Consider the following 227864-nt stretch of genomic DNA (forward strand, 5'->3'; position numbering starts at 1 on the left):
GCTGCCGGTGAAGGCCTGGACGTTGGCGTAGGCGGCGGGGCCGGAGGCGGCTGCGACCAGCCACCAGACCAGCAGCAGGGTTCCAACATAAAGGGCGATACCGGTGGCACGGTGGACGATGGACAGCGCCATCGTCAGCGTCCAGCGGTAGACTTGCATGTGTGGTGAAAGCGGTCGTTCGATCCGTGCGGTCATGGGCTTTGATGTTGTATGGCGGCCCAGCTTGGGGCGCGCGGGGATCGCGAAAGGTGGGCTCTATTTACGGAGTCGATTTGGCCTGCGCAATCACCAAATCGCCATAAATCGAACCGTCGTTCAGCGCTACGGCCTTGATGAGAAAGCCCAATCAGGGCCGTGGTATACCAGCGCGACGGTCCGCCAGCTAATAAAAGAACATTAATTCATTTCTTTGGGGCAGCCGAGGCGCGTTGAAATTACTATTGGAACGCCTCTAAGCGAACTAGTCAGTTCACGCCCATTGAGGCCACGCATTTGACCCCGTCGAGATGTCTCGGATGGCCATTTGCCGGTCGGGATCGCTTTGGTCGCGGATATGCATGTCCTGCATTCCACCCCGCCGACGGAGACGCTGCGAGAATCAACGGCTGAGCGGATCGCTTACGCGCCATCGTTCGATCAGGAAGTCGATGAAGGCGCGAATCTTCGCCGAGCCCAGGCGCGACGGCTGATAGAGCGCGTGGAGCGGCGCTGGAGCCGGCTCGTGCTCGCGCAGGAGACGCCGCAAACGTCCTTCGCCAAGCTGCCTTTCCACCTGCCAAGACGGCACACGCACGATGCCGGCGCCGGCTTCCGCGGCGGTGGCGAGGGCATCGAGGCTGTTGACCCACAGACGTCCCGCGACGCGGACGCGCGGACCCTCGGCGCGGCCAAATCGCCACGTCGCCATGCCGGGCGCGTCGGAAAACACCAGGCAATCATGCTGTGCCAGATCGGACGGGGTCTGCGGCTCACCGCGGCGCGCGAGATAGTCGGGCGAGGCGCAATGGATCATCTGCACTTCCGCAAGCTTTCGCGCCACGAGCTGCGAGTCGGGAACGCGTCCGACGCGGAGCGCCAGGTGCACGTCCTCCTCGATCAGGTCGACGTTGCGGTCGACCAGCAGCAGATCGACGGCGAGCGACGGACAGGCGCGCAGGAAATCGCCGAGCAGCGGCGCAATCAGCAGGCGTCCCATCAATGTCGGCGCACTGACGCGCAGGCGCCCCGACGGTTCGCGGCGGCTTCCCGCCAGCGCTTCCTCGATCTCCCGCAACTCGCCGAGGATCGATCTGGCGCGTTCGTAGAGAACGCGTCCGTCTTCGGTGAGCGCGAGTTGCCGCGTGGTCCGCACCAGCAATCGGGTACCGAAATGCTGCTCGAGGGCTGAAATCTGCCGGCTGACCGATGTCAGCGAGCTCGGCAGCGCCCGCGCCGCTGCGGACAGGCTGCCGGCATCCACCGCCCGCACAAAGGTCGCCATCGCTGCGAGCTGGTCCACGGCCATCCTTCCATATCCCGCAAGCTACCGTCGCCAACATCGCTCATAGTCACGCAATACGGAAGGGTCTATGTAGCGCGGGCAAACGCAAATCGGATCCCGAGCGTGCTGATGGCTGGCCTCGATATCTCCGAGCTCGTGGAGCTCGCGCTGCTGCTGATCGCAGTCGGCGCACTGTCGGGCTTTCTCGCGGGCGTGTTCGGCATCGGCGGCGGTGCGATTCTCGTGCCGGTGTTCTATGAATGCTTCCGCATCGCCGGCGTGCCGCTGGAGGTGCGGATGCCGCTCTGCATCGGCACCTCGCTTGCGGTGATCATCCCGACGTCGATCCGTTCGTTCCAGGCGCATTACAAGCGCGGCGCCGTCGACATGTCGATCCTGCGCGTCTGGTGGCTGCCGATCATGATCGGCGTCGTCACCGGCAGCGTGGTCGCGCGCTACGCGCCGGAGCGGCTGTTCAAGATCGTGTTTGTTTGCGTCGCCTATTCAGCGGCAGCCCGCCTGATCTTCGCGCGCGAGACCTGGAAGCTCGGCGACGATCTGCCCAAGGGCCCGTTGATGCGCGTCTATGGCTTCTGCGTCGGCATTTTGTCGACGCTGATGGGCATCGGCGGCGGCTTGTTCTCGAACCTGCTGATGACGTTCTACGGCCGGCCGATCCATCAGGCGGTCGCGACATCGTCGGCGCTCGCGGTGCTGATCTCGATTCCCGGTGCGCTCGGCTACATCTTTGCTGGCTGGCCGGCGGCAGCGACCTATCCGAGCGTCACGGCGCTGCAAGTCCCGTTCGCGCTCGGTTATGTCTCGCTGATCGGCGCCGTGCTGGTGATGCCGATGAGCCTCGTCACTGCGCCGCTCGGCGTGAGAGCCGCGCATGCGATGTCGAAACGGACGCTGGAGGTCGCGTTCGGCTGCTATCTGTTTATCGTCGGCAGCAGGTTTGTGATGAGCCTGTTGAGCGGACAGTAGCCGCCACAACCTCCGTCATTGCGAGCGCAGCGTAGCAATCCGGAATCTTTCCACGGCGGCAGTCTGGATTGCTTGGTCGCAAGGGCTCCTCGCAATGACGCGTCGAGAGAGCGATGCCCCCTCACTTCTTCGCGAAGATATCCTTGTACGCATCCCGCAGCACGTTCTTCTGCACCTTGCCCATGGTGTTGCGCGGCAGCTCGTCGACGACGAAGACGCGCTTTGGCATCTTGAATTTGGCGAGCCGGCCGTCGAGCGCCTTCAGCACCGAGGCTTCGCTGACATCGGCGCCCTTGTTGCAAACGAGAACCGCCGTGACGCCCTCACCGAAATCGGCATGCGGCACGCCGATTACGGCGGATTCGATCACGCCCGGCATGGCGTCGATCTCGCTCTCGATTTCCTTCGGGTAGACGTTGAAGCCGCCGGAGATCACCAGATCCTTGCCGCGGCCGAGGATGTGGACGTAGCCCTTGCCGTCGATCTTACCGAGATCGCCGGTGATGAAGAAGCCGTCGGGCCGGAATTCGGCCTTGGTCTTCTCCGGCATGCGCCAATAGCCCTTGAACACGTTCGGGCCCTTGACCTCGATCATGCCGATTTCGTCGCGCGGCAGCTCCTTGCCGGTCTCGGGATCGGTGACACGGACGGACACGCCGGGCAGCGGAAAGCCGACCGCGCCGGGTACGCGCTCGCCGTCATAGGGGTTCGACGTGTTCATGTTGGTCTCGGTCATGCCGTAGCGCTCGAGCACGGCATGCCCGGTGCGCGCGGACCATTCGCGATGGGTTTCGGCCAGCAAAGGTGCCGAGCCCGAGACGAACAGGCGCATGTGCTTGGTGGTCTCGCGCGACAGCGCGGGATTTTGCAGCAGCCGCGTGTAGAACGTCGGCACACCCATCAGCACGGTGGCGCGTGCCATCAGCTTGATGATCAGATCCGGGTCGAGCTTCGGCAGGAAGATCATCGAGGCGCGGGCGAACAGCGTTACGTTGGTCGCCACGAACAGGCCGTGGGTATGGTAGATCGGCAGCGCGTGGATCAGCACGTCCTTGTCGGTGAAGCGCCAGTAGCCGACGAGCGAGAGCGAGTTCGACGCGAGATTGTCGTGGGTCAGCATCGCGCCCTTGGAACGGCCGGTGGTGCCCGACGTGTAGAGGATCGCGGCGAGATCGTCGTTTGCACGGGCGACGGTCGCGAATTCGCGGCTCGCCTTGCCGGCGGCGTCCGTCAGCGAGCCCTTGCCGTCCGGTCCGAGCGTTTCGACCTTGGCACTTGCTTTGGCCGCGATCGGGGCGAGACCCTCGGCCTTGGAGGGATCGCAAACCACCAGCGTCGGCTCGGCGTCGTCGATGAAGTAGTCGAGCTCGTTCAGCGTATAGGCGGTGTTGAGCGGCAGATAGACCGCGCCGGCCCGCACGGTCGCCAGATACAGCACGATATTGGCGACGGATTTCTCGACCTGCACCGCCACGCGGTCGCCGGGCTTCACGCCACGCGCGACCAGCACATTCGCCATTTGCCCGGCCCGCGCGATCAGATCGCCATAGCTGATATGGGCGCCGTCATGCGTTTCGATCGCGAGGCGCTTTGGGTCGTCCAGGCTATCGAACAGGCGGGAAAACAGATTGGCGTTGGCAGCTTGGTTCATGCAAGATTTCCTCGACCGCAAGGCTCGTCAGACAAGGCCGGTCAAAACCGAGGGCTGGATTAGCAAAAACCGCCCCAATGAAGCAACGGAGACAGTTTGCATGACCAAAAACGGGAAACGCGTGGCCTGGGTCACCGGCGGTGGCAGCGGGATCGGCGAGGCCGGCGCCGAGGCGCTCGCGGCCGACGGCTGGACGGTGGTGATCTCTGGCCGCCGCAAGGATGCCCTGGATGTCGTGGTGGCGAAGATCACCAAGGCGGCCGGGATGGCCGAGGCCATCGCGCTGGATGTGGCGAACGCCGACGCGGCCCAGAAGGCGGCCGATCAGATCGTCGCCAGGCACGGCCGGATCGATCTCCTGGTCAACAATGCCGGCATCAATGTCCCGAAGCGCAGCTGGAAGGACATGGAACTGGACGGCTGGGACCAGCTCGTCCAGGTCAATCTCAACGGCGTGCTCTATTGCATGCGCGCGGTGCTGCCGACGATGCGCAAGCAAAAGGATGGCTCGATCATCAACGTCTCGTCCTGGGCCGGCCGCCACGTCTCGAAGATGCCGGGCCCGGCCTACACCACCACCAAACATGCGGTGCTGGCGCTGACTCATTCCTTCAACATGGACGAATGCGTCAACGGCCTGCGCGCCTGCTGCCTGATGCCGGGCGAGGTGGCGACGCCGATCCTGAAGCTGCGCCCGGTGGTGCCGAGCGAGGAAGAGCAGGCGAAGATGCTGCAATCCGAGGATCTCGGCCGCACCATCGCGTTCATCGCCAGCATGCCACCGCGCGTCTGCATCAACGAGCTCCTGATCAGCCCGACGCATAATCGCGGCTTCATCCAGACGCCGCTGAGCAGGGATTGAGGATGGAGTAGCGCGCGCCGCAATCTCTGTCGTCGTCCCGGGGCGCGACGAAGTCGCGAGCCCGGGACCCATAACCACAGGGAGAAATTGTCGCGCGAGAGTGGTAATTCCGAGTCTTCGCCAAACCACTCCCTGTGGTTATGGGTCCCGGATCTGCGCTGCGCTTGTCCGGGACGACAGCGGAGTGTGTGACGGGTTCGCGCACCACACGAACACGCCGTCCCTTAGTTTCAAGCATCACGATAAATTATTCTCCGAAACCGTTTCTCAAACCCTCCCGTAGTTCGGCCAACGACGCGCTACTGCTTCACGTCAAACTGTCGCAGCTGCCGTTGTTGCCCCAACGCAAACGCCGGCGAGTGCCGGTCACCATTCAATCGGGAGTTTCTCCATGTCGAAGCGCATTGCCTATCTCACTGCCGCTGCCTTCAGCGCGCTGGCCATCACCGCGACCGTGGTCGCGCCGGCCCGTGCCGAGGAAAAGACCGTCATGGTCGGCGGCGCCGCGATGTTCCCGTCGAAGAACATCGTCCAGAACGCGGTCAATTCGAAGGACCACACCACGCTGGTGGCGGCGGTGAAGGCGGCTGGCCTGGTGCCGACGCTGGAAGGCAAGGGCCCGTTCACGGTGTTCGCGCCGACCAACGCCGCCTTCGGCAAGCTGCCGGCCGGCACCGTCGACAATCTGGTCAAGCCCGAGAACAAGGCGACCCTGACCAAGATCCTCACCTACCATGTCGTGGCCGGCAAGCTCGAGGCCTCCGACCTCACCGACGGCAAGAAGCTCAAGACCGTCGAGGGCGAGGAGCTCACCGTGAAGAAGCAGGACGGCAAGACCTGGATCGTCGACGCCAAGGGCGGCACCTCGATGGTGACCATCTCCAATGTCAACCAGTCCAACGGCGTCATCCATGTGGTCGACACCGTGCTGATGCCGGCGACGTAACCCCGCGCAGCCCTGTTTAGTCCCCCTGACAGGGTTTTGTGGTAAGGCGAGCCGGGGGCACCCGGCTCGCTTGATTGTGACTATCATAGCCCGCCGGCATCGATTCAATCGCAGCCAGGGCGTAACGAAAGCGGAATGACCGGCGTATAATCTGCTGACACACGAAACCAGCACGGAACCATCATGTCGAGCCTCACCGTAACCGACGATCAGGTCGGGACCACGCGCGCCAAAGTGATCCAGCCGATCTGGGTCCGCCTGATGCACTGGACCAATGCGGTGGCCATGATCCTGATGATCATGTCGGGCTGGCAGATCTACAACGCCTCACCGCTGTTCGATTTCCGCTTCTCCCACGACGTCACGCTCGGTGGCTGGCTCGGCGGCGCGCTGCTCTGGCACTTTGCCGCGATGTGGCTGCTGATGGTTAACGGCCTCGCTTATCTCATCACCGGTTTCGCCACCGGCCGCTTCGCCAGGAAGCTGCTGCCGATCACGCCGGCGGGCGTGATCCACGACGTCAAGGCGGCGCTGACCTTCAAGCTCAGTCATGACGATCTCAGCGTCTACAATTACGTGCAGCGCACGCTCTATGCCGGCATCATACTGGTCGGCGTGCTGATCGTGTTGTCGGGCCTGTCGATGTGGAAGCCGGTGCAGCTGCATTGGCTGGTGATGCTGTTCGGCGACTATCCGACCGCGCGCTACGTGCATTTCTTCTGCATGGCCGCGATCTGCGCCTTCCTCGTCGTTCACGTTCTGCTCGCGCTGCTGGTGCCGAAGAGCCTGCGCGCGATGATCATCGGTCGCTGAGGGAGAGGTGTCATGGCAAAACGTTCATTCCTGATCCCCGGCGTCGACAAGCGGCTGCTGATCAAGGACTCGCTGAAGACGATGCCCGATCTCACCCGCCGCCGCTTCATCGCGGGCGGCGCGAGCCTCGGCGCGCTGACATTGCTCACCGGCTGCGACGTGGTCGATTCCTCCTCAGCCGATGCGCTGCTGGCGAAAATCTCGAAGTTCAACGACGCGGTGCAGGCCTACATCTTCAATCCCGACGCGCTGGCGCCGACCTTCCCCGAGAGCGCGATCACAAAGCCGTTCCCGTTCAACGCCTATTACGAGCTCGACGACGCGCCGGAGGTCGACGGCGAGGCCTGGAAGCTCGAGGTGCGCGGCCTCGTCGACAACAAGAAATCGTGGACATTGCCAGAGCTCACCAAGCTGCCGCAGTTCACGCAGATCACCCGTCATATCTGCGTCGAAGGCTGGAGCGCGATCGGCAGCTGGACCGGCACGCCGCTGCGCGACTTCCTCAAGCTGATCGGCGCCGACACGCGCGCGAAATATGTCTGGTTCCAGTGCGCCGACAAGGACGGCTACAACTCGCCCTTGGACATGCGCACCGCGCTGCATCCGCAAACCCAGATGACGTTCAAATTCGGCAACGAGATCTTGCCCCGCGCTTACGGCTTTCCAATGAAGATCCGCGTGCCGACGAAACTCGGCTTCAAGAACCCGAAATACGTGGTCTCGATGGAAGTCACCAACGACTACAAGGGCGGCTATTGGGAAGACCAGGGGTACAATTCGTTCAGCGGGAGCTGAGAGGGCGAATAGCGAATAGGGAGTAGCGAGTAGGGAGGCAGCGCAGCCTATCCGCGCTCAATTCGCCACTCGCTATTCGCCACTCGCCGCCTTCGGCCCCACCTTGCGCTGGCACAACGCCGCCACCGCCCCGAGCGCCAGCAGCGCCGCCGACACATTCAGCGCGTAATTCAGGCTCCCCAGCGCATCGGTGATCGCGCCGACGACGATCGGCCCGAGCGTCTGGCCGACGCCGAACGACACCGTCATCGCCGCGATCGCGGTCGGCCATTCCTCGTGCGGATAGTTGAAGCGGACGAAGGCGGTGGTGGAGTTGACCACGGCAAAGAAGGCGACGCCGAACACGACGGCCGAGACCGCAAGCCATGCCGTCGAATGCCCGAGCATCGGCAGGCCGGCGCCGATCGCGTTGGTGCCGAGAATGATGGCGGTCGCAAGCCCGCCGCGGTCGAGCGCGAGCACGCGGCGCCAGACCCAGGGCGTGACGAAGGCGCTGACGCCGATCAGGCCCCAGAACGCGGCCTGTGCGGTGGCATCGCCGCCGCCGTCGCGCACATAGGCGATCATGAAGGTCATGTAGGCGATGTAGCCGGCGCCGAACAGGAAGTAGGCGGCGAGGTAGATCAAGACGGGTGGAATGGCGAATGACGCGCGGCTCGCTTCCGCAAAGCGCGCGCCGCTCTCGATCCGGATCAGGAACAGCGGCACGGTCATCACCGCCGAGAGCAGTGTCAGCGCCCACCACACGATCCACCACGAGCCGGGTCCGAACCATTGCAGCGTGAACGGGGCAATAAGTCCCGAGGCGAGAATGCCGACACCGGGGCCGGCATAGTACAGGCTGAGCAGGAAATTGGCCCGCTCGGGATGCGACTGCGCGATGTTTGCCGCCAGCGCGCCGCCGGCGACGAAGCCGGCCGCAGCACCGATGCCGAGGATCAGCCGTGCCAGGCTCAGCGCGACGAAATTGCCGGTCAGCGCGCAGGTCGCAAGCGCAGCCAGGCAGGCCAGGGTTCCGCCGCGGATCGCCGCCGACCAGCCGACGCGCCGGATCAGCCGGGACGCCGCAAGCGCGCCCGCGAGATAACCGACGGCATTGATGGTGTTCATGAAACCGGCCGCCGAGTAGGACCAGTTCAGCGCCTCCCGCATGTCCGGCAGCACCAGCGCATAGGCAAAGCGGCCGATGCCGAGCCCGACCGTCGCCGCCAGCGACAGGATCAGGATCAGCCGCGCGGGATGCGCGTCGGGAAGGGTTCGGTCTGGGGCGTGCAACAGGGGTACTCCGGCACGGCGATTGTGGCAGGCCCTGCCAGCCTTGCACAGCCGCGGCGCAGCAATGGTGTCTTGCCAAGCGCGCAAGGCCGCTCTAGCACTCCGGCCGAATTCGATCTCAGAGGAAACGACCATGGCGACCCATAAATTGCTGCTTCTCCCCGGCGACGGCATCGGTCCGGAGGTGATGGGCGAGGTGAAGCGGCTGATCGACTGGCTGAATTCCGCGGGCATCGCTAAGTTCGAGACCGACAGCGGCCTCGTCGGCGGCTCGGCCTATGACGCCCACAAGGTGTCGATCTCCGAGGGCGACATGGCCAAGGCGCTGGCGGCCGACGCCATCATCTTCGGCGCGGTCGGCGGTCCGAAATGGGATGCCGTTCCCTACGAGGTGCGCCCCGAAGCCGGCCTCCTCCGGCTGCGCAAGGATCTCGGCCTGTTCGCCAACCTCCGCCCGGCCGTGTGCTATCCGGCGCTGGCGGACGCCTCGAGCCTGAAGCGTGAGGCGGTCGAGGGCCTCGACATCGTCATCGTGCGCGAGCTCACCGGCGGCGTCTATTTCGGCGAGCCCAAGACCATCACCGATCTCGGCAACGGCCAGAAGCGCGCCATCGATACCCAGGTCTACGACACCTATGAGATCGAGCGCATCGCCCGCGTAGCCTTCGACCTTGCGAAGAAGCGCAAGAACAAGGTGACGTCGATGGAGAAGCGCAACGTCATGAAGTCCGGCGTGCTCTGGAACGAGGTCGTCACCCAGGTTCACAAGCGCGAATATCCTGACGTCACGCTCGAGCATCAGCTCGCCGATTCCGGCGGCATGATGCTGGTGAAATGGCCGAAGCAGTTCGACGTCATCGTCACCGACAATCTGTTCGGCGACATGCTGTCCGACATCGCGGCGATGCTGACCGGTTCGCTCGGCATGCTGCCCTCGGCCTCGCTCGGCGAGGTCGACGTCAAGAGCAAGAAGCGCAAGGCGCTGTACGAGCCGGTGCACGGCTCGGCGCCCGACATTGCCGGCAAGGGCCTCGCCAACCCGATCGCGATGATCTCGTCGTTCGGCATGGCGCTGCGCTATTCCTTCGACATGGGCGATCTCGCCGACAAGGTCGATGCCGCGATCGCCGCGGTGCTGGCCAGCGGCCTGCGCACCGCCGACATCAAGTCGGAGGGCACCACGGCCGCCTCGACCACGCAGATGGGCGAAGCGATTTTGAAGGAATTGCAGAAGCTGCACGCGTAAGGCGGGCACCGCACTCGTAGGGTGGGTTAGCCAAGCGGACTGCGCGAAGCGCAGACCGCTTGGCGTAACCCACCTCTTCTGTCTCCGCGGAAACCAAAGTGGTGGGTTACGCCGTGCGAACTGCGCTTCGCGCAGTCGCAGGGCTAACCCACCCTACGAAATCTCAGGAGCCCGCCTCATGGCCACCCCGCCCCGCCCCAAGATCGCGGAAACCATCATCCATGAAACGGTGCGCCGGCGCGAGGCGCAGATCGGGCGGCGCTGCGAAGTCCTCGCCAACACGCGCATCGAATATGCCTCGCTCGGCGACTATTCCTATCTCGGCGAGAACTGCGACGTCGCCGATGCCGAAATCGGAAAATTCACCGCCATCGCCAACTCCGTCCGGATCGGCGCGCCGAACCATCCGATGGGCCGCCCGTCGCAGCATCGCTTCACCTACGTGCCGGAATATTACGAGGCGAATGCGACGCGCGATCGCGACTTCTTTGCGGAGCGTCGCGGCGACCGCGTCATCGTCGGCAACGATGTCTGGATCGGCCACGCCGCGATCCTGCTGCCGGGCGTGAACGTCGGTGACGGCGCGGTGATCGCCGCCGGCGCGGTCGTCAGCCGCGATGTCGAGCCCTACACCATCGTCGGCGGCGTTCCCGCGCGTCCGATCCGCAAGCGCTTCGACGATTCGGTCGCGCAAAGCCTGCGCCGCATCGCCTGGTGGGACTGGCCGGATGAGCTCATCTTCGAGCGCCTCGGCGATTTCCGCTCCGAGGCAATCGAAGACTTCTGCAGGCGCTACGATCCCGCGGCCAACAGGTAAAACAAAAAGGCCGGGCGGTGAGCCCGGCCTTTTGGTTCGGAAGTTCGGTCCGCTCAGTACAGCGGGAAATTCTGCGGATAGCCGCCGACATCGGCCGGCGTCGCCAGCGGCTGGCGATCGATCGGGCGGTTGAGGTTTTCGCGGGCAAAGGACGGATAACCCACGGCCGGCGGGAAGGCGTAGTCGGTGAATTTGCGGTCGCCCGGATTGACCTCGGTGCCGCCGTCGAGCCAGGAGCGCTTGCTGACATAGATACGCGTGCGGCCCTGCTGGTAGACGGCGTTGGGGCCGCTCGGGCCGTAAACCGGCCGGCCGCGATCGTCATAGCGCTGCTTGGTCTTGGTGTCGGCCGAAGCCGGCGCAGCGAAGGCCATCGCAACCACGGCGCCTGCCGCAAGCAATGTCGCCAGTTTGTTCGCGGCAGAGAAATTCGAGCTCATCACGTCCCCTTCAGGCGGCAGGCCGCCAGTCGATTTCGCCCCATCCTAGCCCGGTCGGGGTGGTCGCAACTAGGTCTATTCAGTCACACCAGTCCGGAATAATCGTGCCCGCCGGCAAAAGTTTCATGCAAACCAGCCACTTGGGCTTGAGTGCCGGTCAAAGCGCCCCGCGCAATTGCGCGTTCGCCGCGCCGAGCAGCCAGTCTGACGAGCTGGCACCGTCGCAGTCGCGGCGCTTCAGCTCGGCATGGGCGAACAATTCCGCGAGCTTCGGCTCGTTGCCGGAGGCGAGCTGCGTCAGCCGGTTCAGCGTGCAGGCGATCGCCGCGCGCTGGGCCGGGAGCGTGTCGCCCTGGCAGGAGAAGCCGGAGATCTGGAGCGCCGGCTCTTCACTGCGCTTGAGATAACCGAGGCAAGGCTGTGTCCCCTTCGCCGTGCCGGTTGGCCGGAACAGGGCGACGGCGCCGAATTTCGTGTCGATCAGGCCGGCCTGCTCCAGCGGGGCATCCGCGCCGAGGCCCATGCGGGCGGCCAGATCCGCGGTCGCCGGACGCGCCAGGTCGAATTCGCCGCCTTCTCGGTAAATCTCGAGCTCGGCCGTAGGCGTGTCCGCCTCGCCGGCCCAGCGCATCACGTCGCGGCGGCCGCCCTCGGGGTGCCTGAGGATGATGTAAGATGCTGTTTTATCTTGTGAATCGCCTCGGCTGACGGCGAAGGCCGGATGCGAGCGGGAGGCCGTGGCCCAGCCCGGCCTCTCCGCAGGCGCATCGCCGCGCAGGCTTGGCAGCTGGCCGAGCCCGGCAAGGCCGAGGATGGCAAACAAAGCGAGCGTCCCCACATAAGCGAACAGGCGGGCCAGCGTGCCGACGACCTCGTCAGCGAAATTGGCGAGCGCCAGATGGATCTGGGTAGGGCTAACGGCCGTGCTGGCCTCAGGCGACTGCATCCACGGCCTTCAGGCATGGTCGAACGTTGTCTTGAGGCTGGTTCTCGCATAGAAGCGCTGCTCTTCCTGTTTAAGCGTCAGCTTCAGGAACGGGCTTTTTCATCGGAGAGTGAACGATGGGTTACAAAGTCGCAGTCGTCGGCGCGACCGGCAATGTCGGACGGGAAATGCTCAACATCCTCGATGAGCGCAAATTCCCCGCGGACGAGGTCGTGGCGCTGGCGTCGCGCCGCAGCGTCGGCGTCGAGGTCTCCTATGGCGACCGCACCCTGAAGTGCAAAGCGCTCGAGCATTACGACTTCTCCGACGTCGACATCTGCCTGATGTCGGCGGGCGGCGAGGTGTCGAAGGAATGGTCGCCGAAGATCGGCGCCGCCGGCACGGTCGTGATCGACAATTCCTCGGCCTGGCGCATGGATCCGGACGTGCCGCTGATCGTGCCGGAGGTGAACGCGGACGCGACCGCCGGCTTCAGGAAGAAGAACATCATCGCCAACCCGAACTGCTCGACCGCGCAGCTCGTGGTCGCGCTGAAGCCGCTGCACGACAAGGCGACGATCAAGCGCGTCGTGGTCTCGACCTATCAATCGGTCTCGGGCGCCGGCAAGGATGCGATGGACGAATTGTTCTCGCAGACCAAGGCCGTCTATACCAACAGCGAGCTGGTCAACAAGAAGTTCCCGACTCGCATCGCCTTCAACGTCATCCCCCACATCGACGTCTTCATGGAGGACGGCTACACCAAGGAAGAGTGGAAGATGATGGCGGAGACCAAGAAGATCCTTGATCCCAAGATCAAGCTCTCCGCGACCTGCGTGCGCGTGCCGGTGTTCGTCGGCCATTCCGAGGCCGTCAACATCGAGTTCGAGAATCCGATCAGCGCAGACGAAGCCCGCGAGATCCTGCGCAAGGCGCCCGGCTGCCTCGTCATCGACAAGCAGGAGCCCGGTGGCTACGCCACGCCCTATGAAGCGGCCGGCGAGGACGCCACCTATATCAGCCGCATCCGCGAGGACGCGACGGTGGAGAACGGTCTCGTGCTCTGGTGCGTGTCGGACAATCTGCGCAAGGGCGCCGCGCTGAACGCGATCCAGATCGCGGAAGTCCTGATCAACCGCAAGCTGATCAGCGCGAAGAAGAAGGCGGCGTAGGACGAGGCGAATGGGGAGTAGCGAATAGCGAATGGACTATTCGCCACTCTCTATTCGCTATTCGCTCTTTTGAATTCCTTCGCGACCTGGTCCAGCACGAACAGCGATCCCTCGGCGACGCCGAAATAGGCGCCGTGCAGCTGCATCCGGCCGCTCTCGACCGCCTTGCGCACGAACGGGAACGTCGACAGGTTCTCCAGGCTGCGGAACACCGCGGCCTTCTCGATGCGCTCGACGAACTGCGCCATGGTCTCGCGATCGCGCTGCTCGACCACCTCGCCCGGCTTGATGAACATCTGCATCCATTTGCCGATGAAGTCGCCCGGCGTCAGCGGCTCGATCTTGTCGACGAAGGCGCGGATGCCGCCGCATTGCGCGTGGCCGAGGATGACGATGTGCTTCACCTTCAGCACCGTCACGGCATATTCCAGCGCGGCCGAAACGCCATGCGCATTGCCGTCGGGCTGGTACACCGGCACCAGATTGGCGATGTTGCGCACCACGAACAATTCGCCGGGGCCAACGTCGAAGATGACCTCGGGCGAGACGCGGCTGTCGCAACAGCCGATCACCATCACTTCCGGGAACTGCCCCTTCACCGACAGCTCGCGATAGCGGCTCTGCTCGGTCGGCAGCCGCTGGGTGGCGAAGGCCTGGTAGCCTTCCAGCAAGTGCTTCGGAAACGTGATCATGGCCTATGCCTAATCATAGACCGCATGGGCGAACAAGCCTTTCGAATAGGCAGGCCAGATGCTATCGGCTTCGGTCAGACGAGAGACGAGGACACCGGAAGGATCGCCAGCATGACCCGCCCGCGCCGCAGCCATCTGTTCATGCCCGGCTCCAATCCCCGTGCGCTGGAAAAGGCGCAAAACCTGCCGGCCGACGGCCTGATCCTCGATCTGGAAGACTCCGTCGCCCCCGACGCCAAGGCGGTGGCGCGTGACGGGATCGCGGCTGCGATCGCGGCCAAAGGGTTCGGCAAGCGGGAGATCTTGATCCGGACCAACGGCCTCGACACGCCCTGGTGGGGCGACGACGTCGCGATGGCGGCGAAGGCTTCGCCGGACGGCATCCTGGTTCCAAAGGTCTCCAGCATCGAGGACCTCCAGACCATCGGTAGCCGCCTCGCCGAGCTCGGCGCTGCGCCGACCGTGAAAGTCTGGGCCATGATCGAGACCGCGCGCGCTGTGCTCCACGCCGAGGAGCTGGCGGCCGCCGGTCGCGATCCGAAGACGCGCCTCTCCGGTTTCGTGTTCGGTCCGAACGACATTGCGCGTGAGACGCGGATCCGGATGATGCCGGGTCGTGCAGCAATGATCCCGATGATCACCCATTGCATCCTCGCGACGCGCGCCAATGGCCTCGAAATCCTCGACGGCCCCTACAGCGACATCAACAATCCCGACGGCTTTGCCACCGAATGCGCGCAGGGCCGCGACCTCGGCTTCGATGGCAAGACGCTGATCCACCCCTCGCAGATCGACGCCTGCAACGTCATCTTCACGCCGCCCGCAGAGGAGGTCGCGCGGGCCCGAAAAATCATCGCCGCGTTCGAGCTGCCGGAGAACGTCTCGCGCGGCGCGATCCGGCTCGACGGCGCGATGGTGGAACGCCTCCACGCCGAGATGGCGCGGCGCACGATCGAGATCGCGGACGCAATCGCTGCGATGGGCAAAGGCTGAGGCGTGCCCCGAGCGCGCTTCGTCCTGCGCGATGGAGGTCGATTTGCGGCCGGGAACTCCGCTAATCCATTGATTTGGCTGATGCAGCGGCGCTGCGGTAGTTTTTTTGATCACGACCGCGCGAATAAGCGTCGCGGCGGCTGCCGTTGACTTGCGCAAGGCACACGTCGCAAGGTAACTCCAGCAACAGTTGAACACACTACCTTGTCTGAGGTGTCCCCATGACGGCACTTGCGGAAGTTGCCCCTTCCAACCTGGTCGACGAGCTCACCGCGCATGCGGTTGCCAGCATCGAGGCCGCCGATCATTCCGCTTCTCCGTTTCCGCACATCGTCTTCCGCGATTTCTTTCCAGCCGATTTCTACCGGGATCTGATCCGCAGCGTCCCCACGCAGGGCTATGATCCGATCACGGGCACCGGCACCCGCATGGCGCTGCGCCTCTACGGCGAGAATGTCGACAAGATCGAGCCGTCGCTGCGGCCGGCATGGGCCGCAGTGTCGGAGATGCTGACCTCGAAGAGCATCGAGAGCGCGATCCGCAAGCGGCTGCATGACGGGCTCGAGATCCGCGCCCGCGGCGACAAGGTGGCCGGTGTCGACGATCTGACGCTGGTCGCAAAGCCCGTGGTCTATGTCGATCGGGACGGCTACCAGATCAAGCCGCATCCGGACACGCGCAAGAAGGTCGTGACGATGCAGCTCTACTGCCCGTCCGATGCCAGCCAGGAAGCGCTCGGCACGACGCTCTACAAGGCGTCCCTGAAGGGACTGCTCCACGTCGGCTCTTATTGCCTCGAGCCCGTGAAGACGATCCCGTTCCTGCCCAATGTCGGCTATGCCTTCGTGGTGCTGAAGGCCTATCACACGCTGACGAAGATGAGCTGGCACGGCCGCCCGCCGATCCAGACCGATCGTGACAGGGTCACGATTCTCAACACGTTCTACATGAACGAGAAGGTCGGCTTCTGATCAACGCGTTGCGTCGCGCGCATCAGCGCGGCGCGAGGTCGGCGCGGTTGACTGAGTCCAGCGTCGCGGCATTGTCGCAAAAGCCCGGATAATTCTCTGCGGCCGCGCCGGTGACGAGCTCCAGATTGCAGCGGGCCTTGTGCTGGCACAGCGAGCAGACCCGCTCCATGTCGCGCAGCAGCAGCGGCTGTGCACGCTCCAGTCGGTCGCTGTCGATGCCGAGCCGGGCGAGCATTTGCGGGAGTTCGTCGGCCGCGTGCCGGCCGCGGCGCGCCAATTCTTCCAGATCGTCAGGCGCGATCCTGAGGTCGTTCGCGATCCGGTCGAAATCGGCGCGGTCAAGCTGCCGCATCTCGTTGATCTCGCGGCGATGTTTCAGCCAGCCGGCAAAGGACTCGATGAGGTCCTGGACGATGGGATAAGGCCTGCTGGCGGTGCTCATGGCGAAGCTCCATTCGACGGATCTGACCGCAAATAGAGCACCATGATGCAGAACACGCGTTGCGCTGGATCAAATTGGAATCGCGTGTCCCGGACGCGGTGCGGCACGAAATGCCGCTCCGCTGAGCCGGGACCCATCTCGCACTGAGCCCGCTAGCCGAATTTCTCCACCGCCCAGGCAAACAGACTGCCGGGAATCGGCGGTTGCAGCGAGCGGCCCTTGCCGGAGATATGGAATCCGCTCACCGCGGGATTGTTGATCAGCGCGCTGAAATCGCTCGCGTCGAAGAACAGCTTTGGCTCCGAGTGCACCGAATAGAACGATGTCTTCGGCAGCGCATTTTGCAGATCGCCCGAACGGCGCGCGAGAATGGTCAGCGCCGGCGGCCCGAAAATGGCGATGCGCAAATCCGAGAGGCGTTGCGATCCGCCGGCCAGCCGCTTCATTGCAAAGCTCAGACGGTGGCTCAGCGACAACCATTCCGGTGTGAGCTCGTCCTGCTCCATCAGATCCTCGAACGACCGGACGATGGCATGATCCTGCGGCAGATAGAGCACGGAGTTGCCGAGCCGTCGCGATCGCTCCCAGGCGAAATAGGGTTTTGCGGGATCGATCCTGACCGGCTTGAGCAGCAGCACGTCGGCATCGAGCCAGAGGCCCGCGCCAAGCGCCATCAGCCTCATGCGGAAGAAGTCGCTGAACTGCAGCGTGGTCCAGTCGCGCCAGCTTCCATCCGGCTGCGGCGGCCGCAGCTTTTCCGAGAAGGCGTGCGGCAGGATCGCCTCGGCCTCGGAGTTTTGCACGCCGGCGGGAAGGTCGGAGATGGTGTCGAAACTATAGACCGTGACCTTGTGGCCGGCCGCGACCTGCGAGCGCAGACAGGTCCGGCGCAGCGTGTCGAGCGGGCCATGCCAGAAGGTGACGATCTCAGGCAACATGATTGGGGCTATTAGGGGCAAAACAGACAAAGAAAAAGCCCCGGCGCTTCCGGCGCCGGGGCTCGAAAGAGATGTCGAGCTCAGGCCCAGGCGCGTTCGCGCTTGAGCTTGTCCTCATAGGTGTCGATCGAGGCCTTCTTCTCCATGGTGAGACCGATGTCGTCGAGGCCGTTGATCAGGCAATGCTTGCGGAACGGGTCGATCTCGAACTTGACCTTGCCGCCATCGGGGCCGCGGATTTCCTGGTTCGGCAGGTCGATCGTCAGCGTCGCGTTGGCGCCGCGCTCGGCGTCGTCGAACAGCTTGTCGAGGTCTTCCTGGCTGACGCGGATCGGCAGAATGCCGTTCTTGAAGCAGTTGTTGTAGAAGATGTCGCCGAACGAGGTCGAGATCACGCAGCGGATGCCGAAATCGAGCAGCGCCCAGGGCGCGTGCTCGCGGCTCGAGCCGCAGCCGAAATTGTCGCCGGCGACCAGCACCTTGGTGTTGCGATAGGCCGGCTGGTTCAGCACGAAATCCGGGTTCTCGCTGCCGTCGTCCTTGTAGCGCTGCTCGGAGAAGAGCCCCTTGCCAAGGCCGGTGCGCTTGATGGTCTTGAGGTACTGCTTCGGGATGATCATGTCGGTGTCGACATTGATGATCTTCAGCGGCGCCGCGACGCCTTCCAGCGTGGTGAACTTGTCCATGGTTGCGCTTTCCCGCACGTGGTTAGGGATCGCGTATTTATCGCGATCGGGGCCCGAATCCTAGGCCGAATTCGGCAGATCTACTCTGCCTGGGCCTCAATATCAGCCATATCGTCGTCCGAGAGGCCGAAATGGTGGCCGATCTCGTGGATCAGGACGTGGCGGACGATGTGGCCGAGGCTCTCGTCGTGCTCGGCCCAGTAATCCAGGATCGGCCGGCGGTAGAGCCAGACCATGTTGGGCAGCCGCGCCAAATCGCCAAAGCTCTGCTGGGGCAGGCCGACGCCCTGGAACAGGCCGAGCAGGTCGAACTCGCTCTCGCATTCCATCTCGTCGAGGACCTCCTCGGTGGGAAAGTCGTCGACGCGGATGATCAGGCCCTCACACAGCCCGCGAAACTCCGCCGGCAGGTGCTCGAAGATGTCGTGCGCCGTCACTTCCATCTCGGCCAGCGAGGGCGCTTTCAATTCGGTCCACATGGGTCTCTCTTAACCCGGGTTCCCCGTTGATGCATCTGGCTTTATAAGCGTGGCGAGGTTGACGGGCGCTGTCAAAACGGGGAGCGTACGGCCACCTTCGTGGGGACGTTTCAGGTGGGTGCTGCGATGCGGGCGGGAACAGCGGTTCTACTGTGCATGGGGTTGTTTTCGACTTTTTTTGTCGGCACCCAGGTTTGCGCCCAGACGGCCGCCCCTGAAGTCCGGTTGGCCCAGGCCTCGCCCGACGCTCCGCCGCCGCGCAAGCGGCCTCCGGCCCGGCTCCGCGTCACGCCCTATTACGCCCCCGACGGCGTCTATCCCCGCTACAACCCGGGCCCGGACGCGGTCCGCGAGTGCAACGTTGCCTATGTGCAGGAGCACAGGCCCAGCGGCACGGTGATCACGCCCCATATGAGCTGCTACTGGCGCCGCGGCTGACGCGCCTCTCAGTGCCTGCGCAGCGCGCCGATCAGGCCGGCGCCGACAACCAGTGCCGAGGCGCCGTAGACCAGGATCGCCATCACCAGCTGCGTCAGCGGGCTTGCGGTGCCGCCCTCGACACCGGGGCCCTGCGAGGCAAGCGCGGTGCTCGCGCCGAGCAGCGTGCTCGCTGTGATCGCGGATATTCGCAGTCCGTCAAAATAGGCCATGACCATCTCCTGCATTCACTCGACGAGAGATACGTGCATCGTTGACGGCTGGTTTTTGGTGGCGCGTCGAATATACGCGATTTCCATCCACATGACCGGTTTGTTTTAACTTGCCGACCGCCGCATCGAGCCCGCATGCTGGAGGCGTGGAGGTCGTCATGACGAGATGGATCGCATTGGCCGTTGCTGTCGGGCTTGCCGCGGGCCTGCCTCACGCATCCGTTGCGCAGCGCGTGACGAAGTTGCCGGATGCCTCGGCGGGGCGTGCGGTTTTCGATGCGCGGCGGCCTGTGCGATACGACGATATTGCGCGGTACCATCCGCGCCATGATCCGCACTACTATGCGCGGCCAATCTATTACCGGCCCTATCCCTACGGCGTGCCCGCACCGTTCGTATTCGGCTACGGGCCGTGGTGGTGGTGAGGCGGCCCACGCTGGCCGGACCGCGCAATCGCGTAGACCGTCATCGCAAATTTCCTCCATCGCCGCACTGCGCCGCAGCGTCGCCTTCGGAACGTCGTTCATTCATGGCGCGTTCACGTCGCTGTCCCTAATTTAATCTTGGGAGCGACCGCAAATGAACAGCGATGCTGCGCGACGTTGCGCCACAAAGCCGCTGTCCAGATTCAGGGAGAATTCGATGCTGAGGATATTGAGTCCCGGGACAAGCTCGCTGCGCTTGCTCGGACTTGCGGCCGTTGCCACGCTGATGCTGTCGGCCGGGACGGCGCGTCGCGCCGAAGCGCTGACCTTGATCAATCCGGCGACGTCATCCGCGGCGAAGGCTGCGACCGACGACCTCGTCACGCAGGTTCGCCATGGCGGCGGTGGCGGTGGCGGCGGCGGGCATGGTGGTGGTTTTCACGGCGGTGGTGGCTTCCATGGTGGCGGTGGCTTCCATGGAGGCGGAGGGCATTTCGGCGGCTTCCATAGCGGGGGCTTCCATGGCGGCGGCTTCCGCGCCGCGCCGGTCTTTCACGGCGGCGGCTATCGCTACGGCGGCTTCCACCGCTATGGCGGCTACGGGGTCTATCGTCCCCATTACGGCTACCGCCACTTCCACCGGCGCTATTATTACGGCGGCTACTATCCGTCCTATTCCTATTATCACTATCCGCGCCGCTGCCGGATCATCTGGACGTATTACGGACCGCGCCGCATCTGCCGCTGGCATCATTGGCATCGCTGGCACTATCCGTACCGCTATTGGTAAGCACGGTCGAAATGAAAAGGGCGCCCTCGCGGCGCCCTTTGCCTAAAGCCAGTCCTTCAGCTTCCACGATGCGGATGTCCACCGCGTCAGGTTCTCGAGCTTCCACTGCCGGAACATCGCGGGCGGCCAGCGGCTGAGCTTCGAGGTCTCCTCGACCTCGGGCTTTGCGACGATGCGCAGCGGCGCTGCGCGCCGCCGGTGCTGGCGGGTCGCATCGCTGATCAGATCGACGAAGTCAGGCTTGTTGGCCATGAGGCGCGTCCCCGCGAAACCGTCGCGAGGACACACTGTGGGCGAAGCCGCTTAACGGCGGTTTGCAGACTTGGCTCAAATTGCAGGGAGTGGCCTAGCGCCAGTCCCTGACATCGACGAAGTGGCCTGCGATCGCGGCGGCCGCCGCCATTGCCGGCGACACCAGATGCGTGCGGCCCTTGAAGCCCTGGCGGCCCTCGAAATTGCGGTTCGAGGTCGAGGCGCAGCGTTCTTCAGGCTTCAGCTTGTCCGGATTCATCGCGAGGCACATCGAGCAGCCGGGCTCGCGCCATTCGAAGCCTGCCTTGATGAAGATCTTGTCCAGACCCTCAGCTTCCGCCTGCTCCTTCACGATACCGGAGCCCGGCACCACCATGGCGTTGACGTGGCCCGAGACCTGCTTGCCTTCCGCGATCTTGGCGGCGGCGCGCAGATCCTCGATGCGGCCGTTGGTGCAGGAGCCGATGAAGACGCGGTCGAGCTTGATGTCGGTGATCTTCGTCCCCGCCGTCAGGCCCATATATCTCAGCGCGCGATGCTTGGAGAGACGCTTGGCCTCGTCCGCGATCTTGTCGGGATCGGGCACGATGCCGGTCACCGAGATCACGTCCTCAGGGCTGGTGCCCCAGGTCACGATCGGCGGCAGCTTTGCCGCATCGAGGCGCAGCTCATGGTCGAAATGCGCGCCTTCGTCGGAACGCAAGCCTTCCCAATAGCGCATCGCCGCATCCCACGCCGCGCCCTTCGGCGATTTCGGACGATCGCGCAGGAAGTCGTAGGCCTTCTGGTCGGGCGCGACCAGGCCGGCGCGCGCGCCGCCTTCGATCGACATGTTGCAGACCGTCATGCGGCCTTCCATGCTGAGCGAGCGGATCGCGTCGCCGGCATATTCCAGCACGTAGCCGGTGCCGCCCGCGGTGCCGATCTCGCCGATGATGGCGAGGATGATGTCCTTACCCGTCACACCCTCCGGCAATTTGCCGTCGACGGTGACGCGCATGTTCTTCGCCTTCTTCTGGATCAGCGTCTGCGTCGCCAGCACGTGCTCGACCTCGGAGGTGCCGATGCCGTGCGCCAGCGCGCCAAACGCGCCATGCGTCGAGGTGTGGCTGTCACCGCAGACGATGGTGGTGCCGGGCAGCGTAAAGCCCTGCTCGGGGCCGATGACGTGGACGATGCCCTGGCGCTTGTCGAACTCGTTGTAATATTCGATGCCGAATTCCTTGGCGTTGTCGGCCAGCGCCTTGATCTGCTCGATGCTCTCCGGATCCGGGTTCGGCTTGGTACGGTCGGTGGTCGGCACGTTGTGGTCGACGACGGCGAGCGTCTTCTCGGGCGCGTGGACCTTGCGCCCCGTCGCACGCAGGCCTTCGAACGCCTGCGGCGAGGTCACCTCGTGCACCAGGTGGCGGTCGATATAGAGCAGGCAGGTGCCGTCATCGGCTTCGTGCACCAGATGGTCGTTCCAGATCTTGTCGTACAAAGTGGTCGGCTTGGACATGAGCTTGAGCTCCGAAGAATGTGTGAAGCGGATATGCGCGGATGGCGCGCGGGCAACAAAATCGTCAGCGCAGCTTTTAGGCTGCGCGCGTAAGCTCTGACGTTGCCGAGGTCGCGAAGCGTCCGAAGAACCGGCCAGGCAACCGCGAGCGATCGTCGATGACGATGCGCTTGACGGCGGCGAGGCTGGTCAGATCTGGAAACATTCTAGAAGCTATATAGCAGGCCGATTTGGAAGCGCGAGGGCTTTGACGCGCACGGCTGACGCAACAAAAGAGCGCGGGGCGTGGCCCCGCGCTCTCTACAACTCATCTGGTAGCGGAGTTTACTCGTTGACGGCCTTGGCGTGCTCAGTCTTCTCGACGATGCGGGCCGACTTGCCGCGGAGGTTGCGGAGGTAATAGAGCTTGGCTCGACGCACCTTGCCGCGGCGCACCACCTTGATCGAGTCGATCATCGGCGACATCACCGGGAACACGCGCTCGACGCCCTCGCCGTACGAGATCTTGCGGACGGTGAAGCTCTCGTTGAGGCCACCGCCGGAACGGCCGATGCAAACGCCTTCATAGGCCTGCACGCGGGTGCGGTCGCCTTCGACGACCTTCACGTTGACGATCACGGTGTCGCCGGGGCCGAATTCTGGAATGTCCTTGCCGGCGGACAGCTTGTCGAATTGCTCTTGCTCGAGCTGCTTGATCAGGTTCATGGGTAAATCTCCATCGGCGCGCCCAGCCTTCAAGAAACGGGGGCTGCGCGAAATTCGTATCCAGCCATTGCGGATGTGGCCGCTCCTATAAGGCAAGCGGGAGCGTTTGTCACCCGTCTGTCTTGTTTTTTGGCGTTTTTTGCCGGCCGGCCCGAATCGGGGTTTTGGCCGGGATTTGGGCCCATAAATCCGGCCGCCGGGCCGCCGTCAGGGCCTCGGATTGCGCCCGCCGCCAGGCCGCGACCTTGGCGTGGTCGCCGGAGGTCAGGATTTCCGGGATCGGAACCCCCTCGAACAGCTGCGGGCGTGTGTACTGGGGGTATTCGAGCAGGCCGTCCGAGAAGCTCTCCTCGGTTCCCGAGGCCTCCTTGCCCATCACCCCCGGCAGCAGCCGGACGCAGGCGTCGATCAGGGCCAGGGCTGCGATTTCGCCCCCTGAGAGCACGTAATCCCCGATCGAGACCTCCTCCAGGCCGCGCCCGTCAATCACCCGCTGGTCGATCCCCTCGAACCGACCGCAGACGATCAGGGGGCCGGGGCCCTGGGCGAGCTCCATGACGCGCGCCTGGGTCAATGGCCGACCCCGCGGGCTCATCAGCAGGCGAGGCCGCTCGGGGCCGACCTCCGCCGCATCGATGGCCGCCGCCAGAACGTCGGCCCGCAGCACCATGCCCGGGCCGCCGCCGGCCGGGGTGTCGTCGACACTGCGGTGGCGGTCGATGGCGGAGGCCCTGATATCCCGTGCCTCGATCTGCCAGAGCTCCGAGGCCAGCGCCCGTCCGGCCAGGCTCACGCCGAGCGGTCCCGGAAACATCTCCGGAAACAGCGTCAGCACCGTCGCGCGCCAGGGTGAGGGGTTGGTCATAGCTTCCCAGGTTGGTCGTCCCGGCGAAGGCCGGGACCCATAGCCACCGCACTTCGTTTTGCGATGATCGGAGCCGCCAGCTTAGCCAAAAACCGCGGCCTGTGGTTATGGGTCCCGGCCTTCGCCGGGACGACTAGTGGTGGGGTCTTCGTCCTTGTCGCCCTCGATTTCCTGCGGCAGCGCGATCACGACGCGGCCGCCGGCGAGATCGACCTCGGGCACCACTGCGTTCGTGAACGGCAGCAGCATCGTCGCGCCTTTCAAAGGCGCGATCTCGATGATGTCGCCGGCGCCGAAATTGTGGATCGCGAGCACGCGGCCGAGCGCGTCGCCATCCGTGGTGACGGCGTCGAGCCCGATCAGATCGGCGTGGTAATATTCGTGCTCATCGGTCGCCGGCAGCTTGTCGCGGCTGACGTAAAGCTCGATGCCGTTGAGGCGCTCGGCCTCATCGCGGGTCGTGACGCCCTTGAAGGTCGCGACCAGATGGTCCTTGGCCTCGCGGACCTGCGCCAGCTCGAACTGGCGCCTGCCATCTTTCGACAGAAGCGGACCGTAGCGCTTCACGGCAAAGGGATCTTCGGTGAAGGTCCACAATTTGACCGCGCCGCGCACACCATGCGCGGCGCCGATCCGCGCGACGCAGATCAGCGCCGGCATCGATGAGCCTTAAGCCTTCGCGGCGGCTTCGGCCTGCGCCTTGCGCTCCTTGCGCGGCACGGCCTTTTCGGGGTTGTTGCGCGCTTCGCGCTTCGCAACACCAGCGGCGTCGAGGAAGCGGGACACGCGGTCCGACGGCTGCGCGCCCTTGGCGAGCCAGGCCTTCACCTTGTCCATGTCGAGCTTCAGGCGGGTCTCGTTGTCCTTCGGCAGCAGCGGGTTGAAATAGCCGAGGCGCTCGATGAAGCGGCCATCGCGGGGAAAGCGCGAATCGGCGACGACGACGTGATAGACGGGACGCTTCTTGGTGCCTGCGCGGGCAAGGCGGATAACGACGGACATTGAGTTCTCCTTTAAAGTACAGTCTGTTCGGTTGATTGGTATTCCGCGTTGCGCGAGATGCTGATGATCCCGTGCGACGAATTCCTCATTTCTTCTTGCCTGGAAAACCGCCGAGGCCCGGCAATGTCGGCTTGCCGCTCAGCCCGGTTAGTCCGGGAACGTTCGGCAGACCGGTGCGAAGACCGGGCGGCAGATCCTTCGGCAGGCTGGGCAGTCCTTGTCCGCCGCCGCCCTGCATTTTTTCCTGAAGCGCCTTCATCTCTTCGGGAGACGGCATCTTCGTGCCGCCACCAAAGCCCATCGCCTGCGCGATGCCGGCGAGCGGGCCGCGCTTGCCCGAGCCCATGGCCTTCATCATGTCGGCCATGTTCCGGTGCATCTTCAGGAGCTTGTTGACCTGCTCGACGCTTTGGCCGGAGCCAGCAGCGATGCGCTTCTTGCGGCTGGCCTTGAGCAGGTCAGGATGACGGCGCTCGTCGCGCGTCATGGAATCGATCACCGCGACCTGGCGCTTCAAAATCCTGTCGTCGATGCCGGCCGCCGCGATCTGGTTCTTCATCTTGGCGATGCCGGGCATCATGCCCATCAGGCCGCTGATGCCGCCCATGTTCGCCATCTGCAACAGCTGCTCGCGCATGTCGTTGAGGTCGAACTGACCCTTGCGCATGCGCTCGGCGGTACGCGCGGCCTTCTCGGCGTCGATATTGGCGGCGGCACGTTCGACCAGCGACACCACGTCGCCCATGCCGAGGATGCGCCCCGCAATACGATCGGGATGGAAATCTTCCAGCGCATCGGTTTTTTCGCCGGTGCCGATCAGCTTGATCGGCTTGCCGGTGACCGCGCGCATCGACAGCGCGGCGCCGCCGCGGCCATCGCCATCGACGCGCGTCAGCACGATGCCGGTGAGGCCGACGCGCTCGTCGAACGCGCGGGCGAGATTCACGGCGTCCTGGCCAGTGAGCGAGTCCGCGACCAGCAGCACTTCATGCGGGTTCGCAGCCGCCTTGATCGCAGCCGCTTCGGCCATCATCTCTTCGTCGAGCGTGGTGCGGCCGGCGGTATCGAGCAGCACGATGTCGTAGCCGCCGAGCTTGCCGGCCTCCAGCGCGCGCTTCGCGATCTGCGGCGGCTGCTGTCCGGCGACGATCGGCAAGGTCGGAATGTCGAGATCGCGGCCGAGCACGGCCAGCTGCTCCATCGCCGCCGGGCGATAGACGTCGAGCGAGGCCATCAGCACCTTGCGCTTGTCGCGCTGGACCAGGCGGCGGGCGAGCTTTGCGGTGGTGGTTGTCTTACCGGAGCCTTGCAGACCGACCATCATGATCGGCACCGGCGGCACGGAATTGACGTCGATGGTCTGGCTTTCGGCGCCGAGCGTGTTGATCAGCTCGTCATGGACGATCTTGACCACCATCTGGCCGGGCGTCACCGACTTGACGACGGTGGCGCCGATCGCCTGCTCGCGGACGCGCTCGGTGAAGCTGCGCACGACCTCGAGCGCGACGTCGGCCTCGAGCAGCGCGCGGCGCACCTCGCGCATTGCGGCGTCGACGTCCTTTTCGGTCAGCGCACCGCGCCCCGTCAGACGATCGAGGATGCCGCCAAGCCGTTCCGACAGATTGTCGAACAATGCCGTTGTCCTTGTCCTGCTCGCCAGAATGGCGATCTTCCAAACACCTTCACGCCCGAGGGCGCATCGCGCTGTCGGGCGTTGACCTCCGGCCTCAAGGGCCAGTCGGCGGGTCGAAAAGAAAGCCTTTCCGAGAAAGTGGCGGGGGTTAAACGCCGCTCTCGCCCAAAAGTCAAGGAAAGTTAGGGCGCAGGAGCCCGTCCGGTAGGGCAAGGCCCTGAAAATATGTCATTTTTGGCGATGGGTTCCTTTTCTCGCGACCCCGCCCATATAGGCGGTGATGTCTTACCGTCTTAACCATCCCTGAAGCCCAGTCCGTGCCGATCACCCGTCGCCGCCTTTTCGGACTGCTTGCCGGGGCCGGCGTGCTGGTCGGCATCCCGCCCCTCTGGATGTCCCGCATGAAAACCTATGACGGCCCCGCCTCCGACCATTTCGACGGTCTGCATTTCTTCGATCCGGACGGCGCGCCGCCGAGGTCGCTCGGCGAAGTCCTGCGCTGGCAGCTTGGCGGCGGGCGGCAGCGCGCGACCTGGCCGGACTGGGTCCCGAGCCCCCTTGCCGACACCCCGCCTGCGCGCGTCGATGGCGACAAGGTGCGGCTCTCTTTCGTCGGGCATGCGAGCTGGCTGATCCAGGCCGGCGGCCTCAATATCCTCGTCGATCCCGTCTGGTCGTCCCGGGTGTCGCCGGTTAGTTTTGCCGGACCGAAGCGGCACAACGACCCCGGCATCCCCTTCGAGAAGCTGCCGAAGATCGACGTCGTGCTGGTCTCGCACGGACACTACGATCATCTGGACATCGCAACGCTGTCGCGGCTCGCCAAGAATTTTGCCCCGCGCGTGGTGACGCCGCTCGGCAATGACGTGACGATGCGCAGCACTGACTCCGCGATCAAGGCGGAGGCGTTCGACTGGCACGAGCGCGTCGAGCTCGGCGGCGGAATCGCTGCGACGCTGGTGCCGACGCGGCACTGGTCGGCGCGCGGCATGTTCGATCGCAACAAGGCGCTGTGGGCGAGCTTTGTGCTGGAGACACCGGCCGGGAAAATCTACGTCGTCTGCGATTCCGGCTATGGCGATGGCGGGCACTTTCGCCGCGTCGCCGAGACGCATGGGCCGCTGCGCCTCGCGATCCTTCCTATCGGCGCCTATGAGCCGCGCTGGTTCATGCGCGATCAGCACATGAATCCCGAGGATGCCGTGAAGGCGCTAGGCGATTGCGGCGCGCAACAAGCGCTCGGGCATCACCACGGAACGTTTCAGCTGACGGATGAAGCGATCGACGCACCGGCCAAAGCGCTGGTGGAAGCGCTCGATACAGCAAAGATTCCGCAGGAAAGATTTGTCGCGATGAAGCCGGGGCAGGTGGTGGAGATTTAACTCTTTCCACGCATTGAGCTGTCGTCCCGGCGAAGGCCGGGACCCATAGCCACCGAATTTTGTTTGGCGAAGACTCGGGGTGACCAGCCTCGCGTCACAACCACTCCCTGTGGTTATGGGTCCCGGCCTTCGCCGGGACGACGCCGAGGGTGTCGCGGCAGCGTGCCCTACTGCGCCGGCTTGATCGCCCAGCTCACATTCACCGTGACCGACAGCGTTTCCTCGCCCGGCGCAACGGCGGCGGGCGCAGCGGCCATTGGAGCTACGGCCATGCGGCTCTTGAACAGCGGCATCGGAGCGCCACCTTCGGAGACGCTCAGCGGCGCACCCAGCGTGACGCCGGTGGCCTTGGCGTAGATCTCGGCCTTGCGGCGGGCATCGGCCACCGCCTGCTCGCGCGCATCGTCGAGCAGCTTTGAGGCCTGCGTCACCTCGAAGGAGATGTTGCCGATATCGTTGGCACCGGCGCTGACCAGCGTGTCGATGATGCCAGCCACTTTCGTCACGTCGCGAATCTTGACGGTGACCCGGTTGGAGGCGCGGAAGCCGACCACGGGCGAGGCGCCGGTGGATTTGTTCTGGCCGTATTGCGGCTGCAACGACAGCCGCGAGGTCTGATAGTCCTTCTCGACGATGCCGGCGCCCTTCAGCGCCAGCAGCACCTTGCCCATCGCGGCGTTGTTGGCGTCTGACGCTTCCTTCGCCGTCTTGGCGTCGTTGGCGACGCCCGCGTCGATCTGCGCGAGATCGGGCGCCGCCGAGACAGTCGCCTCACCGCTCACCGAAATCGCGGACGGAAAATCCTCGGCGAGCGCCGGCCTCGCCGAGAGCGCGGCAGCCAACACGGCGGTGAGAGCAACAAGCGTCTTCATCAATCTCACTTCAGCGGCACGAACACGTTGATCACGAGCTTATCCTCGGCCGTCTTCAGGGGATCGGTGAGGTACTCCTCAATGAAAGTGTCCTTGGCTTCGAGCTTCTTGTCGTCGAGGTGATTGGTGATCGCCTCATAGGTGTTGTCCATGTTGTCGTAGGAGCCGCGATGGACGAATTTCAGCGCCTTGCCCTCCGGCGATTTGCCGATGCTCATGTCCTTGGACAGATTTTTCGGATCCTGCTCGACCGGGATCTCGGCGAGGAAGGTGAAGCCCGTGTCATCGGTCGAGGTGTAGACGATCATGGAATTGCCGGCGTGCTTGATGCCCTGCTTGTCCAGCAGCGCGTTGAGCGCCTTGAAGGCATCAACCAGCGTGTCGAAGGCGGAATCCCAATTGGCGGTGCCCTTGACCATCACCACTTTCTTGGCCTCGAGCATGGTCTCCAGGCCGAAGGGATCGGCGGTCTGCACCGGGGCAGGCGTCGTGGCCGCGGCGGCCGGCGGAGCCGGCGAGGGTGAGGCGCTGGCTGCCGGCGCCGGTGTTGCCGCGGGCGAAGCGCTCGCCGCCGGAGAAGGTGTTGCCGCAGGAACAGGCGAGGCGCTCGCGGCCGGCGAGGGCGATGCCGACGGCGCAGGACTTGTCGGAGAAGGGCTCACTGATGCGGCCGGGGCCGGGCTAGGCGTCTGCGCCAGAGCGCCGGACAAGCCAAACGACAAGGCCGCTGCCGGGATCAGCGCGGCCAAAGTGAGACGACAAAGGTGATTCATTCTATTCTCCCCGAGGCCCTGGTCTATCAAGGCCTTAATTCATCAAGACCTTACTCACCAAGGCCTTAAACCGGCCGCGCGTCCCGGTTCGCGCGAACCGCCCCGTTCTAACACGCGAGCGCCGAATTCGTCCCATGACAGATGCGTCATGGCGGGCGTCTTGGTGCCGGCGCCAAATCACTGGCCAAGTCGCCAGAGATCGCCATATAAGGCAGGCGAAATTCAGGAATTTTCATGAGCGCGCTGGCCAATCACGCATTTGCCAAGATGAACGGCATCGGCAACGAGATCGTCGTTGTCGACATGCGCGATTCTGCCGGCCGGGTCACGCCGGACGACGCGCGCGCGGTGGCCTCTGCGCAAGGCGGCGTGCCCTTCGACCAGCTGATGGTGCTGCAGAAGCCGCGGCTCGACGGTACCGAGGCTTTCATCAAGATCTACAACAGCGACGGCTCGGAAGCCGGCGCCTGCGGCAACGGCATGCGCTGCGTGGTGCGGCGTATCTTCGAGAAGACCGGCGAGACCGCGGCGACGTTTGAGACCGCCGCCGGCCTGCTCAATGCCTGGCAGGGGCCGGCGCCGGATCTCTACACCGTGGACATGGGTGCGCCGAAATTCGGCTGGCAGGACATTCCGCTGGCCGAAGAGTTTCGCGACACCCGCTACATCGAATTGCAGATCGGGCCGATCGACAATCCGATCCTGCATTCGCCGTCGGTGGTGAGCATGGGCAACCCGCACGCGATCTTCTGGGTCGACGACGTCAATGCCTATGATCTCGGCCGCTTCGGTCCTCTGCTGGAAAACCACCCGATCTTCCCCGATCGCGCCAACATCACGCTCGCCCATATCGTCGATCGCGATCACATCACGATGCGTACCTGGGAGCGCGGCGCCGGACTGACCCGGGCTTGCGGCTCGGCGGCCTGTGCCACGGCGGTCGCGGCGGCTCGGCTCAAGCGCACCGAGCGCAAGGTCGCGATGACGCTGCCCGGCGGCAAGCTCGGCATCGAATGGCGCGAGCGCGACGACCATGTGCTGATGACGGGCACGGCGACCTTCGAATATGAGGGCACGTTCGATCCGGCGCTGTTCGCGCCGGTCGGCTGATGGGCGTCGAGGTCCTGACCTTCGGCTGCCGCCTCAATGCCTTCGAGGCCGAGGTGATTCGCCGCGAGGCCGAGGGCGCGGGACTTTCCGACACCATCGTCGTCAACAGCTGCGCCGTCACCAACGAGGCGGTGGCGCAGGCGCGGCAGTCGATCCGCAAGCTGAAGCGCGAGCGGCCGAGCGCACGCATTGTCGTCACCGGCTGCGCGGCGCAGACGCAAAGCGAGATGTTTGCTGGTATGGCCGAGGTCGACCGCGTCGTCGGCAATGACGACAAGATGCGCGCTTCCGCATGGCGCGAGGCGCGCGATGCGTTCGACATCGACGCCAGCGAGAAGATCGCCGTCAGCGACATCATGGCGGTGAAGGAGATGGCGCCGCATCTGATCGACGGCTTTGCGAGCGGCCTGCCGCGGGTGTTCGTGCAGGTGCAGAACGGCTGCGACCATCGCTGCACCTTCTGCATCATCCCGTTCGGCCGCGGCAATTCGCGCTCGGCGCCGATGGGCGCGGTGGTCGATCAGGTGCGGACGCTGGTCGAGCGCGGCCATGCCGAGATCGTGCTGACAGGCGTCGATCTCACCAGCTACGGCGCCGATCTTCCGGGTGCGCCAAAGCTCGGCATGCTGACCAAGCAGGTTTTGCGGCATGTGCCGGAGCTGAAGCGGCTGCGCATCTCCTCGATCGATTCGATCGAGGCGGATGCCGACCTGCTCGATGTCATCGCGGACGATGCGCGGCTGATGCCGCATCTGCATCTGTCGCTGCAATCCGGCGACGACATGATTCTGAAGCGCATGAAGCGGCGGCATTCGCGGCAGGATGCGATCGCGTTCTGCAATCAGGTGCGCCGCCTGCGCCCGGATGTTGCTTTCGGCGCCGACATCATCGCGGGCTTCCCGACCGAGACGGAGGAGATGTTCTCGCGTTCGGTCGATCTGGTCGAGGCGTGCGGTCTCACCTTCCTGCACGTCTTCCCCTATTCGCCCCGCCCCGGCACGCCGGCAGCGCGGATGCCGCAGGTTGCGGGCGGCGAGATCAAGGCGCGCGCGAAGCGGCTGCGTGCGGCTGGAGAGGTGGCGCTGCGCCAGCGACTTCAAGCCGAAATCGGTGCGACGCGCGAGGTGCTGATCGAGAGTGAGATGCAGGGGCGTACGGAGCACTATCTGCCAGTGGCGATTGCGGGCGAGCGTGTGGGAAGCGTTGTGTCGATGACGATCAGCGGCAGCGATGGCGAGCGGCTAACCCAATAATCAGTTGTCGTCCCGGCGAAGGCCGGGACCCATACCGCGTGATCTATCGATGATGCGCGATGCTTGTCCCAACGAAGCAGAGCAACTCACAGCCGTCGCCAAACTGCTCCCTGTGGTTATGGGTCCCGGCCTTCGCCGGGACGACACCGAAGGGGTGGAAGCGGAGTGCTTAAGTCGCGAACAGCCTACGAAGCCCGCACCTGCCAGAACCGCAGCGTCCGCCGCGCATTGTCCGGTGTCATGCGGGCGTAGTGCCCCTGCGCTCTTGCAAGGTCGGCCGGCTTCATCGCGCCGGTGGCAAAGCGGCTTTCGAGCACGGCGGTGGTGGTTTCCCAGCTGAGCTGTGCGGCCTTGCACGGCACCAGCAGGCCGTCTTCGCGCAGGCTCTGCATCAGCGGACGAATCACCTCGACCGTCGAGCCGGACAGCGCCGCCAGGGCGGCGACGGCCTCTTCATAGCGCCGCTGCCGGGCGAAATTGAGCAGTGTCGCCTCGTTGAGCTGGCCGGTCGCCTTGAGATTTCCGATCGCCCGCTTGGCGCCCTCGAAATCGCGGACGCCTGACATCTCGCGCTCGACGCCGACGGTGACGGCTGCGATGGCGCTGTGGATCTCCTCGAACAGATCCGGCGGCGCGCGCGACAACAGCCGCGTGCGAACCACATCCGTCGCCGAGCGCAGCAATTGCCGGCGCAGCTCCGAGGGGAGGTCGAGGCGGACGCCCACGCTGACGGCGAGTTCGGGATCGGACTCGGACTGCCCGACGATGATGGCAAATCCGTTGCCCGAGACGCGCGCGCCGGGATTGGCGGCGAGGCGCCGGCTGACGCTCGGATAGCGGCGCGCCAGCAGCGCGTCGGTGACGATCTCCTTCAGCCACCAGCGGCCGGCGACCGCGAGCAGATGCGGCTCGCCCTTGGATGAGGCGATCTTGACCAGCTCGCCATCGTCGAGGCGGGCGGATTCCTGGAGCACGGGGCCGGCGATGCGGATCTCGTCATTGTTGGCGAGACGACGGATGACGGAGGGCGGCGCCTGCGCGATCGGCGCCAGCTGGGCGCTGATCTCGGCGAGCGCCACGCGCGCGCCCATGTCGGCGATGGCGCGCAGCTCGATGGTGCCGATCAGGCGCTCGAGCACGTCGTCGAACAGCGCGATCTGCTCGTCGTTGAAGCTTCCGGCGGAGGACAGGAATAAGTCAGTGACGCGCCGGGCGGTTTCCATGCCCTTTTCCGTCGAGCCGGTCCTGATCGCGGATTCGACCTCGTCGATGATCGATAGCTCGGCCTTGGACATGACGCGCGGCTCGTCCTGAGCGGGTGACGGAAGCTTGTTCTAAGCAACCGCTATCATTAGAGGCGAGCACTGAAGGTTTCGTAAACCATGGCACCCGGGCGGGCGCTTATTCCCCATTCCACCCGCAAACCCTGAGCCGCTCGTGCATGTGCGGCGGGGCCGGCGCGACGACGCGGACCGGCTCCTTGTTGCGGGAGATCGGCACCACGATCTCGCGGGAATGCAGGTGCAGAAGCGGCTCGCCGAAGCGCGGGCCGTTGCCGTAAATGTTATCGCCGAAGATCGGCCAGCCGGTCGCGGCCGAATGCACCCGCAATTGATGGGTCCGGCCGGTGACGGGTTCCATGGCGAGCCAGGTCAGCCCGTCGCCCCGGCCCATCACCTTCCAGTTGGTGATGGCCTTCTGGCCCTCGGGGTCCGGCTTCTGCCACCAGCCGCGTTCGGCATTGAGCCGGCCGAGCGGCATATCGATGGTGCCTTCGTCCTCAGTGGGGCCGCCCTCGACCACGGTCCAGTAGGTCTTGCCGATCTTGCCGTGCTTGAAGAGGAGGCCGAGCGAGGCAGTGGCTTTCCGATGGCGGCCGAGCACGAGGCAGCCGGAGGTGTCCTTGTCCAGCCGATGGGCCAGCACCGGCGGCCGCGGCAGGCCGAAACGGAGCGCGTCGAACGAGGCTTCCAGATTGGCGCCGCCTTTGGGGCCGCGATGCACCGGCAGGCCGGCCGGCTTGTCGATCACCAGCATCAGCCCGTCGCGATGGAGCACGCGCGCCAATATCTCCTCGGCGGTCAATTCGGGAACATCGAGCAATTGCAAGACTTTCGTTTGTGGGCCGGAACGGCTAACACACCACCAGTGCGGTGGATTTGGCATTCGCTCAGCGGCAGCCGCGAAATGCGAAGCGAATGCCAAATCCAGGGCCGCACTGGCAACAATATTTTCTCGTGCCGCTCTTCGATTTGAAGTTCCTAACCGGACTTGCGGCAAGAGAGTAGGAACTTCAAATCGGCGGCACGAGAACCATGAACGATACCACGTCAGATTCCCCCAAGCTGAGCTGGTGGCGCCGCCTGTCCAACGGGCTGAAGCGCACCTCGTCCTCGCTCGGGACCGCGGTCGCCGATCTCGTCACCAAGCGCAAGCTCGACCGCGCCATGCTCGACGACATCGAGGACGTGCTGCTGCGCGCCGACCTCGGCACGTCTGTCGCGGTCCGGATCGCGGACGCCGTCGGCACCGGGCGCTACGACAAGGCGATCTCGGCCGACGAGGTCAAGGACGTGGTCGCGACCGAAGTCGAGAAGGTGCTGTCGCCGGTGGCAAAGCCGCTCGAGATCGATGCAGCGAAAAAGCCGTTTGTCATTCTCGTGGTCGGCGTCAACGGCTCCGGCAAGACCACGACGATCGGAAAGCTCTCGCAGAAATTCGCCTCCGAAGGCCGCAAGGTGATGTTAGCTGCCGGCGACACGTTTCGCGCAGCAGCCATTGAGCAGCTCAAGGTCTGGGGCGAGCGCACGAAGACTCCGGTCGTTGCCGGCGCGCAGGGCTCCGACTCGGCGAGTCTTGCTTTCAACGCGCTGACGGCGGCGAAAGAGCAGAACATCGACGTGCTCATGATCGACACCGCCGGCCGGCTCCAGAACAAGTCCGAGCTGATGAACGAGCTCGAGAAGGTCGTGCGCGTCATCCGCAAGGTGGACGCATCAGCGCCGCACGCGGTGCTCCTCGTGCTCGACGCCACCGTCGGCCAGAACGCGCTGTCGCAGGTCGAGGCCTTTCATCGCACCGCCGGCGTCACCGGCCTGGTGATGACCAAGCTCGACGGCACCGCGCGCGGCGGCATCTTGGTGGCGCTCGCGGAGAAATTCAAACTGCCAGTGCATTTCATCGGCGTCGGCGAAGGCGTCGACGATCTCGCGCCGTTCACTGCGCGCGATTTCGCCCGCGCCATTGCCGGAATCGAAAGCTAGAGAATGGACAAGACCCAGCCGCATCCGCTGTTCAAGCTTGCGACCGAGCTCGGTCCGCTGCTCGTGTTCTTCTTCGTCAATGCGAAGTTCAATCTGTTCGCCGCGACCGGCGCCTTCATGGTCGCAATCGTTGCGGCGATGATCGCCTCCTATGTGGTGACGCGCCACATCCCGATCATGGCGATCGTGACCGGCGTGATCGTGCTGGTGTTCGGCACGCTGACGCTGGTGCTGCACGACGAGACCTTCATCAAGGTCAAGCCGACCATCATCTACGGCCTGTTCGCCGCGATCCTCGGCGGCGGCCTCCTGTTCGGCCGCTCCTTCATCGCCGTGATGTTCGACCAGATGTTCAACCTGACCCCGCAGGGGTGGCGCATCCTGACGCTACGCTGGGCGTTGTTCTTCGCCGGCATGGCGGTGCTGAACGAGATCGTCTGGCGCACCCAGAGCACGGACTTCTGGGTGAACTTCAAGGTGTTCGGCGTCACGCCGCTGACCATGATTTTTGCGATCGCGCAGATGCCTCTGACGAAGCGCTATGGCGTCGAGCCGGTGTCGCTGGAGACCAGCGAGGCCGAGGCTGGGGATATCAGGAAGGGGTAACGGTCTCGTGTCCCGGACGCGCGAAGCGCGAGCCGGGACCCAGAACTTTCCAAGAGCGCCGTCGTGGTGACATGGGCCCCGGCTCTGCAGCGCATCGCTGAAGAAGCGCTGCGCCGCGTCCGGGGCACGAGCGGTGTTAGGAGCCAGCCCCCTTCAACGCCTTCTCCATCTCCGGCAGCAGCACGCTGCGGAAATTGTCCGGTGTGATCGGGCCGACCAGCTTGTAGACGATGGTGCCTTCGCGGCCGACGACAAAAGTCTCCGGCACGCCATAGACGCCCCATTCGATCGAAGCGCGGCCGTTGGCATCCGTGCCGACGCGGCCGAAGGGGTTGCCGTAACGCCCCAGGAAGCGCCGCGCATTGTCGGGCGCATCCTTGTAGTTGATGCCCACGAGCTGGAAGCGTTTGTCTTTTGCCAGTTCAGTCAGCAGCGGCGCCTCGTCGTGGCATGGCACGCACCAGGAGGCCCAGACATTGACCAGGCTGACCTTGCCCTTGAAGGCCGTGGGATCGAAGCCCGGCACCGGTGCGTTGTCGGCCTGCAATCCCTCGAGCGGCGGCAGCGTGGTCTGCGGCGCCGGCCGGCCGATCAGCGCAGAGGGAATCCGCGAGGGGTCGCCGCTGCCGAGCCTGAACCAGAACAGAAATGCGAGACCGATGAAGACGATCAGCGGCAGCAGCATCAGGAAGGCGCGTCGCGGCGGTGTCGCGGAGGTGGTTTGATCGCTCATGGTGTATCCACTGCACTGCGGCTGGAGCGGCGGGTGATGCCGCTGCGCTCGAGCTCGCGCAGGCGCTGGGTCTGGCTGCGGTAGTCGAGCACGACCCAGCTGATCAGGAGCGCGACCACAAGCGCCGCGGCCGCGTAAGACGTCACGATGAAGGACGCGTAGGGGCCAAGCGACATCATCATGCAGCTTTCTGGCTCGCCTGCATCATTTGCAGCGAGCGCACGCGTCGTCGCAAAATCTCGTTGCGCATGGCTGCGAGATGCAGCGTGATGAACAGCAGCGTGAACGCGACCGCCATCACCAGCAGCGGAATCAGGAACGCCTTGTCGAGCGTCGAGCCGCCCATGCGCATCACCGAGGCCGGTTGATGCAGCGTGTTCCACCAATCGACCGAGAACTTGATGATCGGCAGATTGATCGCACCGACCAGCGTCAGCACCGCGGCGGCGCGTGCCGCGCGCGAGGGATCTTCCACCGCGCGCCACAGCGCCATCAGGCCGAGATACATCAGGAACAGGATCAGCACCGAGGTCAGCCGCGCGTCCCATTCCCAATAGGTGCCCCACATCGGCCGGCCCCACAGCGAGCCCGTCAGCAGCGCGAGGAAGGTGAAGCTGGCACCGATCGGTGCGGCGGCTTTCGCGGCGACGTCGGCGAGCGGATGCCGCCACACCAGCGTGCCCAATGAGGCAATGCTCATCACGCCCCACACGAACATCGACAGCCACGCATTGGGCACGTGGATGAACATGATCTTCACGGTCGCGCCCTGCTGGTAGTCGTCCGGCGCGTTGGCGGATTGGTAGAGGCCGATCATGAGCAGGATGACGGTCAAGGCCGCAAGCCACGGCAGGACCCGCGCTGACAGCGCGAGGAACCGCGTGGGGTTGGCGAGGTCGATCAGCGACATGGTATCCTGATAATCACAGCTCAGCACTCACGCAATCAGCATAAAAGCGCGCAGCGAAAGTTGATCGGGCTCAAGCTCAGTCCAGTCCATGCTTCAGGCTCGCGGCTGCCGCAAACGGGCCGATCACGAGGCTCACCAGCGACAGCGCGCAGAGGATCGAGAACGGCGCGCCGAACGATAACGGCCCGGTAATCGCGGCCTCCGAGGCCGCCACACCAAAGATCAGCACCGGGATCGACAGCGGCAGCACCAGCACCGCCATCAACAGCCCGCCCCGATGCAGCGTCACGGCGAGCGCCGCGCCGATCATGCCGGTAAACGTCAGCGCTGGCGTGCCGGCGAGCAGCGTCAGTGCCACCGCGGCGGTCGCGACCATGTCGAGGTTGAGCAGCAGGCCGAGCACGGGGGTTGCGACAATCAGCGGCAGGCCGGCGGCCAGCCAATGCGCCAGCGCTTTCGCGGCGCAGGCAAGTTCCAGCGGCGTCCGGCTCATGGTGATCAGGTCGAGCGAGCCGTCCTCATGGTCGGCCATGAACAACCGGTCGAGCGTCAGCAGGCTTGCCAGGAGCGCACCCAGCCACAGGATCGCCGGCCCGAGCCGCGACAGCAGCGCCAGGTCCGGCCCGACCGCGAACGGCATCAGCACGACGACAGTCAGGAAAAACAGCACCCCAATCAGCGCCCCGCCGCCAACGCGGAGCGCGATCCGGATGTCCCGGCGGATCAGGGCGGCGAGGGCGGTCATAGGGTGGCTCCGGCAGGCGCGAAGGCGGTGCCGGGCCGCTTGGAAAGCTGAGGGTCGGGCCGCCTCATGCCGTCCCCCCAATCCGCAGCTCCCGCGCGTCGATCCCCAGCGGCGTATGAGTCGCCGCGATGATCAGGCCGCCGCGCGCCAGATGATCGCGCATCAGGGTGCCGAACATGTCCTGTCCGGCGGTGTCCAGCGCGGCGGTCGGCTCGTCCAGCAGCCAGATCGGGCGGCGGACGGTGAGCAGGCGGGCTAGCGAGAGCCGGCGGCGCTGGCCGGCGGACAGGAACGCGGCGGGCAGGTCGGCGGCGTGGTCGAGGCCGACGGCCGCAAGACTTGTCGTCGCGTCAAAACGCTCGCCGCCCAAGAAATCAGCCCAGAATGACAGGTTTTCGGCCACGCTCAGGGCCGGCTTCAGCGCGTCGCGATGGCCGAGATAGTGGCATTGCTCGGCAAGCGTCAGCTCGGCATCGCCGCCATCGAGCGCGATTGTGCCGCCAGCCGGAATGAGCAGCCCCGCGATCAGCCGCAGCAGCGAGGTCTTGCCCGACCCGTTGCGGCCGACGACCGCCAGTGCCTCGCCAGCGGCGGCCTCGAAATCGAGGCCGGAAAACACGTCGCGGCCGCCCCGCACGCATGTCAGCCCGCGCCCCGTCAGCCGCATCTCGCCCCCTGTCGAAGCTCCGAAAGGAGCTGCCAGGAAAACCCTAAGAAAATCTTGGGGTAGCGCATCAGAATTTTTGGCTCGCGACTTGCTGGGTACGTTTGTGGCTGTGGCGGCGCGGTTAGAAAGCTTCTATAAGCCCGGAACTACTTGATGCAGCAACTCAACCTGCCCCTGCAAGCGACCCCACCGGATTCGCTGACGGTGTTAAAATACCCCTTGCCGGGTATAACTAACAATTGGGATTTCCTCCATGACCTCGCTCGACAGCTTCAAATGCAAAAAGACCCTCAAGGTCGGCGCCAAGACCTATGTCTATTACAGCCTGCCCACGGCCGAGAAGAATGGTCTGAAGGGAATTTCGAAACTTCCCTATTCGATGAAGGTCTTGCTCGAGAATCTCCTCCGCAACGAGGACGGCCGTTCGGTCAAGAAGGAGGACATCGTCGCGGTCTCGAAGTGGCTGCGCAAGAAGTCGCTGGAGCATGAGATCGCGTTCCGCCCGGCGCGCGTGCTGATGCAGGATTTTACGGGCGTTCCGGCCGTGGTCGATCTCGCCGCGATGCGCAATGCGATGCAGAAGCTCGGCGGTGACGCCGAGAAGATCAACCCGCTGGTGCCGGTCGATCTCGTCATCGATCACTCCGTGATCGTGAACTTCTTCGGCGACAACAAGGCCTTCGCCAAGAACGTCACCGAGGAATACAAGCAGAACCAGGAGCGCTACGAGTTTCTGAAGTGGGGCCAGAAGGCTTTCTCGAACTTCTCCGTCGTGCCGCCCGGCACCGGCATCTGCCACCAGGTCAATCTCGAATATCTTTCGCAGACGGTCTGGACCAAGAAGGAGAAGATGACGGTCGGCAAGAAGACCGGCACCTTCGAGGTCGCCTATCCCGACTCGCTCGTCGGCACCGACTCCCACACCACCATGGTCAACGGTCTCGCCGTGCTCGGCTGGGGCGTCGGCGGTATCGAGGCGGAAGCCTGCATGCTCGGCCAGCCGCTGTCGATGCTGCTGCCCAACGTGGTCGGCTTCAAGCTGAAGGGCCAGCTCAAGGAGGGCGTCACCGCGACCGACCTCGTGCTCACCGTCACGCAGATGCTGCGCAAGCTTGGCGTGGTCGGCAAGTTCGTCGAGTTCTTCGGCCCGGGTCTCGACAACCTCTCGGTTGCCGACAAGGCGACCATCGGCAACATGGCGCCGGAATATGGCGCGACCTGTGGCTTCTTCCCGGTCGATGCGGCCGCGATCGACTATCTCAAGACCTCCGGCCGTGCGCCTGCGCGCGTCGCACTGGTGCAGGCCTATGCCAAGGCGCAGGGCCTGTTCCGCACCGCCAAGTCGGCGGATCCGGTGTTCACGGAAACGCTGACGCTCGACCTCGCCGACGTCGTTCCGTCGATGGCCGGTCCGAAGCGTCCCGAAGGCCGCATTGCGCTGCCCTCGGTCGCCGAAGGTTTTTCGCTCGCGCTCAGCAGCGAGTACAAGAAGACCGAGGAGCCCGCGAAGCGTTTTGCGGTCGAAGGCAAGAACTACGAGATCGGCCATGGTGACGTCGTCATCGCCGCCATCACCTCCTGCACCAATACCTCGAACCCGAGCGTGCTGATCGGCGCAGGACTGCTGGCGCGTAACGCGGCAGCCAAGGGCCTCAAGGCAAAACCGTGGGTGAAGACCTCGCTTGCCCCGGGCAGCCAGGTGGTCGCGGGCTATCTTGCCGATTCCGGTCTCCAGACCGATCTCGACAAGGTCGGCTTCAACCTGGTCGGCTTCGGCTGCACCACCTGCATCGGCAATTCCGGTCCGCTGCCGGAGGAGATCTCGAAGTCGATCAACGACAACGGCATCGTCGCGGCTGCCGTGCTCTCCGGCAACCGCAACTTCGAAGGCCGCGTCTCGCCGGACGTGCAGGCGAACTATCTCGCCTCGCCGCCGCTCGTCGTCGCCCACGCGCTCGCGGGCAGCGTCACCAAGAACCTCGCCATCGAACCGCTCGGCGAAGGCAAGGACGGCAAGCCGGTGTACCTGAAGGACATCTGGCCGACGACCAAGGAGATCAATGCCTTCATGAAGAAGTTCGTGACCGCGTCGATCTTCAAGAAGAAGTATGCCGACGTGTTCAAGGGCGACACCAACTGGCGCAAGATCAAGACCGTCGAGAGCGAGACCTATCGCTGGAACATGTCTTCGACCTATGTGCAGAACCCGCCCTATTTCGACGGCATGAAGAAGGAGCCGGAGCCGGTTACCGATATCGTCGAGGCGCGCATCCTCGCCATGTTCGGCGACAAGATCACCACCGACCACATCTCGCCGGCCGGCTCGATCAAGCTCACCTCGCCCGCTGGCAAGTATCTCAGCGAGCACCAGGTGCGTCCGGCCGACTTCAACCAGTACGGCACGCGCCGCGGCAACCATGAAGTGATGATGCGCGGCACCTTCGCCAACATTCGCATCAAGAACTTCATGCTCAAGGGCGCGGATGGAAATATCCCCGAAGGCGGTCTGACCAAGCACTGGCCGGACGGCGAGCAGATGTCGATCTACGACGCCGCGATGAAGTACCAGCAGGAGGAAGTGCCGCTGGTGGTGTTTGCGGGTGCCGAATACGGCAACGGCTCGTCGCGCGACTGGGCCGCGAAGGGCACCCGCCTGCTCGGCGTGCGCGCCGTGATCTGCCAGAGCTTCGAGCGCATCCATCGCTCCAACCTGGTCGGCATGGGCGTGCTGCCGCTGACCTTCGAGGAAGGCACCTCCTGGTCGTCGCTTGGCCTGAAGGGCGACGAGAAGGTCACGCTGCGCGGCCTGGTCGGCGAGCTGAAGCCGCGCCAGAAGCTCACCGCGGAGATCGTGTCCGGCGACGGCTCGTTGCAGCGCGTTTCGCTGCTCTGCCGTATCGATACGCTGGACGAACTCGACTACTACCGGAACGGCGGCATTCTGCACTACGTGCTGCGCAAGCTCGCCGCCTAAGCGCGAATTTGTGAACAGTGGCTCACTGCGACGTGAGTAGAAGGTTAAACAAAGGCGGCCTATCACAAGGCCGCCTTTGTGCGTTATGGCTTTGGATGGGCCCGCCCGGCAGAAGACGTGTCTCGGGCGGCGGAATGTATTGCGCCCGTAAGACTACGGTGACCATCAGGCGATAAGATCCTCCCCCAACCATTGACGAAGTGTGACGTTCGACATGACTGGAATGATGGCTTCTAATCTCGTTTCGCGATGGTCCGGTGCCTTATGGTCGGGAGCGCTCGGCATCTGTGCCATCGTCGCCGTCATCCGTCCTGCCGAGGCCGATCCCCGCGCCGTCGTCGAGCTCTTCACCTCGCAGGGTTGCTCGTCCTGCCCGCCCGCCGACAAGATCATCGGCGATCTCGCCAACGATCCCTCGATCATCGCGCTGAGCATGCCGATCGACTATTGGGATTATCTCGGCTGGAAAGACACGCTGGCGGATTCGCGCTTCTCGGCGCGGCAGCGCGCCTATTCACGGATGCGCGGCGACCGCGAGGTCTACACGCCGCAGGTCGTGGTCAACGGCGCCGCGCATGTCATCGGCAGCGATCGCGCCGGCATCGAGACTGCGATCGGCAAGACCGACAAGGGCGCAGGCGTGATGAGCGTGCCGGTGACGATGTCGCTCGCGGGCAAGCAGATCAACGTGTCAGTGGCCGCGAGCAAGGAGCCGGCGGTCTCGCATGGCGAGGTCTGGATCTGCTCGATCGCCAAATCGGTGCCGATCGCGATCAGCCGCGGCGAAAATCGCGGGCAGCAGATCACCTACCACAACGTGGTGCGCAACCTGCTCAAGGTCGGCGACTGGAACGGACATCCGGAAAGCTGGACAGTGCCGATCGAGAATCTCACCTCGCGCGATGGCGTCGACGGCGCAGTGGTCTATGTCCAGGACGGCAGCCGCGAGAAGCCGGGCCCGATGCTCGGCGCGGCGTATACGTCGCTGCACTGAAGCACGTAAATCGTCTCCGAAAAAAATAGTCTCCGTCATTCCGGGGCGCGCCTCTTGGCGCGAGCCCGGAATCCATTTTTCATCGCGAAAATTGGATCGATGGATTCCGGGGCTCGCGCTTCGCGCCCCGGAATGACAGCGAGAGAGAAACACCCCGCCACAAACAAAAAAGGACCAACTCGCGTTGGCCCTCCTTGTTGTGCGTACAGACCCGATCCTGACGACCCCGGGGGGCTGGGGGCTGAGGAATCCGGAACCGCTAGGACCGGGTCAACGCACACACGTCTTTTCGCAATGCAGGGCGGCAGGCGCTGGGCGGAAAAGCGGCGACACTATGATTCCTGCTAACGATCCCGTGACGGTTCGTCGCGACAGAGTTCCACCGTTGCGTGTGCCCTGATGCGCGGTCGACTGGACGGGCTGAGTCGCGAACACCTTCGCGAGCCCCACAAGTGCCTCTTGCAGCGGGGAACAGTTGGCGCAATCATGCAACTGTCATGATCGGCGGTTCCGGGGACGGTCTTCGCGGACGAGGATCATGCTGTGCGATGAGGAGGCACCCCATGAGTCTGACCCCGGAGGATGCCGATCCGAGCGGGCAGCGCGCGGCGGCGCATCCCGCCGCTGCGAATGTGCAGCCGAACCGGGTGACGTTCAACCGGATCGAGCTGCACCGCATTCTCAATCTCTACGGCCGCATGGTCGCCGACGGCGAGTGGCGCGACTATGCGATCGACTTCCTGAAGGACCGCGCGGTGTTCTCGGTGTTTCGCCGTGCCTCGGAAGTGCCGATCTATCGCATCGAGAAAGACCCGCGGCTCGCGCGCAAGCAGGGCATGTACAGCGTGATCTCGGCGACCGGCCTGATCCTGCGCCGCGGCCACGAGCTCGAGCGCGTGCTGCTGGTGATCGATCGGAAGCTGGCGGTGGTGTAGCCGCACCAACGGTGCCGTAGGGTGGGCAAAGGCGCAAAGCGCCGTGCCCACCATCTCGAATCATTGCCGAGTGTGGTGGGCACGCTACGCTTTGCCCACCCTACGAGACCTACTTTGTCGGCACCGTGCTCGCGCCCTCGCCGAGATCGCGCTGCATCATCACCGTATCCAGCCAGCGGCCGAATTTCAGCCCGACACTGGGATGCGTGCCGATCATCTTGAAGCCGCCCTTGGTGTGCACGCCGATCGAGCCGGCATTGGCGGAATCGCCGATCACCGCGATCATCTGGCGGAAGCCGCGCGCTTCGCATTCGGTGATCAGCCGCTCCAGCAGCAGCAAGCCGATGCCGCGGCGGTGAAAGGGGGGATCGAGATAGATCGAGTTCTCGACCGTGAAGCGATAGGCCGGCCGCGGCCGGTAGGCGCCGGCATAGGCGTAGCCGGCGACGCGGCCATCGAGAATGGCGACGAAATAGGGATAGCCACCGTCGACCAGCGTGCGGTAGCGCCGCGTCATTTCGGTGAGGTCGGGCGGCTCCAGCTCGAACGTCGCGGTGCCCTCGCGGACGGCCTGCTGGTAGATGGCGGTGATGGCGGGGAGGTCGGCCTCAAGGGTGGGCCTGATTTCGGGCGCTGACATGGGGAGAAGATTAGAGCCTTCGCGCGGCGCCCGGAAGGGGCAACGATGCTTCCACACCCGTCATTGCGAGCAGTGAAGCAATCCAGAAATGCATCCGCGGAGGGACTCTGGATTGCTTCGCTGCTGTTCAGCCCGGGGGCATAGCTTACACCTGTTCGGGGACATGGTTGACACTTTTGGATCATCCTAAATCGATCGCCGCGATCTGGTGCGCGGCGAAGAAGATGCCGAACCTGCCGTCGGTATTGAGTGGACGGATCGCAAGCCGTTCGCCGCGGAAGGCCTGCGGAACCTTCCACAATTTGCCTTTGAAGCTGACATAGGCCTTGGTGGTGGAGACGGAACGGACGACCTCGTGCTCGTCGTATTCCACCGCGGGCAATCTGTCCGGCATTTCCCGCGAACTGGGTTGGTACCGGCTTGCCGGAACGTTGTAGTTCAAAGCCTCATGCGGCCGATCGAGATTGTAGACGGCTCGCCATTGGTCGAATGCGCGCTGCACCTCGGCAAGGTCGCGGTAGCGCCTGAAGGCAAATACCTCGGCCTTCAGCGTGCGATGGAAGCGTTCGTTCTTTCCTCGGCTCTGCGGATGATACGGCCGGCTGTGGATCACCCGGACGCCAAGCTTCAAAAGCCAGACCGTCAGCCCGGTCCAAGGGTCTTCAAGGGTGAAGCCCCAGGGGCCGCCATTGTCGACGAACATCGCATCGGGGAGGCCGTACCGGCGGAATGTCTCCCTCAGATGCCCTTGCACGGTCGAACCTCGCTCGTTGTCACAAGCAGCCAGGCACAACGAGAACCGCGAGTGATCGTCCAGCATCGTCAGCGGGTGGCAGGATACGCCGTCCTCGAGGGGGCTGTGTCCCTTGAAGTCCATCTGCCAGAGCTGATTGGGTGCCTCCTTCTCGAAGCGGATGTAGGGCTGTCCAGGTCTCCCCGCAGGTTCGCTCACGCGATCGTAGCGACGCAGGATCTCGTGCGTCGTCGATATCGCCGGCACGGCTTGCCGGTCGCGCTTTAGACGATGCAAAATCTTGCGCGCCCCCCAGGCCGGGTGGACATCGCGCAAGGCCACAATCTGCTGCTCGATCGCAGCCTCAGTACGATCCGGGCTGTGATGCGGCCGGCGCGAGCGATCGGCCAGCGTCGTATCCCCTGCATCATAGCGCTCGATCCACTTGTAACCAGTCTGGGCACTAATCCCGAACTGCCGGCACAGCTTCCGCCGGTTCACTCCTTCCTGCTTAGCAAGCATCACAAACTCGCGCCGCTGGTCCATGACAGACACCTCTCGCCACGGCATGGCTCGCCCCCTTGTTCGACGAATCCAGCCGATTTTGATGTGTCAACCATGTCCCCGAACAGGTGTAAGCTATGTCCCCGGGCTGAACACTGCGCTCGCAATGACGGTGTTTGGGGAGGCAGAATGGCCAAACAAAAACCCCGGCCTTGCGGCCGGGGTTCGTGTCCGTTCTTTCGGCTGATCGCTTAGTCGCGCTGGCCGAGGAGCTGCAACAGCAGCGTGAACAGGTTGATGAAGTTCAGGTACAGTGACAGCGCACCCGAGATCGCCGCACGCTCGGCGATGTCACCGCCGGCCGAGGCATAGCCGTAGATGTAGTCGTTCTTCAGCCGCTGGGTATCCCAGGCGGTGAGGCCCGCGAACACCAGCACGCCGACCACCGAGACGATGAACTGCAGCGCCGAGCTGGCCAGGAACAGGTTCACCAGGCTCGCGATGATGATGCCGATCAGGCCCATGAACAGGAACGAGCCCATTGCGGTCATGTCACGCTTGGTGGTGTAGCCGTAGAGGCTGAGCGCGCCGAAGGTCGCCGCGGTGATGAAGAACACCCGCACGATCGAGGTGTGCGTGTACACCAGGAAGATCGAGGACAGCGAGATGCCCATCAGCGCCGAGAACACCCAGAACAGGATCTGGGCGGTCGACGGGGCCAGACGGTTGATGCCGGCCGAGATCACGAACACCATGGCGAGCGGCGCCAGCATGAACAGATATTTCAGCGGGCTCACGAACATCGCGTAGCCGAACGGCGTCAGGAACAGCTTGCCGACGCGGACCGCTTCCGGGGTCGGAACGTCCGTCACGGCAGCCATGTAGACGCCGAGTGCGGCGAGGCCAGTGATGGCCAGCCCGATGCTCATGTAATTGTAGATGCGCAGCATGTAGGCGCGCAGACCGGCGTCGACCGTCGCGGCGTCAACACGCCCGGCGGCCCGGCCGAAAGGAGAAGCGTAATTGCGGTCTAGGTCCGACATGGTCGAATTCCCGTTGGTTGCCCGGTCCGGCATGAAGGGTCGCCATGCCGCCGGTTCGTCAAATTCTATCTCGGATACCGATCTCTGCCGACATTAATTTTGGCTAACAATCGGGGATCCGAACCCATCCGATATGTGGGAAACTAACACATTCGCTGCAACCGTCCACGCGCGGCTGAATGTCGCCCTCGGCTCACAATCCTGACGGGCGGACGTGGTTAATCGCGGGAATCGTGCGATTTGGCTCCCGCGGGGCCACCCGCTACCTTTTGTCACAAATTGCGCAACACTGTGGCGGGCTTTTTGTTCAGCGCCAGCAGCGTGCCGGCGAGCCCGAGCCCGACGGTGACGACCAGCGCAGCCGCGACCACCCCGGCCGCGCTGCCGGCCTGCCAGACGAAGCTCAGCGTCATCAGCCGCGTCACGATCATCCAGGCGGCGATGCTGCCGGCGATCACGCCGAACACCGCGGTGGCGAGCCCGATCAGGAGATATTCGAGCGCATAGGCGCCGAGCAGCCGCAGCCGCGTTGCGCCGAGCGTCTTCAGGATCACGGCGTCATAGACCCGGTGGCGATGGCCGGCGGCCAGCGCGCCGCCCAGCACCAGGATCGCCGAGATCAGGGTCACGGCGCTGGCGCCGCGGATCGCGAGCGCAAGATTGGTCACGACCGCGCCGACCGTCTCCATCACCTCGCGCACCCGCACGCTCGTCACCATCGGATAGGCATCGGCGACCTGCTTGATGATCCTGCCGTCGGCGGTGGCGTTGCCGCCGGCTTCCGTCAGCGTCGCGATATGGGTATGCGGCGCGCCCTTGAAGGCGTTCGGAGAGAACACCAGCACGAAGTTGATGCCAAGCCCCTGCCAGTCGATGGTGCGCAGATTTCCGATCTTGGCAGGGATGTCGCGGCCGAGCACGTTGACCACGACCTCGTCGCCGAGCTTCAGGGAGAGCCCGTCGGCGATCTTCTTCTCCATCGAGACCAGCGGCGGGCCGGAATAGTCGGCGCCCCACCATTCGCCCTCGACCACCTTGGAGCCCTTCGGCAGCTCGCCGGTGTAGGTCAGGCCGCGATCGCTTTGCAGAACCCATTCGGCATCGGTGGTCGGCTTGAGATCCTCGGCGCGGACGCCGCGGGCGGCGACGATGCGCCCGCGCAGCATCGGCACGTCCTCGACCTTGGCGCCAGGGGCGATCTGGCGGAGATAATCGTCGAAGGGCGCGGCCTGCGTGCTCGGAATGTCGATGAAGTAGAACGACGGCGCGTGCTCGGGGAGCGCCGCCAGAAACTGCCGGCGCAGATTGCCGTCGATCTGGGTGATGGTGACGAGCACGGCGAGGCCAAGCCCGAGCGAGAGCACCACTGAGGGCGTCAGCGCGCCGGGCCGGTGGATGTTGGCGATCGCAAGCCGCAGCATGGTGATGCGCGTGCGCGGCAGCCGCCGCGCGATCGCCATCAGCAGCGCGGCGACACCGCGGAGCACCGCGAACACGACCACCGACGAGAGCACGAACACCGCGGCGATCCGCTTGTCGAAGGAGAGCCCGATCACGACAGTGACGAGCAGGGCGACGACGACGCCCATCAAGGCGAGATAGCTCCAGCGCGGCCGGTGCCATTCGGAACTGATGATGTCGCGGAATAGTGCGGCAACCGGCACGTCGTGCACCCGCCCGAGCGGCCACAGGCCGAAGGCGAGCGCGGTCAGGAGGCCGTAGACGAAGGACAGCGCCAGCTCGTCGGCATGCACCGCGGGCACCACCGGCAGCGGCAGCAGTTTTCCGAACAGGCCGACGATCGCGAACGGCATGGCCGCGCCGAGCGCAAGGCCGATCACCGAGCCGATCGCCGCGAGCAGGATGACCTGCGCCAGATAAATTCCGAACACGTCGCGTCCGGTGGCGCCGACGGCCTTGAACGCCGCGATCACCTCCAGCCTTCGGTCGATATGGCTCTTCACGGCGTTGGCGACGCCGACGCCGCCGACCAGAAGTGCAGCGAGGCCGACCAGGGTCAGAAACTGGGTGAAGCGGCTGATATTGCGTTCGAGCTGCGGCGAGGCGTTGGAGCGGCTGCGGACCTCCCAGCCGGCCTGCGGCGCGGCATTGCGCGAATCCGCAATGAAGGCCTCGGTGGCGCGGTCGCTGTTGGCCGCATCGGGCAGCTTCACCCGATAGACCCAGCGGACCAGGCTGCCGGGCTGTATCAGGCCGGTGGCGCGCAGGCCCGCCTCGCTGACCAGGAAGCGCGGGCCGAAGCCGATGCCGCCGGCGAGCTTGTCGGGCTCGGCCTCAACGGTGGAGCGGATCTGGAAGGTCGCTGAGCCGATGGTGACGCGATCGCCGGCCTTCAGCGACAGACGCGCAAGGAGCGTTGGATCGGCGGCGGCGCCGAATGCGCCATCGCGCTCGGCGAGCAACTCGGACATCGGCAGCGGCGGCGCGAGCGTCAACTGCCCGAGCATAGGATAGGTGTCGTCGACCGCCTTCATCTCGACCAGCGCGAGCTTGCCGTCGGCCGAGCGCGCCATGCCGCGCAAGGTGGCGGCGACGGAGACGGTGCCGCGCGAGCGCAGGAAGGCGACCTCTTCCGGTTTCGCCTCGCGCTGAAACAGCACGAAGGAAACGTCGCCGCCGAGCAGCGTGCGGCCTTCGCGGGCGAGGCCGTCGCTGAGGCTCGCCGACACCGAGCCGACGCCGGCGATCGCCATCACGCCGAGCGCGATGCAGGCGATGAAGACGTAGAAGCCGCGCAGGCCCCCGCGCAGTTCGCGCAGCGCGTAGCGCAGCGAGAGCGCGGCGCCATTGGGCCGCGCGAACGGTTCGACCGCGGCGCTCATGCCGGTGCAGACTGCGTGTCGATGCGCCCGGAGCGCAGGCGGATCACGCGATCGCAGCGCTGTGCGAGCGAGGAATCGTGCGTGACCAGCACCAGCGTCATGCCGCGCTCGGCATGCTTGGTGAACAGCAGATCGACGATCTGCTTGCCGGTGGTCTCGTCGAGATTGCCGGTCGGCTCGTCGGCAACGAGAATGGCGGGATCGGGCGCCAGCGCGCGCGCAAGCGCCACGCGCTGCTGCTCGCCGCCGGAGAGTTGCGTCGGATAATGATGCAGGCGACCGCCGAGCCCGACCGATTGCAGCTCCTGCGCCGCACGCTTGGCGGCGTCGGGATTGCCGGCGAGCTCGAGCGGGACGGCGACGTTCTCCAGCGCCGTCATGGTCGGGATCAGATGGAAGGATTGGAAGACGATGCCGACCTCGCGGCCGCGGAAGCGAGCCAGCGCATCCTCGTCGAGGGCATTGAAAGGCGTGCCTGACACCACCACCTCTCCGCTATCAGGACGCTCCAGCCCCGCCATCACCATCAGCAGTGTGGATTTGCCCGAGCCTGACGGGCCGATCAGGCCGATCGTCTCCCCCGAGCCGACGCGCAGGCTGATATCCTTGAGGATGTGAACGCGTGCCGCCCCCGACCCCAATGAGAGATTGACGTTGGAGATGGCGATGGTGTCCGCGGCAGTGCCGGCGAGCGAAGAGGGATCGATGCGAGTGTCCATGGTCCGGTCATATGGCAACTCCGATAGCGCGGTCGAGAGGCGTTACGGATTGTTCATGCACATAGCCGTGTTGATGTTCGCTGTGATGACAATCGCGACAGGTGCGTCGGCACAGGCGCAGCCGGCGGCCAAGCCGATCAAGCTGGTGGTTCTCGGCGATTCCTTGAGTGCCGGCCTCGGCCTCCCGGCCCAGCAGGCGTTCCCCACAAAGCTCCAAAAAGCATTGCAGGCCAAAGGCATAGAGGTCGATATGACCAACGCCGGGGTGTCCGGTGATACCTCGTCCGGCGGCCGTGACCGGCTCGACTGGTCGGTCCCGGAGGGAACCGAGGGCGTCATCGTCGAGCTCGGTGCCAACGACGCGCTGCGCGGCATCGATCCCGGCTTGACGCGCACGGCGCTGACCGACATCGTCGGGCGTCTGAAGGCGCGCAAGATCGCCGTGATGCTGTGTGGCATGCTGGCGCCGCCGAATTACGGCGCCGACTATGCCGCGCGCTTCAATTCGATTTATCCGGATCTGGCGAAACAATTCGATGTGCCGCTCTATCCGTTCTTCCTCGACGGCGTCGCGGCCGATGCCAAGCTCAACCAGGCCGACGGCATTCATCCGACCGCAGAAGGCGTCGACATCGTCGTCAACAACATGCTGCCCACGGTGGAGGCATTCTTGCGCACGATCGGCGAGCAACGCCGTTGAAAAGCAGGCAATGCTAACCCTAACACCCGGTGTTTTCCCGGTGTAGCCTTGGGTACGCTTCGCAGAGTCACACAACTGCGATAGGAATCAGGTTACCGGTGATTCGTCGCCGGCTCTAATTTGGATATGGTCCTGCTCAGGGACTGTACCCAAGCATCGGGAGTGCGAAACGATGCCGCGTTTGTTTACGGGTCTGGAAATTCCGGCCGAGATCGGCCAGTCGCTTTCCAACTTGCGGGGTGGCCTTCCCGGCGCCCGATGGATCGATCCCGAAAATTACCACGTCACCTTGCGCTTCATCGGCGATATCGACGGCGTCTCCGCCAACGAGATCGCCTCGATGCTGTTTCGCGTCGACCGCAAGCCGTTCGAGGTGAAGGTGCAGGGGCTGACGAGCTTCGGCGGCCGCAAGCCGCGCGCGGTGGTCGCCACCATCGCACCGAGCAAGCCGCTGATGGACTTGCAGGCCGAGCTCGAACGCATGATGCAGCGGATCGGCCTCAACCCTGAAGGCCGCAAGTTCATCCCGCACGTCACACTGGCCCGGCTGCACGACGCGACCGACCGCGACGTCGCCGACTATCTCTCGCTGCGCGGCTACTTCCCGAGCAAGGCCTTCATGGCGGAGCGGTTCGTCCTGTTCTCGTCGCGAGCCTCGACCGGCGGCGGCCCGTATGTGGTCGAAGACGCCTACGAGCTGTGTGAGTGATTTTCACTCCTCCCTCTCCCCGCAAGAGCGGGGAGAGGGAGAAAAGCGCATAGCGCCCCGCACCAATTCACGGCTTGCAATTTCCGCCGGTCTCTGGCGGTAAAGAGCCATGCTCTCGACCCCCAATTCCTCATTCCACGAAGCGTATCAGGCCCAGATCGCGTCCGGCGCGATCGAGCCCGATGCTGCGCAGGCCGAGGTCGCCGAGGCTTATGCGGCGCTCGACCAGCGGCTCGCCAACTACAAGCCGCACCGCAAGCAGGGCCTGCTCAGCCGCCTGTTCAGCAACGGCGACAAAGACGAGGCGCCGCGCGGGCTCTACATCCATGGCGAGGTCGGCCGCGGCAAGACCATGCTGATGGATCTGTTCTTCCAGCACTCGACCGTCGAGCACAAGCGCCGTGCGCATTTCCACGAATTCATGGCCGATGTGCATGAGCGCATCTACGACTATCGCCAGAGCATCGCGCGCGGCGAGGTCGCCGATGGCGACGTCATCGCGCTGACCGCGCATGCGATCTTCGAGGAGAGCTGGCTGCTCTGCTTCGACGAATTCCACGTCACCGACATCGCCGACGCCATGATCCTCGGCCGCTTGTTCGCAAAGTTGTTCGAGCTCGGCACCGTGGTGGTCGCAACCTCCAATGTCGCGCCTGACGATCTCTACAAGGGCGGCTTGAACCGTTCGCTGTTCCTGCCCTTCATCAAGCAGATCACCGACCACATGGACGTGGCGCGGCTCGATGCGCGCACCGACTTCCGGCTGGAAAAGCTTCAGGGCGTGCCGATGTGGCTGACGCCGGCGGATGGGGATGCGGCCGCGGCACTTGACCGCGCCTGGTCGAAGATGACCGGCGGCGCCAAATGCAAGTCGCGCGATATTTCGATCAAGGGCCGCATCCTGCACGTGCCGTGCTCGGCCCATGGCGTGGCCCGGTTTGCCTTCGCCGATCTCTGCGAGAAGCCGTTAGGTGCATCCGACTACCTCAGGCTCGCGCACGACTATCACACCATCCTGGTCGACCATATTCCAGTGATGGACCTCTCCCAGCGCAACGCCGCCAAGCGCTTCATCACGCTGATCGACACGCTCTATGACAATGCCGTGAAGCTGATGGCCTCGGCCGATGCCAACCCGATCTCGCTCTACCTCGCCCACGAGGGCAACGAGGCCATGGAGTTCAAGCGGACCTCGTCGCGCCTGATCGAAATGAGCTCGGAATCCTATCTGGCGCTGGCGCACGGCCGCAAGGATTCCACCGCCAGCGGCTCCACCAAGGGTCTGGTGGAGACTTAAGTCCTATCTGCCAGCGCTGTCATTCCGGGGCGTCGCGAAGCGACGAGCCCGGAATCCATTCATCAGCGTGCGCTGCCGCCCGATGGATTCCGGGCTCGCGACTTTCGTCGCGCCCCGGAATCACGGGAGTGCGCTTGAATGCGCGCCAAGCCCGACAATTGAGCATCCACCGACTTGAACGGGGGAAGCGAAAGGGATAACCACCCAATCAGTTTCCCCTCCTTACGTGGCTAAAGGACAGGTTCACATGGCGCGCGACAAGATTGCTTTGATTGGCTCCGGCCAGATCGGCGGAACGCTGGCTCATCTCATCGGCCTGAAAGAACTGGGCGACGTCGTGATGTTCGACATCGCCGAGGGCGTGCCGCAGGGCAAGGCGCTCGACATTGCGCAGTCCTCGCCGGTCGACGGCTTCGACGCCCACTACACCGGCGCCAATTCCTACGAGGCGCTGGACAACGCCAAGGTCTGCATCGTCACTGCCGGCGTGCCGCGCAAGCCCGGCATGAGCCGCGACGACCTCCTCTCCATCAACCTCAAGGTCATGGAGCAGGTCGGTGCCGGCATCAAGAAGTACGCTCCCGACGCCTTCGTCATCTGCATCACCAACCCGCTCGACGCCATGGTCTGGGCGCTCCAGAAGGCCTCCGGCCTGCCGCACAAGAAGGTGGTCGGCATGGCCGGCGTGCTGGACTCCTCGCGCTTCCGCTACTTCCTCGCCGACGAGTTCAACGTCTCGGTCGAAGACGTCACCGCCTTCGTGCTCGGCGGCCATGGTGACACCATGGTGCCGCTGGTGAAGTACTCCACCGTCGCCGGCATTCCGCTGCCCGACCTCGTCAAGATGGGCTGGACCTCGCAGGCGCGCCTCGACGAGATCGTCGACCGTACCCGCAACGGCGGCGCCGAGATCGTCAATCTGCTCAAGACCGGCTCGGCCTTCTATGCGCCGGCGGCCTCCGCGATCGCGATGGCCGAGAGCTATCTGCGCGACAAGAAGCGTGTGCTGGCCTCGGCCGCGTACCTCAACGGTGAATACGGCGTGAAGGACATGTATGTCGGCGTCCCCGTCGTGATCGGCTCCAAGGGTGTCGAGCGCGTCGTCGAGATCGAGCTCGCCGGCAAGGACCGTGAGGCCTTCGACAAATCGGTCGGCGCAGTCCAGGGCCTGGTCGACGCCTGCAAGAAGATCGCCCCCGATCTTCTCGGCCGCTAAGCGCAACAATCCCCGCCGAAGATCGAAACCCGGTCTTCGGCGGTTTCATTTCCGGGACCCGCGTCGGGCGGGTTCCGGATCCGGTAGTCCAGAGATCTCGATGTCAAAGAATCCGGGTTGCAGTTCCTGTGGTATATGGTATGCCAGCCACAAGACTGAGGTGGGCCCCAGAGGTCACCGCCCGCGGGTTCAGGGAGCGACCATATGAATATCCATGAATATCAGGCCAAAGCGCTGCTGAACGAGTTCGGCGTGGCGATCTCGAAGGGCGTTCCGGTCCTGAAGGCCGCCGACGCGGACGCTGCCGCCAAGGCGCTGCCCGGCCCGGTCTGGGTGGTGAAGAGCCAGATCCATGCCGGCGGCCGCGGCAAGGGCAAGTTCAAGGAGGCCTCGGCCGGCGACAAGGGCGGCGTCCGCATCGCCAAGTCGGCCGCCGAAGTCTCCGAATTCGCCAAGCAGATGCTCGGCGCCACGCTGGTGACGATCCAGACCGGCCCCGCCGGCAAGCAGGTCAACCGCCTCTACATCGAGGACGGCTCCGACATCGACAAGGAATTCTATCTCTCGATCCTGGTCGACCGCGAGACCTCGCGCGTCTCGTTCGTCGTCTCGACCGAAGGCGGCGTCAACATCGAGGACGTCGCGCACAACAGCCCTGAGAAGATCGTGACCTTCTCGGTCGATCCCGCCACCGGCATCATGGGCCATCACGGCCGCACCGTCGCCAATGCGCTCAAGCTCACCGGTGATCTCGCCAAGCAGGCGGAAAAGCTTACCGCGCAGCTCTACGCGGCCTTCGTCGCCAAGGACATGTCGATGCTGGAGATCAACCCGCTGGTCGTGACCAAGCAGGGCCAGCTCCGCGTGCTCGACGCCAAGGTGTCGTTCGACGACAACGCGCTGTTCCGTCATCCTGAGGTGCTCGCCCTGCGCGACGAGACCGAGGAAGACGCCAAGGAAATCGAGGCGTCCAAGTACGACCTCAACTACGTCACCCTCGACGGCAATATCGGCTGCATGGTCAACGGCGCTGGCCTCGCCATGGCGACGATGGACATCATCAAGCTCTACGGCATGGCGCCGGCGAACTTCCTCGACGTTGGCGGCAGCGCCAGCAAGGAGAAGGTCACGGCCGCCTTCAAGATCATCACCGCCGATCCCAACGTGAAGGGCATCCTGGTCAACATCTTCGGTGGTATCATGAAGTGCGACGTCATCGCCGAAGGCGTCACGGCGGCGGTGCGCGAAGCGGGTCTCAACGTGCCGCTGGTGGTTCGCCTCGAAGGCACCAATGTCGAGCTCGGCAAGAAGATCATCCGCGAATCCGGTCTGAACGTGGTGCCGGCCGACAATCTCGATGACGCCGCGCAGAAGATCGTGAAGGCCGTCAAGGGAGGCTAAGGCCATGACCCAGGACCATCTCGCCGCATCGTCTCCGCTTGCAGAGCACGCGCGCCTCGCCGCGTTCGCCGGCGAATGGAATGGCGAAGAGATGGTCTTTCCGTCGCGCTGGACCAGCGGCGGGCCGGCCACCTCGCACACCGTCGCGCGCATGGATCTCAACGGATTCTATCTGATCCAGGACAGTGTCCAGATGCGCGACGGCAAGCCGATCTTCGCCACCCACGGCCTCTTCACTTACGATCGTGAGGACCGGACCTACAAATTGTTCTGGTACGATTCGCTCGGCTACACGCCGCCCTCGCCCGCCTCCGGCGGCTGGGTCGGCAAGACCCTGACGCTGGTGCGCGGCTCGCTCCGCGGCAATGCGCGCCACGTCTACGAGATCATCGACGACAATTCCTACGCGTTGAAGATCCAGTTCTCGCCGGACGCGGAAGGCTGGGCCGACGTGCTCACCGGCGTCTACCGCCGCATCCATTAGGGCAAGATCCATGGGTGCACATCCATACTGGTATTTCGTTCCGTATGAGGCTGACTTCGACGCGGCATTGCAGAAGTTGCGGCTGCGCGAGTTTCAAGCCGGACGTTACAATCCGGTGACGCCGTTTCAGACCTTCCCGATCGATTTGTCCGCTCCTGCCCCAGGTGCGAAGCACGCTTCGATCGAGCAGGTCATGGAGCAGGCCGACGAAGCCGGTACCCGATCGATCCTCGATATCGCGCAAGTCGCGCCGGCGCCTTTCGATGAAAGCGGAATGCCATTTTTTACGGCCTTTCCGCTGGATCCGTCGGGCATGGAAGAGCTGTTCGGAACGTCGAAGCCGACGCGTGAACAGGTCCAGATCAATCAGCGAATGTGGGACCGCATCGAGCGCGGATCGGCGGTCTACACAGTCATTTTCGATAGGGGTGAGCCGCATGAGATCTTTTTCGGCGGCTATTCCTTCGATTGAACAGCCACTTTGAACAGCCGTCATCCGGCCAGGTAACGAATATCCACGAAAGCAGGCTCGCCTCATGTCCATCCTGATCGACAAGAATACCAAGGTCATCTGCCAGGGCTTCACCGGCAAGAACGGCACCTTCCACTCCGAGGCCGCGATTGCCTATGGCACCAAGATGGTCGGCGGCACCTCGCCGGGCAAAGGCGGCGCGACCCATCTGGGCCTGCCGGTGTTCGACACGGTGCAGGAAGCGCGGCAGAAGACCGGTGCGGATGCCTCGGTGATCTACGTACCGCCGCCGGGCGCGGCCGACGCGATCTGCGAAGCCATCGATGCCGAGGTCCCGCTGATCGTCTGCATCACCGAGGGCATTCCGGTCATCGACATGGTGCGGGTGAAGCGTTCGCTTGCCGGCTCCAAGTCGCGCCTGATCGGGCCGAACTGCCCGGGCGTCATGACCGCCGGCGAATGCAAGATCGGCATCATGCCGGCCAACATCTTCAAGACCGGCTCCGTCGGCATCGTCTCCCGCTCCGGCACGCTCACTTACGAAGCCGTGTTCCAGACCTCCCAGGAAGGTCTCGGCCAGACCACCGCAGTCGGCATCGGCGGCGACCCGGTCAAGGGCACCGAGTTCATCGACGTGCTGGAAATGCTGCTCGCCGACCCCAAGACCGAGTCGATCATCATGATCGGCGAGATCGGCGGTTCCGCCGAGGAGGACGCCGCCCAGTTCCTTAAGGACGAGGCCAAGCGCGGCCGCCAGAAGCCGATGGTCGGTTTCATCGCCGGCGTGACCGCACCTCCCGGCCGCCGCATGGGTCATGCCGGCGCGATCATCTCGGGCGGCAAGGGCGACGCCGGTTCCAAGACCGAAGCGATGAAATCGGCTGGAATTACCGTGTCTCCGTCGCCTGCCCGCCTCGGGCACACGCTTGCCGAAAAGTTGAAAGGCTAATTCACTCCTTCGTGCTTTTCCGGGCGAAGTTTCGCAGCAAATAGGGTAAATGGTGCCTGTCGCGTCGAGCCCTGCCGGGGAGCTCGGCGCCAGCGCCGTTTGTTATGCGCGAACCGAAATCGCCAGGAACTCAAGTATGTCTCGCCAGGACGCGAACGCAGCCTTTGCCCTCTCATCGTTTCTCCAGGGCACCAACGCCACCTACATCGACGAAATCTACGCCCGTTACGAGAAGGATCCGTCCTCGGTCGATGCCGAGTGGCAGGAGTTCTTCAAGAGCCTGAAGGACCAGCCGGACGACGTCCGCAGGAACGCCGAAGGCCCGTCCTGGGAGCGCGCCAACTGGCCGCTGACCCCGCAGGACGACCTGACCTCGGCCCTCGACGGTAACTGGGCGGAAGTCGAGAAGGCGGTCGGCAGCAAGATCGCCGCTCGGGCGCAGCAAGCCAAAGCCGACAAGGGCGCCGACTTCTCTTCCGCCGACCTGCTCCAGGCCACGCGCGACTCGGTTCGCGCGCTGATGCTGATCCGCTCCTACCGCATGCGAGGCCACTTCCACGCCAAGCTCGATCCGCTCGGCATCGAAGCCCCGCGCAACCGCGAAGAGCTCGACCCTCGCACCTACGGCTTCAGCGAAGCCGATTTCGACCGCAAGATCTTCCTCGATCACGTGCTCGGCCTCGAATACGCCAGCCTGCGCGAAATCACGGCGATCTGCGAGCGCACCTACTGCCAGACCCTCGGCGTCGAGTTCATGCACATCTCGAATGCCGCGCAGAAGGCCTGGATCCAGGAGCGTATCGAGGGGCCGGACAAGGAGATCTCGTTCACCCGCGAAGGCCGCCGCGCCATCCTCAACAAGCTGATCGAAGCCGAGGGTTTTGAGAAGTTCTGCGACGTCAAGTTCACCGGCACCAAGCGCTTCGGCCTCGACGGCGGTGAATCGCTGATCCCCGCGCTGGAGCAGATCATCAAGCGCGGCGGCAATCTCGGCGTGAAGGAAGTCGTGGTCGGCATGCCGCATCGCGGCCGCCTCAACGTGCTGACCCAGGTGATGGGCAAGCCGCACCGCGCGCTGTTCCATGAGTTCAAGGGCGGCTCGGCCAATCCCGACGCGGTCGAAGGCTCGGGCGACGTCAAGTACCATCTCGGCGCGTCGTCCGACCGTGAGTTCGACGGTAACCGCATCCATCTGTCGCTGACCGCCAACCCCTCGCATCTCGAGATCGTGGATCCCGTCGTGCTCGGCAAGGTCCGCGCCAAGCAGGACCAGCACGGCGATCCGCCGGACCAGCGCATCTCGGTGATGCCGCTGCTGATGCATGGCGACGCTGCGTTCGCCGGCCAGGGCGTGGTCGCGGAGTGCTTCGGTCTCTCCGACCTGAAGGGCTACCGTACCGGCGGCTCCGTCCACTTCATCGTCAACAACCAGATCGGCTTCACCACCTATCCGCGTTATTCCCGTTCTTCGCCTTACCCGTCGGACGTGGCGAAGATGATCGACGCGCCGATCTTCCATGTGAACGGCGACGATCCGGAGGCCGTGGTGTTCGCGGCCAAGGTCGCGACCGAATTCCGGCAGAAATTCCACAAGCCCGTCGTCATCGACATGTTCTGCTACCGCAGGCATGGCCATAACGAGGGCGACGAGCCGGCTTTCACCCAGCCGGTGATGTACAAGAAGATCGCGGCTCATCCGTCGACGCTGGAGCTCTACGCCCGCCGCCTGATCAGCGAAGGCGTGATGACCGAGGGCGAGGTCGACAAGGCCAAGGCCGACTGGCGCGCGCGGCTCGACGCCGAGTTCGAGGCCGGCACCTCCTACAAGCCGAACAAGGCCGACTGGCTCGACGGCAAGTGGGCGGGCTTCAAGATCGCCGATCAGGAAGAGGATGCGCGCCGCGGCGTCACCGGCGTCGATGTCACCGAGCTGAAGGAGATCGGCCGCAAGATCACCAAGGTGCCGGACGGTTTCCGGGTCCACCGCACCATCCAGCGCTTTCTGGAGAATCGCGCGAAGGCGATCGACACCGGTGCGGGTATCGACTGGGCGACCGGCGAGGCGCTGGCGTTCTGCTCGCTGCTTGCGGAAAACCATCACGTCCGCCTGTCCGGACAGGATTCGGAACGCGGCACCTTCTCGCAGCGCCACTCGGTCCTGATCGACCAGGAAGACGAGAGCCGCTACACGCCGTACAACCATCTCGGCAACGAGCAGGGCCATTACGAGGTCATCAACTCGCTGCTGTCGGAAGAGGCCGTGCTCGGCTTCGAATACGGCTATTCGCTCGCCGAGCCGAACACGCTGACGCTGTGGGAAGCCCAGTTCGGCGACTTCGCCAACGGCGCGCAGGTCGTGTTCGACCAGTTCATCTCCTCGGGCGAACGCAAATGGCTGCGCATGTCCGGCCTCGTCTGCCTCTTGCCGCACGGCTATGAAGGCCAGGGACCGGAGCACTCCTCGGCGCGTCTCGAGCGTTATCTGCAGATGTGCGCCGAAGACAACATACAGGTGGTCTATCCGACCACGCCCGCGAACTACTTCCACGTGCTGCGCCGCCAGCTTCATCGCGAAATCCGCAAGCCGCTGATCCTGATGACGCCGAAGTCGCTGCTGCGTCACAAGCGGGCGGTGTCGCGTCTCGAGGAGCTCGCCAAGGGAACGACGTTCCACCGCATCCTCTATGATGACGCCCAGATGCTGCCGAACGAGCCGGTCAAGCTCGTTCCGGACGAGAAGATCCGCCGCATCGTGCTCTGCTCCGGCAAGGTCTATTACGACCTCTACGAGGAGCGCGAGAAGCGCGGCATCGACGACATCTACCTGATGCGCGTCGAGCAACTCTATCCGGTGCCGCTGAAGGCGCTGGTGGCCGAGTTGTCGCGCTTCAAGAAGGCCGAAGTGATCTGGTGCCAGGAAGAGCCGCGCAACATGGGCTCCTGGCACTTCATCGAGCCCTATCTGGAATGGGTGCTGAACCAGGTGAACGGCGTGAGCCGGCGTCCGCGTTATGTCGGCCGCGCCGCTTCCGCCGCGACCGCTACTGGTCTGATGTCCAAGCATCAGGCGCAGCTGAAGGCCTTCCTGGACGAAGCATTGAGCTGAACTCTTCGAACTGCGTCATGCTCCGCTCCCAGTGCGCCCTTGCGCACAAGGGCGGGGCATCCAGCAAGACGTGACGTCCGTCGTGAATGCGAACGTCCCGGCTTGCTGGATGGCCTGTTTTTCTCAGGGCTCATGACACCCGAAATTTCCCGACCGCTATTGGCGATCTCCTTAAGGAAAAGACCATGACTGAAATTCGTGTGCCGACGCTCGGCGAATCCGTCACCGAGGCCACCATCGGCCGCTGGTTCAAGAAGGCCGGCGATGCCGTCGCCGTCGACGAGCCCTTGGTGGAGCTCGAGACCGACAAGGTCACCATCGAAGTGCCGGCGCCCTCGGCCGGGACGCTGAGCGAGATCATCGCCGCCGACGGCGCCACCGTTGCGGTCGGCGCGCTGCTCGGCCAGATCACCGACGGTGCCGGCGCTGCGAAGCCGGCGGCTGCGCCCGCCAAGCCCGCTGCCGCTGCGGCTGCTCCTGTCGCCGCGGCTCCGGCTGCCGCTGCCGCCGCGCCGAAGGCCCCGCCGGCCGACACGCCGCTCGCTCCGTCCGTGCGCAAGCTGTCCGCCGAGACCGGCATCGACGCCTCGACCGTTCCGGGCTCCGGCAAGGACGGCCGCGTCACCAAGGGCGACATGCTTGCCGCGATCGAGCGTGCGGCCTCCGCGCCGACCCCGGTCAACCAGCCCGCCGCCGCCGTGCAGGTGCGCGCGCCGTCGCCGGCCGATGACGCCGCCCGCGAAGAGCGCGTCAAGATGACCCGGCTGCGCCAGACCATCGCACGCCGCCTCAAGGACGTGCAGAACACGGCTGCGATGCTCACGACCTTCAACGAGGTCGACATGACCAACGTCATGGCGCTGCGCGCGCACTACAAGGACGCGTTCGAGAAGAAGCACGGCTCCAAGCTCGGCTTCATGGGCTTCTTCACCAAGGCCGTCGTGCAGGGTCTGAAGGACATCCCGGCCGTCAACGCCGAGATCGACGGCACCGATCTGATCTACAAGAACTACTACCACATCGGCGTCGCCGTCGGCACCGACAAGGGCCTCGTCGTGCCGGTGGTGCGCGACTGCGACCATAAGTCGATCGCCGATATCGAGAAGGGCATCGCCGATTTCGGCCGCCGCGCCCGTGACGGCCAGCTCAAGATCGACGAGATGCAGGGCGGCACCTTCACCATCACCAATGGCGGCATCTACGGCTCGCTGATGTCGACCCCGATCCTGAACGCGCCGCAGTCCGGCATTCTGGGCATGCACAAGATCCAGGAGCGGCCGATGGTCGTCGGCGGCAAGATCGAGGTCCGCCCGATGATGTATCTGGCGCTGTCCTACGATCACCGCGTCATCGACGGCAAGGAAGCCGTGACCTTCCTGGTTCGCGTCAAGGAGAGCCTGGAAGATCCGGCGCGCCTGGTGCTGGACCTCTGATCGCTGATGCCTTGAAAACGCCGTCGCCTGCATGGGCGGCGGCTTTTGTCGAAAGATGGAGACGAACGTGACGGACAAAGTCGTCGTCATCACCGGCGGCAGCCGCGGCATTGGTCGTGCGACCGCGCTTGCCGCGGCCGAGCGCGGCTTCCGCGTCGTGGTCGGCTATGCCAGCAACAAGACGGCGGCCGACGAGGTCGTCGCCGGGATCGGCGCGAGCAACGGCAAGGCCATTGCGGTGAAATGCGATGTCGCCGAGGAAAGCGACATCATCAACCTGTTCCAGCAGGCGGACACGTTCGGCACCCTCGCCGCCCTCGTCAACAATGGCGGCATCGTCGGCCAAAGCGGCGTGCGCGTGGACGAGATGTCGGCCGAGCGCATCCAGCGCGTGATGGCGGTGAACGTCACCGGCTCGATCCTCTGCGCGCGCGAGGCGGTGAAGCGGATGTCGACCAGGCATGGCGGGAAGGGCGGCGTCATCGTCAATCTGTCATCGGTTGCTGCCAAGCTCGGCGCGCCCAACACGTATGTCGACTATGCGGCGTCGAAGGGCGCGATCGATTCCTTCACCATCGGCCTCGGCTATGAGGTCGCGGCCGAAGGCATCCGCGTCGCCGCGATCCGGCCCGGCCTGATCGACACCGAGATCCACGCCTCAGGCGGCGAGCCCGATCGGCATCATCGTCTGGCCCATATGGTGCCGATGAAACGCGTCGGCACCGCGGATGAAATCGCCAATGCCATCGTCTGGCTGATGTCGGACGATGCCTCCTACGTCACTTCAGCCATTCTCGATGTGTCCGGCGGACGCTGACGCGCCGCGCGGACACATCCTCATCACGCTAAACTCACGGGACTTTCTCTCATGGCTACCTACGATCTCGTCGTCATCGGCACCGGACCGGGCGGTTATGTCTGCGCGGTGCGCGCCAGCCAGCTCGGCATGAAAGTCGCCGTGGTTGAAAAGAACGCAACCCTCGGCGGCACCTGTCTCAATGTCGGCTGCATGCCGTCGAAGGCGCTGCTGCACGCCTCCGAAATGTTCGAGGAAGCCGCGCATTCCTTCGCCAAGATGGGCGTCAGCGTCTCTGCGCCGAAGCTCGAATTGCCGGCGATGATGAACTTCAAGCAGCAGGGCATCGACGGCAACGTCAAGGGCGTCGAGTTCCTGATGAAGAAGAACAAGGTTGACGTGCTCAAGGGCACCGGCAAGATCCTCGGCACCGGCAAGGTCGAAGTCTCCGCCGACGGCAAGTCGCAGGTCATCGAGACCAAGAACGTCGTGATTGCCACCGGCTCGGACATCGCGCGTCTCAGGGGCATCGAGATCGACGAGAAGCGCATCGTGTCCTCGACCGGCGCGCTGTCGCTGGACAAGGTCCCCGGCAAGCTGCTGATCGTCGGCGCCGGCGTGATCGGCCTCGAGCTCGGCTCGGTGTGGAAGCGGCTCGGTGCCGACGTCGTCGTCGTCGAATTTTTGGATCGTATCCTGCCCGGCATGGACGGCGAAATTGCAAAACAATTCCAGCGCATCCTCGAGAAGCAGGGCTTTGCGTTCAAGCTCGGGGCCAAGGTCACTGCGGTCGACACGTCAGGCAAGACGCTGAAGGCGACCATCGAGCCCGCCGCCGGCGGCGCCGCCGAGACGCTGGAAGCCGACGTCGTGCTCGTCTGCATCGGCCGCGTGCCCTACACCGATGGCCTCGGGCTGAAGGAAGCCGGCGTTGCGCTCGATCCGCGCGGTCGCGTGCAGATCGATCCGCATTTCGCCACCAGCCTGAAGGGCGTCTACGCCATCGGCGACGTCGTCGCCGGCCCGATGCTCGCGCACAAGGCCGAGGATGAAGGCGTGGCCGTTGCGGAGATCATCGCCGGGCAGGCCGGCCATGTGAACTACGATGTTATCCCAGGCGTCGTGTATTCCACCCCGGAAGTGTCCTCGGTCGGCAAGACCGAGGAAGAGCTGAAGCAGGCCGGTGTCGCTTATACCGTCGGGAAGTTTCCCTTTACCGCCAACGGCCGCTCCAAGGTCAATCAGACCACTGACGGCTTTGTGAAGATTCTCGCAGATGCGAAGACCGATCGCGTGCTCGGCGTGCACATTATCGGCATCGAAGCCGGCGAAATGATCCATGAAGCCTGCGTCTTGATGGAATTTGGCGGCAGCGCGGAAGATCTCGCCCGCACGTGCCATGCGCATCCGACCCGGTCTGAGGCCATCAAGGAAGCCGCGCTTGCAGTCGGCAAGCGGGCCATCCATATGTAGGCAACGCCCAGAGCCGAATCGGGCGGGACATCACATGCTGCGCCGCCTTCTTCAACCGGTCTGGGTCCTGCTGGCGATCATCTTCCTGATCGAAGCCTGGCTGTGGGACCATCTCGAACCGATCGTCGCGCGGGTTGTCGCACTGATCCCGCTCGCCCGCCTGAAGCAATGGCTGGCCGATCGTGTCGATGCGCTGTCGCCGGCGATGACGCTGATCGTGTTCGCCGTTCCGATCCTGCCGTTGTTTCCGCTCAAGCTGATCGGCCTGTGGCTGCTCACCCACGAATACTGGCTGACCGGCGTATCCACGTTCCTGTTCGCGAAACTGCTCGGCGTCGGCGTCACCGCCTTCCTGTTCGACGTCACGCGCGACAAGCTCTTGGAGATGCACTGGTTCGAGCGGATCTACGAGCTGGTCTTGAGGTTGCGCGCCAGGGCCACCGAGCTCGTCGACCCGATCAAGCAGCGCATCAAGGAGTTCATCAGCGGTAACGGCGAAGGCTGGTCCGCCCGCACGCTCCGCCTGATCCAGCGTTTTCGTAAGAGCGTGCACGAGGCGCGCTGAGCCGCCAAACTCTCAGGCGTCGTCCCGGCGAAGGCCCGGACCCATAACCCCAGGGAGAAGTTTGGCGAAGACTCGGAGTTAGGTACTCCTGCCTACTGCAATCGACAGATCACGCGGTATGGGTCCCGGCCTTCGCCGGGACGACGACGAAGGTACATCGTCTCACCCGTGCAAATGCAGCAGATGCGGCGCCCAGGCGCCAAGCATGGTCATGCCAAGTCCGGCGAGCGTCAAGAGGCCGGCGATCCAGGCGAGCGGCAGCATGCCGGTGATGATGGTGGCCGACGCCAGCACGATGCCGATCTGGAAGGCGGCTGACGCCAGCTCGAAGTGGTGGTATTTCGCGGTCGCCTCGTCGCGTTCGTGTTCGGCGTGCTTGGCCTTCTCTGCGAGCTGCTCGGTGCCTTCGCCGGTCTCGGGCTCGGAGCGGTAGCGCGCCGCGGTCTTCTGCCAATCGTCGATCTGCTTCTGCACCGCGGCCTTGATGGCGTCGTCGCTCGTAGAGCCCAGCGTCAGCTTGCCCTGTTCGGCCGCGGTCTGCACCACGGTGCGGCGGATGCTCTTGGCCTGGAAGAAGGCCCAGAGGTTGGAGGCCTCGACGTTCTTGCTGATCGATTCGGTCTGGGCGCCCTTGCCGAGCGTCTCCGAGATCGCCAGGAACAGCGCCAGCACGGCGATCAGAAGGGCGATCTTCCTGTTCTCGCCGGATGCGTGCTCGGCATGCTCGGCGTGCTCCATGCTTTCGTGTGCGCTCATATGTCCCTCCTGCCTCGGTTCCCCACGAATGACCGAACCGCGCGGCCTGCGCAAGAGGCAAGGACGTTATGACGTCGGTGTGTCAGCGCCGTGGATGGGCGCTCGCATACACTTCCAGCAATCGTTCAGAATCGATGCCGGTATAGATTTGCGTGGTCGAGAGCGAGGAATGGCCGAGCAATTCCTGGATCGCGCGCAGATCGCCGCCGCGCGACAAGAGATGCGTGGCAAAGGAATGCCGCAGCGCGTGCGGCGTGGCGCTGTCGGGCAGGCCAAGCGCGCCGCGCAGCCGCTCCATTGCGAGCTGGATGATGCGCGGGCTCAACGGCCCGCCGCGCGCGCCGACGAAGATCGGCCCCTCCGGGGGCAGCGCATGCGGGCACATCGAGACATATTCGTCGACGAGCGCCAGCACGTTTTTCAGCACCGGCACCATGCGCGTCTTGTTGCCCTTGCCGGTGACGACGAGCACGTCGCCTTCGCCTGCTTTCGGCACCTCGCGGCGCTTCAACCCCAATGCTTCGGAGATGCGCAGGCCGGAGCCATACAGCAGCGCCATCACCGCGGCGTCGCGCACCAGGATCCAGGTCTCGCGTTCCTCGCCGGCGCGCTCGTCGGCATCGGCCAGGCGTTTTGCCGATGCCATCGGCAGCGGCTTTGGCAGGGTCTTTGCCACCTTCGGCGCGCGGATCGCCGACAACGCGCCGACTTTGCCCTTGCCCTCGCGCTCCAGGAAGCGGCCGAACGAGCGCAGGCCCGCCAGCGCCCGCATCAGCGAACGGCCGGCAATGTCGTCGGCCCGGCGCATCGCCATGAAGGCGCGGATGTCGGTGGCTTCCAGTGCGGCAAAACGCGCGAGCGTCACCCGCTCGCCCCAATGGGCGCAGAGGAAATCCAGGCATTGCCTGAGATCACGGCCATAGGCCTCCAGCGTCTTCGGCGACAGCCGCCGCTCGGCGCCGAGATGCGACAGCCAGCGCGCCATCTCCTGCGCGATCGAGGGATCGGCGCTGGCGAGCTCGATCTGTGGGGCGGCCGCTTTGCTCATGCGCTCTGGACGTGGTGATTCCGCACAGTATATCGCATCACACTCGTTTATCGTTCGCTAAGGTCGCCTGGTGCGGCTAGCCTTGAAGCCCGGGTTCCGATTCTCTCTTCCCATGGACCATTCGCCGCGCAGCACGACCGCCCCCACCGACGCGACCCGCATGGTCGACGTGCTGGTGCCGGTCGCGCTCGACCAGACCTATTCCTACAAGGTGCCGCGCGGCATGGAGCTGAAGGCCGGCGACCTCATCGGCGTGCCGCTCGGTCCGCGCGAGGTGCTGGCCGTGGTCTGGGCGGAGAACGCCAATCCCGATCCGCGCCTGCACAACCGCCTCAAGGAGGTAGCCGAGAAGCTCGATCTCTCGCCCCTCAAGGGCGAGCTGCGCGCGGTGGTCGATTGGGTCGCCAACTACACGCTGAGCCCGCGCGGCATGGTGCTGCGCATGTGCTTGCGGATGGGCGAGAACCTCGGCCCCGAGCGGGTGCGCGCCGGCGTGCGCCTGGTCGGCGATCCCCCGCGGCGGCTGACGCCGGCGCGGCAGCGCGTGATCGAGGTGCTGTCGGACCGGCTGCTGCACGGCAAGTCCGAAGCGGCGAAGGAAGCCGGCGTCTCGGCCGGCGTGATCGACGGCCTCGTCGACGAAGGCACGCTGACGGTCGAGCCGATGCCGCCGCCGCCCCCGCCGCCGGCGCCCGATCCGGAGTTCGGCCGGCCGGATTTTTCGCCGCTGCAGCGGGCCGGCGTCGATGCGATGCGCGCGCTCGCGGCCAACGGCACGTTTCATGTCGCGCTGCTCGACGGCGTCACCGGCTCGGGCAAGACCGAGGTCTATTTCGAAGCCGTCGCAGAGACGATCCGCCGCGGCAAGCAGACACTGATCCTGATGCCGGAGATCGCGCTGACCGGCCAGTTCCTCGACCGCTTCGCGCAGCGTTTTGGCGTGCGACCGATCGAATGGCACTCCGAGCTGACGCCGCGCACCCGCGCGCGCAATTGGGCCGCGATCTCCGAAGGCTCAGCGCCAGTCGTGGTCGGCGCGCGTTCGGCGCTGTTTCTGCCCTACGCCAATCTCGGGCTCATCGTCGTCGATGAAGAGCACGACCAAGCCTACAAGCAGGACGACGGCGTGCATTATCACGCCCGCGACATGGCGGTGGTGCGCGCGCATATCGCAAAGATCCCGATCGTGCTGGCCTCTGCGACGCCGTCGGTCGAGTCCGAGGTCAACGCGCGCAAGAACCGCTATCAGCGCATCGCGCTGCCATCGCGCTTCGGCGGCCAGCACATGCCGCATATCGAGGCGATCGATCTGCGCCGCGAGCCGCCCGCGCGCGGCCGTTTCATCTCGCCGCGGCTTGCGGGCGAAATCAAAACCGCGATCGAGCGGCGCGAGCAGGCGCTGCTGTTCCTCAATCGCCGCGGCTATGCGCCGCTGACCTTGTGCCGTGCTTGCGGCCATCGCTTCGCCTGCACCATCTGCGATGCCTGGCTGGTCGATCATCGTTTTCGCCAGCGGCTGGTCTGTCATCATTGCGGCTTCTCGATGCCGCGCCCACCGACTTGCCCGCACTGCGCGGCGGAGGAATCGCTGGTTGCGGTCGGTCCGGGCGTCGAGCGCTTGCAGGAGGAGGCGGCCGCATTATTCCCGGAAGCGCGCACCATGGTGCTGTCGAGCGATCTCATCACCTCGATCGAGACCATGCGCAGCGAACTTGCCGAGATCGCGGAGGGCCGCGTCGACATCATCATCGGCACGCAGCTCGTCGCCAAGGGCCATAATTTTCCGCGGCTGAATCTCGTCGGCGTGGTCGATGCGGATCTCGGCCTCTCCAACGGCGATCCGCGCGCGGCGGAACGCACCTGGCAATTGCTCAACCAGGTGATCGGCCGTGCCGGCCGCGAGCAGGGCCGCGGCGTCGGCTATCTCCAGACCCATCAGCCCGATCATCCCGTGATGAAGGCGCTGATCGCCTGCGATCGCGAGGCCTTCTACGACAGCGAGATCGACCTGCGCGAGCGCACGCTCTATCCGCCGTTCGGCCGGCTCGCGAGCCTGATCATTTCCGCCGGCGACCGTCCGAGCGCGGAAGGTTTTGGCCGCAAGCTGGTTGCGCTCGCGCCGCGCGACGAGCGCGTGGTGGTGCTCGGGCCGGCGGAAGCGCCGCTCGCCGTGATCAAGGGCCGCTACCGCTTCCGCATCCTGGTGAAGTCGGCGCGCGGTTTTGACCTGTCGGATTATCTGCGCAACTGGCTCGCCGTGTGTCCGAAGCCGAAGGGCAACCAGAAGCTCGAGGTCGACGTCGATCCGCAGAGCTTTTTGTAGAGGCTGGCGCACACTCTCTCCACGTCATTGCGAGGAGCCCTTGCGACGAAGCAATCCAGAATCCCTCCGCGGAAAGAGTCTGGATTGCTTCGCTTCGCTCGCAATGACGCGTGGAGGGAGTGCGCGCGTCTATCCTCGTCGTGCCCGGAATGACGAAAGCCCGCCGTCCCCCCAAGGACAGCGGGCTTATCTCACGCGCGCATCAAACTGCTCACGCCCTGCGGACGATGATCAAAACTGCGCTGGTGAGGTGAGGCGCTGTTCGCGCCGTTAGGACACGACTTCCGCGGTGACGCGGCCGACGCCGGCACCGGTGAGGCCGATGGCGCGGGCAGCGCCCGTGGAGAGGTCGAGCACACGGCCGCGCACGAACGGGCCGCGGTCATTGATGGTGACGATGACGCTCTGGCCGCCATGGGTGACGCGGAGCTTGGTGCCGAACGGCAGCGAACGGTGCGCTGCCGTCATGGCGTTCTGGTTGAAGCGCTGGCCCGAGGCGGTCTTCGAGCCGGACTCGTTGCCGTAATAGGAGGCCATGCCGGAGAAGCTGTGGCCGGTGCCCGAGGACGGCGTCATGGCCGCATTGGCGTTGCGCCAATCCGAGCCGGAATTGGAGGCGTCCTGGTCGTGGTGGTGGTGATAGCGGTGATGCCTGGATTTGGCGGAAGCTTCGGTGGCAGTTCCACCGACGAGGAGAGTTGCAGCGACGAAAGCGATCGCCGTACGCGGCCGGGTCACAGAGCCCAGCGTCTTCAAAGACAGCATTTAGTGGTCCCTAAGCTAGTATTGCCACATATGTGGCCAGTGGAGCCCCCATCAGTTTGTGAGCGGGGTGGCGTTTCCTTTCGCAATGAGGCGTGAATTGGGCAGTATTACCCGTATGTCTCGCATTGAAATATCTTGTGACCTAAGCCGATAATCAGACGATGTTCCGTAATCTCCCGCTTTAACGAATCATTAACTTATTGATTACTTGCCAATACTGTAAAACGAAGTCATCGCTCCCAGCGTTTAGAATTGGGTAAGTATTCGGCGGACGGTGCGAGCGACGGCGTGGTCACGGCTCAGCGATCCGTGTTCATGGCCGCTATGCGCTGAGGGCAGGAACGAATAGGTGACAAATGGGCGAGATGCGGCCGCCAGCCTCGCGACAATTCCGTGGCGTGGCAGGTGATCGTGCGGATCACCGCGAAGGCGTCGCTGAGTGCGACGAACTGGCGAGAAACAGCCAGGCCTTTGAGTTGCCGTCATGTTGCACGTGCGCGCCTGCTATGTTAGCAAAGCCGCGATTTTTACGGACCCGGCACGTCCCGTGCCGGTCGAAAATCGAAGTCCCGCTTGAATTCCAAGGGCTTGGATCGCTAGGCGCCGCTTCGTGGCGACGGTTTTTCCCTTGCGAATTTGACAGCTAAAAGAGCGCGTCTGTGGCTGCAGAAGATACGTCCGTTTCAGGTGTGTCCGGCCGTTATGCAACGGCCTTGTTTGAACTGGCCCGTGACCAGAAAGTGGTCGACGAGGTCAAAGCCGATCTCGACAAGTTCGAGGCCATGCTGAACGAAAGCGCCGATCTGAAGCGCCTCGTCCGCAGCCCGGTGTTCGCGGCCGATGCCCAGACCAGGGCCCTCTCGGCCGTGCTGGACAAGGCCGGCATTGCCGGCATCTCGGCCAATTTCCTCAAGGTCCTGACCGCCAACCGCCGCCTGTTCGCGGTGGCTGACGTCATCCGCGCCTACCGCGCCCTTGTCGCCAGGTTCAAGGGCGAGGCGACCGCGGATGTCACGGTGGCGGAGGCGCTCTCGGACAAGAATCTCGACGCCCTCAAGGTTGCCCTGAAGTCGGTGACCGGCAAGGACGTCGCGCTCAACGTGAAGATCGATCCCTCGATCATCGGTGGCCTCGTCGTGAAGCTCGGCAGCCGCATGATCGATAGTTCGCTTCGCACCAAACTCAATTCGATCAAGCACGCGATGAAAGAGGCAGGCTGATGGACATCCGCGCCGCGGAAATTTCCGCGATCCTCAAGGACCAGATCAAGAATTTCGGCCAGGAAGCTGAAGTCTCCGAAGTCGGACAGGTGCTGTCCGTCGGCGACGGTATCGCCCGCGTCTTCGGTCTGGACAACGTCCAGGCCGGTGAAATGGTCGAGTTCGAGAACGGCACCCGCGGCATGGCGCTGAACCTCGAAACCGACAACGTCGGTATCGTTATTTTCGGCGCCGACCGCGAGATCAAGGAAGGCCAGACCGTCAAGCGCACCCGCGCCATCGTGGACGCGCCGGTCGGCAAGGGCCTGCTCGGCCGCGTAGTCGACGCGCTCGGCAACCCCATCGACGGCAAGGGTCCGATCCAGGCCGACAAGCGCATGCGCGTCGACGTCAAGGCGCCCGGCATCATTCCGCGCAAGTCGGTGAACGAGCCGATGGCGACCGGCCTCAAGGCGATCGACGCCCTGATCCCGATCGGTCGCGGCCAGCGCGAGCTGATCATCGGCGACCGTCAGACCGGCAAGACCGCGATCGCGCTCGACACCATTCTCAATCAGAAGCCGCTCAACGCGCAGACCGACGAGAACATCAAGCTGTATTGCGTCTACGTCGCGATCGGCCAGAAGCGTTCGACGGTTGCGCAGTTCGTGAAGGTGCTGGAAGAGCAGGGCGCGCTCGAGTACTCGATCGTCGTCGCCGCGACCGCCTCCGATCCGGCACCGATGCAGTACATCGCCCCCTTCACCGGCTGCACGATGGGCGAGTATTTCCGCGACAACGGCATGCACGCCGTCATCATCTATGACGATCTGTCCAAGCAGGCCGTCGCCTACCGCCAGATGTCGCTCTTGCTGCGCCGCCCGCCCGGCCGCGAAGCCTATCCGGGCGACGTGTTCTATCTGCACTCCCGCCTGCTCGAGCGCGCGGCGAAGCTGAACAAGGACCAGGGCTCGGGCTCGCTGACGGCGCTGCCGGTCATCGAAACCCAGGCCAACGACGTGTCGGCCTACATTCCGACCAACGTCATCTCGATCACTGACGGTCAGATCTTCCTGGAAACCGACCTGTTCTTCCAGGGCATCCGCCCGGCGGTGAACGTCGGTCTGTCGGTGTCGCGCGTCGGCTCCTCGGCGCAGACCAAGGCCACCAAGAAGGTCGCCGGCAAGATCAAGGGCGAGCTCGCGCAGTACCGCGAAATGGCGGCGTTCGCGCAGTTTGGCTCCGACCTCGACGCCTCGACCCAGCGCCTGCTCAACCGCGGCTCGCGCCTGACCGAGCTGTTGAAGCAGCCGCAGTTCGCGCCGCTGAAGATGGAAGAGCAGGTCTGCGTGATCTGGGCCGGCACCAATGGCTATCTCGATCCGCTCCCGCTCAACAAGGTGCGCGCGTTCGAGGACGGCCTGTTGTCGCTGCTGCGCGGCAAGAATGCCGACATCCTCAACGCGATCCGCGACTCTCGCGACCTCTCCGACGACACCGCCGCCAAGCTGAAGTCGGTGGTCGAAGGCTACGCCAAGAGCTTTGCATAAGAAGGCCGTCACGGCTGGGCGAAAGCGCGAAGCGCGTCTTTGCACTTGAAGTCCCGGCCATCCACGCCTTGACCGCGCGGATGACGAAGACGTGGATGCCCGGGACAGGCCCGGGCATGACGACAGAAATAGGCTAGCGGTTTGACCGCAAGGGATCGAACCGTCGGGGACGAAGAATGGCGTCACTTAAAGACATGCGCGTGCGCATCGCCTCGACCAAGGCGACGCAGAAGATCACGAAGGCGATGCAGATGGTCGCGGCGTCCAGATTGCGCCGCGCCCAGCAAGCGGCCGAGGCGGCGCGGCCCTATGCCGACAAGATGAGCGCGGTGATCTCCAATATCGCCGCCGCCGCCGCGGGCTCACCCGGTGCGCCGGCGCTGCTGGCCGGCACCGGCAGGGACCAGGTTCACCTGCTGCTGGTCTGCACCGGCGAGCGCGGCCTGTCCGGCGCCTTCAACTCCTCGATCGTGCGTCTGGCCCGCGAGCGCGCCCAGGCGCTGATGGCGCAAGGCAAGGACGTGAAATTCTTCTGCGTCGGCCGCAAGGGCTACGAGCAGCTCCGCCGTCTTTACGACAAGCAGATCGTCGAGCACCTCGACCTGCGCAGCGTTCGCCAACTCGGCTTCGTCAACGCCGAGGACATCGCGAAGAAGGTTCTGGCCCGTTTCGATGCCGGCGAGTTCGACGTCTGCACGCTGTTCTATGCGCAGTTCAAGTCGGTGATCGCCCAGATCCCCACCGCGCAGCAGATCATTCCGCTGGTCGTGGAAGAAAAAGCGGCGAACGCACCGTCGACGTCCTACGAGTACGAGCCGGAGGAGGACGAACTCCTCTCCGGCCTGTTGCCGCGAAACATCGCGGTGCAGATCTTCCGCGCGCTGCTGGAAAACAACGCCTCGTTCTACGGCGCGCAGATGAGCTCGATGGACAACGCCACCCGCAACGCCGGTGAAATGATCCGCAAGCAGACCCAGATCTACAACCGAACCCGTCAAGCCCAGATCACCAAGGAGCTGATCGAGATCATCTCCGGCGCCGAGGCGGTCTGAGGCACGAACCAAACGACGGTCGTTCAAGTCCAGGATTTCGAAGGAGAGCTATTCATGGCTACAGCAGCTAACCAGATCGGCCGCGTCACCCAGGTTATGGGCGCCGTCGTCGACGTGCAGTTCGAGGGCCATCTGCCCGCCATTCTCAATTCGCTGGAAACCAGGAACGGCAACATCCGCCTCGTGCTGGAAGTTGCGCAGCATCTCGGTGAATCCACCGTGCGCACCATCGCGATGGACGTGACCGAGGGTCTGGTGCGCGGCCAGGAAGTCACCGACACCGGCCAGCCGATCGCGGTTCCGGTCGGCGCCGGCACGCTCGGGCGCATCATGAACGTCATCGGCGAGCCGATCGACGAAGCCGGTCCGATCCAGTCGGAAGGCCTGCGCCCCATCCACCAGGAAGCGCCGAGCTACACCGACCAGTCGACGGAAGCCGAGATTCTCGTCACCGGCATCAAGGTCGTCGACCTTCTTGCTCCGTATGCGAAGGGCGGCAAGATCGGCCTGTTCGGCGGCGCCGGCGTCGGCAAGACCGTGCTGATTCAGGAACTGATCAACAACGTCGCCAAGGCGCACGGCGGTTACTCCGTGTTCGCCGGCGTCGGCGAGCGTACACGTGAGGGCAACGACCTCTATCACGAGTTCATCGAGTCCAAGGTCAACGCCGATCCGCACAATCCGGATCCGAGCGTGAAGTCGAAATGCGCCCTGGTGTTCGGCCAGATGAACGAGCCGCCGGGCGCCCGCGCCCGCGTCGGCCTCACCGGTCTGACCGTCGCCGAGCACTTCCGCGACCAGGGCCAGGACGTGCTGTTCTTCGTCGACAACATCTTCCGCTTCACGCAAGCCGGTTCGGAAGTGTCGGCGCTGCTCGGCCGTATTCCTTCGGCGGTGGGCTATCAGCCGACGCTCGCCACCGACATGGGCGCGCTGCAGGAGCGCATCACCACCACGCAGAAGGGCTCGATCACCTCGGTGCAGGCCATCTACGTTCCGGCCGACGACTTGACCGACCCGGCGCCCGCGACCTCGTTCGCGCATTTGGACGCCACCACCGTGCTGTCGCGCGCGATCTCGGAAAAGGGCATCTACCCCGCGGTGGATCCGCTCGACTCGACCTCGCGCATGCTCTCGCCGCTCGTCGTGGGCCAGGAGCACTACGACACCGCGCGCCAGGTCCAGCAGGTGCTTCAGCGCTACAAGTCGCTCCAGGACATCATCGCCATTCTCGGCATGGACGAGCTTTCGGAAGAGGACAAGCTGACCGTAGCCCGCGCCCGCAAGATCGAGCGCTTCCTGTCGCAGCCATTCCACGTCGCCGAAATCTTCACCGGCTCGCCCGGCAAGTTCGTCGACCTCGCGGACACCATCAAGGGCTTCCGCGGCCTCTGCGAAGGCAAGTATGACCATTTGCCGGAAGCCGCCTTCTACATGGTCGGCACCATCGAAGAGGCGGTCGAGAAGGGCAAGAAGCTGGCGGCGGAAGCCGCTTAAGGGGCGAATGGCGAATAGGGAGTAGCGAATGGTTTCGCTGCTCCTTCTCGCCACTCGCCATCCGCTATTCGCTATTCGCAAGGTTTCCCATGGCCACCTTCCATTTCGATCTCGTCTCTCCGGAAAAGCTCGCCTTCTCGGGCGAGGTCGATCAGGTCGACATTCCCGGCGTCGAGGGTGACTTCGGCGTGCTGGCGGGTCATGCGCCGGTCGTGGCCGCGATCCGTCCGGGCATCCTCACCATCACCGCGGGCGGCAAGCATGAGAAGGTGATCGTGCTGGGCGGCCTCGCCGAAGTCTCCGAGAAGGGCCTGACCGTGCTCGCCGACGTCGCGACGGAGCTGACCGAGCTTGACCGCGCCCAGTTCGCCGAGACCATCTCCGAGATGGAAGACGGGCTGAAGGAGAAAGAAGGCTCCGAGCTCGATCAGGCGATCGAGCGGCTCGATCACTACAAGAGCATCCAGAGCCAGCTGTCTTCGACGGCGATGCACTAATCCCGCGTCTCGCCGGCCTCTCCGAAAAGCTCAAGTCGTAACCACCCGTCATTCCGGAGCGCGCGTAGCGCGAGCCCGGAAACTTTGTTGCACCGCGCCGCCGATAGCGGCATTCTGCCGCCGCGAGAGAAGTTCCAGGGCTGGTGCAGATGAAGCGCAAGATCGCGGCGATTTTCGCGGCCGATATTGCCGGCTATTCGAGGCTCGTTGCGGAAGACGAGGAAGAGACGCTGCGGCGGCTGGCGTCCTACCGCGAGGTCATCGACGATTTCATCGCCAAGGCGAACGGCCGCATCTTCAACACCGCCGGCGACGCCGTGCTCGCGGAATTCCCGAGTGCGGTCGATGCGGTGCGCTGCGCGATCGATATCCAGGAATCGCTTCGAACCCGCAACATGGCCTATCCGCCAAGCCGGCAGATGTCGTTTCGCATCGGCATCACCATCGGCGACGTGGTCGAGCGCGACGGCGATCTCTTGGGCGACGGCGTCAATATCGCAGCCAGGCTGGAAGGGCTCGCCGAGGTCGGCGGCATCTGCGTTTCCCGTGCGGTGCATGAGCAGGTCGCCAACAAGCTGTCGGTGCAGTTCGCCGATATCGGCGCGCAGGAGGTCAAGAACATTCCGACCCCGGTGCACGCCTACATGGTGGCGATGCGCCGCGACGACGGGACCTACGGGACGCCGCAGCTGAGGAAGACGGCAAAGCCGGCGCACGGGCCGAACTGGATGTGGCCGCTGGTGGTCGGCGTCGTCTCAATCGTCGCCATCGGCGTCGGCGGCTTCCTCTATTTCACCCAGCTCGAGACCGCCAAGGACACCTCGACGGCGCCAAGTCCGACGCCGACCCCGACCGTCGCGACGAAGGCGCCGACACCCACGCCGACGCCAACCGCGGTTGCCACGGCCATACCAACGCCTCCGCCGCCGCCTCCGATTCCAGGCGGCAAATTCCCCGCGGATACGGTGCCGTTCATCGGCGATCGCGCCCGCGCCTATCTCAGCAACGAATATTCCGCGGCCGGCGACTACAAGGCCTTCGCCCTGAATATCGGCGGCTTCACCGGCACGTCGTTCAATCAGCCCAACGAGGAAAGCGCGCGCAATGCCGCGCTCGACCAGTGCCAGAAGCGCGCGGATGCCGCGCAATCGCCACGGCGCTGCGAGCTCTATGCGGTCGGCAACAACATCGTCTACACGCACGGTGCGCCGCCGATGCCGCCGCAGCCCTGGGTGCGGCATGACAGCATCACGCAGCGCGCCTTCGTGTCGAAGGACTTTCCGATGTTGCGTGACCAGGCCAAGACCCGTGTCGAGACCTTGTATGTCCCGGCGGCGAAATTGCGTTCGGTCGCGCTCGGACCGGGCGGACAATATTTCATGGTATTGGGCGCCTCGTCGGTCGAGGAAACCACGCGGCGGGCGCTGGAATCCTGCGGCGCGCTCGCGGGCGTTGCCTGCATGATCGTGGCGGTCGACGAGAATTTCGTCGTGCCGATCCCGACCCTGCTCAGGGTCACCGGCTTCTTCCATGCCGCGAGCAATTCCTCGATTGTGGCCGATGCGCGCGACGAGGTGGTGCGCAGGCTCGGCGATGGTATGGGCTGGAACGCGGTTGCCGTCGGCACCGCCGGTCGTCCCGGCCTCGGCCTGAAAGCCGCAGACGAGCAGGCCGCCGTCAATGCAGCGCTGGCCGACTGCGTCAAGCACGACAGCGACTGCCACGTCATCGCGATCGGCCCGTTCACAGTCGGCCCGACGAACTAAAGTATGATCCGGAAAAGTGCGCAGCGGTTTTCCGAAAAGATCATGCTCAAACAACAGCCTAAAGCGCGATGACGATTCATCCCAATCTCATCGCGCTTTAGGGCGTGCTTTGATTAGCCCGACTAGCACGGCGACGGCGGTGCGCTCCCTCTCCCGCTTGCGGGGGGAGGGCCGGGGTGGGGTGTTTCCGCGTCGGGATTGTCGAGGATTGCAGAGAACGTCCCTGCGTGGCGAGAGCCCTCACCCGCCGCGCTCGTAGCAAGCCCGCGGACAATCCGCGTGAAATCCATATGCGATCGCCCTCCCCCCTGCATGGCCGCCAATCGATATCTCGCGAGAATGTCAGTCTCCAAGACGACGCGCTCTTGTGTGAAATAACTGAAGTGGGCGACGACTTCGCCCCTACGTCATGAACAGGGCTCAGGGATACGCCGCGTGACGCGCGAGGCCAAAGCGCTATCTCTGCAGGTCAGTGCGCAGCCGCTCGAAGACGCTGTTCCAGTCGTTCCGCCGCATCTGACGGTACAGTCGCAAGGTCGGATACCACGGGCTGTCCTCACGCGCGAGGAGCCAGCGCTATGGCGCCGTTCGTCACTGGCCCCCGCGTCCTGCTCCGCCAATTGCAACGACCGATTGACGGATTTCCGGCGCAGTCATTTTCATGGCGTCATTGAGAGCAGGGACGAGGACCACGCGTCGATTGCGGCCTGCGGCAGCTTTGTCTCGACGTATCAGTGGGTTGCCGGCGACCACAGCGCATCGCGTCGGCCATCCAGCTAGTGCTTCGCGCTTTCCATGGCGCGCTCTCGGAGCCGATAAAACTGAAGCGCGGTTTGAGCAGTTTTGGTCTGAAGCTTGGCAAAATTCTTGAACAGCTGTTCTATATCATCGACGGCTACGCCACCGCTGCCGGCTTGCATTGCCAGGATGGACTTGACGGTTGTCCATGACAGGCCAACAGCTTTGGCGATGACGAGAACCTGCTCCCGCTGCTTGTCCACCAGCACGCGTTCGACCAACCCGAGTGGCAGGTTGCTCATGAGCGAGAGCGCACACGACACTCTGTCAAAGCTCGTTGCTTCGGCAAAGTCCGCTAATTTTGCTTCATTCAGCTTGCCGGCCGCGTTCAGGGCCTGAATTTCGGCCTGCGCCTGGCTGCTCTCGTGCGACCCCATCCGGGCTGTGGTTTGTAACGCGTCCGTCGCACTGGCAACCGCAGCTCGGATCAAATCGGCCTTGCGCGGATCGGCGGCCTCCAGCCGCTTTCTGACCGCCGCCGAGGCTTGCACAAACAGCTTCACGAGCGCCTGGCGCGGAATATCAGGGCGCGCCCAGACGGCCGCCGCGATGTCGCCGTCGGCACCTGTTTTCGCGACCAGGGCATTGACGCCCTGATCCGAAAACCGGGCTCCCCGATTCTCGGCGAGACTGGCAATCACCGCTTGATCGCCCCGATCAATCAGCACGTCAGTCACGGGTTCGGTCAACACCGCGCGAGCGGATACCGCGAGCAGGTGATCGTTGCTCAGGCTTTTGGAGCATTCGACGAGCGTCGCCTGGTCGAGCTGCGGGGAGTCGCGTAGCACCGGCCCGGCGACCTCGATTGCGCTGTCGAATGCCAGCATGCGAATGACGTTCCTTGGCGCATCCGGCAACTTGGCCAGTCGACCTCCAAAGGTTGCTCGGACGTTGAGCTCGATGTCACGTGCAAGCCTGCTCATGACGTCGCCAAACAGTCCGACTTGGTCGTCCGAAAAACGACCGGAGCCTGCCGAAAAAAGCTCGGTCACGCGCCGCAAAGTGTCCGCGCGACGCGACATGTTCTTTCCAGCCATCGCGGCTTCGAGCTGCTCGATCAAGCTTTCTTGCGGGTCCATCATGCTTCCCGTGAATGATTGCGCCAAGGCAAGCAGGCGCGTCTCAACGAAGGCTACGCAACGCTCTTGCGAAACCCTCCGTTCAAATCGAGCCGATGCAGCGGGACGGGCCGGCCGAACAGGTAACCTTGAACGAGATCGATGCCGGCTGCCTGAAGCGCTTCAAACTGCGCCTGCTGTTCCACGCCTTCAGCTGTGATCGTCATGTCCAGTCCCCGTGCAAGGGCGAGTATCGAATGGACAATCGCCGCGCACTCCCGCCGATCCGGAAAGCCTTGAACAAAAGACTTGTCGATCTTGATCTTGTCGAACGGAATCCTCGTCAGGTAACTGGATGCGGAGTAACCGATGCCGAAATCATCCAGAACGATCGCGATCCCGAGATTTTTCAGTTGCCGGATCGAAAGCAGGCAGGCCTGCTCGTTCTTCAGCAACATGGTTTCCGTGATTTCCAGCTCAAGCCGGTCAGGCGGCAGGCCGGATTCGACCAGCGCACAGAGCACGACGTCAAAGATGTTCGCGTTGTTGAATTGAACCGCGGAAATATTGACCGCGATCTTGACGTGCGACGGCCACGATGCCGCGTCGGTGCAGGCTCGTTGCAGGATCCATCCGCCGAGCGGCATCATGAGGCCGGTCGATTCCGCAAGGGGGATGAAAAGATCGGGAGACATCAACCCCCTGCGCGGATGCCGCCATCGGACGAGCGCTTCGGCTCCGCAGATCGAACCGTTTTTTGCGTCGACCACCGGCTGGTAGAACAACTCGAACTCATCCTTTTCGATGGCTTCACGCAATTCACGCTCGAGCACTTTCTGGCCATCCGAGCTCTCGGCCATTTCCGGCTTGAACAGGCGATAATCGTTCCGCCCTTCCGATTTTGCTTCATAGAGCGCCAGATCTGCGTTCTTCAGAAGGGTCTGGGCGTCGAGCCCGCACTCCGGGGCGAACGCAATCCCGATGCTGGTTCCTATGTTGGCCTGGTTGCCATTGAGGTCGAACGGCTCAGCGATGATATCGATAATTCTCAGCGCCAACCCCATCGCACCTTCCCGTTGATCTCTTTCGCTTTCCTGGATGATGGCAAATTCGTCGCCACCGAGTCTCGCCAGCACGTCGGTATCACGAAGCGAAGACGTCAGCCGCTTGGCAACCTGGATCAGCAATTCGTCGCCTGCCGGATGCCCCAACGTGTCGTTGACATTTTTGAACCTGTCGAGATCGAGCAGCAGGACGGTGAAATGCGTGCCGTGACGGACGCAGCGCTTGGCGGCTTCGTCGAGCCTTTCTGCGAAGCGGGCGCGATTGACGAGGCCGGTGAGCTGGTCATGATGCGCGAGAAAGGCAATGCGATCGTTGAATGTCTTGCGCTCGGTAACGTCCTCCTGGACGGTCAGCCAGCCGCCACCGGACATCGGACGATTGGTGATCGCGACGAAGCGTCCATCAACCAGCTCCTCGATGCGGTCACCTTCCTTGACATCCCGGTTCTGGCTGTCGCCAGCGGCCTCCAAATATTGCGTACCCTTTTCGCGCCTGAACAGGACAAGTTGCTCTCGCGTGGTCCCGGGCTTCACCTGGTCCGGCTCGAGCCGGTATATTGTCGCAAATTGAGCGTTGGAGACGATTACCTTCTGGTCCGCATCAAACAGGCAAAGCCCCTGCGACATATTCTCCAGGGCCGCTTCAAATTGCTGGTTGACGCGAGTGATCTCCACGGCTTGCTGGAATAGCTCGTCTTCGGCGGCCTTGCGCTCCGAGATGTCGCGCAATGCGCCGATAACCCCGACGACGTTGTCTGTTCCGGAATCTTTCAGTGCGCTCAGCCGGGCCTCAACCCAGATCCAGCTTCCATCGCGATGGCGGATGCGGTTGACGACCGAATTTCGATCGACTGCGCCGCTGAGAAGCTCCTCAAATGCGAGCGTCACGCGTTCCTGATCGTCAGGATGGGCCATGGTCACGGGCTTTACCCCGATCATTTCCTCAGGCTCAAAACCCAACAATTCGCGGCAGGCGGGCGAGACGTAGCGGCGTTTCAGATCGCGGTCCAGTTGGAAGACCATATCGGAGCTGTTGTCGGCGAGCAGCCGGTAGCGGGCTTCACTTTCTACGACGCGCCTTTCTGCCCTGATACGCTCGGTGATATCTTCGTGCACACTCAGCCAGCCGCCCTCGGGCATGAGTCGACGATTGACCGCGACAAAGCGCCCATCAGCGAGCTCCTGTATCTCATTTTCCTTTTTGACGTTCGCTTCCAGGGCGCCCTCGTCCGATACCACCTGATTGGTACCCTTCTGCCGCCGGAATTCGAGGATCTCGCTCAGCGTCGTGCCGGGCTTCACCTGGTCGAGACTGAGCTGATATATCTCGGCAAAACAAAGATTGGATAAGATGATCCTCTGGTCGGCGTCGAACAGGCAAAGCCCTTGCTTCATGTTGCTGATGACGACGTCGAATCGGGAATTGGCTTTGCCCAGCATGGTTGCGCTTGCTGCCAGGCGACTGGTGATCCGCCATACCAGCACGCCCAGGACCGAAATCAGAAGGAGAATGACACCGCCTTCAACGACCCGGCGAAAAGCATCCTCTCGCCACGGTGCCAGCATTTCGTCCTTGTCTTTGGCGACCGCAACCAGCAGGGGAACCGGCTTCCCGAGTTCGTAGCTGTTGATACGCCGCGCGCCGTCGGTCGACGCGGCGATCTCGGCGCTTCCGACGGGTGACGATTTCAGGAGCTGGAATACCCCGCTCTTGGACATGTCGCGTCCAACATTGGACTCGACGAAGGGCCGACGTACCAGAAGCTTCGCGTCCGCGGAGGCGAGCAGGATCGCACCGTTTTTGCCGATGTCGAAATGGCTGTAGAAGTCCTGAAAATAGCTCGAATTGATTGCGGCGACGGCCACGCCGCCAAAAGTGCCGTCCGGTCGATTGAACCGGCGCGTCACTGGTATGAACCAACCGCCGGCAGCACTTTCGCGCAACGGGCTGCCTACCCGCATGTTCTGGTCGCTGTGGCTCTGATGGTAAACAAAATAATCGCTGTCTGAAAAATTCGCTGACGGATTCTCGGCGACCGAGTTGACGACCATCACCCCTTGACTGTCGATGACGGAGAAACTGACGAACTGCTCGGAATTGTTGGCGTACTTTACAAACCAGGCTTTCAGCCGCTGCTTGGCTTCAATCCCGAGATCGTCGTGCTCCAACCTCTCCACGGTCCCGATCAATAGCCGGTCAGCGGAGCGAAAGGTCAGCTCGGCGTGCTGGACCAGAGAACTGGCGAGGTTGGCGGTGTCTTTTCGGCCTTCGGCCAGTATGTCGGCCCGCTTGCTGACGATATGGGAAGCCTCGATTCCCATCACACCGGCGCATGCGACGACCACGAACGCCACGATGCCCCAGCTGACGGGGATCCGGGAAGCAGCCTGAGAAAGAGCTTGCATGTGGTCGGCGGCCAATATTGCGGGGAATTTGCCCTGAAATGCTGAACCAAATTGGTTCTCAAAGGCTGAAGGCTATCGGCCAGGCAGCCGGCCAAAAGGTTTCCCAGCTCGACGTCAAGCGACTGAAATTGCTCGAACACTTTCCCGCGCGCTCAAACGAACTGGCCAGCAAATCTACGGGGAAGATTGCTGCGGCGCCCTCTCGCTGATTTTGCCCGACGCGTCAGCTATTTCACAGGGACCACAGAGCGCTACGCCGACAATCGACGGCTACTGTGCATGGGGTTGTTTTCGCAGTTTTAGTTTGCGAAGGGCGCGAACCGCTCGGCCACCGCGCGATAGACCTCGCGGCGGAATGGCACCACGAGATCGGCGACACGGTCGAGGCGCTCCCAGCGCCAGGCATCGAACTCGGCGGGCTGGTCGTTGCGCGGCGTCAGCGGATCGATCTCGTCGTCACGGCCGGTGAAGCGCAGCGCGAACCATTTCTGCCGCTGGCCGCGGAATTTCGCCAGCCGATGCGTCTGCGGTCCGTCATAAGGCGGGAATTCGTAAGTGAGCCAATCGGTCTCGCCGAGATAGTCGGCGCTGACGACGCTGGTCTCTTCCCACAGCTCGCGCATCGCCGCATCGCGCAAGACCTCGCCCTCGTCGACGCCGCCTTGCGGCATCTGCCAGTCGAAGCCGGGCAGGATGATCTCGGGGCCGTCGCCCTTGAAGCGGTGGCCGATCAGCACGCGGCCATCGGCATTGAACAGCGCGATCCCGACATTGGGACGGTAGGGTTTTTCATTCATCACGCGTGGGTCTCTCGTTGTCAGCCCCGTGCGATGCCTTAGCATCAAAGCCGGGATGACAATTCGAATTAGTCATCCGCAAGCGCGGCAAATTCCTTCACCACGCGCTCATAGACCGGGCGCTTGAACGGGATGATCAATTCGGGGAGGTTCTTCATCGGCTCCCAGCGCCAGCTGACGAATTCCGCCTTGTGGCCGCCGCCGGGGTTTTCGACATTGATCTCGCTGTCCTTGCCGGTGAAGCGCACCGCGAACCATTTTTGGCGCTGGCCGCGGAAGCGGCCCTTCCAGGCGCGCCCCGCGACCGTGCGCGGAATGTCGTAGATCAGCCAGTCCGGCACCTCGCCGAGCCGCTCGACCGAGCGCACGCTGGTCTCCTCATAGAGCTCGCGCCTGGCGGCGTCCCAGGTGTCCTCGCCGGGATCGACGCCGCCTTGCGGCATCTGCCAGACATGGCTCTCATCGACATGCTCGATGCCGCCGGCGCGGCGGCCGATGAACACCAGGCCCTTCGGGTTGATCAGCATCACTCCGACGCAGGTTCGGTAGGGCAGATCCTCATAACGCGCCATTCCGCCAAACCTCTCGCGTACTGCCGGCAAGGCCTGTCGGGCGTTTGGGCCCGTGCCCCACCAATTCGTTGATTTAGCTCGATTTTGATTTCAGCATCGCGGTTGTCAATGGCACCAAAAGGATACCCCGGTCGCTCAATGTCTTGATCCAGGCGCCGACCCTGTCGATGGAGACGGGCAGCGCCGAGGCGGTGCCGATGGCGACGCCGCGCTCCCGCGCGGTCGATTCCAGCTTGTTCAGGGCACGGTCGATTTCCATCGGGGTCGGCACCGCATCGAGCGCGATGTCGCCCTTGCCGAACGGCACCGCCAGGCTCGCCGTCGCCTGGGGCGCGATGCTGCGCGGCGAGGAGCCGTCGTCGAAGAAGCCGAGCCCGCGCTTGGAGGCCTCGCGGATGATCGGCTGCATCGCAGCATCGGTCGCCACGAAGCGGGCGCCCATGAAATTGGTGATGCCGGCATAGCCCTGCATCCGGCTCAGGTGCCAGTACAGCCGGTCCGTGTTCTGGTCGGCGGTGAGCGAGGTCAAGAGCGTCTGAGGCCCCGGATCGTTGTCCGGGAAATCGTAGGGCTCCATCGGGATCTGGAGGAAGATCTCGTGGCGCTGGGCGCGGGCCCGTTCGGCGAGTTTTCCCGGGTCGGAACCATAAGGCGTGAAGGCCAGCGTTACCGCGCCCGGCAGCTTCATGATGGCGTCGGTGGTCTTGGCGGCGCCGACGCCGAGGCCGCCGATCACGATGGCGACCACCGGCATTTTCGCGGCCTTGGCGCGGTCGGCATCGGCCGCATAGACGTTGAACGGCTTGAGATCGCCTGACATCACGGGGATCATGCCGTAGCGCGACTTCTCCAGCAGTTTTGGGTCGATTCCCGCCATGACGGCCGGTGCTGCGGAGGCGGCCTCGCTTTTGTCGGCAGCGTCGCCGGCACCGATCACCACGTCGTGGCGCGCACCGGTCGAGCCGTCGATCATGGTGACGGTCTTGTGCTCGCCGGAGGCGGCCTCTTTCGGCGCCTCCTTGGTCGCGTGCTTGCTGTCTTGGCCGTGCTCTTCGCCATGGCCGGCGGCGGGCTTCTCCTCGGTGGCCTTGTCAGCTCCCTTGGGGTCACGGATCGCCATCCGCGTCATCGGCTCGCCGCCAAGCGGGTCCTTGTTGAAGATGGCGAAGCCGGCAAAGGTGACCAGGAACAGGCCGAGCAGGACGGCCAGCGCCTGCATGGCGGTAAACGGCAGCCGCAGCCGGCGTTTCCGGCGCGGCTTCTCCTGTCCGAGCGGGGCGCTCAGATCATCGGCCGTTTCAGTCATGCGCGATCCCGAATCACTCACGCCGACGATACCACGGCGGGGTCAAGCGGCGGCAGGCCGGGATTGGCCGGGGATGGGGTCGTGGAGGTTCCCAAGCAAAAAGGGCGGCTCCAGGAGCCGCCCTTTTCGATCAATCGGTTGGTTGCGCTCAGTTCGCCGCCTTGGGCTTGTCGGCGGCCGCCTTGTCGGTGGTGCCGGGCGCGGGCGCTGCGGAGGCGCTGTTCTTGATGCCGTGGAGCAGATCGTCGGCGAGCTTGAGCGCCTTGTCGTCCTTGGCATCCGGCGGGACGTAGGACTGCGAGCCGGTCTTCTCGTCGCCGTCGTTCTTGAGATGGCCGCGCAGCGAGGCCTCGCCCTTGGTGTCGGTGCGGGACTTAAGCTCGTCCGGCACGTCCTGGAGCACCTCGATGTCGGGCACGATGCCCTTGGCCTGGATCGACTTGCCCGACGGCGTGTAGTAGCGCGCCGTGGTCAGGCGCAGCGCGCCGTTGCCGCTTCCGAGCGGGATGATGGTCTGCACCGAGCCCTTGCCGAACGAGCGCGTGCCGACGATGGTCGCGCGCTTGTGGTCCTGCAGTGCGCCGGCGACGATTTCGGACGCCGAGGCCGAGCCTCCGTTGACCAGCACGATGACCGGCTTGCCCTTGGTCAGATCGCCCGCATGCGCGGTGCGGCGCTGGGTCTCCTCGGCGTTGCGGCCGCGGGTCGACACGATCTCGCCCTTCTCCAGGAACGAGTCCGACACAGTGACCGCTTCCTCGAGCAGGCCGCCTGGATTGTTGCGGAGGTCGATGACGTAGCCCTTGAGCTTGTCGCCGATCTGATTCGAGAGGTTCGCGACCTCCTTCTTCAGGCCTTCGGTGGTCTGCTCGTTGAAGGTGGTAATGCGGATGTAGGCGATGTCGTCGGCCTCGACGCGCGCGCGCACCGAGCGGACGCGGATGTTGTCGCGCACCAGCGTGACGTCGATCGGATTGTCCTGGCCCTTGCGGACGATCTTGAGCTTGATCTTGGTGTTGACGGGCCCGCGCATCTTCTCGACCGCCTGGTTCAGGGTCAGACCCTGCACCGCCTCGTCGTCGAGATTGGTGATGATGTCGTTGGCCATGATTCCGGCGCGCGAGGCCGGCGTGTCGTCGATCGGCGAGACCACCTTGATCAGGCCGTCCTCCATCGTGACCTCGATGCCGAGGCCGCCGAACTCGCCGCGGGTCTGCACCTGCATGTCGCGGAAGCTCTTGGCGTCCATGTAGCTCGAATGCGGATCGAGGCCGGAGAGCATGCCGCTGATGGCGGATTCGATCAGCTTGGTGTCATCCGGCTTCTCGACATAGTCGGAGCGCACGCGCTCGAAGACGTCGCCGAACAGATTGAGCTGGCGATAGGTGTCCGCGGTCGCGGCTCGCGCGCTGGAGCCCATGAACACCGCGCGCGGCTGGGTCACGAACAGCGTCAGCGCCGCACCGGTGGCCGCGCTGAGGAGGATAACTGAAGTCTTGCGCATCATCCGCGAACCTTCTCGCCTTCATTTGCGGCCCACCATGGGCCTGGATCGATTGGAGTGCCGTCTTTGCGGAACTCGACATACAGAACAGGTTGACTCGCGTTGGTGGCGAGAATGGAGGCGACTTGAGATGTCGACCCCATGGTCGCGACCGGCTCCCCCGTGAGCACAAACTGTCCGATGTTTACCGAAATGCGCTCCATCCCGGCGATCAGGACATGATACCCGCCCCCGGCATTGAGGATCAAGAGTTGTCCATAGCTGCGGAAGGGGCCGGCATAGACCACCCAGCCGTCACACGGCGTTGTGACCTGGGATCCGGGGCGGGTCGCCAGCGAAATGCCCTTCTGGACCCCGCCGAGCCCGTCGGAACCACCAAAGTCCCTGATCTTGTTACCGTTAACCGGCAGCGGCAGGAGGCCCTTGGCCGCGGCAAAGGCGATCGCCGGGGTGGTCCGGGAACGGTCCTTGAAAACGGCCGGGCCGGACTTGGCGCTGGCGGCCGCGTTTGCCGCTGCCTTGGCCTCGGCCGCCTTTTCAGCCGCCTTGGCCGCGCTTTGCAGGTCCTGCTCCATCTTGGTGATCAGGCCCTGAAGATCGCCGACCTGCCTTGACAGCGCGATCGCGCGAGAATTCTCGGCGTCGAGGTCCTTTTCCCGCGACGATTGCTGGCGCTGCCGCTCGTCGACGAGCGCGGTGAGCCGGATCTGGTCGTTGCGGATCTTGTCGCGGTCGGCAGCGAGCTGGTCGCGCTCGCCGGCGATATTCTTGCGCAAGGAAACGAGCTCGCCGAGCTCGCCCGCGATGGTCTCGGCGCGGCTGCGCAATTCCGGTACGACGGCGCCGAGCAGCATCGCCGTACGCAGCGATTGCAGCGCATCCTCGGGCCGCACCAAAAGCGCCGGCGGAGTACGCCGGCCCGCGCGCTGCAAGGCCGCCAGAACCTCGACGATGTCGGCGCGGCGCGAATCAAGCGAAGCGCGCATCTCCTGCTCGCGAGCGTTGAGCGTTTTCAGCCGCGCTTCGGCTTCGTCGACCTTGGTCTCGACGGTGCGGACATTGGCGGCAGTGTCGATCAGCTGCTGATTGAGCTGGGTGCGATCCTGGCCGAGCGAGGTGATCTCGGCCTTGAGCTTGGCTTGGGCCTCCGCGGCGCTCTTCTGACTCGCGCGCGCAGCCTCGAGCTCCTGCTCGCGCTGCTTGATCGCGTCGGGCGAGATGGCCGCGGCTTGCTGCGCCGGCGTCGGAGCTTGCGCGAGGCTTTCTTCAGCGAAGAGGCTTGCGCCGGCGCAGCTTGCCATCAGCAACAAATTGAAAATCGGCGCTCGCATCGCTTTAGGCAAAGGTGCTCGTTGTGGCGCGTATCACGCGCGGTGATAGGGGTGGCCGGCCAGAATGGTGGCGGCCCGATACAGCTGTTCCAGAAGCATGACGCGGACCATTTGATGCGGCCAGGTCGCAGAGCCGAACGCGATCGCGAGCTTGGCCTTACGGCGCAATTCGGGCGAAAGTCCGTCCGCCCCTCCGATCACGAAGATAGTATGACCGGCGCCCTCGTCGCGCCAGCGCCCGAGATGCCGTGCGAATACGGTGGAATCGAGATTTTGTCCGCGCTCGTCCAGCGCCACCAGGATCGATTTGTCGGGAATATGCGCGGAGATCGCCGCGGCCTCTTCGGCCATCCGGGTCGCCGCGTCGCGCGCGCGGCTTTCGGGAAGTTCGTGGATGGCGAGCTCGCGGAATCCGAGCTTGCGGCCGGCTTCGTCGAACCGCTCGAAATAGCGGTCGGCAAGCTCCCGTTCGGGGCCCTGCTTCAGCCGGCCCACCGCAATGACAGCAACACGCATGATGTGTTCAGAGTCGTGCTTTCAAGATCGCGCGCATCCCGCGCGCGCACGACGCTAGCATGCGCGTCAGCCGATTCGAAATCGGCCAGCAGCCTTTAGGAACGCGCTTAGATCGCCTTCGCCGCCCCTGGGCCCTGCGTGTACAATCTTTCCAGATTGTAGAACTCACGGACCTCGGGTCTGAACACGTGCACGATCACATCGCCGGAATCGATCAGCACCCAGTCGCAATTGGGCAAGCCCTCGACATGGATGTTCTTGATGCCGGTTTCCTTGAGGCTCTTCGTGACGTTCTCCGCGATCGCGCCAACGTGCCGGTTCACGCGGCCGGAGGTGACGATCATGTAGTCGGAGTATGCCGATTTGCCGCGAAGGTCGATGGTGACCGTCTCTTCCGCCTTCATGTCCTCGAGGCGGGAGAGGATCAGGCTCAGCGTCTTGTCGGCGTCGGGTTGCGCCTTCAAGGCCGCAGCTTGGGTCGATGTTTTACGCGTCGGTTTCGTAGCCTTGGGTAAAACAGACTTCGTTGAAGCTGACTTGGACAATACAGACGTGGCCAGGGACCATTCCTTTCACTGTATCGCGAAGGCCGAATCCGGCCCTCGCTGGTTACACTACATCATGTGGGGTTAAGGGTTTCAATATGCCAGAGAGACCCAAAACCCCGCACTGCGTCTCACTTCGTACCTTTCCAGCTCCCGTCCGGGTTCCGTAAACCCGTCGAGGAGAGATTCAGCTTCATTCCGGTCAGGAAGACCCAGGCCGGCGCGGGCTGATCCGCAAGCAATGCTGCCTTATTCTCTGGCAAGCGAAAGCGCGAAAGCGCCTGGGCGGCGGGCGAGGCAAGGGCGCGAAAACTCTGCGGCGGGCGATCGATGACCGCAAGCGGCACCTGGTCGGCGATGCGCCGCCAGTGCTGCCAACGATGGAATTGAGCGAGGTTGTCGGCGCCCATAATCCAGACAAAGCGCAAGCCCGAGAGGCGGCGGCGCAAGGTGTTGATCGTGTCGATAGTATAGCGTGTACGAATGACGGATTCGAGACAGCTCACCTCGATCCTGGAATCGTTGGCGACATCGCGCGCGGCCTGCATGCGCTCGCCGAGCTCATGCAGCGTGCCGTTCTCCTTCAGTGGATTGCCTGGCGTCACCAGCCACCACACGCGATCGAGTTGAAGCCGTTTCAGCGCGAACTGGCTGATCGCGCGATGGGCCTGGTGCGGCGGATTGAACGAGCCGCCGAGCAGGCCGATGCGCATGCCTTCGGTGTAGGGCGGTATGGCCTGCGCGAAGAAACGTGGCGCGACGAAATTGTTACTCAATGTCCGCGCCTCGCATCGTTACCTACGGTCGCGTCTGTCCTGTGCCGTGAACGCGATATTTGAAGCTCGTCAACTGCTCGGCGCCGACAGGACCGCGGGCGTGAAATCGGCCGGTGGCGATGCCGATCTCGGCGCCGAAGCCGAACTCGCCGCCGTCGGCGAACTGTGTCGAGGCGTTGTGCAGCACGATCGCGGAATCGACCTCGCTGAGGAATTTCCTCGCCGCAGCCTGATCCTCGCTCACGATCGCATCGGTGTGCTGCGAGCCGTGGGTCTGGATATGCGCGATCGCGCCGTCGACGCCGTCGACCACTTTCGCTGCGATGATCGCGTCGAGATATTCGGTGTCCCAATCGTCGTCATTTGCAGGTTTTACGCGCGCATCAGTCTCTTGCACCACCTCGTCGCCGCGGACTTCGCAGCCGGCCTCGATCAGCATCTCGACCAGCGGCTTCAGGGTCTTCGCGGCAGCGGCGCGATCGACCAGCAGCGTCTCGGCCGCGCCGCAGACGCCGGTGCGGCGCATCTTGGCGTTGAGCACGATCGACTTCGCCATGGCGAGGTCGGCGCTGGCGTCGACATAGACGTGGTTGACGCCTTCGAGATGCGCGAACACCGGCACGCGCGCCTCCTGCTCGACGCGCGCGACGAGGCTCTTGCCGCCGCGCGGCACGATGACGTCGATGGCGCCGTTCAATCCTGAGAGCATCATGCCGACCGCTGCGCGATCGCGTGTCGGCACCAGCGTGATGGCGGCTTCGGGCAGGCCGGCTTCGCGCAGGCCCTGCACCAGGCATTCATGGATGGCGCGGCACGAGCGGAAACTATCCGAGCCGCCGCGCAGGATCACGGCATTGCCGGACTTCAGGCACAGCACGCCGGCATCCGCCGCAACGTTTGGCCTGCTCTCAAAGATCACGCCGACGACGCCGAGCGGGACGCGCACGCGCTCGATGGTCATGCCGTTCGGCCGCTGCCAGCGCTCGGTGACGACCCCGATCGGATCGGCGATGCCGCGCACGATGCCGACGCCGTCGGCCATCGACTCAACCCGCGCCGGCGTCAGCGTCAGGCGATCGATGAAGGACGCCGTCATGTTGCTCGCCGCGCGGGCCTCGGCGACATCCTCGGCATTGGCGGCGAGAATCGCGGCCGAGTTCGCACGGATCGCCCGCTCCATGGCCTCCAGCGCCCGGTTCTTCTGCTCCGGCGGCGCCAGCGCCAGCACGCGCGCGGCAGCGCGGGCTTTGGCTGCGAGATCGGACATCAGCGCCAAGAGATCGGCGGTTCGATCGGCATTGCCGTCAACGGCTTTGAGGGGGGCGGCCATGGGAGTTCAACCTTCTGCTAAGGCGGTGTCCTAGCACGGAAATCCCGCTTTTGCGAAGGGTGGGGAGGGTATGGCAGGGGTCCGCTTCGTGCCGACAGGTCGGCCAATGGCCCGGTTGTGCCAGAGGCCGGACTGGAGCTTGCGGGCAGCTCAAATATCAATAAGTATCATTATCTGATAACGGAGCTTCCCATGGCGAGCAGCTACAGCATTGGCAAGCATTTCGAGGACCTGATCGACAATCTGGTCGAAAGCGGCCGCTACGCTACCGCGAGCGAGGTCATGCGCGAAGGCTTGCGCCTCGTCGAGGAGCGTGAAGAGCAGCGCAAGCTCAAGCTGGAGGCGCTGCGGGAAGAAATCCAGAAGGGGTTTGACAGCGGGCCGATGGAAGAGGTCGGCGATATCCATGAGTGGCTCGAAGATGTAAAGGCGCGGGGACGGCAACGATTGGCCGCGCGGAAACGTGGCAAATAGGCTTCGCAAGGCCTCACAAGCTGATCTCGATCTCGATTCGATCTGGGACTTCATCTCCGCTGACAGCGTTCGCGCCGCCGACAAGCAGATCGCACGCATCGGAGAGGTATTCGAAATGCTAGTGGTCAATCCGCTGGCCGGGCGCGAACGTCGAGAACTGCGCGCAAATCTGCGCAGCTTCCCCGTCGGCAATTACGTGATCTTCTATGTCCCGTTGCCCGACGGCGTTGAGATCATCCGTGTCATGCACGGCCGCCAGGATATCGGCTCCGACGACATGCAATGGCATTGTCGGCTTACCCGCCGACCACCAGATCGTCGCGGTGGATCATCTCGGACCGGCCGCTGATGCCGAGGATGAGCATCACGTCCGGCGACGAGCGGCCCTTGATCCGCTCGGCGACCTCGGCGTCATAGGCAATCAGGCCGCGGCCGATCTCGCTGGTGTCGGGGCCGCGCACGATCACGGCGTCGCCGCGGGCGAACTGGCCCTCGACCTTGATCACGCCGGCCGGCAGCAGGCTGGCGCCGGCGCGCAGCGCCGTCACCGCGCCGGCATCGATGGTCAGCGTGCCCTTCGGCTCCAGCGTGCCCGCGATCCAGCGCTTGCGCGATGTGATGGGATTGGCCGGGGTCAGGAACCAGGTGCAGCGGCCGCCATCGGCGATCGCCTGCAAGGGATGCTCGATCTTGCCGGAAGCGATCAGCATATGCGTGCCGCCGGTGGTCGCGATCTTGGCGGCCTCGACCTTGGTGCGCATGCCGCCGCGCGAGAGCTCGGACTCGGCGTCGCCCGCCACCGCCTCGATCTCCGAGGAGATGCTCTCGACCACGGGAATGAGCTTTGCGTTCGGATTGTTCTTCGGCGGGGCGTCGTAGAGCCCGTCGATGTCGGAGAGCAGCACCAGCAAATCCGCGCTCGCCATGGTGGCGACGCGCGCGGCGAGGCGGTCATTGTCGCCGTAGCGGATCTCGTTGGTGGCGACCGTGTCGTTCTCGTTGATCACAGGGATCGCGCGCCATTCCAGAAGCTTGCCGATGGTGGAGCGCGCATTGAGATAGCGGCGACGTTCCTCGGTGTCCTGGAGCGTCACCAAAATCTGTCCGGCGCCGATGCCGTGGGCGCCGAGCACCTCCGACCAGATCCGCGCCAGCGCGATCTGGCCGACGGCGGCCGCCGCCTGGCTCTCCTCCAGCTTCAGCGGCCCGCGCGGCAGCTTGAGCCGGCTGCGGCCGAGTGCGATCGAGCCGGACGAAACGACGAGGACGTCGCGGCCCTCGCGGTGCAGCCTGGCCATGTCGTCGGCGAGCGCGGCCAGCCACGACGAACGCACCTCGCCTTTGTCGGAATCCACCAGCAGCGCGGAGCCGACCTTGACGACGATGCGGCGGAATTGACTGAGTTCGGGGCTGGCCATGTGTGTATGTTTTGGCGCTGAGGTTGCGAATTGATCGAGAAACGGCGGAGCGACAGGCGGCGCCGATAGGTCTGCTTTTGCAGCAGGATCATGCCCGGCGCAAGGCAGCCCGCATGGTAAACGCCACCAATGTCGGCCTTGTGTCGCGTGCCCGGCTGGCTCTAATGGCCGCCAACGATAATGGGCCGAAAGAGGAAACGAATGGATCGCCGTAACTTCATCGCCGGATGTTTCGGTCTGCCGCTGCTGGCGCAGGCAGGCGAGGCACAAGCGCAGGCCGGATTGACAAAGATCATCTTTCCGTTCGCAGCGGGGGCGGGCGGTGACACGCTGTGCCGGCTGATCGCGCAGGAGATGGCCCCGGTGCTGCAACGGACCATCGTGGTCGAAAACCGCACCGGCGGCGACGGGCTGATCGGCATCAAGGCGGTGAAGGGGGCCAGCCCCGACGGCAGCATGGTGCTGGTGACGACAGGCCCGACGATGTACCTGCTGCCGATGGTAGAGAGCACGCCGAGCTTCGATACGGCGAAGGATTTTATGCCGGTGTCGCTGCTGGCGCGGTTCGAATTCGCGCTGGTGGTTGGACCGGCGATGGATGTTGCGGATTTCAAGGGATTTGTCGCCTGGCTGAAGGCACATCCGGACAAGACGTCGTTCGGGGTGCCGAGCAACGGCACGATCCCGCATTTCATGGGCTCCAAGCTCGAGAAGGATCTCGGTATTCCCTTGACCCGCGTGCCCTATCGCGGCAGCGCGCCGATCCTCAACGACATCATCGGGGGCCATATCTCGTTCGGCATCACCACGCTGGCCGATGCGCTGCCGCAGCACCGCGCCGAGGGCGTCAAGATCATCGCGGTGTCGAGCGCGGAGCGCTCGCGGTTCGCGCCTGAAGTCCCGACGCTGAAGGAGACCGGCATCGATCTCGTCGCTGATGCCTGGTACGGCATGTGGCTCCCCGCCGGCAGTCCGCCGGAATTCGCCAGTAAGCTCGGCGCCGCCGCGAGCGCGGCGCTCGCCAAGCCGGAGGTGAAGGAGAAGCTGACAGCGATCGGGCTGATTCCGGTCGGCAGCGGCGCAGATGGACTGACCAAGGAGCTCGCCGCGAACACGGCGTTCTGGCAGCCGATCGTGAAGGCGACGGGGTATAAGATCGAGAATTAGCCTCTGCTCGTATCAAACACTCCGTCGTCACGGCCGGGCTTGTCCCGGCCATCCACGCACATCCGCGATTGCCGCAAGACGTGGATGCCCGGGTCAGGCCCGGGCATGACGAGCCGGGAGCACTTCGCCCCTCACTCACATCTTCGCGCGCTGGGCGATGCCGTCCTTGATCGCCGCGAGCTCGGCCTCGTCCCAGATGCCGATCAAGATGCCGCCCTTCACCTGGAGCTGGTTGTCGGCGTAGTTCGAGATCTTCTCGCGGGGCGTGGTGATGTGGTCGTTCGGATGCAGCGCCCAATCGAATAGTTCGGCCTGAAGGCGCGCGATGATGCCGGCGCATTGGGGATCGTCGCCGCGATCCAGAAACTCGTCCGGATCGGTTTCGAGATCGTACAGCATCGGACGGAAGCCGGAGGCGTGGATGTATTTCCAGCGGCCGTCGAACACCATGAACAGGCGGCAGCGCTCGATCGGCTGGTTCAGCTTCAGCCGCACGTCCTGCATGGCGTAGTCGTATTCGGAGAACGCGACCTTGCGCCAATCCCCCGGCGGCGTCGGGCCGCGCAGCAGCGGCAGCAATGAACGGCCTTCGAGGATGTGGTCCGGCACCTTGCCGCCGAAATAATCGACGAAGGTCGGCGCGAGATCGATGCCCTCGACCAAAGCATCGCTGCGCGTGCCGCGCGTCGCGTCTGCCTCTTTCGAGGGGTCGATGACGATCAGCGGAATCTTGGCCGATTGCTCGTGGAACAGGTCCTTCTCGCCCATCCAGTGATCGCCGAGATAATCGCCATGATCGGAGGTGAACACGATCATGGTTGTTTCCAGAAGGTCGCGCTCTTCCAGAAACTTCATCAGTACGCCGATCTGGTCGTCGATCTGGGTGATCAGGCCCATATAGGTCGGGATCACCTTCTCGCGGGCATCGTCACGCGCCATGTTGCGGGAGTAGCGCATGTCCATATAGGCGCCGAACACCGGATGCGGGTTTTGCCGCTCGCGGTCGGAGCGGATCACCGGGATCATGTCATCGGTCGAATACATGCTGGCGTAGGGCTCGGGCGCGATGTAGGGCCAGTGCGGCTTGATGTAGGACAGATGCAGGCACCATGGCCTGCCGTCGTTCTCGGCCTCGCTGATGAAGTCCATCGCGCGCCGCGTCATGTAGGGCGTCTCGGAATGTTCCTCCGGCACGCGCGCGGCCTTGTCGGCGTGCACCAGCAGCCAGCCGTTCTGAAGCGAGCCGTCCTCCGCCGCGCCTGAATTGGCCCAGTGCTCCCAGGGATTGGTGGCTTCAAATCCCTGCTGGCGCAGATACTCGTCGTATTTCGGTCGTGGGCGGCCGGTCGGGTGCAGGCCGTCGTCGCGCTCGTAGGGCTCAAAGCCGCATTCGGCGACGTGCACGCCGATCATCGATTCCGGCGGAATGCCGAGCGCCTTCATGCCTTCGAGATCGGGCGCCATGTGGGTCTTGCCGACCAGCACGTTGCGCACGCCGATTTTTTTCAGATGATCGCCGAGCGTGGGCTCGCCGACGCGCAGCGGCCAGCCGTTCCAGTGCGAGCCGTGCGAGCGCATGTAGCGCCCGGTGTAGAATGACATCCGCGACGGGCCGCAGATCGGCGATTGCACATAGGCTTTGGTGAACAGCACGCCGCGCTTCGCCATGGCGTCGATGTTCGGGGTCTTAAGCCGGGGATGGCCGGTGCAGCCGAGATAATCATAGCGAAGCTGGTCGCACATGATCCAGAGAACGTTCCTCGCGCGCGCCATGCGTCATCCCTGCCGTTTCTTGATTGTTGGATGCTGCGCTATCGAGGGCGCCAAGACAACCGTTGAGTGACGTGCGTATCCGTGGCCGTACACTCCAATGTCGTCCCGGCGAAGGCCGGGACCCATACTCCTCAGAAGAAGTTATCGCGCGAGACGACAACGACCAATCTTCGCCAAATCGCGTTCGGTGGTTATGGGTCCCGGCCTTCGCCGGGACGACGGCTTACGCCGACCACGGCTCCGCTTCGGCCGCGCTCTTCGCCTTGGCGGAGACCGGGCTCTCGCCGATCACGTCGGCGAGCGCGCGCAAGGCTTCCTTGACGCCATCGCCGGTAACGCCCGAAAGCAGCAGTGGCGTCTTCTTGGCGGCGCGCTTGAGCCGGTCCTTCTGCTTCTTCAGTTCATCCGGCTCGACCGCGTCGATCTTGTTCAGCGCAACGATCTCGACCTTGTCGGTGAGCTGCCCGCCATAGGCTTCGAGCTCCTTGCGCACGGTCTTGTAGGCCTTGCCGGCATGCTCGCTGGTCGCATCGACGAGATGCAGCAGCACGCGGCAGCGCTCGACATGGGCGAGGAAACGGTCGCCGAGACCCACGCCTTCATGCGCGCCCTCGATGAGGCCCGGGATATCCGCCAGCACGAATTCGCGGCCGTCGGCATTCACGACGCCGAGCTGCGGATGCAGCGTGGTGAAGGGATAGTCGGCGATCTTCGGCCGCGCCGCGCTGACCTTGGACAGGAAGGTCGACTTGCCGGCGTTGGGGAGCCCAACGAGGCCGGCATCGGCGATCAGCTTCAGCTTGAGCCAGATCCAGCGCTCCTCGCCGGTCTGGCCGGGATTGGCGTTGCGCGGTGCGCGGTTGGTCGAGGTCTTGAAATGCGCGTTGCCGAAGCCGCCATTGCCGCCCTCGGCGAGAACGAACTTTTCGCCGACATTGGTGAAGTCGTGGATCAGCGTCTCGCGGTCTTCGTCGAAAATCTGGGTGCCGACGGGGACCTTCAGCACGATGTTCTTGCCGTTGGCGCCATGGCGGTCCGAGCCCGAGCCGTTCTCGCCCTTCTGGGCCTTGAAGTGCTGCTGGTAGCGGTAGTCGATCAGCGTGTTGAGGCCATCGGCGACCTCGATCACGACATTGCCGCCGCGGCCGCCATTGCCGCCGGAGGGACCGCCGAACTCAATGAACTTCTCGCGGCGGAACGCCACGCAGCCGTTCCCGCCGTCACCGGAGCGGATATAGACCTTTGCTTCGTCGAGGAATTTCATGGGCCATAGGTAGGCCAGCCGGTCCCGCGCGGCAACCCGGACTTATCCCTGAATCGGCGGAAAATTCGCGATTCCAGGCCCTTGCTTAACTGGCTGGTCTTCGCCGGATCAGGAATTTCTGCATCCCCGCCAGCACCAGCTCCTTGCGCTGGTTGAACACGGTGCTCCGAAGCGTCACTGCACCGGTCGTGCGTCCCGGCAGGAGCTCGGTGACCTCGAGCGCCGGATAGATCGTGTCGTCGGCGAACACCGGCTTGAGGAACCGGCTCGACTGCTCGAGGAAGCCGACCAGGGAGTCCTCGACCATGAACGGAAACAGGCCGGCGCCAGGCGCGGTGTGGATCAGCGTCTGGAAACCGTGTGCGAGCAGATGCGGCATGCCGCGGGCGCGGCAATATTCCACATCATAGTGCACCGGATGGGTGTCGCCGCTCGCGGTCTGGAACGCCGTGAACACCGCCGAGGTCTGGGTACGGCTCGGCAGCACGAAGCGTTCGCCGACGGCAAAATCCTCAAACCAGCGTTGCTGGGGGATCATGCGATGCTGCGCCGGGTCGAAGTCGGTCATGACCAAAACTCTTTCGTCAGTGCTGTGCCTATCGCTACCGCGATGCGAAGAGTGCGACAATCCGTTCAATTCATCTTGCGTGGGCTTGTCGCGGCCGCCAGCGTCATTAAAACGGCGCTCGATGCCCTTCTTCAAGAATCTCTCTGCCTATGACGACCGCTCGGCGCGGCTGGCCGGCATCGCGCTGATGCTGCTGTCGATCTTCATGTTCTCGTTCGGCGACGCCATGGGCAAGTTCCTGGTCGGCACCTATTCGGTCGGACAGCTCCTGCTGTTGCGCGGTTGCGCCGCGCTGCTGCTGCTGTCGCCGCTGATCTGGAAGCAGCGCCACCAGTTCCTGCACATGGAGCGGCCGCGATTGCAGCTGCTTCGTGTCACGCTGTCGACGCTGGAGGTGGCGGCCTTTTTCATTGCGACCGTCTATCTGCCGCTCGCCGACGTCGTCACCTATTATCTCGCTGGTCCCATCTTCGTCACCGCGATGTCGGCGATCTTCCTGCGCGAGAAAGTCGGCTGGCGGCGCTGGACCGCGATCCTGATCGGCTTCTGCGGCGTGCTGATTGCGCTGCGGCCGTCGGCGCAGATGGTGAGCCCGCCGGCGCTGATCGCGCTCGGCGGCAGCCTGTCGTTTGCAACGCTGATGCTGATCACGCGCAGCCTGCGCAAGACCCCCGATATCGTGATGGCGTCCTCGCAATTCGTCGGCACGTTCCTGCTGGGTGCGGTGATGTCGGCGTTTCACTGGGTGCCGCCGACGCCGGGCAGTCTCCTCATCTTCGCGCTGGCGGGGGCCATCTCGGTGACGGCGCTGTTCTGCGTCAACCGGTCCTTGAAACTCGCACCGGCGAGCGTGGTCGTGCCCTACCAATATTCGATGATCGTCTGGGCGGTGATCTTCGGCTTCGTCGTGTTCGGCGACGTGCCGCAGCTCGCAACCATCGTCGGCGCCGCGATCATCATCGGCGCCGGATTCTACATCTATTTGCGTGAGCGCGATTTGGGGCGCGGCAACGCGGATGTGAATCCGCCGGCGTAACCACAATGTCGTCCCGGCGGAGGCCGGGACCCATACCCCAGGGAGCAGTTTTGCGAAGACTCGGAGTGGGAATCTTCGCGTCACGAACAGTCGTGGTTATGGGTCCCGGCCTCCGCCGGGACGACTCGCGGTGAGAGCTGGGCCTACCTCATCCGTCGCGCGCTGCTCCAGCTCTTCAGCGACGCCCAGACGCCGCGCGAGAGACGGAAGCAGTCCACCGGCGTCGAGGAGCCCAGCGCCAGGAAGCGGTGCAGCTCGACGCCGCTCCACTGGAAGCCGCACTTCTCCAGGATCTTGCGCGAGGCCGGGTTGGTGACGCGCGCACCGGCTGAGAGGTGATCGCCGTCGAATTCCTCGAAGAAGAAGTCGATCGCGCCGCGCGCGGCTTCCGTGGCAAAGCCGCGGCCCCAATGCTCGACGCCGAGCCAGTAGCCGAGCTCGGCATTGTCGGGCGTGGAGCAATCGATGCCGACCATGCCGATCGGCGCGTTGTCGTGCTCGATCAGGAACACGGTCTCGCTGCCGAGCTCGGAGGTGGCGCGGATGAATTCAACCGCGTCGTCGTGCGAATAGGGATGCGGCAGGCGGCGGGTGTTTTCCGCGATGCGGCGGTCGTTGGCGAGGCGGGCGATGGTCTTGACGTCGGCGAGTGTCGGTCGGCGCAAGGTCAGCCGCTCGGTGGCGACGACGCTCGGTCTCGCCTCCCGCAAGGTCACGCTCGAAAAGTCCTGCAACATGTCCGGCTCCGTCAGAAGTCACTAAGTGAAAAGCGAGCAAGTCATAAAGTGAGCAGTTCAAACGAAAGGGGAGGCCGGTTTCCCGCCTCCCCTGGAGCCTAAGTGTGGACTCCGCCGGTTTGGTCAGGACCCGGCGGACTCCAAATTTGATCCACCGTCTATTCAGCAGCCTCTGCGAGCGGGAGTACCGCTACGAAGGTGCGACCGTTGGCTTTGGCCTGGAATTCAACACGACCCTCGATCTTGGCGAACAACGTATGGTCGGTGCCCATGCCGACATTAAGGCCGGGATGCCAGGTGGTGCCGCGCTGACGCGCAATGATGTTGCCGGGAATCACGTGCTCCCCGCCGAACACCTTGACGCCAAGGCGCTTGCCCTTTGAATCGCGCCCGTTGCGCGATGAACCGCCTGCTTTTTTGTGAGCCATGGCTCGTCTCCGAAATCCTGCGTATCTCTAGTTCAATTCCTTGACGGAATCATTTCACAATTTCTCACGCATCAATTCGTGAATTGGCGTGATCAAATTATGCGGCGGCGGCTTCTTCCTCGGCAGTGTCCTTGGCGACCTTCGCCTTCTTCGGACGCGGCCCCTTGGTCGGCTTGGCGTTGTCCGCCAGGATCTCGCTGATGCGCAGCACCGTGATCTCGTCGCGGTAGCCACGCTTGCGGCGCGAATTCTTGCGGCGGCGCTTCTTGAACGCGATGACCTTCGGACCGCGCTTGTGGTCGAGGATCTCGACCGCAACGGACGCGCCTGCGACCGTCGGAACGCCCAGCACCGGCGTGTCACCGCCGAGCACCAGCACCTCGTTCAACTGCACGATCGAGCCGACTTCGCCTTCGATCTTGCCAACTTCCAGAACATCATCCGGCACGACGCGGTATTGCTTGCCGCCGGTTTTGATGACTGCGAACATCGTTTTTTTCCTTCGTGTTCAATCCCGGCCTCGCGACAAGATGTCCGGGCCGGCTTTTTGTCAGTCGTTACGGGTTTATGCGAGCTTTGTGCGGGCGGGAGATATCCCTTTGAAAACCCACGCAAAAACAAGCGGCGCGAGAAACGCCCCGCGCCGGTTGCGGGACTTATAGCCGCGATCCCTGAAGAGTCAAGGAAAAGCGGGCGAAAAGGCCCGGATTGGAAGGATTTGGGCCGCTCGCCGGTCCGGAATCGAATCTCGGCCCGCGCTGCAACCAACGGGTTCCCGCGCCGTTGTCCTCGCGAATTGGCATTCGGGCAAGGGCTTTCCATGGCAACGGACGAGCTGGTCAAGACGACGACGGGCATCGCCCATCACGGCGCCGCGCGGCTGCCGTCGGTGGACGTCGACAGCTTCAACATCGAGATCAAGGACGAGGACGGCTTTCTCGGCGACCGCGCCAGCAAGGGCGCGTTCCGCAAGATTTTTGACCGCTGGCGCAAGCCGCTGCACAAATCGGGCAAGGATCCCTTTGGCGACGAACCGTCGGAGAAGATCAGCAAAAAAGTCCTGGACGACATCCTGGTCGGCGACGACACCGAGGCCTCGGCCGTGGTGCACAGCGCCATCGAGGATTTTGCCCAGGAGCTCGCCTATGTCACGCGGCGTTTCCTCAAGACCAAGGCCTGGGCCAGGACCGAACGCATCGTGGTCGGCGGCGGATTCCGCGATTCGCGGTTGGGCGAGCTCGCGATCGCGCGCACCGAGATCATCCTCAAGGCCGAGGATTTCAAGATCGACATGCAGCCGATCCGCCATCATCCGGACGAGGCGGGCCTGATCGGCGCGCTGCATCTGGCGCCATCCTGGATCTTCGAGGCGCATGACAGCATCCTCGCCGTCGATATCGGCGGCACCAATATTCGCTGCGGCGTGGTGGAAACCTGCTGGAAGAAGGCGAACGATCTGTCGAAGGCGCAGGTCGCGAAATCCGAGCTGTGGCGTCACGCCGACGACGAGCCGACCCGGGAAGGCGCGGTCAAGCGCCTGATCAAGATGCTGAAGACGCTGATCACGGAGGCCGAGACCGAAGGCTTCAAGCTCGCGCCCTTCATCGGCATCGCCTGTCCCGGCGTGATCAACGAGGACGGCGGAATCGAAAAGGGCGCGCAGAACCTGCCGGGCAATTGGGAGAGCAGCAAGTTCAACCTGCCGGCGAGCCTGCTCGAAGGCATTCCAGAGATCGGCGAGCACGATACCGCCATCCTGATGCACAATGACGGCGTGGTTCAGGGCCTCTCCGAAATCCCGTTCATGCAGGATGTCGACCGCTGGGGCGTGCTCACCATCGGCACCGGCCTCGGCAATGCGCGTTTCACCAACCGCCACAAGGAGAATGGGAACGGCAAGGACCGGGATTCTGCGGACGGAAAGAAGAAAGCCAAGGAAAACAACAAGGACGATGGTAAAGGCGCCAAGGAGTAACCTTGACTGGTTAGGTTAAGGACCGGATTGCGTTGCGGCGCACCGGCCACCCGCTAGGGTCGAAGCGTCGCCTCACGCCGGCCGGCGAAGCCGCCCTTCCCGGCCAGCATTTCGATGAGCGGCACGGGACCGCCAGTGTTTACCGCGTCTGGCGGTCCCACCCGTTTTTCTTGCTTCGCCTCTCCCGCTTGCGGGAGAGGCCGACGCGCCCCGGGGCGATGCAAAGCATCGTCCCGCGCGCGGCGGGTGAGGGCTCTTTCCTCCAGGGGATTGTCCTGTTGCGGTGCACCCCCAAGAAACACCCTAAACAACAATCCGGAACTCCGTTCGCTCGCCTCAGACCCGGCTCCAGCCCGAAACCCGCAAAACAACCCCCCGATTTTCCCCTTTCGCGCCTTGTCTGGCCCGCCATCCTCGCCTATTAACGCCCCCAACCACAGGGGCCCTGCTCCTAACTTGGCGCCTTCAGGAGAGGTGGCAGAGTGGTTGAATGCACCGCACTCGAAATGCGGCATAGGTGCAAGCCTATCGGGGGTTCGAATCCCTCCCTCTCCGCCATATCCCCATGACTACGCCTCGAATACATGGCCAGTGTTTCCGTCCCGGTGATCGCCGGTTCGATGCGTTGCAGATGCGCGCCCACTAGGTCTCCGCCAGCCTCGCGGCGCGCGTTGGATTGGCTTAGGCAATTATGACGTACTCGGATTCCGCGTGCCAACCTTGATAAAGGGGCCAAAATGGCCAAAAGTCGTGTGATTCGGGTGGGGCACAACTTGCAAAGCATATCGGCCAAAGACGCTAAGTATGGCTTTGGGCGGCTTATCGATTTGGCGCGTGCTGAGCCCGTGACGGTCGAGAAGCACGGGCGGCCGGTCGTGGTTGTGATGGCCGTTGAAGAATACGCGAAGCTACGAGAGAGCGCGAACGTGGCTGCTTCACCGAAGCGTCGCGCTAAGCGGTCTGGGAAATCCGGGGGATCAGTCAAGGAATGAGCAACGGTGATCTGAACTGGATCGCGAACTTCATCTGGGGCATCGCCGATGATGCGCTGCGTGATCTCTATGTGCGCGGCAAATACCGCGATGTGATCCTACCGATGATGGTGCTGCGCCGTCTCGACGCGGTGCTAGAGCCGACCAAGGCCGCAGTGCTGTCGATGAAGGGCAACCTCGACAAGGCTGGTGTCACCAATCAGGATGCTGCGCTGCGCCAGGCAGCGGAGCAGGCCTTCTACAACACGTCGCCATTCAATCTGCGCGATCTGCGCAATCGTGCCTCGCAGGCGCAGTTGAAGGCCGATTTCGAGGCCTTCCTCGACGGTTTCTCGCCGAATGTGCAGGTAATCCTCGATAATTTCGAATTCCGAAATCAGCTGCCGAAACTGTCAAAGGCCGACGTGCTGGGCGTCCTGATCGAGAAATTCCTCGACAGCTCGATCAATCTCGGCCCGAAGCCGGTGCTGAACGGTGACGGCTCGGAGAAGCATCCCGGGCTCGACAACCATGCGATGGGCACGGTGTTCGAGGAGTTGGTTCGCCGCTTCAACGAAGCCAACAACGAAGAGGCGGGCGAGCATTGGACGCCGCGCGACGCCGTCAAGCTGATGGCGAAGCTGATCTTCGTGCCGATCGCGGACCAGATCCAGTCCGGCACCTATCTGCTGTATGACGGTGCCTGCGGCACCGGCGGCATGCTGACCGTCGGCGAAGAGACGCTGAAGGAGCTTGCCGCGCAGCACGGCAAGCAGGTCTCCACCCATCTGTTCGGGCAGGAGATCAACGGCGAGACTTATGCCATCGCGAAGGCCGATCTGCTGCTCAAGGGCGAGGGTGAAGAGGCCGACAACATGGTCGGCGGCCCGGAATGGTCGACGCTCGCGAACGACGCTTTCCCGTCCCGGGAATTCGACTTCATGTTGTCGAATCCGCCTTACGGCAAGAGCTGGAAGAGCGATCAGGAGCGCATGGGCGGCAAAGCCGGCCTGCGCGATCCGCGCTTCGTGATCGAACATGCCGCTGACCCGGAATACAGCCTCGTCACCCGTTCAAGCGACGGGCAGATGATGTTCCTAGCGAACATGCTGTCTAAGATGAAGCACGATACCCCATCGGGATCGCGCATCGCCGAGGTGCACAACGGCTCGTCGCTGTTCACCGGCGATGCGGGTTCAGGCGAAAGCAATGTTCGGCGCTGGGTGATCGAGAGCGACTGGCTGGAGGCCATCGTCGCCCTGCCGTTGAACATGTTCTACAACACCGGCATCGCCACCTACGTCTGGGTGCTGTCGAACCGCAAGCCCGGCCATCGGCGCGGCAAGGTGCAACTGATCGACGCGACTCAATGGTTCAAGCCGTTGCGCAAGAACCTCGGCAAGAAGAATTGTGAACTGACCGATCCCGATATCGAGCGCATTCTCGACACCTTCATGGCGTTCGACGAGGGCGAGCAATCCCGAATCTTCGACAATGCCGAGTTTGGCTATTCCAAGGTGACGGTCGAGCGGCCCCTGCGGGCCGCGGGCATTGACGCGACGCGGGCCTATACGCCGAAGGAGATCAAGGCGCTGAAGGAAGAGGGGCGCATTGCCGAGGACGGCGCGCCGGTGATCCGTAAGATTCACAAGGCGGACAAGGTCGAAGCCGACCCGCTGCATGGATTGTTCCCGCTCATCATCGATAGCAAGAGCTGCGTGGTCGAATACGAGCCGGACAGCGACCTGCGCGACACGGAGACGGTGCCGTTGCAGGAGCCCGGCGGGATCGAGGCGTTCATTCGCCGCAAGGTGCTGCCGCATGCACCCGACGCCTGGGTCGACGAGAGCAAAACCACGATCGGCTACGAGATCAGCTTCACACGCTACTTCTACAAGCCGCAGCCGCTGCGCCCGCTGGAGGCGATCCGCGCCGATATCCTCGCGCTGGAGCGCGAGACCGAGGGCCTGATGGCCGACATCATCGGGGCCGCCCGATGATCGACGGACTTCGCTCCTATCCGGAGATGAAACCGAGCGGCTTGGCTTGGCTTGACGACGTACCCGCGCATTGGGACGTACGGCGAATCAAGACACTTTTGAGCGAGGTCGATAACCGGACAAGGACCGGAACGGAACGGCTCTTGTCGCTGAGGATGCGGCAGGGGCTCGTCGATCACATTGACGCGGGCGGCAAGTTGATCCCGCCGGAGTCGCTCGTGAACTTCAAGATTGTTGAGCCCGGACAGGTGGTCATGAATCGCATGCGGGCCGCGGCTGGCTTGTTCGGTGTCGCCAGTGTTCGCGGCCTAGTGAGTCCAGACTATGCCGTGTTCGAGCCCAAGCCCGAGGCATTCAATCCGTACCTTCTTCAGGCGTTCCGATTGCCTTCTCTGTCAGCGGTATTCCGAGCGGAGTCGAAGGGACTCGGTACTGGCGAGTCTGGTTTTCTGCGCCTTTATACTGATCGTTTTGGACCAATCCCCGTTCCCTATCCGCCGCTCGACGAGCAGCGCTTGATCGTAAGGTTTCTGGATCGCCATGGTGCGCAGACGGCGAAGCTGATCCGCGCCAAGAAGAAGATTATCGCGCTGCTGAACGAGCAGAAGCAGGCGATCATCCACCGCGCAGTCACGCGCGGCCTCGATCCGAACGTCAAGCTCAAGCCTTCAGGCGTCTCCTGGCTTGGCGATGTGCCGGAGGGGTGGGACGTTGCGGCACTGCGTCATCGCTACGACCAATGTTTAGGCAAAATGCTTGATACCAAGAGGATCACCGGCGCTTATCTGGTCCCCTACCTTCGAAATACTGATGTTCAATGGGAGGGGATCAACGTCATCAATTTGCCCTTGATGGACGTGCCGCCGGATGAGTACGCGCGTTATTGTGTTCGACTTGGCGATCTCCTTGTCTGTGAAGGCGGAGAGATTGGTCGCGCTGCAATTTGGTCCAACGCGCTCGAATTGTGTGCCTTCCAGAAGGCACTTCATCGGCTTCGTCCCCGGAATCTGAAGCGGGACAATCCGCAATTCTTGCTACTTCAACTTCGGCTAGCCGTAGCACTCGGCGCGTTTGTCGATGGCCATGAGAGCACAATTGCGCATCTCACCGGCGAGAAGCTTCGAGCGCACAGGTTCGTGTTTCCATCGTTGGTGGAACAGCAAAGAATTATCTCTCATATCGAGACGCAGAGTCTTGAAATCAACGCCGCCGCAGATCGAGTTGAACGGGAAATCGCCCTCATCCAAGAATTCCGAACGCGCCTGATTGCCGATGTCGTCACCGGCAAGCTCGATGTCCGAGCTGCTGCTGCTAGCCTGCCCGAGGTCGCCGAGCTTGAGGCCACCGACGATCTTGCCGAAGGAGATGATCTCGACGAAGTCATTGACGATGCCGAGAGCGAGGAGGTCGCCGCCTGACCATGCCCGTTCCGGCCCAGCCCAAGATCTACCATATCGTCCATGTCGATCGATTGGCTTCAATCGTCGCTGATGGCTTTTTGTGGTCGGACGGGGTGATGGTTCAGCGTCAGGGCGCCGGTACGACGATCGGTATGAGCAGGATCAAGGCGCGCCGCCTCAATGAACTTAGCCTGAGCTGCTATCCCGATCTGCGTGTTGGACACTGTGCGCCGTTCTATTTTTGTCCCAGATCGGTTATGTTGTACCTGATCGCTTGTCGCAATGCCGAGTTGGCCTACCAAGGTGGCCAGGAGCCTATTGTCCATCTTCAAGCCGATCTTCACGCGACGATTGCTTGGGCCAAGGAGAATGGTCAACGTTGGGCATTCACGCTTTCGAACGCGGGAGCTTACTATTTCGAGGATCGGTCGGATGCGGCAAGTCTGGGCGAGATCAATTGGGATGCCGTCCAAGCTCGCCAATGGGCGGGGAGCCGCAAAGAGGGCAAGCAAGCGGAGTTCCTGATCGAGCGCGCATTTCCGTGGCATCTCGTGGAGCAGATCGGGGTGTATTCGCAGGCATATGTTCAACCGGTGTCGAATGCCATGCTGGGCTCGGCGCACCGTCCGCTGATCGAGATCAAAAGAGACTGGTACTACTAGGAACGAGACATGATCGAATTCAGGACCGGAGACATCTTGAGGGCGGACGTAGAGGCGCTCGTCAACACGGTCAACTGTGTCGGCACCATGGGCCGTGGCGTCGCGCTGCAGTTCAAGAACAACTTTCCGGCGAATTTCAAAGCCTATGAGGTCGCCTGCGCGCGTGATGAAGTGCAGCCGGGGAGGATGTTCGTGTTCGAGACCGGGCAGCTGAGTCCGAAGTTCATCATCAACTTTCCGACCAAGCGGCACTGGAAGGGCAAGAGCCGGATGGAGGACATTGAATCTGGCCTCAAGGCCCTTGTGGAACAGATTCGCAATCGCCGGATACGCTCGATCGCGATCCCGCCGCTGGGTAGCGGCCTCGGCGGCCTGAACTGGGCCGACGTGCGTCCCCGAATCGTCGCGGCATTGGACAAGCTCGACGATCTCGACGTGATCGTCTATGAGCCCAACAGCGCGCCGGTGACCACCAGGTCGCGTGAGGTACCGAAGATGACGGCGGGCCGAGCTGCACTTGTTGGGTTGATGCACCGCTACCTCGGCGGGTTGATGGATCCATTCGTGACATTGATCGAAGTGCAGAAGCTCATGTACTTCATGCAGGAGGCGGGGGAGCCCCTTCGGCTCACCTACATCAAGCATCATTACGGCCCCTATGCCGACAATCTGCGTCATGTGCTAACGAAGATAGAGGGACACCTCGTCTCCGGCTATCACGATGGCGGAGACGCGCCCGACAAGCAGCTTGAGCTGGTTCCCGGCGCTGTGAAGGAGGCCGAAGCGTTCTTGAGCGATGATGGCAGCACCAAGTCTCGCTTCGATCGTGTGGGCGCGCTAGTCGAAGGTTTCGAAACGCCGTTTGGATTGGAACTGCTTGCTACAGTCCATTGGGTCGTGAAACACGAGAGCGCGACCAGCGCCGAGGATGCCACGGCGAAGGTCCATGCCTGGAACGATCGCAAGAAGCACTTCTCACCGCGCCAGATCGGCATTGCCTATGACACCCTTCGCGCGAAGGGATGGCTGTCGGCGGCATGACCACGGACACCTCGGAGAAGGGCCTGGAAGCCCTCATTGTCGCCGACATGACCGGTCGAAAGGCATCGGCCGGCGGCGGGTTCTCTGAGGACCCGGATCCCTTCGCCGGCCTGCACAATTGGCTGCTAGGTGATCCTAAGGCCTATGATCGCGCATGGACCATCGATCTCGCGCAATTGCGCGCCTTCATCGCTGCGACGCAGCCGCCCTTAGTCGCCGCGTTCGATCTCGACCATGACAGCCCTGTCAGGCAGAAATTCCTCGCCCGGCTTCAAGGCGAGATCGGCAAGCGTGGCGTCATCGACGTGCTGCGCCATGGTGTGAAGCACGGCGCGCATGATGTCGAGCTTTTCTACGGCACGCCGTCACTGGGCAATCCCAAGGCGGCTGAACGCTTTGCGCTGAACCGGTTCTCGGTCACCCGCCAGCTCCGCTATAGCCGCGACGACACCGCCCATGCGCTCGATCTGGCGCTGTTCATCAATGGCATGCCGATCGCAACGTTCGAGCTCAAGAACAGCCTGACGAAGCAGACGGTTCAAGACGCCGTCGAGCAATACAAGCGCGACCGCGATCCGCGCGAGAAGCTCTTCGAGTTCGGCCGCTGCATCGTGCATCTCGCGGTGGACGATGCGCAGGTCATGTTCTGCACCCAGCTCAAGGGCAAGGCATCATGGTTCCTGCCCTTCAACAAGGGCTGGAACGATGGCGCTGGCAATCCGCCGAATCCGGCCGGGATCAAGACCGACTATCTCTGGAAGGAGATCCTGACTCCGCTCGGCCTCACGGACATTGTCGAGAACTACGCCCAGATCGTCGAGCGTAAGGACCCCAAGACCAATCGGACCAAGCGAGATCAGCTGTTCCCTCGATTCCATCAGTTGGATGTGGTTCGCAAGCTGCTGGCCGACGCCAGGGCGAAGGGTGCAGGGCGGCGCGTGCTGATCCAGCACTCGGCTGGCTCCGGCAAATCGAACTCGATCGCGTGGCTGGCGCATCAACTGGTGCGGCTCGCGACGTCTGCCGGCCAGGTCTTCGATTCCGTAATCGTCGTCACCGATCGCCGCATCCTCGATCAGCAGATCCGCGATACCATCAAACAATTCGCGCAGGTCGGCGCGACTGTTGGGCATGCCGAGCATTCCGGCGACCTTCGCCGCTTTATTGCCGATGGCAAGAAGATCATCATCACCACGGTTCAGAAATTCCCGTTCATCCTCGAGGACATCGGTTCGCAGCACAAAGATCGTCGCTTCGCGATCATCATTGATGAAGCGCATTCAAGTCAGGGCGGCCGGGCCGCCGCCGCCTTGAACGCGGCTCTGACCGGCGCCGAAGACGGCGATGAGGACGAGAGCGTCGAAGACAAGATCATCGCGATCATGGAGAGCCGCAAGATGCTCCCGAACGCGAGCTATTTCGCGTTCACTGCGACGCCCAAGAACAAGACGCTAGAGATCTTCGGCGAGCCCTATCCGGAAGGCGACGTCGTCAAGCATCGTCCGTTCCACCGCTATACCATGAAGCAGGCGATCCAGGAGGGGTTCATCCTCGATGTGCTTCGCTACTACACGCCCGTCAACAGCTACTATCGCCTGGTGAAGACGGTAGAGGCCGATCCGGAGTTCGACACCAAGCGCGCGACCAAGAAGCTCCGTCGTTACGTAGAGAGCAACGATCACGCCATCCGTCTCAAGGCCGAGATCATGGTCGATCACTTCCATGAACAGGTGCTTGCACTGAACAAGATCGGCGGTCAGGCACGGGCGATGGTGGTGACCTCGGGCATCGATCGCGCGATCCAGTACTATCAGGCGGTGAGTGCCTATCTGATCGAACGCAAGAGCCCCTATCGTGCGATCGTTGCTTTCTCCGGTGAGCATGAATTCAAAGGCGCCAAGGTCACTGAAGCCAGCCTTAACGGCTTCCCATCGAAGGATATCGCCGACCGGATCGAAACCGATCCCTATCGTTTCCTGATCTGTGCCGACAAGTTCCAGACCGGCTATGACCAGCCGCTGTTGCATACGATGTATGTCGACAAGACGCTGTCGGGCATCAAGGCGGTTCAGACGCTGTCACGCCTCAACCGCGCGCATCCGCAGAAGCACGATGCGTTCGTGCTCGACTTCATGAACGAGACCGAGACGATCCGCAAAGCGTTCGATACGTTCTATCGGACAACGATCCTGAGCGACGAGACCGATCCGAACCGGCTGCATGATCTTAAGGCCGCCCTTGACGAGCATCAGGTCTATAGGCCCGCCCAGATCGAGCAACTCGTCCGGCTGTATCTCGCGGGCGCGGGTCGCGACCAGCTCGACCCCATCCTGGATGTCTGCGTTGCCACCTATGTGAGCGACCTCGACGAAGACGGACAGGTCGATTTCAAGGGGAAGGCCAAGGCGTTCACCCGGACCTACGCTTTCATTTCCTCCATTCTACCCTACACCAGCGCGGACTGGGAGAAGCTGTCGATCTTCTTGAATTTTCTGGTGCCAAAGTTGCCGGCGCCACGCGAAGAAGACCTGTCGAAGGGGATTCTCGAAGCCATCGACATGGACAGCTATCGGGTCGAGAAACAGGCGGCGCAGCGCGTGCAGCTCTCCGATCAGGACGCGGAGATCGATCCGGTGCCGACCGATGGCGGCGGACACAGAGCGGAGCCCGAGCTTGATCGCCTGTCGAACATCATCCGCAGCTTCAACGACCTGTTTGGGAACATCACATGGGCGGACACGGACCGAATTCGCCATCTGATTGCTACCGTGATACCCGACAAGGTGGCCGCAAATCCGGCCTATCAAAATGCGCAGAAAAATTCAGACAAGCAGAACGCTCGCATCGAGCATGACAAGGCGCTGGCAAGTGTTATCATCGGATTGATGAAGGATGACACCGAGCTATTCAAACAATTCAGCGACAATCCCGAATTCAAGCGCTGGCTCACTGATACGGTTTTTTCGGCGACTTACGATAGACCGACGCCTTCGTCGTCGTGAATGATCGGCGCGTCGTAGCATCGCTCGCGAGGCCTTCATGCGGAAATGCGAAGTCGCCGTGCTGGGTCTGGGGCTCATGGGCGGAGCAGCGCTGGGCGCATTGCTGGATGCCGGCGTCGATGCGCTCGGCTTCGACCCTGTCGCAGCAGGTTCGGATCGAGGCTCGTCACATGGTTCATGTCGCATTTTCCGTCGCTTCAATTTCGAAAACCCCAACTACACCAGCCTGAGCGACGAGGCTCATGCCGGCTGGATCCGGCTGCAGGCCGAAAGCGGTCAAACGGTTCTGACGGAAACCCCTATTCTGGAGGCCGGCCGCCCCGGCTCCGCCATGGTGGCGTCCTCGCGCGCGGCCGCGATCGCGAAAGGGCGTCCGGATCCGGTGTTGACCGCGTCTGTCGCGAACAAGGAATTTCCGGCTTTCAACCTGCCCGACGACTGGGACGTCGTCGTCCAGGACGGTGGCGCGATCCTGCACACCGAACTCGTCATGAAACTGATGCGCTCTCGCGCCGGGAATCGCATGATTCCGGAACGCGCGAGCTTCACGCAGCACCACGACGGCGTGTCGATCCGCACGGCCACCGAAGAGTTCTTCGCCGAGCGCGCGATTTTGGCGCTAGGCCCATGGCTCGGTCGCGCCCTCCCGCAACTCACCGCGCTGCTTAACGTGACCCGACAGGCGGTCGGCTGGTTCAAGCCTGATAGCCCCGACACTGTGGCGCTCGGTCGCTTCCCGATCTTCATTCTGGAGCGAGGTCCGAACGACGTGGTCTACGGCTTTCCGGACTTCGAACAACGCGGCGTCAAAGCTGCGCCTCACAACCACGGGCCCGTGGTCGGCCCCGACGACTGGGGTCCGCAGGCCACTGATGCCGAACTCCGCTCCGTCGGCGAAGCGTTGGCCGCGCTCGTGCCGGGCGCGGCCGGGCCCATCATCGATCGAGACGTCTGCCTCTACGCCAACACCGCGCCCGCCGACCGCCTGCCCGATGCGGGCGAGGAATTCATCATCGATCGCTGGCCGGAGTCCCGCCTGATCGTCTGCTCCGCGTGTTCAGGCCATGGTGCGAAGTTCGCGCCCGCCATCGGGCAAAGGCTTGCTCGCCTCGCCACCGATCCGTCCTACCAAGCAGAACCCTTCTTTCAGCTGTCCCGATATTCTCAATTCGCCTGAGCGGATGCTGGGATGTTACGGTGACAGCGCACAAACGCCACCGTCCGGCGGCAAACGTCGTCAAGGACCCGGGCCAGAAACCCCCGCCTGTCGATCCTCCTGCCACGATGCCATCATGCACCTGTTTTGCCCGACGGAACAAGCGAAATTTCTGGAATTCCGCAGTTGCTCCGTAAGTCTTTGTTCTGACAGAGGTCGGCTACTGTGCATGGGGTTGTTTTCGACATTTCTGTTCGTCTGGCCCAGAAGCCGCCCTCACGCGGTCGCCGGCTGCCCATCCTAAAGCGGCTATACTGCCCTCGTCTGAGACCCGCCCGAGGACTCTCCCGATGACCGCCAAAATCGATCTCCTCACGCTCCAGCTCTTCGTCGCCATCGTCGAGGAGCAGAGCATCGCCAAGGCGGCGGAGAAGAAGAACATCGCCGCGTCCGCGGTCAGCCGCCGCATCTCGGACATCGAGGACCTGTTCCAGGTCGAGCTGCTGCATCGCCATTCCAAGGGGATCGAGCCGACGCCTGCCGGCTTCGCCCTGCTCGAGCACGCGCGCATCATCCTCGGAAATCTCAGCAAGCTCGAAACCGAGCTGACGGGATACAAGCAGGGCAAGCGCGGGCTGATCCGGGTCTGCGCCAACAAGTCCGCGATCCTCGAAGCTCTCGCCGACGAGCTCAGCCTGTTCCTGGAACGGCATCCGTTGGTCCACATCGACATTGAGGAGGATCTCAGCCCCGCGATCGTGCGCGCCGTGATGGAGAACCGGGCCGACATCGGCATCTTCGGCGGCAACATCGACGGACAGGATCTGGAGCTGCTGCCCTATCGCAGCGACAGCCTGGTCGCGCTGGTCACGCGCGACCATCCGCTGGCGGGCCGCGACAGCGTTCGCTTCCGCGAGCTGGTCGATTTCGACTTCGTCAGCCTCGAGAAGGGCAGCTCGATCGAGACGTTGTGCGTCAGGGCGGCTGCGGCGCTCGGGCAGCATCTCAAGGTGCGAATCCGCGTCAGCAGTTTCGATGCCCTGTTCCGCGTCATCGACGCCAAGATGGGGGTCGGCGTCGTTCCGCTCGAGATCGTTCGCGACCGCTACGGCATCGACAGCCTCGTCACCGTCCCGCTCGATGAGTCCTGGGCGCGACGCGAGCTGGTCATGGGCGTGCGCGATTACAACTCGCTGCCGCCGGTCACGAAATTGCTGGTGGATCATTTGCGGGTCCATGATGATGCGCGTCTCGCTTCGAGCAATGTCTCCGACCGGCTGACGGTCGTCCGCAGCAGGGGCTGACATCGCCGTCGCGGACGGCCTGCCATCGCCGGTCGCGATGGCTCCCTGCCCAACCGTCACTGCACATTTCCGCGACGGGCTTCTATCCTCCTTCCCAACATCGCTGCCGGTCGGCATGATCGGCAGCCATACGGCGCATCAGATGCCGGACATGGGAGGGCTAATCGTGGACACGCGTGGTCGCACGCTGCTGGCCAAAATCTGGGACCAGCATGTCATCGCGAAGGTCAGCGATGACACCGATCTGCTTCACGTGGATCGCCATTTGCTGCACGATCTCGGCGGCTCCCGCGGTCTGCTTGACCTCAAGAGCCGCAACATTCCCGTCCACAATCCCGAGCTGACCTTCGCCACGCCGGATCATGCGATTTCGACCGCGTCCGGACGTGCCGGCACGATCCAGACCGGGTGGGAGCTGCTGGCGGCGCTGCGGACCGAGACATCGGCAAGCAACATCCGGCTGTTCGACATCGACCAGCCGGGGCAGGGCATCGTCCATGTCATCGGGCCGGAGCTCGGTCTCAGCCTGCCCGGCTGCCTGATCGTCTGCGGCGACAGCCATACCTGCACCCATGGCGGGCTCGGCGCGCTCGCCTTCGGCATCGGCTCCAGCGAGCTCGCGCATGTGCTGGCGACCCAGACGATCATCCAGCGCCGGCCCAAGACCATGCGCGTGACGTTCGACGGCCGGATGCCGTTCGGTGTGACGGCGAAGGATCTCATCCTCGCTTTGATCGGTCATGTCGGCGCCGCCGGCGGCACCGGTTACGCCGTCGAATATGCCGGCAGCGCGATCCGGACCATGCCGATCGAAGGGCGGCTCACTATCTGCAATCTGTCGGTCGAGCTCGGCGCCAAGATGGGGCTGATCGCGCCGGATGACACGACGTTCGATTATGTCCGCGGCCGTCCCTATGCGCCGCAAGGCGCGATGTGGGAGCGGGCCGTCGCGGCGTGGCGGACGCTTCAGAGCGACAGCGACGCCGTGTTCGATCGCGAAGTGTCGATCGATGTCGGAACCATCATCCCGCAAATCACCTGGGGCACCAGTCCGGAGCATGTCCTCGGTGTCGATGGCCGCGTCCCGGATCCCCGAGATATCGCCGATCCGGCGCGTCGCGGCGCGATCGAGATCGCGCTCGACTATATGGGCCTCAAGCCGGGCGCGCCGATTGCCGGCACGCCGGTGGATTGGGTCTTCATCGGCTCCTGCACCAACAGCCGCCTCAGCGATCTCAGAGCTGCGGCCGAAGTCGCGCGCGGCCGCAAGGTTGCGCCGGGCGTGCGCGCCTGGGTCGTGCCAGGTTCGGAAACCGTCAAGCGCGATGCGGTGGCCGAAGGGCTCGACAGGATCTTCATCGACGCGGGCTTTGAATGGCGTGAGCCCGGATGCTCGATGTGTCTCGCCGCAAACGGCGAGACCGTGCCGCCCGGCCAGCGCTCGGTGTCGACGTCGAACCGGAATTTCATCGGCCGGCAAGGGCCGCGGGCCCGCACTCATCTGGCAAGCCCGGCAATGGCCGTGGCGGCGGCGGTGTCCGGCGCCATCGCCGATGTTCGAACGATGGAGCGCTAGATGGCGCAAGCCTTCACCAAGCTGACTGCGACGGCCGCACCGATCATGCGCACGAATATCGATACCGATGTCATCATCAGCATCAACCGCATGATCGGAAATTCCGTGCGCGGCAATCTCGGAAAATGGGCGTTCGGCTCGCTCCGCTATCTGCCGGACGGCTCGGAAAATCCCGAGTTCGTCCTCAATCGCGAGCCTTATCGCGCCGCGGAAATCCTGGTCACGGGTCCGAATTTCGGCTGCGGCTCGTCGCGCGAGGCGGCGGTGTGGTCGCTCCAGGAAATGGGCATCCGCGCCATCATCGGATCCGGCTTCGGCGACATCTTCTTCGCCAACTGCTTCCAGAACGGCATTTTGCCGGTGGTGCTGGATAAGGCGACGATCGATGGCCTCGCAGCCGAGATCGAAGCGAGCCAGGGCGCAGGACGTCTCACGGTCGATCTCGAGGAGCAGACGGTCACCTCGCCATCGGGCGTACGGCACGTCTTCGAGATCGATCCGCGCCGGCGTGCGGGTTTGCTGGAAGGCCTCGACGAGATTTCGCTGACGTTGCGGCGCGACCACGAGATCCGTGCATTCCAGGCCTCCGACCGCGACGCACGGCCGTGGATTCACTTTGCAGGACAGTCAGCATGAACACGCTCTCGAACACGATCAAGGTTGCCGTGGTCGGTGGTGAAGGCATCGGTCCGGAGGTGACCGACCAGTCCCATCGCATTCTCAAATGGTTCTCGGACCGCCGCGGCGCGCCGGTGGCTCTGCGCGAGGCGCAATACGGTCTCATCCCCTATCTCGCGACGGGCAAGGTGTTGCCCGATGACACCGTCGAGGCAATGGAGGAGGCCGACGCAATCCTCTGGGGTGCGACGGGCGGCCCGGAAACCACGGAAGTGCCTCCGGCGGCGCGCAAGGCGGGAAGCCTGCTGTCGCTGCGCAGCAAGTACGACCTTTATGCCAATCTCCGGCCCATCGTCGCCAACCCGGCGCTGGCGGATTCCGCGCCGCTCAAGGCTTCGGTGCTGAAAGACGTCGACTTCATCATCATCCGCGAGCTCACCAGCGGCATCTATTTCGGCGAGCCACGCGGCATCGAGACGCTGCCCGACGGCCAGCGCCGCGGCTTCAACACCCAGCAATACACAACGAGCCAGATTCGCCGCGTCGCGCGAACCGCATTCGAGCTGGCGCGGACACGCAAGGGCCGGGTCTGCTCTGTCGACAAGGCCAATGTGCTGGAAACCAGCGTGCTGTGGCGCGAGGAGGTCATCGCGCTGCATCAAGCGGAATTCTCCGATATTGAGCTGTCGCATCTCTATGTCGACAACGCTGCGATGCAGATCGTGCGGGCGCCGTCGCAATTCGATGTCATGGTGACCTGCAATATCTTCGGCGACATTCTCTCCGATTGTGCCGCGATGGCATCGGGCTCGCTCGGCATGCTGCCGTCGGTCTCGCTCGGGCCGCCGGACCGGCTGGGTCGCCGCAAGGCGCTCTATGAACCCGTTCACGGCAGTGCACCTGACATTGCAGGCAAGGGCATTGCCAATCCGCTCGGCTCGATCCTCAGCGTCGCAATGATGTTGCGCATTACCCTCAATCGGCCCGATGATGCAACGCTGTTGGAGAAGGCCGTGGACACGGCCCTTGCCGCCGGCGCAAGAACGGCCGACATCGCCGAACCCGGCGCAAGAAAAATCTCAACCCAGGAAATGGGCGATGCCGTGCTGAACGCGCTCGACAAGGTGGCCGGCAAGGAGAGGGAGCACGCGTGATGAGAACTCGGATCACCAGACGGTCCGCACTGACGATTGTCGCCGGCGTCGGTGCCTCCATGGCAGCAGGGCGGGCATGGGCGGATGCCCCGTCCGGCCGCGTGATCTATCCGGTGGCCATTCCGATCTATCAGTCCCAGTTTGTCGCCGCCCGGGCCGGGTTCTTCAAGGACGCCGGCCTCGACTGCAAGCTGATCCAGGGTGGCAGCGGCGTGAAGACGCGCGAGATCATCGCGTCGTCCCAGGGCGATATCGGCATCGGCGATATCACCCACCCGATGCAGCTCAGCAATCATGGCCGCAGCGCGCGCGTCCTGATGCCGGTCGATACCCGCAGCAACGCGGCGATCTTCATCATCCGCAAGGACCTGCTGGATCAGGGCATCACCACGCTGGATGCCTTCGCGAACTGGAAACGGCCTGACGGACGAAAGCCAATCCTTGCGGTGTCGTCGCTGGGAGGCACCAACCACGTCTGGGCCTCCTACTACATGGAAACCATGGGGCTGGACGACAAGGTGACCTGGATCGGCACCGGCAATGTCGACACCATGATGGGCTCGTTGAAAACCAAGCAGGTCGACGTTCTCATCAACTCGCCGTCGATCCTGAAGGACTCGATCGAGCAGGGCTGGGGCGCGCTGCTCTTCGATGGAACGGACGAGGCGGTCTGGGCGAAGTATATCGGTGGCAAGGTCCCGGTGACGTCTCATTTCACCTTGCAGTCGACCATCGACAAGGACCCGCCGAAGATGCAGGCGTTCGTTACCGCGCTGTGGCGCGCCACCCAATGGATCAAGGGTCACACTCCCGAACAGATCTACGATGCGATCGAGCCTTATGTCGGGAGCACGTCGCGCGACGCGAACATTCTCGATATCGGGATCATGAAGAAGGTCACCGATTACGATGGCATCATCGATGCGGCCAGCTTCGCGCGCGGTCAGAAGGTCTGGTTCCGCGAGATGACCGGCATCAAGCCGCTCGCCATGGCCGACGTCGTCAATACCAGCTTCATCGAAGCGGCTCGCAAGGCCTATCCGGCTTGAGCGTGGAGGCCTTACACGCGCCGCAGGTCGATGCGCCACCGGACACGCGGCGCATCGACGTGCGTGGTCTGTGCAAGACCTTCCAGTTGGCGGGTGCGGCCATCGAGGCGGTGCGCGACGTCTCCTTCAATGTCAGGCGCGGCGAATTCGTCGCCTTGCTGGGGCCATCCGGTTCGGGCAAGAGCACCGTCCTCAACATGATCGCGACACTGGTCAAGCCGACCGGCGGTCAGATCCTGATCGACGGGACGCCTGTCGTCCCCGGACAGGCGACGCCGAATGTCGGCTATGTCTTTCAGCGCGATACCCTGTTTCCCTGGCGCACCGTTGCCGACAACATCGGCTACGGCCTGGAGCTGGCGGGTGTCCCGGTGGCGGAGCGAAAGGAGCGCGTCCGCGCTTGCCTGATGCAGGCCGGGCTGGAGGGATTTGGCAATGCCTATCCTTCCGCATTGTCAGGCGGTATGCGCCAGCGCGCCGCCCTGATGCGAACGCTGGTCGTCGAACCGCAGGTTCTGCTGATGGACGAGCCGTTCGGCGCGCTCGACACCCACACCAAGATCGACATGCACGACGTGCTGCTGCGCATCTGGGAGCGCGAGCAGCAGACCGTGCTGTTCGTGACCCACGATCTCGGCGAGGCCCTGACGCTGGCGGACCGCATCATTCTGTTCTCCGCGCGGCCCGGCCGGATCAAGGAAACTTTCGAGGTGGATTTTGCCCGCCCCCGTAACGCCGTAAAGATCCGTGAGACGCCGCGTTATGCCGAGCTGTTCCAGTTGATCTGGCATTCGCTCGGCGAGGAATTCATCAAGGGCCGGAAACCATGAGGCGGTCGCGCCACCGCGGCAGAACGTTCGCCTGGCAGGCGCTGATCTGCGTCTGCTTCCTGTCGATCTGGCAGTGGGGATACGATCTGCACGGTCGCCTTCCCTGGCTCGTGCCTGATCTGCTCGACCCTTATTTCGTGTCCAAGCCGTCCGAAATCTTCGAGCATTTCCTGATCCTGAGCTGTCTCAAGTCAAAGCTCGGCGTCTTCAACGGCTGGTTCAACGGCGAATTCAGCCGCTGCATGGCGCGATCCGAGAACAATCTCTGGATCGCGACCGCGGTCACCCTGAAGAACACGTTCTTCGGTTTTGCGACCGGCGTTATCAGCGGCTTTGCTGCGGGCCTCGTGTTGGGCCGTTCGGATCGGCTGAGCGCGATATTCCAGCCGTTCATCACGGCGGTGAATTCGATCCCCCGCATCGCGCTGGCGCCGATCATCGTGCTGGCCTTCGGCATCGGCGATACCTCGAAGATCGTCACGTCGTGGATCGTGGTCGTCTTCCTCGTGTTCTTCAACACGTTCGAAGGGGCACGCTCGATCGACGAGGGCTTTGTCAATGCGGCGCGGCTGCTCGGGGCCAGCGAGTGGCAGATCACCCGCACTGTGGTCATTCCCTCGACCATGGCGTGGGTGTTCGCCTCGCTGACACCTGCGATTTCGTTCGCTCTCATCGGGGTGATCGTCGGCGAGTTCATCGGTTCTGAACGGGGAATCGGGCGGCTGATCATCGAGTCCGAGGCGCGCGCGGAGGCATCGGGAATGATGGTCGCCGTCATCGTGCTGATGCTTGTCGGCGTTGCGCTATCCGCGCTGATCTGGCGATTGCAGGCCTACCTGCTGCGCTGGCAGCAGCACAATCTGGCGGAGTAACCGAACGCTGTCCCTGCTGATCGAGCCGCAGGCGATGCGTGGTGCGGATGGTCCTCGCCCATGTGCCTTGTGGCGGCGTCACCGCTGCTGCGGCAAATTGAGTTCGTTCTCGTTCGCCGGATGGCCGCCGCCATATGCGGTCTCGCCGCCGGATCGCGACATCATCCCGATTGCGACGATCGCGGCCGCAAAGCCCGAGGCCGCACCGACGCCGAGTGACCAGCGCGGGCCAAGATGGTCGGCGACCCAGCCGACGATCGGGGCGCCGAGCGGCGTGCCGCCCAGCGCGACGCCGAGCCGGAGTGCCATCACGCGTCCGCGCATCGCGGGCTCGGTCGAGAGCTGCATCAGCGCGTTCGAGGTGTTCATGATCGTCAGCGCCGCGACGCCCATCACGACCAGTGCCGCAGCGAACAGCCAGTAATCGGGCGCCAGCGCGGCCAGCGTGCAGCCGAGGCCGAAGATCGTGGCGCCCCACAGCAGCGACTTGAAGCGTGGCTGCTCGCGGCTTGCCGCGAGCAGCGCGCCCGACATCGTTCCGATCGCCATCATCGAGGACAACAGGCCAAAGCCGCGCGCGTCGGTATGGAAGACGCCGACGGCCATGGTCGAGATGAAGATCGGGGAATTGAGCCCGAAAGTCCCGATCAGGAATAGCATGATCAAGGTCGCCCTGAGATCGGGGCGGGACCAGACATAGTGAAACCCCTGGAGCACGCTGCCCTTGGTGCGGTGGGCGCGCGCATTGGGCCGAAGCTCCGATGAGCGCAGCAAGGACAGCGACGCCAGCACCGCCATGAACGACGCGCCGTTGAACAGGAACGCCCAACCGGTCCCGACCGAGGCGATGACGAGGCCGGCGACCGCAGGCCCGATCATGCGTGCGGCGTTGAACGAGGTGGAGTTCAGCGCGATCGCGTTCGACAGGTCGGCATCGCCGACCAGCTCGGCCACGAAGGTCTGGCGCACCGGGGCATCGAGCGCAGCGCTACAGCCGAACAGGAAGGCGAACACATAGACGTGCCAGAGCTGCACCACGCCGGTGACCGTGAGAAGTCCGAGGATGAGAGCGAGCGCGCCCATCGTCGCCTGCGTCGCCATCAGCAGCTTGCGCTGGTTGAAATGGTCGGCGGCGAAGCCGGACCAGGGCATCAGCAGGAGCTGTGGTCCGAACTGAAACGCCATCACGATGCCGACGGCAGACGCGCTGTGCTGCGTGAGCTCTGTCAGAACCAGCCAATCCTGCGCGGCGCGCTGCATCCACGTGCCGATATTGGAGACCAGCGCGCCGGCCGCCCACACCCGGTAGTTGACGCTCCGTAACGATCGAAACACGCGCCTCATGTTGGCCGGGGGTCATTGCCGCCGTGAAACCGCCCAAAGTGCCGCGCCAGGAACAGGCCGACCAGGAGGCCGCCGAGGCCGGCTGCTGCCACGTCGCTCGTGTTCCTCACGCCGAAATCGCCGACGCGGCAGACCAGAAGATATCCGACCAGGAGGTTGAAGAAGCCCCAGAGGATGTTGACGGTCGACGTCGACAGGCCCTCGCCGCGCGGCTTGGCGAACGGGGATTGGAACGGCTCTCCCATCATGCCCGCGACGACATGGGGAATGGCGTTGGTGAGGAATGCGCCGCCGAAGAAATAGGCGACGAGGTCAAGCCAGTTCATGGGCATGGATTCCTTTCAAGAAGATCGATGACGGCTTGCGTCGAGCCGGTTTCGCCGAGCCGCGGAAACACCTGGGCGATGCTGTAGTCATGTGCGCTTTCTCGCGCATCCGTCATCGCATCGACGGCGAGCGTGACGTTGAAGCCCGCCTCATAGGCCTGACGCGCAGTCGATTCGACGCCGGTGCCGGTCGCGACGCCGGCGATCACCACTTGCGTGACGCCGCGCGCCCTGAGCTGGTTCTCGAGATCGGTGCTCGCGAATGCGCCCCATGTCCGCTTCGTGACCACGATGTCGCCCGGCTGTGGCGCGAGCTGCGGGAGAAAGTCGGTCCAGCCTTCGGGAAGCTGAGCGGCGTGGCGCGGCCGCTCGGTCCGCCCCGGCGCAACGCCATCGACATTGACCAGCACGATCGGCAGTTCGCGCCGCCGAAACGCAGTGACGAGGTCGCAGGCGCGCGTCACGACACCATCGATTGGATCGATGAACGTCGCGCCGACGATCCCGCGCTGGAGATCGACGACGATGAGAGCCGTGATCGGATCGAGCGTCGTGACGGCCATGATCGTCCTTCCGTATGTTTCCTGCGACCGGCGCGGCGAGGCCGGCATCAATCTTCGACCAGCCGCTTCAACAAGCCGACAGCCGCGGCAAGCTCTTGCTGCTCTGGTGCGGACAGTCGCGCCGCGATGGTGCGCGACAGCCAGTCCTGCCGCGCGGCCCTGCCGGTGCGCAGCCGCTCGCGGCAGGCATTGGTGAGCGACATGATGGTTTGCCGTCCGTCGTTGGGATCGGGCGTGCCGTGGACCATGCCGGCAGCCTCCAGCGCTGCGATCGCCGTGCTCATCGATTGCGGACGCATCCCTTCCGATCGCGCCAGGCCGGACACGGTCGCAGGACCATCCTTTTCGAGGCGAAGCAGAACGGCGACCTGCGACGGCGGAAGGTCATCCCGCTGGCCCTGCTCGCGAAGCCGGCGCTTCAGCGTTCCAATCAGCAAACGAAGGTCTTCCGCGAGCGCGGATGTGCGCGCCGAGCCGGCCGTACCTGATGAGTTGCTCATGCCAGGGCGAATAGCATATATGAAGGTAATCTGTAAAGTTTAGCTTTGCAGTTTGACTGCGGAACTGGCGGCGATCGCGCTTCCATGCCAGGATGGATATTTGACTTAGCTAGGACAATTAGCTAATAGTAATCCTATGGAAACCGTCACAATTCACATTGCAAAGACGACCCTGTCGCAACTTCTGGCGCGCGTCGAAGCTGGTGAGGAAATTGTGCTCGCTCGGGGGAAGCGACCGATCGCCAAATTGGTGCCTTTCCAGCGGCCAGCGGCGAAGCGCAAGTTCGGCGCACTAAGTGGCGTCGTCAGCGTCGGGCCTGAATTCTTCGAACCCCTGTCCGAGCAGGAATTGGCGGCTTGGGAGTAGCGGCATGCAATTGCTGCTGGATACCCACACATTTCTCTGGTGGCTTTCCGGCGACGACTCGCTATCGGCTGCGGCACAATCGGCAATAGCGGACGAGAGCAACGGCATTTTCGTTAGCGCTGCCTCGGCCTGGGAAATATCGACGAAGCACCGGATCGGCAAACTGCCCGGGGTCGCCACCATTGTTGTGGATCTCGAAGGCGCGATCGCCGATCAGGGCTTCGCCGCCTTGCCGATAAGCCTTCGGCATGGGCAAGCGGCGGGCACCTTGCCCGGCCCTCACCGCGATCCATTCGACCGGATGCTGATAGCTCAGGCGATGCTGGAAGAACTTGTGCTGGTCTCCAACGAGCAAGCTTTCGACGCCTATGGCGTCGCGAGATTGTGGTGAGATACGCCGTTTGGATTGGGAGCCGCCATTGCGACCCGTCGCCGTCCGGCGTGCCTTGCTTTCGGCATTTTGCTCGACGTATCAGATATTTCGCCCGGTGCAGCGCACGCCGCTCCGGCAATCGCCGGCTACTGTGCATGGGGTTGTTTTCGACATTTTTGGTGTCGGGCGATTTCCTGGATCGATCGCCCGCTACTCAATCCAGACGGTCATGCCTGGATCGAGCGTCTTTTGCTGTCCTTCCTGATCAAGCCGCAGCCGAAGCGTGTTGCGGTCGTGGTCGCCGACGACGCGTTCGGCCTGCCATGTCGCAAACACGCCGATCGGCCGCAGCTCGGTGACGACGGATTTGACCGCGGCGGGATCGCCGTTGCGCAGCACATTCACCGCCTTTCCCATCGCGAGCGCGCCGAGACGGTCTTCGCGGACGTTGAACGAGAGCCATTGCCGGCCGGCGGCCTCGACCATCAGGATCGGCTGGCCGGCGCGGACGTTCTCGCCGATCTCGGCGGCGATCACGCTGACCACGCCATCGGCCGGCGCGCGCAGCACCATCTTGTCCAGGCGCCGCTCCAGCACCGTGACCGCGGTGGCTGCGGCCTGCACCTCGGCGTCGGCGATGGCGCGCTCCTCGCGGGTCGGGCCTGCGACGGCGGCATCGTAATTGGCCTGCGCCTCCGCCACATCGGCTTGCGCGGCGGCGACGTCGTTCTCGGCCTGGTCGAGCGCCTGCTGCGATTCGAAGCTCTGGCGCGCCAGCGTGCTGGTCCGGGTGAGTTGCGCCTGCACATAGTCGAGCCGCGCGCCAGCCTTGGCGATCGCAGCCTTGAGAACGTCGACCTGCTCGCGGCGCACGCCGGCATAGACGTTGTTGCGGCTTGCGACGGCCGAGGCGAGTGCTGCCCGCGCCTGGTCCGCCTGCGCGGTCAATTCCACCGCCGACAGCCGCGCCAGCACGTCGCCCGCCTTGACGGCGGCGCCTTTCTTGACGGCGATCGACATCAGCTGGCCGTTCACCTCCGGCTCGACCCGGACTTCGGTCGCGCGCACGACGCCGACGATCGCCGGCGGCGATGCGGGACCACGCGTCGCGTAGAACACGGCGCCCGCGGCGAGCACCAGCGCAATTCCGATCATGGCGGCGCGCCTAGCCTGCATGTGCCTGTCCTCTTCTGGTCGCAAATGCCGAGATCACCGCGAGCGCGAAATAGACGATCGCCAGGCACCACAGGTCGAGCCAGTCATGCGCGACCTCCCAGATGCCGGCGCCGAGCTGGTTGATGCGAACGAGCCCGTCGATGGCATGGTCGGCGGGAAATATCATGCCCAGCGCGCGGGCGGTCTCGGGGATCGCCTCGCGCGGCCAGGCGAAGCCCGCGGTGAAGAATTGCGGCAGGCTGGTCGCCAGCAGAAGAAGCGTCGCGTTCTCCGGCCGTGTGAACCAGGCCCCGACGGCCTGCCCCATGAAGCTCGTCGCCAGCAGGAAGATGGTGGCGAGCGCGAAAATCTCCGGCAGATGGCCGAGCGTCGAGAACCCGTAGATGCGCGGCAGCACGATGACATAGAGCGCGAGCGCGGGGAGGTAGATGGTCAGATGCGCGACGCCGCGCCCCAGCACGCCGGCAAAGGCGCCGCCGGACCTTGCCAGCGCCGAACCGGTCAGCATTGCAGCACCGATCAGCAGCGTCTGCTGCAGGATCAGAATGAACGCGGCCGGCACGATGTAGCTCGCATAGCCGCCGACTGGATTGAAGATCGGCTGCAACAGGACGTTGGCTGGGCTCGCGCTCGCGAGCTTCGCCTTGACGAGGCTGCCGTCCGAACGTGCGCCGCGCGCAACGAGGTCGGACGTCAAGGCGCCGATCGCGGTGGCGACGCCGCTTGCAGTCGATCTGAACATGAAGAGGTAGGTGGCATCCGCGTAGATCGGCAGATGCGCGGTGATGCCCTTCAGCACGTCGCGCTCGGTATCCCCTGGGATTTCGACGGCCGCAAAGGCCTTGCCCTGATCGATCGCGGCGCGCGCTTCCGCAACGGTGCGGGCGCGAACCACGACACTCAGCGCGCCGCTCGCATCCAGGTTCTCGACGATCCGCCGGCTGAGCTCGCTGAGATCATTGTCGACGACCGCGATCGGAAGCTTGCGCAGGATCTGGTTCAGATAGGGTTGCGGATAATAGATGCCGTAGACCAGCGGCGCCAGGAACAGCACGCTGAAGGCGCTCCTCATGCCGAGCACGCGCCGCCATTCCGCGGTGAAGGCGCCGCCGATGCCGCGCGGCGCGGGACCGGTCTCGACCGGCTCGGCAGGCCGCGCCGCCGTAAACCATCCGCTGCGGTTGAGGCTCGCCATGCGCCACCAGGCAAGGCCCGCGAACAGCAGCGCGAGGCCGGCGAGTGCGGCGAAGGGAATTGCGGATGCGGAGACGGGCAATCCTCGCGCTGCCTGTCCCAGCAGCACGGCCATGTACCACCGCAGCGGCAGGATGGCACTCCAGGTTTGCGCGAACGCGTTCATGCCGATCGTGGGAAAGCCGACGCCGGCATAGCCGAACGCCGGGGAGGCAATGAGGCCCGCAAGTCCGAGCCCCGACGCGAGGTCGCGCGCGAGCAGTTGCAGCAGCGCGCCAAGCGAGAGATACGCAACGATCAGCAGCGAGCCGGCCGCGACGAGCAGCGGCAGGTCGCCCCTGAAGGGAATTTCCAGCACGCCCTCCAGCACGAGCGGCTCGGCCAGCATGATCACGACGAAGATGCAGAACAGCGGCGCCAGCTTGCCGGCGAGCGCGACGAGTGGATCGCCGCCCGCGCTCTCCAGCCAGGCTCGCGCATCGCGGCGGCGGAATTCAGAGCCAACCGAATAGCCCGCGGCCAGCGTGATGACGACATGGATGATCGTTGGCAGCAGCGCGCGCAGAAGGAACTGCGCATAGTTCTTCTGCGGATTGACAAGCGCAATGGTCTCCGCCTTCAGCGTTCCCGTGGACGCCGGTCCGGGTGCGGCGCGCGTGGCGGGGGCCGCGACATTGGCCGCAGCCGACAGCGCATCGCTCAGTCCTGACGAGGCTATGCCGGCCGCGGTGAGAAACTGCTGGTTATAGAATCCGACGATCTGCGGCCGCCGCGCGGCCTTCAGGTCGCGGTCGAAGTCCGGCGGAATGAAGATCGCCGAGATCGCCCTGCCGGACCGTATGTCCTGGACGGCCGATGACAGATTGCCGGAACGATCGACGATGTGCAGGCTTGGCGAGGCCGCGACATATTCGGCGACGGCGCGCGAAGCGTCCGATTTGTCTTCGTCGACGACGGTTACGCCGAGGCCGCGGATGACTGGATGGCTGAACACGGTCGTGAGCACCGTGAATGCGAATAGTGGCACGCCGAAGATCAAGAGCAGCGCGACGCGATCGCGAAACAGCCAGCGGCACTCGCGCAGCGCAACCAGGAAGAATCCGGGCTTTGCGGCGAGCTTCATTGACGCGACCGCCAGTCGAGATAGGCGCTCATGCCCGGCCGCAGCTCGGGTATGGGCTGGACCGGATAGGCGCGGATCGAGAACGTCCGCAGGTCGAAATCGCCCGACGCGCGCGTTGCCCGCCAGCTTGCATATTCGCCCTTGGTGGCGATCAGCTTGACCTCGACGGTGACGCTGCGGTCGTCGAGCGCGGGAATGCGAACGTCGAACTTGTCGCCGACCTTCAGGTTCTTGATCAGATCTTCGCGAAGATCGAAATGGACCCAGACATCGGCGAGATCGATCAAGGTGACGAGCGGCACGCCCGGCGAGACGTATTCGCCGGGCTCTACGTTGCGCTGATAGACCTGCGAGGCGACCGGCGCATAGACCACGAGCTGGTCGATGATGGACTGAACGCTCTGGATATCGGCTCCGGCTTTCTCGACATTGGCCTTGGCGATCGCGCGCTCTTCCTTGGTGTAGCCATTGACCGCCTGCTCATAGGCGGACTTGGCCTGATCGACCGCGCGTTCGGTCTCATGTAGCGTATCCGTCACCTGGTCGAGGCGGGCCTGCGGCGCGTTGCCCTGCTCGGTCAGGGTGCGGGTGCGGTCAAAGGTCTTCTGCGCCAGCACCAGGGCGGCTTGCGCCCGGTCCATCTCCGCCTTGCGCGCCGCGACGACCTCCACCCGCGTTCCGACGAGGACGTTGGCAAGCTGTGCATCCGCGACAGCCTTGGCCGCTTTCGCCTGGTCATGTTTCGCCAGCGTCTCCGGATTGTCGATCCGGACCAGGACGGCGTTCGCAGCGACGTTCTGGCCGCGTTCGGCGGGAATCTCCTTGACCCGCCCATCGACACGCGCGGCGATGTCGAGCCGCGTCGCGTCGACCTCGCCCTGCACGAGCAGTGGCTCCGGCCGCAACAGATAGAAGATCGAGAGCGCAGCGACGGCAATCGCGACCAAGCCGACGATGATCGAAGGGATGCGTGTTGCCGAATGTGTAGCTTCGGGGGGTTTGCCTGCCGCCTCGGGTGTGCCCTGAGTCTCGTTACCAGAGGTCGGCACGTCCATGGCAAGCTCCCGTCCGCTCATCACCAGAACCGCGACTATGTCGCGGTTGTCAAACCCTGTCCAATCGCGATGATGCTTTGCGCCAATTAAAGCGGTTGAATTGACAAAGTCTTGATGACGTGACCTGCGGATTGCGCCGGCATGAATATTTTGATTTTTTTGCCAGAGTTGCCGCCCGAGCGGGACCTCACTGGCCAGCTGCCTTCAGCACTCGCCGCAGTACGTCCCACATCTGCGGATCGTTCATATGCGTCACGTTGAAGCGCATGAAACGCGATGCGGTCTGCGACACGCTGAACACGTTGCCCGGAGCGAGCAGGACGTCCTCTTCGAGCGCCGCGCGCGCGACGGCTGTGGAATCCTGTCCACCGGCGAGGCGGCACCAGAGGAAGAAGCCGCCGCGCGGCATCAGCCAAGGCTCGATGCCCAGCGCCTGGAGCTTGCGCGCGACGTCGCGACGCGCGCGCGTCAGCTTCTGCCTGAGCTCGTCCATGTGCTTGCGATAGCTGCCGCCGGCCAAAACCCTGGCGATGATCTCGGTCGCGACAGGGCTCGGACCGCCAAAGCTGGTCGCGACCTGGAGGTCGACGAGATGCTCGATCCAGTCGGCGCGCGCAGCGATGTAGCCGCAGCGCACCGAGGCTGACAGCGTCTTGGAGAAGCTGCCGATGTGGATCACGCGATTGAGCCCGTCCAGCGCGGCAAGGCGCGGCGAGCGCTCCGGCTCGAAGTCGCCAAAAATGTCGTCCTCGATGATGGTGAGGTCGTGCGCGGCCGCCGTGGTCAGGAGCCGGTGCGCTATCTGAAGCGAGAGCGTCGCGCCGGTCGGATTGTGCAGCGCTGAATTGGTGATGTAGAGCCGCGGTCGCTCGCCGGCAAGGATTGTTTCGAAGCGGGCGACGTCCGGCCCCGATGGCGTGTAGGGCACGCCGATGATCTTCACCTGATGCGCGCGCAGCAGCGCGCGGAAATTGAAGTAGCAGGGATCGTCGACCAGCACCGCGTCGCCGGGGCGGAGCAGGAAGCGGCAGACCAGGTCGGTCGCCTGCGTGCCCGAGCCGGTCAGCATGAGCTGGTCGATCGAGGCCTCGATGGCGTCCTCGGCAAGGCGCGCGAGCAGCAGCCGGCGCAGTGCGAGGGAGCCGGACGTCGAGCCGTAATTGGTCAGCACGCTGTCGTCGGCACGTGCGAGCGCGCGAATGGCGCGCCGCATCGCGGCCTCCGGCATCCACTCCGGCGGCAACCAGCCGCAACCGGGCTTCGGCACCGCCGCGTCCGCATCGAGCGATTGCCGCGAGACCCAGAACGGATCGACCGCGCGGTCGCGGCGTGGTTCGACTTCAGTCAACGCAAACGGAGGCGTGACCGTCGGCGCGACATAGAAGCCCGAGCCGCGACGGGCACGGATCAGGCCCTCGGCGGCGAGGCGATCATAGGCTTCCACCACCGTGGATGGCGAAACGCCGATCGTGGCCGCAAGGCTGCGAATCGACGGCAGACGGTCGCCGGCGCCCAGCGCGCGGCCGGCAACCTTGGCGCGGATCGCGCTCATCACGTCAATGGTCCGCGTTCCGCCGCGACCCTTCGATTGCGCTTCAATGTCCAAGGTGTATTGCCTTCTACATCCATACAGTTTTGCCAGATTGTACTGGATTGTGACTGTTCTCGCCAGTCGCGAAGGCCGAAGATCGCCGCTCAAAAAAGTGGGATGGACATGCAATCGGCGGGCAATGGCTGGGGCAACGGGCTTCTCGGTGTCATCATCTTCAGCGGCTCGTTGCCGGCGACACGCGTGGCGGTCGATGGCTTTTCCGCGCTGTTCCTGACGTCGGCGCGCGCGGTCGTCGCGGCGCTGATCGGTGTGGCCGTGCTCGGCTTGCTCCGTCAGGCGCGGCCGGAGCGAAAGGATCTCGTCTCGCTCGCCATCGTCTCGGTCGGGGTCGTGGTCGGCTTTCCCCTGCTCACTGCGCTCGCGCTCCAGCACATCACCTCGGCGCATTCGATCGTCTTCATCGGCCTGCTGCCGCTCTCGACCGCGATCTTCGCCGTGCTCCGCGGCGGCGAGCGGCCGCAGCCGCTGTTCTGGTTGTTCGCTGTCCTCGGCAGCGCCACCGTTGCAGGCTTTGCGCTATCCAACGACGGCTCGGCGTCGCTCACCGGCGATCTTCTGATGGTCGCCGCGATCGTGCTGTGCGGGCTCGGCTATGCCGAGGGCGCCGCGCTGTCGCGCCGGCTCGGCGGCTGGCAGGTGATCTCCTGGGCGCTGCTGCTGGCGCTGCCGTTGATGGCGCCGGTCGTGGCCTGGACCTGGCCGTCGACATGGAGCGGCGTCAGCGCGCCGGCCTGGATCGGGCTCGCCTATGTCTCTATCTTCAGCATGTTCGTCGGCTTCATCTTCTGGTATCGCGGCCTCGCAATCGGCGGCATCGCCCGCATCGGCCAATTGCAGCAGCTCCAGCCGTTCTTCGGCCTCGCGCTCGCCGGCTTCCTGCTGCACGAGCCGGTCGCATGGAGCATGATCGCGGCGACCGCACTCGTGGTCGCCTGCGTTTTTTTCGCGCGCCGGTTCGCGTGAAGCCTCACTCCCGCCCCATCACCGTCCGCGTCTGCGCGCTCTTGGCAAATTTCTTCAGCGGCATCGGCTTGCCGAACAGATAGCCCTGCACCAGGTCGAAGCCGAGCTCGCTGACGGCAACCAGGTCGGCGCGGCTCTCGATGCCTTCGGCCACGGTGCGCGCGCCATAGCCTTGCGCCAGTTCGACGATGTGGCGGCACACCGTCCGCTTCAGGCGGTCATTGCCGCAGCCGGTGACGAATTGCCGGCCGGCCTTCAGCTTGATGAAGGGAATGTTGTCCAGGCCCATCAGCTCCGGCCAGTTGGCGCCGAGATTGTCGATCGACAGGCCGATATTGTGGAAGCGCATCTCGCGCGCGATCTCGGTGAGGAAGTCGAGGTCGTGGATCGCCTCTTCGCTGGCAATCTCGATCGTCAGCCCGCCGAAGGCCGGATGCGTCGGCACGCGGCGGCAGAGATCGCGCACGGCCTGCGGTTCCCGGAGATAGAGCGCGGGAAGGTTGATCGACAGATCGACCGCGCTTTGCCGCTCCAGCAGATAGTGCCAGTCCTGCACGGCGCGCTCGATCACGAACTCGGACAGATCGCGGAAATGCGGATCCTGTGCGTCCGGAATGAAATAAGCCGGTGGCACCACGCCCCAGGTCGGGTGCCGCATCCGCACCAGTGCCTCGGCGCCGCAGCGGACCAGCGAGCGCGCGTCGATCTTCGGCTGATACCAGAGCTCGAGCCAGCCCGCATGCAGGGCTTCGCCGACATGCACCGCCGGGCTCGGCACCGGCTCGTCCGGCAGCAGCATCGCGACGCGCTCGCGCAGCGTCTCGGCGGCAAAGGGCGTAGTCAGCGGCGGCAGCATCGCCAGCCCGTATTCCTCGCCGACCTGCTGCACCGCCTTGACGATGATCGACTCGCGGGCGCCGACGGCGAGCACCTTGCCGTCAAAGGCCTCGCGCACCAGAATCTCCAAAAAATGCCCGGGCTCGATGCCGTCGGCGGCGATGCCGAGCAGGATCAGGTCCGGCAGTTCGCTGGCGAGCATGGCTTGCAGCTCGTCCGCGCCGGCGCATTCAGAGGTGACGAAGCCGAGATCCTCGAGCACCTCGCTCATGAACGCGCGCAGATGGCGCTTGCCGTCGGCCACGCAGGCGCGCGGCATCATCTTCCGCCGACCGAAGGTTCTTGGCCTTCGTCCGGCGAGCTCACCAATCCCATCGTCCATCACAAGCCACTCCCGTTCCGTGACGGTGTGTTAGCGAGGCGAGGGGATTCAAATATGGAGAGCTTCAGCGCGAATGTTGAATTGTCCGGGTAACGTTAAAGCCGCCATCACGTGTAAAATTGTCCGGATTGTCTTCGCGAAGTTTTTACGTCTGCCCGCCTCTCGCGCGGAGAAGCGCGGCAATGGCACGAGATCTCTGCAAGGTGCCTCGTTCACATGCACGTCGATGCTGTCCTGCAATTGGACGAAGCCGCGCGCGCTTCGCCCAATTCAATAATTCAGGCCTCATTTGCTCGTGGCTTTCTCGTGCTCGGCCATGCCGACCGCCTTGTAGTCATAGGTCGGATAGAACTCGGTGCGATACGGTCCCCATGCCGTGTCTTCGATGATGCGGTTGACCTCGCGCAGCCGCGATGCCGGCAGGCGCAGCGTGATCACCTGGCCGATGCCCATCACCACATACCAGCTCACGACCTCCACGCCCGCCGGCGGGAACGCCTTGCGGAAGCTCTGCCTGTCGAGCTGCGCATTCAGCTCGCCGAGCGGGCGCGACTGATCATGCTTGAAGAAGACGGTGAGCAGCATGGCATTGTCCGCGGTCGGAGCGGCACTCCCTGGCAGCGGCGCGGTCTGCGCCATCGTCGTCGAGGTGAGCGCGCCCGCGCCCACCAGCCAAGCAACCATCGTCAATGTCGGCCGGATCGATTTCATCGCCTATGTCCTTCCATCGCAGCATGCGATGGACCTGAGCATAGGAGCGCGGCCGCCGGTCCACGAACTCATTTTCGCGCGATGCGCGCATGTTCGTCCTTCGCGCGTGACAGTTATGCGACAACTCGCCCGGATCATGAGCGGGCGATTGTGAAGCAGCTCACATGCGCATTGCCGCCGCTGCGCTATTGGTTCGCGCAGCCGGTGGTGGGCTGTCGGGAATTGCAGCTATGACGACGCGGCGAATGATCTATTGGTGGTTCAGATTTGTACTGTCAGGGCGATTTCTCGATCGCTTCCTGAGCCTGCCGCGCGAGCCGCAATAGCGGTGAGGGAATTAGGTCGCCCCGATCAATTTGCGAAACGCCGCCGCGCTGTCCTGCACCACGTCGCGGCCCTTCCAGGCCAGATAGCTCAGCTTGCCGCCCAGCGTGTCGTGACTGCGCAGCCGGCGCGAGCCGAGAATATGACCGACATTGGAGGGGAAGCGGCTGACCTCGGCCGACACCAACGCCGCGATCGCGTCCATCAATTGCTGAAGCCGGACGCCCCATTCGCATTGCTCGATGCCGTCGATGCGGACCTTGAGCGCATATTCGGTGTCGTAGATCTCGGTGAGCAGGTCGCGCGCGACCAGCACGCGGTTGTGGCGGAGCGCAACCCTGAGCGCGAGGCGCTTGTCGTCGAGCCGGTCGAGCACCATGGGAACGACGCAGGCATAGGGGGCGGTGGCGACATCGGCCGCGCTCTTGCTCGCGGCCGCCTTGGTGGCGAGGCGCACCAATTGCCAGGACGTCTTCAGGCGCCTGGCCACCAGCGCCAGCGCAAAGGGCAACGCATCCGGGTGAGATTTCTTGAAGGCGTCGAGCTGCGCGGTGGTCTGGCCGACCTGGCCGTCGTCGAATTTCGCGATTTTCTCGGGCAGTTTCGCGTTGAACTTCGACAGCGCGTCGCCGGCGCGCAGCACATGCAGCATCTTCTTCACGTCGTCGAAGGCGGTGCGCGAGGCGGTGTATTGCGCGAGCTTGCCGCGCGCGAACTCGGTGCTCTCCCCTGACGCGAGCGTGTTCTCGAGCACCTTGACGACCTTGACCTGAAAGGTCGATGCGGTCTTCAGCACTTCCTTCGGATTGTTGGCTGCGACCTGGTCGTTGATCGCCTTGATGTAGTCGCGCGCCATGGTCGGCAGCAGGTCGCGGCAGATCCACTCCCAGATCGGGGTGAGCGTGTTGCGCGAGATCCGGCCCGCATTGGCGTGCTCGGGCGCGCCGTCGATCAGGAGCAGCTCGAGCGGTGCGAAGAAATAGCGCGAAGGGCTGGTGGCGCGCGCCTGGGTCGATCCGTCCTTGCGGAATTCAGCGCGCAGCTTGGCCTGAATGCTGGCCGTGCCCGGCATGTCGATGCCGCACAATTCCAGCCGCTCGAGCTCGCTCAGCAGGCAGCTGCGCGACAGCGGCGTCAGCTTCTGCAAGAACTCGGTTAGCTGATCGATCTCGTCCATGGCACGCAATCTTCCGCAACGATTCCAGCAGGCCTACCGGCCCAATGCATGGAGGCATTTGCGCGCTCTCAATTGTGACCTAGAGAAGCAAGTCGCCGTTAATTTATCCGTAAAATGCGGGGGCGGCGGACCCGGATGCGGCGACGATCGTTAAACGGGCTTTTGCCCGACTGCCTGCGAATTGGGCGGATTTATCAACCCTTGCGCGGTCAGGGATGCCTCCACGCAAGCATAAATTGTGCCGATGTCGAGATTTTATCACAGAACTGACAAAATTACCGTAGTCATACGGAGCAAAAAGTTAACCACAGATCGCCCCTGGTTCCGCTAAACGAGTCACATGGGGTCACAGAACGATACGGCCACTGATTCGCGGCCGTCGGAATGGTACGAAGCCGGCGCTTCTCCGCATGAAGAGCTCGATTTCGTCCGGCTCAATGCCGCCCGCGCCAAGGCCGCCGACGAGATGGCCGCCGCTATCGCCCGCGAGCTCAACGGCCCCCTGACCGCGCTGCTGCTCTACATGGGCGAGATCAAGCATCACAGCGACCAACTCGCGCCGGGCTCGAGCGACCGGGCTTATTTGCAGCGGGTGGTGGAGAATGCGCTGGCGCAGACCGAGCGTGTCTGCGGCCTGGTCAAGCAGCTCGCCGGTCCTCACAACGGCGGTCTGCCTGCGCCGCCGACGGCCGAGGATGCCGAGTTGAAGTCGGGCCGCGCACTTCAGACGCCGCGCGCGGTGAGCCCGGAATTGTCGAGCCTGTCGGGCCAGAAGCGGTTGACCAAGCGCGAGCGCGAGGTGTTGCGGCTGATCAGCGAGGGCTATTCGAACAAGCAGGGCGCGTTGCGGATGCAGATCAGCCCGCGCACTTTCGAGAGCCATCGTGCCGAGGCGATGCGGAAGCTCGGTGCGCGTAACACCGCTGACCTGGTTCGCGCGGCGCTGCTGCATTTGATCGATTGAGGCTGACGTCTGGCGGCGGCGCGGTCGCGCCCAGAGCGTTTTCGCGAAGTGGATTCCGGTTCGCGTAAGGAAAACGGGTCAGACGAACCCCGTTCCGATGGAATCGGAACGGACTAGGCTCTAGAAATAGTCCTCAGCGAAAGGGCGCACGCGCGAGGTCGGCCGCAGCATCTTCGGCTCTTCCTTCGGCACGTTCGGGATGATCGTGATAATCCAGCGCGGCGGGATGGTCGATTCCTGCTCCAGCACCGAGCGTACGAAACCCGTCACCGTCGACTCGCCCGCCTTCACCGTAGCCATCCGGCCGTTGAACTGTGCGATGCGGAAGCGACGAACCTCTTTCTGGTCCGCAGTCTCATAGGTGAACATGGAAACCCTCCTGGTTTCCGGCGACTATCGCCACCTATGATTAGTCTTATGTGAAAATCGTAAACCGTATAAGTACGGCGGAGTGGAAGTGGGATATGGTCAGCGCTGCGGGTCCTGCGCGCGCGCGGCAGTGAAAGCCGCATCCATCCGCGCCAGCAGATCGCAATATTCGGGCTCGCCAAGCGCGTTCACCGTTCTCTCCAACTGCTGCGCCAGCGACGCGAGCCGCAGATAGCCGAACGTCCTGGCAGCGCTCTTGAGCGAATGCGCTTCGCGCCCGATCCTGGCACGGTGCTCGCCGAGCGCGAGCGCGCCGAACAGCTCGAGCCGCGCGCAGGTTTCGCTCCAGAACACGGCGCGGACCTCGCCGGCGCCGTCCTCGCCGATCTCGCGCACGAGCACGTCGAACGCGCCAGGCTCGCGCAGCTGTTCAGGCTCGCGCAGCGGTTCAGGCTCGCGCGTCGGGTCGGTCTCGAGCGCGTTCGGCGCGGTCGCGAAAGTGGCTTCAAACATCGCTCTGTCCCGGTCCCCATTGTGCGTATCGCGCGTCGTGCCGCGCGAGGCATCGGATATCTAACCCATTCCGATTGCGGTTCCGGTAGCGAGACAAGCGGCCTTTGCAGGCGGCCGTAAGCGATTGGTTTACCATGTGCCGCTCCGCGCAAGCGCGTTGGCCCGTCGTCAGGACCCGAGCAGCCTGTCGTATTGGCCCTTGACCGTGGCGTAGCATTCGCACGCGGTCTGGCGCAGTCCGTCCAGGTTGAGGATCTGGATGTGCCCACGGCTGTAATGGATGAAATTGGCCTGCTGCAACGTATTGGCGACCAGGGAGACGCTGTTGCGCCGTGCCCCGATCATCTGCGCCATGGCCTCCTGGGTCAGCAGCAGCCGGTAGTCGCCCGACAGATCATGGGTGTGCAACAGGCAACGCGACAGTCGCGATTCCACCGGATGGGCCGCGTTGCAGCCAGCGGTCTGCTGCACCTGCGCGTAGACCGCCAGTCCGTGGCGCGTCAGCAGCGTCCGCAGCGTCGTGCTCTGATCGGCGGCCATGCGCAGCCGATCGAGGTCCATCACCGAGGCGACGCCGGGGACCAGCACCACCGCCGTGTTCAGAGCGCACGCATCGCCCATGGTCGAGAGCGTTCCAAGCAGGCTGTCGCGGCCGATCATGGCGACTTGTACATGCTCGCCCTTGGCGAGCTTCACGACCAGCGAGATCACGCCGCGGTGAGGGAAATAGGCGCGCTTCAGCGTCTCACCGGTCTCCACCAGCACCGCGTCATGCGGCAGATCGACCGTACGCAGATATGCACGGATCAGTTCATAGTCGTCGGCCGACAGTGCCGACAGGAAACCGTTGGATGGGCGCACCATCGTTTCCAAGACTGCCTCCCGTCTCCTCGACCGGGGAACCGCTTACGGCGAGTTCGCTCCAGCACGGGAAAATTCTCTCATGTTCACGTCGGGATATATTGGCAATTGGTACATTGTTCACTGCCGGAGGTTCGGCGATCAGTTGATACCGGCTTGTGTGCGCGTCGGCATGCAGCCGCTGGCTTCGGCGCTGGCGTCATCACCAGGCCTCGAACAGACGCTCGTGGTGGGCCTTTACGGCGGCGTAACAGTCGCAGGACGTTATCTCCAGGGCGCGCAAATTGGTGATGTCGATCTGGCCGCGGCCGTAGCAAATGATGCCGGCGCGTTGCAACGCATGCGCGACGAGCGAAATGGCGTTGCGCCGCACGCCCATCATCTGGGCCAGAACCTCTTGGGTGAGCGGAAGGAGGTCGCTGTCGGAGAGGTCCCGGGCACGCAAGAGCCAGCGCGCCAGTCGTGCTTCGACCGGGTGCAGGGTATTGCAGAGCAGCGATTGCTGCGCATGTGCGAGCAGGGCTTGCTCATGTCGGATCATCAAGGTGCGGAACGTCGCGCTCGCGGCAGCGATGGCCCGGAAAGCCGCAATTTCAAGGGCAGAAGCCCTTCCCGGGAACAGCACGACGGCGTCCGCCGGCGCGATTCCGTCGGCGAGCGCAGCGCCGCCGCCGACGACACTGTCGCGGCCCAGCATCGCGACCTCGATCGTCTGCCCTTCGGAGAGGCCCACAATGATCGACACGGTTCCACCATGTGGAAAGTAGACATGTCGCTGCGCCAGGCCTGCCTCACCCAAGACAGTCCCTCTGACCATTTCAATCGTGACGAGGTGGGAGCGCAGCAGATCGAGATCGCTCGCGTCGAGCATTTGCAGCAACTGATTGGATGGAGGGGCGCTCGCGGTCATGCAGGATCGATCCAGCGCGTTCGTCGGCATGGTGCCCTCGTTATCCAGTTGCGCGGTAATCCAAAACTACCTCAGTAGTTGTGTTGCTGTCCATATACCCGTTGGGGGGCAGACAGCTTGTCGCATTTGCGGCGGAAATAAGAAACTGCGCGCACTGATTCGCGCACACCGCGGGCGAGCCGGGCTCGATCGTTGATCGGGAAAAAGAGGCAAGGGGGCCTTGATGAGCTGGAAGCGCGCAGTCGACGGCAGCGATTGGCCCCGCAGCTCCATCGGACGCCGGCCGATCAGAGCCGCCTTGCTCGTCCACCAATTGATTTCAGCCGTCAGCGATTGCTTTGAGCCATTGCGCCGAGTGGCCGTGGATTTTGCATCTATCCGGTCCGTCGTCGGCTTCAGGACGACCGCGCGCGCGGCCGTCACCATTTCGATCCAAGCCAGAGGAGAAAGGCGTGCCCCACGGTTCAATTATTGAATCGCCGAAGCGGGAAACTCAAACGGGGACAGAAAGTCTGCGCCATATTCTCGTTGTCGACGACGACCCGATGGTGTGCCTGGCCATCGAGCTCTGTCTCCAGCGGAGCAATTTTAGGGTGACGATCGCCGAAGGAGGAGAAGCAGGACTTCGCGCGCTCGAACACGAACAGATCGATCTGATGATCATCGACATCTTCATGCCGCATATGCGCGGCTTCGAATCGATCCGGATCTTCCATGAGTGCGCGCCCGCCATTCCGTTGATCGCGATGTCCGGCTACGCCTTCGCAAATCTGAACTCGCCCGCGCCCGATTTCCTGCGGATGGCGCTGGAGCTCGGCGCGGCGCGCTGTCTGCGCAAGCCGTTCACGCCGGACGCGTTGCTCGCCGCGATCAGGGATTGTCTTGCGGAGCACCGTGCGGCCGCTGTGCACTTGGGTTAGCGCGGCGTCCATCGCAGCGGCCCTGAAGTAAGCGTCCGTTTACCGCAAGTGCGGCTCCTGCGGATTTCAGCCGCAGACCACCGAGCGGTCTCCCGCCCGATTCCGATTGCGAGTGATTTGATTCAATTCGCGCGGCCCGTGCATATCATCCCTCGCGGGCTGGATTTTTTTGCGGGTGTCGCGACGCCATTATCGGCGCGTTTACCTGTTGCATCCGCCACATCAGCCATGGCGCAGCCTTTGCCGAAAAACGTCGGCGCATGCAGTCGAAACGCAAACTTCTCTTCAATATCCGTATTAGCACGGAGGCTGAAATTAACGGGACTGTGAAATGGGTTGTCTAACGATCTAGGAGCGGGCTTCCGTCGATTTCATCGAAGTCCAGATCAGTAAGGCGTTCTCCATGGATGATCTGTTGCGGGAGTTTTTGACGGAGACCAGCGAGAGCCTGGACACCGTCGACAATCAGCTGGTGAAGTTCGAGCAGGAGCCGAACAACGCCAAGATCCTGGATAACATCTTCCGCCTGGTCCACACCATCAAGGGTACGTGCGGCTTCCTCGGGTTGCCGCGGCTTGAAGCGCTGGCGCATGCCGGCGAGACGCTGATGGGCAAATTCCGCGACGGCATGCCGGTGACCGGACAGGCCGTGACGGTGATCCTGTCCTCGATCGACCGCATCAAGGAGATTTTGGCGGGGCTGGAGGCGACCGAGGCCGAGCCCGAGGGCACCGACCGCGATCTCATCGACAAATTAGAGGCAATGGTCGAGCAGGGCATGGCCGCAATGGCGGCAGGCGCTGCTCCTGTTGCCGCTCCCGTCGTTGAGGCGCCGCCGCTGGTGCCGGAAGCGCCAGTCGCCGCAGCGCCCGCTCCCGCCAAAGACATGACCACGGGCTCGCTGATCGACCAGACCCTGGAGCGCCCCTTGCGTCCGGGCGAAGTCTCGCTCGACGAGCTCGAGCGCGCCTTCCGCGAGACCGCGATCGAAGCCCCCGCACCGGCTCCTGTTGCCAAGGCCGAGGTCAAGGCCGAGGTCAAGGCCGAGCCCGCGCCGGCTGCTGAAGCCCCGGCCCCTGCTGCCAAGGAAAAGGCGCCCAAGGAGAAGCCCGCGCCGAAGAAGTCGATGGCCGACGAGAGCGTCGTTGAAGGCGACCGCATCGCCAACCAGTCGATCCGCGTCAACGTGGATACGCTGGAGCACCTGATGACCATGGTCTCCGAGCTGGTCTTGACCCGCAACCAGCTGCTGGAGATCTCCCGCCGCAACGAGGACACCGAGTTCAAGGTGCCGTTGCAGCGCCTCTCCAACGTCACCGCCGAGCTGCAGGAAGGCGTCATGAAGACGCGCATGCAGCCGATCGGCAACGCCTGGCAGAAGCTGCCCCGCATCGTCCGGGATCTGTCGAGCGAACTCGGCAAGCAGATCGAGCTGGAGATGCACGGCGCCGACACCGAGCTCGACCGCCAGGTGCTCGATCTGATCAAGGACCCGCTCACCCACATGGTGCGCAACTCCGCCGATCATGGCCTGGAGACCCCCGCCGAGCGTCTCGCCGGCGGCAAGGGCGAGCAGGGCACCATTCGCCTGTCCGCCTATCACGAAGGCGGCCACATCATCATCTGCATCGCCGACAACGGAAGAGGCCTCAACACCGAGAAGATCAAGGCCAAGGCAGTCTCCTCAGGTCTCGTCAGCGAGGCCGAGCTCGAGAAGATGTCGGAAGCGCAGATCCACAAGTTCATCTTCGCGCCCGGCTTCTCGACCGCGGCCGCCATCACCTCGGTCTCCGGCCGCGGCGTCGGCATGGACGTGGTGCGCACCAATATCGACCAGATCGGCGGCACCATCGACATCAAGTCGGTGGCCGGTGAAGGTTCTTCCGTCACCATCAAGATCCCGCTGACCTTGGCAATCGTCTCCGCGCTGATCGTGGAAGCCGCCGGCGACCGCTTTGCCATCCCGCAGCTCTCGGTGGTCGAGCTGGTGCGGGCCCGTGCCAACTCGGAGCACCGCATCGAGCGCATCAAGGACACGGCTGTCCTGCGGTTGCGCAACAAGCTCTTGCCGCTGATCCACCTCAAGAAGCTCCTGAAGATCGACGACGGCGCGGCCTCCGATCCCGAGAACGGCTTCATCGTGGTGACGCAAGTCGGCAGCCAGACCTTTGGCATCGTCGTCGATGGCGTGTTCCACACCGAAGAAATCGTGGTCAAGCCGATGTCGACCAAGCTGCGTCACATCGACATGTTCTCCGGCAACACCATTCTGGGCGATGGCGCGGTCATCATGATCATCGACCCCAACGGCATTGCCAAGGCGCTCGGCGCCGCCGGCTCTTCCGCCCATGACATGGCCGACGAGAACGGCGCGCACCACATCGGCTCGGGCGAGCAGACCACCTCGCTCCTGGTGTTCCGCGCCGGCTCGTCCCAGCCCAAGGCGGTCCCGCTCGGGCTCGTCACCCGCCTGGAAGAGCTCCCGGCCGACAAGATCGAGTTCAGTAACGGCCGCTACATGGTGCAGTACCGCGAGCAGCTGATGCCGCTGGTGGCCATGGAAGGCGTCACCATCGCAAGCCAGGGGGCGCAACCGATCCTGGTGTTCGCCGATGACGGCCGCTCCATGGGCCTCGTCGTCGACGAGATCATCGACATCGTCGAGGAACGGCTCAACATCGAGGTCGGCGGCTCCAGCCAGGGCATTCTGGGCTCGGCCGTGATCAAGGGCCAGGCCACCGAGGTGATCGACGTCGGTCACTTCCTGCCGATGGCGTTCGCCGACTGGTTCACCCGCAAGGAGATGAAGCCGTCGATGCACTCGCAGTCGGTGCTCTTGGTCGACGACAGCGCGTTCTTCCGCAACATGCTGGCCCCGGTGCTCAAGGCCGCCGGCTACCGGGTCCGCACCGCGCCGACCGCGCAGGAAGGCCTGGCTGCCTTGCGTGCCCAGACCTTCGACGTGGTCCTGACCGACATCGAGATGCCCGACATGAACGGGTTCGAGTTCGCGGAAGTTATCCGCTCCGACAGCAATCTCGGCGCGATGCCGATCATCGGCCTCTCCGCGCTGGTGTCGCCGGCGGCGATCGAGCGCGGCCGGCAGGCCGGCTTCCACGATTATGTCGCCAAGTTCGACCGGCCCGGCCTGATCGCGGCGCTGAAGGAGCAGACCGCGGGCGCGGCCGGCGCCTCCGAGCTGAGCCGGGCGGCGGCGTAAACGGCGGGATCAGGAGACACGAGATGAGCAAGAAGACGCAAATTGGCGAAGGCGCCATGGTCGAATACGTCACCGCGATGATCGGCGGTCAGCTGTTCGGCCTGCCGATCTCCCGCGTCCAGGACGTGTTCATGCCGGAGCGCGTCACCCGCGTTCCCCTGTCCTCGCGCGAGATCGCCGGCGTGTTGAACCTGCGCGGCCGCATCGTCACCGTGGTCGACATGCGCGCCCGCCTCGGCCTGCCCAAGCCCGAGGATGGCAAGACGGCGATGGCGGTCGGCGTCGACCTGCGCGGTGAATCCTATGGCCTCCTGATCGACCAGATCGGCGAGGTGCTCCGGCTTGCCGAGGACGGCAAGGAAGAAAACCCCGTCAACCTCGATCCCCGCATGGCCAAGCTTGCCGGCGGCGTCCACCGCCTCGACGGACAGCTCATGGTCGTCCTCGACGTCGATCGCGTCCTCGAACTCGAAACCAAAGTGCAAATGGCTGCGTAAGCCCAAAAACATCGAAGCCGGAGAACCAAAATGAAGACATGTTTGGTGGTCGATGATTCCAGCGTTGTTCGCAAGATCGCACGCCGGATCCTGGAAGGCCTGGAATTCGAAGTGACCGAGGCCGAGGACGGCTCGAAGGCGCTCGAGATCTGCCAGCGGCAGCTGCCCGATGCGGTGCTGCTCGACTGGAACATGCCGGTGATGGACGGCTTCGAGTTCATGGGCCACATGCGTCGCCTGCCCGGCGGCGACCAGCCCAAGGTGGTGTTCTGCACCACCGAGAACAACGTGGCTCATATCGCTCAGGCGCTCAGCGGCGGCGCCAACGAGTACATCATGAAGCCCTTCGACAAAGACATCATCGCCGACAAGTTCGCTGAAGTTGGCTTGATCCCGGTCGGACAAGCCATGGTCTGAGTGTGGCTGGCCCAGGTCTCATTCCGAGCGCTTTGGCCAGAGTGTTCCCAGTACAGCTTCCGAGAGGCTATCCGTGACCCCGACCGAGTATGAGTATCTGCGTAAGTTCCTGAGGGATCATTCCGGTCTCGACCTGTCCGCAGACAAGCAATATCTGATCGAAAGCCGGCTGCTGCCGCTGGCGCGCAAGGCCGGACTGTCCGGCATCGGCGAACTCGTCCAGAAGCTGCAGGCCGGCTCGAGCGCCCTGATCACCAACGTGGTCGAGGCCATGACCACCAACGAGACCTTCTTCTTCCGCGACAAGGTCCCGTTCGATCATTTCCGCGACACCATCATGCCCGAGGTCATCAAGGCCCGTGCCGGCCGGCGCAGCGTGCGCATCTGGTGCGCCGCCGGCTCGACCGGGCAGGAGCCGTATTCGCTGGCGATGAGCCTGAAGGAGATGGGCGCGGCACTGACCGGCTGGCGTGTCGAGATCATCGCGACCGACCTGTCGCAGGAGGTGCTGGAGAAGGCCAAGGCCGGCATCTACAGCCAGTTCGAAGTGCAGCGCGGCCTGCCGATCCAGATGCTGATGAAGTATTTCAAGCAGACCGGCGAGACCTGGCAGATCAATCCCGAGCTGCGGGCGATGATCCAGCACCGGCAGCTCAATCTGCTGCACGACTTCGCCCAGCTCGGGACGTTCGACGTCATCTTCTGCCGCAACGTGCTGATTTATTTCGACCAGGACACCAAGATCAACATCTTCAACCGCCTCGCCCGCCAGATCGAGGGCGACGGCTTCCTGGTGCTCGGTGCGGCCGAAACCGTGGTCGGTCTGACCGACACGTTCAGGCCGATTCCGGAGCGCCGCGGCCTCTACAAGCCGAACGATCCGCGTGCCGCCGCGGCCAAACCGGCTGTCGCCGGCGCAGCGCCGCCCCGCATGGCGGTGATGGCAGGACGATAAGCATGGCTGAGGATGGAAAGGGCGCAGAACGGGTGACGTTCAGCCGCGGTTATGATGTCTGCATCATGGCCATCGACGGCACCTGGCGCCGCGACTGCAAGCTGAATGCGATTTCCGACACCGATGCGATCCTCACGGTGGAGGGATCGATTCAGGGGTTGAACCTGAAGGAGTTCTTCCTGCTGCTGTCGTCCACTGGCCTTGCCTACCGCCGCTGTGAGCTGGTGCGCGTCAACGGCGCCGAGATGGACATCCAGTTCCTGCGGGGCAAGAACCGCAAGAAGCGTGGCGCCGCCAGCGGCCATGACGCCGCGGCCTGACCCGACGCGCCATCGGCCGTCGCATTCCCGACACGTTGCTTTACATTTACTGAAACATCCGGACGAATTTGCGCCAGCCGCTTTACGTGGCTTAAGCGCGCACCGTGTATCAATGACCGGTATCAATCTCAGGGTCCGGAAATGCCAAGAAGCTCTCTCTCCCCCATCCCGTCAAACCTGCCCGATGTCGCCGAACGGCGCGCGCTTCAGCTCCTGGTCGTCGATGACGACGCCACGCAGCGCAGCCTGATCACGGTCGCCGCCAAGCAGGCCGGCCACGAAGTCACCGTGGCGCCGTCGGTTGCGGAGGCGATCGAAAAGCTCCGCGCCGCGCGCTTCGACTGCGTGACGCTCGATCTCGTGCTGGAGGATGGCGACGGCATCGACGTGCTGCGCGAGATGGCGGCGGCGAAATTTGCCGGCTCCGTGATCGTGATCAGCGGCATGGATGGCAAGCGCCGCAGCGCTGCCCGCAGCTTCGCCCGCTCGGTCGGGATCGAGCTTCAGAGCCTGCCGAAGCCGCTCGATCTCGCGGCGCTCCGCATCAGCCTTGCCAATCTCGGCAAGACGGCGATGGGCCTCCCGGCGATCCACACCTGGGGCGGCGTCGCGAGCGACGCGATCGTCGAACGCCACCGCGCCTAAAGCATGATCCGGACCCGAAGGGCCGCGTCCGCGCAAAGTGCGCCGCGGCTTTCCGAAAAGATCATGCCCAAACAACAACCTAAAGCGCGATGACGCGCTTTGGCCGCGGAACAGCTATGCGATCGGGTGCGGCAGGCTTGCCGCATCCATCGCCACCGCCGCCGCGTTGCCAGATTCCGACAAGGACTGGAGCGCATGGCCGAGGCCTGCGCGGCAGGCGTTGAGGGCAGCGCTCGCAGTGGCATAACGAGGCGTGACGTCGTCGAGCACGAAAATATCAGCAGAACCCGCAACACCGCTCTCGTCTGTCTGTTCCATGGCCGCGTCGATCAGGCGCATGCTGATCTCGATCCGCGCGATCAGAGAGCGAAGGTCGGCCGCGATCAACTGATGGCTGTCAGCCTCAGGCGTCGCGACGATCGGGGGCGTGGCGGCGAAATTTAGCATGGATATTCTCCGTCCCCTGCAATTAGGCGCCTTGCCGCTACTTGTGCGTTAAGTCCATGTCCCGTACAAATACGGGTGGGCCGAATCCGCGCTCAACGCCATAACGGTTGGCGCGGACGCGAGTCCTTTAATGCCAAGTCGACTTGGCGCAAATGGACGTGGCACATGGCCGAACAAACCTCTCGTGGTGAAATCTTCGTGGTCGATGACGACCCTGCCGTTCGCGACACCCTGTCGATGGTGTTGAAGGGGGCGGGCTATGAGGTGATCTGCTTCGCCGACGGCGCAGCGCTGCTCTCGGTCGCGCGCAGCCGCACACCGGCCGCGGTGCTGCTCGACGTGCACATTCCCGGCAAGTCAGGACTCGATATTCTCAAAGAGCTGCATGGCGAGGACTATCCGGCGCCGATCTTCATGATCTCAGGGCAGGGCGACATCGCGATGGCGGTGGGCGCCATCAAGAGCGGTGCGCTCGACTTCATCGAGAAGCCGTTCCGCGGCAGCGAGATTGTCGGCCGGCTTGACGAAGCGATCGGCGCCTACGCGCGCAGGCAGGCAGAGAATGAATCGCCGAAGTTCGGCACGCTGCATTTCCCCGGACGCGAGCCGTTGACCCGCAGGGAACGCGAGGTGCTTGAGCAGTTCGCCGCCGGCGCCTCCAACAAGGAGGCCGGCCGCACGCTCGGGATCAGCCCGCGCACCATCGAAGACCACCGCGCCAACATCATGAAGAAGCTCGGCGCGCGCAATGCCGCCGACCTGATCCGTATCGTGATGACTGCGGCGCAACGCGCGTCGTAACGCTGCCGGTGGTGTTTCGTAGCCTGGATGGAGCCAACGGGTCGGTGCAAAGCGCCGCCCGATGACAGGCTCCATCCAGGCTACGGGCTCTCGCCACACCCGCCGCCCAGTGCCTTGCGGATGATTCTGGCCAGATCGGATTTGCGATAGGGCTTTGCCAGCAGCAGCACGCCCGAATCCAGCCGGCCGTGATGGATGATCGCATTCTCGGTGTAGCCGGATGTGTAGACCACCCGCAGATCCGGGCGCGTCTTCAACACCTCGTCGGCGAGCTGCCGTCCGTTCATCTTGCCGGGCATGATCACGTCGGTGAACAGCAGGTCGAACGGCTTTCCGCTGGTGACGATCGCGAGCGCCTCCGTGGCGTTGGCGGCCTGCAAGGTGACGTAGCCCAGCGAATGCAGCTGCGTCAGCACGTAGTCGCGCACCAGCCGGTCGTCCTCGACCACCAGAATCGTCTCGCATCCGCCTTCGATCGGCGCCAGTGCCACTCCCTCGCCGCCGACAGCGGCCGGGTTGCCCGGCGGCAGGTACATCTTGATCGTGGTGCCGTGGCCCGGCTCGCTGTAGATCTTGATGTGCCCGGCCGACTGCTTGATGAAGCGTAGACCATCGAGAGCCCGAGCCCGGTGCCCTTGCCCGGCTCCTTCGAGGTGAAGAAGGGTTCGAACACCCTGGCGAGCATATGGGGCGGGATACCGGCGCCAGTGTCGCTCACCGCGATCAGCATATAGTGACCGGGAGGGATATCGTTGGTGTCTGCATAGACCGCGTCGAGATAGGCTGTACCCGTTTCCACGATCAGCTTGCCGCCATTGGGCATGGCATCGCGCGCGTTGAGCGCGAGGTTGAGGATCGCGGTGGTGAGCTGGCTGGGATCGACGATCGCGACGCAGCTCTCGTCCTCGAACACGGACTCGATCTCGATCTGCTCGCCGAGCGTGGGCCGCAGCAGCTTTGCTGTTTCGATGATCAACACGTTGACGTCGATCTCGCGCGGTTGCAGCGGCTGCTTGCGCGCGAACGCGAGCAGGTGCTGGGTCAGCTCGGCACCGCGCGCTGCGGCCTCGTCGATCATCCTGGCGATGGTCGCAAGCTGCGGCTCCCGCGCCACCGCCTCCGCCAGAATTCCGATAGTGCCCGTGATGACAGTGAGGATATTGTTGAAATCGTGTGCCACGCCGCCCGTGAGCTGACCGATCGCCTCCATCTTCTCGGCCTGGCGGACGCGCTCCTCGGTGGCGATCTTGTCGGTCAAATCGCGGTAGAACGAGTTGAAGAGAATGCCTTCGCGTCGCCTCAGCGCCGTGACGCTCAGCTCGGCCCTGAATTCCTTGCCGTCGCGTTGCCGTGCGACAATTTCGCGCCGCGGATTGTTGAGCCGGTCTTCTCCGGACTCCAGGAAGCGTTGCAGTGCGGCTTTGACGCTTTCGCGTTCGCTGCCGGCGATGAACAGATCGATCGCATTCCTGCCGATCGCCTCCTCACGCCGCCAGCCGAAGAGCTTTTCGGCCTGCGAGTTCCAATTCAGAATGGTGCCGGTCTCGTCGGTCTGGGTGAAGGCATCAAGCGATGTCTCGACGATGTTGCGGGCGATCCGCTCGCTCTCGCGCAGCGAGGCCTGTGCGAGCAGAATCTCCTTCATGTCGCGTCCGATGAAGAAGAAGCGCTTGGTCTGCTCCGACCAGTTGCCGAGCCAGGACAACCAGACTTCGTGCCCGTTCTTGTGGAGGCAGCGATTGTCCGAGAGTTTCGGCCGCTCGCCGCGCCGCAGCGCCAGCACCTCCTCACGGGAACTCTCCAGATAATCGGGATGCATGAACATGGTGCAGATATGGCCGATCATCTCCTCCGGCCGATAGCCGAGGATGGTTTCGCAGCTCGGGCTGATCTGCACCACGTAGCCCCGCGCGTCCGTGATCATAATCAGGTCTTGCGAGGTGTCGAACAGCTGTTGCCGCTCCGCCAGAGAGCGTTCGGTTCGCCTCGCCTCGGAGACGCTACGGGCGATCTTGGTGGCGCCGATGATCTCGCCGGACGGCCCCGTGATCGGCGTGAGGCTCAGGGTCACCTCCACCGGGCTGCCGTCCTTGCGCAAGCGCAGGGTCTCGTACGGTCCGATCGGCTCGCCCCGTGCGATTCGCTTCAGATTTGCCTCTGTTTCCTTGCTGCGATCGGCTGGGACGATCAGTGAGATTGATTGGCCGAGGGCTTCATCTGCGGCGTAGCCATAGAGGCGGACTGCTGCGTCGTTCCAGCCGATGATGGTGCCGTCCAGCAATTCCGAGACGATCGCATCATCCGGAGATTCGACCATTGCGCTGAACACGTGCTCGCGAGCGGTGTGAAGGTCAGAAATTGTTGCGCGGATTTTCGTTGCCCTGCAAGTCCTTCGCGATCCGGGGCGCTTGGCGATCTCAGGTAGTTTGGCGATCCAGCGAGAGCCGGTCCCGCTGGTTGTCGCTCGTAGCCGCTGATATGCACGTTTTCGTGCATATCTTGACGTGTCTCAACCGCTGAGCGCCTTGCGGATGATTCTGGCCAGATCGGATTTGCGATAGGGCTTTGCCAGCAGCAGCACGCCCGAATCCAGCCGGCCGTGATGGATGATCGCATTCTCGGTGTAGCCGGATGTGTAGACCACCCGCAGATCCGGGCGCGTCTTCAACACCTCGTCGGCGAGCTGCCGTCCGTTCATCTTGCCGGGCATGATCACGTCGGTGAAGAGCAGGTCGAACGGCTTTCCGCTGGTGACGATCGCGAGCGCGTCCGCCGCGTTGGCGGCCTGCAAGGTGACGTAGCCGAGCGAATGCAGCTGCGCCAGAACGTAGTCGCGCACCAGCCGGTCGTCCTCGACCACGAGGATGGTCTCGTGCCCGCCCTCGATCGAGGCCGGCGTCACGCCTTCGCCGACCGCCGTGGGTGTCTTGCCGGGCGGCAGGTACATCTTGATCGTGGTGCCGTGGCCTTCCTCGCTGTAGATCTTGATGTGGCCTGCGGACTGCTTGATGAAGCCATAGACCATGGAGAGTCCGAGCCCGGTGCCCTTGCCGGGCCCCTTCGAGGTGAAGAAGGGGTCGAACACGCGCGCCAGCATGTTCGCGGGAATGCCCGAGCCGGTGTCGCTCACGGCGATCAGCACGTAGTGTCCGGGCGGGACGTCGTTGGCGCTGGCATAGACCTCGTCGAGATAGGCGGCGCCGGTCTCCACGATCAGCTTGCCGCCGTCCGGCATCGCGTCGCGCGCGTTGAGCGCGAGGTTGAGGATCGCGGTGGTGAGCTGGTTAGGATCGACGATCGCGACGCAGCTCTCCTCCTCGAACACGGACTCGATCTGGATCTGTTCGCCCAGCGTCGGCCGCAACAGCCTTGCGGTGTCGATGATCAACGAATTGACGTCGATCTCGCGCGGTTGCAGCGGCTGCTTGCGCGCAAAGGCGAGCAGGTGCTGGGTCAGCTCGGCGCCGCGCCCGGCAGCCTCGTCGATCATCTTCGTGATCGCCGCAAGCTCCGGCTCCTTCGCCACGGCGTCGGCCAGAATCTCGATCGTGCCGGTGATGACGGTGAGAATGTTGTTGAAGTCGTGCGCCACGCCGCCGGTGAGCTGGCCGACCGCCTCCATCTTCTCGGCCTGGCGGATCCGCTCCTCGGAGGCGATCTTGTCGGTGAGGTCGCGGTAGAACACGTTGAACAGGATGCCCTCGCGCCGCCGCAGCGCCGTGACGCTCAGCTCGGCCTTGAATTCCTTGCCGTCGCGGCGGCGGACCATCAGCTCGCGGCGGCGGTTGAGCGTCTGGCTGCTTGCCGAATCGAGGAAGCGGGCGAGGCCGAGCTTGACCCTCTCACGTTCACTCTCGGCGACGGTCAGATCGACCGCATTCTTCCCCAGCGCTTCCTCGCGCCGCCAGCCGAACAGCTCCTCGGCCCGCGAGCTCCAGTTCAGGATGGTGCTGCGTTCGTCGGTCTGGACGAAGGCATCGAGCGCGGTCTCGACGATGTTGCGTGCGAGCTGCTCGCTTTCACGCAAGGCCTCGTCCGCGTGCCGCGCCTCCGTCATGTCGCGGCCGACGAAGAAGAAGCGCTTGGCCTGATCGGACCAGTTGCCGAGCCAGGACAGCCAGACCTCCCGCCCGTCCTTGTGGAAGCATCTTGTGTCGTCAAGCTTCGGGTGCCCGCCGCGCCGGAGCGCGCGCATCTCGTCGCGGGATTTATCGAGGTGGGCGGGATGGATGAAATCGACGCCGCTGCGGCCGATCATCTCGTCCGGGCGGTAGCCGAGAATAGCCTCGCAGCTCGGGCTGATCTGCACGATATGGCCCCGCGAGTTCATGATCATGATCAGATCCTGCGAGGTGTCGAAGAGCTGCCGCCGCTCCTCGAGTTGCTGCTGGAGCGCCCGCTCGGCCCGCCGCGCCTCGGTCAGGCTGCTTGCCGACCCCGAAACGCCGACGATCTCGCCCGAGGGGCCCCGGATCGGCGACAGGCTGAGTGAGATCTCGACCGGCGTGCCATCCTTCCGCAGACGGATCGTCTCGAAGCGTTCGATCGGCTCGCCCCGTGCGATCCGCTGGAGATAATCCTTGCCCTGCTCGCGGCGGTCGGGCGGGACGATGATCGAAGTGGATTTCCCGATGGCCTCCTCGGCCGAATGGCCATAGAGGCGTGCGGCGGCGGGATTCCAGCCCGTGATGATGGCATCGAGCGATTGCATCACGATTGCATCGTCGGATGATTCGACGGCGGCGCTGAACAGGCGCTCGCGCGCCTCGTGATGGCTTCGCGCGGCCTCGGTACGGCGGTGCTCCTGAACTTCGCGTTCGAGAGCGGCGGTTTTCGCCCGCGTCTCTTCCACCATCCGGGCAAAGGCCCGCGCCAGAACACCGGTCTCGCCGCTGGCATCGACGGGAATGTCCGCCTGGCGTCCGCTGCCGATTGCCTCCACCGCCGCGGTCAGACGCCCGATCGGGCGAGTCAATGAGCGCGCCAGCAGCACTGCGAGCGAAGCCGCTGCAAGGACGGCAAGCACGCCGACGAGCAAGGATGTCTTTTGGATGGCCGCCGGCACGCGGCCGAACACGGCGGGAGGAACGGTCTCGATAATTGCGACCCAATCCTTGCCGGCGAGCAGCGCCGGCGCGATCGCCGCGCCGCTCGGCCGACCCGACCCGTCGGCTGTAAGCTGCGTGGATCCCTCCAGCTTGCCGGCCTGGATCGCAAAAAATGGAAAATCATCGCGCCAGTTGGTGGGACGGCCTCGCAAGGAGTCGAATTCTCGCGCGGGATCGGGATGGACGAGATAGTCACCGCGCAAATTCACGACGTAAATCTCTCCCCCTGTACCCGCAGTCGAGCGGATGCGGTCGAGCGCGGGACGCATGTCGATATTGGCGATGATGATGCCGAATGGCTTGCCGTCCGGTGTGAACAGCGGCGTCGCTACCCGCAACGTCGGAATGTGAGAGGTCGTGGTCCCCCCTTGGCGGGTGGCGAGATCGATGGGCGAGACGTAGATTTCGCCCGGCGCCAGTCGCATCGCTTCGCGGAAGTAAGTTCGCTCGCTCTTGCTCTCCAGTTCGCTGTTGGGGACGATCCGTGCTGCGCCGTTTGGGCCGGAGCGGTCGACGCGAACCAGTTCGCGCTGATCGTCGTCTAGACCGATGATTCGAAATTGGCCGTAGCTGGGCTTGGCCTCGATCTCGGCCGCGAGCCGCGTTGCGATGCGCTCGCGCCAGGTTTGCTCCGAAACGCCGTCGATGGCGTCGATGCCACCGCCGATGTGAGCGCGGATCAGGCCATTGATGGCCGCCGCGGAGCGATAGCCGAGCAAATCGCCGCGAGCGCCGGCTACATAGGATTCGAGATTGGTCGCCAGCAGGCGCGATTGGGCTTCGACGCGCTCCAGGACCCGCGGAATGACGGCTTGACTGATGTTGCGATAGCCGAGCCAGCCCACTGCGGCCACGGTAACCGCGACCAGCAGGATCATCGCGATGGCCAGGCGCGTTGCCAGCGTCATATTGGCCTTCGGTCCACCCAAAGCACCTTGCTGCCCGGTCTTGGAGGACGCAGAGCGGGCGTCCTCGTCATCGGCGGCCGGAGCTGACATCGGACCCCTCCGGCTCGCCCGCCTTCAGGCAGCCATCGACAGCCGCAAGCAGCGCGTCGGCCCGGAACGGCTTCTGCAAGCTCGCGACTGCGCCGAGCTTGGTCGCCATCTTCAGAAAGTCCGGCTCGGCATAGGCGTCGGGTGTGATCGAGCGGCCGGAGATGACGACGATCGGTATCGTCGGGTGCAACGCCCGGACGTGGCGCATTGTCTCCAGCCCGTCCATGCCGGGCATGAAGATGTCGAGGAACATGAGGTCGAACCGGCTGGCCTCGAACAGAGCGAGCCCCTTGTGGCCGTCGCCGGCGACCGTCACGTGATGGCCGGCCCGCTCCAGGAGCAGCCGGATCGTGAGCTGGACGGCCGGGTCGTCATCCACGATCAGGATGTTGGCCACGTAAGAAACCTCCGGGTCGGGCAGGGCTGTTCCCCGCGACCACAAATCAAAGCTTCAAATGCGAAATTGTTGCGCGGATTCCGCTCAGCCTGCAAGCACTTCGGGACACCTCCGGATCAGCCTGGCTCGATATTGCGCTGCATCTTAGTGTATGCACGCCTACGTGCATACCTGGGGTTCGCGTCCTGCTCGCCCGGCGTCTTGCAGGGGGTGGACGCCCGTGAGAAGAGCAGGGCGAATTCCCTGACGGACAAGGATCATGACCAGGAAGATTACGCCCGACCAGCTCCGCAGCGCGCGCTGGTTCGCGCCCGACGATCTCCGCTCGTTCGGCCACCGCTCCCGCGCCATGCAGATGGGCTACGCGCCGGAGGAGTGGAAGGATCGGCCGTGCATCGCGATCATCAACACCTGGTCGGAGGCGCAGCCCTGCCACATGCACTTCAAGTCGCGTGTCGACGACGTCAAGCGCGGCATCCTGATGGCCGGCGGCCTGCCGGTCGAGTTGCCGGCGCTGTCGCTGTCGGAATCGCTGCTCAAGCCGACCACAATGCTCTATCGCAATCTCCTTGCTATGGACGCGGAGGAATTGTTGCGCAGCCATCCCGTTGACGGCGTGGTGCTGATGGGCGGCTGCGACAAGACCACGCCGGCGCTGCTTCTGGGCGCGACCTCGATGAACATTCCCGCGATCTATCTGCCGGCGGGTCCGATGCTGCGCGGCAACTGGAAGGGCAAGACGCTGGGCTCCGGCTCCGACGGCTGGAAATATTGGGACGAGCGGCGCGCCGGAACACTTTCCGACAAGGACTGGCTCGACATCGAGGCCGGCATTGCCCGCAGCTACGGCACCTGCATGACCATGGGCACGGCCTCGACCATGACCGCGATCGCGGAAGCGATCGGCATGACGCTGCCGGGCGCCTCCTCGATTCCCGCCGCCGACGCCAACCACATCCGCATGGCCTCGGAATGCGGCCGCCGCATCGTCGAGATGGTCTGGGAAGATCTGACGCCGAAGACCATCCAGACCCGCAAGGCCTTCGAAAACGCAATCGCGGTCGCCATGGCGATGGGCTGCTCCACCAACGCGATCATCCATCTGATCGCGCAGGCCCGCCGCGCCGGCCAGGATATCGGCCTCGACGATTTCGAGAAGGCGAGCCGCAATGTGCCGGTGATCGCCAACGTGCGTCCAAGCGGCGATGCCTATCTGATGGAGGACTTCTTCTACGCCGGCGGCCTGCCGGCGCTGATGGGTCAGATCAAGCCGCATCTGCATCTCGACTGCATCACCGTCACCGGCAAGATGCTGGGCGAGAACATCGCCCATGCCGAAGTGCACAATGACGACGTGATCCGTTCGGTCGACAACCCCATCTACAAGGAGGGCGCGCTCGCCGTGCTCAAGGGCAATCTCGCGCCCGACGGCTGCGTCATCAAGCCAAGCGCCTGCGCGCCGCGCTTCCTCAAGCACACCGGGCCGGCATTAGTGTTCGACGACTACCCGTCGATGAAGACGGCGGTCGACGATCCCAATTTGGACGTTACCGAGGGTCACATCCTGATCCTGCGCAATGCGGGCCCGCAAGGTGGCCCGGGCATGCCGGAATGGGGCATGCTGCCGATCCCGACAAAGCTCGTGAAGCAGGGCGTGCGCGACATGGTGCGGATCTCGGACGCGCGCATGAGCGGCACGAGTTATGGCGCCTGCATCCTGCACGTTTCGCCGGAATCCTACATCGGCGGCCCGCTGGCGCTGGTGCAGAACGGCGATCGCATCACCCTCGACGTCGCTGCCCGCACCATCAACCTGGATGTGCCGGAGGCTGAGCTCGCAAAACGCCGCGCCGCCTGGAAGCAGCCCGAGCGCCGTTTCGAGCGCGGCTATGGCTGGATGTTCACCAAGCACATCAAGCAGGCCAATGACGGCTGCGACTTCGACTTCCTGGAGACCGATTTCGGCGCGCCGATCGGCGAGCCGTCGATTTACTAGCAACCCGTCATTCCGGGGCATCGCGAAGCGATGAACCCGGAATCCATCGTGCCGCAATCTGTGCCGTTCGATGGATTCCGGGCTCGCGCCAAGTGGCGCGCCCCGGAATGACGAAAGAGAGAGCATGACATGTCAAAACTCAGCGAAGCCACCCGCGACAAGCTCAAGACCGTCTCGACCGCCACCGTTGCCACCGCCTTGTTCAAGCGCGGCCTGCGCATCCAGATGATCCAGGATGTATATCCCCTGAACCCGGCGCAACCGACCGTGGTCGGCGAAGCCTTCACGCTGCGCTATATGCCGGCGCGCGAGGACCTCAACACCATCGACGTCTTCAAGGACCGGTCGCATCCGCAGCGCAAGGCGGTCGAGGATTGTCCGGCAGGCGCCGTGCTTGTGATGGACAGCCGCAAGGACGCGCGCGCGGCCTCGGCCGGCGCGATCCTGATCACGCGGCTGATGAAGCGCGGTGTCGCCGGCGTCGTTACTGACGGCGGCTTTCGCGATTCTGCCGAGATCGCAAAACTCGGCATTCCCGCCTATCACCATCGCCCGAGCGCGCCGACGAATCTCACGCTGCACCAGGCCATCGAGGTCAACGTCCCGATCGGCTGCGGCGATGCGCCGGTGTTTCCCGGCGACGTCATCCTTGGCGATGCCGACGGCGTCATCGTCATCCCGGCGCATCTCGCCGACGAGATCGCCAATGAAACTTTTGAAATGACGGCGTTCGAGGATTTCGTCACCGAGGAAGTCGGCAAGGGCCGCGGCATTTTTGGGCTCTATCCGGCAACGGATCCGCAGACGCTGACGGACTTCGCGGCGTGGCGGAAGAAGAATAGCCGCTGACTGAAACGGCCGTAGCCCGGATGGAGCGAAGCGCAATCCGGGAACAGTCTTGCCGCCTGCGCGAACTCCGGATTTCGCTGCGCTCCATCCGGGCTACCAGGTTACACCTTGGCCTCCGCCATCCCCGCCGCCCATAGCGCGAACGCATACACGATCGCGACTTCATCGAGACGGTTGAACCGCCCCGAGGCGCCGCCATGGCCAGCGCCCATGTTGGTGCGGAGCAGGACCGGGCCTCCGCCGCGCATGGTCGCGCGCAGGCGGGCGATCCATTTGGCGGGCTCCCAATAGGTGACGCGCGGATCGGTGAGCCCGCCCATCGCCAGGATCGCCGGATAGTCCTTTGCAGCGACATTGTCGTAGGGCGAGTAGGACAGGATGGTGCGAAAATCCTTCTCGCTCTCGATCGGGTTGCCCCATTCCGGCCATTCGGGCGGCGTCAGCGGCAGCGTGTCGTCGAGCATGGTGTTGAGCACGTCGACGAACGGCACCTCGGCGACGATGCCGGCGAACAGCTCGCCGGCGCGGTTCGCCACCGCGCCCATCAGCATGCCGCCGGCCGAGCCGCCATGGCCGACGATGCGCTTGCGGCTCGTGTATTTCGCATCGATCAGTGCACGGGCGCTGGCGGCGAAATCGTCGAACGAATTTGTCTTCTTCTCCCGCCTGCCGTCGAGATACCAGCCCCAGCCCTTGTCGGCGCCGCCGCGGATATGGGCGATGGCGTATACGAAGCCGCGGTCGACCAGCGACAGGCGGTTGGCGTTGAACGAGGCCGGCATCGCCATGCCGTAGGAGCCGTAGCCGTAGAGCAAGAGCGGTGCCGCGCCGTCGAGCTTCAAGCCGCGGCGATAGAGGATCGACACCGGCACCTCGGCGCCGTCTTGCGCCTTCGCCATGATGCGGGTGGTGACGTAGTCGGCCGCGTTGTGGCCGGACGGAATCTCCTGGCGCTTGCGAAGCACGCGCGTACGCTTCGCCATGTCGTAGTCATAGACTTCCGACGGCGTCGTCATCGACGAATAGGCGAAGCGCAAATTCGTCGTCTCGAATTCGTAGGAGCCCATCGTGTCCAGCGAATAGGCGGCCTCGTCGAACGCGATCGCGTGCTCTTTCTTGGTCGCGAGGTCGCGGATCACGATTGACGGCAGCGCATTGGCGCGCTCCAGCCGCACCAGATGGCCGGCATAGAGGTCGAGGTCGATCACGTAGATGCCTGGACGGTAGGGGATCAGGTCGCGCCAGTTCGCGCGCTCAGGCGAGGCCAGTGGCGCGGTGACGATCTTGAAGTCGATGGCATCGTCGGCATTGGTGAGGATGAAGAGCTCGTCGCCGCGGTCGGCGAGCGAATATTGCACACCCTCTTCACGCGCCGCAACCAGCCGCGGCGGCGCCTCGGGGTTCGCAAGATCGATCAGCCGCTGCTCGGAGGTTTCGTGATCGCCGCCCGCGATCACGCAGAAGCGTCCGCTGGTGCTCTCATGCAGATGGGTGAACCAGCCGGAATCCTGCTCTTCGTAGACGAGCGTGTCGTCGGCCTGTTTTGTGCCGAGCTTGTGCCGCCACACCTGCATCGGCCGGTGATTGTCGTCGAGCTTCACATAGAAGAAGCTCTTGCAATCCTTGCTCCAGACGACGCCGCCGTCGGTCTCCTCGACGACATCGTCGAGATCCGTGCCCGTCGCCCAGTCGCGGACGCGGATCGTAAAATATTCGGAGCCCTTGGTATCGGCGCTCCAGGCCTGGAGCTTGTGATCGTCGGAATGGCGGCTGGCGCCGAACTTGAAATATTTGTGGTCTTTTGCGAGCGCGTCGCCGTCGAGCACGATATGGCTGTCGCCGCCGTCGCGCGGCATCCGGCCGAACAGCTCATGCTGTCCGCCCTCGCGAAACTTGCGGAAATAGGCGAAGGCCCCGTCCGGCGACGGCACGCTGGAATCGTCCTCCTTGATCCGTCCGCGCATCTCGCCGACCAGCGTTTTCTGGAGACCAGCGGTGTGGCCGAGCAGGCTGTCGGTGTAGACGTTTTCCTGGTCGAGATATTTGCGGATGTCGGGATCGAGCACCGCGGGATCGCGCAGCACCTCCTGCCATTTCGCGTCCTTCAGCCAGGCATAGTCGTCGGCCACGGTGATGCCGTGGCGGGTAAACGAATGCGGCCGGCGCGGGGCGACGGGGGGCTGGGAACGTGTTTTGGCCTGGGTCACTCGATCCTCGTTCAGATGCGCGTTCCGCCTTATATCGTCCCGATTCCACGAATTGCCAGCGTGGCCGCACCAAGGACTGCGCCAAGTCGCCGGTTGTTGATGGGCCGCTGGTATGCTTTAGGGGCCATATCCCCGCCATCGGTCCAGCCTGATGCTGTTCAACTCCTATCCGTTCATCCTGCTGTTCCTGCCGGCCGTGCTGGCCGGTTACTTTTGGCTCGGGCGGCGCAGCAATCTGACCCCGGTGATCTGGCTCGCGGCCGCCTCGCTCGCCTTCTATGCCATCGGCAACTGGCAGTTCGTGGCCCTGTTGCTGATCTCGATCGGCTTCAACTATGGCGTCGGCTATCTCCTGATCGAGGCGAAGCTAACGCCATCGCGAAGGCGCACGGCGCTTGTCATTGGCGTTGCCGGGGATCTCCTCGTGCTCGGCATCTTCAAATATGCAGGGTTTGCTGCCGACAACGTCAACGCACTATTTGGTACGCACCTCACGCTCCACATCCTGCTGCCGGTCGGGATTTCCTTTTACACGTTCACGCAGATCGCGTTCCTGGTCGATGCGTATCGCGGGCAGGTCGCGCGTTATGCCTTGCCGCACTACGCGCTGTTCGTGACTTATTTTCCGCATCTGATCGCGGGGCCGATTCTGCACCACAAGGACATGATCCCGCAATTCGAGCGGGAGGACACCAAACACCCGCACGCGCATCTGATCCTGTGCGGTGCCATCATCTTCGCCATCGGTCTGTTCAAGAAGACCTGCCTTGCCGACGGCATCCAGCCGTTGGTCGCGCTCGCCTTCGATGCGCGCTCGCCGAGCTTCGACCAGGCCTGGTGTGGTGCGCTCGCCTACACGTTCCAGCTCTATTTCGACTTCTCCGGCTATTCGGACATGGCGATCGGAATCTCGCTGATGTTCGGCATCTTTCTGCCGGTCAATTTCAACTCGCCCTACAAGGCCACCAGCATCGTCGAGTTCTGGCGGCGCTGGCACATGACCTTGTCGCAATTCTTGCGCGACTATCTCTACATCCCGCTCGGCGGCAATCGCCACGGCCGCGTGCTGCGCTATGTCAACCTGATGATCACGATGCTGCTCGGTGGGCTCTGGCACGGCGCAGCCTGGACTTTTGTCGTTTGGGGCGCACTGCATGGCGCCTATCTCTGCGCCAATCATGCTTTCAATGCGCTGGCGCCGAATGTCCCGCCGGCCCTTGCACGCCCGGCCCGCATCGCGGGTGCGGTGCTGACCTTCCTCGCCGTCGTCGTCGCCTGGGTGTTCTTCCGCGCCGAGAGCGTCGCATGGGCGCTGCGCGTGCTCCGCGCCATGGCTGATCCCTCGAATATCGTGTTCGGCCGCGAGGAGATCGCGGCGCTGGTGTTGGTCTCCATCTCCGCCGCGCTGGTGTGGCTGGCGCCGAACACGCAAGCGATCATGGGATACGATCACGGCAACCGCCGGGTCGGCGAGGACTTGCGGGCAGGGCGACTGCGACCGCTGGTTCTCTACGGCGCATCGCTGGTGCTCGCGCTTGGGATTCTCGGCATCCAGAGCCACAGCGAATTCATCTATTTCAGGTTCTGATGCAGAGTGATTTCAAACAGCTGAGGCGTCTTCTGCTCGGGAGCATCGCGTGCGTGCTCGGTGCGGCGGCGCTTACCTATGCCGTCGATCCCCTTCAGCTGTTTCGCCCCTCGCCATTAGCCTTCTATTCCGACGACACGCGCGTGCAGAATGCCGGGCTGATCCGCAGCCAGTCGTTCGACACCGCTTTCATGGGCACATCGCTCGCGATTCATTTCCGCCAGAGCAACATAAACCGCGCGCTTCATGTCCATTCGCTTAAGCTGGCCATGACCGGGTCGAATTCGCGCCAGCAGGCCTTCGTGCTTGAGCAGGCGATCGAGCGCGGCGCAAGGCGCGTGATCTGGGAGATGGACGATTTTATCTTTGTCGATGCGGCCGACATCGAGACGGATCCCTATCTGTCCGTCGATCTCTATCGCGGGACGGCCAGGGGGATCGCAGCCTATCTGTTCAGCGCGGCGATGGCGAAGGAATCCCTGTTCGCATTGCTGCGGTCGATCCCACCGGTGCGACAGCCGTTGACGCAGGCGGCGCCGTTTCTCCCCGTCAAGTTCGCGCTGCCCGACGTCGACGACATCTACGCGCTGCCGCGGGATTTCGACGTCGCACGCGGCTACAATGCGGAGCGGACGCGCGCCTCATTCGCCTACATCACCGATCCCGTGCGCAGCCGCTTCCTCAGCGAAGGTTATGGCTATGACGCCATGGTCCGGCATTTCGAGCAGGACGCCATCGGCCTGATCACGCGCCATCCGGACGTGACCTTCGACGTCTACTTCCCGCCCTATTCGATCCTGCAATTCGTCGCGATGCGCGATGCTTCGCCGGAGACGCTGACGCTCGCCACCGATCTCACGGCGCTCATCGCGCGGCACCTGACGCAGCTTCCGAACGTCCGCCTGCACGACTTTCGCGCGATCAAGCGGGTGACGCACGAGCTGAACAATTACGGCGACGTCATCCACCATTCGCCGGTGGTGGATGCGATGGTATTGCAGTGGCTGGCAAGCGGAGAATACCGCGTCGACCCGAAGGCGCCGACTGCGTCGCTGGATGAGTTGAAAGCGCAGGTCGAGGCGTATCGCGTCGAGCACTGATCTTACCCTCTCCCCTTGTGGGAGAGGGTGGCTCGCCGCGTAGCGGCGAGGCGGGTGAGGGGTTTCTGTCCGCGAGTCAATCTCGCAATCGAGTTTGCGGAGAGAACCCCTCATCCGGCGCTTCGCGCCACCTTCTCCCGCAAGGGGAGAAGGAAGAATTTACACCGCCACCTGCTCGCCGAGATACGCAACCGCAGCTTCGAGCCCACCCTTGCCGTGCGGGATCTTCAGCGCATTCAACCCAATCTCGATCACGCCCAACGTGCCAAGCAGCATCGGCGCGTTGACATGGCCCATATGGGCGATGCGGAAGGCCTGGCCGGAGAGGTCGCCGATGCCGGTGCCGAGCACGACGCCGCACTTCTCCTTGCAATAGCGTTGCAGCACCGCCGGGTCATGGCCGGTGGTCATGGTCACCGTGGTCACGGTGTTGGAGCGCTCATGGGGTTCGGCGACGTTGAAGCCGAGCACCTGGCCTTCCGACCAGGCGCCGACCGCCCGGCGCGTGGCCTCGCCAAGCAAAGCGTGGCGGCGGAACGCATTCTCCAGGCCTTCTTCGTGCAGGAGGTCGATCGCCTGGCGCAAAGCGAACAAGAGATGCACCGGCGCGGTGCCGGCATATTTGCGATAATGCTCGGCGCCCTCGCGTTCGCTCCAGCTCCAATAGGGCGTCGACATGTTGGCCTTCTTGTGCGCTTCCAGCGCGCGCTCGTTGGCGGAGACGAAGCCGAGGCCGGGCGGCGTCATCAGGCCCTTCTGCGAGCCGGACATCGCGACGTCGACGCCCCATTTGTCCATCTCGAACGGCATGCAGGCGAGCGAAGCCACGGTGTCGACCATGTACAGCGCGGGATGGCCGGCCGCCTTGATCGCCCTGCCGATCGCCTCGATGTCGTTCTGCACGCCCGAGGCCGTATCGATCTGGACGACGACGACGGCCTTGATGGTGTGCTCGGTGTCGCGGCGCAGCCGTTCCTCGACCTCGTGCGGCCGCACCGCGCGGCGCCAGTCGCCCTTGAGCACCTCGACCTCGGCGCCCATCAGCCTTGCAGCATTGCCCCAGCCGATCGCGAAGCGTCCGCTCTCCAGCACCAGCACTTTGTCGCCGCGCGACAGCACGTTGCTCAGCGCGGCCTCCCAGGCGCCGTGACCGTTGGCGATGTAGATGTAGGATTTGCCCTTGGTCGAAAACAGTTTCGAGATGTCGCGAAGCAGGCTCTCGGTCAGATCCGTCATCTGTTTGGAGTAGATGTCGATCGCCGGACGATGCATCGCCTGGAGCACGGCGTCGGGCATCGTGGTGGGCCCGGGGATGGCCAGAAATTCCCGGCCCGCGCGAACGGTCATTGCTGTTGGTCCTTGTTGCTGGAGGACAGGTTGGTGGGTCGCTGGTTCATACTCTTACGCGGCGTGGACAGCCAAGAAAAGCACGTAAAACGCACGCCAGATGCGCCTATCGCTTGGTTTCGCGGCAGCCGGCGGCTTCCGCTTCCTCCACCGAGCAGAACCAGCGGGTGCCCTTGCTGATCTTCATCTTGATCTGGGTGTACCAGCGGCTGGTTGGCTGGTGGTAGATGCACTCGCCGGATGAGTTGACGTTGCCCTTGATGGTGCAGTCGGGCGAGGGCGCGACCGGCCCGGAGGCCGAGGCGAGCAGCACGGAATGCGCTCCCTCCGGCGGCTTGGTGGCGCCCAAAATGGCGGTCTTCTTGTTGCGCACGCGCCAGTCCCAGGGCGCGATGAAGGCGCCCTGCCACATCCCGGCCTTGGCCTCACGCGCGGCAGCCTCGTCGGCGTCGTAATCGTGCGAAACGCGGGTGTAGGACAGTGCCCAGCCGCTGCGCACCAGCCATTTCTGGATGTCCTCGCCGCCGACCTCACAGCGCGCCACAGTGCGGCCGCGCCGGTCGATCGCGCGGGCATGGCAGACCCAGTTCTTGCCCTCGCTGTATTTGGCGAGCTCGTCGCGCGCTGCCGCGCCGCAAGTCCAGCGTTCGGACTTGTTGTTGAGGCAGAGCTGGTCGGCCGAAGGCGCGTCGATGCCGCCGAGCCGGATCCGTGTGTTGCCGATCAGGACGGAATCGCCGTCGCGGACTTTTGCCGTGCCGGTGATATCTGCGGCCTGTGCCAGCGGTGGGACTGCAAGCAGAGACAGCGCAATCAGGAATTTTCGCAACATGCCGGTCCGGTTATTTGGGAACATCTTGATGGGCCGCGCAATTGTGGTCGGCTTTGGGCCGCCCGGCCAGCGCCTGCCTAAGGATTGAGCTTTCAACTTCCCGTCATTGTGGGAGGTCTCGTAGGGTCGGCAAAGCGAAGCGTGCCCACCATGGTTCGGCAACCGTCTCACCCCCGCGCCATCGCCCGCCGCGCCACCGCCAGCCCCATCAGCACGAACGCCGACGTCACCTCCGGTCCGCCCACCAGGATCCGTGTCGGCGTTTTCATCTTGTTCCATTCATAGGCGCGGAACAGGCCGCGGCGGCCGCCTTCACCCAGGCTTGCAACGATGACGTTGAGCGCCGGCGCGAAGGCGCGCGGATCGGCGCCGAGATGGCCGAGCGCGATCAGTGCGAGGGCCGCGTCGAACACGTTCATCTCGGCCGTCATCAGCTCGCCCTTTACATAGGAGAGCACGCGATGGCGGATGAAATCGAAATCGCCGTCGGGGTCGATCGCGGCTTGCGCTGCCAGCGGCAGCGCCAGGAAGGCCGCATAGCAGCGGCCGAAATAGGCGCTGTAAAGCTCCGGCAGATAATAGATGTGGGAGCGCGGATTGGAAAAGGCGCCGCTGGCGGCCAGCCGCTTCTGGAAGCCGATGATGCGATGCACGGTGGCAAGCCGCGCCGGCGTCTCCAGAATCTTCCAGCGCGCGAGATTGCGAAAGCTCACCTCGAGAATGTCGAGATTGAGCGTCGGATCGAGATCGTTGCCGTAGGGCCGCTCGCCCCTGAGATTGTCGATCCAGGTCGCGACCCCGCCCTCGTAGTCGATGTTGTCGTTGAGCGGCACCGTCACGCGGGGCTCGTTGACGCCCGCATGCACCTGGTAGCCCGCGTAGAAATCCAGCAGCGGCTGGTCGAGGATCGGATCGGTGCAGCCGGCCTGCGTCGCCGCCGAGATCGAGCATGCGGTGGTGTCGCAATCCGGCACATAGACGCCGAAGCCGAGGTCCTGCTTGATCTGGGCGAAGAAGCGCGAGAAGCGCGGATGCGGCGCCGGCGCGAGCGCGGTGATGACGTTGAAGCGCGCGCCGTCGATGCCCGCGACTTGCTCGCGGCTGATATTGACGCAGAAGTCGACCATGTCGGCGATGGCGCGCTTCGCCGCCGTCGCGTCGGCCGGCGAGGCGAGCCCGGTCTCGACGAAGCTCAAGAGTGCCTCGATGAAGAAGGCGTCGTAATAGGCCGAGCGGTGGCGGATCTGCACCGGCTCCCACATCGGCTCGGCGATGCCTTTCCAGGGCGGATTGACGACGGCGGCCGCCGGCGAACGGGCGATGAAGACGCGGGCGAGGTTGAACAGCAGCGACGAATTCTTGTAGCCGCGCGCGTTGAGCCCCGTCAGCGCCATGATCAGCTCGCGCCCGCGAAAATCGGGATCGCCGATCAGGTTGAAGGCGGCATAGGTCGGCAGGAAACCGTTCCTGCGATACGAGCCCAGCAAATGCTGCGCGCAGTCGCGGATCACGCCGTCGATCTGGGGCAGCGAGGGCATTGTGCTGACGAACAGCGCCGGCGGCGGCTTGGGATGATCGAGTGCGATGGTGTCGACAAGATCGGCGACGGGCTGTCCGACCGCCGCCCAGTCGGGCTCGGCATCGTCGCGGGCACGCGTCAGCGCCTCGCGCAGCCGGGTCAGCTTGGCCGCGTCGCGCAGCTCGGTCAGACCGGCGCGGCGGAGCAGCACCCGCAGCGCGGGATTGCCGAGCGCGGTCTTGTAGAATTTGGCCAGATGCGGATCGCCGCCGGCCGGCCCCGCCAATACGGGATCGCACACGTCATAAAGAGAGGGGCCGTCCTTGCGCGCCGTCAGCGCCCGGCACGCGGCACCTGCGAAATAATGAAAGCTCATGAAATACCTGGTCGCGGGGCCTTGCCCGAGGACCGGCGCGTGCGCCCACCCGCACGCAGGCCCCCCTGCAAGTCTTTGAAAAAGCTACCCGGATTCGCGGGAAATACAAATGTGATCCAGGTCACGGACAAAGCCGGCATGCGGACCGCATAATCGGTCACCGGAGGACTACGGGGGAGCGGCAAAAGCACAAAGTTAATTCGCCAGATTAGCTAATATCTCCAGTCAGTTAGCTCAAATTTTGGGCGTTCTATTGCGGCCGCGGCGATATCCGGTTAAGGGTTTGTTTGGTGCGGCGCCGCAAATTGCGCGCAATTCGGGGGCACTCCCCCGGCCAATCCCTCAAACCTAAAGCCGCCATCGCGCTACTCAACCCGTGTGCGCGCGCTTGGCTGGTCTTTGGCACTGACAGGAATGAACCGAGATGAATGTAAGGCAGCTCGACATCTCCCGACGCTCGATTGCCGTCGCCGCAGCCCTCGTCGGCACGGTGTCGCTGGCGATCGGCGCCCATGCTGCCCTCAACATGCGTTCGCTCGATGCCGCCAAGGCCGTCTCGACCGACCAGGTCACGGGTTCGGTCGGCCAGACCTCGCGCCTCGCGCTCGTCATCGGCAACGGTCACTATCCCGATGCCAGCGCGCCGTTGACGCAGTCGATCAACGACGCCCGCGCGCTGTCCTCGAGCTTGCGCAAGAGCGGCTTTGACGTCGACATGGTGGAAGACGCGAGCAAGGACGACATGGCCCGCGCCGTCAGCCGCCTGAAGGCGCGGATCAAGCGCGACAGCGTCGTCATGCTGTTCTTCGGCGGCTATGGCGTGCAGGCGGGCCGCGAAAGCTACATGCTGCCGGTCGATGCCGTGATCTGGAAGGAGAGCGACGTCCGCCGCCAGGGCGTCTCCATCGAGGGCGTGCTCGACATGATGAAGGAGCAGGGTGCCAAGGCCAAGCTCGTCGTGGTCGACGCTTCCCGCCGCAATCCTTTTGAGCGCCGCTTCCGCTCCTATAGCCACGGCCTCGCGCCGATCGGCACGCCCGACAATGCGTTGATCCTCTCCTCCGCTTCACCCGGCAAGGTCGTCGACGACGGCAAGGGCGAGCACTCGACGCTGGTCGGCGAGCTCCTCAACAATCTCGATGCGCAGGGCAGCGCCGAAAGCGTCTTCAACAAGACCCGCGTCGCCATCTCCCGCGCCTCCGAAGGCGACCAGGTCCCGGCCGTCTCATCCTCGCTGCTCGAGGACGTCCACTTCAACGAAGCCGGCGGCTAGTCTAGTTCGCGGCACTTGTAGGGTGGATTAGTCTTACTGCGTCATGGTCGTCGCCGTCCATTTGACGCTGCGCTGGTGCCACAGCACGGACATCGCGGCAGGGTTTTGATGAGCGCGCGGATCAACCGGGCGCGCATGGTTGCGATCGAGTTCGGGATGTGGCGTTCAGGCCGCGTGGGCGGAGCCTCTGGGTCGATAATCGTCGGGTAAGCGAGGTAGCGGGACTGGCGCGGCGGAACGAGGTCCTGAGGGGGGAATCGTCGCCTGCTCGGCGATCAGGAAGCCGTAGGCTGCGATGCACAGAGTTGCGTGGTGATGGAAGCCACGCCAGCCGCGTCCCTCGTAGTGACTGAGCCCGACCTCTTGCTTGAGTTCTTGATAGTCGCGCTCGATGCGCCAGCGAAGCTTGGCGAGATCGACGAGCCGCTCGAAGCTGATGGTCTCCGGCAGCGTTGAGAGCCAGTATTTGGTAGGCTCTGCTTCCCCCTCGGGCCATTCGATCAGCAGCCATTCCGGCGACAGCTTCTCGGGGATCAGTTTGTTGTACCCGACACGGACGCGCACACGTGCAAAGCGCGAGGACAGCCGGTCGGCCGAGCCTTCCCGCCACGTCACCGTACGCCAGGCCTGCTTCGGCAGAGCAAGCGTCACTTCCTTGGCCGAGACAAGATCGGGCTCGTCGCGTCGGCCGGTATTGTTCAGCGGCTTGTCCTTGCGCCGTGGGCGAGTGCCGGGTCGCCACATCAATGTATTAGGCAAAATGCCGGCTACATAGAGCACGCCCAAGGCTGTCATTCCCGCGCGTAGCCGCGAGTCATTGCCATAGGCCGTGTCCATCAATCCGACACCGCGCGGCAGGCCGGCCTCGCAAGCCCAACGTATCTGCTCCAGCGCGATCTCTGGTTTGGTCCTAAACTTGATCTCCTTCGGAACGCCCGCCTTCTTCCGGCGCGCGCGATCCTTCGCCCAAGTCTCCGGCAAATACAGCCGATAAGTCGCTGGAAGACTGGCGGCATGGTTGGCGATCGACAGAGACACCGCCACCTGGCAGTTGGCCTGCTTGCCGAGCTGACCGCAATATTGGTGGTGGACGCCGACCGAATGCTTGCCCTGCTTGGGGAATGACGTGTCGTCGATGATCCACGCCTCGATCGGCCCGCTCTTCTCGATCGCGGGCAGCGCCATCTCGCGGACCTTGGCAAGCACGTCCGCGTCCGACCAGGTCGCGTTACCGACAAAATGCAACAGTGATTGGTGCTGGGCTGCCGTCCGCGCCGGGGCCGTGCGCGCCGCCATCGGCTCGACGCTCTTGCGTTCACCCGGCAGCATCAAGCCGGTGCAATAGTCACGCAGTGGTCTCATCCGCACGGCCTGACCGATCACACTTCCAAGCCCCGCCACATACGCCGTAAACCGTGCCTCGCTGCCTTCACCCTGATTGAGATCCATCTGGCCCCCCGTGTGCCAAACATTGAATCTCTTCAAATATTTGATTCTACGCCCCCGCGGGCGCGACCGAATGACTCAGTAAGGTTAGCCGAAGGCGCAATCCGCCACTTCTCTCTCGTCAGCGCGGAAAGCAAAGAGGTGGGTTACGCCTTCGGCTAACCCACCCTACGAAGTTATCCGTTACTTCGCCGCTTCCGTCGCCATCACCGGGCGCACCGGATCGCCTTCGCGCAACAATGCGCCGGCGCGGGCCACCACGATGTCGCCCTCGTTGAGGCCGTCGCGGACCTCGATATTGCCGCCCGACATCAACCCGATCTCGACGCGCTTGGTCTCGACGCGGTTGCGGCGGATCACCTGCACCACGGTGCCGGCGGATGAATATTGCACGGCGGTGAGCGGCACCGCGACGTTGCAGCTCTGCCCGGTCTTGATCAGCGCGCGCCCGCTCGCATTGATCAAGAGCCGGCGTTGCGTCGAGATTCCGATATAGACCATGCCCTGCTGGATGTTGGGCTCGACGGTCGGTCCGATGCGGCGCACCTTGCCCTCGACATCGCCGGCGCCTGGGATGCGCACAGTCGCAGTCTGGTTGTTGGCGAGCTTCCTCACGTCATTGGTCGCGACCATGCCGACGAGGTCGTATTCGCTCCGCGCCACGATCGTGAACAGCGCCTCGCCTCTGGCCGAGGCAAGCCCGCCGATCTGCGCGGTCGAGGTGGCGATCACGCCGGCGACGGGGGCCGTGACCTGGAGTGTGCCGCCTTCGGGGAGCGCGAGGCGCGCCAGCACCTGGCCGGCCGTGGTGGTCTCGCCGGCTTCCGCCAGCACCTCCGTGATCTTCAGCCCCGGACGCTCGGGCCGCACCGAGGTTTCCTCGCGGGCGATGATCGTGCCGCTGGCTTCCACGATGTCGGAGAAACAGGATTTTGCCGCCTTCAGCACCGTGACCGCGGGCCCCTTGGGCGCGTCGTCATCGGCGGCAAGCGTGGGCTGGGACAGCAGCAGCAGTCCGCCCAGGGCAATCAGGGATCTGGAAAAGGAACGCGCAGACAATGGACGCATCGGTTATTCCGGTTGGCCGCAAGGGCTCAATCGATAGCAGAAGCGGTGGCGGCGGGCCATGGGCTCGCGGTCCGAGAATGATGCCGCAGCAACGCGGGCGGCGCGATGCCCCCTGTTGAATTGGTCTTCGCAACCAGCATTGAGGTTCGTTGGCTGCCGTCCAGCAAACTCGTCTTGCCCGGGCTTGTCCCGGGCATCCACGTTCTTTGTGCCGCAGGGCAAGGCGTGGATGGCCGGGACAAGCCCGGTCATGACGATGTGGAGGCACCGAGGGCTCACGGCAATGCCAAAAACTCCACCCAGTTCGGCTTCTTGCCGGTGGCGTAGGATTTCAGCTTGCTGAGCGCGCCGCTGCTCTGGTCGATCGCATACACGCTCATGCCGTCGGACATTTCGCCGACCGCGGCGAGATAGCGGCCGGTCGGATCGATGTTGAAGCCGCGCGGCTGCTTCTCGGTCGGCACGCTGTCGATCGTGGATAGCTTGCCGCTGGTGGCATCGACCTTGTAGGCGGTGAGCGTGTTGGTGGTGCGTTCGGAGGCGTAGAGGAAGCGGCCGTCCGGGGTGATGTGGATGTCGGCGGCCCAGGGCTTTTGACCAGAGTCTTTGCCATTGAACGCCTCCGGCAACGCGGTGGTGCGCTGGATCTCCTCCCAAGCGCCGCTCTTGGCTTCATAGCTGAAGGCGGCGACATCGCCGTTGAGCTCGTGGATGAGATAGACGAACTTGCCATTCGGATGGAACACGAAGTGCCGCGGCCCTGATTTCTCGGGCACCTTGTGGGCCGGCGGATCGCTCGGCGTGAGCGTTCCTGCCGTGGCATCGAACGCAAAGCTCAGCACCTGGTCGGAGCCGAGATTGGTCGCGAACACGAAGCGGTTGTCGGGTGAGGGCAGGAAGGCGTGAGCGTTGAGCCCGGTCGGGATCACCTGCTTCGGCTCGCCGACGACGCCGTTTGCGCCAAGCGGATTCAGCGCGACCTTGTTGCCGCCATAGGAGGCGCTGAACAGCACCTTGCCGGTGCGGTCGGTTGCGATGTTGGCCATGCTGTCGGCGAGCGGGCCGTTGCCGATATGGCTGAGGAGGCCCGTCTTCTGGTCGATCGCGAAGCTGACCGCCAGGAACGGCTGCGAACGGACGCCGGCGATCAGCACGCGGTGGTCGGGCGTGATCGCGAGCGGGGTCGAGGATCCCGGCTTGTCGACGCCGGTGAAGGCCGCCGTCTGCACCGGCGTCATCTCGCCGTTCTCGGCGATCTTGAACACGCTGATGTCGTTGGAGTCGGCATTGCCGACATAGGCGAAGGTTTCGGCCATGCCGGCACGGGCTCCAGAAATAAGAGCAAGGAAAGCGAACAGCGTGGTGGCGATCGCAGCGCGAGCCGCTTTGGATGCGATGCGGCGGTTTGGTCTCAACATGGGCGTCCTCCTCGAGCCGTTACGGCGTTGTCGTTTTGCGGCGGAGGATAGCGGGAGGTAGCCCGTTGCACCAAATTCCAATTGGGATCGATCGATACCGAAATTGTATCGGTCGCGAGCTAGCGCACCGCCGCGGTGAGATCGCGCGACGGCAGGCGCGGGCCGCTCGGATGATCGGGCGGTCCGAGCAGGGTCCATACCGCGACCGCAACCAAGGCGGAGGTCAGGATGGTCCAGGCGATGAGGCGCTTGCGCCTCATGGCAGCGGCATCCCGGCCATGACGGCAAGATCGCCGTCGCTCATGCCGGGGCCTGCGCCGGCGAAATAGATCGCGACACAGGCGATGACCGCGAAGGCGAGATAACCTGCAACGATCCAGCCGTCGTAATTGCGGACGGCCGATCGGGGCGAAAGCGCATGCGAATGTGCACGTTCTGCAATGTCCATGGTCAAAATCCGTCTGTTTGAAAATTGATGCGCTAAACCGCGCAGACGGGATTCTGCGCTGCAAAAGGCGACCGTCGTATGAAGTCGTTCACAGGGGAGGACGCGCTCACGCAGTTGCGAACGAACGTCCCCGTCGTGGCAAAGCGCCACACCGGTTAAACCGATTGCAAGGTCTCGCTGACAAACTACCAATGGTGCTGCGCTTCGCCTGCTCATTCGCAGCGCCCGGCCCCCGGCCACGTGATCGTTCGGGAACGGCAGCCACCTCCCGCCGTTACCCCGGTCTCGCGGGCGGAGGACACCAAAACGGAGGCTGGCACGTGTTTTGGATTTATTGGGACACCGCCTGGTCGCTGATCATCAGCGGTATCATGTTCACCACTATCGTCACCCATCCGGACGCCGAGTTCGCCGAGATCCGGGCGGGGAGACAGTGACAAGACAGGCGCAATAGCCTCCACGCGGCCTGAAATATCCACCTCTCGCGGGTGCAATCGAGCTTGCCTCGCGGATGGACGGCCGTGGTGAACGAAATCTTAGGGGCGGACCGGTAATTTTCTGCATCTTTTTCAGCGATCCGGCGCTCCCATGGCATTGTTTGGCAATCCCTCCATTCGTTCGGTTCTCGGCGCCATCATCGGCATCCTCGGCCTGTTCCTGATCGGGCAGCTCGCAACCGGACTTTTCGGCGCCGTCGAGCGCAACAGCGCGGCGCAGAAGGTCGAGCGCTATGCCGGCACGGACCAGCAGCTCTTCACGGCCCTGCTCGGTTTCCGGATCGAGCGTGGCACGTTCCTGTCGGCGCTGGTTGCGGAAGAGTCGGCCAATGCCGGTGCCGATGACCGCATCGCGGCCAATCGGCAATTGTCGGAAACGGCCTACAAGAGCGTGCTCGAACGCCTCGATGGCGTGTCCGATTCCCGCCTTGCCGGCGTCATGGGCAAGTTCGTTGCGCTCCATGATGCGCTGATGCCGCTGCGAACCAAGGCCGAAGCCCTGATCCACCAGCCAAAGGCTGCGCGCGACACGAAGGCGGCCGACGAGTTCCGGAAAACGGCGCAGGACTATCTCGACGCCATCCTCGCGCTGACCATCGAGCTGGAGAATGCGCTGAAGCTCACCGATCCCGTGGTCGATCATTTGCTGGGCGTCAAGCAGTCGGCCTGGGCCGCGCGCAATTTCGGCGGCCTCATCGCGATCCGTCTCGAGGCCGCGGGCGCCGCCGCAAAGCCCTGGACGGCTGCCGACATTGTCGGAGCAGCCGAGGATACCGGCCGTGCCAAGCAGGCCTGGAGCCAGGTTCAGGATGCAGCAAGCCGCACAGACGCCCCCGCGAGCCTCACCGACGTGATCGCGCGCTCGAAGCAGGGCGACGCCGTCGCCATGATCGAGCGCCAGCAGGGTCTCATCAAGGCACTGAGCAACAACCAGACGATCGAGATCAAGGGCGTGGAGCTTGCCAAGCTCAACACCGCCATCCTCAATTTCTACGTCGAGGCCGGCCAGGCCGCGCTCGCCGAAATGGTCGCCCGCGCCGGTCAGCAGATGGTTTCCGCGAAATGGAGCCTGGCGCTCAACGGCGGCATGATGCTGGTGGCGCTCGCCATCACATTGTTCGGCTTCATCCTCGTGAGCCGCCGCGTCAGCGCGCCGATCCGCAAGCTGACGCAGGCGATGCGCTCGCTCGCCGAGCGCGACTACGCGATCGATCTTGCCGGCATCGAGCGCGGCGACGAGATCGGGGAAATGTCGCGCGCGGTCTCCGTGTTCAAGGAGAACATGATCGCCGGCGACCGTCTCGCCGAACAGCAGACGGCGGAGCAGGCGAAGAAGGAGCGGCGCCAGCTCGCCGTCGAGCGGCTGATCGGCGAGTTCGAGAAGACCGTCACGGACTCGCTGCACACGCTGGCCTCGGCCTCGGGCGAATTGAACGCCACTGCGCAATCGATGTCGTCGACCGCCGAGCAGGGCTCGTCCAAGGCGGCCTCGGTCGCGAGCCTGTCGGGCGACGCCTCCTCCAACGTGCAGACGGTTGCGGCGGCCACCGAAGAGCTCTCCGCTTCGATCACCGAGATCAGCCGTCAGGTCGCGGAATCCTCCAGCATCGCCGGTGCCGCGGCCAGCGAAGCCGACCGCACCAATGCCGAAGTGCAGGCGCTGGCCGATGCCGCCCAGCGCATCGGCGACGTCGTCGCGCTGATCACGGGCATTGCCGAGCAGACCAATCTGCTCGCGCTCAACGCCACCATCGAGGCCGCGCGCGCCGGCGAGGCCGGACGCGGCTTTGCGGTGGTCGCCTCCGAAGTGAAGAACCTCGCCACCCAGACCGCGAAGGCGACCGAGGAGATCACCGGCCAGGTCGCCGCGATCCAGGGCGCGACCAAATCGTCGGTGACCGCGATCCAGTCGATCGGCACCACCATCCAGCGCGTCAACGAGATTGCGGCTGCGATCGCCGCCGCCGTCGAGGAGCAGGGCGCCGCGACCCGCGAGATCGCGCGCAATGTGCAGCAGGCCTCGCAAGGCACCAACGAAGTCTCGCGGCACATCTCCGGCGTGTCGCAAGCCGCCGGCCAGACCGGCGCTGCCGCCGGCGAAGTGCTGGACTCCGCCAAAATGCTGGCGCGTCTGTCCGACGACCTCAAGCGCGACGTCGACCGCTTCGTCGGCGATCTCAGGGCGGCGTAAAAGGTCCGTAGGTGGGTTAGTCCGAAGATTTGTAGGGTGGGTTAGTCTTACTGCGTCATGGTCGTCGCCGTCCATTTGACGCTGCGCTGGTGCCACAGCACGGACATCGCGGCAGGGTTTTGATGAGCGCGCGGATCAACCGGGCGCGCATGGTTGCGATCGAGTTCGGGATGTGGCGTTCAGGCCGCGTGGGCGGAGCCTCTGGGTCGATAATCGTCGGGTAAGCGAGGTAGCGGGACTGGCGCGGCGGAACGAGGTCCTGAGGGGGGAATCGTCGCCTGCTCGGCGATCAGGAAGCCGTAGGCTGCGATGCACAGAGTTGCGTGGTGATGGAAGCCACGCCAGCCGCGTCCCTCGTAGTGACTGAGCCCGACCTCTTGCTTGAGTTCTTGATAGTCGCGCTCGATGCGCCAGCGAAGCTTGGCGAGATCGACGAGCCGCTCGAAGCTGATGGTCTCCGGCAGCGTTGAGAGCCAGTATTTGGTAGGCTCTGCTTCCCCCTCGGGCCATTCGATCAGCAGCCATTCCGGCGACAGCTTCTCGGGGATCAGTTTGTTGTACCCGACACGGACGCGCACACGTGCAAAGCGCGAGGACAGCCGGTCGGCCGAGCCTTCCCGCCACGTCACCGTACGCCAGGCCTGCTTCGGCAGAGCAAGCGTCACTTCCTTGGCCGAGACAAGATCGGGCTCGTCGCGTCGGCCGGTATTGTTCAGCGGCTTGTCCTTGCGCCGTGGGCGAGTGCCGGGTCGCCACATCAATGTATTAGGCAAAATGCCGGCTACATAGAGCACGCCCAAGGCTGTCATTCCCGCGCGTAGCCGCGAGTCATTGCCATAGGCCGTGTCCATCAATCCGACACCGCGCGGCAGGCCGGCCTCGCAAGCCCAACGTATCTGCTCCAGCGCGATCTCTGGTTTGGTCCTAAACTTGATCTCCTTCGGAACGCCCGCCTTCTTCCGGCGCGCGCGATCCTTCGCCCAAGTCTCCGGCAAATACAGCCGATAAGTCGCTGGAAGACTGGCGGCATGGTTGGCGATCGACAGAGACACCGCCACCTGGCAGTTGGCCTGCTTGCCGAGCTGACCGCAATATTGGTGGTGGACGCCGACCGAATGCTTGCCCTGCTTGGGGAATGACGTGTCGTCGATGATCCACGCCTCGATCGGCCCGCTCTTCTCGATCGCGGGCAGCGCCATCTCGCGGACCTTGGCAAGCACGTCCGCGTCCGACCAGGTCGCGTTACCGACAAAATGCAACAGTGATTGGTGCTGGGCTGCCGTCCGCGCCGGGGCCGTGCGCGCCGCCATCGGCTCGACGCTCTTGCGTTCACCCGGCAGCATCAAGCCGGTGCAATAGTCACGCAGTGGTCTCATCCGCACGGCCTGACCGATCACACTTCCAAGCCCCGCCACATACGCCGTAAACCGTGCCTCGCTGCCTTCACCCTGATTGAGATCCATCTGGCCCCCCGTGTGCCAAACATTGAATCTCTTCAAATATTTGATTCTACGCCCCCGCGGGCGCGACCGAATGACTCAGTAAGGTTAGCCGAAGGCGTAACCCACCACTTCTGTCACCGCGGAAAGAGAAGAGGTGGGTTACGCTTCTCTAACCCACCCTACGAAATCATTGCATCATCGCGACATCAGCACCGGAAAATCGGTGTTGGCGCACGGTGCCGCGGGAAGATCGATGCGGCTCTGGCCGCTTGCTATTTTTGGACCAATTGGTCTATATTCAAGCATGAGCCACCAGCCCCCCGTGCAGCTGCCCCGTGGCCGCCCGCGCAGCTTCGACGTGGACGCCGCTGTCGAACGCGCGATGGGTGTGTTCTGGTCGCGCGGCTATCACGCGACCGCGCTCCCGGACCTGCTTCGTGCGACGCGGCTCTCGCGCGGCAGCCTGTATGCCGCTTTCGGCGACAAGCACTCGCTGTTCCTGCGGGCGCTCGATCGTTACATCGCCGATGCCGTGGCGCGGATGGAGGTCGAACTCGCCCCCCACCGGGAGCCGATCGACGGCCTGCGGGCTTACCTTGCCGGCTATGTCGACCGCAACAGCGGTGCCAATGGTCGGCGCGGATGCCTGCTGGTCGCTACAGCCATGGAATTGGCTGGCCGTGATGCCGACGTTGATCGTCGGATCGGGAGTTTTTTCAAAACCATGGAGGCCATGGTCGCTGATACACTTTCCCGTGCGAAGGTAACGGGCAGGTTGGCCGATGGTGTCGAGCCTTCGAGTGCCGCCCGCATTCTGGTCTGTTTCGTCGAGGGCCTGCGGGTGGTCGGTAAAACGGCACCGACACGGATCATCTCGCAAGCCACCGTTGATGCTTTTCTCGACCGCTTCATCAGGTAGAGAACTCATGAACACCCCCGCTGTTGTCGCGTCTATATCTAAACCGAACGGTCTTGAAAGGAAGGATGCCATGTCTGCTATCCAGATCGTCTGCGCGGTAGCAGTCCCCCTGCTCTGGGGTTATCAGTTCGTGGCCATCAAAGTGGGCGTTATGGAGTTTCCGCCTCTCTTCTTCCTTTCTCTGCGCTTCATAGCCATCGCATTGTTGCTTGTTCCTTTTGTCAAAAGGCCCACACGTCAACAGTTCGGCCCTATCGCAGCCATTTCGTTTTTCCTTGGTGGACTGAACTTCGGGCTCTTCTATGTTGGCCTCGGCCTCGGCTCGGGAAGCATGTCGGCCATCGCAATTCAACTCGCGACGCCCTTCACCGTCCTGTTGGCCTGGCCGCTGCTCGCGGAGCGGCCGTCGCTCGCCACCTCCGCCGGCGTGGTGCTGGCGTTCGCCGGCGTGGTTGTGCTGGCGGCGGAGCCGGGCCCGTCGGCAAATGCGCTTCCGCTGCTGCTGGTGGTCGGCGCCGCCTTCGCATTCGCGGTGTCCAACGTCCTGACCAAGCGCTACGGCCCGTTCGATCCGCTGATGTTGATGGGATGGTCGTCATTGCTGACGGTGCCGCAAGTGTTGTTGATGTCGTTGCTGCTCGAATACGGACAGCGGGCGAGCCTGATCGCGGCGGACGAACGCGGCTGGCTGGCGCTCGCCTACACGATCTTCATCGGGGGAATTGTCGGGTTCGGCCTCTGGTTCTGGCTGATCGCCCGCTGCTCGATGGGCCGCGTCGCGCCGTTCGGCCTGCTGCTTCCGGTGTTCGCCTTGATGTCGAGCGTGCTGTTCCTCGGCGATCGCGTGACCCCGAAGCTGATTGTCGGCGCGATGCTCGCGATCTCCGGCGTCGCCATGACGCAGGTCAGGCCACGCGCTCGACCAGCCTGAACCGGGTACGCATTATTGCAGCAGCACTTTCGGCATCACGACGACGACGTCGACCTGCCGCTTCAACACCCGCGAGGCGACGGAAGCGATGTAGAACGAGTAGCCGTCCTCGATATCGGAGGCGACCTCCTCGTCCCTGGCGAAGGCGTAGAGCAACTTGCCGTCGACATTGTCGAAACGGATGCCCGCAAACAGGCGGTCGAACGCCTCGGCGCCGACGGCTCCTGCCACGAGCGCCTGGATCGCCTGGTCCTGAACGAGTGAGAGCTTCATCATGCCGATGAGATATGGAACGCTCGCCCGAATGCAAGGTTCGGCGGCGGAAGCCTTTGATGCCAGCGGTCCGCCGCCCGTTCCCAGACGCTGCGATCGGTCAGGCGTTGGTGCCGCCATCCACTGTCAGGTTCGCGCCCGTGATGTAGGCCGCCTCGGGGCTCGCGACGAAAGCGACCAGGGCGGCCACCTCCTCGACCTTGCCGTAGCGGTTGAGCGCCGTCGCGGCTTTTTGCGGGGTAGCCCAGTCGCCGGAGGCAGGGTTGAGGTCGGTGTCGATCGGGCCGGGCTGCACGTTGTTCACCGTGATGCCGCGATCGCCGACCTCGCGCGCAAGCCCTTGCGTGAACATCCGGATGGCGGCCTTCGTCGCCGAATAAGGCACCAGTCCCGGGGTCATCATGCGTTCGCCGACGCAGGAGCCGATCGAGATGATGCGGCCGTTGTTGTTCATCTGCTTCAGCGCGGCCTGCGTGGTGACGAACACGCCGCGGATGTTGAGGTTGATGACCTGGTCGAGTTCCTCCAGCGTGGTCTCCTCGAACGTCTTGGGGATCGCGGTGCCGGCATTGTTCACGAGCACGTCGAGCTTGCCGAGTGCGCTGACGGTCTTCTCGACCGCGGCCTGAACGGCCTTGGGGTTGGTGGCGTCGGCCTGGATCGCGATGGCCTTGCCGCCGGCGCCTTCGATTGCCTTGACGAGGCTAGCGGCCGCATCCGCGCCTTTGGTGTAGGTGATGGCGACCTTGGCGCCGTCGGCAGCCAATCGTCGGGCGATGGCCGCGCCGATTCCGCGGGAGCCGCCGGTGACGAGCGCCGTCTTGCCGTCCAGTTTCTGTGACATGTCGTTTTCCTTTGCTCTGGGTTGAGAGGGATCAGCTGGCGGTTCTGCCGCCGTTGACGCTGACGATCTGGCCGGTGATGAACGAAGCCTTGTCCGAGGCCAGGAACAGGATCGACTCCGCCAGCTCTTCCGGCTTGCCGGCGCGGCGAAGTGGGATTCCTGCGAGCAGCCCCGCTTTACGATCTTCGGATCCGGTGAAGCGATCGAGCATGGCGGTCTCGACCGGCCCGGGCGCGATGGCATTGACGCGGACGCCGAAGGCCGCTGCCTCGAGCGCTCCGGATTTAGTCAGGCCTTCGACGGCATGCTTGCTTGCGACATAGAGCGAGGCGTTGGGCGCGCCGCGACTGCCCATCGTCGACGAGATGTTGACGATATTGCCAAAGCCCTGGGCCTGCATCGCACGCAGCTCGTGCTTCATGCAGAGCAGCACGCCGAGCACGTTGGTGTCGAAGGTTGCCGCATAGGTTTCCGGTGTCTGCGCGGTCACCGGTCCCGGCGTTCCCTCGGTACCGGCGTTGTTGACCGCGACGTCGAGACGGCCGAAGCGCGCGACGGTCTTGTCGATCATTGCGCGAACGTCATCTTCGTTGCGGATGTCGGCCTTGATGAATTCGGCGTCCGGGCCGAACGTGCGGAGTTGCTTGACGAGCTCCGTACCGGCGTCCTCGCGCCGCCCGGTGACGACCACGATGGCACCTTCTCGTGCAAAGGCCATCGCGGCGGCGCGACCAATGCCCGTCAGTCCCCCGGTGATCAGCACGACCCACCCAACCATGATGCACTCCTTCATGAATTCGTGATGCGCGTCGGCCTTGTCTTGAGCGACGCGTGCCGGGTCCATATGTGCGCGATCAGCGCGCACGCATTCGTAGGCCGCCGGCGGGCAGCCGTCCTGAAATCGCGGTGAACCAACCCGAAATTGTTCTGAAATTTGAGCAGCAACGGCGAAGCTTATCGCCTTGCAAGCGCAATCGGCCGGGTGCAGTGTTTGCGGCGCCAACGGCTCGTTCGATACTGGGTGAGAGCGTGAATATTCGTCCTCAAGACGTCGGACAAGGCGGCCTGGGTGCGCTGGATCTGGTCCAGATTGCCGATCTGACGCTCGATCTTCGACGCGAAGAATTGCGCGACGGCACCGGTGCGCGCGTCGATCTGCGGCATCGATCGTTCGGTGTGCTCCGGCACCTCGTGATGAACGCAGGGCGGGTCGTGTCCAAGGACGAATTGCTGGCCGCGAATTGGCCCGGCGTGAGCGTCACCGAGGATTCTCTCACCCAGTGCATCTCCGATATCCGCCGCTTGCTCGGCGAGTCCGGCCGCGACCTGGTTCGGACCGTCGCGCGCCGCGGTTACATGATCGTCTTGCCGGAGCAGACGTCTCAGACCGTGCAGAATGTTTCGGCCGGACCAACCGTTGCCGTCTGGCCGTTCGAGACCGACGTCGGCGGCGATATCCTTGCCCCGCTCGCCGATGGGCTGACGCAGCAGATCGTCTCGGCGCTGGGGCGGTTCGGCGAGTTGCGCGTGCTCACGCGGAACGTGACGAGATCCTATCGGGATCGATTTCAAAGCGCGGCCGATATCGGCCAGGCGCTCGGGGTGAATTATCTCGTCGAGGGGCATCTGCGGCAGGACGGCGAACTCGCCCGCATCGACGTGCTTCTGTCCGACGCGCGCACCGGCGCGCAGGTCTGGAGCAAGACGTTCAAGGCAAACCTCGCCGCCTCCAGCCTGCTCACGATCCAGGACGAGATATCCGGGCAGGCAAGCGCCATGATCGGCAGCTATTGGGGTGCGATCGGGGCTGCCGAATACAGGCGCATCCAGAACAAGCCGAGCGCAGAGCTGACGCCCTATGAGTGCATCGTCCAGGGCGTGCTGGGAATTCCGACCGATGCCACCGTTCTCGAGCCGGTCGCCAAGGCGCGCGAGGCGCTGGAACGCCTGACGCGCGACGAGCCGCGAAACGCGTCGGCCTGGGCGGCGCTCGTGCTCGTGTTCAACAGCCAGCGGACCTGGGGCTTTCCGTCGCCGACCGGCGAGATTGGCCCGATCTCGGAGCGACTTCATCTGGCCGACCTCGCGGTCGAGGCCGCGAACCGCGCCGTCGAGATCGCACCGAACGATGCCTTCGTGCGGGGGCTGGTCGCACGCGCCGCCTGGATGGCGTGCCAGCCCGATCTGCTGCGCATCGAGACGATGCGCGCGATCGAGCTCAATCCCAACGATCCGCAAAATCTCGGACCATTGGGCAATCTGATGGCCTATGCGGGTTTCTGGGACGAGGGCGTGGCGCTCGCCGAGAAGGGCATCGCATTGACGGCGCCCAGCACGCCCCGCTGGTGGTGGTGGGCGTCGGCAAAGCGCGCCTTTGCGCACGGGAATTACGCGGAAGCCTTTGACGCGTTCCGTCAATCCTATGTCGAGCAGCTCTGGATCAGCCATCTGCACATGGCCTATACGCTGCCATTTCTCGACCGGGCCAATGAGGCGAGGGCGCATGTCGTGGCGTTGCTGCGGATGCGGCCCGGCTTCACGATCCGAGAGGCGGACGCCTATTACAAGATGTGGTGCTTCGCACCGTCCTACCGCGAGAAGATGTGCGAGGCGCTGCGGATCGCGGGACTTCCCGGCGGGGAGCTCGCTTAAGCCGCGGCCGCCTGCTTCGACAGCAATTGCTTCAACTTCGCCGCGGGCACGGCCGGGCTGAACAGCCAGCCCTGCATCTGGCTGCATCCGAGCTGGCGCAGCACCTCGCGCTGGGCTTCGGTCTCGACGCCTTCCGCCGTCGTCGCCATGTGGCGGGCGGCGGCCATGTGCACCACGGCCTGGACGATCGGGGACGAATCTTCCGGCTCGCCGATGTCGCTGATGAAGCTGCGGTCGATCTTGATCTTGTCGAACGGGAAACGGTGCAGATAGCTCAGCGACGAATAGCCGGTGCCGAAATCGTCGAGCGCGATGCGCACGCCGAGCTCGCGCAGCTGCTGGAGGATGGTCAATGCCTCCTCGTCGTCGCGGATCAGCACGGTCTCGGTGATCTCGAGCTCGAGCCGTCCGGGCGCCAGGCCCGATTCTGCGAGCGCGGTGGCGACCTTCAGCGCCAGCGTCTTGGAGCGGAACTGCACTGGCGAGACGTTGACGGCGATATGGATATCGCCGGGCCAGGAGGCGGCCTCGTTGCAGGCCTGCTTCAGCACCCATTCGCCGATCTCGCCGATCTGGCCGGTGTCTTCGGCAACCGGAATGAAGTCCGCGGGCGAGACCATGCCACGCTCGGGATGGCGCCAGCGCAGCAGCGCCTCGCAGCCGGTGACGACATTGGCGGAGAGATCGACCAGCGGCTGGTAGTGCACCTCGAACTCGCCGCGGACCAGCGCCTGCCGCAGATCGAGCTCGAGCTGGCGGCGCAGCCTGGCCTTGGCGTCGTATTCGGGGACGAAGATGCGGAAGGTGCCGCGGCCTTCGGTCTTTGACGCGTACATCGCCAGATCGGCGCGCTTGAGCAGATCGTCGAGATTGTCGCCGTGATCGGGCGCCATCGCGATGCCGATGCTGGCATCGGTCGCAATCTCCTGGCCCTTGCAGTCGACCGGCATGCGCAGCAACTTCAGGATCTGCTCGGCAAGCGCGCTCAATTCGGCCTGGTCGCAGGTGCCGGACTTGACGATCGCGAACTCGTCGCCGCCGAGCCGCGCCACCAGATCGTTGCCGCTGACGCAGGCACGCAGGCGGTTGGCGACCTGGCGCAGCAGCTCGTCGCCGACCTCGTGGCCGAGCGAATCGTTGACGCCCTTGAACTCGTCGACGTCGATGTAGAGGATCGCGAACGGCTTGCCTTGGGCGAGCTCCGCGACGCGGCGCTCCAGATGGCCGCGCATCAGCACGCGGTTGGGGAGGTCGGTCAGCGCGTCGTAATGCGCCATATGCGCGATGCGCTCGTCGGCGCGGATGCGCTCGGTGACGTCGTCATGGGTGGCGAGCCAGCCGCCGGCCGTGCCGGGCTGGTTCTTGATTTCGATCAGGCGGCCGTCGGCGGTCTCCACGACCGCGCTGTGCGTCTGCCCGACGCTGCCCAAAATGCCGTCGCAATAGCTGTCGACGTCACCGTCGAACGAGCCGGTGTCGGCGCGGTGCTGGATCACGTCGCGGAAATAGGCGCCGGGTTTCACCACGTCGGTCGAGAGCCCGTACATGTCGATGTAGCGGCGGTTGCAGACGATGAGCCGCTCGTCCTGGTCGAACATCAACAGGCCCTGCGTCATCGTGTTGAGCGCGGTGTCGAGCCGCTGCTTCTCCAGCGAGATCCGGCGCGTCATCTGGCGGAAGGTCAGCGTCAGCGTGAGCACGAGCAGGGCGATCGAGACCACCGCCACGGTGACGAAGAATTTGGTCTGCGTGCGCCAGGTGGCGAGCGTCGCGTCCAGCGACCTGGTCGCGATGATGACCAGCGGCTCGCCGCTCAGCAGACGCGAGGCGACGATGCGCTCCGTGCCGTCGATCGGGCTTGTGAGCTTCGTCGTGACGAAGGTGCGCTCGAACACGGCTTTCTGCTCCGCCGAGCCGATGCGGTAATTCTGCCCGATCATCGCCTCGACATGCGGAATGCGCGCGAGCAGCTGGCCGTTCTGGTGGTACATCGCGATCGAGGAGCCCTCGCCGAGGCCGGTCGAGGCGAAGAAGGATTCGAGCTGCTCCGGCGCGATCGCCCGCGAGACCATGCCGATGAACTCGCCATGCGGGCCGGAGACGCGCCGCGCGAACACGATCGCCGGCCCATTGCCGAACCGGCCGGGCACGACCTCGACCTCTTCCTGCGCGATCGGATCGTTCTTGAGGCGGTTGAAATAGCCGCGATCGGCGACGGAGATGTCGGCGACCGGCCAGCGCCGCGACGAGTTGATCAGCACGCCCTCGGAGTCGAACACGTTGGCGCCGGCAACGTCGGACCAGGCGCTGGCTTTCGCGCGCAGCACCTGGTGCGTCGCCAGCGTGCTCATTTCCTGGCGGAAGATTTCGGCGGATTCGATGCCGCGGCTTTCGAGCTCCGCGATGACGCTCTTCTGGAGCACCGCGAAATCGGCGAACTCGCGGTCGAAATGACGGGCGAGCAGCCGCACTGCGCTGTCCAGGCTGTCGCGGCCGCTCTCGATGGCGTTCTGGCGGAAGCGGTCGACGGTGAGCGCGGTGCCGATCGCCGTCGCGGCCATCAGCACGAAGCCGCCGACGATCAGCCACGTCAGCGGCGCTCCCCGCCAACGGCGAAGCAACGCGCGCATCCGCGCGGTCCATCGAATTGATGCGCCCATCCGGCCCTCCCGTGGGATGCAAGATGCACCAAAACCGACAAGACCCCGTTACCAGTGACGGTTAGGGAAGTATGAATTTGAGCGGAATCAGCGGGTTGGTGCGCTGCCGGGGCGGTTTTTGGGAAATGCTGCTCCGCAATCCCTCAATTCCGCCGGATCTCCCATTTCAGCGCGTCCGCATTCTCCCTGGCGAACATCGCCGGCACGTCGAACTGTCCGGTGACGAGATCATAGCGACATTGCCAGCCGCCCAGTCCCTTCACCGCGACGTTCTTCGGATGCTTGTCATATTCGCCGCCCAGCGAGATCACGATGTAGCGGTTGTCGGGCCAGTTCACGCCGAGCCAGCGATAGGCCTCCTCCGTGCCTTTCACGAGATTGGCCGAGATATGGTAGTCGAGCTTGGCGAACGTCTTCGTCTCCGGCCGGCCGTAGAAATAATCCCAGGCGAGATCGCTGAGCGACTTCTTCTTGGTCGCACTCACGAAGGCGCCGTTCTCGACATGGTAGAGAAAGAGGTCCTGCTCGCCCGAGCCGGTCTTCTGCATCCGCACCAGCCATTGCGAGTCGTTGGTGAAGCGGAAGCCGGCGCCGTAGCCCTGCTCCGGCTTCAGCTCCGTCATCCGGTCGCCGCGGCGGGCCCAGACCTGCCATTTGACGTCCCAATCGCCGCCGTCCTTCATGTACTGCTGGAGCTTGGTGGCGCCGTCGGGCGAGGTGAAGGCGAGATTGGCGTCGTCGGTGAGGGTGAATCCCGGCGGCGGGCCGGAGGCGGCAAGCACAGGGGAGGCGGCGAGCGTCAGGGCAAGCGCCAGCCAAGGTGCGGGACGGCAAAATCCGGTCACGGGAAAAATCCTTAAAAAATGGCCGCAAAAGATGGTCAGGCGGCCTCGCACATTTGACGCGGAGGGGGCCGTGTCGGTTCATCCGGAGCGTGCGGGAAAGCCTGCCATCATCCCATCGACCGTCTTGCTGCCGTAGCCAAATCGGCGCAATTTGCGCGGGTTGATTTGGGACCCAGAAGGTTCGGACCGCTGATGATCACCGCAATCAAGGCCTTCATTGCATTCTGTCTCTTGGCAGTGGCCGGCACCGTGCTGGTGATCGGCCCGACCGAGCTGCGCCGCCTACTGCCGGGCGGGACGAAGACCGAGGTCGCGGTCGCCGCCAAGCCGGAGGCAATGCCTGAAATCAAGCCCGAGCCAAAGGCCGAAGCGCCGAAGCTCGCCGTCACTGCGGAGCCGGCGCCCGCCGCGCCGAAGGCGGGCGCCATGGCCGAGACCCAGAAGCAGGTCACGGCTGCACTCGCCGATCTCGCACCGGTCAAGGCGCCGCCGGCGGTAACCGACACCGGGCCTCGCTTCGACGTGGCGCGCGTCGACGATCATGGCGAGGCGGCGGTGATCGCCGGCCAGGCCACACCGGGCGCGAAGGTCGAGCTGCTGCGCGACGGCCAGCCGCTCGACACCGTCGTGGCCGATGCGTCCGGCCAGTTCGTGATGACCCCGCCAAAGCTTCCCTCAGGCAGCTATGAGCTGACCCTGCGCGCCAAGGCGCCGGACGGAACGGTGACGCAGTCCGGCCGCACCATGCCGGTGACGATCGCCGAGGCAGCGCCGGCGCCGGCGCGTGTTGCACCCATCGCCAAGCAGGATACGAAGCAGGCCGAGAAGCCGGACGAGAAATCGGATGTCGTGGCGTCCCTGCCGGGACCGCGCGTTGCCTCGGCACCGGCGCGACCCAGAATGATGGGAGCGCCTAAGCCGAGGGTCATGGCGCGGGCGCCGGCGGTGACCACGACCACGACCACGGCCGTCGCGTCGGCGTCGCCCGCAGAAGTCCTCAACACGACGCCGGCAGAGGCCGGCGGCAACCGGGTGATCTCCCGCGGCGACAGTCTCTGGGCGCTGAGCCGTCTCGCCTATGGCGACGGCAACCGCTATGCGGTGATCTTCAACGCCAACCGCGACAAGATCCACAATCCCAATCTGATCTATCCCGGCCAGACTTTTGTGATGCCGCAAAAGGCGGAGTGACGCGGGCTGCTTGTGCGGCTCTTTGACCACCATTGTGTCGGAACCTTTGGTTCCGCTGCGAGTCTTCTCAGGGCGACGCGATGCGCGCTTGGCACTGGAGGAGGGCCAAGGAGTGGTCAGGTCGGTTTTCAAGTCGAGATTCCGGGTAGGATTTGCGCTCGCCGGCGCAGCCTTTCTGACTCTGGCAGTGCTGCCGAACCGGGCCGAGGCTCAGTTCGGCTTGGGTGGCGGGCCGCTTGGCGTTGCACGTTTCGCCGTCGGTCATGTGATTGGTCTGGCGCGGCTGCGCCATTCTCGCCTGGCGGTGCGGGGCGGCCGCACCCGTGACGCCGCCTTGCGGTCGCAGGACCCTCGCGGCGACGAGCGCGCCCAGCTTGCCAATCCTTATATCCTGCGCGCGGCGCTGACGGCGCAAGCGGCGCTGTCCGGCTGGCATGGCGGCCGTCGCCCGCAAGGCTGGTGGCGGCATCCTGACGGCAGCTATGGCTGGGTCGGCCCGGTGTTCTGGCCGTTCGCGCATGACGATCTCACCAACGCCGTGATCTTCGGCGATGTGACCGGCCTCTCGCTCTACGGTTATGGCGATATCTATGCCGCGATCTTCGCGCCCTATGCGGCGGCGGAGCTCGCTGCCTACACGGCCCCGCAAGGTCGCCGCGCGCGAAAAGTCCCGTCGGTGGATGATCTCTGCGAGGCCAGCGACACCGGCGGTATGCCGGTCGATCGCATCGCCGCCGCCGTGCAGCCGAACGAGATGCAGCGCACCGCGCTCGACGATGTCAGCACCGCCTGGACGGCCGCGCGCGATACCATCCGCAGTGCGTGTCCGACGCAGACGTCTGCGACAGCGCCCGAGCGCATCAACGTGATGCAGGCGCGCCTCGAGGCGATGATCAAGGCCACCGACACGATCGCGCCGCCGCTCACCAAGTTCGTCGATCTCCTCGACGACAATCAGAAGGCAAGGCTCGATGCGCTGGCAAACGAGCGCCGCGCCGCGCTTGCGGCGATCCAGCGCAGGGATGTGCAGAGGGATGCGCAGAAGGACGCGCAGGCGGCATCGGCCTGCCAGTCGGACAGCGATCCCCGCTATGACGAGCAGGCGCAGCGCCAATACCAGCAGCTGGTGCAGCAGCAATGGCCGGCCTCCGACATCGCCACCGCGTTGCGCCTCGACGACACGGGTCGCGCCCGCCTCGACGTGCTCCAGGACACCGCGCTGCGTACCATGGAGACGTTGAGCCCGTGTCCGTCCAAGCCAGCAGCGACGCCGCAAGCCCGCCTCGCCGCGGTGAAGGCGCGGCTCGAGACGATGCTGCAAGCAGTCAAGGGCGTCGGCGATGCGCTCGACGATTTCGAGGCGGACTTGAGCGACGAGCAGAAGGCGGGGTTCGAGGCGATGGGGCCGAAGCGGGGGATGTGAGGGCCGTGAGTTTCAGGGGCTAAATCCCGCCCTGCGCACCCAATTTGAGGACTCGGCGAACGCCGGGGCCCTATCGTAGGGCTTCCGGCCCGGCTCCGGTTCGCCTAAAAGTTGCTGATGAACGAATTCGCCTTCCATCCGGAGGACAAGGCGCGGTCGCTGATCGACCGGCGGCTTGTCGCTTCCGGGTGGATTATCCAGTCCAAGGACGACATGAACCTCGGCGCCGGGCCGGGCGTGGCCGTTCGCGAATTCCCGACCGACTCCGGCCCGGTCGATTATGCGCTGTTCGTCGGCCGGAAGCTCTGCGGCGTCATCGAGGCGAAGCCCGAGGGGATGACCCTGTCCGGGTTCTCTGAGCAGGCCTCGCGCTACATTGCCGGCGCGCCGAAGCATCTCGTCCGCGAAGACGGTCAGGTCCGGTTCGAATACGTCGCTTCGGGCACCGAGACCCTGTTTCGGGACCATGCCGACCCTGATCCGGCATCGAGGCGCTTGTTCTCGTTTCATCGGCCCGAGACGCTGGAGCGCTGGATCAAGGAGCCGGTCACTTTGCGTGGCCGGCTTCGGGCCATGCCTCAGTTTCTCACGGACGGCCTGCGCGCTTGCCAAATCGACGCCGTCTCGGCACTCGAAAAGTCGATGGCGGAGAACCATCCGCGGGCGCTGGTCCAGATGGCGACCGGCGCCGGCAAGACATTTACGGCCTGCACGTTGAGCTACCGGCTGCTGGCGCACGCCGGCTTCAAGCGCATCCTGTTTCTCGCCGATCGCGCCAACCTCGTTCGCCAGACGCGCGACGAATATCTCGCCTACCGGCCGCCCGGCACCGGGCGATCGTTCTCCGAGATCTACAACGTGCAAAAACTTGGCGCGGCTGGGCTCGACAAGGACGCGGAGATCGTGATTGCCACGATCCAGCGCGTCTATTCCGTCCTGACCGGGAAGGAGCTGTCGGAGGACGAGGAGGAGGCCTCCTCGTTCGAGGCCTCCCGCGCCGAGACCGAGCGCCTGGTGTCCTATAACCCGTCGATTGCGATCGAGGCCTTCGATCTCGTCATCACCGACGAATGTCATCGCTCGATCTACGGCACCTGGCGTCAGGTGCTGGAATATTTCGACGCCTTCACGATCGGGCTGACCGCAACGCCTTCGCTGCACACGCTCGGGTTCTTCAACAAGAATCTGGTTGCGCAATATCCCTATGAGCGATCCGTCGTCGAAGGTGTCAATGTCGGTTTCGACATCTTTCGTATCCGCACCGAGATCGGCGAGCGCGGCAGCACGGTGAAGGCGGGATATGATCTGCCTGTTCGCGACAAGCGCACGCGCGCCGAGCGTTACGAGACACTGGACGCGGATTTCAGCTACACGCCGGACCAGCTCGACCGTTCGGTGCTGGTGCCGAACCAGATAAGAACCGTGCTCGAAACCTACCGCGAAACGCTGTTCACCGAGCTGTTCCCCGGCCGCACCGAAGTCCCAAAAACGCTGATCTTCGCCAAGGACGATCATCATGCCGAGGAGATCACCAATCTCGTCCGCGAGGTCTTTGGCAAGGGCAACGACTTCGCCAAGAAGATCACCTACAAGACCGACGGCGGCGATCCCGAGGCCATCATTCGATCGTTCCGCAACGACTACAATCCGCGCATTGCCGTGACCGTCGACATGATCGCGACCGGCACGGACGTGAAACCGCTGGAGGTCCTGATCTTCCTGCGCGACGTCAAGTCCGAACTCTATTTCGAGCAGATGAAGGGCCGCGGCGCACGCACCATCCCTGCGGACAAGCTGCGCGAGGTGACGCCGGACGCCGAGGCCAAGACCCGCTTCGTACTGATCGACGCCGTCGGCGTCACCGAAAGCCTCAAGTCGATCTCGCAGCCGCTGGAGCGCAATCGGGCGGTCTCCTTCGATCGCTTGATCGACGACATCGCCGCCGGCCGGCGCGACGACGATGCTTTTGCGACCCTGGCCGGCCGTCTGGCGGCACTCGATCGCCGCATCGGCGACAAGGACCGCGCCGCAATCGTGAAGGCGTCCGGCGGTGTCGACCTGACTGGTCTTGCCTCGCGCCTGCTCAGCGCAATCGATCCGGACGCGTTGGCCGCGCGTGTGCCAAAGGACGCGCCCGAGCCGGAGCAGAAGAAAATCCGCGAGGCCGTCAAGGATGAGGCGGCGACGATTTTCGACGACCCGGCGCTGCGGCGGCTGCTGAAAGAGGTCAAGGCCGCCGCGGATATCCGCATCGATACCATCTCCACGGATGCCGTGGTCTCCTCCGGCTGGGACGAGAAGAAGGCCACCGACACTGTCGAACGGTTCAAGCGCTTCCTCGACGAACGCCGCGACGAGCTCGCCGCCCTGCAAATCCTCTATCGCCTGCCTTATGCACAGCGCCGTTTGACCTATGAAGCCGTCGATGATTTGAAGGAGGCGTTGAAGCGTCCGCCCTGGCTGCTGGAACCTGTCGACATCTGGCGCGCCTACAAACGCCTGGCGTCGGAGAAGGTGCGGGGCAATCCGGCGGGCACATTGGCGGATATCGTGATGCTCGTGCGCTACGCGATCGGAGAAACCGAGTCGCTTGAACCTTTGCCGTCGGTCGTCGCGGGGCGGTTCAATCTCTGGCTTGGCCGCGAGGAAAAGGCTGGGCGAACCTACAGCGATGAGCAACGAAACTGGCTGATGGCGATCCGCGATCACCTCGGCGTCAACATCGAGATCAGGCCGGAAGACATGATGGATGCGCCGGAATTTTCTGCGCGGGGTGGCATCGTCAGGGCGCGGGCGCTGTTTGGGGCTCGATTGCCGGCGTTGCTTGATGAGCTTTGGGATGTACTGGTGGCGTAATGCAAGTTGGGTCGGGATTGGCGAAACAGGATGAAGTTGACGGTCCTTGGCCGTTACCCGATGGATGGTCTTGGACGAGGATAGACCGCATTGCTGCCGTCAATCCCTCGACGAATTTTGAAACGTTGGATTTGGCCTCCGAGATTCCTTTCGTTCCGATGGCCGCTGTTGCGGAAGAGAGCGGAAAGATCGACCTTTCCGCTCGGCGGCCCTTGCGTGACGTCGCCAAGGGTTACGTTCGTTTTATGGAAGGGGATGTGATCTTCGCGAAGATTACCCCTTGTATGGAGAACGGGAAGGTCGCGCCGGTCGTGGGATTGCCCGGAGGCTACGCGGCTGGATCCACCGAATTCCACGTTTTTCGTCCTGTCGCTGTTGATCAGAAATATCTCTGGTACTGGTTGGTGAATCGAGGATTTCGTGGCCAAGCGCAGCGAAATATGAGTGGATCTGCGGGGCAATTGCGTGTGCCAGCGGACTGGTTGCGCGATGCTCCCTTTCCGCTCGCTCCGCTTGCCGAGCAAACTCGCATTGCGGATCGCGTCAACGCGCTGTTTGCCGAAATCGCGGAGGGGGAAGCGGCGCTGGCTGAGGCGCGTAAGGGACTCGACATCTTCTATCGCGCGTTGCTGAAGGCCGCTGTGACGGGCGAGCTAACAAAAGATTGGCGTGCAGCAAACCCGGCGTCCGAAACGGGGAGCGATCTCCTCGCGCGTATCGCCGACAAGAGAATTACAGATGGCGCTGCAAAGGGGCGCTCTCGCCGAGGCGGGGATCCCAAGCCACTCGACGCCGTGGGATTGCCGGAAATTCCTAAAACCTGGACATGGGCCACCTTGGAAACCTTGGTAGTCTCTGGGCCAACCAACGGATATTCGCCCAAGAAGAGCGCGGACGGTTCGGGAACGCTCGCATTGAAGCTCACGGCGACGACCAAGGGCTGCATTGACCTAAGCGCTAGAGCGATTAAGGCGCTCTCCGAAACAATCGCTGCGGAATCAGACCTTTTCTTGAAGCCGGGCGATCTATTGTTTCAACGTGGCAATACGATTGAGTACGTGGGTATCGCCGCCGTCTATGACGGACCAAGCAACAAATATGTTTACCCCGATCTGATGATCCGAGTTCGCACAGCTTTTCCAATTCTCACTGAGTGGATTTGGCGTGCCGCGAATTCGCCCATCGGCCGAAAATATATGTCCGCTAACGCGACAGGAACCGCCGGGACGATGCCGAAAATCAGCGGTGAAATTCTTCGAAATTTTCCTGTGCCGCTCCCTCCGATCGCCGAAGCGACCGAGATTTTGCGCCGCGTTACCGACGCACTGGCAGCTTCGGACGATGCGCTCACTGCGCTCGACGCCGAAGCCGCTGACGCCGCGCGCCTGAAGCAATCCATCCTCAAAGCCGCCTTTGAAGGACGCTTGGTGCCGCAGGACGCGACAGACGAACCGGCGAGCGCGCTACTGGTGCGCCTCGTCGCCGATCGAAGCGAAGACCCGGCCAAGCGTGGGCGGGCAAAGTCGGCAAGGCCAAAAGACCTTGCATCATAATGATATACACAATATGATATACATTGAAAGATGTATATCTCGGAGGTTTCAATGCAGGTCTCCAAATGGGGCAACAGCCTCGCGGTTCGCCTGCCCAAGGCTTTGGTCGATGAGCTCGGCCTCAAGGAAGGCGACGAAATCGAAGTCGTGTCCGCTCGCAAAGGCATGATCGAGGTCGAGACCAAGGAAGAGCGTCGCCGCCGGGCGATCGCAAACATGCGCGCGCGCAACTGGCCGGCCGACTACAAGTTCGATCGCGACGAGGCGAACGAACGGTGAGTGCGTTTCTCGATACCAACATCCTTGTTTACGCCCAGCAGACCGGCCCCAAGGCCACCATCTCGCAGGATCTCATCGCCCAGGGCGGTACGATCAGCGTGCAGGTCCTGAACGAGCTGACCAATGTGCTGCGCAAGAAAGACCAACGAAGCTGGCGTGATATCGAGCTTGTCCTTGACGACGTCGACAACGCGCTCGACCCCGCTCTGCCGCTGACGGCCGCGACCACCCGCGCCGCCCTCGCGCTCGCGCGGGATCACGGCTTCGCCTTCTATGACGCGCTGATCGTGGCTGCGGCGATCGAGGCCGGCTGCGACGTGCTTTACACCGAGGACATGCAGCACGGCCGCAGCATCGCCGGGCTCGCCATCGTCAATCCGTTTCTGGGACATACGCCGTGAACGCTCAAACCCTCGTCGCCAAAGTCTGGAATTTTGCGCATGTGCTGCGTGACCAGGGTGTCTCCTATCAGGCTTATATCAGCCAGATTTCCTATTTGCTGTTCCTCAAGATGGACGAGGAGCGCGTCACGCAGATCGGCGAAGCCTCGATGCTGCCCGATGGCGCGCGGTGGGAAGATATCAAGGACCTCTCAGGCGAGGCGTTGAGCGGGACCTACGGGAAGTTGCTGGAGAAGCTGTCCAAGCAGAGCGGCATCATCGGCGCGATCTTCCTGAAGGCACAGAATGAAATCCAGGACCCCGCCAGGCTCAAGCGGCTGGTCGGCCTGATCGACGGCGAGACCTGGCTCGGGCTCCCGGTCGATGTGAAGGGCAACATCTACGAGGGCCTGCTCGCCCGCAACGCGGAGGACGTAAAATCTGGCGCAGGCCAATACTTTACGCCGCGTCCGCTGATCGAAGCCATGGTCGAGGTGGTCGATCCCAAGCCGCACCAAACGGTCCACGATCCGGCCTGCGGCACGGCGGGATTCCTGCTCGCCGCCTGGGAGCACATGAAGCAGCACCCCAAGGCGCGGGATCGCGGGGTCTATTCTGCCCTGAAGAACAAGTTTTCCGGCGTCGACATCGTCCCCGAAGTGGTGCGGCTTGCCGCGATGAACCTCTATCTCCACGGCATTACCGGCGTGGACTCGATCGTCGAGGCCAAGGACGCGCTGCTCGGTGCAGGCGGCAAGACCTACGAGGTCATTCTCACCAATCCGCCGTTTGGCAAGAAGCAGAGCTATCGCATCGTTCGCGACGACGGCGAGATCGACAGCGAGCGCGAGGATTACGACCGCCAGGATTTCTTCGTCACCACGTCCAACAAGCAGCTCAATTTCCTCCAGCACATCATGACGGTGTTGGCGCAAAACGGCGAGGCCGCCGTGGTACTGCCGGACAACGTGCTGTTCGAAGGCGGCGCCGGCGAAACCATTCGCCGCCGCCTGTTGCAGAACTTCGACTTCCATACGCTGCTGCGGCTGCCGACCGGAATTTTCTACAAGCAGGGCGTCAAGGCGAACGTGCTGTTCTTCGACAAGAAGCCACCGTCCGAGGCCGCGGCAACGAAAGAGCTATGGATTTACGACCTGCGGACCAACCAGCGCTTCACTCTGAAAGAGCGCCCGATGGTTCGCGCGGACCTCGACGATTTTGTTGCGTGCTATCAGTCTGGTCGTCGTTCGCAACGCCAGGAGGCCGAGAAGTTCAAACGCTTCCCGCTTCAGACCTTGCTCGCGCGTGACAAGGTCAATCTCGATATTTTCTGGCTGAAGGATCATGCCCTCGACGATCCTGACCTGCTGCCGTCGCCCGACGAAGCCGCAGCCGAAATCGTCGAAAGCCTGGAAACTGCACTGGAGCGATTTCGCGGTGTCGCGAAGACTCTTGGCGAGAAGCTGGCCTGATCGCCCGATGATGCCATTGTGCCAGTGTTTTGCCCGACGAGTCAAAGCGCCTTTGCCCGTCGGGCACGCGCCACCCGCATAAGTCATTGATCCAACAGCCCCCGCTACTGTGCATGGGGTTGTTTTCGATCTTTTGTTCGCAGCTACCCCCTCATCCGCGCAGCGGACGCATCCGCCACGCTCTCCGCCTCCTCGCGCCAGGACAAGATCTCCATCGCCAGCACGGGGTGGTTGAAGCCCTTGAGCTGGAGCTCGTCGAGGGCACGGGCCTCCACCCATGGCTCGACCATGCCGTAGACGCGGCGGCTGACCACGATCTGCTGGGCCTTGGCTTCGCTGCAGAGGCGGGAGGCGAGGTTGGTGACGCTGCCGATCGCGGCATATTCCAGCCGCTGCTCGAAGCCGACCTGGCCGAGCGTGGCATAGCCGAGCGCGATGCCGATGCCGAATCCCAGGCTGTGTCCGCGGTTGCGCCAGCGATCGGTCAGCGGGCCGATCGTGTCGCGCATCTCCACCGCCATCTTCACCGCGCGCGCGGTGTGGTCCTCGAACTGGATCGGCGCGTTGAACAGGATCATCACGCCGTCGCCGGCATATTTGTCGAGCGTGCCCTCGTATTTGAAGATCAGCTTGCCCAGCGCTGCGTGATACTCGCGCAGCACGTTCATCGCCTCTTCCGGCTCGGTCGCCTCGGTGAAGGCGGTGAAGCCGCGCAGGTCGCAGAACACCACGGTCACTTCGCGGCGCTGGCTGGTGAGCAGCCCCTCGGGGCTGTCGGACGAGGCGATCAGCTGCGCCACCTGCGGCGCCAGGAAACGCTCGAGCTTGCGGATGCGCTCGATCTCGCCGAGCTGGGTCTCGACGCGCTCCTCCAGCGACTTGTTCCAGTTCTTGAGCTGCTCGGTCTGCTCGCGCAGCTTGTCGGCCTGGGCGCGCACGGTCTCGTGGGCCTGCTCCAGCGCGTGGCTCTTGTGGTCGACTTCGGTGAACAGGCGCGCGTTGCGCATGGCCAGCACCGCCTGGTTGGCGAAGGTGCGCATCAGGCCGATCAGGCTGCCTGCGAATTCGCCTCCGGCGCGGCGCAGCACGACCAGCGAGCCCAGCGTGCCCTGCTGGTCGACCAGCGGCACCACCAGCACCGAGTGGAAGCCGGCATTGACCGCGACGTCGCGCAGCGGATGCTCGGCGGCATGGTCGAGATCGGCAACCGCGATCGGCTCGCCGCTTTCGGCGGCATCGCCCAGGATGCTCTCGCCTTCGCCGATCGAGAGATGCGCGCCTTCGGCCGATTTGTCGATGCCATTGGCCTCGATCAAGTTGAAGCGGTGCGCCTCTGCATCATAGCCGTAGATCACCACCGCATCGGCATGGCTGATCTCGAGCGCGCGGGCGGCAATCGTCGGCAGCACGGCGTTGAGATCGAGCGAGGACGCGACCGCGCGGCCGACCTCTTCCAGCACCTTGAGCTCGTTGATCGACTGCGCGAGGTCGCGGGTGCGCGCCTCGACCTTGGTTTCGAGGTCCGTATAGGTCTCCTGGAGCTGGCCGGCCATGCTGTTGAATTGCCCGGCGAGCTCTTCGAGCTCGTCGGAGGTGTGCACGTCGATACGGTGGCTGAAATCGCCCTCGCCGAGCTTGTGCGCGCCGTTGCGCAGCGCCGTGATCGGAATGATCATGCGGCGCGCCAGCAGCGTGCCGGCGAGGATGGCGACCATCAGACCGACGCCGATCAGCAGCGCGATGCGCACGAGCTGGTCGCGGATCGGCGTCAGCGCCTGTGCGGTCGGCTGCTCGAACAGCACGCTCCAGCCGAGTTTCGGCACGGTGCTCGCGGCGGTCAGCACCGAATGGCCGTTGAAGTCGGTGCCGAACGTATCGGGTTCGCGGCCGGGTCCGATCGCGGCGGCGACCTGCGGCAGCTTCGACAGGTCCTTGCCGACGTCGGGGCCCTTCGACGACGTCGCCAGCACGCGGCCGCGCGAATCCACCACATAGGCGAAGGCGGCCTTGCCAAGCTGGGCGTCGGACAGGAAGTCGGAGAGGAAGCCGAGATCGATCTCGGCCACGGTGACGCCGGCATTGAAGCCGGAATGCGCCACCGAAATCGACATGAACGGCGTCTGGTCGGTGAAGTAAGCCGGTGCATAGCTCACGCCGCGAGAGACCGCGTCGGTGAAGCGCACGTCGCGGGAGAGGTCGGAATTGGTGCCGGTCGAGGTCGACTGGCGCGAGACACGCAGCACCTCACGGCCGTCGCCGTTGAGCTGGAACAACTGGGAGACGACCGAGACCTGGTGCAGCAACTGGGCGTAATCGGCGCGGCGCTTGTCGAGCGTGTCCTGGCTCGCCCGCGTCACCCAGCTGATCTGGCGCTCGAGCTCGGAGACCGATTGCTCGATGCGACGGGCGGCGGCCTGCGCCTTGTCGTCCAGCCCATCGGTCAGCGACGTCGTGGTGGCACGGTAGGAGATCCAGGTCTCCATCGCGCCGTTGACGGCCAGCACGAACACGACGAGGCCGACGAGGGAGACGACGTACTTGGCGAACAGGCCCTCGCGCAGAAACCGGGTCTTGTCTTTCGCTCCTGCCATCCGGATCCTCTCGCGCCGCACAACGCCGGCGCTATGGGCCGCGCGGGCCCTTACAACCTTCTATCACAATTTGGGCCAAGGGGCTGGCATGGGACTGGCATGAGCCGGGAAGGGGCTGGCCGGATGACTGGAATGGTTACCCGCCAAATTGCCCGTGATGGACAACGCGAACGGCCGGCGGGGAGCTGAAATGTCGCAGCCGTCTTTCTCATCCGTTTGGATGAAGAAGTGGCCGGGGCGCGGGTGTAAAGACCGCATCGGAGTCCCGCGTGTTGGTCCGAAAGTTACCGATTAAAAAGCTGCCGCATTACGTCGTTCATCGGCTGGCTGTCTTGCTGCGCGACCGGCGGGTTCTGCGGGGGCGGGGGCGAGGCTTGCGGTGCAGGCGTGGTCGGTGTTCCCGGCAGGCTGCGGCTCCGGATCCCGGTTCCGGGATTGCCGGAGAGTCCCTGCTGGATCATAGTGCCAATCGCCTGACCGAGCGGGCTGTCCGGCCCCGGCAGCTGCATCTGCGGAAGGGCGTTGCCGCCGCCTGGCGCGGCGCCGCCCTGCCCGAAGTTGCTACCAAGATTGCTCAACATGTTGCCAAGGCCGGCGCCATCGGGGCCGAACAGGCCCTTGCCCATCTCGCGCAGCTTGGCGTAGGCGGCGTCGGGATTGTCCATCATGCCGGCCATGTCGGGATAGATCTGCGGCTGCGACCAGGAGCCCGAGATCATCACGGGAATGCCGAAGCCGACCGGTTCGGAGGTGCGGCCCTGGCCTTCGGTCGTCATCACGAGCTTCGGCTCGACGCGAAAACCCATCATCTTGGTGTCCAGCGCAATGGTGCCGGTGCCGGTGATCCGCACCAGCGGCCCGACCAGGTTGAAATCGGTCGTCACCGCCTGGCCCTTGTCGATGCGGAACGAGGCGGAGAGTTGCGACAGGTCGGTGCTCTGCTCCTGGCTGTTCTGCTGGCTGTCCTGTTGGCTGTTTTGCCAGCCCGACAGCTTGCTCGTCGTCAGCGAACGGATCATCTGCGCGACATTGATGCCGCGGATGGCGCCGTCCTGGAAATTGATGAAGGCCGTGCCCTGCATGTTCGCCATCAGCGCGCGCTGGCTGACGCCGGCGCTGCGCAGCGCGAGCTTGACCTGCAGCTTGCCGTCGATCCGGTCGAAATCGGCAACGCCCTGGAGCAGCGGCAGCGCCCGCACGCCGACGAGGTCGGAATGCATGGCGAAGCTCGGCGCGCCGCTGGTCGCGTCGAGGATCATCTCGCCCGAGATCTGGCCGCCATAGGCGCCGAGATTGGTGGTGCCCGTCTTCAGGATGCCGCCGGCGAGTTTTGCATCGAGCGCCAGCGGCGCAAGTCGCGCTTCGCCGATGACGGCTTCGTTCGCCGAAATCCTGATTTGCGCGTCGACATAGTTGAGCTGGGAGACATCGATCGGCGCATCGCTCCAGGGCTGCCCGGATGCATCCTGGGGCGATTTCGACTTGGGAATCGTCAGCCGCTGGAAGTCGAGATCGACTTTCACCAGGGGCTTGCTCGCGATGTCGACCGAGGCCCAACCGCTGAAAGCGCCGTCGCCGAGCGTGCCATTGATACCGTTGATCAACACGATCGGTCCGTTGAGCCGCATCTCGGCATGGCCGGAAAGCTGCGCCGTCAGCACGTCGGGCATGTCGATGGCGAAATCGACCGGGATGGCCTGCCCCTCGACCGCCGTCGTGGTTGCCTTGACGTCGAACTTGGTCGGGTGCTCGCCGATGCGCGCCGTGCCGGCGACTTTGATGGTGCGGTCGCGGCCCATGACGGCGTCGGCATTGATGGCGTTGATACGGCTGTCGATGCGGTCGCGCACGCGCGCGAATGCGACTTCGCCGTCGACGATCTTGAAGCGGTCGACGGTTGCGCCGTCCATGTCGGGCGCAAGCGGCTTCGGCGACGCATCGGCATTCGGCAGGCGATCGCGCAGCAGCGGCTGGTAGAGTACCGGATGGGTGACGACGATCTCGCTGATCTTCGGGCTGCCCGACCATGCACTGGACAGCGACATGTCGACCTGCACGCGGTCGATGGTCAGGCGCGTGATGCCGCTGCGGTCCTTGGGGTTTTGAAGCGTGATGTCGTTCAGCGTGACGTTCAGCGTCGGCCACAGGCTGATTTTGGTCGTGCCGTCGATCGACAGGCGGTAGCCCGTGGCGTTCTCGACACGCGACGTAATCGTCGACGTCAGGAAGCCCGAGGGGATCCCGATCACGAGGAGAAGTACGATCACGATGATCACGGCGCCTACCGCCGCGCCGGCGAATTTAAGTGCTCTCATGTCGACTTTCCAACGACGGTCGAGCGGCGTCGAACCCGCCGGGCCAACCGTCCTTTGCGCGCAAGCTTATCCCAAGACGGGAAGCTGCTCCAAGCGACTAAAAATAGTCGAGGGGTGCTGCAAAGTTATGTGACTTATGACACACTTCTCCACCGCGGTTTTACGCGATTCTGACGTCGATGCTTCCAAGCGATTTGCCAAGAAATTGACGAGTAATTCATGAGGATGTTGAAATGAGCAAGCAGGCCGAATTTGCGGTCATTCTGAAAATGAATGCCATGTTCGCCGATCTCGGTGCGGACGAACTGCAGCGGTTGTCCAATCTCTGTCACACCCAGCATCTCGGGAATGGCGAGGTGCTGTTCCAGAAGGGAGATCCGGGCGATGCGCTGTTCGGCGTGCGCCGCGGCCAGGTCCGGATCGAGACCGGCGCCTCCGACGGAAGTCGGCTGACGCTGAACTTCATGGGCTCCGGCGACCTCTTTGGTGAGGTCGCGGTGCTGGACGGCCAGAGCCGCACCGCGGATGCGACCGCGGGCGAGGCCAGCGAGCTGTTCGTGTTGCGGCGCGAGGATTTTCTGGCCTTCCTCGAGCGCGAGCCCAAGGTCGCGATCAAGATCATTGCGTTGTTGTGCCAGCGCATCCGCTGGCAGAGCGAGCGCATGGAGGAATCCATGTTGCAGCCGCTGCCGGTGCGTCTCGCGCGCCGGCTCTGCGCGCTCGCGGCCGATTTCGGTTCCGAGGTGCACATCTCGCAGGAGCAGCTCGGCGTCTTCGTCGGCGCCGCCCGCGAGAGCGTCAACCGCCAGCTTCAGGCCTGGCGGAAGGAGGCGATCCTCGATCTCCAGCGCGGCCGGATCCTGCTCAGGAACATGACCAAGCTGACGTCGATCGCGCGGAACGAGTAGGGGCTGCAACTGACCCGACGCCTGCACGGCAGCTATTCCGCCGCAGGCGGCACGATGCTCTTTGGCATCGGCGGCGCTTCCACGGGCGCCGCGCTGACGGGCGGGGGCGCGTGGTGGTCAGCACTATCGGCGTCCTCGCTGTGTACGACCAGCAGCTTGCCGAAGCGCCAGATCAGGGCGCCGAGGTCGTCCATCACCATGAACATCGCAGGCACGAACACCAGCGACAGGATGGTCGAGAAGATCAGGCCGCCGATCACCGCGAGCGCCATCGGCGAACGGAACTCGCCGCCGGCGCCGACCGCGAGCGCGCTCGGCATCATGCCGGCGGCCATCGCGATGGTCGTCATGACGATCGGGCGCGCGCGCTTCATGCCTGCATCGATCATCGCTTCGTCGCGCGGCTTGCCGGCGTGAATGGATTCGATCGCGAACTCCACCAGCATGATCGCGTTTTTGGTGACGATGCCCATCAGCATCAGGATGCCGATCCACACCGGCGTGGTGAGCTGCTTGCCGGTGACGAGGAGCGCCGCAATGGCGCCGCCGATCGACAGCGGCAGCGAGAACAGGATGGTGATCGGCTGCAGGAAGGTACCGAACAGCAGCACCAGCACGGCATAGACCATCATCAGGCCCGCCGTCATCGCGGTCGCGAAGCCATCGGACAGTTCGTTCAGGCTTTCGGCGTCGCCCGACGGTGAGACCTTGACGCCTTTCGGCAGGCTCTTCATCACCGGGAGCTCGTTGATCAGCTTGGTGGCATCGCCGAGCGCCGTGGAGCCGACGGTGTCGGCGGCAACGGTCGCCTGCCGGTCCCGGTCATAGCGGTTGATGCTGGTCGGGCCCTGATCGAGCTTGACGTCGGCGATGACGGACAGCGGAACGCCGCCCTTCTCGCCATGCTCGCCGAGCGGCACCCGCAGCTGCTCGAGCGTCTTCAGATTGCCGCGCGCGGCGTCCTCGAGTTGCACCCGGATCGGCACCAGCCGGTCCCCGACGTCGAATTTGGCGAGCGCAGGACCGACGTCGCCGATGGTGGCGACGCGGATGGTCTGCGACAGGCTTTCGGTCGAGACGCCGAGCCGGGCGGCGAGCTCGGCGCGAGGCTCGATGCGCAGTTCGGGCCGCTCCAGCGTGGTTTCCGAGATCACGTTGGAGATGGTCGGAATCCGCTTCATCTGCGTCGCAAGCTCACTCGCGACGTTGTTGACGATGTTGGCATCGACGCCGGTCACGACCAGCGAGATGGGGCGCAGGCCGTTCTCGTCGAGGAACCAGAAGCGCAAGTCCGGGATGTTCTCCAGCTCCTGGCTGATGGAGAATTCCAGCTCGCGCTGGGTGACGGTGCGATCGGCCTTGGGCACGTAGTTGATGATCAGGGATGCGCGTCGGACTTCCTGGGTGCCCGGCGGTACGCGGCCGCCGTCGACGAAGATGCTCTTCACCTCCGGCCGCTTGCGCAGCCGCGCAACGATGTCTTCTGTGACCTTTTCGGTGTAGGCGAGCTGGGTGCCCGGCGGCAGCTCGAGGGCGATGAGCGAGCGCGCGCTGTCCTGCGTCGGCAGGAAGCCCTGGGGCAGCAGCGTGATGCTCCAGATCGAGGCCGCGAAGATGCCCACGCCGATCAGCACGGTGATGAAATAGTGCCGCACCGACCAGGATACGATGCTGTGATAGGTCCGCAGCACACGACCCGGCGGCGGCTCCTCATGGGTGTGGTGCTTGAGAAAGTAGGCTGCCAGCACCGGCGTGACGAAGCGCGCAGCCAGCAGCGAGAAGAACACCTGCACCGACACGGTGATGCCGAACTGCTTGAAGAACTGACCGGCGATGCCCGACATGAAGCTTGCAGGCGCGAAGATCGCGATGATCGTGAGCGAGATCGCAATCACCGCGAGGCCGATCTCGTCGGCGGCTTCGAGGGCGGCACGATAGGGCGATTTGCCCATGTTCATGTGCCGCACGATATTCTCGATCTCGACGATGGCGTCGTCGACCAAAATACCTGTCGAGAGCGTGATGGCGAGGAAGCTGACGAGGTTGAGCGAGAAGCCGAGAATGTCCATCGCCCAGAACGCCGGGAAGATCGACAGCGGCAGCGAGATCGCGGCGATGATGGTGGCGCGCAGATCACGCAGAAAGAGCAGCACGATCACGACGGCGAGGATGGCGCCCTCGAACAGGGTCGATATCGCGGCCTCGTAGTTGCCCTTGGTGTATTCGACCGAGGTGTCGATCAGCTTCAGGTCGACATCGGGATAGGCGGCCTTGAGCGCATTGATGCGCTTCTCGACGGCGGCCGCGACGACGACGTCGCTGGCGCCCTTGGATCGCTTGATGCCGAGCGCCACAACCGGCTCGCCGTTGAAGCGGGCGAAGGTGCGGCGGTCCGCGATGGTGTCGGTGACGGTGCCGAGGTCGTCGAGCCGCACCTCGCCGCCGGAAAACAGCGCGATCATGGTGCCGGCGAGATCGCTCAGCGTCTTGGCGCCCGCGAGCGTCCGGATCGCCTGGTCGTTCTTGCCGATCTCGGCGCGGCCGCCGGCGACGTCGACATTGGTGCCGCGCAGGCTCTGGCTGACATTGACGGCGGTCAGGCCCATGGCCTGCAAGCGGTCGGGATCGAGCGAGACCAGGATCTCGCGCTCGACACCGCCGATGCGCTCGACCTGGGCGACGCCGCGAACGCCCTGCATGGCGCGCTTGACCACGTCGTCGACGAAATAGGACAGCTGCTCCGGCGTCTTCCCGGGCGAGATCGCGGCATAGGTGACGATCGGCAGGCCGATCACGTCGACCCGCTGGATCAGCGGCTCGTTGACGTTCTGCGGCAGGTTCGAGCGCACGCGCGTCACCGCGTCCTTGACGTCGTTGAGCGCGCGGTCGGTGTTGGTCGAGAGCGTGAACTGGATCGTGGTCAGCGACAGGCCGTCGGTGATCGACGACGTGATGTGCCACACGCCTTCGACGCCGGACACCGCGTCCTCGATCGTCTTCGTGACCTGGGATTCAAGCTCGGCAGGCGCCGCGCCGAACTGCGACACCGCGACCGAGATCACGGGAATATCGGCCGAGGGCAGTCGCGTCACCGCGAGCTTGGTGAAGGAGGACCAGCCGAGGATCAGCAGGATGAACGAAAAGACGACCGACGGCAGCGGATGACGGATCGACCATGCCGAGATATTGAGTGCCATCAGCGTACCCGCGTGCGATCGAGTTCATCGGCGAACATGGTCTTGATCTGGTCGCCGTCGTGGAGCGAAGAGCCGGCGTCGGCCACGACGATTTCGCCGACGTCGAGGCCTTCCAGGATTTCGGTCGAGGTGTCCGAGGTCAGCCCGACCCGCACCTTGCGCGTCTCGATCGTGTTGCCGCCTTTGACGACTTGCACCGTGAGATGGTCGATGGCGGTCTTGGGGACCGCAACGCCGCAGCTGCGCTTGGCGTCGATGGAGGCGCGGGCGAACACGCCGGCCTTCAGCGAGGGATTGTTGGTGACGCTGATGCGGACGCGGCCGAGCTGCGTGGAGCGGTCGATCTCGGCTGAGACCAGCCTGACCCGGCCGATCAGGTCGGCAGCGTCGTCCCGGCTGATCCGCACGGTGGCGCCGGGGCTGAGCTTGGACATATGCACCGCTGGAACTTGCGCATCCAGCTCGATCTCGTTGCTGACCGCGATGCGGAACATCGGTCCGGCCTGCGGCGAGGCCGGCGCGCCGACGATGGTCCTGACTTCGGTGATGAGGCCCGGTGCGGGCGCCTTCAGCGAGATCGGGCCTTGCGGTCCCGGTCTCTGCGGCTGGCCCGGCATCTGCGGCGGCGCCGTCAGGCGCGCCAGCTCCTGGTTGTCGGTGACGACGGCGCCTTCGGTCACGAAGACGTCGGTGACTTTCGATCCTTCCTGGTCGGCGATGACCACGGCCTCGCGTCGCGGCACGAAAAAGCCGGTCACCCGCACGAGATCCGAGAAGCAGGCATTGGTCGATTTCGTCACGATGACGAGGGCCTCGCTCGGCGTTTCCTTCGGCTCCGGGTGGTGCCGATGCTCGAACCAGTAATAGCCGACGCCGAGCGCGACGATGAAGACCACGGTTCCCGCAGGCTTGAGATATTCGGTGATGCTCATCGCCGGATCATCCTGGCCTGGCTCGCAGCCACTCTCGCAGCCATTATTGGAAACGTTTCCCCGAAACGAAGCAGCGTCCCGCAAGGCTGCGGGACGCGCTTTGGAGGCAAGACTTTACACCACATCACGACTTGTCACTTCAAGACATTGCGTCGCGGTCACTTCGATGCGGTGGTCTTGTTTTCCATGTTGACCACCTGCACGCGGCGGTTCACCTCGGACATCGGCTGGCTCGGGTCCTTCAGCTTGCTCTTGCCGTAGCCGACGGTGACGAGATCAGCCGCGGCAATGCTGTACTTGTCGACCAGGTAACGCTTGATCGAGTCGGCGCGGCGCTCCGACAGTTCCTGGTTGTAGCTGTCGCCGCCGGCGGCGTCGGTGTGGCCCGCGACCACGAAGGTCGAGCCCTTCAGGTCGGGGCTGGTCAGCGCGCGGCCGAGCGCCTGCACGGAAGGCAGCGACTTGGCGCTGATATCGGCCGAGTTGTAGTCGAAGGTGATCTCGAGATCGATATTCGGCTTGTCCTTGGCGGCGGACGCGATCTCCTCACGCTCGGTCGAGGAGAGCGAGCGCGTGGCGCGGCCGCGGACGGTCTGGAGCAGCTTGGTCTCCGCGGCGCTCGGTGCCGGGTCGGTCTGCGGGCCGATCGAGAGCCCGCGGGTCAGGGGCTTCTTCGGCTGCGGCGCCAGCGCGCGGACGATCTCGTCCTCGGTGACGTTCTTGCTGTTGCTGTTGTCGTCGCCGGCGAAGGCGGGCGAGAGCGACAGCGCTACGCCGACGGTGATGATCGACAGAATCGCGGTAAATCCTTTTGCAGCCAGTCTCATTGCCAGTCCCTCCTGCGCCAGCCTGCGCGGTTCCAAAATTCCTGCAATAAGCCCCCGGCAAGGCCGCTTGCGGCATCCGTTCGATTAGTCGCGCGGGGCCGCCAAGGGTTCGAGGCGCCGTCCGCCTCAAATCAAAAAAATATCAACGCACTCCGTAACTTGCGAATTCCTGAACGATATTCGGGTCCATCGCCTTGGCATTGGCGATGTCGAGCGCCCCTTCCTGGGCCGAACCGTTGCGCTGCTTGGCCACACCCCGTCCGTAAAGCGAGGAGGTCAGGCGCGGATTGATCCGCAGCGCCGCGTCGAAATCGGCGATGGCGTTCTTCACCGCCCCGGATTTCAAATTGACCAGCCCACGGCTGTCCAGCGCATCGACGAAATTCGGCCGCAGCCGCAGTGCCTCGTTGCAATCCTTCAGCGCGCCCTGGAGATCGCCGACCACGGTGCGGGTCCAGCAACGGTTGTTCAGCGCCTCGACGTCCTTCGAATTGATCCGGAGCGTGTCGTCAAAATCCTTGATGGCGAGGCTGTAGGCCCCCTTGCTGGCATAGACCTGGCCGCGCCGGTACAGCGCATTCACGTCGTCCGGATTGGCGGCGATCTTGGCCGTCAGGCTCTTGATGGTGGGGTCGTCAGCGAGAACGGCCTGGCTCGGGCCGGAATCGGTGCTAGGCGTGGTGCCTGGATCGATCGGCTTGACCGGCGGTGGCGGCGGGGGCAAAGCAGCCTCGACCTGCGGCTTCGGCGGCGGAGGCGGTAACGGCGGTGCGGGAGGTATCGGCGGCGGATTGTTCGCGACCACGGGCGGTGGGGCCGGAGGCGCCGGTGGGGGGGTGTTCGTCACGACCGGCGGCGGTGCGGGCGGGGCCGGTGGCGGCGTCGTCGTCTGCGGGCGCGATCCGGTGGCACCAGGAATGAACGAAAAATCCTCGGCCAGCGAAGAGGAGATCCAAGGCACCTGCTCGCCGCGCGAGGCGCGGGTCACGCCCATCTTGGTGCGGTTCAGCGTCTCTTCCGCCATCAGATCGGGGACGCGGATTTCCTTCAAGAGCTCCTGGACGAACAGGCTGTGCTCGCCGCCGGCATCCGAGACAACTGAGGCCAGCGCTGCCGAATACATCACCAGCGTCCCGTTCGGCGCGATGACAGGCGTCAATCCGGCCGAGAAGCTGCGGAACCGGCGCTCGAACGGGTTGCGCCTGCTGGCGTCGATCAGCGCGATCTTGACGCCGGCGCCGCGGGTGTTGAGCTCGCCGAGGACGGTTTCGATGCTGAAGCCGTCGCGGCGGACGTCGGATTCGGTCCAGATCTGCGCATCGACCGGGATCATGAAGCTCTGGCGCGCCGACTGGATGCCGAACCCGCTGTAGAACACCAGCGCCACGGAGCCCGGCTTGATCTTGCCGTACAGCTTGTCGAAGGCGCGGCGCATGCCGTCGCCGGTCAGATTCTCGCCGACCTCGACGGAAAAGCCGTCGCGCTTGAGCTCGTCGGCGACGTCGCGCGCATCGTTGATCGGCTCCTTCAGCGGGCTGTCCGCATCGGGATATTTGGAATTGCCGATGATCAGCGCATAGCGGTCGCCGGCCGCATGCGACGGCGCGGCCGGGACGAGCGAGACGAGCAATGGCAGAAGAAAAACGAAGCGAATTTTCATAATCAGCGCGGTCCAGCCAAAAAGGCGCCGTTCCCAGCTTGCGCCGCGGCGACTTTAACTTACGCAATGCGCATTATCAAACCGGGGATAGGATGCGTCAACCGCTTGGAGATTCGGCACTATCGCGACAATTGACCGCGACACAGGGGCGAGCGGCGAGGGGAAAAATCCGGTTGTCACGGTTGTACTCGACGCATTTCGGTTCGGGGTTCCGTCGGTCAATTCTAGGACGTCCAGGACGACAAAAATGTGATTGGTCTCACATTGCTGGCCGGTGTCGCGCGCAACCTCCGGTGTTTGACCTTTGCTGTGGACGATGGCTTGGTGCGCGGGATCGTGCTTTCAGATCCACTCAGAAGAAAAAGCAAAACCATGGGAAACGCCTACGAAATCTATGCCCTGCGTTATGCGACGATGTCGCCGCGCACCCCCAGCATGAACTTCCTGGCGCCGGATCCGCATGACGGTGCGGCGCAGGATCTCGACTATTTCGTCTGGCTGATCCGCGGCGGCGGTCGCGACATCCTGGTCGATACCGGTTTCAATGCCGAGGAGGCGAGCGCGCGGGCGCGCAAGCTGACGCTCAATCCGGCCGATGCGCTGGAGCGCTTCGGCGTCGCGGCGTCGAGCATTCGCGACATTATCGTGACGCATCTGCACTACGATCACGCCGGCAATCTCGATCGCTTCCCGAATGCGCGCTTCCATCTCCAGGAGCGCGAGATGGCCTACGCGACCGGGCGCTGCATGTGCAACGGACTGCTGCGCCATCCGTTCTCGGTCGAGCACGTCACGCAGATGGTACGCCACGTCTATGGCGAGCGCGTCACCTTCTATTCCGGCGATGGCGAGATCGCGCCCGGTGTCACCGTGCATCGCGTCGGCGGCCACTCGGATGGCTTGCAGGTGGTCAAGGTCGAGACTGCGCGCGGATCGGTGGTGCTCGCCTCCGATGCCGCGCATTATTACGCCAATCTCCAGCGCAAGAGCCCGTTCCCGATCGTCTACAATGTCGGCGACATGGCGGTCGGTTGGGAGACGATCGAGCGCCTCGCTGGCCATCCTGACCGCTATATACCGGGCCACGATCCGATCGTGACGGAGATCTACCCGCGCGCCAGCGACAAGGTCGATGCTTGGGCCTTGCATCTACCGCCGTCGCGGTCGTTTGCGAAATGACGGTGGAGGCTAATACGCCTGCTTGGCGTCGGCCTCTTCGCTGGTCTGGATCAGGTCGAGGCTCTCCTCGATCTTGCCGAGCAGCGCCGAGAGTTGCTTGCGCTCCTGCGGCGAAAGGCAGGCGAGGATCTCGTCTTCTCGCCGCAGCAATTGCGGGAACAGCTCCTCATAAAGCGCGCGGCCTTTCTTCGTCAGTTGCAGGCGGAATTCGCGGCGGTCGGCTTCGTTCTCGACCCGCTCGATCAACCCGTCATTCAACAGCGTGGTCACTGCGCGGCTGATGGTGGATTTGTGCGTGCGGGTGCATTGCGAGATGTATTGCGCGCTACAGGCATCGTTGCGGAAGCCGAGTGTCGCGATCACGCGCCAGGACGGAATGTCGAGACCGTGGCGCTCCTGATATTCGACCGCGAGCGCAGAGCTCACTTCCGCCGCAAGCCGGTTGAGCCGGAACGGCACGAACTTGAACAGGTCGAGCCGCGACTTCGGCCGCGGCGACGTCTCTACCGCCTCGCGTGTCCTGAGCGCGATATCGCTGGATGTCCTCGCCAAGTCCCTAGCCAAGGCTAACGCTCCGAATTCCAGTTGACGGCCGGCCGGCCCCGGTCCAAAATAGTTGCACGTGAGACTATCTAGCAGATCAGTTCTCCCCTGACCAGAGCCGAGGTTAGCGCATGGCGCAGACCAAATCCCAGTTCGGCTACCGCCGCCACCCCGATCAGGACCGGCCCGGTCAAAGCCCGGCCGAGCATCCGGTCGTGGTCGTCGGTGCCGGCCCGGTCGGGCTGTCGCTGGCGATTGATCTTGCCCAGCGCGGCCAGCGCGTCGTCCTCCTGGATGATGCCGACCGCATCGGCGAGGGCTCGCGCGCGATCTGCTTCTCGAAACGCTCGCTGGAATATTGGGACCGGCTCGGCGTCGCCGACCGCATGGTCGACAAGGGCGTGGTGTGGAGCGTCGGCCGCATCTTTCACGGCGAACAGCAGCTCTACCAGTTCAACCTGCTGCCCGAGGACGGCCACAAGCGGCCGGCCTTCATCAACCTCCAACAATATTACGCCGAAGCCTATCTCGTGGATCGCGTCGGCGACCTGCCTGATATCGAGCTGCGCTGGCGCAACAAGGTCACGGCGCTCGAGCAACGCAATGATGCCGTTGCGCTGACGATCGAGACGCCCGAGGGCGCCTATCGGCTGCACGCGCAATATGTCATCGCCTGCGACGGCGCGCGCTCCTCGCTGCGGCAGATGGTCGGTGCCGACTTCGCCGGCCAGGTGTTCGAGGACCAATTCCTGATCGCCGACGTCAAGATGACGGCCGAATTCCCAACCGAGCGCTGGTTCTGGTTCGATCCGCCGTTTCATGCGGGCCGTTCGGCGCTGCTGCACAAGCAGCCCGACAATGTCTGGCGCATCGATCTCCAGCTCGACCGCGACGCCGATCCCGTCGTCGAGAAGAAGCCGGAAAACGTGCGGCCGCGGATCGCGCGCATGCTCGGCCACGACAAGTTCGAGTTCGAGTGGATCTCGCTCTACAAGTTCCAGTGCCGGCGGATGGATCGCTTTCTCCACGGCCGCGTGATTTTTGCCGGCGATTCCGCGCATCAGGTCTCGCCCTTCGGCGCGCGCGGCGCCAATTCCGGACTCGAGGACGCGGAAAACCTCTCCTGGAAGCTCGATCGCGTGTTGCGTGGCACTTCGCCTGCGCGCCTGCTCGACAGCTATCACGTCGAGCGCAGCATGGCGGCCGACGAGAACATCCGCGAATCGACCCGTTCAACCGATTTCATGGCGCCGAACTCGCACCAGGAAGCGCGGCTGCGCAAGGCGGTGCTGTCGCTGGCGAAGGACACCGAGTTCGGCAAGCGGATGGTCAATGGCGGCCGGCTCTCGGTGCCGTGCAGCTATGATTCGCCGCTGTCATCGCGCGACGCGGATGCGTGGCGCGATGGACCGTTGCCGGGCTGTTCCATGCTCGACGCGCCCGTTGGCGCGCAGGGTTATCTGACGGATGCGTTCCGCAAAGGTGGAACGGACTTCACCTTGCTGTTGTTCAACAATGGCGCGGCGATCGATGCGCCCGATAGTCTCAGGGAGATTCGTATTGGCGGCGAGGGCGGACTTGCCGATCCCTCAGGCCTCGTCGCCAAGCGCTATGACGCCGAGCCGGGTGCTGCCTATCTCCTCAGGCCCGATGGTTATGTCGCCGCGCGCTTCCGTCATCCGACGCGCGAGGCCATATCCGCGGCACTGTCGCGCGCCGCAGGCTTGAATTGAGGTTTCGCATGCCGCTTTCAACCAGTTCGAACTTCGCGCGGCCGGACGATGCGTTTCGCGCCATTGTCGAGGCGCATCGCGGCCTGACCGACGAGCAGAGCGCCGATTTCGACGCAGCGTTGGTCCTGATCTTTGCCAACCATATCGGCGACATCGACGTGCTGCGGGAAGCGATCGTGCTGGCGAAGCGGCGCATGATCGACAGCCAGCAGCAACAGCAACAACAATAACCTGGTGAATTTAAGGAAAAACTGATGGCGAAGAACTTCGCATCCACCGGCGATCTCTCAGAGAAGACAATCACCTTCTCCGAGATCGGCCCCGATCTCTATGCCTTCACCGCCGAAGGCGATCCGAACACGGCCATCATCGTCGGCGACGACGGCTGCCTGGTGTTCGACGCGCAGTCGACACCCGCGATGGCCAACAAGGTGATCGAGCGCGTCCGCACCGTCACCGACAAGCCGATCAAATATGTCGTGCTGTCGCATTATCACGCCGTGCGCGTGCTGGGTGCCTCCGCCTACAAGGCGCAAGGCATCGTTGCCTCGCAGGAGACGTATCGCCTGATCGAGGAGCGCGGCCAGCAGGATTGGGATTCCGAATATGGACGCTTTCCACGCCTGTTCCAGGACGCGCAAAGCATTCCCGGCCTGACCTGGCCGACGCTCACCTTCGAAGGCGAGATGTCGATCTATCTCGGCAAGCGTGAGGTGCGGCTGATGCAGTTAGGGGCTGGCCACACCTCCGGCGACATCGTCGCCTGGGTGCCGGATGCCGAAGTCATGTTCTCCGGCGATCTCATCGAATATCACTCGGCCTGCTATTGTGGTGACGCGCATTTGCGCGAATGGCCGCTGACGCTGAACGAGATCCGCAACTTCAATCCCAAGGCGATCGCGCCGGGCCGCGGCGATGCGCTGAAGGGCACTGCCACCGTGCGCGAAGCCATCGCGATGACGCGCGACTTCGTCACCTCGCTCTATGGTGCGGCCGAAATCTCGGTTGCCAAGGGACGCACGCTGAAGGAATCGATGGCCGCGACGCGCGAGGTGATGGATCCGAAATTCCACAGCTTCGCCATCTACGAGCACTGCCTGCCGTTCAACGTGTCGCGCGCCTATGACGAGGCGTCGGGGATCGACGATCCCGTAATCTGGACCGACAAGCGCGACCAGGAGATGTGGGCGAACTTGCAAGGAGGAGGATAGTCATGAACATCAATACCTCGCCTGATCAGATCATTCGCAGTTCGGCGCAGGTCACGCCGGGCTACATGTCCGGCTTCGGCAACAGCTTTGAGACCGAGGCGCTGCCGGGCGCGCTGCCGATCGGCCGCAACTCGCCGCAGCGTTGCGCCTATGGGCTTTATGCCGAGCAGCTCTCCGGCTCGCCCTTCACCGCGCCGCGCGGCACCAACGAGCGCTCCTGGCTTTATCGCATCCGTCCCTCCGTGAAACATTCCGGCCGCTTCGAGAAGGCCGATGCCGGGCTGTGGCGCTCCGCGCCCTGCCATGAATACGATCTGCCGATCGCGCAGCTGCGCTGGGATCCGACGCCGCTGCCAAAGGAGGAAGTCACCTTCCTCCAGGGCGTGCAGACCATGACGACGGCTGGCGACGTCAACACGCAGGCCGGCATGGCCGCGCATGTCTATCTCATCACCACATCGATGGTGGACCAGCATTTCTACAACGCCGACGGCGAGCTGCTGTTCGTGCTTCAGCAGGGCAATCTTCGCCTCGTCACCGAGTTCGGCCGTATCGATGCCGAGCCCGGCGAGATCGTGGTGATTCCGCGCGGCGTGAAGTTTCGCGTCGAGATTCCGAACGGGCCGGCGCGCGGCTATCTCTGCGAAAATTACGGCGGCGCCTTCACACTGCCGGAGCGCGGCCCGATCGGCGCCAATTGTCTGGCCAATGCGCGCGATTTCCTCACGCCAGTCGCGCATTACGAGGACAAGGACACGCCGACCGAGCTGTTCGTGAAATGGGGCGGCTCGCTGTTCAAGACGACATTGCCGCATTCGCCGGTCGACGTCGTCGCCTGGCACGGCAACTACGCGCCCTACAAATACGACCTCCGCGCCTTCTCGCCGGTCGGTGCGATCGCCTTCGATCATCCCGATCCCTCGATCTTCACGGTGCTGACCTCGCCGTCGGAGACGGCGGGGACCGCGAATATCGACTTCGTCATCTTCCCGGAGCGCTGGATGGTGGCCGACAACACATTCCGTCCGCCCTGGTATCACATGAACATCATGAGCGAGTTCATGGGCCTGATCTACGGCGTCTACGATGCCAAGCCGCAGGGCTTTGTCCCGGGTGGCATCTCGCTGCACAACTGCATGCTGCCGCACGGCCCCGATCGCGACGCCTTCAATCACGCCAGCAATGGCGAGCTGAAGCCGGTGAAGCTGACCGGAACCATGGCCTTCATGTTCGAGACCCGCTACCCGCAGCGTGTGACATCGCATGCCGCGAACGCGTCAACGCTGCAAGACGACTACGCCGATTGCTGGAAGGGTCTCGAGAAGCGCTTCGATCCGAACCGGCCGTGACGTTCTTCCCCTCTCCCCTTGTGGGAGAGGGTGGCTCGCCGCGTAGCGGCGAGACGGGTGAGGGGTTCTCTCCGCGGGTGAGCCTCTCGCATTCGAATACGCAGATAGAACCCCTCATCCGGCGCTTCGCGCCACCTTCTCCCGCAAGAGGAGAAGGAAGAAAGGACCGGGCCAAACGTGTCAACGCACCCCAGCGACCCCAGCCTCCGCTCCTTCATCGACGTCGATCCCGCCTCCGACTTCCCGATCCAGAACCTGCCTTATGGCGTGTTCTCGACCGCGGCCAATCCGACGCCGCGCGTTGGCGTTGCCATCGCCAATTACGTGCTAGACCTCTGGGAGCTCGAGCAGGACTCTCGCCTCGATGTCGGCCCGCTCGGCGTGTTCTCCGGCGCCTCGCTCAATCCGTTCATGGCGCTTGGGCCAAAAGTGTGGACCAGGACACGTGCGCGGATCAGCGAGCTGTTGCGCCATGATCATCCCGAGCTGCGCGATAATGAGGAACTGCGCACGCAAGCGCTGGTGCCGATGGGCGAGGCCAAACTGCATCTGCCGTTCGCGGTCTCCGGCTACACCGATTTTTATTCGTCCAGGGAGCACGCCACCAATGTCGGCGTGATGTTCCGCGGCAAGGACAACGCGCTGCAGCCGAACTGGCTCTACATGCCGATCGGCTATAACGGCCGCGCCTCGACTGTGGTGGTCTCGGGGACCAAGGTGAAGCGCCCGCGCGGGCAGTTGAAGCCGCCGTCGGTCGACGTGCCGAGCTTCGAGCCGTGCAAGCGGCTCGATTTCGAGCTGGAGATGGGCGTCGTGGTCGGTCAGCCTTCGCCCATGGGCGGTATGCTCACGGAGCAACAGGCCGAGAAGATGATCTTCGGCTTCGTGCTGCTCAACGACTGGAGCGCGCGCGATATCCAGCAATGGGAATATGTGCCGCTCGGCCCGTTCCTCGCAAAAGCGTTTGCGACCTCGATCAGCCCGTGGGTGGTGACGCGCGAGGCACTGGAGCCGTTCCGGCTCAACGGGCCGGAGCAGGAGCCCGCGCCACTCGATTATCTCAAGCAGGCGAAGCCGCAGAACTACGGCGTCGAGCTCGACGTCTCCTTGCGCGCGGCCGGCGCGAATGCGCCAACGAGCATCAGCCGCACCAATTTCAAATACCTGTACTGGTCCTCGGTGCAGCAGCTGATGCACCACGCCTCCTCCGGCTGCGCCATGAATGTCGGCGATTTGCTGGGGTCTGGCACCATCTCCGGCCCGGAGAAGAACCAGCGCGGCAGTCTCCTGGAGATCAGCTGGAATGGCACCGAACCGGTCGAGTTGCCCGGTGGCGTCAGGCGCTCGTTCCTGGAAGACGGCGACAGCCTCGTCATGCGCGGCTGGTGCCAGGGCAACGGCTATCGTATCGGGTTTGGTGAGGTCGAAGGGACGATCTTGGCGGCGGAGTAGGCTCCGCCATCGCCACGTCCTCCGTCATTGCGAGCGCGGCGAAGCAATCCAGAATCTTTCTGCGGAGGGATTCTGGATTGCTTCGTCGCAAGAGCTCCTCGCAATGACGTCGGAGAGACTTCAACGCTTCTCCGGCGGCACGTCGCGGATTCTCGCGCAATGCGCCGCAACGTCCTCCAGGCTGTACTTCAGATGCACCCGCTTGTCCGACGGCACTTGCCTGGTCGTGCACACGCCCGGCCGCCATTCCTGTGTGGGACGGATCGGACGCGGCGCAAAGCCGCCGCCGCAGTTTGGGCAGACGTTGGACAGCTTCGTCTCGACGCAGTCCGCGCAGAACGTGCATTCATAGGAGCAGATCCGCGCATCCGTTGCGTCAGGCGGCAGGTCGCGGTCGCAATATTCGCAGTTCGGTCGCAGCTGGAGGGCCATGGCTCGATCTCCCGGATTGGTGCAAATCATCGCAGGCGGCGCGCGAAGCGCGAATGCCGTAGTTCCCTCGATTTCAGCCAGGCTTCAAATCTTTCAGCGGCAGCTTTGAGCTTTCCTTCAACCGGTCGAGCACGATCGAGGAGCGCACATGCGCCACGCTCTGGTGCGGCATCAAGACGTCGTTGACGAGGTTGGAGAGGCCTTTGAGATCGCGCAGCACGGCCTTCAGTACGTAATCGGCATCGCCCGTCAGCGAATAGGCTTCCTGGATCTCGTCAATGCGGTTGACCAGCGTCCGAAACCGCTTGGAATTGTCCGGTGAATGGGTGGCGAGCCCGACCTGGATGAAGGCGATCACGCCGAAGCCGAGCGCCTCGCTGGAGAGATCGGCGTGATAGCCTGCTATCACCTTCTCCTCCTCCAGCCGCATCCGCCGGCGCGAGCATTGCGATGCCGACAGGCCTGCGATCTCGGCGAGCTCCTGGTTGGTGAGGCGGCCGTCGTCCTGGAGCGCGCCCAGAATCTTGAGGTCGAAAGCGTCAATCGGAATCATGCGTGTTTTATCCATTTGATGCACGGATCGTGCATATGATAGCCAAAAGACGTCTCGTTTGCACGCCTCTTGCGCGCGCCGTGAAGGATAGTTCTCCCAGCAGCCATTTGGGAGAACTCCATGGGTCCGTTTCCGCACGATGCACCGCCGGCCACCATCAGTGCCGACAATCCGATGGGCACCGACGGCTTCGAGTTCGTCGAATATGCCCATCCCAATCCGCAAGAGCTGCACGCGCTGTTCAGGCTGATGGGCTACGCGCCGGTCGCGCGCCACAAGACCAAGAAGATCACGGCCTATCGCCAGGGCGACATCAACTACCTTCTCAACGAGGAGCCCGGCACCCACGGTTACGATTTCGTCGCTGCGCACGGCCCCTGCGCGCCATCGATGGCTTTTCGCGTGGTCGATGCCAAGGCCGCCTATGACCGGGCGATTGCGCTCGGCGCGGAGCCTGCCGATGTGTCGTCCGCGCAGAAGACGCTCGATGTGCCCGCGATCAAGGGTATCGGCGGCAGCCTTCTGTATCTGGTCGATCGCTACGGCGCCAAGGGCTCGGCCTATGATGCCGAGTTCGAGTGGTTAGGGGCGCGCGATCCACGGCCGGCCGGTGCCGGCCTGTTCTATCTCGACCACCTCACCCACAACGTCCATCGCGGCCGCATGGATGTCTGGACCGGCTTCTACGAGAAGCTGTTCAACTTCCGCCAGATCCGCTTTTTCGACATCGAGGGCCGCGCTTCTGGCCTGTTCTCGCGTGCGCTGACGAGCCCCGACGGCAAGATCCGGATCCCGATCAACGAGGACGCCGGCGATTCCGGCCAGATCGAGGAATATCTGAAGATCTATCGCGGCGAGGGCATCCAGCACATCGCCTGTGGCTGCCGCGATATCTACCGCGCCATCGAGGAGCTCCGCACAGCGGGTCTGCCCTTCATGCCGCCACCGCCCGACACTTATTTCGAGAAGGTCGATACCCGCCTGCCCCGGCACGGCGAGGACATTACGCGACTCCAGAAGAACGGCATCCTGATCGACGGCGAGGGTGTCGTCGCCGGCGGCCAGACCAAGGTGTTGCTCCAGATTTTCTCGGCCAATGCGATCGGCCCGATCTTCTTCGAGTTCATCGAGCGCAAGGGCGACGATGGATTCGGTGAGGGCAACTTCAAGGCGCTGTTCGAATCGATCGAGGAAGACCAGATCCGGCGTGGCGTGCTGAAGGTTGAGCACGGTACGGCGTAGGCCGATCGCCAGGTACTGCCATATCAAACAAGCCTGAGGCCCCGGACAAGCGAAGGCGCACATCCAGGGCTTCCCAAACCACAGCAAGGAATTGCCGCGCGACCCGCATCAGCGGGCGCTCGGTGAGGTGCGCGCAATCGAAAGGATCGAAAATGACTCGCGTGACGACTATGGTGATCGCTGCTCTCGTTCTCGCAGGAAGTGGTTCACTGGCCAAGGCACAGGAAACGCCCGCAGAAGCGCAGAACAAGCAGATCGTTCTGGAGTTCTACGAAAAGGCACTCAACGGCAAGAACCCCGAGGCGGCGGCCTCATATTTCGGCTCGCACTACACTCAGCACAATCCGCTGGTTGCCGATGGCGCAGAGGGCTTCCGCAAGTTCGTCGAGTTTCTCCGGCAGAAATATCCTGAGGCACATTCGGAAGCAAAGCGCGTGTTCGCTGACGGAGATTACGTCATCATCCATTCGCACGCGGTTCAAGAGCCGGGGACCAAGGGGGCAGCCATCATCGATATATTCAGGCTGGAGAACAAGAAGATCGTAGAGCACTGGGACGTCATTCAGCCTCTTCCTGAAACGGCTTCAAACAGCAACGGAATGTTTTGAGATACGGTACCGCAGCGTCTGAAGGCGCGGCGACGTTCATGCAGTGGAAGCGCGACGTTGTGCCGCGCTTCCACAGAACCAAAAAAACCATGGAGGGAATGATGTCGATTGAGACCGCCGCCATCGCGCGCAGCCGGGGCATGACGAGCGAGGAACGCAAGGTTGTCATCGCCACGCTCGTGGGCACCACGATCGAATGGTATGATTTCTTCATCTATGCCCAGGCCGCGGGTCTCGTCTTTGGCAGCCTGTTCTTTGCGCCGATGAATCAGAACGATCCGCTACTGGCGCAAATCGTGTCGTTTGCGACGCTCGGCCTGTCGTTCTTGTTTCGGCCGCTCGGCGCCATCGTCTGCGGCCACCTTGGCGATAAATTCGGCCGCCGGAACGTGCTGGTCGGGACGCTGGTGCTGATGGGCGTGGCCACCGCGATGGTCGGCGTGTTGCCGACTTATGGACAGATCGGTGCATTGGCGCCGGCGCTTCTGATCTTGCTGCGTATCCTCCAGGGATTTTCCGCCGGGGGCGAATGGGGCGGGGCGGCGTTGATGGCGGTCGAATCCGCGCCCGTCGACCGGCGAAGCTTCTTCGGCGTGTTCCCGCAGATCGGAACGCCGATCGGCATGATGATCGCGACCGGCGTGTTGTGGCTCCTGACGTCGACGCTCGGCAAGCAGGCAATGATGGATTGGGGATGGCGCATTCCGTTCTTGATATCGATCTTTCTGATCGTCGTGGGCGTCGTGATCCGCCGCACGGTCGAGGAGTCGCCGGTGTTTCAGGCGATGCATCGCCGCCACAGGGAATCCTCGGCACCGCTTGCGGAGCTGTTTCGCGGCAATGCCCGGGACATCATCCGCACTGCGCTGATTTTCATGGCCAACAACGCCGCCGGCTACATCCTGATCGCCTTCATGATCAGCTATGGCGCCAACACGCTGAAGCTTCCTTCGGACCAGCTTCTGCTCGCGAGCGTGCTCGCCGCCGCAAGCTGGCTCATTTTTACGCTGATCGGCGGCGTGCTCGGCGACAGGATTGGCCGCGTGCGCTGCTTCCAGATCGGTTACGTACTTCTCGCCCTATGGGCGGTGCCGATGTGGCTCCTGATCGACAGTAAGGATGTCCTGCTGTTCCTTGTCGCCGGAGTCGGTCTAACGATCGCGCTCGGGCTTTCCTATGGCCCGCAGGCGGCGCTCTATGCCGAGATGTTTCCGGCAAAAGTGCGCTACTCCGGCGTCTCGATCGGCTATGCTCTCGGCGCCATCCTTGGCGGCGCGTTTGCGCCGATGATCGCGCAATGGATCATCGCGAGTACTGGCCAGTCCTGGCGCATCGGCGCATACATCGCGGTGTTGTCGCTGATCTCGCTGATCGCGGTCTCGACCGTAAAGGATCCGCAGGGGGTCGACCTCCATGTGCGCGACGCGGGTTCGTGACGCGAAGGATGGGCGTTCACTGCTCGCCATGACGCTGGCACTACGGCCTCGGCTTCCACTCCCGCAGCACTGCCTCAATCTCCGCCGCCTCCGGCTCGCGCACCGCCGACGGCGTGCGCGAGAACCTTGGCGCCGGCGCAGGCTGCTTCACGCCATGGCGTTCGAGGAAGACGTTGCGGGCGACCATGTGCGGATGCTCGGTCGCTTCTGACATGGTCAGGACCGGCGCGAAGCAGATGTCGGTGCCTTCCATGATCTTGCACCAGTCTTCGCGGGTCTTGCTCTTGAACACGGCTTGCAGCTTCTGCTTCAGCGCCGGCCAGGCCTTGCGGTCCATCTGCGCGTCGAAATCGGCGTCGGTCAGGCCTGCGTGTTCGCGCAGCAGCGCGTAGAACTGCGGCTCGATCGAGCCAATCGAAACGAAGTGCCCGCAGGCGCATTCATAGACGCCGTAGAAATGCGCGCCGCCGTCGAGGAAGTTCTGCACGCGGCCTTCGGTCCAGCGGCCGATCGTGGTCATGTCGAAGAAGAACGACATCAGCGATGCCGCGCCGTCGCACATCGCGGCGTCGACGACCTGGCCCTTGCCGGATCTCGAGGCTTCCAGCAGCGCCGCGAGCACGCCGACGACGAGATAGAGCGCGCCGCCGCCGAAATCGCCGACCAGGTTGAGCGGCGGCACCGGCGCTTCCTTGGTACCGATCGCAGCGAGTGCGCCGGTGATGGAGATGTAGTTGATGTCATGGCCGGCGGCATTCGCCAGCGGGCCTTCCTGGCCCCAGCCGGTCATGCGGCCGTAGACGAGCTTTGGATTGCGCGCCAGCACGACGTCCGGGCCGAGACCCAGGCGTTCCATCACGCCGGGACGAAAGCCCTCGACCAATGCATCGGCATTGGCGAGCAGGTCGAGCACTTCAGCAATTGCGGCCTTGTCCTTGAGATCGAGCTCGATCACCTTGCGGCCGCGACCCGCCACCGACGTCACGCTCTTCTTCGCGCCGACGCGGTCGAGCGTGACGACATCGGCGCCCATGTCGGCCAGCATCATGCAGGCGAACGGGCCGGGACCGATGCCGGCGAATTCGACGACGCGGAAGCCTGAAAGGGGACCGGAGGTGCGAAGAGAAGCGCCGGGGGCTGTTTTGTCGAGCACGTTGTTGTTTCCTCGGGTCGCGGGCGAGTTGTCGATGAACCGGCAAGCGCCCGGGACGTTCCTCTGTGGGGCGAGTTAATTGGCTGATTAACTTCTCCCGCCTTCACGCCAGCGAGGCAAGCGGTTTTCATGCCGCATGGACAAAAATAAAGCGGCGCGCATTGCTGCGCGCCGCGAAAGATTTGTGTTCAGGCGCTATCAGGCGGAAGCAACTGCGCGCTGCGCCATCACCTTGATGAGATTGGCACGGTACTCCGCAGAGCCGTGGATGTCGGCCAGTAACCCGCTCGCCGAAATATTCACGCTGTCGACCGCCGACGGCGACCAATTCGCCTTCAGCGCGGCTTCGATCGCGCCAACCCGCATCACGCCGCTCTGCGACGCGCCGGTTGCGGCCACGCGAATCTCGCCAGACTTCGTCTGTGCGACGAACACGGCGGTGAGCGCGAAACGTGAGGCCGGGTGCCGCATCTTGGCGTAGCCAGCTTTTGCCGGAACCGGGAACGATACCGCGGTGATGATCTCGCCGTCTTCAAGCGCGGTGGTGAACAGGCCCTTGAAGAAATCATCCGCCGAGATCGACCGCTTGTTGGTCTTCACGGTGGCGCCGAGCGCGAGCAGCGCGGCCGGATAATCCGCGGCGGGATCGTTGTTGGCGATCGAGCCGCCGATCGTGCCGCGATAACGCACGGCGGGATCGCCGATCAGCGACGCCAGATAGGCGAGCGCAGGGATCGCCTTCTTTGCGGCATCGCTGGTCGCGACGTCGTAATGCGGCGTTGCGGCCTTGATAGTTAGCGTGTCACCGGAGGCCTCGACGCCAACCAGGTCCTTGATCTTGGCGAGATCGATGACGTCGGAGGGGCTCGCAAGGCGCTGCTTCATCACCGGAAGCAGCGTCTGGCCGCCGGCGAGGAACTTTGCTTCGCTGCCCTTGGCGAACAGGCTTGCCGCTTCGTCGACCGAGGAAGCGCGATGATATGTGGTCTGATACATCTTCGTTGCTCCCTCTCAAGCCGCGTGGATCGTGCGCCACACCCGGTCCGGGGTCGCGGGCATTTCCAGATTGTTCTTGCCGATCGCATCCGTGATCGCGTTGATCACGGCCGCCGACGCCCCGATCGCGCCGGCCTCACCGCAACCCTTGATGCCCAAGGGATTGCCCGGGCACAGCGTCGTGGTGTGGGAGAGGTTGAACGACGGCAAATCGTCGGCGCGCGGCATGGAGTAATCCATGAACGAGGCCGTGACCGGCTGGCCGTTGGCATCGTAGATCGCGTGCTCGAGCAGCGCCTGGCCAATCCCTTGGGCGAGGCCGCCATGGACCTGGCCCTCGACGATCATCGGGTTGATCAGCCGGCCGAAATCGTCGGCCGCGACGAAGTTGACGAAGCTCGTTTTGCCGGTGCCGGGATCGACCTCGAGCTCGCAGATATAGGCGCCGGCCGGGAAGGTGAAGTTGGAGGGGTCGTAGAAGGCGCTTTCCTTCAGGCCCGGCTCCATCCCGTCAGGCAGATTGTGCGCGGTATAGGCGGCGAGCGCGACCATCGGGAAGGCGATCGCCTTGTCGGTGCCAGCGACCTTGAACTCGCCATTCTCGATGACGATGTCGCCCTCGGACGCCTCCAGCGCATGCGCCGCGATCTTCTTGGCCTTGGATTCCATCTTCTCCATCGCCTTCAGGATCGCGGTGAGACCGACGGCCGCGGAGCGCGAGCCATAGGTGCCCATGCCGAACTGCACCTTGTCGGTGTCGCCATGGACGATCGAGACCTGGCTGATCGGAACGCCCAGGCGCTCCGCGACGAGCTGGCAGAACGTGGTCTCGTGGCCCTGGCCGTGGCTGTGCGAGCCGGTCAGGATCTCGATGGTGCCGACCGGGTTGACGCGCACCTCGGCCGATTCCCACAGGCCGACGCCGGCACCTAAGCTGCCGACCGCCTTCGACGGTGCGATGCCGCAGGCCTCGATGTAGCAGGACACGCCGATGCCGCGCAGCTTGCCCTGTGACTTCGCCTGCGCCTTGCGAGCTGCAAAGCCGGCATAGTCGATCGCCTTCATTGCGGCATCGAGCGAGGCATTAAAGTCGCCGGTGTCATAGGCCATGATCACCGGCGTCTGGTGCGGGAACTCTGTGATGAAGTTGCTCCGGCGCAGCGCGGCCGGATCGACCTTGAGCTGCCGCGCCGCCGTCTCCATCAGACGTTCGATCAGGTAGCTGGCCTCAGGCCGGCCCGCGCCGCGATAGGCGTCGACCGGCGTGGTGTTGGTGTAGACGCCGACCACCTCGGCATGGATCGCCGGGATGTTGTACTGACCCGACAGCAGCGTCGCGTAGAGATAGGTCGGCACCGACGACGAGAACAGCGACATATAGGCGCCGAAATTGGCGTAGGTTTTGACCTTCAGCCCGGTGATCCTGTTGTTGGCGTCGAACGCCATCTCGGCATGGGTGACGTGGTCGCGGCCATGCGCGTCGGTGAGGAAGGCCTCGGTGCGGTCGCCGGTCCATTTCACCGGGCGGCCGACCTTCTTCGAGGCCCACAGCGCCACCATCTCTTCCGGATAGATGAAGATCTTCGAGCCGAAACCGCCGCCGACGTCGGGGGCGATCACGCGCAGCTTGTGCTCGGGGGCGATGTTGTAGAACGCCGACAGCACCAGGCGGGCGACGTGCGGGTTTTGCGAGGTCGTATAGAGCGTGAAGTGCTCTTCCGCTTGGTCGTAATCGGCGATCGCCGCGCGCGGCTCCATCGCGTTCGGGGCGAGGCGGTTGTTGGTGACGTCGAGCTTGACGACATTGGCGGCCTTGGCGAAGGCGGCATCGGTGGCAGCCTCGTCGCCGATCACCCAGTCATAGACCTGGTTGCCGGGCGCTTCCGGGTGCAGCTGCGGCGCGCCGGATTTGATCGCGGCGTGAATGTCGGCGACCGCCGGCAGCTCTTCATAATCCACGGCCACGGCTTCCGCCGCGTCGCGCGCGAGGTTCTTGCTGTCGGCGATCACGACCGCGACGGCCTGACCGACGAAGCGCACCGTCTCCGGCGCCATCGCCGGCCATGCGCCCATCTTCATCGGGCTGCCGTCCTTGGAGGTGATGGCCCAGCCGCAGATGAGGTTGCCGACCTTGTCGTCGACGATCTGTTGTCCGGTAAGCACCGCGACCACGCCTGGCATCTTCAGCGCGGCGGAGGGGTCGATCCCCTTCACCTTGGCGTGCGCGTGCGGGCTTCTGATGAAATGGGCATGGGTCATGCCCTGCAATTTGATGTCGTCGACGTACCGGCCCTTGCCGGTAATGAAACGCTTGTCTTCCTTGCGCACGACGCGCGCGCCGATGCCTTCAACACCCATGTCTGGTCCTCCCGACCGGAATTGTTTTGCCTGCGCTTTCCATCGAAAGCCGCAGTGGTGGTTGTTCTTTCGAGGCGGGCCGCTTACTCGGCCGCCTGCGAGACCTTCATGCGTCCGGCTGCATCCAGCACGGCCTTGACGATGTTGTGGTAACCGGTGCAGCGGCAGATATTGCCTTCGAGCTCCTGGCGCACGGTGGTCTCGTCGAGCTGGCCGCCGTGACGATGCACGATGTCGATCGCCGACATGATCATGCCCGGCGTGCAATAGCCGCATTGGAGGCCGTGATTGTCGCGGAAAGCGGCCTGCATCGGGTGCAGCTCGTCGCCCTTGGCGATGCCTTCGATGGTGGTGACGTTGGCGCCATCGGCCTGGCCCGCCAGCATGGTGCAGGATTTCACCGCCCTGCCGTCCATGTGGACGACGCAGGCGCCGCACTGGCTGGTGTCGCAGCCAACATGGGTTCCGGTGAGGTTGAGGTGGTCGCGCAAGAGATGGACCAGCAGCGTGCGGTCCTCGACGTCGACGGCAACGGCCTTGCCGTTCACCGTCAGTTTGACTGTAGACACGGAACGTACCTCCCGGGATTGATTTTGATTGTTTCTAATTAGAGACCGCGGCCCCCGGCCTTGGCAACTGGGATTTTAGTCGCCCAGGTCCTGTCCAGTCGGCCTTTGGCCGACCGCGACCTGAGATTGCCCCGCCGTGCCGAATTTACCGCCCTTTATCCATTCTGCCCTAGTTTTGCGCATCCGGGTCTGGGGGCGGGGCGCCTCCGGGTCGCGGCTGACGATAATAATGGGGGTTGGGAATGTCCGGGCGTATCGCGTCGCCGTCTAAGCGCACCATATTTCCGACCCTCCGGTTCCGCGCCAAGATCATCCTCGGCTTCGCCGCGGTGCTGGTGATCTCCGCCGGCAGCATGGCCTTTGCCTATTTTGGCTTCGAGCGGGTCTCGTCCGGCGTCGGCTCCTACCGCGCCAGCGTCTCGGAGGCCGACCTCGCCCGCAACATCGACCGCGAGCTGCTCGCCTACCGTTCGGCCGTCAAATATTTCGTCGTCACCGGCAAGGAGGACGACGCCAAGGCGGCGCTGGAGTCCGAAGCCAGCCTGAAGAGCGCCATCGACCAGGCCGTCAAGGGCGCCAAGAATCCGGCGCGGCAGGAGGGCCTCAACAAGCTCGCCCAGGAGTTTTCGAATTTCGCCGCCACCTTCGCGAAGGTGCTCCAGGCCAAGCGCGACAGCGCGCTGCTGGTGCAGAACCAGCTGTCGCGCAACGCCAACCTGCTGAAGTACAAGCTCGACGACATCGGCAACAACGCCTCCGATTCCGAGGCGCAGGCGATCGAGTTCGGCACCAAGCAGGTCAATGCCCAGTTCCAGACCGCAAGCGCGGCCGCGACCAATTTCGTGCTGACGTCAGACCAGGCGATTGCCACCAGCGCGCTGGCGCGGCTGAAATTCGTCGAGAATTCGCTCGGCGCGGTCTATTCCATGGACGACAAGATCGTCGCCGGGCTGAAGGATGCCAAGGCGCTGCTCACCGCCTACCGCGAATCGCTGGAGAAGCTGATCGCCAACGCCAAGCTGGTCGACGATCTCGTCACCGAGATGAGCGGCTCGGCCGGCGCGATCCTCCGCGGTGCCACCGCCATGAAGGCCGATCTCGTCGCCGAGCAGCAGCGGCTGGATTCGGAGTCGGGAGCAGCCATCGGGCAGACCGAGCAGCTCATTCTGATGCTGGCGGTCGGCGGCACGCTGCTTGGCGCCGTGCTCGCCTTCCTGCTCGGCACCGGCATCTCGCGGCCGATGATCGCGATGTGCAAGGCGATGCGCGAGCTCGCCTCGGGCAACTTCGACGTCGTGCTGCCGGGCTTGGGTCGCAGGGACGAGATCGGCGAGATGGCCGGCGCGGTCGAGGAGTTCAAGGTCCAGGCTGTGGCGAAAGCCGAGCGCGATGCTGCCGCCAGCGAAGCCCAGAACAAGGAGCTGGCCACCGCCCGTCGCGGTGAGCTGATCCGCTTTGCCGATGACTTCGAGACCGCCGTCGGCGCCATCGTGTCGAACGTCTCGGCCTCCGCCGTCCAGCTCGAATCGGCGGCTTCCACGCTGACGCGCACCGCCGAGACCACGCAGAGCCTGTCGAGCCAGGTCGTCGGCGTCTCCGAACAGGCCTCCAGCAACATGCAGTCGGTCGCCACGGCAACCGAGGAACTGTCCGCCTCGGTCGAGGAGATCGGCCGCCAAGTCCGCGATTCCAGCCGTATCGCCGAGGCCGCCGTGGTGCAGGCCAAGGAGACCGACGGGCGGATCGGAAAACTCTCGCATGCCGCCCAGCAGATCGGCGAAGTCGTCAAGCTGATCACGGCAATTGCCGAGCAGACCAATCTCCTCGCGCTCAACGCCACCATTGAGGCGGCCCGTGCTGGTGAAGCCGGCCGCGGCTTTGCGGTGGTGGCGAGCGAAGTGAAGTCGCTGGCGAGCCAGACCGCGAAAGCGACCGACGAGATCTCCTCGCACATCGCCGGCATGCAGGGCGCCACCGCCGAGTCGGTTGCCGCGATCAAGGAGATCGGCGCCACCATCGGCAAGATCTCGTCGATCTCGACCTCGATTGCGAGCGCTGTGGAAGAGCAGGGCGCCGCCACCCAGGAAATCGCCCGCAGCGTTCAGAACGTCGCCCAGGGCACCCAGACGGCAGCCACCGACATCGGCCAGGTCAACCGCGGTGCCGCCGAGACCGGCTCGGCCTCGGAAGAGGTGCTGAACTCGGCGAAAACGCTGTCGTCCGAAAGCACCCGCCTCCGCGCCGAGCTCGATCGGTTTATGGCCAATATCCGGGCCGCGTAGGGGCGCTGCGCGCTAGGCGTTCCGCTGCTGCGTTACTCTTCGCCGGGACGACAAGTGGGGAGAGCGGACGTAAATCCCCTGCCTCACCTAACCGCAAGTTGCGGCGCTGTAAATTTACCGCGGCTTATCCTTTGCCATTTACCGTGCAAATGAGTCGGGGAGCGGGCTGCTTCCGGGCTGCGCCTGGTTTTCCGCGAATGGAATGGGGTGGGGGAATGTCCGCCGAGTCGAAGCTGAACACGTCGAAGCCGAACACATCGAAGCTGCTCACCTTGCGTTTTCGTGCAAAAATCATCCTCGGCTTCGTAGCGGTGCTGGCGATCCTCGCCGTCACCATGGCGTTCGCCTATTTCGGCTTCGAGCGGATCGCAGGCGCCGTCGCCTCCTACCGGGCCAGTGTCTCGGAAGCGGATCTGGCGCGGACCGTCGATCGCGAGCTGATTGCCTATCAGGGGTTGACCCGGGCCTATACGCTGACCGGCGCTGCGGATGACGAAACCGCGGCGAAGGCGGCCGAAGAGAATCTGAAGACGGCGATATCGAAATCGATGTCGGCCACGACCGGTGCGGCGCGCCGCGAGCAGGTCGGCAAGGTCGAGGCTGAGTTCCAGCGCTTCACGAGAATCTTCAGCGAGATCATCACGCTGACGCGCGAGAACAACAAGATCGCGACCGATGAGCTCAACAGCGTCGGCAACAAGATCCGCTTCAAGTTCGATGATCTCGCCGACACCGCGGCGCTGGCGGGGCTGGCATCGGTCCAGACCACGGCCAAGGACATCACCTCGCAATATCTGGCAGTCTCGACCTCGGTCAGCGCCTTCGTCGCCAAGCCGGAGCCGAAGAACGCCGACGGCGTGATCGCCCGCATCAAGTTTCTGGAGACCCTGCTGGTCTCGATCTATGCCAACGACCAGAAGATCACCGACCGTGTCACCGAGATCGGCAATCTGCTGAAGCAGTACCGCGCGTCGTTTGCAAAGCTGTCGGAGAACGTGAAGATCATCGTCAAGTCGAATGGCGAGATGGCCAAGACGGCTGCGTCGATCCTCAAGCTTTCGGGCGAGTTGCGGTCGGATCTGTCGGCCGACCAGCAGCGCATCGAGGCAAGCGCCAATGCGACCATCGGGGAGACCGAGCGGCTGATCCTGATGCTGGCGCTGGGCGGCCTTGCCGTCGGCGCCGTGCTGGCTTTGATGCTCGGTAACGGCATCTCGCGGCCGATGATCGCGATGTGCAAGGCGATGCGCGAGCTTGCCTCGGGCAATTTCGACGTCGTGCTGCCGGGCTTGGGTCGCAGGGACGAGATCGGCGAGATGGCCGGCGCGGTCGAGGAGTTCAAGGTTCAGGCCGTGGCGAAGGCCGAGCGCGATGCCGCCGCCAGCGAAGCCCAGAACAAGGAGCTGGCCACCGCCCGTCGCGGTGAGCTGATCCGCTTTGCCGATGACTTCGAGACCGCCGTCGGCGCCATCGTGTCGAACGTCTCGGCCTCCGCCGTCCAGCTCGAATCGGCGGCTTCCACGCTGACGCGCACCGCCGAGACCACGCAGAGCCTGTCGAGCCAGGTCGTCGGCGTCTCCGAACAGGCCTCCAGCAACATGCAGTCGGTCGCCACGGCAACCGAGGAACTGTCCGCCTCGGTCGAGGAGATCGGCCGCCAAGTCCGCGATTCCAGCCGTATCGCCGAGGCCGCCGTGGTGCAGGCCAAGGAGACCGACGGGCGGATCGGAAAACTCTCGCATGCCGCCCAGCAGATCGGCGAAGTCGTCAAGCTGATCACGGCAATTGCCGAGCAGACCAATCTGCTCGCGCTCAACGCCACCATTGAGGCGGCCCGTGCTGGTGAAGCCGGCCGCGGCTTTGCGGTGGTGGCGAGCGAAGTGAAGTCGCTGGCGAGCCAGACCGCGAAAGCGACCGACGAGATCTCCTCGCACATCGCCGGCATGCAGGGCGCCACCGCCGAGTCGGTTGCCGCGATCAAGGAGATCGGCGCCACCATCGGCAAGATCTCGTCGATCTCGACCTCGATTGCGAGCGCTGTGGAAGAGCAGGGCGCCGCCACCCAGGAAATCGCCCGCAGCGTTCAGAACGTCGCCCAGGGCACCCAGACGGCAGCCACCGACATCGGCCAGGTCAACCGCGGTGCCGCCGAGACCGGCTCGGCCTCGGAAGAGGTGCTGAACTCGGCCAAGACGCTGTCGTCCGAAAGCACTCGCCTCCGCGCCGAGCTCGACCGCTTCATGGCCAATATCCGGGCCGCGTAGGGCCTCGCTGCCGCCCAACTCTCCGCTGTCGTCCCGGATCAGCGCTCCGCTTGTCCGGGACGACCGATGGAGCGAGGGTGCTCCCGCTCACTCCCTCCCAAACGCCCGTTTCAATTCCACCTTCGCCCGCTCCAGCCGCGTCCGTTGCGTCTTCGGCAGCGTCTTGCCGGCGCGGTTGATGTAGAAGGTCAGCATCGACAGCGCCGAGCGGTAGGCGCCGGACTTGCGGCGCGCGCTGTGTTCTGCCGAACGCTTCAGCGAGGCCGCGATCTTCTTCGCGCTCGTCAGCTTGAAGACGCCCTGCTTCAGATCGAGCGCGTCGCTCTCCTTCGTCACACGCTGCGACCAGCGTTTTGGCGCGGCGCGCTTTGCGCTCTTGCGCGCGGTGGTGCTTCTCGCGCCGGTCTTCCGACGTGCGCCCTTGCGTGCTGCGGTCTTGCGCGAATGTGTCGTCTTTCTGACCTGAGCCATGCGCCAACTCCTTGCGGTTCCAGCAGAAACGGCCGGGGTTCGCTGCCGTTCCTATGGGAACCTGCTGTTGACGCAGACGTTGTCGCAGATGGCAGGCGGAATGCCGCACCCCCACGACCCAGCAACGCGATGGAATTGCAGCAGAGCCCAGCGCTGAACTACGGACATGCGGTCTCGGCAGCGGTCGCGGCCGATCGCATCGTCCAGACCAGCATTCCCGCGCGGCTCGATGCGCTGCCGTGGAGCGGCTTTCACACCCGCGTCGTGGCCGCACTCGGCATCACCTGGATCCTCGACGGGCTCGAAGTCACGCTCGCCGGCGCGCTTTCGGGCGCGCTGAAGCAGAGCCCGTCGCTGCACTTCTCCAATCTCGATCTCGGCGTCGCCAATTCCGCCTACCTCGCCGGCGCGGTGCTGGGCGCGCTTGGTTTCGGCTGGCTCACCGATCGCATCGGCCGCAAAAAGCTGTTCTTCATCACGCTCGCACTTTATCTCTCGGCGACCGCCGCAACCGCGCTGTCATGGGATATTGCGAGCTACGCGCTGTTTCGCTTCCTCACCGGCGCCGGCATCGGCGGCGAATACACCGCGATCAACTCGACCATCCAGGAGCTGGTGCCGGCGCGCTATCGCGGCTGGACCGATCTCGTCATCAATGGCAGCTTCTGGATCGGCGCTGCGATGGGCGCGGTGGCGGCGATCGTGCTGCTCGATCCCGCAACGATCGGTCCCGATCTCGGCTGGCGCCTCGCTTATTTGATAGGCGCGACCATCGGCCTTGTTGTGCTGCTGATGCGGATGTGGATCCCGGAGAGTCCGCGCTGGCTGATGATTCATGGCTATCCCGATCAGGCCCATGCCATCGTCGACGACATCGAGCGCTCGGTGATCGGCCATGATCAGGACGGACGAGACGGCCATTTCGCCAAGATGCGTCTGAAGATGCGCGATCACACCCCGATCAGCGAAGTCTTTCACACGCTGTTCTCGGTCTACCGCCAGCGTTCGCTGGTCGGGCTCGCCTTGATGGTCGCGCAGGCCTTCTTCTACAACGCGATCTTCTTCACCTTCGCGCTGGTGCTGACCGATTTTTATGGCATCGCCGCCGATCATGTCGGCTGGTATCTGCTGCCGTTCGCGGCCGGCAACTTCCTCGGCCCGCTGCTGCTCGGGCGTCTGTTCGACACGCTCGGCCGCCGCGCCATGATCATGTTCACCTATGGCGTCTCGGGCCTGCTGCTGGCGCTGTCGGGCTATCTGTTCTCGATCGGCGCGCTGAGCGCGCGGGGGCAGACCATCGCCTGGATGGTGATCTTCTTTTTCGCCTCGCCGGCGGCAAGCGCGGCCTATCTCACCGTCAGCGAGACTTTCCCGCTGGAAGTTCGCGCGCTGGCGATCGCCGTGTTCTACGCGATCGGCACCGGCATCGGCGGCGTCGTGGGTCCCGCATTGTTCGGCGTGCTGATCGACACGGGATCACGCAACAGCGTGTTCGCCGGTTATCTGCTGGGAGCCGCCCTGATGATCGCGGCCGCGATCGTGGCGTGGCGCTATGCCGTCTCGGCCGAGCGCAAATCGCTCGAACAAATCGCGCGGCCGCTTGCTTCAATGGAGTAGACTATGACACCGGAACTGGCGGAAATGCCGATGAGCGGCGAAAGAACCATGCAGGACAACAAGGATGCACCGGCACCG

The 227864-nt window shown here is 64.1% G+C and carries 205 protein-coding genes, 1 tRNA gene and 1 pseudogene (2 of these 207 running past the window's edge); 104 read left to right on the plus strand and 103 right to left on the minus strand.

Annotation, left to right across the window (positions count from 1 at the left end):
• Positions 1–195, minus strand: the start of a protein-coding gene (gene sdhC / locus IC761_RS01610) for a succinate dehydrogenase, cytochrome b556 subunit (protein ID WP_195801577.1). The gene continues 204 nt to the left of window position 1, outside the view; the window shows 195 of its 399 coding nt (coding positions 1–195); it begins with the start codon at positions 193–195; its stop codon lies off the left edge, out of view.
• A 403-nt stretch (positions 196–598) separates the two neighbouring features.
• The gene (locus tag IC761_RS01615; RefSeq protein WP_210338509.1) at positions 599–1504 is read right to left on the minus strand and encodes a LysR family transcriptional regulator; all 906 of its coding nucleotides are present in this window, start codon (positions 1502–1504) and stop codon (positions 599–601) included.
• A 102-nt stretch (positions 1505–1606) separates the two neighbouring features.
• Between IC761_RS01615 and IC761_RS01620 the strand changes: the two genes are divergently transcribed.
• On the plus strand, positions 1607–2467 hold the full coding sequence (locus IC761_RS01620; RefSeq protein WP_195804517.1) for a sulfite exporter TauE/SafE family protein: 861 nt from the start codon (positions 1607–1609) through the stop codon (positions 2465–2467).
• Positions 2468–2588: 121 nt separating this feature from the next.
• Here the strand turns inward: IC761_RS01620 and IC761_RS01625 are convergent, their stop codons facing one another.
• A complete protein-coding gene (locus IC761_RS01625; RefSeq protein WP_195801578.1) occupies positions 2589–4118 on the minus strand; it encodes a malonate--CoA ligase in 1530 nt (509 codons plus the stop codon).
• Between the two features lie 100 nt (positions 4119–4218).
• On the opposite strand from IC761_RS01625, the gene IC761_RS01630 reads away from it, so the two are divergent.
• From IC761_RS01630 to IC761_RS01645, 4 genes are all read left to right on the plus strand, one after another.
• Positions 4219–4980 (plus strand): SDR family oxidoreductase, encoded by a 762-nt coding sequence (locus IC761_RS01630; protein WP_195801579.1) that lies wholly within the window; start codon positions 4219–4221, stop codon positions 4978–4980.
• A 391-nt stretch (positions 4981–5371) separates the two neighbouring features.
• A complete protein-coding gene (locus tag IC761_RS01635) occupies positions 5372–5926 on the plus strand; it encodes a fasciclin domain-containing protein (protein WP_195801580.1) in 555 nt (184 codons plus the stop codon).
• A 183-nt stretch (positions 5927–6109) separates the two neighbouring features.
• Positions 6110–6739, plus strand: coding sequence for a cytochrome b/b6 domain-containing protein (locus tag IC761_RS01640; RefSeq protein WP_195801581.1), 630 nt, complete (start codon positions 6110–6112; stop codon positions 6737–6739).
• A gap of 12 nt (positions 6740–6751) precedes the next feature.
• Positions 6752–7534 (plus strand): molybdopterin-binding protein, encoded by a 783-nt coding sequence (locus tag IC761_RS01645; protein ID WP_195801582.1) that lies wholly within the window; start codon positions 6752–6754, stop codon positions 7532–7534.
• Positions 7535–7606: 72 nt separating this feature from the next.
• Here IC761_RS01645 and IC761_RS01650 read toward each other — a convergent pair whose 3' ends face one another.
• Positions 7607–8809: a YbfB/YjiJ family MFS transporter gene (locus IC761_RS01650; protein ID WP_195801583.1), complete on the minus strand. Its 1203-nt coding sequence runs from the start codon at positions 8807–8809 to the stop codon at positions 7607–7609.
• Positions 8810–8942: 133 nt separating this feature from the next.
• Here IC761_RS01650 and leuB (IC761_RS01655) point away from each other — a divergent pair, with 133 nt between their 5' ends.
• Positions 8943–10055 carry a 3-isopropylmalate dehydrogenase gene (gene leuB / locus IC761_RS01655; RefSeq protein ID WP_195801584.1) on the plus strand — a complete coding sequence of 371 codons (1113 nt, stop codon included), beginning with the start codon at positions 8943–8945 and terminating at the stop codon, positions 10053–10055.
• A 178-nt stretch (positions 10056–10233) separates the two neighbouring features.
• Positions 10234–10872: a DapH/DapD/GlmU-related protein gene (locus tag IC761_RS01660; protein ID WP_195801585.1), complete on the plus strand. Its 639-nt coding sequence runs from the start codon at positions 10234–10236 to the stop codon at positions 10870–10872.
• A gap of 53 nt (positions 10873–10925) precedes the next feature.
• On the opposite strand, the gene IC761_RS01665 is transcribed toward IC761_RS01660, so the two are convergent.
• Both IC761_RS01665 and IC761_RS01670 read right to left on the minus strand, forming a co-directional pair.
• Positions 10926–11312, minus strand: a complete 387-nt coding sequence (locus tag IC761_RS01665) for a hypothetical protein (RefSeq protein ID WP_195801586.1) — start codon at positions 11310–11312, stop codon at positions 10926–10928.
• A 157-nt stretch (positions 11313–11469) separates the two neighbouring features.
• A complete protein-coding gene (locus IC761_RS01670) occupies positions 11470–12258 on the minus strand; it encodes a hypothetical protein (RefSeq protein WP_195801587.1) in 789 nt (262 codons plus the stop codon).
• A 116-nt stretch (positions 12259–12374) separates the two neighbouring features.
• Between IC761_RS01670 and IC761_RS01675 the strand changes: the two genes are divergently transcribed.
• Complete coding sequence (locus IC761_RS01675; RefSeq protein WP_195801588.1) at positions 12375–13409, plus strand: aspartate-semialdehyde dehydrogenase; 1035 nt, start codon at positions 12375–12377, stop codon at positions 13407–13409.
• Between the two features lie 50 nt (positions 13410–13459).
• Here IC761_RS01675 and IC761_RS01680 read toward each other — a convergent pair whose 3' ends face one another.
• On the minus strand, positions 13460–14101 hold the full coding sequence (locus IC761_RS01680; protein ID WP_195801589.1) for a carbonic anhydrase: 642 nt from the start codon (positions 14099–14101) through the stop codon (positions 13460–13462).
• A gap of 111 nt (positions 14102–14212) precedes the next feature.
• Here IC761_RS01680 and IC761_RS01685 point away from each other — a divergent pair, with 111 nt between their 5' ends.
• Both IC761_RS01685 and IC761_RS01690 read left to right on the plus strand, forming a co-directional pair.
• The gene (locus tag IC761_RS01685) at positions 14213–15094 is read left to right on the plus strand and encodes an HpcH/HpaI aldolase/citrate lyase family protein (RefSeq protein ID WP_195801590.1); all 882 of its coding nucleotides are present in this window, start codon (positions 14213–14215) and stop codon (positions 15092–15094) included.
• A gap of 221 nt (positions 15095–15315) precedes the next feature.
• Positions 15316–16065 (plus strand): hypothetical protein, encoded by a 750-nt coding sequence (locus IC761_RS01690; protein WP_195801591.1) that lies wholly within the window; start codon positions 15316–15318, stop codon positions 16063–16065.
• A gap of 22 nt (positions 16066–16087) precedes the next feature.
• On the opposite strand, the gene IC761_RS01695 is transcribed toward IC761_RS01690, so the two are convergent.
• The 4 genes from IC761_RS01695 to IC761_RS01710 form a co-directional block, all read right to left on the minus strand.
• Positions 16088–16507, minus strand: coding sequence for a DUF6455 family protein (locus tag IC761_RS01695; RefSeq protein ID WP_195801592.1), 420 nt, complete (start codon positions 16505–16507; stop codon positions 16088–16090).
• A 152-nt stretch (positions 16508–16659) separates the two neighbouring features.
• On the minus strand, positions 16660–17445 hold the full coding sequence (locus tag IC761_RS01700; RefSeq protein ID WP_195801593.1) for a hypothetical protein: 786 nt from the start codon (positions 17443–17445) through the stop codon (positions 16660–16662).
• Positions 17446–17525: 80 nt separating this feature from the next.
• Complete coding sequence (gene leuD / locus IC761_RS01705) at positions 17526–18131, minus strand: 3-isopropylmalate dehydratase small subunit (RefSeq protein WP_011083326.1); 606 nt, start codon at positions 18129–18131, stop codon at positions 17526–17528.
• An 80-nt stretch (positions 18132–18211) separates the two neighbouring features.
• Entirely contained in the window at positions 18212–18610 is a 399-nt protein-coding gene (locus tag IC761_RS01710; protein WP_195801594.1) for a metallopeptidase family protein, read from the minus strand.
• Between the two features lie 156 nt (positions 18611–18766).
• On the opposite strand from IC761_RS01710, the gene IC761_RS01715 reads away from it, so the two are divergent.
• Entirely contained in the window at positions 18767–19048 is a 282-nt protein-coding gene (locus IC761_RS01715) for a hypothetical protein (protein ID WP_195801595.1), read from the plus strand.
• Between the two features lie 8 nt (positions 19049–19056).
• Here IC761_RS01715 and IC761_RS01720 read toward each other — a convergent pair whose 3' ends face one another.
• Entirely contained in the window at positions 19057–19260 is a 204-nt protein-coding gene (locus tag IC761_RS01720) for a hypothetical protein (RefSeq protein WP_246791423.1), read from the minus strand.
• Between the two features lie 158 nt (positions 19261–19418).
• Between IC761_RS01720 and IC761_RS01725 the strand changes: the two genes are divergently transcribed.
• Positions 19419–19685, plus strand: coding sequence for a hypothetical protein (locus IC761_RS01725; protein WP_195801596.1), 267 nt, complete (start codon positions 19419–19421; stop codon positions 19683–19685).
• A 217-nt stretch (positions 19686–19902) separates the two neighbouring features.
• Positions 19903–20475: a hypothetical protein gene (locus tag IC761_RS01730; protein ID WP_195801597.1), complete on the plus strand. Its 573-nt coding sequence runs from the start codon at positions 19903–19905 to the stop codon at positions 20473–20475.
• Positions 20476–20517: 42 nt separating this feature from the next.
• Here the strand turns inward: IC761_RS01730 and IC761_RS01735 are convergent, their stop codons facing one another.
• From IC761_RS01735 to ffh, 8 genes are all read right to left on the minus strand, one after another.
• Positions 20518–20727 carry a hypothetical protein gene (locus IC761_RS01735; protein WP_195801598.1) on the minus strand — a complete coding sequence of 70 codons (210 nt, stop codon included), beginning with the start codon at positions 20725–20727 and terminating at the stop codon, positions 20518–20520.
• Between the two features lie 94 nt (positions 20728–20821).
• On the minus strand, positions 20822–22228 hold the full coding sequence (gene leuC, locus IC761_RS01740) for a 3-isopropylmalate dehydratase large subunit (protein ID WP_195801599.1): 1407 nt from the start codon (positions 22226–22228) through the stop codon (positions 20822–20824).
• Positions 22229–22304: 76 nt separating this feature from the next.
• On the minus strand, positions 22305–22433 hold the full coding sequence (locus IC761_RS36050; RefSeq protein WP_283814484.1) for a hypothetical protein: 129 nt from the start codon (positions 22431–22433) through the stop codon (positions 22305–22307).
• Between the two features lie 119 nt (positions 22434–22552).
• Positions 22553–22933: a 50S ribosomal protein L19 gene (gene rplS, locus IC761_RS01745; protein ID WP_092233923.1), complete on the minus strand. Its 381-nt coding sequence runs from the start codon at positions 22931–22933 to the stop codon at positions 22553–22555.
• A 109-nt stretch (positions 22934–23042) separates the two neighbouring features.
• Positions 23043–23798 carry a tRNA (guanosine(37)-N1)-methyltransferase TrmD gene (trmD, locus tag IC761_RS01750; RefSeq protein WP_195801600.1) on the minus strand — a complete coding sequence of 252 codons (756 nt, stop codon included), beginning with the start codon at positions 23796–23798 and terminating at the stop codon, positions 23043–23045.
• 105 nt (positions 23799–23903) lie between these two features.
• The gene (rimM, locus tag IC761_RS01755) at positions 23904–24458 is read right to left on the minus strand and encodes a ribosome maturation factor RimM (RefSeq protein WP_195801601.1); all 555 of its coding nucleotides are present in this window, start codon (positions 24456–24458) and stop codon (positions 23904–23906) included.
• Positions 24459–24467: 9 nt separating this feature from the next.
• Positions 24468–24800, minus strand: coding sequence for a 30S ribosomal protein S16 (gene rpsP, locus IC761_RS01760; RefSeq protein ID WP_195801602.1), 333 nt, complete (start codon positions 24798–24800; stop codon positions 24468–24470).
• 85 nt (positions 24801–24885) lie between these two features.
• Entirely contained in the window at positions 24886–26433 is a 1548-nt protein-coding gene (gene ffh, locus IC761_RS01765; protein ID WP_195801603.1) for a signal recognition particle protein, read from the minus strand.
• A gap of 317 nt (positions 26434–26750) precedes the next feature.
• Between ffh and IC761_RS01770 the strand changes: the two genes are divergently transcribed.
• Positions 26751–27815, plus strand: a complete 1065-nt coding sequence (locus IC761_RS01770; RefSeq protein WP_195801604.1) for an MBL fold metallo-hydrolase — start codon at positions 26751–26753, stop codon at positions 27813–27815.
• A 167-nt stretch (positions 27816–27982) separates the two neighbouring features.
• Here IC761_RS01770 and IC761_RS01775 read toward each other — a convergent pair whose 3' ends face one another.
• Positions 27983–28687, minus strand: a complete 705-nt coding sequence (locus IC761_RS01775; protein ID WP_195801605.1) for an SIMPL domain-containing protein — start codon at positions 28685–28687, stop codon at positions 27983–27985.
• Between the two features lie 5 nt (positions 28688–28692).
• Positions 28693–29460 carry a GyrI-like domain-containing protein gene (locus tag IC761_RS01780; RefSeq protein WP_195801606.1) on the minus strand — a complete coding sequence of 256 codons (768 nt, stop codon included), beginning with the start codon at positions 29458–29460 and terminating at the stop codon, positions 28693–28695.
• Between the two features lie 234 nt (positions 29461–29694).
• On the opposite strand from IC761_RS01780, the gene dapF reads away from it, so the two are divergent.
• Together dapF and mtaB are read left to right on the plus strand one after the other, a co-directional pair.
• Positions 29695–30570, plus strand: a complete 876-nt coding sequence (gene dapF, locus IC761_RS01785) for a diaminopimelate epimerase (protein WP_195801607.1) — start codon at positions 29695–29697, stop codon at positions 30568–30570.
• Positions 30570–31823, plus strand: a complete 1254-nt coding sequence (gene mtaB / locus IC761_RS01790; RefSeq protein WP_195801608.1) for a tRNA (N(6)-L-threonylcarbamoyladenosine(37)-C(2))-methylthiotransferase MtaB — start codon at positions 30570–30572, stop codon at positions 31821–31823. Before dapF ends, mtaB begins: the two co-directional genes overlap by 1 nt.
• Before the next feature lie 185 nt (positions 31824–32008).
• Here the strand turns inward: mtaB and IC761_RS01795 are convergent, their stop codons facing one another.
• On the minus strand, positions 32009–33118 hold the full coding sequence (locus tag IC761_RS01795; RefSeq protein ID WP_195801609.1) for a DUF2336 domain-containing protein: 1110 nt from the start codon (positions 33116–33118) through the stop codon (positions 32009–32011).
• A gap of 106 nt (positions 33119–33224) precedes the next feature.
• Positions 33225–33926 (minus strand): RluA family pseudouridine synthase, encoded by a 702-nt coding sequence (locus IC761_RS01800; RefSeq protein ID WP_195801610.1) that lies wholly within the window; start codon positions 33924–33926, stop codon positions 33225–33227.
• 212 nt (positions 33927–34138) lie between these two features.
• On the opposite strand from IC761_RS01800, the gene ftsY reads away from it, so the two are divergent.
• Both ftsY and IC761_RS01810 read left to right on the plus strand, forming a co-directional pair.
• Positions 34139–35086, plus strand: coding sequence for a signal recognition particle-docking protein FtsY (gene ftsY, locus IC761_RS01805; protein ID WP_195801611.1), 948 nt, complete (start codon positions 34139–34141; stop codon positions 35084–35086).
• A 3-nt stretch (positions 35087–35089) separates the two neighbouring features.
• A complete protein-coding gene (locus tag IC761_RS01810; protein WP_195801612.1) occupies positions 35090–35692 on the plus strand; it encodes a septation protein A in 603 nt (200 codons plus the stop codon).
• A 136-nt stretch (positions 35693–35828) separates the two neighbouring features.
• Here the strand turns inward: IC761_RS01810 and IC761_RS01815 are convergent, their stop codons facing one another.
• The 5 genes from IC761_RS01815 to ccmA form a co-directional block, all read right to left on the minus strand.
• The gene (locus IC761_RS01815; protein WP_195801613.1) at positions 35829–36425 is read right to left on the minus strand and encodes a DsbE family thiol:disulfide interchange protein; all 597 of its coding nucleotides are present in this window, start codon (positions 36423–36425) and stop codon (positions 35829–35831) included.
• The gene (gene ccmD, locus IC761_RS01820; RefSeq protein WP_195801614.1) at positions 36422–36607 is read right to left on the minus strand and encodes a heme exporter protein CcmD; all 186 of its coding nucleotides are present in this window, start codon (positions 36605–36607) and stop codon (positions 36422–36424) included. Before ccmD ends, IC761_RS01815 begins: the two co-directional genes overlap by 4 nt.
• A complete protein-coding gene (locus IC761_RS01825; RefSeq protein WP_195801615.1) occupies positions 36604–37335 on the minus strand; it encodes a heme ABC transporter permease in 732 nt (243 codons plus the stop codon). The genes ccmD and IC761_RS01825 overlap by 4 nt, the downstream gene beginning before the upstream one ends.
• A 76-nt stretch (positions 37336–37411) precedes the next feature.
• Entirely contained in the window at positions 37412–38080 is a 669-nt protein-coding gene (ccmB, locus tag IC761_RS01830) for a heme exporter protein CcmB (protein ID WP_195801616.1), read from the minus strand.
• Between the two features lie 64 nt (positions 38081–38144).
• The gene (gene ccmA, locus IC761_RS01835; protein WP_195801617.1) at positions 38145–38747 is read right to left on the minus strand and encodes a heme ABC exporter ATP-binding protein CcmA; all 603 of its coding nucleotides are present in this window, start codon (positions 38745–38747) and stop codon (positions 38145–38147) included.
• Positions 38748–39000: 253 nt separating this feature from the next.
• On the opposite strand from ccmA, the gene acnA reads away from it, so the two are divergent.
• From acnA to IC761_RS01850, 3 genes are all read left to right on the plus strand, one after another.
• On the plus strand, positions 39001–41721 hold the full coding sequence (acnA, locus tag IC761_RS01840) for an aconitate hydratase AcnA (protein WP_195801618.1): 2721 nt from the start codon (positions 39001–39003) through the stop codon (positions 41719–41721).
• 214 nt (positions 41722–41935) lie between these two features.
• Positions 41936–42715: a DUF1223 domain-containing protein gene (locus IC761_RS01845; RefSeq protein ID WP_195801619.1), complete on the plus strand. Its 780-nt coding sequence runs from the start codon at positions 41936–41938 to the stop codon at positions 42713–42715.
• A gap of 563 nt (positions 42716–43278) precedes the next feature.
• Positions 43279–43650, plus strand: a complete 372-nt coding sequence (locus IC761_RS01850; protein WP_195801620.1) for a DUF2794 domain-containing protein — start codon at positions 43279–43281, stop codon at positions 43648–43650.
• Positions 43651–43759: 109 nt separating this feature from the next.
• Here IC761_RS01850 and IC761_RS01855 read toward each other — a convergent pair whose 3' ends face one another.
• The 5 genes from IC761_RS01855 to IC761_RS01875 all read right to left on the minus strand — a co-directional run bounded on the left by IC761_RS01855 (position 43760) and on the right by IC761_RS01875 (position 50132).
• Positions 43760–44290, minus strand: coding sequence for a GNAT family N-acetyltransferase (locus IC761_RS01855; protein WP_195801621.1), 531 nt, complete (start codon positions 44288–44290; stop codon positions 43760–43762).
• Between the two features lie 181 nt (positions 44291–44471).
• Positions 44472–45593 (minus strand): IS481 family transposase, encoded by a 1122-nt coding sequence (locus IC761_RS01860; RefSeq protein ID WP_195798467.1) that lies wholly within the window; start codon positions 45591–45593, stop codon positions 44472–44474.
• A 185-nt stretch (positions 45594–45778) separates the two neighbouring features.
• Entirely contained in the window at positions 45779–46570 is a 792-nt protein-coding gene (locus IC761_RS01865) for a Bax inhibitor-1/YccA family protein (protein WP_195801622.1), read from the minus strand.
• A gap of 272 nt (positions 46571–46842) precedes the next feature.
• Positions 46843–49413 carry an ABC transporter permease gene (locus IC761_RS01870; protein WP_195801623.1) on the minus strand — a complete coding sequence of 857 codons (2571 nt, stop codon included), beginning with the start codon at positions 49411–49413 and terminating at the stop codon, positions 46843–46845.
• Entirely contained in the window at positions 49410–50132 is a 723-nt protein-coding gene (locus IC761_RS01875; protein WP_195801624.1) for an ABC transporter ATP-binding protein, read from the minus strand. The genes IC761_RS01870 and IC761_RS01875 overlap by 4 nt, the downstream gene beginning before the upstream one ends.
• A gap of 55 nt (positions 50133–50187) precedes the next feature.
• Here IC761_RS01875 and IC761_RS01880 point away from each other — a divergent pair, with 55 nt between their 5' ends.
• The 13 genes from IC761_RS01880 (at position 50188) to IC761_RS01940 (ending at position 64733) form a co-directional block, all read left to right on the plus strand.
• Complete coding sequence (locus IC761_RS01880) at positions 50188–50832, plus strand: arylesterase (protein ID WP_195801625.1); 645 nt, start codon at positions 50188–50190, stop codon at positions 50830–50832.
• Between the two features lie 172 nt (positions 50833–51004).
• Positions 51005–51541 (plus strand): RNA 2',3'-cyclic phosphodiesterase, encoded by a 537-nt coding sequence (gene thpR / locus IC761_RS01885; RefSeq protein ID WP_195801626.1) that lies wholly within the window; start codon positions 51005–51007, stop codon positions 51539–51541.
• A 109-nt stretch (positions 51542–51650) separates the two neighbouring features.
• Positions 51651–52838 (plus strand): cell division protein ZapE, encoded by a 1188-nt coding sequence (gene zapE / locus IC761_RS01890; protein ID WP_195801627.1) that lies wholly within the window; start codon positions 51651–51653, stop codon positions 52836–52838.
• A gap of 247 nt (positions 52839–53085) precedes the next feature.
• Positions 53086–54054, plus strand: a complete 969-nt coding sequence (gene mdh, locus IC761_RS01895) for a malate dehydrogenase (RefSeq protein WP_027533317.1) — start codon at positions 53086–53088, stop codon at positions 54052–54054.
• Positions 54055–54258: 204 nt separating this feature from the next.
• Positions 54259–55455 carry an ADP-forming succinate--CoA ligase subunit beta gene (sucC, locus tag IC761_RS01900; protein ID WP_195801628.1) on the plus strand — a complete coding sequence of 399 codons (1197 nt, stop codon included), beginning with the start codon at positions 54259–54261 and terminating at the stop codon, positions 55453–55455.
• A 4-nt stretch (positions 55456–55459) separates the two neighbouring features.
• A complete protein-coding gene (locus IC761_RS01905; RefSeq protein WP_195801629.1) occupies positions 55460–55939 on the plus strand; it encodes a DUF1579 family protein in 480 nt (159 codons plus the stop codon).
• Between the two features lie 10 nt (positions 55940–55949).
• On the plus strand, positions 55950–56411 hold the full coding sequence (locus tag IC761_RS01910; protein ID WP_195801630.1) for a hypothetical protein: 462 nt from the start codon (positions 55950–55952) through the stop codon (positions 56409–56411).
• Positions 56412–56475: 64 nt separating this feature from the next.
• Positions 56476–57360: a succinate--CoA ligase subunit alpha gene (sucD, locus tag IC761_RS01915; protein WP_195801631.1), complete on the plus strand. Its 885-nt coding sequence runs from the start codon at positions 56476–56478 to the stop codon at positions 57358–57360.
• A 136-nt stretch (positions 57361–57496) separates the two neighbouring features.
• Complete coding sequence (locus IC761_RS01920; protein ID WP_195801632.1) at positions 57497–60466, plus strand: 2-oxoglutarate dehydrogenase E1 component; 2970 nt, start codon at positions 57497–57499, stop codon at positions 60464–60466.
• 185 nt (positions 60467–60651) lie between these two features.
• Positions 60652–61899 (plus strand): 2-oxoglutarate dehydrogenase complex dihydrolipoyllysine-residue succinyltransferase, encoded by a 1248-nt coding sequence (gene odhB, locus IC761_RS01925; protein WP_195801633.1) that lies wholly within the window; start codon positions 60652–60654, stop codon positions 61897–61899.
• A 55-nt stretch (positions 61900–61954) separates the two neighbouring features.
• On the plus strand, positions 61955–62716 hold the full coding sequence (locus tag IC761_RS01930; protein ID WP_195801634.1) for an SDR family oxidoreductase: 762 nt from the start codon (positions 61955–61957) through the stop codon (positions 62714–62716).
• 51 nt (positions 62717–62767) lie between these two features.
• On the plus strand, positions 62768–64168 hold the full coding sequence (gene lpdA, locus IC761_RS01935; protein ID WP_195801635.1) for a dihydrolipoyl dehydrogenase: 1401 nt from the start codon (positions 62768–62770) through the stop codon (positions 64166–64168).
• A gap of 34 nt (positions 64169–64202) precedes the next feature.
• A complete protein-coding gene (locus tag IC761_RS01940) occupies positions 64203–64733 on the plus strand; it encodes a hypothetical protein (RefSeq protein ID WP_195801636.1) in 531 nt (176 codons plus the stop codon).
• A 162-nt stretch (positions 64734–64895) separates the two neighbouring features.
• Here IC761_RS01940 and IC761_RS01945 read toward each other — a convergent pair whose 3' ends face one another.
• The gene (locus tag IC761_RS01945; protein ID WP_195801637.1) at positions 64896–65489 is read right to left on the minus strand and encodes a DUF4337 domain-containing protein; all 594 of its coding nucleotides are present in this window, start codon (positions 65487–65489) and stop codon (positions 64896–64898) included.
• An 82-nt stretch (positions 65490–65571) separates the two neighbouring features.
• Entirely contained in the window at positions 65572–66537 is a 966-nt protein-coding gene (locus IC761_RS01950) for a tyrosine recombinase XerC (RefSeq protein ID WP_195801638.1), read from the minus strand.
• Positions 66538–66649: 112 nt separating this feature from the next.
• On the opposite strand from IC761_RS01950, the gene IC761_RS01955 reads away from it, so the two are divergent.
• Positions 66650–68860 (plus strand): primosomal protein N', encoded by a 2211-nt coding sequence (locus IC761_RS01955; RefSeq protein WP_195801639.1) that lies wholly within the window; start codon positions 66650–66652, stop codon positions 68858–68860.
• 270 nt (positions 68861–69130) lie between these two features.
• On the opposite strand, the gene IC761_RS01960 is transcribed toward IC761_RS01955, so the two are convergent.
• Positions 69131–69625: a septal ring lytic transglycosylase RlpA family protein gene (locus tag IC761_RS01960; protein WP_195801640.1), complete on the minus strand. Its 495-nt coding sequence runs from the start codon at positions 69623–69625 to the stop codon at positions 69131–69133.
• 659 nt (positions 69626–70284) lie between these two features.
• Between IC761_RS01960 and IC761_RS01965 the strand changes: the two genes are divergently transcribed.
• The 6 genes from IC761_RS01965 to IC761_RS01990 all read left to right on the plus strand — a co-directional run bounded on the left by IC761_RS01965 (position 70285) and on the right by IC761_RS01990 (position 77186).
• Entirely contained in the window at positions 70285–70845 is a 561-nt protein-coding gene (locus tag IC761_RS01965; RefSeq protein ID WP_195801641.1) for a F0F1 ATP synthase subunit delta, read from the plus strand.
• A complete protein-coding gene (gene atpA / locus IC761_RS01970; protein WP_195801642.1) occupies positions 70845–72374 on the plus strand; it encodes a F0F1 ATP synthase subunit alpha in 1530 nt (509 codons plus the stop codon). Before IC761_RS01965 ends, atpA begins: the two co-directional genes overlap by 1 nt.
• Positions 72375–72550: 176 nt before the next feature.
• Positions 72551–73426 (plus strand): F0F1 ATP synthase subunit gamma, encoded by an 876-nt coding sequence (locus tag IC761_RS01975; protein WP_195801643.1) that lies wholly within the window; start codon positions 72551–72553, stop codon positions 73424–73426.
• 54 nt (positions 73427–73480) lie between these two features.
• Positions 73481–74923, plus strand: a complete 1443-nt coding sequence (atpD, locus tag IC761_RS01980; RefSeq protein WP_195801644.1) for a F0F1 ATP synthase subunit beta — start codon at positions 73481–73483, stop codon at positions 74921–74923.
• An 89-nt stretch (positions 74924–75012) separates the two neighbouring features.
• A complete protein-coding gene (locus IC761_RS01985) occupies positions 75013–75420 on the plus strand; it encodes a F0F1 ATP synthase subunit epsilon (protein ID WP_195801645.1) in 408 nt (135 codons plus the stop codon).
• Between the two features lie 149 nt (positions 75421–75569).
• Positions 75570–77186 (plus strand): adenylate/guanylate cyclase domain-containing protein, encoded by a 1617-nt coding sequence (locus IC761_RS01990; RefSeq protein WP_195801646.1) that lies wholly within the window; start codon positions 75570–75572, stop codon positions 77184–77186.
• Positions 77187–77962: 776 nt separating this feature from the next.
• Here the strand turns inward: IC761_RS01990 and IC761_RS01995 are convergent.
• Together IC761_RS01995 and IC761_RS02000 are read right to left on the minus strand one after the other, a co-directional pair.
• On the minus strand, positions 77963–79063 hold the full coding sequence (locus IC761_RS01995) for a DUF2336 domain-containing protein (RefSeq protein WP_195801647.1): 1101 nt from the start codon (positions 79061–79063) through the stop codon (positions 77963–77965).
• Positions 79064–79116: 53 nt separating this feature from the next.
• Positions 79117–82512: an EAL domain-containing protein gene (locus tag IC761_RS02000; protein ID WP_195801648.1), complete on the minus strand. Its 3396-nt coding sequence runs from the start codon at positions 82510–82512 to the stop codon at positions 79117–79119.
• Between the two features lie 38 nt (positions 82513–82550).
• Between IC761_RS02000 and IC761_RS02005 the strand changes: the two genes are divergently transcribed.
• Positions 82551–82721 carry a hypothetical protein gene (locus tag IC761_RS02005; RefSeq protein ID WP_195801649.1) on the plus strand — a complete coding sequence of 57 codons (171 nt, stop codon included), beginning with the start codon at positions 82551–82553 and terminating at the stop codon, positions 82719–82721.
• A 90-nt stretch (positions 82722–82811) separates the two neighbouring features.
• Here IC761_RS02005 and IC761_RS02010 read toward each other — a convergent pair whose 3' ends face one another.
• From IC761_RS02010 to IC761_RS02050, 9 genes are all read right to left on the minus strand, one after another.
• A complete protein-coding gene (locus IC761_RS02010; protein WP_195801650.1) occupies positions 82812–83312 on the minus strand; it encodes an RNA pyrophosphohydrolase in 501 nt (166 codons plus the stop codon).
• Between the two features lie 65 nt (positions 83313–83377).
• The gene (locus IC761_RS02015; RefSeq protein ID WP_195801651.1) at positions 83378–83881 is read right to left on the minus strand and encodes an RNA pyrophosphohydrolase; all 504 of its coding nucleotides are present in this window, start codon (positions 83879–83881) and stop codon (positions 83378–83380) included.
• Positions 83882–83954: 73 nt separating this feature from the next.
• Positions 83955–85187: a divergent polysaccharide deacetylase family protein gene (locus tag IC761_RS02020; protein WP_195801652.1), complete on the minus strand. Its 1233-nt coding sequence runs from the start codon at positions 85185–85187 to the stop codon at positions 83955–83957.
• Positions 85188–85335: 148 nt separating this feature from the next.
• Positions 85336–86694 carry a S41 family peptidase gene (locus IC761_RS02025; RefSeq protein WP_195801653.1) on the minus strand — a complete coding sequence of 453 codons (1359 nt, stop codon included), beginning with the start codon at positions 86692–86694 and terminating at the stop codon, positions 85336–85338.
• Complete coding sequence (locus IC761_RS02030) at positions 86691–88022, minus strand: murein hydrolase activator EnvC family protein (protein WP_195801654.1); 1332 nt, start codon at positions 88020–88022, stop codon at positions 86691–86693. Before IC761_RS02030 ends, IC761_RS02025 begins: the two co-directional genes overlap by 4 nt.
• A 33-nt stretch (positions 88023–88055) precedes the next feature.
• Positions 88056–88538: a 23S rRNA (pseudouridine(1915)-N(3))-methyltransferase RlmH gene (gene rlmH, locus IC761_RS02035; RefSeq protein WP_195801655.1), complete on the minus strand. Its 483-nt coding sequence runs from the start codon at positions 88536–88538 to the stop codon at positions 88056–88058.
• Positions 88539–88645: 107 nt separating this feature from the next.
• Positions 88646–89002 carry a ribosome silencing factor gene (rsfS, locus tag IC761_RS02040; protein ID WP_195801656.1) on the minus strand — a complete coding sequence of 119 codons (357 nt, stop codon included), beginning with the start codon at positions 89000–89002 and terminating at the stop codon, positions 88646–88648.
• Between the two features lie 212 nt (positions 89003–89214).
• The gene (locus IC761_RS02045; RefSeq protein ID WP_195801657.1) at positions 89215–89859 is read right to left on the minus strand and encodes a nicotinate-nucleotide adenylyltransferase; all 645 of its coding nucleotides are present in this window, start codon (positions 89857–89859) and stop codon (positions 89215–89217) included.
• A 22-nt stretch (positions 89860–89881) separates the two neighbouring features.
• On the minus strand, positions 89882–91189 hold the full coding sequence (locus IC761_RS02050) for a glutamate-5-semialdehyde dehydrogenase (protein ID WP_195801658.1): 1308 nt from the start codon (positions 91187–91189) through the stop codon (positions 89882–89884).
• A 192-nt stretch (positions 91190–91381) separates the two neighbouring features.
• Here IC761_RS02050 and IC761_RS02055 point away from each other — a divergent pair, with 192 nt between their 5' ends.
• Entirely contained in the window at positions 91382–91663 is a 282-nt protein-coding gene (locus IC761_RS02055) for a type II toxin-antitoxin system ParD family antitoxin (protein ID WP_195801659.1), read from the plus strand.
• Positions 91653–92012 carry a type II toxin-antitoxin system RelE/ParE family toxin gene (locus tag IC761_RS02060; RefSeq protein WP_195801660.1) on the plus strand — a complete coding sequence of 120 codons (360 nt, stop codon included), beginning with the start codon at positions 91653–91655 and terminating at the stop codon, positions 92010–92012. The genes IC761_RS02055 and IC761_RS02060 overlap by 11 nt, the downstream gene beginning before the upstream one ends.
• Here the strand turns inward: IC761_RS02060 and proB are convergent.
• Complete coding sequence (gene proB / locus IC761_RS02065) at positions 91960–93081, minus strand: glutamate 5-kinase (protein ID WP_195801661.1); 1122 nt, start codon at positions 93079–93081, stop codon at positions 91960–91962. The two genes, IC761_RS02060 and proB, sit on opposite strands and share 53 nt — an antisense overlap.
• Before the next feature lie 201 nt (positions 93082–93282).
• On the opposite strand from proB, the gene IC761_RS02070 reads away from it, so the two are divergent.
• The gene (locus tag IC761_RS02070) at positions 93283–94248 is read left to right on the plus strand and encodes a Bug family tripartite tricarboxylate transporter substrate binding protein (protein WP_195801662.1); all 966 of its coding nucleotides are present in this window, start codon (positions 93283–93285) and stop codon (positions 94246–94248) included.
• A 135-nt stretch (positions 94249–94383) separates the two neighbouring features.
• On the opposite strand, the gene IC761_RS02075 is transcribed toward IC761_RS02070, so the two are convergent.
• From IC761_RS02075 to IC761_RS02085, 3 genes are all read right to left on the minus strand, one after another.
• Positions 94384–96021: an alkaline phosphatase family protein gene (locus tag IC761_RS02075; RefSeq protein WP_195801663.1), complete on the minus strand. Its 1638-nt coding sequence runs from the start codon at positions 96019–96021 to the stop codon at positions 94384–94386.
• Between the two features lie 223 nt (positions 96022–96244).
• On the minus strand, positions 96245–97285 hold the full coding sequence (obgE, locus tag IC761_RS02080) for a GTPase ObgE (protein WP_195801664.1): 1041 nt from the start codon (positions 97283–97285) through the stop codon (positions 96245–96247).
• Positions 97286–97370: 85 nt separating this feature from the next.
• The gene (locus IC761_RS02085; RefSeq protein WP_195801665.1) at positions 97371–97853 is read right to left on the minus strand and encodes a MaoC family dehydratase; all 483 of its coding nucleotides are present in this window, start codon (positions 97851–97853) and stop codon (positions 97371–97373) included.
• Between the two features lie 121 nt (positions 97854–97974).
• Between IC761_RS02085 and IC761_RS02090 the strand changes: the two genes are divergently transcribed.
• A complete protein-coding gene (locus IC761_RS02090; protein WP_195801666.1) occupies positions 97975–98889 on the plus strand; it encodes a DMT family transporter in 915 nt (304 codons plus the stop codon).
• A gap of 143 nt (positions 98890–99032) precedes the next feature.
• Here IC761_RS02090 and IC761_RS02095 read toward each other — a convergent pair whose 3' ends face one another.
• From IC761_RS02095 to rplU, 3 genes are all read right to left on the minus strand, one after another.
• Positions 99033–99626 carry a GNAT family N-acetyltransferase gene (locus IC761_RS02095; protein ID WP_195801667.1) on the minus strand — a complete coding sequence of 198 codons (594 nt, stop codon included), beginning with the start codon at positions 99624–99626 and terminating at the stop codon, positions 99033–99035.
• Between the two features lie 158 nt (positions 99627–99784).
• Positions 99785–100054 (minus strand): 50S ribosomal protein L27, encoded by a 270-nt coding sequence (rpmA, locus tag IC761_RS02100; RefSeq protein WP_128962840.1) that lies wholly within the window; start codon positions 100052–100054, stop codon positions 99785–99787.
• 97 nt (positions 100055–100151) lie between these two features.
• Positions 100152–100544 carry a 50S ribosomal protein L21 gene (gene rplU, locus IC761_RS02105; RefSeq protein ID WP_195801668.1) on the minus strand — a complete coding sequence of 131 codons (393 nt, stop codon included), beginning with the start codon at positions 100542–100544 and terminating at the stop codon, positions 100152–100154.
• Between the two features lie 330 nt (positions 100545–100874).
• Here rplU and IC761_RS02110 point away from each other — a divergent pair, with 330 nt between their 5' ends.
• The 16 genes from IC761_RS02110 (at position 100875) to IC761_RS02185 (ending at position 119664) form a co-directional block, all read left to right on the plus strand.
• Positions 100875–102029, plus strand: a complete 1155-nt coding sequence (locus IC761_RS02110) for an ROK family protein (protein ID WP_195804519.1) — start codon at positions 100875–100877, stop codon at positions 102027–102029.
• A gap of 468 nt (positions 102030–102497) precedes the next feature.
• Positions 102498–102587: transfer RNA gene (locus IC761_RS02115), tRNA-Ser, on the plus strand.
• A gap of 179 nt (positions 102588–102766) precedes the next feature.
• The gene (locus tag IC761_RS02120; protein WP_246791425.1) at positions 102767–103021 is read left to right on the plus strand and encodes a type II toxin-antitoxin system Phd/YefM family antitoxin; all 255 of its coding nucleotides are present in this window, start codon (positions 102767–102769) and stop codon (positions 103019–103021) included.
• Positions 103018–105000, plus strand: coding sequence for a type I restriction-modification system subunit M (locus IC761_RS02125; protein ID WP_195801669.1), 1983 nt, complete (start codon positions 103018–103020; stop codon positions 104998–105000). Before IC761_RS02120 ends, IC761_RS02125 begins: the two co-directional genes overlap by 4 nt.
• The gene (locus IC761_RS02130; protein WP_195801670.1) at positions 104997–106418 is read left to right on the plus strand and encodes a restriction endonuclease subunit S; all 1422 of its coding nucleotides are present in this window, start codon (positions 104997–104999) and stop codon (positions 106416–106418) included. The genes IC761_RS02125 and IC761_RS02130 overlap by 4 nt, the downstream gene beginning before the upstream one ends.
• A gap of 2 nt (positions 106419–106420) precedes the next feature.
• Complete coding sequence (gene darT / locus IC761_RS02135) at positions 106421–107062, plus strand: type II toxin-antitoxin system toxin DNA ADP-ribosyl transferase DarT (protein ID WP_195801671.1); 642 nt, start codon at positions 106421–106423, stop codon at positions 107060–107062.
• A gap of 9 nt (positions 107063–107071) precedes the next feature.
• Positions 107072–108103, plus strand: a complete 1032-nt coding sequence (gene darG, locus IC761_RS02140; protein WP_195801672.1) for a type II toxin-antitoxin system antitoxin DNA ADP-ribosyl glycohydrolase DarG — start codon at positions 107072–107074, stop codon at positions 108101–108103.
• Complete coding sequence (locus IC761_RS02145) at positions 108100–111105, plus strand: type I restriction endonuclease subunit R (RefSeq protein ID WP_195801673.1); 3006 nt, start codon at positions 108100–108102, stop codon at positions 111103–111105. Before darG ends, IC761_RS02145 begins: the two co-directional genes overlap by 4 nt.
• A 37-nt stretch (positions 111106–111142) precedes the next feature.
• Entirely contained in the window at positions 111143–112282 is a 1140-nt protein-coding gene (locus IC761_RS02150) for an FAD-dependent oxidoreductase (RefSeq protein ID WP_195801674.1), read from the plus strand.
• A gap of 329 nt (positions 112283–112611) precedes the next feature.
• Complete coding sequence (locus IC761_RS02155) at positions 112612–113565, plus strand: LysR family transcriptional regulator (protein ID WP_195801675.1); 954 nt, start codon at positions 112612–112614, stop codon at positions 113563–113565.
• A gap of 151 nt (positions 113566–113716) precedes the next feature.
• The gene (gene leuC / locus IC761_RS02160; protein ID WP_210338510.1) at positions 113717–115141 is read left to right on the plus strand and encodes a 3-isopropylmalate dehydratase large subunit; all 1425 of its coding nucleotides are present in this window, start codon (positions 113717–113719) and stop codon (positions 115139–115141) included.
• Positions 115142–115777, plus strand: a complete 636-nt coding sequence (gene leuD / locus IC761_RS02165) for a 3-isopropylmalate dehydratase small subunit (protein WP_195801677.1) — start codon at positions 115142–115144, stop codon at positions 115775–115777.
• Positions 115774–116913, plus strand: a complete 1140-nt coding sequence (leuB, locus tag IC761_RS02170) for a 3-isopropylmalate dehydrogenase (RefSeq protein WP_195801678.1) — start codon at positions 115774–115776, stop codon at positions 116911–116913. The genes leuD (IC761_RS02165) and leuB (IC761_RS02170) overlap by 4 nt, the downstream gene beginning before the upstream one ends.
• Positions 116913–117962: an ABC transporter substrate-binding protein gene (locus IC761_RS02175; RefSeq protein ID WP_195801679.1), complete on the plus strand. Its 1050-nt coding sequence runs from the start codon at positions 116913–116915 to the stop codon at positions 117960–117962. The genes leuB (IC761_RS02170) and IC761_RS02175 overlap by 1 nt, the downstream gene beginning before the upstream one ends.
• 2 nt (positions 117963–117964) lie before the next feature.
• Positions 117965–118792 (plus strand): ABC transporter ATP-binding protein, encoded by an 828-nt coding sequence (locus IC761_RS02180; RefSeq protein ID WP_438265075.1) that lies wholly within the window; start codon positions 117965–117967, stop codon positions 118790–118792.
• Positions 118789–119664 (plus strand): ABC transporter permease, encoded by an 876-nt coding sequence (locus tag IC761_RS02185; protein WP_195801681.1) that lies wholly within the window; start codon positions 118789–118791, stop codon positions 119662–119664. The genes IC761_RS02180 and IC761_RS02185 overlap by 4 nt, the downstream gene beginning before the upstream one ends.
• Before the next feature lie 78 nt (positions 119665–119742).
• Here the strand turns inward: IC761_RS02185 and IC761_RS02190 are convergent, their stop codons facing one another.
• The 4 genes from IC761_RS02190 to IC761_RS02205 are packed head-to-tail and all read right to left on the minus strand — an operon-like array spanning position 119743 to position 122397.
• Complete coding sequence (locus tag IC761_RS02190) at positions 119743–121008, minus strand: MFS transporter (protein WP_195801682.1); 1266 nt, start codon at positions 121006–121008, stop codon at positions 119743–119745.
• Positions 121005–121334 carry a hypothetical protein gene (locus tag IC761_RS02195; RefSeq protein WP_195801683.1) on the minus strand — a complete coding sequence of 110 codons (330 nt, stop codon included), beginning with the start codon at positions 121332–121334 and terminating at the stop codon, positions 121005–121007. Before IC761_RS02195 ends, IC761_RS02190 begins: the two co-directional genes overlap by 4 nt.
• Positions 121331–121897, minus strand: a complete 567-nt coding sequence (locus tag IC761_RS02200; RefSeq protein WP_195801684.1) for an isochorismatase family protein — start codon at positions 121895–121897, stop codon at positions 121331–121333. Before IC761_RS02200 ends, IC761_RS02195 begins: the two co-directional genes overlap by 4 nt.
• Positions 121898–121944: 47 nt before the next feature.
• Complete coding sequence (locus IC761_RS02205; protein WP_195801685.1) at positions 121945–122397, minus strand: MarR family winged helix-turn-helix transcriptional regulator; 453 nt, start codon at positions 122395–122397, stop codon at positions 121945–121947.
• 136 nt (positions 122398–122533) lie between these two features.
• Between IC761_RS02205 and IC761_RS02210 the strand changes: the two genes are divergently transcribed.
• The gene (locus IC761_RS02210) at positions 122534–122764 is read left to right on the plus strand and encodes a type II toxin-antitoxin system Phd/YefM family antitoxin (protein WP_195801686.1); all 231 of its coding nucleotides are present in this window, start codon (positions 122534–122536) and stop codon (positions 122762–122764) included.
• 4 nt (positions 122765–122768) lie between these two features.
• Entirely contained in the window at positions 122769–123155 is a 387-nt protein-coding gene (locus IC761_RS02215; protein WP_195801687.1) for a type II toxin-antitoxin system VapC family toxin, read from the plus strand.
• 192 nt (positions 123156–123347) lie between these two features.
• On the opposite strand, the gene IC761_RS02220 is transcribed toward IC761_RS02215, so the two are convergent.
• From IC761_RS02220 to IC761_RS02235, 4 genes are all read right to left on the minus strand, one after another.
• The gene (locus IC761_RS02220) at positions 123348–124313 is read right to left on the minus strand and encodes an HlyD family secretion protein (protein WP_195801688.1); all 966 of its coding nucleotides are present in this window, start codon (positions 124311–124313) and stop codon (positions 123348–123350) included.
• Positions 124303–126630 (minus strand): ABC transporter permease, encoded by a 2328-nt coding sequence (locus tag IC761_RS02225; protein WP_195801689.1) that lies wholly within the window; start codon positions 126628–126630, stop codon positions 124303–124305. The genes IC761_RS02220 and IC761_RS02225 overlap by 11 nt, the downstream gene beginning before the upstream one ends.
• On the minus strand, positions 126627–127685 hold the full coding sequence (locus IC761_RS02230; protein WP_195801690.1) for an HlyD family secretion protein: 1059 nt from the start codon (positions 127683–127685) through the stop codon (positions 126627–126629). Before IC761_RS02230 ends, IC761_RS02225 begins: the two co-directional genes overlap by 4 nt.
• A gap of 187 nt (positions 127686–127872) precedes the next feature.
• The gene (locus tag IC761_RS02235) at positions 127873–129237 is read right to left on the minus strand and encodes an aminotransferase-like domain-containing protein (RefSeq protein WP_438265157.1); all 1365 of its coding nucleotides are present in this window, start codon (positions 129235–129237) and stop codon (positions 127873–127875) included.
• Between the two features lie 162 nt (positions 129238–129399).
• Between IC761_RS02235 and IC761_RS02240 the strand changes: the two genes are divergently transcribed.
• Positions 129400–130260: a DMT family transporter gene (locus tag IC761_RS02240; RefSeq protein ID WP_195804521.1), complete on the plus strand. Its 861-nt coding sequence runs from the start codon at positions 129400–129402 to the stop codon at positions 130258–130260.
• Positions 130261–130264: 4 nt separating this feature from the next.
• On the opposite strand, the gene IC761_RS02245 is transcribed toward IC761_RS02240, so the two are convergent.
• The 3 genes from IC761_RS02245 to IC761_RS02255 form a co-directional block, all read right to left on the minus strand.
• Positions 130265–131479 (minus strand): EAL domain-containing response regulator, encoded by a 1215-nt coding sequence (locus IC761_RS02245; RefSeq protein ID WP_195801692.1) that lies wholly within the window; start codon positions 131477–131479, stop codon positions 130265–130267.
• Positions 131480–131764: 285 nt separating this feature from the next.
• Positions 131765–132190, minus strand: a complete 426-nt coding sequence (locus IC761_RS02250) for a hypothetical protein (RefSeq protein WP_195801693.1) — start codon at positions 132188–132190, stop codon at positions 131765–131767.
• Positions 132191–132527: 337 nt separating this feature from the next.
• The gene (locus tag IC761_RS02255; protein ID WP_195801694.1) at positions 132528–133691 is read right to left on the minus strand and encodes a hypothetical protein; all 1164 of its coding nucleotides are present in this window, start codon (positions 133689–133691) and stop codon (positions 132528–132530) included.
• Between the two features lie 340 nt (positions 133692–134031).
• Here IC761_RS02255 and IC761_RS02260 point away from each other — a divergent pair, with 340 nt between their 5' ends.
• Positions 134032–134655, plus strand: a complete 624-nt coding sequence (locus tag IC761_RS02260) for a helix-turn-helix domain-containing protein (RefSeq protein ID WP_195801695.1) — start codon at positions 134032–134034, stop codon at positions 134653–134655.
• 120 nt (positions 134656–134775) lie between these two features.
• Here IC761_RS02260 and IC761_RS02265 read toward each other — a convergent pair whose 3' ends face one another.
• From IC761_RS02265 to IC761_RS02280, 4 genes are all read right to left on the minus strand, one after another.
• Positions 134776–135024 (minus strand): hypothetical protein, encoded by a 249-nt coding sequence (locus IC761_RS02265; protein ID WP_195801696.1) that lies wholly within the window; start codon positions 135022–135024, stop codon positions 134776–134778.
• A 99-nt stretch (positions 135025–135123) separates the two neighbouring features.
• Positions 135124–135537, minus strand: coding sequence for an Hpt domain-containing protein (locus IC761_RS02270; protein ID WP_195801697.1), 414 nt, complete (start codon positions 135535–135537; stop codon positions 135124–135126).
• 168 nt (positions 135538–135705) lie between these two features.
• Positions 135706–136401: a Crp/Fnr family transcriptional regulator gene (locus IC761_RS02275; RefSeq protein WP_195804522.1), complete on the minus strand. Its 696-nt coding sequence runs from the start codon at positions 136399–136401 to the stop codon at positions 135706–135708.
• Positions 136402–136600: 199 nt separating this feature from the next.
• Positions 136601–137308, minus strand: a complete 708-nt coding sequence (locus IC761_RS02280; protein WP_195804523.1) for a Crp/Fnr family transcriptional regulator — start codon at positions 137306–137308, stop codon at positions 136601–136603.
• A 512-nt stretch (positions 137309–137820) separates the two neighbouring features.
• Between IC761_RS02280 and IC761_RS02285 the strand changes: the two genes are divergently transcribed.
• The 7 genes from IC761_RS02285 (at position 137821) to IC761_RS02315 (ending at position 144282) form a co-directional block, all read left to right on the plus strand.
• On the plus strand, positions 137821–138228 hold the full coding sequence (locus IC761_RS02285) for a response regulator (protein ID WP_195804524.1): 408 nt from the start codon (positions 137821–137823) through the stop codon (positions 138226–138228).
• A 403-nt stretch (positions 138229–138631) separates the two neighbouring features.
• On the plus strand, positions 138632–141448 hold the full coding sequence (locus IC761_RS02290) for a hybrid sensor histidine kinase/response regulator (protein ID WP_195800063.1): 2817 nt from the start codon (positions 138632–138634) through the stop codon (positions 141446–141448).
• 23 nt (positions 141449–141471) lie between these two features.
• Complete coding sequence (locus tag IC761_RS02295; RefSeq protein ID WP_195801698.1) at positions 141472–141945, plus strand: chemotaxis protein CheW; 474 nt, start codon at positions 141472–141474, stop codon at positions 141943–141945.
• Between the two features lie 30 nt (positions 141946–141975).
• Positions 141976–142362 (plus strand): response regulator, encoded by a 387-nt coding sequence (locus IC761_RS02300; protein WP_018321619.1) that lies wholly within the window; start codon positions 141976–141978, stop codon positions 142360–142362.
• Positions 142363–142435: 73 nt separating this feature from the next.
• On the plus strand, positions 142436–143317 hold the full coding sequence (locus tag IC761_RS02305; protein ID WP_195801699.1) for a CheR family methyltransferase: 882 nt from the start codon (positions 142436–142438) through the stop codon (positions 143315–143317).
• A gap of 2 nt (positions 143318–143319) precedes the next feature.
• Positions 143320–143637, plus strand: coding sequence for a PilZ domain-containing protein (locus tag IC761_RS02310; RefSeq protein WP_195801700.1), 318 nt, complete (start codon positions 143320–143322; stop codon positions 143635–143637).
• 141 nt (positions 143638–143778) lie between these two features.
• Positions 143779–144282 carry a response regulator gene (locus IC761_RS02315; RefSeq protein ID WP_195801701.1) on the plus strand — a complete coding sequence of 168 codons (504 nt, stop codon included), beginning with the start codon at positions 143779–143781 and terminating at the stop codon, positions 144280–144282.
• Between the two features lie 114 nt (positions 144283–144396).
• Here the strand turns inward: IC761_RS02315 and IC761_RS02320 are convergent, their stop codons facing one another.
• Positions 144397–144729 (minus strand): hypothetical protein, encoded by a 333-nt coding sequence (locus IC761_RS02320; RefSeq protein ID WP_195801702.1) that lies wholly within the window; start codon positions 144727–144729, stop codon positions 144397–144399.
• Between the two features lie 165 nt (positions 144730–144894).
• On the opposite strand from IC761_RS02320, the gene IC761_RS02325 reads away from it, so the two are divergent.
• A complete protein-coding gene (locus IC761_RS02325) occupies positions 144895–145530 on the plus strand; it encodes a response regulator transcription factor (protein ID WP_195801703.1) in 636 nt (211 codons plus the stop codon).
• 80 nt (positions 145531–145610) lie between these two features.
• Here IC761_RS02325 and IC761_RS02330 read toward each other — a convergent pair.
• From IC761_RS02330 to IC761_RS02340, 3 genes and pseudogenes are all read right to left on the minus strand, one after another.
• Positions 145611–147877, minus strand: a pseudogene (locus IC761_RS02330) (PAS domain S-box protein); the annotation flags it as partial.
• 162 nt (positions 147878–148039) lie between these two features.
• The gene (locus IC761_RS02335) at positions 148040–151636 is read right to left on the minus strand and encodes a PAS domain S-box protein (protein WP_195801704.1); all 3597 of its coding nucleotides are present in this window, start codon (positions 151634–151636) and stop codon (positions 148040–148042) included.
• A complete protein-coding gene (locus tag IC761_RS02340; RefSeq protein ID WP_195801705.1) occupies positions 151614–152033 on the minus strand; it encodes a response regulator in 420 nt (139 codons plus the stop codon). Before IC761_RS02340 ends, IC761_RS02335 begins: the two co-directional genes overlap by 23 nt.
• 259 nt (positions 152034–152292) lie before the next feature.
• Between IC761_RS02340 and araD the strand changes: the two genes are divergently transcribed.
• Both araD and IC761_RS02350 read left to right on the plus strand, forming a co-directional pair.
• On the plus strand, positions 152293–154029 hold the full coding sequence (gene araD / locus IC761_RS02345) for an L-arabinonate dehydratase (protein WP_195801706.1): 1737 nt from the start codon (positions 152293–152295) through the stop codon (positions 154027–154029).
• A 129-nt stretch (positions 154030–154158) separates the two neighbouring features.
• Positions 154159–154878 carry a ribonuclease activity regulator RraA gene (locus IC761_RS02350; protein WP_195801707.1) on the plus strand — a complete coding sequence of 240 codons (720 nt, stop codon included), beginning with the start codon at positions 154159–154161 and terminating at the stop codon, positions 154876–154878.
• 101 nt (positions 154879–154979) lie between these two features.
• On the opposite strand, the gene IC761_RS02355 is transcribed toward IC761_RS02350, so the two are convergent.
• Entirely contained in the window at positions 154980–157085 is a 2106-nt protein-coding gene (locus IC761_RS02355) for a S9 family peptidase (protein WP_195801708.1), read from the minus strand.
• 151 nt (positions 157086–157236) lie between these two features.
• Here IC761_RS02355 and IC761_RS02360 point away from each other — a divergent pair, with 151 nt between their 5' ends.
• Both IC761_RS02360 and IC761_RS02365 read left to right on the plus strand, forming a co-directional pair.
• Entirely contained in the window at positions 157237–158673 is a 1437-nt protein-coding gene (locus IC761_RS02360) for an MBOAT family O-acyltransferase (protein WP_195801709.1), read from the plus strand.
• Entirely contained in the window at positions 158673–159773 is a 1101-nt protein-coding gene (locus tag IC761_RS02365) for a hypothetical protein (protein ID WP_195801710.1), read from the plus strand. The genes IC761_RS02360 and IC761_RS02365 overlap by 1 nt, the downstream gene beginning before the upstream one ends.
• A 159-nt stretch (positions 159774–159932) precedes the next feature.
• Here IC761_RS02365 and IC761_RS02370 read toward each other — a convergent pair whose 3' ends face one another.
• The 3 genes from IC761_RS02370 to IC761_RS02380 all read right to left on the minus strand — a co-directional run bounded on the left by IC761_RS02370 (position 159933) and on the right by IC761_RS02380 (position 163847).
• Positions 159933–161120, minus strand: a complete 1188-nt coding sequence (locus tag IC761_RS02370) for a pyridoxal-phosphate-dependent aminotransferase family protein (RefSeq protein ID WP_195801711.1) — start codon at positions 161118–161120, stop codon at positions 159933–159935.
• Between the two features lie 106 nt (positions 161121–161226).
• Complete coding sequence (locus IC761_RS02375; RefSeq protein WP_195804525.1) at positions 161227–161952, minus strand: thermonuclease family protein; 726 nt, start codon at positions 161950–161952, stop codon at positions 161227–161229.
• A 167-nt stretch (positions 161953–162119) separates the two neighbouring features.
• Entirely contained in the window at positions 162120–163847 is a 1728-nt protein-coding gene (locus tag IC761_RS02380; RefSeq protein WP_195801712.1) for a hypothetical protein, read from the minus strand.
• A gap of 424 nt (positions 163848–164271) precedes the next feature.
• Between IC761_RS02380 and IC761_RS02385 the strand changes: the two genes are divergently transcribed.
• Positions 164272–165120 (plus strand): caspase family protein, encoded by an 849-nt coding sequence (locus IC761_RS02385; RefSeq protein WP_195801713.1) that lies wholly within the window; start codon positions 164272–164274, stop codon positions 165118–165120.
• 165 nt (positions 165121–165285) lie between these two features.
• Here the strand turns inward: IC761_RS02385 and IC761_RS02390 are convergent, their stop codons facing one another.
• The 5 genes from IC761_RS02390 to IC761_RS02410 form a co-directional block, all read right to left on the minus strand.
• The gene (locus IC761_RS02390) at positions 165286–166569 is read right to left on the minus strand and encodes an IS701 family transposase (RefSeq protein WP_195800564.1); all 1284 of its coding nucleotides are present in this window, start codon (positions 166567–166569) and stop codon (positions 165286–165288) included.
• A 180-nt stretch (positions 166570–166749) separates the two neighbouring features.
• Entirely contained in the window at positions 166750–167634 is an 885-nt protein-coding gene (locus IC761_RS02395) for an efflux RND transporter periplasmic adaptor subunit (RefSeq protein ID WP_195801714.1), read from the minus strand.
• 275 nt (positions 167635–167909) lie between these two features.
• A complete protein-coding gene (locus IC761_RS02400; RefSeq protein WP_195801715.1) occupies positions 167910–169052 on the minus strand; it encodes a lactonase family protein in 1143 nt (380 codons plus the stop codon).
• Positions 169053–169171: 119 nt separating this feature from the next.
• Entirely contained in the window at positions 169172–169312 is a 141-nt protein-coding gene (locus IC761_RS02405) for a hypothetical protein (protein ID WP_195801716.1), read from the minus strand.
• Positions 169309–169500, minus strand: coding sequence for a hypothetical protein (locus IC761_RS02410; RefSeq protein ID WP_195801717.1), 192 nt, complete (start codon positions 169498–169500; stop codon positions 169309–169311). Before IC761_RS02410 ends, IC761_RS02405 begins: the two co-directional genes overlap by 4 nt.
• Before the next feature lie 588 nt (positions 169501–170088).
• Between IC761_RS02410 and IC761_RS02415 the strand changes: the two genes are divergently transcribed.
• Positions 170089–172188, plus strand: coding sequence for a methyl-accepting chemotaxis protein (locus tag IC761_RS02415; protein ID WP_195801718.1), 2100 nt, complete (start codon positions 170089–170091; stop codon positions 172186–172188).
• A gap of 179 nt (positions 172189–172367) precedes the next feature.
• On the opposite strand, the gene IC761_RS02420 is transcribed toward IC761_RS02415, so the two are convergent.
• Positions 172368–173651 carry an IS701 family transposase gene (locus IC761_RS02420; RefSeq protein ID WP_195800564.1) on the minus strand — a complete coding sequence of 428 codons (1284 nt, stop codon included), beginning with the start codon at positions 173649–173651 and terminating at the stop codon, positions 172368–172370.
• A 232-nt stretch (positions 173652–173883) separates the two neighbouring features.
• Here IC761_RS02420 and IC761_RS02425 point away from each other — a divergent pair, with 232 nt between their 5' ends.
• Both IC761_RS02425 and IC761_RS02430 read left to right on the plus strand, forming a co-directional pair.
• Complete coding sequence (locus IC761_RS02425; RefSeq protein ID WP_438265076.1) at positions 173884–174549, plus strand: TetR/AcrR family transcriptional regulator; 666 nt, start codon at positions 173884–173886, stop codon at positions 174547–174549.
• A gap of 70 nt (positions 174550–174619) precedes the next feature.
• Positions 174620–175480 (plus strand): DMT family transporter, encoded by an 861-nt coding sequence (locus tag IC761_RS02430; protein ID WP_195801719.1) that lies wholly within the window; start codon positions 174620–174622, stop codon positions 175478–175480.
• A gap of 12 nt (positions 175481–175492) precedes the next feature.
• Here the strand turns inward: IC761_RS02430 and IC761_RS02435 are convergent, their stop codons facing one another.
• The 3 genes from IC761_RS02435 to IC761_RS02445 form a co-directional block, all read right to left on the minus strand.
• Positions 175493–175756, minus strand: coding sequence for a hypothetical protein (locus IC761_RS02435; RefSeq protein WP_195801720.1), 264 nt, complete (start codon positions 175754–175756; stop codon positions 175493–175495).
• A gap of 97 nt (positions 175757–175853) precedes the next feature.
• Entirely contained in the window at positions 175854–176597 is a 744-nt protein-coding gene (locus tag IC761_RS02440) for a 3-oxoacyl-ACP reductase family protein (RefSeq protein WP_195801721.1), read from the minus strand.
• Between the two features lie 31 nt (positions 176598–176628).
• Positions 176629–177375, minus strand: coding sequence for an SDR family NAD(P)-dependent oxidoreductase (locus IC761_RS02445; protein WP_195801722.1), 747 nt, complete (start codon positions 177373–177375; stop codon positions 176629–176631).
• A 251-nt stretch (positions 177376–177626) separates the two neighbouring features.
• Between IC761_RS02445 and IC761_RS02450 the strand changes: the two genes are divergently transcribed.
• Positions 177627–179249, plus strand: a complete 1623-nt coding sequence (locus tag IC761_RS02450) for a winged helix-turn-helix domain-containing protein (RefSeq protein WP_195801723.1) — start codon at positions 177627–177629, stop codon at positions 179247–179249.
• Here IC761_RS02450 and IC761_RS02455 read toward each other — a convergent pair.
• Both IC761_RS02455 and IC761_RS02460 read right to left on the minus strand, forming a co-directional pair.
• Positions 179246–181909, minus strand: coding sequence for a bifunctional diguanylate cyclase/phosphodiesterase (locus IC761_RS02455; RefSeq protein ID WP_195801724.1), 2664 nt, complete (start codon positions 181907–181909; stop codon positions 179246–179248). The genes IC761_RS02450 and IC761_RS02455 overlap by 4 nt on opposite strands.
• Positions 181910–182052: 143 nt before the next feature.
• Positions 182053–182754, minus strand: a complete 702-nt coding sequence (locus IC761_RS02460; protein WP_195801725.1) for a hypothetical protein — start codon at positions 182752–182754, stop codon at positions 182053–182055.
• 192 nt (positions 182755–182946) lie between these two features.
• Here IC761_RS02460 and IC761_RS02465 point away from each other — a divergent pair, with 192 nt between their 5' ends.
• From IC761_RS02465 to IC761_RS02495, 7 genes are all read left to right on the plus strand, one after another.
• The gene (locus IC761_RS02465; protein ID WP_195801726.1) at positions 182947–183945 is read left to right on the plus strand and encodes a LysM peptidoglycan-binding domain-containing protein; all 999 of its coding nucleotides are present in this window, start codon (positions 182947–182949) and stop codon (positions 183943–183945) included.
• Between the two features lie 112 nt (positions 183946–184057).
• Positions 184058–185368 (plus strand): Spy/CpxP family protein refolding chaperone, encoded by a 1311-nt coding sequence (locus IC761_RS02470; protein WP_195801727.1) that lies wholly within the window; start codon positions 184058–184060, stop codon positions 185366–185368.
• Positions 185369–185485: 117 nt separating this feature from the next.
• Positions 185486–188224 (plus strand): type I restriction endonuclease subunit R, encoded by a 2739-nt coding sequence (locus IC761_RS02475; protein WP_195801728.1) that lies wholly within the window; start codon positions 185486–185488, stop codon positions 188222–188224.
• A gap of 17 nt (positions 188225–188241) precedes the next feature.
• Positions 188242–189777 carry a restriction endonuclease subunit S gene (locus IC761_RS02480; RefSeq protein WP_195801729.1) on the plus strand — a complete coding sequence of 512 codons (1536 nt, stop codon included), beginning with the start codon at positions 188242–188244 and terminating at the stop codon, positions 189775–189777.
• A gap of 51 nt (positions 189778–189828) precedes the next feature.
• Positions 189829–190056, plus strand: a complete 228-nt coding sequence (locus IC761_RS02485) for an AbrB/MazE/SpoVT family DNA-binding domain-containing protein (protein WP_195801730.1) — start codon at positions 189829–189831, stop codon at positions 190054–190056.
• The gene (locus IC761_RS02490) at positions 190053–190457 is read left to right on the plus strand and encodes a PIN domain-containing protein (protein WP_195801731.1); all 405 of its coding nucleotides are present in this window, start codon (positions 190053–190055) and stop codon (positions 190455–190457) included. The genes IC761_RS02485 and IC761_RS02490 overlap by 4 nt, the downstream gene beginning before the upstream one ends.
• Entirely contained in the window at positions 190454–191908 is a 1455-nt protein-coding gene (locus tag IC761_RS02495) for a type I restriction-modification system subunit M (protein WP_195801732.1), read from the plus strand. Before IC761_RS02490 ends, IC761_RS02495 begins: the two co-directional genes overlap by 4 nt.
• A 143-nt stretch (positions 191909–192051) precedes the next feature.
• On the opposite strand, the gene IC761_RS02500 is transcribed toward IC761_RS02495, so the two are convergent.
• Both IC761_RS02500 and IC761_RS02505 read right to left on the minus strand, forming a co-directional pair.
• Positions 192052–194499: an adenylate/guanylate cyclase domain-containing protein gene (locus IC761_RS02500; protein WP_195801733.1), complete on the minus strand. Its 2448-nt coding sequence runs from the start codon at positions 194497–194499 to the stop codon at positions 192052–192054.
• Between the two features lie 284 nt (positions 194500–194783).
• Positions 194784–196814: an AsmA family protein gene (locus IC761_RS02505; RefSeq protein ID WP_195801734.1), complete on the minus strand. Its 2031-nt coding sequence runs from the start codon at positions 196812–196814 to the stop codon at positions 194784–194786.
• Between the two features lie 233 nt (positions 196815–197047).
• On the opposite strand from IC761_RS02505, the gene IC761_RS02510 reads away from it, so the two are divergent.
• On the plus strand, positions 197048–197722 hold the full coding sequence (locus tag IC761_RS02510) for a Crp/Fnr family transcriptional regulator (protein WP_195801735.1): 675 nt from the start codon (positions 197048–197050) through the stop codon (positions 197720–197722).
• Positions 197723–197754: 32 nt separating this feature from the next.
• Here IC761_RS02510 and IC761_RS02515 read toward each other — a convergent pair whose 3' ends face one another.
• The 4 genes from IC761_RS02515 to IC761_RS02530 form a co-directional block, all read right to left on the minus strand.
• Entirely contained in the window at positions 197755–200919 is a 3165-nt protein-coding gene (locus IC761_RS02515) for an efflux RND transporter permease subunit (protein ID WP_195801736.1), read from the minus strand.
• Positions 200919–201851 (minus strand): RND family efflux transporter, encoded by a 933-nt coding sequence (locus IC761_RS02520; protein WP_195801737.1) that lies wholly within the window; start codon positions 201849–201851, stop codon positions 200919–200921. Before IC761_RS02520 ends, IC761_RS02515 begins: the two co-directional genes overlap by 1 nt.
• A 158-nt stretch (positions 201852–202009) precedes the next feature.
• Positions 202010–202678 (minus strand): OmpA family protein, encoded by a 669-nt coding sequence (locus tag IC761_RS02525; RefSeq protein ID WP_195801738.1) that lies wholly within the window; start codon positions 202676–202678, stop codon positions 202010–202012.
• Between the two features lie 142 nt (positions 202679–202820).
• The gene (locus tag IC761_RS02530) at positions 202821–204338 is read right to left on the minus strand and encodes a caspase family protein (protein WP_195801739.1); all 1518 of its coding nucleotides are present in this window, start codon (positions 204336–204338) and stop codon (positions 202821–202823) included.
• Between the two features lie 372 nt (positions 204339–204710).
• On the opposite strand from IC761_RS02530, the gene IC761_RS02535 reads away from it, so the two are divergent.
• Entirely contained in the window at positions 204711–205517 is an 807-nt protein-coding gene (locus IC761_RS02535) for an N-acyl homoserine lactonase family protein (RefSeq protein WP_195801740.1), read from the plus strand.
• A gap of 9 nt (positions 205518–205526) precedes the next feature.
• On the opposite strand, the gene IC761_RS02540 is transcribed toward IC761_RS02535, so the two are convergent.
• Positions 205527–206069, minus strand: a complete 543-nt coding sequence (locus tag IC761_RS02540) for a MarR family winged helix-turn-helix transcriptional regulator (RefSeq protein ID WP_195801741.1) — start codon at positions 206067–206069, stop codon at positions 205527–205529.
• 122 nt (positions 206070–206191) lie between these two features.
• On the opposite strand from IC761_RS02540, the gene IC761_RS02545 reads away from it, so the two are divergent.
• From IC761_RS02545 to fahA, 5 genes are all read left to right on the plus strand, one after another.
• Entirely contained in the window at positions 206192–207793 is a 1602-nt protein-coding gene (locus IC761_RS02545; protein ID WP_195801742.1) for an FAD-dependent oxidoreductase, read from the plus strand.
• Positions 207794–207801: 8 nt separating this feature from the next.
• On the plus strand, positions 207802–208023 hold the full coding sequence (locus tag IC761_RS02550; RefSeq protein WP_195801743.1) for a DUF2783 domain-containing protein: 222 nt from the start codon (positions 207802–207804) through the stop codon (positions 208021–208023).
• A gap of 24 nt (positions 208024–208047) precedes the next feature.
• Positions 208048–209004: an MBL fold metallo-hydrolase gene (locus IC761_RS02555; protein ID WP_195801744.1), complete on the plus strand. Its 957-nt coding sequence runs from the start codon at positions 208048–208050 to the stop codon at positions 209002–209004.
• 2 nt (positions 209005–209006) lie between these two features.
• Positions 209007–210353, plus strand: a complete 1347-nt coding sequence (gene hmgA, locus IC761_RS02560; RefSeq protein WP_195801745.1) for a homogentisate 1,2-dioxygenase — start codon at positions 209007–209009, stop codon at positions 210351–210353.
• Positions 210354–210530: 177 nt separating this feature from the next.
• Entirely contained in the window at positions 210531–211805 is a 1275-nt protein-coding gene (gene fahA, locus IC761_RS02565; protein ID WP_195801746.1) for a fumarylacetoacetase, read from the plus strand.
• A gap of 120 nt (positions 211806–211925) precedes the next feature.
• Here fahA and IC761_RS02570 read toward each other — a convergent pair whose 3' ends face one another.
• Both IC761_RS02570 and IC761_RS02575 read right to left on the minus strand, forming a co-directional pair.
• A complete protein-coding gene (locus tag IC761_RS02570; RefSeq protein WP_195801747.1) occupies positions 211926–212237 on the minus strand; it encodes a DUF1272 domain-containing protein in 312 nt (103 codons plus the stop codon).
• Between the two features lie 73 nt (positions 212238–212310).
• Positions 212311–212790, minus strand: a complete 480-nt coding sequence (locus IC761_RS02575) for an Lrp/AsnC family transcriptional regulator (RefSeq protein ID WP_195801748.1) — start codon at positions 212788–212790, stop codon at positions 212311–212313.
• Between the two features lie 120 nt (positions 212791–212910).
• Here IC761_RS02575 and hppD point away from each other — a divergent pair, with 120 nt between their 5' ends.
• From hppD to IC761_RS02590, 3 genes are all read left to right on the plus strand, one after another.
• Positions 212911–214032: a 4-hydroxyphenylpyruvate dioxygenase gene (hppD, locus tag IC761_RS02580; RefSeq protein WP_195801749.1), complete on the plus strand. Its 1122-nt coding sequence runs from the start codon at positions 212911–212913 to the stop codon at positions 214030–214032.
• A 152-nt stretch (positions 214033–214184) separates the two neighbouring features.
• Positions 214185–214640: a nuclear transport factor 2 family protein gene (locus tag IC761_RS02585; protein ID WP_195801750.1), complete on the plus strand. Its 456-nt coding sequence runs from the start codon at positions 214185–214187 to the stop codon at positions 214638–214640.
• A 101-nt stretch (positions 214641–214741) separates the two neighbouring features.
• The gene (locus IC761_RS02590; RefSeq protein ID WP_195801751.1) at positions 214742–216076 is read left to right on the plus strand and encodes an MFS transporter; all 1335 of its coding nucleotides are present in this window, start codon (positions 214742–214744) and stop codon (positions 216074–216076) included.
• 40 nt (positions 216077–216116) lie between these two features.
• Here the strand turns inward: IC761_RS02590 and IC761_RS02595 are convergent, their stop codons facing one another.
• The 4 genes from IC761_RS02595 to IC761_RS02610 all read right to left on the minus strand — a co-directional run bounded on the left by IC761_RS02595 (position 216117) and on the right by IC761_RS02610 (position 221152).
• Positions 216117–217229, minus strand: a complete 1113-nt coding sequence (locus IC761_RS02595; protein ID WP_195801752.1) for a CaiB/BaiF CoA transferase family protein — start codon at positions 217227–217229, stop codon at positions 216117–216119.
• A 198-nt stretch (positions 217230–217427) separates the two neighbouring features.
• Complete coding sequence (locus IC761_RS02600; RefSeq protein WP_195801753.1) at positions 217428–218225, minus strand: FAD binding domain-containing protein; 798 nt, start codon at positions 218223–218225, stop codon at positions 217428–217430.
• Positions 218226–218240: 15 nt separating this feature from the next.
• On the minus strand, positions 218241–220583 hold the full coding sequence (locus IC761_RS02605) for a xanthine dehydrogenase family protein molybdopterin-binding subunit (RefSeq protein ID WP_195801754.1): 2343 nt from the start codon (positions 220581–220583) through the stop codon (positions 218241–218243).
• An 83-nt stretch (positions 220584–220666) separates the two neighbouring features.
• Positions 220667–221152 (minus strand): (2Fe-2S)-binding protein, encoded by a 486-nt coding sequence (locus tag IC761_RS02610; protein ID WP_195801755.1) that lies wholly within the window; start codon positions 221150–221152, stop codon positions 220667–220669.
• Positions 221153–221394: 242 nt separating this feature from the next.
• On the opposite strand from IC761_RS02610, the gene IC761_RS02615 reads away from it, so the two are divergent.
• Together IC761_RS02615 and IC761_RS02620 are read left to right on the plus strand one after the other, a co-directional pair.
• Positions 221395–223434, plus strand: a complete 2040-nt coding sequence (locus tag IC761_RS02615) for a methyl-accepting chemotaxis protein (protein WP_195801756.1) — start codon at positions 221395–221397, stop codon at positions 223432–223434.
• Positions 223435–223649: 215 nt separating this feature from the next.
• Positions 223650–225698, plus strand: a complete 2049-nt coding sequence (locus IC761_RS02620) for a methyl-accepting chemotaxis protein (protein WP_195801757.1) — start codon at positions 223650–223652, stop codon at positions 225696–225698.
• An 87-nt stretch (positions 225699–225785) separates the two neighbouring features.
• Here the strand turns inward: IC761_RS02620 and IC761_RS02625 are convergent, their stop codons facing one another.
• Positions 225786–226169, minus strand: a complete 384-nt coding sequence (locus IC761_RS02625) for a DUF3175 domain-containing protein (protein ID WP_195801758.1) — start codon at positions 226167–226169, stop codon at positions 225786–225788.
• Positions 226170–226298: 129 nt separating this feature from the next.
• Between IC761_RS02625 and IC761_RS02630 the strand changes: the two genes are divergently transcribed.
• Positions 226299–227786, plus strand: a complete 1488-nt coding sequence (locus IC761_RS02630) for an MFS transporter (RefSeq protein WP_195801759.1) — start codon at positions 226299–226301, stop codon at positions 227784–227786.
• 3 nt (positions 227787–227789) lie between these two features.
• Positions 227790–227864, plus strand: the start of a protein-coding gene (otsB, locus tag IC761_RS02635; RefSeq protein WP_195801760.1) for a trehalose-phosphatase. The gene runs 735 nt beyond the window's last position; the window shows 75 of its 810 coding nt (coding positions 1–75); it begins with the start codon at positions 227790–227792; its stop codon lies beyond the right edge, outside the window.

It is taken from the genome of Bradyrhizobium commune, assembly GCF_015624505.1.
Taxonomy (GTDB): domain Bacteria; phylum Pseudomonadota; class Alphaproteobacteria; order Rhizobiales; family Xanthobacteraceae; genus Bradyrhizobium; species Bradyrhizobium commune.

Excerpts from the sequence above, each read along its gene's own strand:
- IC761_RS01850 (WP_195801620.1), top strand. The coding sequence starts at position 43,279 with ATGAGTCTGACCCCGGAGGATGCCGATCCGAGCGGGCAGCGCGCGGCG.
- IC761_RS01920 (WP_195801632.1), top strand. The coding sequence starts at position 57,497 with ATGTCTCGCCAGGACGCGAACGCAGCCTTTGCCCTCTCATCGTTTCTC.
- IC761_RS02360 (WP_195801709.1), top strand. The coding sequence starts at position 157,237 with ATGCTGTTCAACTCCTATCCGTTCATCCTGCTGTTCCTGCCGGCCGTG.
- IC761_RS02400 (WP_195801715.1), bottom strand. The coding sequence starts at position 169,052 with ATGTTGAGACCAAACCGCCGCATCGCATCCAAAGCGGCTCGCGCTGCG.
- IC761_RS02200 (WP_195801684.1), bottom strand. The coding sequence starts at position 121,897 with ATGGCCGTCACGACGCTCGATCCGATCACGGCTCTCATCGTCGTCGAT.
- IC761_RS01940 (WP_195801636.1), top strand. The coding sequence starts at position 64,203 with ATGCTGCGCCGCCTTCTTCAACCGGTCTGGGTCCTGCTGGCGATCATC.
- IC761_RS01945 (WP_195801637.1), bottom strand. The coding sequence starts at position 65,489 with ATGAGCGCACACGAAAGCATGGAGCACGCCGAGCATGCCGAGCACGCA.
- IC761_RS02130 (WP_195801670.1), top strand. The coding sequence starts at position 104,997 with ATGATCGACGGACTTCGCTCCTATCCGGAGATGAAACCGAGCGGCTTG.
- IC761_RS02255 (WP_195801694.1), bottom strand. The coding sequence starts at position 133,691 with ATGGACGAGATCGATCAGCTAACCGAGTTCTTGCAGAAGCTGACGCCG.
- IC761_RS02530 (WP_195801739.1), bottom strand. The coding sequence starts at position 204,338 with ATGAAAATTCGCTTCGTTTTTCTTCTGCCATTGCTCGTCTCGCTCGTC.
- IC761_RS02440 (WP_195801721.1), bottom strand. The coding sequence starts at position 176,597 with ATGTCACAGAAACTGGACGGCAAGACGGCGCTCGTCACCGGCGGCTCC.
- IC761_RS02425 (WP_438265076.1), top strand. The coding sequence starts at position 173,884 with ATGCGGCTCTGGCCGCTTGCTATTTTTGGACCAATTGGTCTATATTCA.
- odhB (WP_195801633.1), top strand. The coding sequence starts at position 60,652 with ATGACTGAAATTCGTGTGCCGACGCTCGGCGAATCCGTCACCGAGGCC.
- IC761_RS02190 (WP_195801682.1), bottom strand. The coding sequence starts at position 121,008 with ATGAGGCGCGTGTTTCGATCGTTACGGAGCGTCAACTACCGGGTGTGG.
- IC761_RS01910 (WP_195801630.1), top strand. The coding sequence starts at position 55,950 with ATGGGTGCACATCCATACTGGTATTTCGTTCCGTATGAGGCTGACTTC.
- atpA (WP_195801642.1), top strand. The coding sequence starts at position 70,845 with ATGGACATCCGCGCCGCGGAAATTTCCGCGATCCTCAAGGACCAGATC.
- leuC (WP_195801599.1), bottom strand. The coding sequence starts at position 22,228 with ATGTCCAAGCCGACCACTTTGTACGACAAGATCTGGAACGACCATCTG.
- IC761_RS02265 (WP_195801696.1), bottom strand. The coding sequence starts at position 135,024 with ATGTTCACCTATGAGACTGCGGACCAGAAAGAGGTTCGTCGCTTCCGC.
- IC761_RS02185 (WP_195801681.1), top strand. The coding sequence starts at position 118,789 with ATGAGGCGGTCGCGCCACCGCGGCAGAACGTTCGCCTGGCAGGCGCTG.
- IC761_RS02195 (WP_195801683.1), bottom strand. The coding sequence starts at position 121,334 with ATGAACTGGCTTGACCTCGTCGCCTATTTCTTCGGCGGCGCATTCCTC.
- mtaB (WP_195801608.1), top strand. The coding sequence starts at position 30,570 with ATGGGCGTCGAGGTCCTGACCTTCGGCTGCCGCCTCAATGCCTTCGAG.
- IC761_RS02015 (WP_195801651.1), bottom strand. The coding sequence starts at position 83,881 with ATGGCGCGTTATGAGGATCTGCCCTACCGAACCTGCGTCGGAGTGATG.
- IC761_RS01645 (WP_195801582.1), top strand. The coding sequence starts at position 6,752 with ATGGCAAAACGTTCATTCCTGATCCCCGGCGTCGACAAGCGGCTGCTG.
- IC761_RS02020 (WP_195801652.1), bottom strand. The coding sequence starts at position 85,187 with ATGACTGAAACGGCCGATGATCTGAGCGCCCCGCTCGGACAGGAGAAG.
- IC761_RS01955 (WP_195801639.1), top strand. The coding sequence starts at position 66,650 with ATGGACCATTCGCCGCGCAGCACGACCGCCCCCACCGACGCGACCCGC.
- IC761_RS01975 (WP_195801643.1), top strand. The coding sequence starts at position 72,551 with ATGGCGTCACTTAAAGACATGCGCGTGCGCATCGCCTCGACCAAGGCG.
- darG (WP_195801672.1), top strand. The coding sequence starts at position 107,072 with ATGATCGAATTCAGGACCGGAGACATCTTGAGGGCGGACGTAGAGGCG.
- leuB (WP_195801584.1), top strand. The coding sequence starts at position 8,943 with ATGGCGACCCATAAATTGCTGCTTCTCCCCGGCGACGGCATCGGTCCG.
- IC761_RS02235 (WP_438265157.1), bottom strand. The coding sequence starts at position 129,237 with ATGAGCGCGATCCGCGCCAAGGTTGCCGGCCGCGCGCTGGGCGCCGGC.
- IC761_RS01670 (WP_195801587.1), bottom strand. The coding sequence starts at position 12,258 with ATGCAGTCGCCTGAGGCCAGCACGGCCGTTAGCCCTACCCAGATCCAT.
- dapF (WP_195801607.1), top strand. The coding sequence starts at position 29,695 with ATGAGCGCGCTGGCCAATCACGCATTTGCCAAGATGAACGGCATCGGC.
- IC761_RS02150 (WP_195801674.1), top strand. The coding sequence starts at position 111,143 with ATGCGGAAATGCGAAGTCGCCGTGCTGGGTCTGGGGCTCATGGGCGGA.
- IC761_RS01815 (WP_195801613.1), bottom strand. The coding sequence starts at position 36,425 with ATGAGCGATCAAACCACCTCCGCGACACCGCCGCGACGCGCCTTCCTG.
- IC761_RS01720 (WP_246791423.1), bottom strand. The coding sequence starts at position 19,260 with ATGGCCTATTTTGACGGACTGCGAATATCCGCGATCACAGCGAGCACG.
- thpR (WP_195801626.1), top strand. The coding sequence starts at position 51,005 with ATGCCGCGTTTGTTTACGGGTCTGGAAATTCCGGCCGAGATCGGCCAG.
- IC761_RS02070 (WP_195801662.1), top strand. The coding sequence starts at position 93,283 with ATGGATCGCCGTAACTTCATCGCCGGATGTTTCGGTCTGCCGCTGCTG.
- rpsP (WP_195801602.1), bottom strand. The coding sequence starts at position 24,800 with ATGTCCGTCGTTATCCGCCTTGCCCGCGCAGGCACCAAGAAGCGTCCC.
- IC761_RS01725 (WP_195801596.1), top strand. The coding sequence starts at position 19,419 with ATGACGAGATGGATCGCATTGGCCGTTGCTGTCGGGCTTGCCGCGGGC.
- mdh (WP_027533317.1), top strand. The coding sequence starts at position 53,086 with ATGGCGCGCGACAAGATTGCTTTGATTGGCTCCGGCCAGATCGGCGGA.
- IC761_RS01680 (WP_195801589.1), bottom strand. The coding sequence starts at position 14,101 with ATGATCACGTTTCCGAAGCACTTGCTGGAAGGCTACCAGGCCTTCGCC.
- IC761_RS01735 (WP_195801598.1), bottom strand. The coding sequence starts at position 20,727 with ATGGCCAACAAGCCTGACTTCGTCGATCTGATCAGCGATGCGACCCGC.
- proB (WP_195801661.1), bottom strand. The coding sequence starts at position 93,081 with ATGGCCAGCCCCGAACTCAGTCAATTCCGCCGCATCGTCGTCAAGGTC.
- IC761_RS02485 (WP_195801730.1), top strand. The coding sequence starts at position 189,829 with ATGCAGGTCTCCAAATGGGGCAACAGCCTCGCGGTTCGCCTGCCCAAG.
- IC761_RS02240 (WP_195804521.1), top strand. The coding sequence starts at position 129,400 with ATGCAATCGGCGGGCAATGGCTGGGGCAACGGGCTTCTCGGTGTCATC.
- ccmA (WP_195801617.1), bottom strand. The coding sequence starts at position 38,747 with ATGCGGCTGACGGGGCGCGGGCTGACATGCGTGCGGGGCGGCCGCGAC.
- IC761_RS01795 (WP_195801609.1), bottom strand. The coding sequence starts at position 33,118 with ATGTCCAAGGCCGAGCTATCGATCATCGACGAGGTCGAATCCGCGATC.
- darT (WP_195801671.1), top strand. The coding sequence starts at position 106,421 with ATGCCCGTTCCGGCCCAGCCCAAGATCTACCATATCGTCCATGTCGAT.
- IC761_RS02120 (WP_246791425.1), top strand. The coding sequence starts at position 102,767 with ATGGCCAAAAGTCGTGTGATTCGGGTGGGGCACAACTTGCAAAGCATA.
- IC761_RS02550 (WP_195801743.1), top strand. The coding sequence starts at position 207,802 with ATGCCGCTTTCAACCAGTTCGAACTTCGCGCGGCCGGACGATGCGTTT.
- IC761_RS02505 (WP_195801734.1), bottom strand. The coding sequence starts at position 196,814 with ATGAGAGCACTTAAATTCGCCGGCGCGGCGGTAGGCGCCGTGATCATC.
- IC761_RS02310 (WP_195801700.1), top strand. The coding sequence starts at position 143,320 with ATGGCTGAGGATGGAAAGGGCGCAGAACGGGTGACGTTCAGCCGCGGT.
- IC761_RS02445 (WP_195801722.1), bottom strand. The coding sequence starts at position 177,375 with ATGGTTGGGTGGGTCGTGCTGATCACCGGGGGACTGACGGGCATTGGT.
- lpdA (WP_195801635.1), top strand. The coding sequence starts at position 62,768 with ATGGCTACCTACGATCTCGTCGTCATCGGCACCGGACCGGGCGGTTAT.
- IC761_RS01730 (WP_195801597.1), top strand. The coding sequence starts at position 19,903 with ATGCTGAGGATATTGAGTCCCGGGACAAGCTCGCTGCGCTTGCTCGGA.
- IC761_RS02315 (WP_195801701.1), top strand. The coding sequence starts at position 143,779 with ATGCCAAGAAGCTCTCTCTCCCCCATCCCGTCAAACCTGCCCGATGTC.
- IC761_RS02475 (WP_195801728.1), top strand. The coding sequence starts at position 185,486 with ATGAACGAATTCGCCTTCCATCCGGAGGACAAGGCGCGGTCGCTGATC.
- IC761_RS01985 (WP_195801645.1), top strand. The coding sequence starts at position 75,013 with ATGGCCACCTTCCATTTCGATCTCGTCTCTCCGGAAAAGCTCGCCTTC.
- IC761_RS01930 (WP_195801634.1), top strand. The coding sequence starts at position 61,955 with ATGGAGACGAACGTGACGGACAAAGTCGTCGTCATCACCGGCGGCAGC.
- IC761_RS02465 (WP_195801726.1), top strand. The coding sequence starts at position 182,947 with ATGATCACCGCAATCAAGGCCTTCATTGCATTCTGTCTCTTGGCAGTG.
- IC761_RS02050 (WP_195801658.1), bottom strand. The coding sequence starts at position 91,189 with ATGGCCGCCCCCCTCAAAGCCGTTGACGGCAATGCCGATCGAACCGCC.
- leuC (WP_210338510.1), top strand. The coding sequence starts at position 113,717 with ATGGGAGGGCTAATCGTGGACACGCGTGGTCGCACGCTGCTGGCCAAA.
- IC761_RS02210 (WP_195801686.1), top strand. The coding sequence starts at position 122,534 with ATGGAAACCGTCACAATTCACATTGCAAAGACGACCCTGTCGCAACTT.
- zapE (WP_195801627.1), top strand. The coding sequence starts at position 51,651 with ATGCTCTCGACCCCCAATTCCTCATTCCACGAAGCGTATCAGGCCCAG.
- IC761_RS02270 (WP_195801697.1), bottom strand. The coding sequence starts at position 135,537 with ATGTTTGAAGCCACTTTCGCGACCGCGCCGAACGCGCTCGAGACCGAC.
- IC761_RS02600 (WP_195801753.1), bottom strand. The coding sequence starts at position 218,225 with ATGTATCAGACCACATATCATCGCGCTTCCTCGGTCGACGAAGCGGCA.
- IC761_RS02630 (WP_195801759.1), top strand. The coding sequence starts at position 226,299 with ATGGAATTGCAGCAGAGCCCAGCGCTGAACTACGGACATGCGGTCTCG.
- IC761_RS02000 (WP_195801648.1), bottom strand. The coding sequence starts at position 82,512 with ATGCAAGCTCTTTCTCAGGCTGCTTCCCGGATCCCCGTCAGCTGGGGC.
- IC761_RS02615 (WP_195801756.1), top strand. The coding sequence starts at position 221,395 with ATGTCCGGGCGTATCGCGTCGCCGTCTAAGCGCACCATATTTCCGACC.
- IC761_RS02375 (WP_195804525.1), bottom strand. The coding sequence starts at position 161,952 with ATGTTGCGAAAATTCCTGATTGCGCTGTCTCTGCTTGCAGTCCCACCG.
- hmgA (WP_195801745.1), top strand. The coding sequence starts at position 209,007 with ATGAACATCAATACCTCGCCTGATCAGATCATTCGCAGTTCGGCGCAG.
- IC761_RS01615 (WP_210338509.1), bottom strand. The coding sequence starts at position 1,504 with ATGGCCGTGGACCAGCTCGCAGCGATGGCGACCTTTGTGCGGGCGGTG.
- IC761_RS01635 (WP_195801580.1), top strand. The coding sequence starts at position 5,372 with ATGTCGAAGCGCATTGCCTATCTCACTGCCGCTGCCTTCAGCGCGCTG.
- IC761_RS01710 (WP_195801594.1), bottom strand. The coding sequence starts at position 18,610 with ATGTGGACCGAATTGAAAGCGCCCTCGCTGGCCGAGATGGAAGTGACG.
- rpmA (WP_128962840.1), bottom strand. The coding sequence starts at position 100,054 with ATGGCTCACAAAAAAGCAGGCGGTTCATCGCGCAACGGGCGCGATTCA.
- IC761_RS01995 (WP_195801647.1), bottom strand. The coding sequence starts at position 79,063 with ATGGACCCGCAAGAAAGCTTGATCGAGCAGCTCGAAGCCGCGATGGCT.
- IC761_RS02125 (WP_195801669.1), top strand. The coding sequence starts at position 103,018 with ATGAGCAACGGTGATCTGAACTGGATCGCGAACTTCATCTGGGGCATC.
- atpD (WP_195801644.1), top strand. The coding sequence starts at position 73,481 with ATGGCTACAGCAGCTAACCAGATCGGCCGCGTCACCCAGGTTATGGGC.
- IC761_RS02435 (WP_195801720.1), bottom strand. The coding sequence starts at position 175,756 with ATGATGAAGCTCTCACTCGTTCAGGACCAGGCGATCCAGGCGCTCGTG.
- IC761_RS01860 (WP_195798467.1), bottom strand. The coding sequence starts at position 45,593 with ATGCCGTGGCGAGAGGTGTCTGTCATGGACCAGCGGCGCGAGTTTGTG.
- IC761_RS01810 (WP_195801612.1), top strand. The coding sequence starts at position 35,090 with ATGGACAAGACCCAGCCGCATCCGCTGTTCAAGCTTGCGACCGAGCTC.
- IC761_RS02205 (WP_195801685.1), bottom strand. The coding sequence starts at position 122,397 with ATGAGCAACTCATCAGGTACGGCCGGCTCGGCGCGCACATCCGCGCTC.
- IC761_RS01905 (WP_195801629.1), top strand. The coding sequence starts at position 55,460 with ATGACCCAGGACCATCTCGCCGCATCGTCTCCGCTTGCAGAGCACGCG.
- IC761_RS02430 (WP_195801719.1), top strand. The coding sequence starts at position 174,620 with ATGTCTGCTATCCAGATCGTCTGCGCGGTAGCAGTCCCCCTGCTCTGG.
- IC761_RS01695 (WP_195801592.1), bottom strand. The coding sequence starts at position 16,507 with ATGAGCACCGCCAGCAGGCCTTATCCCATCGTCCAGGACCTCATCGAG.
- IC761_RS01960 (WP_195801640.1), bottom strand. The coding sequence starts at position 69,625 with ATGCTGTCTTTGAAGACGCTGGGCTCTGTGACCCGGCCGCGTACGGCG.
- IC761_RS02410 (WP_195801717.1), bottom strand. The coding sequence starts at position 169,500 with ATGGACATTGCAGAACGTGCACATTCGCATGCGCTTTCGCCCCGATCG.
- IC761_RS02525 (WP_195801738.1), bottom strand. The coding sequence starts at position 202,678 with ATGAGACTGGCTGCAAAAGGATTTACCGCGATTCTGTCGATCATCACC.
- rplS (WP_092233923.1), bottom strand. The coding sequence starts at position 22,933 with ATGAACCTGATCAAGCAGCTCGAGCAAGAGCAATTCGACAAGCTGTCC.
- IC761_RS02510 (WP_195801735.1), top strand. The coding sequence starts at position 197,048 with ATGAGCAAGCAGGCCGAATTTGCGGTCATTCTGAAAATGAATGCCATG.
- IC761_RS02455 (WP_195801724.1), bottom strand. The coding sequence starts at position 181,909 with ATGGGCGCATCAATTCGATGGACCGCGCGGATGCGCGCGTTGCTTCGC.
- rimM (WP_195801601.1), bottom strand. The coding sequence starts at position 24,458 with ATGCCGGCGCTGATCTGCGTCGCGCGGATCGGCGCCGCGCATGGTGTG.
- rlmH (WP_195801655.1), bottom strand. The coding sequence starts at position 88,538 with ATGCGTGTTGCTGTCATTGCGGTGGGCCGGCTGAAGCAGGGCCCCGAA.
- IC761_RS01685 (WP_195801590.1), top strand. The coding sequence starts at position 14,213 with ATGACCCGCCCGCGCCGCAGCCATCTGTTCATGCCCGGCTCCAATCCC.
- IC761_RS01675 (WP_195801588.1), top strand. The coding sequence starts at position 12,375 with ATGGGTTACAAAGTCGCAGTCGTCGGCGCGACCGGCAATGTCGGACGG.
- IC761_RS01660 (WP_195801585.1), top strand. The coding sequence starts at position 10,234 with ATGGCCACCCCGCCCCGCCCCAAGATCGCGGAAACCATCATCCATGAA.
- IC761_RS01875 (WP_195801624.1), bottom strand. The coding sequence starts at position 50,132 with ATGGACACTCGCATCGATCCCTCTTCGCTCGCCGGCACTGCCGCGGAC.
- IC761_RS02370 (WP_195801711.1), bottom strand. The coding sequence starts at position 161,120 with ATGACCGTTCGCGCGGGCCGGGAATTTCTGGCCATCCCCGGGCCCACC.
- IC761_RS02585 (WP_195801750.1), top strand. The coding sequence starts at position 214,185 with ATGACTCGCGTGACGACTATGGTGATCGCTGCTCTCGTTCTCGCAGGA.
- IC761_RS02405 (WP_195801716.1), bottom strand. The coding sequence starts at position 169,312 with ATGAGGCGCAAGCGCCTCATCGCCTGGACCATCCTGACCTCCGCCTTG.
- IC761_RS01625 (WP_195801578.1), bottom strand. The coding sequence starts at position 4,118 with ATGAACCAAGCTGCCAACGCCAATCTGTTTTCCCGCCTGTTCGATAGC.
- IC761_RS02295 (WP_195801698.1), top strand. The coding sequence starts at position 141,472 with ATGAGCAAGAAGACGCAAATTGGCGAAGGCGCCATGGTCGAATACGTC.
- IC761_RS02520 (WP_195801737.1), bottom strand. The coding sequence starts at position 201,851 with ATGAGCATCACCGAATATCTCAAGCCTGCGGGAACCGTGGTCTTCATC.
- IC761_RS02625 (WP_195801758.1), bottom strand. The coding sequence starts at position 226,169 with ATGGCTCAGGTCAGAAAGACGACACATTCGCGCAAGACCGCAGCACGC.
- IC761_RS02145 (WP_195801673.1), top strand. The coding sequence starts at position 108,100 with ATGACCACGGACACCTCGGAGAAGGGCCTGGAAGCCCTCATTGTCGCC.
- IC761_RS02280 (WP_195804523.1), bottom strand. The coding sequence starts at position 137,308 with ATGACCGCGAGCGCCCCTCCATCCAATCAGTTGCTGCAAATGCTCGAC.
- IC761_RS02555 (WP_195801744.1), top strand. The coding sequence starts at position 208,048 with ATGGCGAAGAACTTCGCATCCACCGGCGATCTCTCAGAGAAGACAATC.
- IC761_RS02230 (WP_195801690.1), bottom strand. The coding sequence starts at position 127,685 with ATGGACGTGCCGACCTCTGGTAACGAGACTCAGGGCACACCCGAGGCG.
- IC761_RS01825 (WP_195801615.1), bottom strand. The coding sequence starts at position 37,335 with ATGTCGCTGATCGACCTCGCCAACCCCACGCGGTTCCTCGCGCTGTCA.
- IC761_RS02260 (WP_195801695.1), top strand. The coding sequence starts at position 134,032 with ATGGGGTCACAGAACGATACGGCCACTGATTCGCGGCCGTCGGAATGG.
- IC761_RS01630 (WP_195801579.1), top strand. The coding sequence starts at position 4,219 with ATGACCAAAAACGGGAAACGCGTGGCCTGGGTCACCGGCGGTGGCAGC.
- IC761_RS02515 (WP_195801736.1), bottom strand. The coding sequence starts at position 200,919 with ATGGCACTCAATATCTCGGCATGGTCGATCCGTCATCCGCTGCCGTCG.
- ftsY (WP_195801611.1), top strand. The coding sequence starts at position 34,139 with ATGAACGATACCACGTCAGATTCCCCCAAGCTGAGCTGGTGGCGCCGC.
- IC761_RS01775 (WP_195801605.1), bottom strand. The coding sequence starts at position 28,687 with ATGAAGACGCTTGTTGCTCTCACCGCCGTGTTGGCTGCCGCGCTCTCG.
- hppD (WP_195801749.1), top strand. The coding sequence starts at position 212,911 with ATGGGTCCGTTTCCGCACGATGCACCGCCGGCCACCATCAGTGCCGAC.
- IC761_RS02095 (WP_195801667.1), bottom strand. The coding sequence starts at position 99,626 with ATGTTGCAGGACTTTTCGAGCGTGACCTTGCGGGAGGCGAGACCGAGC.
- trmD (WP_195801600.1), bottom strand. The coding sequence starts at position 23,798 with ATGACCAACCCCTCACCCTGGCGCGCGACGGTGCTGACGCTGTTTCCG.
- IC761_RS02590 (WP_195801751.1), top strand. The coding sequence starts at position 214,742 with ATGTCGATTGAGACCGCCGCCATCGCGCGCAGCCGGGGCATGACGAGC.
- IC761_RS02620 (WP_195801757.1), top strand. The coding sequence starts at position 223,650 with ATGTCCGCCGAGTCGAAGCTGAACACGTCGAAGCCGAACACATCGAAG.
- IC761_RS02110 (WP_195804519.1), top strand. The coding sequence starts at position 100,875 with ATGGCAACGGACGAGCTGGTCAAGACGACGACGGGCATCGCCCATCAC.
- IC761_RS02605 (WP_195801754.1), bottom strand. The coding sequence starts at position 220,583 with ATGGGTGTTGAAGGCATCGGCGCGCGCGTCGTGCGCAAGGAAGACAAG.
- IC761_RS36050 (WP_283814484.1), bottom strand. The coding sequence starts at position 22,433 with ATGTTTCCAGATCTGACCAGCCTCGCCGCCGTCAAGCGCATCGTCATC.
- IC761_RS02290 (WP_195800063.1), top strand. The coding sequence starts at position 138,632 with ATGGATGATCTGTTGCGGGAGTTTTTGACGGAGACCAGCGAGAGCCTG.
- ccmD (WP_195801614.1), bottom strand. The coding sequence starts at position 36,607 with ATGATGATGTCGCTTGGCCCCTACGCGTCCTTCATCGTGACGTCTTAC.
- IC761_RS02395 (WP_195801714.1), bottom strand. The coding sequence starts at position 167,634 with ATGCGTCCATTGTCTGCGCGTTCCTTTTCCAGATCCCTGATTGCCCTG.
- IC761_RS01950 (WP_195801638.1), bottom strand. The coding sequence starts at position 66,537 with ATGAGCAAAGCGGCCGCCCCACAGATCGAGCTCGCCAGCGCCGATCCC.
- IC761_RS02090 (WP_195801666.1), top strand. The coding sequence starts at position 97,975 with ATGCCCTTCTTCAAGAATCTCTCTGCCTATGACGACCGCTCGGCGCGG.
- IC761_RS02215 (WP_195801687.1), top strand. The coding sequence starts at position 122,769 with ATGCAATTGCTGCTGGATACCCACACATTTCTCTGGTGGCTTTCCGGC.
- sucD (WP_195801631.1), top strand. The coding sequence starts at position 56,476 with ATGTCCATCCTGATCGACAAGAATACCAAGGTCATCTGCCAGGGCTTC.
- IC761_RS01640 (WP_195801581.1), top strand. The coding sequence starts at position 6,110 with ATGTCGAGCCTCACCGTAACCGACGATCAGGTCGGGACCACGCGCGCC.
- IC761_RS02335 (WP_195801704.1), bottom strand. The coding sequence starts at position 151,636 with ATGTCAGCTCCGGCCGCCGATGACGAGGACGCCCGCTCTGCGTCCTCC.
- IC761_RS02350 (WP_195801707.1), top strand. The coding sequence starts at position 154,159 with ATGTCAAAACTCAGCGAAGCCACCCGCGACAAGCTCAAGACCGTCTCG.
- IC761_RS02155 (WP_195801675.1), top strand. The coding sequence starts at position 112,612 with ATGACCGCCAAAATCGATCTCCTCACGCTCCAGCTCTTCGTCGCCATC.
- IC761_RS01870 (WP_195801623.1), bottom strand. The coding sequence starts at position 49,413 with ATGAGCGCCGCGGTCGAACCGTTCGCGCGGCCCAATGGCGCCGCGCTC.
- IC761_RS02075 (WP_195801663.1), bottom strand. The coding sequence starts at position 96,021 with ATGGCGCGCGCGAGGAACGTTCTCTGGATCATGTGCGACCAGCTTCGC.
- IC761_RS02025 (WP_195801653.1), bottom strand. The coding sequence starts at position 86,694 with ATGATGCGCAAGACTTCAGTTATCCTCCTCAGCGCGGCCACCGGTGCG.
- IC761_RS02175 (WP_195801679.1), top strand. The coding sequence starts at position 116,913 with ATGAGAACTCGGATCACCAGACGGTCCGCACTGACGATTGTCGCCGGC.
- sucC (WP_195801628.1), top strand. The coding sequence starts at position 54,259 with ATGAATATCCATGAATATCAGGCCAAAGCGCTGCTGAACGAGTTCGGC.
- IC761_RS02385 (WP_195801713.1), top strand. The coding sequence starts at position 164,272 with ATGAATGTAAGGCAGCTCGACATCTCCCGACGCTCGATTGCCGTCGCC.
- IC761_RS02420 (WP_195800564.1), bottom strand. The coding sequence starts at position 173,651 with ATGGATCTCAATCAGGGTGAAGGCAGCGAGGCACGGTTTACGGCGTAT.
- IC761_RS01880 (WP_195801625.1), top strand. The coding sequence starts at position 50,188 with ATGCACATAGCCGTGTTGATGTTCGCTGTGATGACAATCGCGACAGGT.
- IC761_RS02365 (WP_195801710.1), top strand. The coding sequence starts at position 158,673 with ATGCAGAGTGATTTCAAACAGCTGAGGCGTCTTCTGCTCGGGAGCATC.
- IC761_RS02325 (WP_195801703.1), top strand. The coding sequence starts at position 144,895 with ATGGCCGAACAAACCTCTCGTGGTGAAATCTTCGTGGTCGATGACGAC.
- IC761_RS02245 (WP_195801692.1), bottom strand. The coding sequence starts at position 131,479 with ATGGACGATGGGATTGGTGAGCTCGCCGGACGAAGGCCAAGAACCTTC.
- IC761_RS02030 (WP_195801654.1), bottom strand. The coding sequence starts at position 88,022 with ATGCGAGCGCCGATTTTCAATTTGTTGCTGATGGCAAGCTGCGCCGGC.
- IC761_RS02575 (WP_195801748.1), bottom strand. The coding sequence starts at position 212,790 with ATGATTCCGATTGACGCTTTCGACCTCAAGATTCTGGGCGCGCTCCAG.
- IC761_RS02250 (WP_195801693.1), bottom strand. The coding sequence starts at position 132,190 with ATGAAATCGATCCGGCCGACATTGACGATGGTTGCTTGGCTGGTGGGC.
- IC761_RS02220 (WP_195801688.1), bottom strand. The coding sequence starts at position 124,313 with ATGCAGGCTAGGCGCGCCGCCATGATCGGAATTGCGCTGGTGCTCGCC.
- IC761_RS01690 (WP_195801591.1), top strand. The coding sequence starts at position 15,316 with ATGACGGCACTTGCGGAAGTTGCCCCTTCCAACCTGGTCGACGAGCTC.
- IC761_RS02535 (WP_195801740.1), top strand. The coding sequence starts at position 204,711 with ATGGGAAACGCCTACGAAATCTATGCCCTGCGTTATGCGACGATGTCG.
- IC761_RS02275 (WP_195804522.1), bottom strand. The coding sequence starts at position 136,401 with ATGGTGCGCCCATCCAACGGTTTCCTGTCGGCACTGTCGGCCGACGAC.
- IC761_RS01715 (WP_195801595.1), top strand. The coding sequence starts at position 18,767 with ATGGGGTTGTTTTCGACTTTTTTTGTCGGCACCCAGGTTTGCGCCCAG.
- acnA (WP_195801618.1), top strand. The coding sequence starts at position 39,001 with ATGACCTCGCTCGACAGCTTCAAATGCAAAAAGACCCTCAAGGTCGGC.
- araD (WP_195801706.1), top strand. The coding sequence starts at position 152,293 with ATGACCAGGAAGATTACGCCCGACCAGCTCCGCAGCGCGCGCTGGTTC.
- IC761_RS02415 (WP_195801718.1), top strand. The coding sequence starts at position 170,089 with ATGGCATTGTTTGGCAATCCCTCCATTCGTTCGGTTCTCGGCGCCATC.
- IC761_RS02085 (WP_195801665.1), bottom strand. The coding sequence starts at position 97,853 with ATGACCGACTTCGACCCGGCGCAGCATCGCATGATCCCCCAGCAACGC.
- IC761_RS02320 (WP_195801702.1), bottom strand. The coding sequence starts at position 144,729 with ATGCTAAATTTCGCCGCCACGCCCCCGATCGTCGCGACGCCTGAGGCT.
- IC761_RS01855 (WP_195801621.1), bottom strand. The coding sequence starts at position 44,290 with ATGTCAGCGCCCGAAATCAGGCCCACCCTTGAGGCCGACCTCCCCGCC.
- leuD (WP_195801677.1), top strand. The coding sequence starts at position 115,142 with ATGGCGCAAGCCTTCACCAAGCTGACTGCGACGGCCGCACCGATCATG.
- IC761_RS02500 (WP_195801733.1), bottom strand. The coding sequence starts at position 194,499 with ATGGCAGGAGCGAAAGACAAGACCCGGTTTCTGCGCGAGGGCCTGTTC.
- leuD (WP_011083326.1), bottom strand. The coding sequence starts at position 18,131 with ATGGACAAGTTCACCACGCTGGAAGGCGTCGCGGCGCCGCTGAAGATC.
- IC761_RS01700 (WP_195801593.1), bottom strand. The coding sequence starts at position 17,445 with ATGTTGCCTGAGATCGTCACCTTCTGGCATGGCCCGCTCGACACGCTG.
- IC761_RS01990 (WP_195801646.1), top strand. The coding sequence starts at position 75,570 with ATGAAGCGCAAGATCGCGGCGATTTTCGCGGCCGATATTGCCGGCTAT.
- IC761_RS02300 (WP_018321619.1), top strand. The coding sequence starts at position 141,976 with ATGAAGACATGTTTGGTGGTCGATGATTCCAGCGTTGTTCGCAAGATC.
- rplU (WP_195801668.1), bottom strand. The coding sequence starts at position 100,544 with ATGTTCGCAGTCATCAAAACCGGCGGCAAGCAATACCGCGTCGTGCCG.
- IC761_RS01665 (WP_195801586.1), bottom strand. The coding sequence starts at position 11,312 with ATGAGCTCGAATTTCTCTGCCGCGAACAAACTGGCGACATTGCTTGCG.
- IC761_RS01865 (WP_195801622.1), bottom strand. The coding sequence starts at position 46,570 with ATGTCGGACCTAGACCGCAATTACGCTTCTCCTTTCGGCCGGGCCGCC.
- IC761_RS01845 (WP_195801619.1), top strand. The coding sequence starts at position 41,936 with ATGACTGGAATGATGGCTTCTAATCTCGTTTCGCGATGGTCCGGTGCC.
- IC761_RS02225 (WP_195801689.1), bottom strand. The coding sequence starts at position 126,630 with ATGAAGCTCGCCGCAAAGCCCGGATTCTTCCTGGTTGCGCTGCGCGAG.
- IC761_RS01780 (WP_195801606.1), bottom strand. The coding sequence starts at position 29,460 with ATGAATCACCTTTGTCGTCTCACTTTGGCCGCGCTGATCCCGGCAGCG.
- IC761_RS02570 (WP_195801747.1), bottom strand. The coding sequence starts at position 212,237 with ATGGCCCTCCAGCTGCGACCGAACTGCGAATATTGCGACCGCGACCTG.
- ccmB (WP_195801616.1), bottom strand. The coding sequence starts at position 38,080 with ATGACCGCCCTCGCCGCCCTGATCCGCCGGGACATCCGGATCGCGCTC.
- IC761_RS02005 (WP_195801649.1), top strand. The coding sequence starts at position 82,551 with ATGCTGAACCAAATTGGTTCTCAAAGGCTGAAGGCTATCGGCCAGGCA.
- IC761_RS02055 (WP_195801659.1), top strand. The coding sequence starts at position 91,382 with ATGGCGAGCAGCTACAGCATTGGCAAGCATTTCGAGGACCTGATCGAC.
- leuB (WP_195801678.1), top strand. The coding sequence starts at position 115,774 with ATGAACACGCTCTCGAACACGATCAAGGTTGCCGTGGTCGGTGGTGAA.
- IC761_RS02390 (WP_195800564.1), bottom strand. The coding sequence starts at position 166,569 with ATGGATCTCAATCAGGGTGAAGGCAGCGAGGCACGGTTTACGGCGTAT.
- IC761_RS02545 (WP_195801742.1), top strand. The coding sequence starts at position 206,192 with ATGGCGCAGACCAAATCCCAGTTCGGCTACCGCCGCCACCCCGATCAG.
- IC761_RS02380 (WP_195801712.1), bottom strand. The coding sequence starts at position 163,847 with ATGAGCTTTCATTATTTCGCAGGTGCCGCGTGCCGGGCGCTGACGGCG.
- obgE (WP_195801664.1), bottom strand. The coding sequence starts at position 97,285 with ATGAAATTCCTCGACGAAGCAAAGGTCTATATCCGCTCCGGTGACGGC.